The sequence below is a fragment of the Chelatococcus sp. GCM10030263 genome, assembly GCF_042666455.1.
Lineage (GTDB): Bacteria > Pseudomonadota > Alphaproteobacteria > Rhizobiales > Beijerinckiaceae > Chelatococcus.
In genome coordinates, this window is the sequence record NZ_JBHTDB010000002.1 from 168681 (window position 1) to 398408 (window position 229728).

The window sequence follows — 229728 nt, forward strand, 5'->3', positions numbered from 1 at the left end:
CCTGAAATCCATAACCGAGAGAGGATCAACCCCCGCATGAGCGCCTTCCCATCCCCCGACAACCAACTCACCCGGTCCGTCGCGACATTCATCTGCGGCACGGAAGCGGCCGCGTTGCCGAGCGACGTGGTGGCGCTCGGCAAGAAGTCGATCCTCGACGGGCTCGGGCTCGCCCTGTCCGGCTCCGTCGCCAGGAGCGGCGACTATGTGCGCCGGCATTTGGCGGATCTCAACCTCAGCGCCGGGCCTGCAACCGTCATCGGCAGCAATCTCAAGGTGGCGCCGCGTTTCGCCGCCTTCGCCAATGGCGTCGGCATCCATGCTGACGACTATGACGATACGCAGCTCGCCGTCGCCAAGGACCGCGTCTACGGCCTCCTCACCCATCCGACCGCGCCCGCCCTGCCGGCAGCACTCGCCATGGGCGAGACGACCGGCGCCAGTGGCCGGCAGGTGATGCTCGCCTATCACCTCGGTGTCGAGGTGGAGTGCAAGATCGCCGAGGCGATCGACCCGCGCCATTACCAGACTGGCTTCCACTCCACGGCCACCTGCGGCACCTTCGCGGCAGCCTCCGCGAGCGCCAAGCTCATGGGGCTCGATCTGGAGACGACGCTTCGGGCGCTCTCCATCGCCGGCAGCCAGTCGGCGGGCCTGCGCGAGAATTTCGGCACGATGACCAAGCCCTTCCACGCCGGCCGCTCGTCGGAAAGCGGCGTCGCCGCGGCGCAATTCGCGAGCTACGGCTGGACGGCGACGGACAAGATCCTGGAGGCGCCGCGCGGCTTCTTCCGCGCCGCCGGCGGCGGCTATGACGAGACGGCGATCCTCGGCAAGCTCGGCGCGCCATGGACCTTTGCCGAGCCGGGCATTTCCATCAAGCCGCATCCGTCCGGATCCCTCACCCACCCCGGCATGACCGAGATGCTGCGCCTCATCCGCGAGCACGACATCAAGGCCCAGGATGTCGAGCGGGTGCGGATCGGCACCAACCAGAACATGCCGAACGCCCTCATTCATCACCGCCCGACCAACGAACTGCAGGCCAAGTTCTCCATGGAATTCTGCATGGCGATCCTGCTTCTCGAAGGGAAAGCCGGGCTGCATGAATTCACCGACGAGGTCGTGATGCGACCCGACGTGCAGGCGATGATCGAGAAGGTCGATTTCGTCGTGGACGACGACGCCGAGCGCGCCGGCTACGACAAGATGACGACCATCATCGACATCACCCTGAAGGACGGCCGCAAGATCTCCGGCCGCGCCGATTTCGGCAAGGGCAGTCCCGCCAATCCCATGAGCTATGACGAAGTGGCGGACAAGTTCCGCGAATGCGCGACTTACGCCGGCCTGTCGCGCGACAAGGCCGACAGCGTCGTCGCCATGGTGCGCGATCTCGAAGAGCTCCCCACCGTCGAGCGCTTGCTCGCGCTGCTCTCCCGCTGATCGGTTTGACCATGGCTCATCTCACCATCGGCGTTCTCGACGGCGACGACATCGGCCACGAAATCGTCCCCGCGGCCGTCCGCGTGATCCAGGCAGCCGCCGACCGGCATGGCCTCATCGTCGACTGGCGCCCCATGCCGATCGGGCGGCGTGCGCTTGACACCCACGGCTCGACCATGCCGGCGGGCACGCTCGAGGCGCTCGCCCAACTCGACGGCTTCATCCTCGGGCCGATCGGCCATCAGGCCTATCCCAAGGTTCCGGAGGCGATCAATCCGCACCCGATCCTGCGCAAGCATTTCGACCTGTTCGCCAATGTGCGGCCGACGCGTTCCTTCCCCGACATCGGCTGCCTCTACGACGACGTCGACCTCGTCATCGTGCGCGAAAACAATGAGGGCTTTCAGCCGGATCGCAATGTGGTGATGGGTTCGGGCGAGTTCCGCCCGACCGACGAGCTCACCATTTCCGTGCGCGTCATCTCGCGCACCGGCAGCCGCAAGGTGGCGCGCGCTGCGCTCGAGATTGCCCGCCATCGCCGCAAGCGCCTGACGCTCGTGCACAAGAACACGGTGTTCAAGCTCGGCTGCGGCATGTTCGTGGAAGAATGCTACCAGGCCGCGAAGGATTATCCCGACGTCACCGTCGACGAAGTCATCGTCGATACCTTCGCGATGCGGCTTGTCCGCGATCCGCAGAGCTTCGACACGGTCGTCACGACCAATATGTTCGGCGATATCCTGACCGATGAGGCGGCCGGCCTCGTCGGCGGGCTCGGCATGGCGCCGGGGCTGTGCATCGGCGAAGGCAATTTCGCCATGGCCCAGGCGACGCACGGCTCGGCGCCGGACATCGCCGGCAAGGGCGTCGCCAATCCCTATGCGATGATCGAATCGTCGCGCATGCTGATCGAGCACCTCGGCCGCGCCCGCGGCGTGCCGCAGGCCGTCGAGGCGGCGAAGACCATGGAGCGCGCGATCCACCGGGCGCTCGCAAGCCCGGAAACCCGCACGCGCGACATCCGCGGCACGACGGGCACGGAAGGCATGACCGCGGCGATCGTCGGCACGATCGGCTGAGGGGCTTTCCGCGTCAAGTGGAGGGACACTTTTTTTTACCTCTCCCTGGTGGGGAGAGGTCGGCGCGAAGCACCGGGTGAGGGGAATATCGACTTCAGGAGCCTGGCCCCTCACCCTCTCCCCGGCGGGGAGAGGGGATAGCCAGAGCCTGCCCTCACCCGAAAGCAATGTTCTCCAGCCGGTACTCGGCGCGTTCGGCCGGATCGAGCTGGCGGGTGAGCCCCAATTCCCAGGCGAGATAGCGGCGCGCGGAGTCCAGGTTGCCGTCGTGCCGGTCGTGCACGAAGAAGAGGAAGTCGATCGCCGCCGTGTCATCCGGGTCATCGGGGCTTTCGACCACCGGCAGCCCCGCTGCACGCCAGGCGACGGGATCGCCGGTGACGCGGGCCATCCGGGCCACGCCCATCTCGCGCAAGTCGAGCGCCGCCGTCGCGGCGACATCGGGCTCGCCGACAAGGCAAACCGGCTCTCCCGCCTTCAACCCAGCCTCCGCAAAGCGCGGCCGGATCGCCCAGCGCGCCGGCGCAAGGTGCCCCGCGCGGAAGGCCATGGAGTCGCGCAGATCGAGAAGCACGGCGCCGGCCTCGGCGGCCGCAAGCGCGGCAGCGGCATCGATTTCCGGCAGGCGTGGAAACTCAGGCCTCTTGGGCTCGGCCGGGCGAGCAAGACGCCAGCCGCGCTGAGCCGCGACGTCCGGCAGCACATAGACTTCGTAGCCCATCTGCTTCAGCCAGAAGGCGGCGAGCGTGGCGCGCAGACCGGTATCGCAGGCGGTGACCACGCGCGCCCGGCGCAGGCCGATCCACTGGTCGGTCGCCTGCACGAGTTGCCCGCCGGGCGCATGGACCGCGTCTGGATGGGAGCCCGCGGCGAATTCTTGCGCGAGGCGCACATCGAAAAAATAGAGCGTGCGTGTCTCGTCTTCCGAAAGGCGCGCGACCTCCTCGCCCGAGAGCCACGAAATACCGAACCGATCGGCGAGCGCTCTGCCGCGCGCCCGGCTTTCGGCGGCCTCTTCGACCGGCAGGGGGTCGGGCGAGCTGCCACGGGCGAGCGAACGGCCGGACAGGGCCCAGCCTTGCGTGCCGTTCTCCAGCGCGAAGACGGGATTGGCGATGCCGGCGAGCATGAGACCTGCCGCGCCGATGATGCCGCGGGTGCGGCCGGCGCAATTGACGACGACCGGCGTTGCCGCGTCGGTGACCGCAGCTTGCAGGCGATGCGGCAGCTCGCCGTTTGGCATGGCGCGCGCGCCGGGGATGGTCATCTTGGCATATTCACTGAGCGGACGGCCGTCGAACAGCTGGAAGGGCCGGCCTTCCGCGCGCCAGGCATCGAGTGCCTCCGGCGGCAGCATGGGCACGTGCCATTCCTCTTCGACGAGTTCGCCGAGCGTCTTGCTCGGCACGTTCACGCCCTTGAACAGCGTGAAGCCTGCGGCCGCCCAGGCGGGCGCACCGCCCTCGATCCAGCTGATGTCGCCATAGCCGAGGCTTGCCAGGCGGCGCGCCGCTTTCTCCGCGACGCCGTCGCCGTCGTCGACGAGCAGGATCGGGACCGTCGTGCGCGGCACGAGCGCGCCGACCGCCGTCTCCAGCCGGCTATAGGGACAGGGCACGGCGAGGAAGGGGTGGCCCTCGCCATATTGGCCGTGTTCGCGGACATCGAGCAGCGCGATCTCGCCGCCCGCATGCAGCCGCGCCTTGGCCGTCTCGGCTGGGATCGCTCCGCTCATGCCGCGTCTTGCCGGCCCTCATAGGGCACCGGCTCGCGCCCGGAGAAGAAATCGAGGAAGGCGTCATAGACGAGGTCCGGCCGGTGCTCGGCGGGATAATGCCCGGTCGGGATGGCCCAGCCGCGCAGATCCGGCGCCCATTGGCCCCAGGCTTCCTGCGGCTTCAGATGCCGGCCGACATGGCTGTTCGAGCCCCAGATCGCCAGCACCGGGCAGGTGATCTTGCGGCCCGCCTCGAAGTCCGCCTTGTCGAAGGCGTAGTCGAGCGTCACCGTCGCGCGGTAATCCTCGCAAACGGCGTGGATCTGCTCGGGCGTGGTGCAGCGCGCATATTCGGCAAAGGCCTCGGGCGTGAAGATGGAAAGCCCGACGCCTTTCTTGTTGAGCTTGTAGCTGATGTAATAGTTCAGATCCGCGCAGATGAGCTTCTCCGGGAACGGCGCCTTCTGCGCCATGAAGAACCAGTGGTAGCTCTCCAGGCCCCAACCCAACGTGATGTTGCTGAGCAGGTTGTAGGTCGGAATGATGTCGAGGGCGCAGAGCCGGCTCACCCGCTCCGGCTTGTCGAGGGCCATGCGGAAGGCGACGCGGGCGCCGCGATCGTGGCCGGCGACGCCGAACCGCTCGAAGCCGAGAGACGACATGATCTCGAACATGTCCTCGCCCATGGCGCGAAACGAATAGGCGGCGTGATCCTCACCGCCATCGGGCTTCGAGCTGTCGCCATAGCCACGGATATCCGGCGCCACCACCGTGAAGCTCTGCGCCAGGGAAGGCGCGATCCTGTGCCAGCTGACGAGCGTTAGCGGATTGCCGTGGATCAGGAGCAGCGGCGGCCCTTTGCCGGCAACGGCCACCTCGATCTCAGCTCCGGATGTCTTGATGCGGCGGCGGGTGAAGCCTGCCATCAGCTCGGGGCCGTGCGGCAGGAGCGGCGGCCGGTCGGAATTCGAAGACGAGGATCCGTGCTCGTCGAGGCCCATTGCGTTTCCTCCACTGCCACGCGTGTTTGTTCGGGCGAGATCGTTGATGGCGCGGTCGAACCTCGGACACCGAAGCGCAAACGCGATGTAATGGTAGGCGTCGCAATCGACTATTGTCAACAATTCGCAATTTCGATTCTGATCCTATAGTGTCCCGTTCGAAGGCGCGCTCACCCTCCCCTTCGAGGGGGAGGGTCGGCGGCGAAGCCGCCGGGGTGGGGTGGTCGGGCGGAGCCGAGGTTACTCACCCCCTCCCGCGTCGCTGCGCGCCGCGACCTCCCCCCTCAAGGGGGAGGTGATTCGCACCTGCGGGAATCGTTCGGAGCTGAATGTGCTGCTCCGAGAACAGGAGGAACAGGATGGACGGAGTTCTAGGCGATGCGCGGCCGCGCATCGGCCTTCTCTTCGGGGATTGCACCGGCATCGGGCCGGAGATCACGGTGAAGGCGCTGCATGCCCACCTCGCCTCCGGCCGTCACGGCGAAGGCCCGCGGCTTCTCTTGATCGGCGATGCGCGCGTGCTGGAACTCGGCATGCGCGATGCCGGTATCACCATGCCCCATCAGCGGGTGAGCGGGCTCGACGCCATCGACTGGGATGCCGAGGCTGTGCCGCTCCTTGATCTCGGCAATATCGATCCGGCGGAGGTCGGGCGCGGCGCCGTCTCCGCACTCTCCGGCAAGCTCACCGGCGACACGCTCGCCCATGCCGTCGGCCTGGCTAAAGCCGGCGTGCTCGACGCCATCACCTTCGCGCCGCTGAACAAGGCCGCGTTGCATGCCGGCGGCTGGCGTTTTCCGGACGAGCACAAGATGTTCGCCCATCTTCTCGGCCACAAATCCTATTTCTCCGAGATGAATGTGCTCGACGGCCAATGGATGTCGCGGGTGACCTCACATGTCTCCCTGCGCGAGGCACTCGACCAGATCACCGAAACCTCGATCACCGATGCAATCCTGCTCGTCGACCGCATGATGCGCCGGGCGGGCACGGCAAAGCCGCGCATTGCCATCGCGGCGCTCAACCCCCATGCCGGCGAAAACGGCCTCTTCGGCCGCGAGGAGATCGATCTCATCCGCCCCACGGTCGAGAAGGTGGCGGCCACCGGCGTCGACTGCCGCGGCCCTTTCCCGGCCGATACGGTCTATATCAAGGCCTTCGCCGGCGAGTTCGACAGCGTCGTCGCCATGTATCACGACCAGGGCCAGATCGCGACCAAGCTCAAGGGCTTCAACCGCGGCGTCACGGTGACGGCCGGCCTCGACACGGTCTTCACGACGCCGGCCCACGGCACGGCCTTCGACATCGTCGGCCAAGGCGTCGCCTCGCCCTCGGCGCTCGAAAACGCGCTTGCGCTCGCCGCGAAACTCGCCGCGCCGCGGATGGCGGCAGTGTGAGATCCGGCGAGTTGCGTTGTCGCTTCGCCCCCCACCCCTTTCCCCTCCCCACAAGGGGGAGGGGCACGGCTCAGCCGTCGCGCCTGAGCCTGCGACGCCGATAAGGCCGAAACTCCGCAGCGTCAGATCACCACCTTTTGCAAGCGCTGCGTGAGATGGAATTGCGAGACTGACGGTGAGGCCCGGTGGTTTTTATGCCCCCCTTGTGGGGAGGGGAAAGGGGTGGGGGTGAGTGACAACTAGCATGCCGCGGGAAGAGATCCTCCAGGGCAGCACACCGAGCTTTAGGGAATCCCCGAATTCGGCCCCACCGCCAACCCTCCCCACGCGGGGAATGGCCATCAGCGCCTCGATTTGACGCGCGCTCACAGTCCCACATTATCCCCGCGCAGCGCCTCGCAAACGGCGTCCGTGACCTTCTGCGTGGTCGCGGTGCCGCCGAGGTCCGGGGTATGCAATGCGGGATCGGCGGTGACGCGTTCGACGGCGCGCATCAGCCGCGCCGAGGCGGTGGTCTCGCCGAGATGATCGAGCATCAGGCAGGCCGACCAGAAGGTCGCGACCGGATTGGCGATGCCCTTGCCCATGATGTCGAAGGCGGAGCCGTGGATCGGCTCGAACATTGAGGGAAAGCGCCGCTCGGGATTGAGATTGGCGGTCGGCGCGATGCCGATGGATCCGGCGAGCGCCGCTGCCAGGTCCGACAGGATATCGGCGTGGAGATTGGTCGCGACGACCGTGTCGAGGCTTTCGGGCTTCAAGGTCATGCGGATCGTCATGGCGTCGACCAGCATCTTGTCCCAGGTGACGTCGGGAAAGTCGCGCGCCACCTCGGCGGCGATCTCGTCCCACAGCACGAGGCCGTAGCGTTGGGCGTTGGACTTCGTCACGACGGTCAGGAGCTTGCGCGGCCGCGACTGGGCGAGCGCGAAGGCGTAGCGCATGATGCGCGTGACGCCGGCGCGCGTGAAGATGGCGACCTCGGTCGCGACCTCCTCCGGCAGGCCGCGGTGCGAGCGCCCGCCCTGGCCGGCATATTCGCCCTCTGAATTCTCGCGCACGATCACCCAGTCGAGATCGCCGGGCGCGACGTCCCGCAGCGGCGAGCGGATGCCGGGCAGAATGCGCGTCGGGCGCACATTGGCATATTGGTCGAAGGGCTGGCAGATAGCGAGGCGCAGCCCCCAGAGCGTCACATGGTCGGGCACGTCCGGTGCGCCGACCGCGCCGAAGAAGATGGCGTCATGGCCGGCGATCTGCTGGAGACCATTCTCCGGCATCATCACGCCGTGCGTCTTGTAATAGTCCGAACCCCAGTCGAAGCTGTCGAAGGCGAAACCGAAGCTGCCGCTGCGCTCGGCGCAGGCGGTAAGCGCCTGTACGCCGGCGTCGATCACCTCCTTGCCCACACCATCGCCGGGAATGACCGCAATCCGATAGCTCTTCATTGCCCGTTTCTCCGTGCTCACTCGACTTACATGCAATCTTGCATGCATGATCAACCATGCCTCGCCGGCCCGGTCAATTGCCAAGGCAGGTTGGCGATGCACCGCATGCGCGCGGCGCCGTTCTCGGCTATGACGAGGGCATGAGCGATGCAGCCAGCCCTAATCGCTCCTCGCTGGTCGAGGATGCCTACCGCGCGCTGAAGGCGGCCATCCGCGAGAACCGGCTGGCACCCGGCTATCATGGCTCCGAGCAGGAGCTCGCCGCGCAATTCGGCATGAGCCGCACGCCGGTGCACGAGGCCGTCATCCGCCTGCAGGAGGAGGGGCTGCTCAAGCTCGTGCCCAAGCGCGGCGTCTTCGTCATGGTGATCGGCGATGCCGATGTCGACGAAATCTACGACGTGCTCGTCGGCCTCGAGGCGATGGCGGCGCGCCGCCTTGCGCGCATGGAGGCGGCACGGCGCGATCCGGTGCTGCAGCAGCTCACGGCCGCGACCGAGATGATGCGGGCGGCGCTCGCGGAAAGTGATCTCGACCGGTGGGCGGAGGGGGACGAAGCCTTTCACCGTTCGCTGGTGGAGGGCTGCGGCAATGCCCGCATCGCCCGCATCGTCGCGACGGTGTCCGACCAGGCGCATCGCGCACGCATGCTGACGCTGCATCTGCGGCCGCGGCCGGAGGGGGCCGCCGCCGAGCATCAGGCGATCGTTGACGCCATCGCCCGTGGCGAGGCGGAAGAGGCGGCAACCGCCGCCGGGCGCCACCGCGAGCGAGCCCGCGCCATCATTCTGCCGCTGCTCACGGCCCATGGATTCGTGCGGCCCGGCTTCACGCCCGGGCGGCCATGAGGCTCTCGCGCGATGCCCCGAGCTCGGCGACCACGCGGCGGATCGCATGGGCCAGGAGCTCGACGGCCGGATTATCCGTTCCGCCGGCCCGCCCGGTCAGCCCGACCGCACCGAGTGTCTCGGCGGTGTCGACCGGCAGCGTCATGAGAATGCCCGCCTCGAGGTCATCGATGACGACCCCACGTGAGATGATCCAGACCGCGTCCGATAGGCGCACGAACTGCCGGCCGAAGGCCATCGAGACGGTCTCGATCTGGTCGCGCAGGAGCCCGACGCCATGCGCGATAAGAAGCTCTTCCACATGCGGGCGGATGACCGAGCCCTCCGTCGGCATGAGCACGGTGAAGGCGGTGAGCCGGCGAATATCAAAGGGCTGCTCGCGCGTCAGCGGATGCCCGGGACGCACCACGAAGACCACCTGCTCGGAATAAAGATGCTCGAAGGTGAGCCCGCTCATCAGCTCGGGCGCTGCGAGCCGGCCGACGACGAGGTCGAGCTCGCCCAATCTGAGCTCGCTGAGGAGCGTCCGGTTCTCGCCGGTGATGATGCGGATGATGCCGGTGAAGCCGTCCGCCTTGAGGCGCTTGACCGCGAGCGGCATCAGCCGCGTGGAAACGGTCGGCAGCGCGCCGACGCGCACGGCCGGCGCCATGGCGCCGCGCGCCTGCGCAACGGATTCGATGCCCTGGCGCAGCGCCGCCACGCTCGTGCCGGCATGGCGCAGGAAGACCTCGCCGAAGGCGGTGAGCGCAATGGCGCGCTGGCTGCGGTCGAACAGCGCGACACCGAGCGCCTCCTCGAGCTCGCGGATCGTCTTGGATACGGCCGGCTGCGTGACGGCGAGCACGTCCGCCGCCTTGCCGATGCTCATGAGCCGCGCCACCTCGAGAAAGGTGGTGAGATGCCGGAGCTTGATGCCGCTGTCGATCACTTCAGAATAACCACACGGTTATGGGCCGAGCGCGAATGCTCACTTTTTCCTGAGGTCGCCGCGTTGTAAACACGGGAAGAACGATTGGGGAGAGAAACGACCTATGAAATTTTGTCGTGTCGGCGACCTCACCCTTCATTATGCCGACGAGGGACCGCGAAAGCCCGACGCCGTCGTCTTCATCAATTCCCTCGGCTCCGACCTGCGCATCTGGGATGAGGTCGCACCGGCGATCGCCAAGCACCATCGCGTCATCCGCTACGACAAGCGGGGCCATGGCCTCTCCAGCGTCGGGCCGGGCGAGGCGCGGATGGACGACTTCGTCGCCGATCTCGCCGGGCTCCTCAATGCGCTCGGCGTGGAGAAAGTGACCCTCGTCGGTCTGTCGATCGGCGGCATCATCGCGCAGCTGTTTCATGCCCGCCATCCGGACCGCCTCCTGTCGCTCGTTCTCTGCGGCACGGCGCATCGCATCGGCAGCGCCGAGGGCTGGGCGGGGCGCATCGAGACGGTGCGTGCGGAGGGCATCGCGGCGGTTGCGGACGTGACGATGGAGCGCTGGTTCACCGCGAATTTCCGCGCCTCCCGGCCGGCGGAGCTCGAAGGCTGCCGCAATATGCTCACGCGAACGCCGCTCAAGGGCTATATTGCCGGCTGTGCGGCCTTGCGCGACGCCGACTTGAGCGAGGCGGCGAAGGCGATCACTGTCCCGACCACCTGCATCGTCGGGCGCGACGACAGCTCGACCCCGGTCGACCTCGTGCGCTCGCTCGCCGATCTCGTTCGCGGTTCGGCGTTCCACGTGGTCGATCAGGCGGCGCATATCCCCTGCGTCGAGCAGCCCGAGATTATGGTTCGGCTCATCGAACAGCATTTGCATGAGGCCGCCCGTGGCTGACCCCAGCGACCGCTTCGCCATCGGCACTGCGACCCGCCGCGCCGTGCTCGGCGATGCGCATGTGGATCGCGCGGCGGGCCGCACGACGGATTTCGACGCGCCTTTCCAGGCGTTCATTACCGAGGGAGCCTGGGGCAGCGTCTGGTCACGGCCGGGACTGACGAAACGCGAGCGGTCCATGATTACCATCGCGCTGCTCGCCGCCCTCGGCCATGACGAGGAACTCGCGATGCATCTGCGCGCGACCGTCAATACCGGCGCGAGCCCCGCCGATATCCAGGAAGCGCTGCTGCACGTCGCCGTCTATGCCGGCGTGCCGGCCGCCAACCGCGCCTTCAAGATCGCCAAGGACGTGCTCGGCGACGAGCCGAGCGCCAAAGAGGCCAAGCCATGAGGAATCTCGAGGAGGGCGATTTTCAGCGCCGCGACCGGGCCATGCACCCGCCGGCCTTCACGCCCGTCTACAAGTCCACTTACCTGCGTGCACCGCGTCACGCGCTGCTCTCGCTCGAACAATCGATAGGCGACAAGACGGGCCCGGTCTTCGGGCAAGGCCATCTCAATCCGCTCGATAACGACCTCATCCTGAATTATGCGCGGCCGGGCGAGGAGGCCATCGGCGAGCGCATTGTCGTCTACGGCCACGTCATGGACGAATTCGGCCGCCCGGTCCGCAATACCCTTCTCGAGGTCTGGCAGGCCAATGCCGGCGGACGCTATCGCCACAAGCGCGACGGCTATCTCGCGGCGCTCGACCCGAATTTCGGCGGCTGCGGACGCTGCCTCACCGATGACGAGGGCCGCTACTTCTTCCGCACGATCCGGCCCGGCCCCTATCCTTTCCCAAATAACGGCAGCGACTGGCGGCCGGCCCATATCCATTTCTCGCTCTTCGGCGAGGCTTTCGCGCAGCGGCTCGTCACGCAGATGTATTTCGAAGGCGACCCGTTGATTGCGCTCTGCCCGATGGTCAACGGCATTCCCGATCCGGCGGCGCGCGAACGGCTGGTGGCGAGGCTCGATATGGCCGAGATGGTGCCCTTCGATTCGCTGGCCTACCGCTTCGACATCGTGCTGCGCGGCCGTCGCTCCACATTCTTCGAGAACCGCCCGGAGGGCCTGTGACATGCCCGTCGAGCATCTGAAGGAATCACCCTCGCAGACCGCCGGCCCTTACGTCCATATCGGCACCTATCCCGCGGCTGCTGGCCTCGACATCCGCAAGAACGAGACGCTCAACGTTCTCGTCGACAAATCCGGCCGCGGTCAGCCGATCCGGATCACCGGGATCATCTATGACGGCGCCGGCGAGCCCGTGCGCGACGCCATGGTCGAGATCTGGCAAGCGGACGCGGACGGGCGCTTCAACAGCCCGGATTTCTTCGGCTGGGGGCGGGCGGTATCGGATTTCGACACCGGCCTCTTCACCTTCGAGACCATCAAGCCGGGCGCCACGCCGTGGCGCGACGGTCAGCCGCAAGCACCGCATCTGCAGCTGCTGATCTTTGCGCGCGGCATCAACATCCACCTGCATACGCGCCTCTATTTTGCCGACGAGGAGAAGGCCAATGCCGCCGACCCCGTGCTCGCCCTGGTGCCCGCCGCACGACGCCAGACGCTGATCGCCGAGCGCGCGGCGGACGGTGGCAGCTATCGCTTCGTCATCCGCCTGCAGGGCGAGTGCGAAACCGTGTTCTTCGACGTCTGAGGCGGCATCTCCACCAAAGGGCCGACCCTCCTCATCACCGACCTCGCCATCTGGAAGCCCGATCCGGAGACGATGGAATTCATGGTCGCCTCGCTCCATCCCGGCGTGACACGCGAGAAGGTGCAGGAAACCTGCGGCTGGACGGTGCGTTACGCCATAGGGGTGGAGGAGACCCCACCGCCGACCGCGGAAGAGCTTTCGGTGCTGCGCGACCTGAAGGCCCGAACCGATGCCGCGCACAAGCGCCGGGACGGGTGATCCGCTCAGGTTGCCCTTGTCCTAAGTACCGTGGAGTGGTACATTGGGACAAGAGGTTGGCGAATGATCGTGAGCTTTCGCGACGATTGGCTGCGGGCATTCTTCGTCCACGACGTTCGGTCGAAGAAGATCCCTGCCGATCTCGAAACGCGGTTGTTCCGCAAAATTCAGATGATCGACGACGCGACCACCGATCAGGACCTGCGAGCGCCGCCGAGCAACCATTTCGAGAAGCTCAAGGGAAATCTGGAAGGCTTTCACTCGATCCGAGTCAACAGGCAGTGGCGCCTCGTCTTTCGCTGGAACGGAGAACGCGGTGAAGTCACTGACCTATATTTAGACGATCACAGCTATCGGTGAGGTCGCCCCATGGTGATGACGAAACGCAAGCCGGCGGGCGTCGGAGAGATTCTCGTCGAAGAATTCATGAAGCCCATGGAGCTGACGCAGAGCGCTTTGGCCGAGGCCATGGGCGTGCCGCGGAAGCACGTCAACGAGCTTTGCAACGACCGACGCTCCGTGACCGCGGCGACGGCACTGATCCTGGCGCGGGTCTTCGGCAACAGCCCGGAATTCTGGCTCAACGTGCAGCGCCGGTCGGATCTCTGGGAGGCGCTGAATTCGCCGCGCGAGCGCGAACGTATCGCACGGGCTAAGCCGCTGACGAACGCCGCTTGAGACCTCGCAGAAGACTGGTGCAGCCGGGAGAGTACGCCATGACAGGAACGGCCGTTTTCGATCATCCGATCCTGTCGGGCCTCTTCGGCGACGAGGAGATCGCCGCCCTCCTTAATGCCGAGGCTGAACTTCGCGCCATGCTCGCCTTCGAATCGGCTTTGGCCGAAGCGGAAGCCGCCGCCGGCCTCATCCCGCATGAAGCGGGTGTGCGCATCGCCGCTGCCTGTGCCGGCTTCATTGCCGATATCCCAGCGCTGAAGGAAGCGACCGCCCGCGACGGTGTCGTCGTGCCAGCCTTCGTGAAGGCGCTGCGGGCCGCGGTCGAGGCACCGCATGGTGACCATGTGCATCACGGCGCCACCAGCCAGGACGTGATCGACACGGCGCTTGCCCTGCGCCTGAAACAGGTGCTGCCGATCCTCGACCGCCGGCTGGAGCACCTGGTCGAGCGCCTCGGCGCGATCGGCGACAAGGCGGGCGACCTGCCGCTGATGGCTCACACCCGCATGCAGCGCGCGCTGCCTTTCACCGCCGCCGACAAGCTCGCCAACTGGCGCCTGCCGCTCCTGCGATGCCGGACGCGGCTCGATGAGATCAAGCCGCGTCTGCTCGTCGTCTCGCTCGGCGGGCCGGTCGGCGATCGCGTCAGCTTCGAGGGGCTCGGCGACCGCCTCGCCGAGGATCTGGCAAAGCGCCTGGGCCTTGCGCCGGCCCCCGTCTGGCATGCCCAGCGCGATGGGATCGCCGAATTCGGCAGCTGGCTGTCGCTCGTCTCCGGCAGCCTCGGCAAAATGGGCCAGGACATCGCCCTGATGGCGCAGAACGAGCTCGGCGAAGTGCGGCTCGGCGAAGGCGGCAGCTCCTCCGCCATGCCACACAAGTCCAACCCCATCGCCGCCGAGATGCTGGTGACGCTTGCCCGCTTCAATGCCGGGCTCCTCGGCACCTTGCATCAGGCGCTTGTCCACGAGAACGAGCGCTCGGGCGCCGCCTGGTCGCTCGAATGGATGGTGCTGCCGCAGATGATCATGGCAACCGCAGCCAGCTTGCGTCACGCCGAAGCGCTGGCGGCCAATCTCACCTTCGTCCCCCTCAGCTGAAGCGCGAGCCGTGCCGCGCGCGGAAATCCGTGGGCGACTTGCCGGCGTGTTTTGTGAAGAAGCGCGAGAAATAGGCGGGATCGCTGAAGCCGAGCAGGGCGGCGATCTCGGCGACGGCCATGGCGGAATAGGCGAGGTGCCGCTCCGCCTCGATCATGATGCGGCGGTGGACGAGCTTGATCGCCGGTGAGCCGAGCGTCCGGCGACAGGCGGTCGTCAGCCGCGCCTCGCTGATGCCGAGCTTTGCCGCATAGGCGCCGATCGCCAGATTCGCGCGGAAGTTCTGTTCGACGAGCGTGCGGAAGCGCTCGACGATCAGCCGGTCGCGCTGGGCGGCCCGCCCCCAGTCCAGCGTCCGCACCGGCGAATGACGGACGATGGCGACGAGAATGCGCAAAAGCGCGCCCTCGATCGCCGCCTGCCGGGCCGGCGCCGACCACAGGACTTCATGGGCGACCGACGCGAAGGCGCTCTCGAGCCCGCCGAGATCCGCTTCCTGGTGGAGCCGGCCGATCACCGCATTGCGCTCGAAAACCGGCCCGAGATCGTAATCATGCGACGCGAGCCGCTCGTGAATGGCCCGCGACAGCGAGAGCACATAGCCGTCGGTCTCCGGGCGGAAGGTGAAGCCGTGCACGGCCCCCGCCGGCACGATGACAAGCGCCGGTGCCTCGAAGGAAAGCTCCGCGGCATCGATCCTGATGCGCCCGCCTTCGCGTGTGACGAAGAAGACCTGGTGGACGTCGTCATGGGCATGGAGGCGGATCGTCCAGTCGTTCGGCCGGCTGCGCAGGGGAATGCGCTCGACGTGCAGAAAAGTGAAATCCGCCCTGCGGCCCGGCTCGCCGTAGATGACGACGCGCGGGATATCGGATGGAAGCGCAAGATCGGTCTCGGCCACGGCTTCACGCGCCTTGTCGACGGCTCTCATCACTAAGCCGACGCTCGACCAAAGGCTCATCCATTTGCGCCGAAAAGTCCATGCGGCGCGCGCTTCAATCCATGGGAAGCCGGGCTGCTGACGCATAAAATTGCAGGTGAACTAGAAGCAAAAATGGCCGGGAGGGAACGTGGGAGCAGGCAGTCGCAAACTGCGGCGAACGCAGGTCGGCATCGTCGGTGCGGGGCCGGCCGGGCTTCTGTTGTCGCATCTCCTCCATCTCAGTGGGATCGATTCGGTCGTCATCGAGGCGCGCAGCCGCGCTCATGTCGAGAACCGCATCCGCGCCGGCGTGCTCGAACAGGGCACGGTCGACTTGCTGCGCGAGGCCGGTGTCGCCGATCGCCTCGGCCGCGAAGGCTTGATGCACGGCGGCATCATCCTGCGCTTCGGCGGGCACTCGCACCGTATCGACTTCGTCGATCTCGCCGGCAAGGGCGTCACGGTCTATGGCCAGCACGAGGTGGTTAAGGACCTGATCGCCCGCACCATCGCCGACGGCCACGGGCCGATCTTCGAAGCGTCGGGGGTCGGCATCCACGACATCACCGGCGAGCGGCCGGTCATCCGCTACCTCGAGGACGGCGCCGAGCACGAGATCGCCTGCGATTTCATCGCCGGCTGCGACGGCTTTCACGGCATTTGCCGCGAGGCCATTCCGGCCGACGCCCTGACCATCTACGAGCGCGAATATCCCTTCGGCTGGCTCGGCATTCTCGCGGAAGCGCCGCCGTCCTCGGAGGAGCTGATCTATGCCAATCACGCGCGCGGCTTTGCGCTCCTCTCCATGCGCTCACCGCAGATCAGCCGGCTCTATCTGCAATGCGATCCGCATGAGGATCTCGCGCAATGGCCGGACGCGCGCATCTGGGAGGAACTGCACCGGAGGCTCGACAGCGCCGCGGGCCACCCGCTTTATGAAGGATTGATCCTGCAGAAGAGCGTCACGGGCATGCGCAGCTTCGTGGCGGAACCGATGCGCTGGGGCCGCCTTTTCCTGGCGGGCGATGCCGCCCATATCGTGCCGCCGACCGGCGCCAAGGGCATGAATCTCGCCGCCGCCGACGTGCGCGCGCTCTGCGAGGTGCTGACCGCCTTCTACCGCACGGGCGACGCCGCGGTGCTCGACAGCTATTCGCCGCGCTGCATCGCCCGAGTCTGGAAGGCGCAGCGCTTCTCCTGGTGGATGACGTCGATGCTCCACCTCTCACCCGAGATGAGCGCCTTCGACCGCCGGCGTCAGCTCGCCGAGCTCGATTATGTGGCGACCTCGCGTGCCGCCGCCACGACGCTCGCCGAGAACTATGTCGGGCTGCCCTTTACGAATGACCCGCATGTCGCGCCGGCACCTTGGCGGGAGCCGGCGCTTTCGGCTGATTTGGACGGAGAATTTCGATAAACCAATAGCAATGATCAGGAGGACGCCATGAAATCGGCATTACGTATCGCGCTCGCGGCCGTCGCCACGGTGCTGGCCGGCGCCGCATCGGCCGCGACCATCAAAATCGGCGTGATCGGGCCGATGTCGGGGCCCTTCGCCTTGCAGGGCAAGAACTTCAAGGCGGGAATCGACGCCTATTTCGCCCTCAACGGCGAGAAGGTCGGCAACGACACGCTCGAGGTGATCTACCGCGATCTGCCCGAGGCCGATCCGGCCCGCGCCAAGACGCTCGCCCAGGAACTCATCGTCAAGGATAAGGTGCAGTATCTCGGCGGGATCTATTTCACGCCGGACGCCTTGGCGATCGCGCCACTTCTCGAACAGGGCAACGTGCCGCTCGTCATCTTCAATGCGGCGACCTCCGCCATCACGCAGAAGAGCCCGCTCATCGTGCGCACGTCCTTCACGCTCTGGCAGACGAGCGCGACCATGGCGACAGTCGCAGCCGAGCAGAAGGTCGGCAAGGTCATCACCACGGTCAGCGACTACGGCCCCGGCGTCGATGCCGAGAACGCCTTCAAGAAGACCTTTGAGGCCGCCGGCGGCAAGGTGGTGGACTCGATCCGCATGCCGCTCCGGACAAACGACTTCGCCCCCATCATGCAGCGCGTGCGCGATTCCGGCGCCGATGCGGTCTTCGCCTTCCTGCCCTCCGGCCCGCCGACCCTCGGCTATGTGAAGGCCTTCAACGACAACGGCCTCAAGGGCAAGATCAAGTTCCTCGCCACGGGCGATCTGACGCAGGAATCGGACTTGCCCGCCCTCGGCGACGCGGCGCTCGGCCTGCTCACCACCTTCCACTATTCGGTGGCGCATCCCTCCGAAGTGAACAAGGCCTTCGTCGCGGCTGCCGGCAAGGCGCTCGGCAATCCGGCGGAACTCACCTTTCCGGCCGTCGGCGCCTATGACGGCATGTATGTCATCGCCAAGATGATCGAGGCGACGAGCGGCAAACAGGATGCCGCCAAGGCGGTCGAAGCGGTGAAGGGCCTTGCCTGGGAAAGCCCGCGCGGACCGATGAAGATCGATCCCAAGACGCGCAGCCCCATCGAGACGATCTATCTGCGCGAGGTGAAGAAAGAGGGCGGCAAGCTCGTCAACGCCGAAATCGCGAGCCACCCCGACACGCCGGACCTTGGCTTCGATCAGTAGCCGCCGGGGAGGAAGGGCACCATGCAGACGGTCCTCGGCATCGGCTTCGACGCGCTGGCCTACGGCATGGTGCTGTTCATGATCTCCATCGGGCTCTCGGTCACGATGGGGCTGATGCGCGTCATCAATCTCGCGCATGGCGCCTTCGCGATGATCGGCGGCTATTTCGCCTCCTATGTCACGCGCGATCTCGGGCTCGGCTTCGGCTTTGCTATTATCGTCGCCGTTCTCGGCACGATGATCATCGCCCTGCCGGTCGAATACCTGCTCTACCGGCGTATCTACGGCACGCGCGATCCGCTGGTGCAGGTCTTGATGACCATCGGCATCACCTTCGCCGTCATCGGCATCATGAATTATCTCTTCGGCCCGACCTTGAAGACGATCGACCTGCCCGCCGCCATCAGCGGGCCGATCGACCTCGGCTTTCGCACGGTGCCAGCCAACCGCCTCTTCGTCATTGCCTGCGGCGCGGCGGTGGCGCTTGCGCTGTGGTTCGTCGTCGAGCGGACAGACTTCGGCATCAAGCTTCGCGCTGCCGTCGACAATCCCGGCATGGCGGCGGCGCTCGGCATCCGCACAGACTGGGTCTACCGGGCGAGCTTTGCGCTTGCCGTCGGGCTCGGCGCGCTCGGCGGGGTGGTCGGCGCGGAGCTTCTGCCGATCGAGCCCTTTTATGCGCTGCGCTACATGGTGACCTTTCTCGTCGTGGTCTCCGTCGGCGGCACCGGCTCCATTCCGGGCGTGCTCGCCGCCGCCCTGCTGCTCGGCCTGGTCGACACCACGGGCAAATATCTGATGCCGGATTTCGGCGATTTCTTCTTCTATCTCGCCGTCATCGTGATCGTGTGGTTCTTCCCGCGCGGGCTCGTCACGCGGGTGCGCGGCGCATGAGCACCGTCGCCGCACGCGCCACCCAGCGCGAGGAGATCTCCGGACGCTTCTCCGGCCTGCTCGGCGCAGCCATCATTCTCGCCGGCGGTGCTGTCGGCTATGGGCTCTTTCCGGACGACCTCCTCTTCCTCACGAGCATCACGGCCTTCGCGCTGCTCGTGCTGTCGCTGGATCTCGTCGTCGGTTATGCCGGCATCGCCACTCTGGGCCAGTCGGTCATGTTCGGCGCCGGCGCCTATGCGGCGGGCATCGCCTGCGTGCGCGGGCTGACCGAGCCGCTCGCGCTGCTCGCGATCGGCGCTGTGGCCGGCGCGCTCGCCGGGGCGCTCTCCGGCGTCGTCATCGCCCGGGCCCATGGCCTCTCGCAGCTCGTGCTCTCCATCGCGCTTGTGCAACTCGCGCGCGAAGGCGCCAACAAGGCATCCTTCCTCACCGGCGGCAGCGACGGCCTCTCCGGCGTCGCGCCGGGGCCGGTGCTCGGGCTCTTCCAATTCGACATCTTCGGCCGCACGGGCTTCGTGCTCGGCATCCTCCTGCTCGCCCTCGTCTTCGCGGTCCTCGCCCGCTTCGTGCGCTCCCCCTTCGGCCTCCTCTGCCGCGGCATCAAGGAGGATCCGGCGCGCATCGAGGCCATGGGACGCGCGCCCTATCCGGCCCTCATCAAGATGTACGCGGTCTCCGGCGCCATCGCCGGCCTCGGCGGTGCGCTGCTCGCCGTCTCGACCGGCGTCGTCGGGCTCGATAGCGTCAGCTTCGACCGCTCGGCCGAGGCGCTCGTCATGCTCGTGCTCGGCGGCATCGGCACGCTCTGGGGCGCGCTCGTCGGCACGGTCGTGTTCCAGATCGTCGAGCATATCGTCTCGGCTGAAAATCCGTTCCACTGGTTGACCCTGATGGGGCTCCTGCTGATTGCCGTCGTGCTCTTCCTGCCGGGCGGCCTCCAGGCCTCTGTCGGCGAAGTCGCGCGGCTCCTGCGCGGCCGCAGGCCGGTGGGAGGCAAGCGATGACCGAGGCGCTCGAGGTGGAGGGGCTCAACAAGGCCTATGGCGGCCTCACGGTCAGCCGCGACATTTCGCTGATCATGGCGCAACGCGACCGGGTCGCCCTCATCGGCCCGAACGGAGCCGGCAAAACAACCTTCGTCAATCTTGTCACCGGCGCGGTGAAGCCGGACGCCGGTCGGGTCGTGCTGAACGGCGAGGACGTGACGCGCCTCGGCGTGCCCGAGCGCGTGCGCCGCGGCCTGGTGCGCACCTTCCAGATCAGCCGGTTGTTCCACGCCATGACGGTGGAAGAGAACGTGCTCGTCGCGCTGCTGGAGCGCCACGGCCGCACCGGGCGCATGCTGGCGGACGCGCGGAACGAGCGCGACCTCCTGCGTGAGGCGGATGCGCTCCTCACCGAGCTCGGCCTCGACGCCGTCGCCCGGCGCTGCGTACGCGAAATCCCCTATGGCCAGCAGCGCCTCGTCGAGATCGCCATCGCCATGGCCTTGAGGCCGAAAGTGCTGCTGCTCGACGAGCCGGCAGCCGGCGTGCCGCACAGCGAATCCCCGCGCATTCTCGCCGCGCTCGATCGCCTGCCACGCGACATCGCCGTGCTCATGATCGAGCATGACATGGACTTCGTCTTCCGCTTCGCGAAGCGCGTCGTCGTGCTCGCCGCCGGCAGCATCATCTTCGAGGGCGCGCCGGAAGAGGTCGGCCGCGACCAACGCGTGCGCGAGGCCTATCTCGGGAATTATGGCCATGCCCGCCGCAGCGCTTGAGATCGCCAGTCTCACCGCCGGCTATGGCGACACGCGTGTCATCGAGGATCTTTCGCTGGCCGTTGCGGCTGGCCGGCGGCTCGCGGTCATCGGCCGCAACGGCGTCGGCAAGACGACGCTGCTCGCAACCCTCATGGGCCTGACACGCCGTCTCACCGGGTCGATCCGCCTCGACGGCCGCGACATCGCCGGCGAAGGCACTGCCGCGCGGGCCCGCCGCGGGCTCGGCTATGTGCCGCAGACGCGCGATATCTTCGCTTCGCTGACGGTCGAGGAAAATCTCCTCGCGAGCCGCAAGGCTCGGCCCCGGCATGTCATCGAGGACGCCTATGCGATGTTTCCGCGGCTCAGGGAGCGGCGCCACAATCTCGGCGCGCAGCTTTCCGGCGGCGAGCAGCAGATGCTGTCGGCAGCGCGCGCCATTCTCGGCGAGCCCTCCGTGCTCCTGCTCGACGAGCCTCTCGAGGGTTTGGCGCCGGTGATCTGCGACGAGCTGATGGGGTCCTTCACCAAGCTCGCGGAGACGGGGACGATGACCATCATCCTCGTCGAGCAGCAGCTCGAACGGGCGCTCGATTTCGCCGACGAAGCGATCATCATGGAGCGCGGCCGCATCGCCTGGCAGGGCACGCCGGCGGCACTCCGCGCCGATCCCGCGACCGTCGACCGGCTGATCGGCGTCACGATGCGATAGCGGCCTTCAGGCCGGCACGAGCAGCGCGACGGACAATTCGCCCATCACCTCGCTCAGCATCAACTGGCCGCCCCTTGCATGTGCCATATCGGTGAGGACGTTCCGATAGGCCCCGGTCAGTTCGGCCGGCAGGGTAATCGCCGTATCCCGCCACAGGATGGGCACGACGCTCGGCCTGTCATCGGCAAGGATCGGAAGCGCGTTGCGCAACGCAATCACGATCACCGGGCCGCCCTCGCCCATCCGCGCAAAGGCGAAGATATGGGAGGCAAGTGCCCCGCTCGCCGAAAGCGGTTGCACGCCGCCGGGCGCGAAGAGATGCGACAAGTTCCGCCGCACCGCCAGCGCTCGCGCGATGACGGCTTGTTTCAGCCGCCCGTCGCACCAGGAGGTTAGAAGTGCCGCCGGCGAAAGGTTCTCGCCCAAGGCCTCTTGCCGCTCCGTGAAATCGACCGGTCGGCGGTTATCGGGATCGACGAGGCTGAAATCCCAGAATTCGGTGCCCTGATAGATGTCGGGCACGCCCGGCAGGGTGAGGCGGAGGAGGGTCTGGGTGAGGCCATTGGCGGCGCCCGCCGCGGCGATCGTCGTGACAAAGGCAGCCGCCTCCTCCGAGAAGCGGCTCGCGGCCGGATCAAGGAGAGCGAAAAGAAAGGCGCGGCAGCCCGCCTCATAGGCCTCGTCCGGCTCACTCCAGCTCGATTTGAGCTTCGCCTCGCGCAGCGCCTTCTGTTGCCAGCCGGCGAGCCGCTCGGCGAAGCCACGAAGGCCCTGCGCATCGTCACCGGCGAGATCGAGCGGCCAGGCGCCGATGATCATCTGGTAGAGCATATATGCGTCGGCGCCGTCGGGTGCGCCGCCGTGGCGCAGATCAGCATTGTCGACCATCCAGCCGCGTACAGCCCCGGCCCAAGCCTCCGGGCATTGCGAGAGCACGGCGAGCCGGGCGCGCAGGTCTTCGCCGCGCTTGTGGTCATGGGTCGCCGTAGCGAGCAGCGCCAGCGGGAATTTTTCCGCGCGCCGCCGGCAGAGCGCGAAGAATTTCTCGGGCGCGAGCGCGAACAGGCCGGGGTCCGCGCCCACCTCGTTGCGCGAGAGAAGCCGTCCATAACGGTAGAAGGCCGTGTCTTCCACCGACTTGGCGGCGACGGGCGCCGTCAGGTGTTGGAAGCGCCTGATGGCGGCGCGCCGCTTCTGACGCTCGGGACCCGGTGGCAGGGAACAGGGCGCCTCTCCGCCCAGCCAGCGCTCGATGTCGTCGATGAGCGCGTGATCCGAGGGAGGAAGCGCCGTCCGCGCCGCGCCGAAGGCGCGCTCCACGACCCACCGGTCTCCAGCCGGCCGCCCGGCTGCACCCGCATAGGTGCGATAGACCGGGAAATGCACGACTACCTCGGCGAGCACGCGGCGAATGCCCTCGGGATCGCGCCCGGCGATCGCATCGAGCGCCACCGCTGCCCGTTCGAATTCGGCCTTCAGATTGCCGGCGATCATCTCGCGCCGGGCTTGCAGTTCCTCGGCGGCGAAGTCGCCGGTCCGGCCGCTGACCTCATGCCAAAGCGCCGTCAGCGCGTCCTCGCCGGTCTCGTCGTGGATCAGCGCGCCGACCTCGCTCATGAAATCATAGCCAGTCGTGCCGTCGGTCGCCCAGTCAGCCGCGAGCTCTTCACCCTCGGCGAGGATTTTTTCGACGACGATATAGGTCCCAGAAGGCACTGTCGGCGGGCGATGCCGACCGAGCGCCTCCAGTTGCCGGCGCAGCCGCCGGCAATAGCCGCGCGGATCGGCGAGGCCGTCGACATGGTCGATCCTGAGGCCGTCGATCAGCCCTTCCCGGTAGAGCCGGAAGATCGTGGCCTGCACCTCTTCGAAGACGGTCGGATCTTCGATGCGCAATCCGGCGAGCTCGTTGATGTCGAAAAAGCGGCGCCAGTTCAGCGCCTCATTGGCCGTGCGCCATGAGGAGAGGCGATAATGCTGCTTGTCGAGAAGGGCGGAGAGGCGCGCCCGCCCCTGCTGGCTCGCCGGGTCGAAGGCCGTGAGCGCCGCCGCATCGCCGGAGAGCTCCGCAAGGCTCTCGGTCGAGAGCGGATAATGCTTCTCGCCATAGGCGACGATGGTGAACTGGCCGCTGTCGTCGCGGCCTAGCTTGACCTCGCCCTTCGCGAGGCATTCCTCGAGCGAGGAGCCGAGCACCGGCAGGGCGATCTTGTCGTTCGCTTCCCAATCGATGTCGAAGGACCGGGCATAGTGGCTCGCCGGCCCGCGTGCGAGCACATCCATCCACCAGGGATTATCGGGCCCGACGCCCATGTGGTTCGGGACGATATCGACGATGAGGCCCATGCCGTGCGCACGCAGGACGGCAACGAGGGCGCTCAAGCCCTCCTCGCCACCGAGCTCGGCGCTGACACGGGTCGGATCGACCACGTCATAGCCGTGCATGGAGCCGGACCGCGCCGTCAGGATGGGTGAGGCATAGAGATGGCTCACCCCGAGCGAGGCCATATAAGGCACCGCCGCCTGGGCATCCGCGAAGGTGAAGCCGGCGTGGAGCTGCAGGCGCATGGTGGCGCGGGGCACCATCGAGCTATAGGCGATCATGGCTGCGGCCTCGCCTTGCGGAGCCGTTGGAGCCGCTCCTGCGGTGCCGGCTCGGCGAAAAGCGCGGCGGTCTCGCCCGGCAGCCGCTGCCGCCAATTGGGATGCTCGTCGGTCGTGCCCGGCAGGTTGGGCTGCTCGGCCAAGCCGAGGATATCCTCGACCGGCACCAGGGCGAGATCAGCTGGTGTCCTGGCGACGAAATCGACCGCCGCGGTGACGACCGCCTCCGTTGGCCCATCCTCGGCCGGTGGCGCCCCGCTCGCCACCCCCGCGCGGCGGAAGGCCGTCCACAAGTCCAAGCGGTCTTCGGCGCGGGTCTCGCGCTCGCCCTCGGGCGTCGTCCCGCTTCCGAAGAGGTGAAGGGAGCTGCGCCATTCGATGTCACGGCCGGTCCACCAACCGGCAACGGTCGGCAGGTCGTGCGTCGTCGTCATGGCCGCGACGGCACGTGGCCATTCTTCGGCATCGGCGAAACCGCCCTCGTCTTCACGTTCGAACCACAGCACGCGCATGCCGAGGATGCCGATCTCTTCCAGCGTCTCGCGCAAGCCGGGCGGCACCGTGCCGAGGTCCTCGCCGATGAGGATGGCGCGATGGCGCCAGGATTCGAGCGCTGCGAGCTGAAGCATCTCGTCGCGCGGGAAGGCGAGATAGGCGCCCTCCGCTGGCGAGGCACCGTCCGGCACGAGCCAGAGCCGCGCCAGCCCGAGCACGTGATCGATGCGCAGCCCGCCGGCATGGCGCATGCCCGCCCTCAATGTGTCGGTAAAGGGCTGGAAGCCACGGGCTCGCAAGGTGCGCGGCGAGAGCGCGGTCAGTCCCCAGTTCTGCCCGAGCTGATTGAAGAGATCGGGCGGAGCGCCGACGCTTACGCCGTTCATGATGTCGCCGCGCTGTGCCCAGGCGTAGCTGCCGCCGCTGTCCGTGCCGATGGCGAGATCGTTGATGAGCCCGACGCCCATCCCCGCCTCGCGCGCCGCCGCATGGGCCTTGGCGAGGCTGGCATCGGCGAGCCACTGCAGGAAGATGTGGAAGGCGATCTCGTCCGTCTGCTCGAGGGCGAAGGCCTTCACCGCATCGCTGCGCGGGTCCTGGTATTCGGCGGGCCACTGCCGCCAATGGAAAGCCGATGGATCGGCCGCAAGACGCGCGGCATGAAGGGCCTCGAAGGTGGCGTGGTCGAAGAGCGCCTGCCCACCCCGGGACTGGAAGGCGAGGAAATCGTCCGCCAATGCGCCGGAGCCGGGCACGAGCTGCGGACCGAACAGGGTCTTCAATTCGCGGAACAGGGCGAGCTTCGCCTGGGCGGCCGCCGGCCAATCGACGAGATCCTCGCGTTCCAGATGCGCGAAGACATCGGCGAGGCCGGAGCGCTCCACCGCCTCCTGCACGAGCGCCGGACCGGCCAGCGCCGCGGGGTCCGCATGGAGCGGGTTGAGAAACAGCCGGCTCGACGGCGAATAGGGGCTGATGCGGCTGGGATCGGCCGTGAAGAGGGCATGGACGGGCCCGATCGAGAGGGCATCGCCGCCGGCCGCCGCGGCGATCTCGGCAAGCCGGGCGAGCGCCGTGAAATCGCCGATACCGCCATCACCAAGCGTTCCGGTCCTTTCCCGCCGCAGGCCGTAGAGCTGGGCGGCCAGTCCCCAGGCGCGGCGCTCGCCGACCGCATCGGCCAAGGTAAAGCAGCGCCGGGGCGTGACCGCGAGCGTGACCACGCGATCGCCGATCTCGACGCTGTGATAGCCGGGCAAGGTAATAGGTGGCAGGAGGGTCTGCTCCGTCCCGCCTCGGCCTTCCATCACGCGCCCGTCTTCGAGCGTGATGCGAAAGGGCTTCGGCGCGGAGCCGATCTCGATGGGCGTGGCCTGCCCGACCCGGGTGACGATGAAGGAGGCTCCCCGCGTGGACGCCTCCTCCTCCAGCATGCGCAGGCTTTCGGCGATGTCGTGGTCGGAGCGGCAGGGAAAGCCGAGTGCATCGAGGAGGTAGCGGATGGTGCCCATATCGACGACTTGCGGTTCATCACGCGCATCGATCCACTCGACCGCGATGCCGGCCTTGCGGGCGAGCTGCTGCAGACGGGCGTCGTCCGTCATGGCGCTCCCCCGGCATCCCCTGCGATGCTCTCTGCCGATGCGCCCTCGGCGATGAAGGCAATGGTGGTGAGCGGCGGAAGCCGGCCTTCGGCCAGCGCGGCGCCGGCACCGTCCCGGCTCTCGAAGAGGAGGGGCGCCGACTCGGCCTTGGCAGCGACGGCCTCGCGGCCGAGATTGGCGGCGATCGTCAGCACCGTGCCGTTGCCGAGTTGCCAGCGCGCGACCACCGCCGCCTCACCGATAGCGGACGCGCCGAGCGAGCGTGCGCCGTCGAGATGAGGCGCGATCGTGTCGTGGCGGATAGCGAGGAGGCGGCGATAAAGCTTGAGGCGGCGGACATCGGCCTCATCATCCGGATCGAAGGGTTCCGGTATGGAGCGCTGGAAGGTTTCCTCGGCATTCGGATCGGGAATGCGCGCCTGCGCTGCCGGATCGCTGAAGGCGGCGAAGCTCGCGAATTCTTCGCGTCGGCCGCGCCGCACCGCCTCGGCCAGTTCCGGGTTGTGATCGGTGAAATAGAGAAAAGGGGTCTTGCTGCCCCATTCCTCGCCCATGAAGATCAGCGGGATCTGCGGCGCCAGTAGTTGCAGCGCCACGGCGGCCTCGACCGCTTCCGCGTCGGCGAGCAGGGTGATGCGCTCACCGAAGGCGCGGTTGCCGATCTGATCGTGGTTCTGCAGAAACAGCACGAAGGCGGTCGGCGGCAGGTCCTTGCTCGGCGTGCCCCGCGGCTCGCCGCCGCGATGCGCCGACGGCTCGCCCTGATAGATGAAGCCCTCGGCGAGGCACCGTGCCAGACGCTCGGCGGGGCGATCTGCATAGTCGGCGTAGTATCCGCCGTTTTCCCCGGCGAGAAGCACATGCAGCACGTGGTGCCCGTCGTCATTCCACTGTGCGTCGAAGTCGCCGGCCAGATGCGAGGCGACATTGCCGTCGTGTTCGAGCACGAGATGGACCTGCCGGCCCGGTTCGACGGTGCGGCGCACCTCGGCAGCCATTTCGTCCAGCCAATCGGGTTCGGAAATGGCGTGCACCGCATCGAAACGCAGGCCATCGAAACGGTATTCCATCAGCCAGTAAAGCGCATTTTCCGTAAAGAAGCGGCGGACCTCCGGCCTGCGGAAGTCTATCGCCGGCCCCCAGGGCGTCTTGATATCGCTGCGGAAGAAGTCCGGTGCATAGGCGCCGAGATAATTCCCGTCCGGGCCGAAGTGGTTGTAGACCACGTCCAGAAAGATCGTCAGGTTGAGGTCATGCGCGCGATCGACGAGGCTCTTCAGATCGTCGGGCGTGCCATAGGCAGCATCCGGCGCAAAGGGCAGGACGCCGTCATAGCCCCAATTGTGCTTGCCCGGGAAATCGGCGATCGGCATCAGCTCGACAGCGGTGACGCCGAGCGCGGCCAGGTCGCCGAGCCGGCCGGCGATGCCGCGAAAGCCGCCGAAGGCGCCGGGATGCAGCTCGTAGAGAACCGTCTCCCGCCAGGGTCTGCCTATCCAGCCAGGATTGCGCCAGCGATAGGCGCGCGGGTCGACGACGACGCTCGGCCCATGGATGTCATCGGCCTGGGCGCGTGACGCCGGATCGGGAACGAGAAGCCCGTCGGCGAGCCTGAATTGATAGCGCGCGCCAGCCGCGCAAGGCACGGTGGTTTCAAAAACGCCGTCTTTCAGCTCCATGGCAACGGGCGATCCGCCGTCGATGACGACGGCCACCTCCTGTTGCGCCGGCGCCCACAGGCGGAAGGTCGTGCGGTCGCCCGTGACGGTTGCTCCGAACGGCAGCTGTCTGGCGAATTCTGCCCCCATCGTCATCCCACATCGCTCCAACGCGCGGCCAGAATCACCGCGCTGTGGCCTGCCACATGCAAAGCCCCATCGACGACCGCATCCGTGTCATCGGGGTCGGCGCTATTCACGAGCAGGCGCCAATCGAGATTCGGCGGCGGCAGCATGAACTGCGCGGCCTCTCCGGAGCCGTTGACGATGAGTGTGACGACGTCGACCGAGCCATTGTCGCGCCGACCTGCCCGCCGCATGATCAATCGTCTCTCCTCCGGATCGTTCCATTCGCCCGGCGTCATCACGTGGCCCTGCGCATTGAACCAGGCGACATCCTGGATGCCGGGCACCGGTTCCTCGCGGCCATGCAGGAACCTCTTGGAACGCAGCACGGGATAGGCCCGGCGGATCGACGTGAGCCTCGCGACGAAACCGCGGAGCGACTCCGCCTCCGGCGTATTGGCGAGCTGCCAGTCCACCCAGGAGATCTCGTTGTCCTGGCAATAGGCATTGTTGTTGCCCTGCTGCGTGCGGCAGATTTCGTCACCGCTGAGCAGCATCGGCGTGCCATGCGCCGCGAGAAGGGTGGTCAGCATGGCGCGCTTCACCCGGTCGCGCGTCTCCCGGATTTCCGGATCGTCGGTCGGCCCCTCCTCGCCCCAGTTGTTGCTGTGGTTCTCGCCGTGGCCGTCGTGGTTCTCCTCGCCATTGGCCTCGTTGTGCCGCTGGTTGAAGCTCACCACGTCTTCCAGCGTGAAGCCGTCATGGGCGGTCACGAAATTGACCGAAGCCCAAGTCCCGCGGCGGTTGCGATCGAAGATATCGCCGGAGCCCGCAAGCCGCGCCGCAAGATCGCCGAGGTATCCGGCATCACCGCGCCAAAAGCGGCGGATGTCGTCGCGGAAGCGGTCGTTCCACTCGGCGAAGCCGACCGGGTGATTGCCGACCTGATAGCCGCCGGGCCCGAGATCCCAAGGTTCGGCGATCAGCTTCTTGCGCGCCAGGATCGGGTCCTGCCCCAGCGCATCGAAGAAGCCGGCGCCTGGGTCGAAGCCGCCCGGCTCGCGCCCCAGCGTGCTGCTCAGATCGAAGCGGAAGCCGTCGACGCCGTAGAAGGTCGCCCAGTGGCGCAGCGAGTCCATGACCATCTGCAGGACGCGCGGATGCGACAGGTTGAGCGTATTGCCCGTGCCGGTGTCGTTGATGCAATGCCGCTCGTTGCCGGGAACGAGGCGGTAATAGCTCGCGTTGTCGAGACCGCGGAAGGAAAGCGTCGGTCCGAGCTCGCTGCCTTCGCAGGTGTGGTTGTAGACCACGTCGAGGATGACCTCGATGCCGGCCGCGTGAAGCTGGGCGATCGCCATCCGCAGCTCCTGGCGCGAGCCGTCCGAGAGATAGCTCGGCTCCGGTGCGAAGAAGGCGAGCGTGTTGTATCCCCAGTAGTTCTTCAGCCCTTGTTCGAGCAACCGCCGGTCCTGCAGAAAGGCCTGCACCGGCAGGAGCTCGATGGCGGTAATGCCGAGCTTGACGAGATAGTCGACGACGGAGGGATCCGCGAGCGCGGCAAAGGTGCCGCGCTCGTGCGGCCGCACGTCGTCGCGCCCGATGGTGAGGCCGCGCACATGCGCCTCGTAAATGATGGTCTGGTCCCAGGGAATGTTCGGCGGAACAGACCTTGCGAGGTCCAGGTCGGCCGACAGCGCAGGCGGATCGTCGGTCACCACCGCCTTCGGCATCGCAACCGCACTGTCGCGTCGGTCGAAGGAGAGATCGGCGCGCGAGGAATTCAGCCGGTAGCCGAACAGCGCATCCGACCAGCGCACCTGGCCCGATAACGCGCGGGCATAGGGGTCGAGCAGGAGCTTGTTGCTGTTGAAGCGGTGGCCGTGGCGCGGCTCGTAGGGGCCATAGGCGCGGTAGCCGTAAAGAAGGCCGGCACGCGCCAGCGGCAGATACCCGTGAAAGACGCCATCGGTGCATTCGGGCATGGCGAGCCGCGCGAGCTCGCGCCGGCCGGATGGATCAAAGATGCAAAGCTCGATCTTCTCCGCATGGGCCGAGAAGACGGCGAAATTCACACCGAGCCTGTCGCAGGTTGCACCGAGGGGATAGGGCGAACCGGCCATCAGGCGATCGGGGGGTGCTGGCATACGTCCTCATTTCAATTGTCCGGTACTAGGAAAATGGCCGCGAGCGGCGGCACGGTGAGCGACAGGGAAAACGGCTCGCCATGGCTCGGCTCCTGATCGGCGGAAACCGTGCCGCCATTGCCAATGTCGCTACCACCATAAAAGCTCGAATCCGTATTGAGGATCTCGCGCCAGCCTCCGCCCGACGGTACCCCGAGCCTGTAACCTGTACGCGGCACCGGTGTCATGTTGATTACGGCAAGAACCGGAACATCGGTGCCGTCGCCGAAGCGCAGGAAGGCGAAGACGCTGTTGTGGCTGTCGTCGAGGACCACCCAGCGGAAGCCGGCGCTCTCCGTGTCACGCCGGTGGAGCGCCGGCCAATCGCGATAGATGCGATTGAGATCGCGGACGAGGCGCTGAACGCCGCTATGCGCGGAATCGGCCAGGAGATGCCAGTCGATGGAGCTCTCGTGGTTCCACTCCCGCTCCTGCGCGATCTCGCAGCCCATGAAGAGGAGCTTCTTGCCGGGATGGGCCCACATCAAGCCGAGATAGGCGCGCAGATTGGCGAAGCGCTGCCAGCGGTCGCCCGGCATCTTGCCGATCAGCGATCCCTTGCCGTGCACGACCTCGTCATGCGAGATCGGCAGCACGAAGCGCTCGGAAAAGGCATAGACGAGGCCGAAGGCGATATTGTCGTGGTGCCAGGTGCGGTGGATGGGATCACGCTCGATATAGTGGAGCGTGTCGTGCATCCAGCCCATGTTCCACTTATAGGCAAAGCCGAGGCCACCTTCCGCCACCGGCTTCGATACGCCGGGCCAAGCGGTCGATTCCTCCGCGACCATGATCGCGCCGGGGCAGCGCTCGGCGACCACCGTGTTGAGCTGCTTGATGAAGGCGACGGCCTCGAGGTTCTCACGACCGCCGTAGATATTCGGCACCCATTGGCCCGGCTCGCGGCTGTAGTCGCGGTAGAGCATGGAGGCGACCGCATCGACCCGCAGACCATCCACATGGAACCGCTCCAGCCATGAGAGCGCGCTCGCGACGAGGAAGCCTGCCACCTCGCGCCGGCCGAAATTGTAGATCAGCGTGTTCCAGTCGCGATGGAAACCCTCGCGCGGGTCCTGGTGCTCGTAGAGCGACGTTCCGTCGAAGCGGGCAAGCCCATAGACATCGGCCGGGAAATGCGCCGGCACCCAGTCGAGAATGACGCCGATGCCGGCGGCATGGCAGGCATCGACGAAACGCGCGAAGCCCTCCGGCGAGCCATGACGGGCCGTCGGCGCGAAGAGGCCGAGCGGCTGGTAGCCCCAGGAGCCGCCGAACGGATGCTCCATGATCGGCAGGAGCTCCACATGGGTGAAGCCGGCATCGACCACATAGGGAATGAGACGCCGGGCGAGATCGTCCCAATCGAGCGCGCGCTCGCCGCCGAAATCGCCGGCCACCGTGCTGCCGATCCAGGAGAAGGTGTGGACCTCATAGATGCTGATCGGTGCCTGCGGCGCCTGGCGGGCGGCGCGCGTCGCCATCCATTCGTCGTCGGTCCAGGAGAAGGTGACCCGGTGGGCGACGACCGACGCCGTGGCAGGCGGGACTTCTGTCTGCAGGGCGACCGGGTCCGCCTTCAAGGGCAGCACTTGGCCATCGCTCGACAGGAGCTCGTATTTGTAGACTTCGCCGGCCTTCAGGCGCGGCACGAAGAGTTCCCAGACGCCGGCGTCATGACGCAGCCGCATCGGATGGCGCCGCCCATCCCAGGCATTGAAATTGCCGACGACCGATACGCGCTGGGCGTTCGGTGCCCAGACGGCAAAGCGCACGCCGCTCACGCCGTCGATGGTCATCGGGCGCGCGCCGAGGCAGGTCCAGAGCTCGCGATGGCTGCCCTCACCCAGGAGGTGCAGATCGAGATCGCCGAGGAGCGGCCCGAAGGAATAGGGGTCCTCGGTGTCCTCGACCACTTCCTGGCCACCGCCAGGTCGCGTCGGCGCGGGCCATGTGATCTGCAGCCGGTAGGGAACGTCTTCCGCGAGCTTTCCGACGAACAGGCCGGGGGTCTGCACGGCCGCGAGCCTGCCGAGCGGGCGGCCGTCGTCGCGGGCGAAGACCTCGACCGCCAAGGCGCCGGGCAGGAAGGCGCGCACCACCATGGCGTCCCTTTGCCGATGCGGTCCGAGCACGCCAAAGGGGTCGCGAATGCGCGCATGGACCAGCGTGTCGACGACAGCCTGGTCAACGAGAAGCGCGGGATCGGCGAGATCGCGCTCCCGCCCATCGCGGTCCAGCATGAGCGGTGCCTCGTCCATCAAGCGTTTTCCCGCACAGATTGGCCGACGAGGTCCGAGACGAGCCGGGCAAATCCCTGCAGCGGAATGTCGATCCAGCTCGGCCTGTTGGCGGCCTCGTAGCAGACCTCGTAAGCCACCTTTTCGAGCGTGAACAGCGCAATCAGCGCCTGTTCCCCGTCCGGGCTGCCCCAATCGAGCGCCGTGCCCTGGGCGGCAAGGCGGTAAGCGTCGAGGAAGGTGCCGAGCGCCGTCTCGCGGAATTCGGCGATCAGGGTCTGCTTGCGTTCGCTGCCGCCCGGCCGCTCGCTGCCGAGTTCCGAGCGCAAGGCGACCGCCGCCACATAGTCGATGGAGCGAATGAGGCCGGCGACATCGCGCAGCGGGCTCGCCTTGGCGCGGCGCTCGGCCAGATTGCGGGTCGGCTCGCCTTCGAAGTCGATGATGAAGATGTCGCTCTGGGCGATCAGCACCTGGCCGAGATGGAAATCGCCATGGGTGCGCGTTTGCAGCGAGCCGATGCCGGCGGCTGCAAGGCGTTTGACCTCCGCGAGCAGCCGGTCGCGCTGCGCGAGTATGTCCCTGGCGAGGCCTCGGTCATCGTCATTCGCCCAATCGGTCTTGGCGCTGAGTACGTCGCAGGCCTCGGCGATCTGGCGGGACACGTCGCTCGCCCAGCGCTCGGCCTCGGCAGCACCGACACGGACCGGCGCGAAGGCCGGATCGTCGGTCGGGATCGCAAGCAGAGCGTGCATCTCCGCCAGCGCCCGGCCCATGGCGGTGGCAACGACCCTATAGGCCGCAAGCAGCTCTTCGCCGTTGCCAGTCGCCTCGAGCGCCATCACGTCGTCGCTGCAGCGCTGCAGATAATCGAGCGTCCAGCGCCAGCCGTCGCCCTGGTTGCGCACGAAGCCCTGGATGATGCCGATCGTCGCGCGCTCGTCGTCGCCGCTTCCCCAGACCTTGACGATTTCGCCGAGGAGCGGGGCGGAATGGGCGAAGCCGAGCTCGGTCAGATGCCGGTTCATCTCCGCTTCCGGATGGATGCCGGGCTGGATCCGGCGGATGAGCTTGACCGCGAGCACATCGGCGATGGTCACCGAGCTATTCGACTGCTCGGCGGAGAGCCATTTGATGTCGGCATCGGGCGCGATATCAGTTTCGGCGAGCCGGTTCGCCGGCAGGAAGCGGACCTCGCCCGTTCCCATGGGCAGCGTCGTGCCGTCGCGCAGCGCCGTGATGAGCGAGCGGATGAAGGATTCGAGCGCGAAGGCATCGGTGAGATGGCCCACCCTGCGGCCCCGCCTGAGCCGCGCGAGCGCAAGCTGCTGTGGCAGCGCCGCCGTGGTCTCGTCCTCCCAGGCGACGCCGAGCGGCAGGAGATAGTTGGCCGTGCCGCGCTTGGTGGTGACGGCGATTTCCGTCAGGAGATTTTCGGTCGGCCCAGGCAGGCGCGCGGCTGACGTAACCTCCACCTTGGTGATCGCTTCATCCTTGGCTGCGAACCAGCGGCGCTTCGGGAGATAGGCGAGCAGCGATTCCGTTTCCAGAATCTTGCGTCTGTCCTTGTCCAGGACTTCTTCGAGTTGATTGCGCATGACGACCGTCGCAAATTCCGGCAATGGCTCGGGCGCAGGGACGTGCCAGGAGGGCAAGGCCGTCTCTGTGGCCAGAATGAACCAGTAGAAGCCGTATGGGGGCAGCGTGAGCAGATAGGTGAGCTGCCCGATCGGCGGGAAGACCGAATCCGCCGTCATTTCCACGGGGATCCGGCCGGCGAAGGCGGCAAGGTCCAGTTCGACGGCCTGCGGCGAGCGGGACAGATTGGCGACGCATAGGATCGTCTCATCCTCATATTCGCGCAGGTAAGCCATGATCTTGCGGTTGCGCGGATAGAGAAAGCGGAAGGTTCCGCGACCGAAGGCGCTGTGGTCGCGCCGCACTGTCAGCATCCGCCGCATCCAATTCAGCAGCGAATGCGGATCGCGGCTCTGCGCCTCCACATTGATGGCTTCGTAGCCGTAGAGTGTATCCATGATCGGCGGCAGCACAAGCCGCTCCGGATCGGCACGCGAGAAGCCGCCGTTCCGATCCGGCGACCATTGCATGGGCGTGCGCACGCCGTCGCGGTCGCCGAGATGGATATTGTCGCCCATGCCGATTTCGTCGCCGTAGTAGATCACGGGCGTGCCCGGCATGGAGAGCAGCAGGGCGTTCATGAGCTCGATGCGGCGGCGGTCGCGTTCGAGCAGCGGCGCAAGCCGCCGGCGGATACCGAGATTGAGCCGTGCGCGGCGGTCGGCCGCATAGACCTGCCAGAGATAGTCGCGCTCGCTGTCGGTGACCATTTCGAGCGTCAGCTCGTCATGGTTCCTGAGGAAGATCGCCCATTGGCAATTGGCCGGAATCTCCGGGGTCTGGCGCAAGATGTCGGTGATCGGGAACCGGTCCTCCCGCGCGATCGCCATATACATCCGCGGCATCAGCGGAAAATGAAAGGCCATGTGGCATTCGTCGCCGTCGCCGAAATACTGCTGCGTATCTTCCGGCCACTGATTGGCCTCGGCGAGCAGCATCCTGTCGGGATAGTCGGTGTCGACGGCCGCGCGGATGCGCTTCAGGACGGCATGCGTCTCGGGCAGGTTCTCGTTGATCGTGCCCTCGCGCTCGACAAGATAGGGCACGGCGTCGAGCCGCAGCCCGTCGACGCCGAGGTCGAGCCAGAACCGCATGACGCTCAGCACCGCGCGGATGACCTGCGGATTGTCGAAATTGAGATCCGGCTGGTGGGAGTAGAAGCGGTGCCAGTAATAGGCGCCCGCCACCGGATCCCAGGTCCAGTTCGACTTCTCCGTGTCGATGAAGATGATGCGCGTGCCCGCATAGGCCTGGTCGTTGTCCGACCAGACGTAGAAATTGCGCGCTGCCGAGCCGGGCTTTGCCTGCCGCGCCCGCTGGAACCAGGGATGCTGGTCGGAGGTGTGATTGATCACCAGTTCGGTGATCACGCGGATGCCGCGGGCATGCGCCTCGTCGATGAAGCGGCGCACGTCCGACAAATGGCCGTAGTCGGGATGAACCTCGCGGTATTCGGCAATGTCATAGCCGTCGTCGCGCCGCGGCGAGGGATAGAACGGCAAGAGCCACACGGCGGTGACGCCGAGCGCCGCAATATAGTCGAGCTTGGCGAGGAGGCCCGCGAAATCGCCGACGCCGTCGTTGTCGGCGTCGAAGAACGACTTGACGTGCAGCTGGTAGATGACCGCGTCCTTGTACCACAAGGGATCGGCGGGAAGCATGGAGCTCTTCCGGGAGCGCGGCATGTCAGCGTCCTCCCACCGGCCGCGCCCGCCAGATGGCGAAGGGCTGACCTGGGTCGAGCGTCATCATCTGATTCTTGCCGGCGAGGACGAATTCGCGATCGTTCATCAGATCCTCGACGACGAGAGCACCGTCATCGGGCAGGCCCCATTCCCATAACGGCAGCTCGAAGGAAAAGGTTCGGGCCGCATGCGGATCGAGGTTGACGGCAACCAGAATAGTATTGTCGCGCAAGGGCGTGGTCTTTCCGTAGTAGAGGATGGCGTCGTCGAAGGCGCTGTAGAAGGCGAGCCCCAAATGGCTCTGCAGGGCGGGATTGGCCTTGCGGATGCGGTTCAAGCGGGTGATCTCGGCGATGATGTTGCCCGGCGCAGACCAGTCGCGCGGCTTGATCTCGTATTTCTCGGAATCGCGATATTCCTCACGCCCAGGCAGAGCGGCGGCCTCGCAGAGCTCGAAGCCGGAATAGACGCCCCAGAGGCCCGACAGCGTCGCCGCCAGCGCGGCGCGGATGAGAAAGCCGGGGCGCCCCGACTGCTGCAGGAAGACAGGATTGATATCCGGCGTATTGACGAAGAAATGCGGCCGGAAGAAATCCTTGACCTCGGTCTGGGTCAATTCCGTCAGATAGTCGGACAGCTCCCGCTTGTCGTTCCGCCAGGTAAAGTAAGTATAGGATTGTGAAAAGCCGGCCTTGGCGAGGCGGTACATCATCTTTGGCCGGGTAAAGGCTTCCGACAGGAAGACGGCATCGGGATACCGGCCCGAAACATCGGCGATGAGCCATTCCCAGAAGGGCAGCGGCTTGGTGTGGGGATTGTCGACGCGGAAAAGGCGCACGCCTTCGCCCGCCCAGAACAGCACGACGTCGCGCAGCGCGAGCCATAGGTCGGGCAGCGCCGCCTCGGCGTAGAAGTCGACGTTGACGATGTCCTCGTATTTCTTCGGCGGGTTCTCGGCGTAGCGCAGGCTCCCGTCGGGCCGCCAGGCAAACCATTCCGGATGCTGCTTCAGCCAGGGATGATCGGGCGAGCACTGTATGGCGAAGTCGAGCGCGAGCTCGATACCGTGATCGAAGGCCGCATCGCGCAGTCGCCGGAAGTCGTCGAGCGTGCCGAGCGCCGGGTGGATGGCATCGTGCCCGCCCTCGTCCCCACCGATGGCATAGGGACTGCCGGGATCGTCGGGGCCGGCCGTCAGCGCATTGTTGCGCCCCTTGCGGTTCGTGCGGCCGATCGGGTGGATGGGCGGGAAATAGAGCACATCGAAGCCCATGTCGCGGATCGCCGGCAGGCGGCCCACGACATCGGCGAAAGTGCCGTGGCGGTTCACGTCGTCGGTCTGCGAGCGGGGAAAAAGCTCGTACCAGCTGGCGAAACCAGCGCCACGCCGTTCGGCGAGAACCGGGACCTCGACCGGATGACGGGAAAGGAAGGCGCGCGGATCGCAGGCCCGCGCGAGCGTCGCAACCTCGTCGGACAGGAGCCGGTCGAGCTTCGCCTCGTCCGAGCCCGTAAGATCCGCGAGAATGCGCGCGAGCTTGGTCCCGTCGGGCGTGCGCTTCCCTTCGGCGGCCTCGCGCAGGTGACGCGTGCCCTCCTCGATCTCGACGGCAAGAGGCTGGCCGGCGGCACGCTTCTTCTCCACCTCGTCGCGCCAGGAGCCATAGGCATCCCGCCAGGCCTCGACGGTGAAGACATGCCGGCCGAGGCGCGTCACGGGAAAATGGCCCTGCCATCGATCGTTGATGACGAAGGCCATGGGCGCGCTCTGCCACTCGTCCTCGTCGACAGCGCGCCAAAGCAGACGGGCGGCGAGCTTGTCATGCCCGTCGATGAAAATATCGGCCTCGACCGTCACCTCGCTGCCAACCAGCCGTTTGGCGGCAAAGCGCCCGCCGTCGATCGACGGCGTGACATCCGCAATCACGATGCGCGGCGCGGCGATTGCAGCCGTGATGTCCTCCGCCTGGGGTTCGCGGAGAACGGGGCGGCTCGTCTCGGCCGAAAAGAGCCGGACCTCGCCGGGCTCGAGACGAATGCGACGGCCGCCCAGAAGCTCCACCTTCGAAAACTCCACGTCGCGAAAGGGCGAAAAGCCGGTCGGAAGCGCGGCAATGGCTCCGCCGTCGATCGATGTGGGCCGGCCGAGGTCGGGATTGATGACGACGAGCGTGGCCCGGCTCACCCGCTGCACATCCGGCTTATCCATGCGCAGGATGGCCGTAGCCGCGGCATCCGGTCCGGTCAGAATACCCAGCCGATCGTCACGGCCGAGGATGTCGCCACGGGCAATGAGAGCATTGACGCGCGCGATCTCGCGGGTGAGGTCGAAACTCGGCTCATCGGGTCCGCTGGCTGGACGTACGCGTATGGGATCGAGAGGCTCGGTTGCGCCGTGTTCGAAGCCCATGGGCACGAGAAGGCCCGCGCCCGTTGCCGCCGCCACGTTGAGCGCGCGGCGGGCGGCGCGCTCGCTGAAGGGGCCGGCCGCGGCCGCAAGGCGCTTGCCGAAAGGCCGTTCCGGAAAGCCGACGAGCGGCGCCACCGGGCACAGCGCTTCGTGCTCGTCCACCAGCCATCCAGCCCGGCAGTCCCACCATGCGACCGAGGAGAAGAGATAGTCGAAGCCGCAACCGGCGAGAGCGGCGATCGCCGCGAGTGGCGTCCCCGGCGTGTCGGCGAGAAAGAGGCTGTCGGGCTGCTCGGCACGCGCGGCCCCGGCCAATTGCCTCCAGACGCGGGGCGGCACCTGGCCCGGGTCGAGGCAGCGAAAACCTGCGACCCCCGCTCGCACCAGCCGCTCGATTCGCCCGGCCCACCATTGGGTGAGAATGTCCGTGCAGCGGGCATCATCGAAGCGGGCAACGAGCGCTCCGCGATTGCGCAGCCGGCGGGGATCGAGCGCCTCCGCGCCGTCCGGCCTGTTGAAACAGTCGCCGACAAGGTCCGGCGCAACCGCGTCCTCGGCGACCCGGTCGATGACGAGATCGAGGAGAAGGGAGAGATCGCGGTCCCGGCAGGCGGCGGCGAGCTCTGCGAGCCACTCATCCGCAGCCGACGGCCGGCCCTCGGCGAGGACGGCATGCACGCGCTCATGATCGGCGGTAAGAAAGATGTCACCGCTCCGCCCCGGCATGAAAACCGGAGCGGTGAGCACGTGGCTGAACCCCATCTGCCGCGCTCTGTCGAGAAGATCAGGCCATCTGGCGCCTGCCCCGATCGAGAGTGGATGAATGTAGTAGATCCGGGGCGGTGGCGGCCTCTGCGTCATAGGAGGTCGGTGTCCCTGCAGACAAAAACGTTCTTTGCGGTCGTGTGCAACTCGTCCGCCCTGAATATATCTCGTGGAAAAGCCGAATGAACTGCCAAGCTTGGCAGCCCCCCGAAGACTGCCGACGACCGTCAGTCATAACGGCTCCGCCGCGCTCAAGTTCCCGGCCGCTCGACGAGAAATACAGCGGCGGAAAGTTTCTTTTCGCGAGGGCATAGTCTCCCCCCCCCCGCAGGTGCTTGCGGCAGTATGGCCCGAAGACTAGTTTGAGCGGAACAAGCGAATTGGTTTTGCGTTGGTGCGTGGGTTTGCCGACGGCTTGGCTGTCACCCTCATCGGCGGGACAATCATGGACGACAAAGAACAGCGGATCCGTGACATAGCATACAGGCTCTGGCAGGAGGACGGTCGTCCGGAGGGCCGCGCCGACGAACATTGGCGACGAGCTCGCGAGCTCGCCGATAGCGAGGACAAGGGAAGCGCCTCGCAGACCCTTTCCAGGAAGCGCGCGCCGGGAGCAGCAAAGTCCACCGCATCCGCTCAGTCCTCGCCCAAGCCGGCCAAGCTGACCGCCGCCGCATCGAAGACGCGCAGCACCGCAGCCCCTCGGGCCGAGGTGGAAGCGAAGCCAAAGAAGCCCCAAACGGCACCCAAGGAGCAGCCGAGAAAGACGGCAGCAGCAGCGCCCGAAAGTGGAGAGCCCAAAACTGCTGCGCGCAAGACTGCTGCGCCCAAGACTGCCGCGCCGAGAAGCGCAGCGCAGAAGAGTGCTGGGACCAAGAACGCCGAGGCGAAGAGCACAGAGCCCAAGAGCACAGAGCCCAAGAGCGACGGGGCGAAGAGCACTGGCGCCCGCACCACGAAAAGTGGCAAGAAGTGACGGCGAGAGAACGCCGGGTTTTTATCGCGAAGGATTGACGGTGCCGGACGATGGGTCGTCCGGCGCAGCCGTCGTCGTTCCAGGGTGCCGGTAAGACAAGGAAGGATTGACGATGCCGCGACTGTTGAGGAGCTGCGCTTTCTTGGCGTCGGCCATTTTGATGATGGCCGCGGCGAGCGTTGGAGCACGCGCGGCCGAGCCCGTGACGGTCGCGTCGAAGATCGACACCGAAGGCGCCGTATTGGGCAACGCGATCGTTCTTCTCCTCGAGAATGCAGGCATCCCCGTCAACAATAAGGTTCAGCTCGGCCCCACCAAGATCGTGCGCACTGCAATTCTCTCCGGCGAGATCGATATCTATCCGGAATATACCGGCAATGCCGGCTTCTTCTTCACGATCGATTCCGATCCCGTCTGGAAGGATGCCAAAGCCGGCTATGAAAAGGCGCGGGAGCTCGACAAGGCGAATAATCTGGTGTGGCTCGATCCGGCGCCGGCAAACAACACCTGGGCCATTGCCGTGCGCAAGGCCTTCGCCGCCGAAAATCATCTGAAGACGCTCGATGACTTCGCCAAATGGGTGAATGCCGGCGGCAAGGTGAAACTCGCAGGCTCAGCGGAATTCGTCGAGAGCCCGGCGGCCCTGCCAGCCTTTCAGAAGGCCTATGGCTTCAAGCTCACGAACGACCAGTTGCTCGTGCTGTCGGGCGGCGACACGGCCGCCACCATCAAGGCGGCGGCCGAGGCGACATCGGGCGTCAATGCCGCCATGGCCTATGGCACGGACGGAGCGCTTGCGGCGCTCGAGCTGATCGTGCTCGAGGACACCAAGGCGGTGCAGCCGGTCTATGCGCCAGCCCCCGTGGTGCGCGGCGACGTGCTGAAGGCCTATCCCAAGATCGCCGATGTCCTCAACCCGGTGTTCCGCTCCCTGTCTCTCGAGACGCTTCAGGCGCTCAATGCCAAGGTGACCGTCGAGGGACAGGACGCGAGCACGGTCGCCAAGGCCTATCTCACGGAGAAGGGCTTCTTGAAGTGACCCGTTCGGACCCAAGTGTTTCGGGATGGGGAGCATGGTCCGTCGCGGGCCGGCGGCCGTGACCCGGGCGTGATGCCGAGAACAGTCGAAAACCCGTTGCTGCTGACGCTTGCAGTCGCAATGGCCCTCGCTCTCGCCGGGCTCGGCTTCGTGACCGTCGCGCCGAACCGCATCCTGAGCGGCCAATCGCTGCCGCTCTGGCAGGTCGTCTCTTCGCCGGCCGTGGTCGTCGTCGTCGTCGCGCTGATCGCGCTCCTGGCGGGCACGGCGCTCCTCCGCCCCGTCCCCGTCGCCAGCACCGCAAGCGCACTCACGGCCAGCCTTCTCCTCGTTGCGGCGCTCGTCCTCGCCGGCTCGATCGCGCGCGAGGTCGCAGCGAGCCGTGGCGCCGCGGTGCGCACGTCCCTCGGCGGGGCGTTCTGGGTGGTCACGGTTGCCTCGGCGCTCGCCGCCGCCGATGCCGTCAAGCGCCTCTCGCCCAAGCCGCTCGTGCATGCCGGCCTAGCCGCCGCAGCCGTCCTCGCGCTTGTCGCCCTGGCAATGGGCGGCGTCTTCGACGATCTCGCCCTCGCACATGAATTCGCGAACCGCAAACCCGTGTTCCGCGCGGAACTGCTGCACCATATCGGGCTCGTGATCGCTGCCCTGGTGCCCGCGCTCGTCATCGGCACCTGCCTCGGAGCCTTCGCGCTGATGCGACCGCGCTTCGCGGGCTCGCTCTTTGCGGTGCTCAATCTCATCCAGACGATCCCGTCGATCGCGCTCTTCGCCCTGCTCATCGGCCCGCTGACATCGCTCTCGGTCGCCATTCCCATCCTGCGCAGCCTGGGGCTGGCGGGCATCGGCACGGCGCCGGCGGTCATCGCGCTGTCCCTCTATGCGCTCCTGCCGGTTGCGCGAAGTGTCCATACGGGCTTCTCCAATGTGCCCGGCGATGTCGTGGACGCGGCGCGCGGCATGGGGATGACGCGGCTGCAGATCTCGCGCCAGGTTGCCTTTCCGCTCGCCCTGCCGGTGCTGCTCGCCGGCCTCCGTATCGTGGTCATCCAGCTCGTCGGCCTCGCCGTCGTCGCGGCGCTGATCGGCGCCGGCGGGCTCGGCACCTTCATTTTCCAAGGGCTCGGCCAGACCGCGGCCGACCTCATCCTGCTTGGAGCGCTCTCGACGATCGGGCTTGCGCTCCTCTGCGACCTCCTCATGAAGCTGCTCATCGCCGCTCTCACCGGACGGAGAGCAGCGTGATCACCTTCGAGGGCATTTCAAAGTGGTTTGGCGACACGGCTGCCGTCGACAATGTCTCGCTGGCCATTCCGGAAGGGCGAATTTGTGCGCTGGTCGGCCCGTCCGGCGCTGGCAAGTCGACGATCCTGCGGCTGACGAACCGCCTCATCGCTCTCGATCAGGGGACCATCTGCATCGAGGGCCATGACATCGCAGAGCTTGCCCCGGTCGCCCTGCGACGCCGCATAGGCTATGTCATCCAGTCGGTCGGCCTTTTTCCGCATTGGTCAGTGGCGCGCAACGTCGCGACCGTCCCGGTGCTGCTCGGCTGGCCTGCCAAGCGCGTCGCCGCCCGTGTGGACGAATTGATCGCGCTGGTCGGCCTCGATCCCGCCATTCACCGGGACCGCTATCCGGACGAATTGTCCGGCGGGCAGCAGCAGCGCGTCGGCGTCGCGCGCGCCCTTGCAGGCGACCCGGATCTCCTCCTGATGGACGAGCCCTTCGGCGCGCTCGATCCCGTGACGCGCGACGATCTGCAGGGCGCGCTCCTCGCGATCCAGGCGGCGACGGCGAAGACCATCCTGCTCGTCACGCATGATATCGACGAGGCGATCCGGCTCGCCGATCAGATCGCCGTGCTGCGGGACGGCCGCCTCATTCAGTTAGGCACGCCTCGGCAGATCCTGGAACATCCGCATAACGACTTCGTCCGCGAATTCGTCGGCGGCACCAAGCTCGGCCTGCGCCTCCTCAAGGTGGTGACGGTTCGCGACCGCATGCAGCCGACAGGCGAGCACTTACCATCGCCGGCGGATCGGTCCGCGATGATCGACGCCTCCGCCCATCTCGATGAGGCACTGGCGCGAATGGTCGCGACCGGCGCCCACAGCTTGCCCGTGGCTGATGGGGAGGCCCGCATCGTCGGCCGCCTCACCCTCGACGATATCGTCGGGCCTTCATGAGAGGACGGCTGTTGCGCCTGGCAGTGAGCCCGCCGTTCTGGGTCGGCCTCGCGCTCGTCGGCACGATCCTGTTCATGCCCCGTTTTGCGCCGCTATTTCACCACTGGTTTCCCACTTTGGAACGGCCGATTTATCAGCGGGCGAGTTTCGTCGCGCTCACTGCCTCGCATGTCGGGCTGGTGGCCGCATCGAGCGCCGTCGTCATCATCGTCGGTCTCTGCGCCGGCATTTTCGCGACCCGTACCGCAGGACGCCACTTCACCGGCCTGATCGATACCTTGACCGGCATCGGCCAGACTTTCCCGCCAACGGCAGTGCTCGCACTGAGCGTGCCGTTGATGGGCTATGGAGCGGAACCCACGCTCGTCGCGCTCATCGCCTATGGCACGCTGCCGGTGGTGGAAACGACGGTCGCCGGGTTGCGAGGTGTGGCACCGGCCATCCGGGAAGCGGCCGACGGGGCGGGCTTCACGCCGCTCGGCAGGCTCCTGCGCGTCGAGTTGCCACTCGCCGCTCCGGTCATCCTGTCCGGCGTGCGCACCACGGTCATCATCAATATCGGGACGGCGACGATCGGTTCGACCGTTGGCGCCTTGACGCTCGGCTCGCCCATTATCGAGGGGCTGTCGGGCTCGAACCCGGCCTATGTCATCCAGGGGGCGGTCGTGGTAGGGCTGCTCGCGATCTTCGCCGACTTGTTGCTGGAGGGCTTGAACCGCTGGTTTCGACGCAGAGCGCGCCGGGGCTGAGCCCTGCTCAGCGGAGCGGTCTCTCGTTCGGGGCGGGCCGGGATTCGCGCTCCGGGATGTTCATTTCGCCCTGATCAGTAGTCGTTGGAAATTCCCCGGCATTGGCGAGTGCCTCGATCGGTTCCACGGGCTCGCCGGCTTGCTGCTCCTCCACCGGGCTGGTGGCGTCGCCATGGCTTTCCTCGATCGCGACCAGTTCACTCGCCAGTTCCCAGTGATCCTGCGCGCGACCCTCGGGTTTCCCCTCTTCCAGCCAGAGCCGATAGGCCCTTTCGCGAATCCGCTGCTCCCGGTTGTCCAATGCGACCTCCATGGTTCTTTTTCGCCTGGATCAACGGGATTTCGGCTGTTCTGTTCCGCTCCTCTGGCTGCCGCACCTCGACCTCGCGGCCGTCAACTGACGGTCCGCTCCAGCTTTTTCAGGATATTGGAGAGAAGCGGACGCAGCCTCTGCCCACGCAGCACGCTCGCCAGGGGTGAGGTCGCGACCACCCAACTGCCGTCGATGCGTGCGACATGAATGAGCGCCTCGCCGTCGTCGCTGTCGCAGACCACCGCCCATGCGCTGCCGTCGTCGGCCCTGCCATAGGCGGTCTCGACGGAAAGCCCGGTCTCGATGAGACGCTGCTCCAGCCAAGCGAGGTCCTGCATGTCCTCCCGGCGGAGGCTGGTGAGATCAGAATCCCGCGGGGATGCCGGCGGGAATAGCCGTTGATAGTGAGGTGAAATCTCTTGCTTTTCCATCGGCCCGTCCTCCTCCGCGAGCGTATCCAAGCCCCGGATCGTCGGCATTACGCAACAATCGCGATGATCAAGCGTGGTGTCGGCCGAATGATTGCGCAGGTGAACCGGTTGATTCCCAAGAGCAATATGGCCGCCACCGACAGTAAGACCTATGCTACGGCACGTTCCCCTGTTTCGTTATTTTATTGACGTTCAGACGCCTCCGACTTGTGATAGTAGATCTTGACCTAGGCAGTATGATTCGTAAGTCCCCGATGGCACCAATTCCGACGGAACCGTGCCATAATCATACCGACCGACCGCTTCTGAATTCAGGAGCACAAATCGTGCCGACACGACGGAGGTTGCCCTTACCGGCCATCTCGGCTCAATTAACCATCTGACGGCCCTTACGTCCCCCTCTGTTCAAGGGGGGAAATGCTGATTTCGATCGATCAACATCCGGTGGTGAAGCTCAATGCGGAGGCCGGGCCACCGTCGTGAGCACAGGGAGAGGCGGGTGCGTTCTCTACTCGCAAGTGTAATCGCCGCTTTTGTGCTTGCCGGCGGCGCAGTGGCGCAGCAACGTCTTCCGGAGCCGACCGGTCCGGTTCTCTTGACGGTCAGCGGCAAGATATCCGTAATGAATGTGGGAAACACGGCGGCTTTCGACCGGGCCATGCTCGAGGCGCTGCCGCGGCACCAGCTGAAAACGTCGACGGTCTGGACCGACGGCGTCAAGACCTTCGACGGTGTTCTTCTTCGGGATGTCCTGGCGCGTGTCGGTGCTGCCAAAGGTGAAGGCACCATCGTCAAGGCAACGGCGCTCAACGACTATTCCATCGACATAGCCGTTGCCGATTTTGATCGCTTCGACGTGCTGCTCGCATGGAGCATGGACGGGGAGCGGCTCACGGTGCGGGACAAGGGCCCGTTGTGGATCGTCTATCCGCGCGATCAATTCAGTGAGCTGCATGATGAGCGATACGATCAGCGCTGGGCCTGGCAGTTGAACCGGCTCGAGGTGAAATGAAACAGCGCCGGTCCGCGCAACGCACTTATTTCGCCGCGGGTGCGGCGATCCTGACCTTTGCCGTCTTCCTCGCCTTTGCGTCCTTCCGCATCATGCAGGTCGAGCGAGACCTCACCAGCGCTTTCGGCGAGGATCTCATGCACGCCATCCTGCAGGCCCAGCACCACGGCTATCGCCTGGCACTCGACGCGCGCCGCTGGGACGAGGAGCACACGCCTGCCGCCGCCGAACAGGTGCGGATGCAATATGATCTGCTGTTGAGCCGACTGCAGCTTTTTCGCGAGGGGCAATGGCGTCGTGACATCGCGGCTGTCGGGGCCAGCGAAGCGCTCACGGCGCGCAGCATGACCGTCATTGCCTTCGAACCACGTTTGGTTGCCGCACTCACCAGCCGCAGCGCGCTCACGCCGCAGGTTCTTGAGGCCGTCGAGCCCTTGATCAGTGAGTTGCGCGAGCTCGCCCGCGAGCTCGTCTATGAGGAGCGCGTGCGCCACGGAGCCGCCCAGGACCGCTACCGCCGCACACTGCTTGATGTCATCGGGTCCGTGCTCGGAATTCTGGTGAGCGGCACCGTCCTGTCGCTGCGCCTCATCCAGGAGTTGCGCTACAGGAGCCGGACCGAGCAGAAGCTGCGTGAACAGCATGATTTTTCATCGCTTCTGCTCGCGTCGAGCGGCGACGGCATCGTTGCCTTCGACAGGGATTTGCAGTGCACCCATTGGAATGCGGCGATGACGCGGCTGCTTGGGATAGCGCCGCAAAACGCCGTCGGGACCCGCCTCGACGCGATCCTGCCCTTTGCCGACGATCATCCCTTCATGGCCGCCCTGAGGCGCACGATCGACGGCGTCGACGTCTTTTTGCCGGAACAGGATCTCTCGGAGACGGGACGCTTTCTCGAAACCAACAGCTTCCCGCTGCGCTTTGCAGGCGAGGTCATCGGCGGCATCGCGTTCGTCCGGGATGTCACCGAGCGAAACCAGGCGCAACGGGAGCTTGCGCGCCACCGCGACCAGCTGGAAGTCCTGGTCGAGCAGCGAACGGCGGATCTGCAATATACCGAGCGCCAGCTCGTCTCGGCCATCAATACGGCGCCTGACGGTTTCGCGGCCTTCGCGGCGGACGGCCGGCTTCTTCTTGCGAACGAGCGCATGCGATCGTTCTGGCGCGACAGCAGCCTCTCGGACGGCGATCTGACGCTCGATTCGATCGTTGCAGCGACCGGCCCCAGCGATGCGGGTTCCGACGTTCCCCTCGCGCCGGTCGCCGATGGCGAGAGCTGGGAACGGCGGCTGACCTCAGGCACCTGGATCCAGGTGAACGTCCATGCGATGCCCGATGGTGCCAAGCTGATGCGCGCGTCCGACATCACGCCCTACAAGCAGGCGACGATCGCGCTCGAAGGCGCCCTGCGGCAGGAGCGGCGGCTCAGCATCTTCTATCGCGACTTCGTTTCGGCGGTGTCCCACCAGTTTCGTACGCCGCTGGCGATCATCGATTCCAGCGTGCAACGGATCATGCGCCGCGGCGATCTGATGGATGCAGCCGAAATCCGCCTCCGGGCCGAGAAGGTGCGCAGCGCCGCCGGTCGTCTCCTGCAGCTCGTAGAAAGCACGCTCAATTCCGCCAAGCTCGACGCCGGACGTTTCGATTGGCGACCGCGCGCCTGCGATCTCGCCGAGCTCATTCGGGACGTCTGCGAGCGCCATCAGGAGCTGGCGCCCGAGCGCAAGTTCCAGATTCGCATCGGACCGCTGCCGCAGGTGCACTGCGATCCCATTCTCATCGATCAGGCGATCGGCAATCTCATTTCGAACGCGGTCAAATATTCCCCGAACGACACGAGTATCGAGGTGGAAGCGACGACCGGCGGCGACTCAGTCCGCATCGCCGTGCGGGACCATGGCGTCGGCATTGCCGCCGACGAGGTGCCGCGGCTTTTTGAGCGCTTTTTCCGCGCGCGAACCGCCGAGGGTGTGGCGGGAACGGGGATAGGGCTCCATCTCGCGCGGCAGATTACGGAGCTGCACGGCGGCGATATCCTGGTCGAAACGGCGGAGGGGCGCGGATCGACCTTCACCCTCACGCTGCCCATCAAGGAAACGGCCGAATTGAGGATGAGCGCATGATCTGCAGTCGTGAGGCCTCGCGGCGGGAGCGCCCGCTCATACTGCTCGTCGAGGACGAGGACGACTTGCGATCGGATCTGGTGGAGGAGTTGCAAGCCGCCCATTATCGGGTGATCGAGGCAGCCGATGGACAGGAAGCGCTCGCCATCCTCGACTGCGAGCGTCCCGATCTCATTCTGTGCGACATCACCATGCCCTGTCTCGGCGGCTATGAGGTGCTGGCGGACCTGCGTCAGAAGCGGCCGCACCTCGCCGAGGTGCCGTTCATCTTCTTGACGGCGCTCGCCGACCGCCGCGACGTCATCCAAGGCAAGCGGGCGGGCGCCGACGATTATCTCGTCAAGCCCATCGATTTCGACGTGCTTCTCGCAACGATCCAGGCGCGGCTCGACCAAGTGATGCGCATGCGCAGCCAGGCGGAAAGCGACAAGACTGCGCTTCTGGAACTCGCTGCCCGTCGGGCGAGCGAGGTTTTCGGCCAGATGGCCGAAACGCTCAATCGGCTCGCGGCCGGCGTCATCCTGCTCGACAGCACCGAGCGGATCGTCTTCGTCAATGCGGTCGCGCGCCAGATCCTGGACGAGGACGATGGTCTCGCCATGTCGCCGGGCGGCCTGCGCGGCAGCTTCCTGCAGGAAAGCCAGGCCATCAAGCAACTCCTCAAATGCATCGACGAGCCCGGGGCCGGCGAAGGCCGAGCCCGTGGCTTGGCCCTGCGCCGCCCGTCGGGGCGCCGCCCGCTGCTCTTGTTCGCTTGTGCCCTCACGAGCGAGCGCCCACGGGATCCGACGCAGCCGACCTTCGCCGTTTTCGTCACCGATCCCGAGCAGCGGCCGCGCTGGCGCGAGGATCTCGCCCGCGACCTCTATGGTCTGACGGCGGCCGAGGCACGTGTGGCGCTCTCCCTCGCCGAGGGCAAGCGGCTCGACGAGATTGCCGAGGATTTCGGCGTCGCCCAGACGACGATCACCTTCCATCTGCGCAATCTCTTCGCGAAAACGCAGACGAGCCGTCAGGCCGACTTGATCGCGCTCTTTCTCATCAGCCCGATCGCCTTCGATCAGCCGGAGCGGTGATTGGGGAGCCTCAGCTTTTCAGCCGATATCCGGTCTGGAAAATCCAGCCGAGGATAGCCAGGCATAGGGCGAGGAAAACGAGGGTCATGCCGACGCTGATCCCCACATGCACATCGGAGATGCCGTAGAAGCTCCAGCGAAAGCCGCTGATCAGATAAACGACCGGGTTGAACAGCGCGATTGTCTGCCAGAACGGCGGCAGCATGTTGATGGAATAGAAGCTGCCGCCGAGAAAGGTGAGCGGCGTGACGATCAGCAGCGGCACCAGCTGCAGCTTCTCGAAGCCGTCGGCCCAGATGCCGATAATGAAGCCGAACAGGCTGAAGGTGATCGCGGTCAGGACGAGGAAAAAGAGCATCCATACGGGATGCTCGATCCTGAGCGGCACGAAGAGCGCCGCCGTCGCCAGAATGATCAGGCCGAGAATGACGGATTTGGTCGCGGCCGCGCCGACATAGCTCACCACGATCTCGAAGGCTGACACGGGCGCCGACAGCACTTCGTAGATCGTGCCTACGAATTTCGGGAAATAGATCGCGAAGGACGCGTTGGAGATGCTCTGCGTCAGGAGCGACAGCATGATGAGCCCGGGCACGATGAAGGCGCCGTAGCTCACCCCCTCGATCTGCTGCATGCGATGACCGATCGCCGCGCCGAACACCACGAAATAGAGCGATGTGGAGATGACCGGTGCGATGATCGACTGCAACAGCGTCCGCCAGGCGCGCGCCATCTCGAAGGCATAGATCGCGCGGATCGCGTGGATATTCATGCCCCGTCCCTCACCAGGCTGACGAAGATTTCCTCCAGCGAGCTCTGGGTCGTCTGCAGGTCCTTGAACCGGATGCCGGCCGCGTTGAGATCGTGGAGCAGCGCGGTTATTCCCGTCCGCTCGCCCTGGGTGTCGTAGCTATAGACGAGCTCGTGGCCGTCATTGGCGAGTTCGAGCCCATAGGCGGACAGACCCTCGGGAAGACGCTCCAGCCTGGCCTGCAGGATGAGCGTGAGGCGTTTGCGGCCGAGCTTGCGCATGAGCTCCGCCTTCTCCTCGACCAGGATGATCTCGCCCTTGTTGATCACCCCGATCCTGTCGGCCATCTCCTCGGCTTCCTCGATGTAATGCGTCGTGAGAATGATGGTGACGCCGTTCGCACGCAGCGCCCGCACCACGTTCCACATGTCGCGCCTGAGCTCCACGTCGACACCGGCGGTCGGCTCGTCGAGGAAGAGGATCGCAGGCTCGTGCGCCAAGGCCTTGGCGATCATGACGCGCCGCTTCATGCCGCCGGAGAGCGTCCGGATCGGGCTGTCGCGTTTGTCCCAGAGCGCGAGGTCCTTGAGCACCTTTTCGATATAGGCGGGATTGGGCGGCCTGCCGAACAGCCCGCGGCTGAAGTTAGCCGTCTTCCAAACCGTCTCGAAGGCATCGGTCGTCAGCTCCTGCGGGACGAGCCCGATCTTGGAGCGTGCCGCGCGGTAATAGGTCGAGATGTCCTGACCGTCGGCGAGCACCGTTCCTTCCGAAGGCCGAACGATGCCGCAGATGATGCTGATGAGCGTCGTCTTACCCGCACCATTAGGGCCGAGCAGCGCAAAGATCTCGCCGCGGCGGATCTCCAGATCGATGCGCTTCAGCGCCTGGAATCCCGAGGCATAGGTCTTGGACAGATTTGAGACGGAGATGGCGGGCTGCATGGGACAAGGGCCGGAGCGGGAGGGCACGAGGCGGTCCGAGCCGCCCTGCACGGGGTGCCTCCCGTTACACGAAACATCGTTATGATCAAGCGTTTCGCCCGCAGAATCGGGCGCATCCCGCGCCGCGCCGTCAGGCAGAGGCGGCTTGCTTGGGCTTGGAAGCGACCGGCTCCAGGGCTTCGGCGACTGCCTGGTCGACACGTTCGAGCCAGACGAATTCGAGGCGTTCACGCGCATCCTCCGGAATTTCCTCGAAGTCCCGCCGGTTGCGGGCGGGCAGGAGAACGCGCGTCAGCCCCGCGCGGGCGGCGGCAACCACCTTCTCCTTGATGCCGCCGACCGGCAGCACCAAGCCGCGTAGACTGATTTCACCCGTCATCGCTGTGTCGTTGCGCACAGTCCGGCCCGTGAGGGCGGAGACGAGGGCGACGAACATGGCGACGCCGGCGCTTGGGCCATCCTTCGGTGTGGCGCCTGCCGGAACGTGAATATGAATGTCGTTCTTTTCGAAAAGCACGGGATCGATGTTCAGGTCGGCCGCCCGGCTCTTCACGAGGCTCAGTGCCGCTTGCGCGCTCTCGCGCATCACCTCGCCGAGCTGGCCCGTGAGAATGAGCCGGGCGCTGCCCGGCGTGCGCGTCGCCTCGATGAAAAGAATGTCGCCGCCGACAGGCGTCCAGGCGAGACCGGTCGCAACGCCCGGCACGCTGACGCGCATCGCCACCTCGTCCTCGAAGCGCGGCGGTCCGAGCAATTCGCCGACGTTGTCCACGCCGACATGGGCCTTCTCCGCGCTGCCCTCGGCGATGCCGACGGCGATGTGGCGCAACGCCCGACCGATCTCCCGTTCGAGACTGCGCACCCCCGCCTCACGTGTGTAGCTGCGGATGATCGCCATGAGCGCGGCATCGTCGATCTCGGCCTGGTCGGGCTTGAGCCCGTTAGCCTCCAGCTGGCGGCGCACGAGATAGCGGCGGGCGATCTGAAGCTTCTCCGAATCGGTATAGCCGGCGAGGCTGATGATCTCCATGCGGTCGCGCAGCGGACCGGGAATGGTGTCGAGCATATTGGCGGTTGCGATGAACACCACCCGCGACAGGTCGAAGGGCACGCCAAGATAATTGTCGCGGAAGGTCGAATTCTGCTCGGGATCGAGCACTTCGAGCATTGCCGATGACGGGTCGCCCTGGATGCCGGCGCCCATCTTGTCGATTTCGTCGAGCATCAGCACGCAACTGCGCGAGCCGGCCTTGCGGATCGCCTGGATAATATTGCCGGGGAGCGCCCCGACATAGGTGCGCCGGTGGCCGCGGATTTCCGCCTCGTCATGCACGCCGCCGAGGCTCACGCGACCGAAGGCTCGCCCCATAGCGCGGGCGATGGACTGGCCGAGCGAGGTCTTGCCGACACCCGGCGGACCGACGAAGCAGAGAATCGGCGCCTTGCTTTCGGGCGCGAGCTTGCGCACGGCCAGATATTCGATGATGCGCGTCTTGATCTTGTCGAGGCCAAAATGGTCCTCGTCGAGGATGCGGCGGGCCTCGGCAATGTCGATCGGCGCGTCCTCGCCAAGCCCCCAGGGCAGCTCGATGAGCCAATCGAGATAGGTGCGGATCATGCCGTATTCGGCCGAGGCGTCGGGCATCCGTTCGAGCCGGCGCAGCTCCTTGCGCGCCGCCTGCTCGACCTCCTGAGGCATATTCGCTTTCGCGATCGCCTCGTTGAGCTCGGTCATCTCCTGCGCCTTGCCGTCGCCTTCGCCGAGCTGGCGCTGGATCGCCGCCATCTGCTCGCGCAGCAGCACCTCGCGCTGGCGCTCGTCGAGGGAGGCCTTGGTCTGGCGGCCGATTTCCTGGGAGAGCCTGAGCACTTCGAGCCGCTGGGCGAGAATGCGGGCGACCTTGCCCATGCGCGCACGGAGATCGATCGTCTCCAGAATGTCCTGCTTCTCGTCGGGCGAGGCGTCGATATAGGCGGCGACCAGATCCGTCAGCGCCGCTGGCGACGTCGCGCTGGTCACGGCGGCAACGAGGTCCTGCGGGGCCTGCGGCAGGAGCTGCAGGGCCTCGGTGGCCTGCCCCTGCAGATGGACGAAACGAGCCTCGATGTCGCGCGATTGATCCTCCGGCTCGTCGATGCGCCGGATGCGGGCGGCGATGAACGGCTGTTCCCGAACGAATTCCTCGACGTAGAAGCGCCCTTCGCCCTGGCAGATGAGATGGTGGGAGCCGTCCGGCGCCGTGACGTAGCGCAGGACATTGGCGACGACACCCATCCGATGGAGATTGAGCGGTGACGCTTCGGCCTCCTCCGGACCGCGCTGCATGAGGACGCCGATCTGCCGCCCCAGACGCACCGCCTGCTGGGCGGCGGCGATCGATCCGGGCCGGCCGATCACCACCGGCATCACCACCCCGGGGAAGAGCACGAAATTGCGCACCGGCACGATGATGAGCGCGTCGGCGGCAAGCTCGACGGCCCTATCGCCGCCGTTGCCGGCTGGCGCGCCCCCGGACTCCGCCGCAAAAAGAGGCTCGCGATGATGTGACATGGCGCTCGGCATGGCAAAGGCCCCGATCAGACGATCTTACGTAAGACGATGAGGAGACAGCCGTTGACCATGGTCGGCGGCGCCACCTCGTAACGGCCGGCAGGCAGCGGCAGTTGCCGCTCGAAATGCCCCTGCGGCAGTTCGAGGCGGTGGATCACGGCGGTCCGGAGTTCAGGGGGCAGCACCCGCTCGCCGGCGATCATGAGCACGCCGTCGTTGATCGTGACCTTGATCCTCGCGGGATCGACGCCGGGAAGGGCAGCGAGCACCAGCAGCTCGTCCTCGGTTTCCAGCACGTCAAGCGGCGGTTCCCAGCGGGGCGTGCGGGCCTGGCCCGGCGCGGGCCGGAACATCTGGCGTTGCATCCGCTCGGCGCGAACGAGCATCTCGACAGCATCGGACCACATCCAGGCCCGTGGGTCCCGGTTCTTCATGCCTACCTCCGTGGCGAGCCGCAACGCACCACGCCAGTTAATGTGGGAAGAAAGGTGCTGGCAAACCAGAATATAGAGTGGACATCCCGATACGGGAGCCCTCCGCACGGAAGACTGCGTCGGCTCCACGGCACGCTCAGCCTCCGGGTCCAAATTTTGTGCAGTGCCGCATTCTGTTTGCACCGCGGCATCTTGCCACGATGACACCACAATAATTTCGGAATGAAACTCGGGAGTTCAATTATGGCGGCGATCCTGCGCGGCCAAAAATGATCGCCCTGACGGTACTGCTGGACCGGCAGTGTGATCGGAATGAAGGCGTCATGAAGGCGGATGTGACGACACCCGATGGACTTGGAAGCGCGGATGCGCGCCCTGCCGGGCTGCGCGGCATGCAGGCGCGACGGCGCAAGCGCATTCTGGATGCCGCGGACGAGCTTTTCGCCCGCCAAGCCTATGCCGACGTCCAAATGGACGACCTGGCCCAGCGCGCCAAGGTGGCGAAGCCGACGATCTACCGCTACTTCGCCTCCAAAGAGGAGCTGTTCCTCGAGACGATCGCCGGCGTGCTGACGGGGGTGCAGGAGAAGCTCGAGGGGCTGGCTGCCGCCAATGAGGACCCCTCCGCCGTTCTCGAGGATGCCATCGTCGTGCTGATGGAGGCCTTCGGCCGCTGCGCGGCAGCGCTGAATGCGCTCGAGGGGACGGACCCGAGCCTCGGCTCACGTGGTCGCCGGACCATGCGGCAGCGCATCTCGGCTTTGCGGGGGGTGGTCGCCGGCATCGTCGAGCGCGGCGCCGCAGCGGGGCGCTTTGCGCCCCTCGATGCGGAAATCGCCGCCATCGTGATCCTCGGTGCGGCGCGGCTCGGTGCCGTCAGGATCGACGCCAGTCGCCGGCGCGCCGGCGCAAGCGCCATTGCCGACATGTTGATTCATGGCCTCGGAGCGCGTCCGGACGCGGTGGTCGCGTCGGCTGACCCGAGCCTCAGGAAATGGGCGAAGCGATGAGGAAGGGCCTACTTCTGGCAGGCATGGTGATCGCCCTCGGCGGCGCCGGTGCGGGGCTCCTGCAATGGAGAGCGGCCGCCGACACGCCCGCGAAGACGCAAGCTCCGGCTCAGCCGCGGGCCGTCCCGGTGGTGACCCGCGAGGCCGTGGAGGGCGACTTCCCGATCCGCCGGCGCACCATCGGGCGGATCGAATCGCCCGCAACCGTCGTGATCAAGGCCCGGATCGACAGCAAGGTCGTTGCGCAGAAGGTCACGGACGGCCAGATGGTGAAAGCCGGCGACGTGCTCTTCACCCTCGACGATGCCGAAATCCGCGCGGCCATCGCGCGCGACCAGGCCTTGATCGACAAGGACCAGGCGGTGCTCGCCCAGGCCTCCGCCGACCTCGAGCGCATGCAGGCGCTGGTTGGCAAGAACGCCGTGTCGCGCGCCCAGGTCGATCAGGCGGTCGCGACGGCGAAGTCGGCCGAGGCAACCCTTGCAGGCGACAAGGCGAGCCTCTCGACCGACCAGCTGAAGCTCGGCTACACGGTATTGACCGCGCCGATCGACGGCCGTATCGGCGCCGTGCGGGTCTCGCCGGGCAATCTCGTCAAGGCGAACGACGACGCCTCCAGCCTCGTGACCATCACCCAGATGGATCCGGTCCGCGTGGTCTTCACCTTGCCGGAGCGGGATTTCCCCGCCCTGCAGGCAGCGGCCGGCCAGCCGGTGGCTGCACCGGTGCGCGTTTTCCGTCCGGGTAGCCAGGACGTTCTGGCGAGCGGCAAGCTCGACTTCATCGATTCCACCGTCGATGCGACCTCCGGAACCATCATGGCGAAGGCTACCCTCGCCAATGCCGACCTGAAGCTCTGGCCCGGCCAATATCTCGATGTGGAAATCGATCTCTCGACCATGCCGAACGTGGTGAGCGTGCCGACCGTGGCCGTGCAGCAGGGACAGGACGGGCCTTACGTCTTCGTCGTGAAGCCGGACGAGACGGTCGCGGTGGCGAACATAACGACGATCGGCACCATCGGCGAGACCACCGGTCTCTCGGCCGGTGTTTCCGCCGGCCAGCGGGTGGTGACCGAGGGGCAATTGCAGCTCACGAACGGCGTCAAAGTGCGCGAAGCGACCAAGAGCGACGCCGGGAGCCAAGCCAAGAGCTAAATCCGGACAGGACCACCGCTCGCGAGCACGCCATCAGGATCAAGCGCGATGAATATTTCTGAATATTGCATTCGCCACCCCGTCGCGACGATCCTCTTGTCGGTCGCGCTCGTCGTCGTCGGCGTCTTCGCCTATGGCTATCTGCCGGTCGCGGCGCTGCCGCGGACCGACTTCCCCGTCATCAATGTGTCGGCGCAGCTGCCCGGCGCCTCGCCCGACACCATGGCGACATCGGTCGCCACACCGCTCATCAAACAGTTCGCGACCATCGACGGCATCGACACGATTTCCTCGACGAGCGCTCTCGGCTCGACCTCGATCGCCATTCAGTTCAATCTCGACAAGGACATCGATGTCGCCGCGGCGGATGTTCAGGCGGCCATCACGCGCACGCAACGCCAGCTGCCCGACGACATGACGACCCCGCCGAGCTACCGCAAGGTCAATCCGGCGGATGCGCCCGTGCTGCTGCTTGCGCTGACGAGCGATCTCGCCCCGATGTCGGAGCTCGACGCCTTCGCCCAGCAGGTGATCTCGCCGTCGCTGTCGACCATCGAAGGCGTGGCGCAGGTGCTCGTCTTCGGCAGCCAGAAGTATGCCGTGCGGATCCAGATCGATCCCGGCGCGCTCGCGTCCCGCGGCATCGGCGTCGACGAGCTCCAGACGGCGGTCACCGCAGCCAATGCCAATACGCCGGTCGGCACGCTGCAGAACCGCAACCAGAGCCTCACCATTCAGGCCAATACGCAGCTCGACAACGCCGCCCAGTTCGCCGACATCATCATTGCCACCCGCAACGGCAAGCCCGTGCGGCTCGGCGATGTGGCGCGGGTGATCGATTCCGTCGAGAACGATCAGACGCAGAGCCACTACAACGGCCAGCGCTCGATCGTTCTCGCCGTCCAGCGTCAGCCAGCGGCCAATACGGTCGATGTGGTCGACAAGGTGAAGGCGATGCTGCCCGTCTTCCAGGCGCAGCTGCCGCCCTCGGCCTCCATTCACGTCCTCAACGACCGCTCGAGCTCGATCCGTGAAGCCGTGCGCGACGTGCAATACACGCTCGGCCTCACCATCGCGCTCGTCATTCTCGTCATCTTCGTCTTCCTGCGGCGGCTGACGGCGACCTTCATTCCGAGCATCGCGGTGCCGATCTCGATCATCGCGACCTTGGCCGCGATGTATGCCTTCTCCTTCTCGATCGACAATATCTCGCTGCTCGGGCTTACGCTCGCCGTCGGCCTCGTGGTGGACGATGCGATCGTCATGCTGGAGAACATCGTCCGGCATATGGAGGAGGAGGGACTATCCGCCTTCGATGCGGCGCTGCGCGGCAGCCGCGAGATCGGCTTCACGATCGTGTCCATCACCATGTCGCTAGTCGCGGTGTTCATTCCCGTGCTGCTCATGGGCGGTGTCGTCGGGCGGGTGTTCAACGAATTCGCGGTGGTCGTCACGTCGTCCCTCGTCGCCTCCGCCTTCGTCTCCTTGACGTTGACGCCGATGCTGTGCTCGCGCGTTCTGCGCATCCCGAAGCACGGCACACCGCCCAGCCTGTTCGACCGCATTCTGGAGGCGCCCTTCGCCGCCATGCTCAAGGGCTATGACGCGGTGCTGCGTCTGTGCCTCAAGGCGCAGCCCGTGGTCTTTCTCGTTTTCCTCGCGACGGTAGCGGCGACCGTCTATCTCTTCATGACCATTCCGAAGGGCTTCTTCCCGCAGGAGGACATCGGCCAGCTGCAGGTTTCGACGGAGGCGCGCCAGGACATTTCCTTCGACGGCATGAAGCTGCTGCAGGCCAAGGTCGAGGATGTCTTCCGCAAGTCGCCCTATGTGACCGACGTCGCCTCGATCGTCGGGGCCACCGGCGGGGGCGGCGCCCAAGGGTTGAATTCCGGCCGCATGTTCGTGGAGTTGAAGCCGAAGGATCAGCGCCCGGCCATGAACGTGGTGCTGCGCGACCTCAGGCGCCAGCTCGTCACCATCGCCGGCATCAACACCTATATGGTGCCGGTGCAAAATCTTCGGATCGGCGGGCGCTCGTCGAAGAGCCAGTATCAGTTCGTGATGCAGGGCCTCAACCAGCAGGAGCTCTATGCCTGGTCGCAGAAGATGGCGGATGCCATGAGCCGCGACCCGACCTTCACCGACGTGACGACGGATCTGCAGAACAGCGCCCTGCAAGCGACCCTCGTCATCGACCGTGACAAGGCGCGCAGCCTCGGGATTTCCGCGGACCAGTTGCGCTCCACGCTCTATTCGGGCTTCGGCACGCGGCAGATCTCGACGATCTACACGACGAGCGACAGCTATGAGGTGATCATCGAGTTCGATCCGCGCATTCCCTGGAACGCGCAGCGCCTCGACCAGATCTATGTGCATTCGGAGAACGGCGGGCTCATTCCGCTCTCGACGATCGCCCATGTCGAGCGCACGGCAGGCCCGCTGACCGTCAACCAGCTCGGACAGCTGCCAGCGGTGACCGTCTCCTTCAATCTCCCGGCCGGCGTTGCCCTCGGCCAGGCGACGGACCGCATCGACGCGCTGAAGGCGGAGATCGGCGTGCCGGTCACCATCTCCTCGAGCTATTCCGGCACAGCACGCACCTTCCAGCAGTCACTCGGCAACCAGAACCTGCTGCTGCTGGCGGCGGTGATCACGATCTATATCGTGCTCGGCATCCTCTACGAGAGCTTCGTCCATCCGCTCACCATTCTCACCGGATTGCCGGCAGCGGTGGTGGGAGCGCTCGGTTCGCTCAAGCTTCTCGGCATGGATCTGAGCCTGATTGCCATCATCGGCGTGCTGATGCTGATCGGCATCGTCAAGAAGAATGCGATCATGATGATCGATGTGGGGCTCGCCCTGCAGCGCGAGGGCATGCCGGCGCGGGAAGCGATCTACAAGGCCTGCCTGATGCGCTTCCGGCCGATCATGATGACGACCTTCGCAGCCCTCATGGGCACGCTGCCGATCGCGCTCGGCGCCGGTGCGAGCTCCGAGCTCAGGCAGCCGCTCGGTGTTGCGGTGGTCGGCGGCCTTATCGTCTCGCAGGTGCTGACGCTCTTCATCACGCCCGTGCTGTTCCTCTACATGGACCGGCTGTCGAACGCCCTGCTCGCGATCCCCAGCCTCTTCAGGCGCCGGCCTCGCGAGGAACGGGACAAAGCGGCTGAGGTCCCGGAAGGCCTGCCGCATCCCGCGGAATAGTAGTCAGGTTTCGCGGACTTCCCACGAAAGCCGGACAGCATCGCGCCTGTGCTGCCCCATCCCTGTGAAGGGCGGGCGCGCGTGCGCATCCATCGGCCGCGAAAAACCGCGCCGGCAGTCGCTGCCGGCCGCGCGCTTCCCGCCGTTCGCCCCGCTCGCCCTGACCAGCCGCCAAGTCCCTGACGGGCTTTGGCCGGGACCTCGTCCATGGTCGTGATCGCCTGCAGGACCATCTGGATCAGCGGTGCTTTGGTGAAGCAAAATCCTGTCTAGATCCGCCGTGTTCGCACGGCCTCACAGCCATCGCCAATAAATTAGCCAACTCACCAAGAAACCAGATCAAAAGCCGAAGGTCAGTTTGCGCGCACGCGCGTAGATCGGGGACATAATTTGGCCATGAGCCAACTTGTCGCAGGTGCGGATCGCACCGCCTGCACGGCCGCGTTCCCGCCGCGGCTTGCTAACGCCGCGACGGTCACTTGTGATTGGAAGATTAAACATTTTTGCTCGCGCCTGCAGGTCGGATAGGCACCAAAGCCGCTCAGTAGTTTGGGCGAACTCCTGATTCAAAAGAGCGTGTTTGAGAGATTTCTCGAAATTTAACTTGACGATATGTGGTATCCTGCAACTAATAGATACTGGCTGTTGACACAAGTTCCAGCTCATCAAGAGACAAACTCTGTGACCGTTTCGTCGGTGACGGTCGCGTGCGACCTAACGACAGGTCAATACCAACATCCCTCGTTAACGATCTGGAGTTTAACATGATTTCGACCTGGACAGGTGAAGTAGATGCCAAACTCGAAGCGGGTCAACGTACCAGCTTTATGGTTAACAAAGGCGATATTCTCCACGCCGTGGCGACGGGGTGGGTGAGCTACAATTCCGGTGCCACCACGGTCGGACCTCAAGGGGACAAGAACCATCCCAAGACGGGCCTCATCTGCCAGGAGGCTTTCGCCGCAGCGTTACTCGGCAAGATCGGCGACCACATCTTCCCAGTGAATACAGGGCTTTATCGCTGGCCCGCCCCTATGAGCGGCGAACTCATCTTTTTGGTCAATGACCAGCCCGGCATGTATGGTGACAATTCCGGCTCGTTCACCGTACAGGTTGGCAAAGAACCCTTTGGGTAAAGTGACAACGGCCAGAAACAACTAAGCTGCTGGCACCAATATATCGTCGATGATGCGTGCATTCGCGTGGCGACAGCCGCGTACGGCAGCTTATTGTCTGGTTAAAATTCAACATGTTGATCCAATGTAGCTCGTGCAACAGCTCGAGCTACGTCGGAATGCCTGCGAACGCTTCCAGCCTAAGAACAATACCTGAGCATTCCCCCCCTCAAGTTTTGGAGATATTCTCATGGCTAGTGAAACAGGCGCAGCCCCCGGAGTTACGCACGACCAGCTCTATCAGCTTCTGCAAAACGCGGCCAATGATGCAATGGCTGTGATCAACTCGGGGCCCGGTGCTGTGGCTCCGCGGATGACCCAGTATCTCGTTTCTCAGCTTGATCCCAAAATGCCGCCAAACTACGAGGTGTTCTTGACGGTTACCGGGCATAGCGGTCCATCCTCATGGTCTTGGGGCAAAGGCGAGAAAATGTTCGCCGGGACTGCGTTCTGGATGGGCGACGCCGGAGTGCTTCCGGGCATCGGCGCGACCTACGGTGTATGTTGCACCGTTATGTGGGGTGCGGCCTCCCAACCCCAGCCGGAACCGTCGCCGACCGGCGATCTCAAGCTTCCGCCCCACACCAAGGTCGGCGTGACGGCGCTCGTCAACTCCAGCGCCGAACAGTTCATCACGATTTCGGTCGACGGCTCGCCCGTGGCCAAATTCAAAGGTCCCGGCACCCAGGATAAAAACCTGCTCACGCAGATCTTCGATACGGGCTCTGGCAATGTGAGCGTCGACGTCGAAGCAAATGGGAAAAAATCGGCACTGGTAAACGGCAGCTACGCGCTCAAAGGCAACAATTTCGCTTATGTACTGTCGGAAGATGGCACCGATAACGATTACAACGACGTTATCCTCATGTTCAATTGGCCGCTGGGGTGAGTTAAGCGCCTGCTCGGAGAAAAAGCGAAGCCGACCGGTCGTCGTTCGACCGGTCGGTATTCTGGGTGAGAGAGCGCCGGTCGGACTTCAGAGTTTTCCTTCCGAAAGCGCTTTAGATGCGCTTGACCGGCATACAGGCGGCGATAAAGGATCTAATATGGCCGGCCAGTTCCGCTCTCGCCCAGGCGGGTGTCAGGCTGTGGTCGGCATCGGCGATGAAGCGTACACCGAAGCCCGGATAGCGGTTGAGCCCCTCGCCGGCCGGGCCGAAATGAGCCGTCAGCGCCTCGATGCCGGGGTCGTCGCGGCTGTAGACGAGGAGCCCTTTCGCCCCTCGCCGGCTCAGATCCGCAAACCAGCGCCTGATGCGGTCGGTCTCGGTTTCGCGGCCGGACAGGCGACCGGCGATGACGCTCAGCTTTTTCGTGCAGCGTTCGGCCTCGCGCGTCAGGAGCCCGACGAAGACATGCAGAGCGTCGATCTTGCCGGTGAAGAGCTGACGCCAAGTCTCGCGCTCGAAAAGGCGGCGCCGGTAAAAGGCGGTGGCGCGAACGATGCGGCGGTTGACCACATCGAGCGACGTGCCGGGCTTCCAGATGAAATTGTAGAGATTGACCGCGATGAAGCCGATGAGGCGCGTGTCGCGCACCGTGGCATGGAGGCTGAGATAGCCGCCGGCGCATAGCCCCATGGCAATAAAGGGCCCGAGCCCTTCGGCTTGCAGCCAATCGAGCGCCGCTGTCATGTCGCGGAACGGCCACTCGCTGTAGAGCATCTCGCCCTGGCGATTCGGATCGGCCGGGCTGTCGCCGAGCCCGGCGCAATCGAAGCGAAAGGATGTGATGCCCTCACCGGCCAGTTGCCGGGCGAGCTCGACCGTTCCGCGCGCCCAACCGAAGCGGGGATTGCGGCCGCCATTGGCGATGACGAGCACAGGGCTCGCCGGCAGCGGCTCCGCCGGCCGGCAGATCACGCCGACCAGATCCGTCGGCCCGAACCGCACGACCCTCTCGCGAAAATGCGCGGTTGCGAGCTCCGCGGGCCCTGCGGTGATCGCGCAGGCGGGGCTGTCCGGCGCGTCCTCCGTGACCCAGCGCGCGATCCGTGGCCAGACAGGCGGCACCTTGGCGGTCGTCGGATCCGACAGCATGGCGTCGTAGCCGATCAGCGCATCGGTCTCGACCCGTGCGCCGAGATGGCGCAGCCGGTCCTGCAGGCGCCGGTCGCCGACTTGCAGCGGCGCCTCCGCGACGAGCACCCGCGGCGCCGCCAGCTTGGCCGATTGCAGCGTATCGATGCTCTTCAAGTCATCCAGCATGGCGCCGGTAAGGACCAAACCGCCGACCTCGAGGCCGTCGGCCTCGTCGCTTCCCTTCTGAGTGGCGGTGGCGCGCGCCATGAGCCGGGACTGCATCTTAAGCTCGCGTAGATAGGCCTTGCCCGAGAGAACCGGCGCGAGGAGCACGAGGCGGACGATATGTTCCCGCTCTTCGGCGACGGCGAGCGCGAGTGCAGCGCCGAGGCGCAGGCCGACGAGCACGATTTCGCTCACCCCGGTTTGTGCCTTCAAGGTCGCGATGGCGGCGATGATGCTGTCCTTGTAAGCGTCGAGGCTCTGCGCCTCCGGATCGAGCGAGTCGCCCGCACCGGGATAATCGAAGCGCAAGGTCGGGCATCCCCAGAGGGCGATTTCCTCGGCGAGTTCGTACCAGCTGCGATAGGCGCAGAGCCCCTCATAACCGGTCGCGCCGCACAGCACGACGCCGCGCCGGCCCTTCGGCGTTCCGCGCGCCTCGTGCAGCCAGCCAAGGCAACCGCCGAAAGTGACCGGGATCATGGCGGCGCTCCATAGCGGACCGCGCCGATGGCGTTGACGGCAGCGATCATGCCCGCCGGCTGGGCGTCGCGGCCCGGCTGCCGCGGCCGGAGCCGAATGCGTCGCGCATCACCCGGCGCCAGGTGGAACCAGTTGTCCTCGGGCTGGAAATGCGGGTCCTGGAGATGAACCGACTGCGCCAGCCGGTCGGTTTCGAGAGCGAGGAACCAGCCCTCCCCGTCACGTGCGAGGTCGGCGCGGATCCCGATGACATGGCGATCGGCCTTGCGGCCGAGCGGGAAATGGAACGCCTCCGCGACGAGCGCACCGGTTGCCCTGTCGGTGAGGCGCGCCACCGTGACATCGTGCGACGGCGGGCCGAACCGATAGCAATAGGTGGTGTCGAAGAAGGCACCGAACAGCGTGGTCGCCTTGATCTCCTCGCCGCTGCGGGGGGCGAGCGTCAATTCGCGTCGGCCCGTGACAACCGGAACGGCACCGTCGCGCAGGCATGTCAGCGTCAGCGCGAGGTCCTTAGCCTGAGCCGTCTCGTTGAGGACATGCACGGCAAGGCCGTTGACGCCCTCGTCGGTCAGCGTGATCTGCACGGGCCGGAAGGCGCGCTTGAGCGCCCAGTAAGCCGGCTTTGGTTCGCCCGTTGCATCGACCACGCCCCAGCCGGCGCCCGCCCAAGGATCCTTGAAGAGGAAGACCAGCGCGCCCGCCGTCGGTGAGCGTGAGCGACGCCACTCGGCGAAGGTCTCGGCCATCACCTCGCCGGTGACGGCGCGTGACAGGTCGAGATAGCGCGTGGGATCCTCACGGCGCAGCCGGGCAGGATCGACACCGTAGAGCTCGCCCAAATAGTGGTCGCGGACATCCTCGAAATCCCAGGAGGCGCCGCGATCGCGCGGCACGCGTTCCTTCCAGCGGGGGTGATGCACGGCCGGCACCGCGAGCGCGGCATCGAGCGTCGCCTCTTCCGGCACATTGGCGAAGGCGAGACATTCGGCGGCAAAACGCACCTCGGCGCGGCGCGCGTCTGTCAGCGGCCGGCAATAGGCTCCGACACCGTAGTAATGGGTGACGCCAGAATCGGCGACGAAGGGCAGCTCCCCACCGGAGGGCGAATTCTCGATATAGGGCACGTCCGGCCTGAGCGCGGCGACCGCCGCGGGCAGGATCTCCGCCGTGAGCGGGCTCGTCCAGGCGGATGCCGGCAGGCCGAGCATCGCCGCCTGCTGCGCCATCTCGCTGCCACCACTGAGGACCGCGAGCGCCGGCGACATCTGGGTGCGTGTGAGAAACTGCTCGGCCTCCCGGCGGACCGACGCAGCAAAGGCCTCGTCAGCGACCGGATAGTCGAAATTGGCGAACATGAAGTCCTGCCAGACGAGGATGCCGAGCGCATCGCAGAGATCGAAAAAGGCGTCGGACTCGTAGATCGCAAACCCCGGCACGCGCAGCATGTTCATGCCGGCATCGCGCGCCAGCCGAAGATGCGGCTCGTAGTCGGCGCGCGCCCCGCCGAGACCGACGATGTCCGGCGGCGTCCAGCAGGCGCCACGGCAGAACACGGGCTCGCCGTTCACCCGGAGCGCAAAGCCGTGTCCGTCAGCACCATGGTCGATGGCGAGATGTCGGAACCCGACATGGCCGAGATCGATCTCCTCGCCCCCTACCTGCAGCGCAACGGGATAGAGATGCGGCTCGCCATGCGTATGGGGCCACCACGGGTGGACGTTGTCGATCGCGAGGCTCGCCGCGAAACGCTCCGGCCCGACGCGCTGCATGACCGCGGTCGCGCCGCCGCAGCTGAGCGTGACCCGTTCCCCCACGCCGACGCCGGAGAGCGTCACGGTCGCGCGTAACACGCCGGACGAGCCTTCCAGGAAGGCCCGGACCTCCTTCTGCACGACCTGCGCGCCGCCGTCCGGCGTGAAATAGACCGGGCGCCAAGGGCCGACCGCATGCACGGGCGGACACCAGCCGGGCATATGGCCGAGGAGTGTCGTGCGGACATTCCTGAGACCCGGCGGCTGGATCATCGCCGGGCGCCAGCGAGCACGCTTTGCCGGCTTGTTACTGATCTCGTCGAGAGCGGCAAAACGGATAAGGAGGTCATGTTCGCCGGTGAGCACGACCGGAACGGCATGGGCCAGGAACATATTGTCGGAAGCGAGGATCCGCTCGCCATCGATAAAGACCTCGGCGAGGGTCGCGAGCCCCTCGAACTGGAGCACCCCGCGCCCTTCAGCCCTGAAGCGCGCGCGCCACCAGACTTCCCGATCCATCAGGGACATCGGCTCATCGAGCGACCAGCGCCCCGCCTCGCGCAAAGCGGCAGCGCTCGTGCCGGGCGCAATCGCCGCCACCCATTCCGCAGCCGACGGAAGCGCCGCCGGCTCGTGCGCGGTCCCAGCCGGCAGGACCGTCATCTGCCAGACTGAAATCGGAATGGAATGGCGGGATCTATCCATGGCGGCAGCCGATCAAGCCGCCCGTCGCGCGACTTTGCGCGTGGCACCGCGGGCCAGACGAAGCTCGATCGCCTCCATCAGGCGCTCCCAGCTGTCGGCGATGCCCGACAGGGGCGCGTCGAGAGCGGCGAAGTTCCGCCGAGCGACGGCGCGCGCGAGCAGGAACTGCACCATCTTGGCATCGCGAGCAATTTCCGCGGCGACCAAGGCAGCTCCCTCGAAACCCGTCTCGCCCTGTTCGCGCAACCAAGTCAGATGCGCGCCGAGCAGCTCGAAATTGGCGCCGAGCTGCCTCAGCGTGTTGAAGGCATATTTGTGGAAGAACCCCGGCGGGCGAGCGCCGAGCCAGTCGGCATGCTCCGCGAGCCGCTCGCCATAGGCGCGCACCGGATTGGCGAGAGGTCTGCGCGCCATATGGCGGCGGAGATTGATGAGCGCCTTGGCCGCGAGGTCACGACACGGGGCCGCTTCCGCGAATTTCACGAATTCAACGTAAGGCGGCAAACAATCCGCCTGCGCCGGCCGATCGGCACATCCGAACAGCGCCTCGAAATCCACGCCTTCAAGCCGGAAAAAGCCAGCGTTGTGGAAGTAGTCGAGCCGCTTGGCCGCGGCATCGACGGCGTTCACACCGATCGTGGTCTTGGCATGCGTTTGCCGGTAGGAGACGCCTTGCGTATCGGGCAGATGAAAGCCATCGACCTCGATCAGCACGAGCCGCTCACGCCGCAGCTGCTCTTCGATATGGTCGAGCGGCCTGTCGAAGATCGAGAGCTCCTGCACGCGAATGCCGTAGAAGGTCTCCAGGTCTTCTGCAGGAACCTTGAAAAAGGTGAACTGGTCGCCCTCGAAATCCTGCGTCAGCGTGAAGCCGAGCGAGGCTTCCGGCACGAGCCCACGGGAATGCAGCACCTCGATCCAGAGATCGCTGTAGCAATTCGTCTCCGGCCAGTTGCGCTCGGAGGCATGCAGGCGGTGCCGCGCGTAGCGGTCGGGGTCGAGGCCCGGGATGGCGCTGATCATGGCGCCCCCCACAGGGTCTCGCGCACCGCCGCCGGCCAGGCGGCGACATCCGTGCCGTGATGGCGGAAGAGCGCGAGCGCAACCCGTTCGAGGCCGAAGCCCACGCAGGTCGTATGCGCGGTCTCCTCGGCATCGGTGGTGATGCCGCACAGACAGCCGAAATGGTCCTGGTGATAGTTGAAGCTGAGGCAGGCGGTCTTTTTGGCGCTGCTCGTGATGGGCACGAGCATCTCGAATTTCAGCCCCTGGTCGCGCTGGTTATTGGCGAGCATGCGCCCGGCCCGGCCGAAGAAGGGGTCATTCGCCACATCGAGCTCATAGGGCAGCGCGAGCGCCTGCATCAGCTCCTTGCCGCGCTCCATCCAGGTGGCGCGAAATTCGGTGACCTCGGCGGGCGTACCGATGCGCACATATTCGCGCATGCGGAACATCTGCATGCGGGCGGGATCGAGCGACGGCTCGTGGCGGAAGCAGTAGGATTGCAGGTCGAAGAGAAGGCCGCCGGCCGGCAGCGGGCCGCGCCGTGCAACGGTCGGATAGAGCGGATAGCAGGCCGCCGGCGTCAGCACGATATCGGTCGCCTGCTGCTGGCCCGTCCAGTCGCGGCCGTCCGCGATATCCGCGAGGAGATCACGATGGCCTGCCTCGTCGCCCGCGAAGCTGTGCACGGTGCCGGCGAGCTGCGGAAAGCTTTTCAGATAACCGCTCGCCTCGAACTGGCTGCGGCTCATGCCCGGCGGGAACCGGATAACCTCCGGCCGGCCATCCCGGCCAAAGCGCGTCACCAGTTCGTCGAAACGCGCAATCACGTCTTCGAACAGGCCATTCCGGCCATAGAGGCCATCCACGCCCGTTTCGATCAACAGGCCGGCGTCGAACAACGCATCGAGAAACGCGAGCTGGTCGGCCCCCTCCGGCCGGTAAGGCATGTTCATGACTGCACCGTGATTTCTGTTTCGTGCTTGTGGACGAGAAGCATCGTCGCCGTATTGCTGAGGATGCGGTCGTTGCTGATCATGATTTCGGCGGAGAACGCATCGCGCAGATGCCGGCCGAGACTGTAGGGCGTGCCGTTCTTGTATCCGGCGATGCCGCAGATCATCAGCGCTTGCTGCACGATCGCCACGACCATGCGCGAAGCACTGATCTTCAGCGTGTTCATATCGACGGCAAAGCCCATGGCGCTGAGCGCCTCGGGGTCGTCCTTGGCTGCGGCAAAGCGCGCGAGGCCCGCTTCCACATTGGCCTTCATCGTCTGCAGCAGGCTGATCGCCTCGGCGAGACGCGTGGCGCCGGGCGGCGTCGTGCCCGGTCGCTTGCGGGCCTCCTGGCGCACGAAGGCCTGGGCGCGGGCGACCGCATCACCCGCGATGCCGAGCCAGAGCGACGACCAGAGCAGGTGAGAGGACGCCAGCATCGATTGCGCCGCGATATCGGCGAAGGGCTTCGGGACGATCTGTTCGATCGGCGCCTCGGCATGCAGCATGAAGCCTTCGCTGCAGGTGCCGCGCATGCCGAGCGTGTCCCAGCCGGCCGTCTTCTCCAGCCGGTACTGGTCCTGCGTCACCGCGATCAGCACCTGGTCGGAGCCGGCCGCCTCGGCGTCCCGCCGCGCCGTGACGAGGATGGCATCGGCATGGGCGCCGTAGGAAATGACGCTCGCGTCCTTCACCAGCGTGAAGCGGTCGCCATTGCGCTCCACCGCACAGATGCTGTGGCGCAGGTCACCGCCGATGCCGGCTTCCGTCGTCGAGGAGGCGATGAGCAACTGCTCCTGCGCCACCCGGGCCATGAAGCGGCGGTGCCAGGCGCTGTCGCGGCCGTGGTTCACGAGGCTCGCGAGCTTGATGTGGTGCATGGCAAAGACCATCCCGGCCGCCGCGCAGGACTGGCCGAGGATCTGGCACGCCTGGGCGATCTCGGCGAGGCTCGCGCCTTCGCCGCCGAGTTCCACCGGCACCTGCGCGCCGAGCATGCGCGCCGCCCTCATCGCCGCAACCGCTTCATGCGGAAAGCGGGCGTCGCGATCGACCGCATCGGCGTGCAGGGCCGCAACCGTCCGCCCGACTTCGCGGGCCCGGACGGCGAGGGACGGCACTGCGTCCTCATCCGCGGCGAGCGCCTGCACGCTGCACATGGTCATGCCACGGCCTCGGCTGAAAGCGTGCCGACGGCGCGGGTGATGGCGCCGATGCTCGCGAAGGTCCGGCGATTCAGCATCGACTCCGGAAATTCGACGTCGAAGTGATCCTCCAGCGCCAGCATGAGCTGGACGGACGCGAAGGACGACAAGCCGGCCTGATAGAGGTCCGCCTCGTCCGGCAGCGTCGCAACGGGAACGGGCAACTGCCCATGCTGGTCGAGAAGGGTTCTAATCGTCTGCTGTAGGCTCATGGGGGCACCGTCACTTGCGATGGAAGGGGCGGAACTGAGCCGTTCGGAAACGGCTGCCCACCTGCAGCAAGAAGCGAGCCTGCCGGTGCAGACGCAGAAAAGCTCAATGATTTGAGGGGTGTGTCGTCAACTCGTCGCCTGCGAGGCCGCGCTGGCCCGCCGCGCTTGTTTCATTCCGGTACGATGAGGCCGCCCCAGGCTCAGTGACTGTCCCGCTCATCGAGGCTTTGGTAAACGGCCTCGGCGATCGGCAGCAGCTGCTGGCGATCGGACTGCGCGGTCACGGCGAAGCCGAAGCCCTGGTCGAGCCAGGTGAAGGTCGCCGTCTCGCCCTCCTGGCGGAAACGGAAGGCGGTCTGCGTGCCGTCGGCAGCCTGGACATAGACGGTGAGCCGCCGGCCGTCCTCATTCTCGTACATGAGCTGGGCGGCAGCGCCGTCGCGCGCCGAGAGCAGGCGCCCGCCCATCAGGCGAAAGCCGAAGCGGGCAAGATCGGGCGCGCTCAGCGTCCGGCCGAGGCGTTTCGATAACCAGCGCACGAGATGGGCCTCGTTGCTGGCGTCGACCTCGACAGGATGAGCGACCTCGACCGCGAAGGTGCGGTAGGCGGCGACCGCATCGCGCGTCACCACCGCAGGGGCCGCTTCTCGCGGCAGCCTGTCATGCGCTAGCCAGCCACCGCCGCCGCCGGCCGCAAGCAGGAGAACAGCTGCAGCTGCCCGACTGAGCCGGCCCCGCCATGCCGTCCGCCGCGCGGCCCGGATATGGGCGACGCGCAGGCGCGCAGGCACCGGCTCGGCGAATTTCACTGAGAGCGCCTCGCGCAAAAGGTCGCGCTGCCCCCGTTCGGCGGCGATACGCGCCTCGATATCGGGATGGGCGGATACATAGGCCTCGACCATGGTCCGGCGGTCGCCGGCGAGCCGGTCGTCGATGAGGGCCTGGAGGTCGTCTTCGCCGAGCGGAGAGCGGTCCGTCATTTCACTCTCCGCAGCAGGGTCGGCCGCCCGTTCTCGAGGAGGCTGCGCAGGCGCTGCCGCCCCCGCGCGAGACGCGACATGACGGTACCGAGCGGCACGCCCAGAATGCGCGCGGCGTCCTCGTAGGAAAAATCCTCGACGCCGACGAGGAGGAGAACCGACTTCTGCTCCTCCGAGAGCTGATCGAGCGCCACGAGCACGTCGCGCGTCTCGACCTGCGCCTCCTGAGCCGGATTGATGCCGAGGCCTGCCGCATCGTCCAGCCCCACATGGGGCCCGCGGCGGCGCCGGCGGCGGAAGTCGCTGATGTAGAGATTGCGCAGGATGGTGAAGAGCCAGGCCCTGAGATCGCCGTCGCGCCGGCGCAGATACCAGCGCGACAGCGCCCGCTCCAGGCAGTCCTGCACGAGATCGTCCGCCGCATCGTCGTTGCGCACAAGGGCACAGGCGTAGCGCCGCAAGGCCGGAATCTCCGGCTCGAGAAGAGCGTCGATGTCATCCAAGGACGTGGACCATTCGGCTCATGGCGCAAGGCGGACGAAGCTGCATGCTAGCATAAAGGGAGCCGGCCCCTAGCAGGACCGGCCGGCTCGTCAGGGCTGCGCCACATGCCAGGTGTTGTTGGCCACGCCGTCGCCCGTTGCATCGCCGGCCTTCGTGTCCTTCACCCAGGTGTAGAGGGGCTTGCCCTTGTAGGCCCACTGCTTCTTGCCGTCGTCACGCGTGATGACGGTCCAATCGCCGCTCGCCTGAGCATCGGCGCTCGCCATCAGCGGCGGCCAATTGGTGGCGCATTGGCCGTTGCAGACGGACTTGCCGGCCGCATCCTTGTCGAAGGTGTAGAGGGTCATGCCCTTGCTATCGACGAGGGCCATGCCTTTGCTGGTTTCGGCCGTCTTGGCGGGTGCGGTTTGCGCGAAGGCGCCGGTCGCCGCAGAGAGCGCGACGGCGACGAGCGCGGCGCGAAGGAACGGATGTGCCATTGTTCAGTCTCCCACGATCGAGATGATCGCAGCCGAGAGACGCTCTCCCTATGCGAATAGTCCAGCACCGGACGAAAAAAATTCGACAGCAAGAGCCGGAGTGCGGCCGCCCCTTGCGGGGGACTAGAACAAGGGCAACATCACCGAGCACAGGACAACCACCATGAACGCCAAGCTCGATCTGGCGCAGACAGCCAGAACCACGACCGAACGCGACCCGCGCTGGCGGGCGGTCGTCGCACGCGACGGCCGGGCGGACGACAGCTTCGTCTACGCGGTGACCACGACGGGCGTCTTCTGCCGCCCCTCCTGCGCGGCGCGGCTGGCGAAACCGGAGAACGTCCGCTTCTTCCCGACCTGCGAGGCGGCGGAGGCGGCGGGCTTTCGCCCCTGCCTGCGCTGCCGTCCGAAGGAATTGGCGCGCGACCACCGGCAAGCGGCGATCGTCGCCAAGATCTGCCGGATGATCGATGAGGCCGAGGAGCCCCTGCCGCTCGAGGCGCTGGCGCGCGCCGCCGGCATGAGCCCCTTCCACTTCCACCGGATCTTCAAGGCCGTTACGGGCGTGACGCCCAAGGCCTATGCGGACCAGCGGCGTGCCGAGCGCGTGCGGGCCAAGCTCGCCGAGCCGGAGACGAGCGTGACGGCCGCCATCTACGAGGCCGGCTTCAACTCCAACGGACGCTTCTATGCGACTGCGAACGACATGCTCGGCATGAAGCCCACGGACTACCGCGCCGGCGGCGTCAATGCCGAAATCCGCTTCGCCATCGCCGAATGCTCCCTGGGCGCGATCCTCGTCGCCGCGAGCGAGCGCGGCATCTGCGCCATCACCCTCGGCGACAACCCCGATACGCTGGCGCGCGACCTTCAGGATCGCTTCCCGCGCGCCACGCTCATTGGCGGCGATGCGGGTTTCGAGCAGATGGTCGCCGCCGTCATCGGCTTCGTGGAAAAGCCCGGCACGGGGCTCGACCTGCCGCTGGATGTGCGCGGCACCGCCTTCCAGCAGCGGGTCTGGCAGGCGCTGCGCGAAATTCCGGCCGGCAGGACCGCGACCTATGCGGAGATCGCCCGCCGCATCGGCGAGCCGAAGGCCGTCCGCGCCGTGGCCGGCGCCTGCGCAGCCAATGCCATCGCCGTGGCGATCCCCTGTCACCGCGTGGTGCGCACCGACGGCGGCCTTTCGGGCTATCGTTGGGGCGTGGAACGCAAGCGCGCGCTGCTCACCAGGGAGAGCGCGTCGTGAGTGTCGCGCAACCGAAAGCACGCGCCACCGCCCCGTCCGCGGCCGAACGCGTCGCGGGCTATGACTGGACGAGCCTCGCCGCCGAGCTCGACGGCGGCGGCGCGGCCGTCTTGAAAGGGCTGCTCAGCCCGCAGGAATGCCGGGAGATCGCTGCGCTCTATGCGGAGCCGGCGCATTTCCGCAGCCATATCATCATGAGCCGGCACGGCTTCGGCAAAGGCGAATACCGCTATTTCGCCTATCCGCTGCCGGACCTGATCGCGGGCCTGCGCACGGCGCTCTACCCGCGGCTCGCGCCGATCGCCAACGGCTGGAACGCCCGCATGGGGATTGCGACGCGCTACCCCGAGGCGCATGCGGATTTCCTCGACCTCTGTCACGAGGCGGGGCAGCTCAGGCCGACGCCGCTGCTGCTGCAATACGGCGCCGGCGACTATAACTGCCTGCACCAGGACCTCTATGGCGAGCTCGCCTTTCCGCTGCAGGTCGCGATTCTCCTGTCCGAACCGGGCGAGGATTTCACCGGCGGCGAATTCGTGCTCACCGAGCAGCGCCCGCGCATGCAAACGCGCGCCGAAGTCGTGCCGCTCGGCCAAGGTGACGCGGTTGCCTTCGCCGTCCACCACCGGCCGGTCGAAGGCACGCGCGGCAGCTATCGCGTCAATCTGCGCCATGCCGTCAGCCGCCTGCGCTCCGGCCGGCGGCACACGCTCGGCATCATCTTTCACGATGCGAAGTGATCGGGGACCACGACGGCGACACGCCGACCGCGCCCCTCCCCCTGGTGGGGAGGGGTATCGCCTATGAAAGCTTCGTCCCCTCTCCCCGGTGGGGAGAGGGACAGGGTGAGGGGATTTAATATTTAAGATTAGAGGAATTTTCCCCCTCACCCGGCCGCTTCGCGCCCGACCTCTCCCCACTAGGGAGAGGTGAAACGAGCGCCTCGCCGGTTATATGCAATTGCCCTCCCCCTGGTGGGGAGGGGTAAGGGGTGGGGGAAACACTCATTTGCATCGACGGCCCACCCCACCCCGGCTCGCTTTGCTCGCCGACCCTCCCCATCGAGGGGAGCGTCCAAAACGGGCGTCGTGGTGGCCCCTTTCGCGGAAGAAAAGCGAATTCAGAGCCGCGCTTGAACGGATAATCCGCTCTCACCAGCCCACCCGCACCGCGCAAGTAGCTCCATCATCTCCGCCGGCACCGGCGCGTCCGCCAGGATCGCCTGGCGCTTCGGATAGAGCGGCACCGTCACTGAGCGCGCATGCAGCATGAGCCGCAGGCCGGGCGCGGGCTCCGGCCCATAGAGCCTGTCGCCCAGGATCGGCCAGCCCATCGCCGCACAATGCACGCGCAGCTGATGGGTACGACCGGTCACCGGCTCCAGCGCCAGAAAGCTCATGCCTTCGCCGCGCCCCATGACGCGCCAGCGGGTGAGCGCCGGCTGCCCAGCGGGGTCGACCCGCATCTGCCACCCGCGCGGATCGCGGCGGGCGAGCGGCAGCGCGATCTCACCCTCGTCCCCCGCCGGGCCGCCCAAGACGACAGCCCAATAGCGCTTGCTCACCTTGCCTGCGGCGAAGAGCCGCCCCAGGCGCGCCAGCGCCTTGCGATGGCGGCCGAGCACCAGGCAGCCGGAGGTGTCGCGGTCGAGACGATGGGCGAGCTCGGGACGCCGCGGCAGGCCGAAACGGAGCGCGTCGAGTTGGTCGACGAGCGTCGCGCCGCTCTTCACATCCGGATGGACGGCGAGCCCGGCCGGTTTATCGATGACGAGCATCAGCGCGTCGCGGTAGAGAAGGCGGCGCACTATGTCTTGCGAGGAGGGCTCCGGTTCGTCCTGCATGCATCGGCTCACGGCTCAGGTCGTGCCGGGCTAGCGGGTGGCGCGGCCGAGGGCAAGCCCAACCCAAGCCCAACCGAAGTGGAACGGACGCGTTCAATGGCTGACGAGGACAAACCGACGATGCTCGAACGGCTCTTCGGCCGCAGGGCCGAGAAGAAGCCCGAGCAGCCGTCTGCCGAGCCGCCGCCTGTCGAGGAGCCGAAGGTCGAGGCCGAACCGCAGCCCGAAGTGCCTGAGGTGCCTGAGGTGCCGCCGGCCTTGGAGCAGGAGTCTTTGCCGGTCACGCCCGCCGACATCCCCTCAGCCGAGGTGCCCGAGGCGTCCGCGCCCGCCGCCCGGCTGAGCTGGTGGCAGCGCCTGACGGCGGGGTTGAAGCGCACCTCGTCCACGATCGGCACGGGCATCACCGACCTCTTCACCAAGCGCAAGCTCGATGCGACGACCCTCGAGGAGCTGGAAGACATTTTGATCCAGGCCGACCTCGGCCTCGCGATGGCCGAGCGCGTCACCGAGGCGGTCGGTCGTGGCCGTCACGACCGGTCGATCGATCCGGAAGAGGTGAAAGCGGTGCTCGCCCGCGAGGTCGAGGCGGTGCTCGCCCCGGTCGCGAAACCTCTCGTCATCGGCGGCAAGAAGCCCTTCGTCATCCTGATGGTCGGCGTCAACGGCTCGGGCAAGACCACGACCATCGGCAAGCTCGCCGCCAAATTCCGCGCCGAAGGGCGCTCGGTGATGCTGGCGGCGGGCGACACCTTCCGGGCTGCGGCCGTCGAGCAGCTCAAGGTCTGGGGCGCCCGCACGGGCGCGGCGGTCGTCGCGCGCGACCAGGGGGCGGACGCGGCGGGGCTCGCCTTCGACGCCCTGCAAGAGGCCCGCGCCGCCGGCATAGACGTCCTCATCGTCGACACCGCCGGCCGCCTGCAGAACAAGGCGGGGCTCATGGCCGAGCTCGAAAAGATGGTGCGCGTCATGCGCAAGCTCGACCCGGAAGCGCCCCATGCGGTGCTGCTGGTGCTCGACGCCACCACCGGCCAGAATGCGCTGAACCAGGTCGAGATCTTCGGCAAGACGGCGGGCGTGACCGGCCTCGTCATGACCAAGCTCGACGGCACGGCGCGCGGCGGCATTCTGGTGGCGCTCGCCGCAACCTCGGGCCTGCCCGTCCACTATATCGGCGTCGGCGAGGGCGTGGACGATCTCGAGCCCTTCACGGCACGCGACTTCGCCCGCGCCATCGCCGGGCTGGAGTGACGTAGATCGATATGACGAGGTGATGATCGTATGTCACCGGCGGCAGGTTTACCTCTCCCCAGTGGGGAGAGGTCGGCCGCGGAGCGGCCGGGTGAGGGGGAAGTCTCGCTGCTCAGAGCACCATGCATACCCTCACCCTGGCCCTCTCCCCGCAAGTGGCGGTGCAATCGCATTTGAAAAGCCCGGCGCCGATCCCTCCCCGGAGGGGGAGGGTGGATCCGCGCCACCGAAGTCGGATTAATCCGACTTCGGCACTTGAGTGTCGAACTCGGGCAAGCCCGAGTTCGATGGCGCGGAGACGGGTGGGGTCAAAATCGCGATGTGTCCCCCTCCGGCGCCACTTGCGTGGCGCCACCTCCCCCTCCAGGGGAGGATCGGGGCCGCATCAATCGGCATGTGCGATAGCCCTGCCGCAAGCGGGGAGAGGGGACGCAAAGCCCACCCGCGATACCCCTCCTTCGAGGAATCCGCTCGGTGTGAGCAAAGGCTCCACCGATCACGCCAGCCCTTCATAGCCGGCTGCTTCCGGCAAGTGCTTCAGCTTGTCCGGATTGCGGGTGATGTAGATGGCCGTGATCCGGCCGCCGTCGATGGCAAAAGCCATGGTCTGGAGCACCCCCTTCGCATCAACCGCGACGAAGCCGGGCAGGCCGTCGATGCGCCCCGCGCGCAGGATCGTCGGGGGGCCATAATGCGGCTTGCGCGCAAGGCCCGCGAAGAAGCGAGCGACCCTCTCCGGCCCGCGGATCGGGTTGAGCGCCGACGACCGCTTGCCGCCGCCGTCTGCATAGAAGACAACGTCCTTGGCGAGCAGTGCCTGCAAGGCGGCCAAGTCGCCTGTGGCGGAGGCCGAAAGAAAGGCCTCGGCGATCGTCCGGCCCTGTTCCTCCGGCACCGGAAAGCGTGGCCGGGCCGCGCGTACATGGGCGCGTGCCCGGTGCGCCAGCTGCCGGCAGGCGGTGGCATCGCGGCCGATCGCCGAGGCGATCTGGTCGAAATCCATGCCGAAGACGTCGTGCAGCAGGAAAGCGGCACGCTCGAGCGGCGAAAGCCGTTCGAGCGCCATCATCAGGGCGAGCGTCACATCCTCGCCCACCTCCGCATCGGGGCCGTCGACCACCGGCTCCGGCAGCCACGGCCCTATATAGGTCTCCCGCCGCATGCGCGCCGATTTCAGCACGTCGAGGCAGAGCCGCGTGACCATGCGCGTGAGGAAGGCGGCGGGTTCGCGCACCGCGGCACGGTCCGCGCGGTGCCAGCGGACATAAGCGTCCTGCACCACGTCCTCCGCCTCCGCGACCGAGCTCAGCATGCGATAGGCGAGCCGCACGAGGCGCGGGCGCGAGGATGTGAAGACGTCGATGTCGCCGTCAGGCGGCCGCACGGCTCTTGACCGGATGAACGGCCCGGAAGCCGATCTGGATGCGGTTCCAGGAATTAATTGTGCAGATGGCCAGCGTCAGCTTGACGATCTCCTCCTCCGTGAACTCAGCCTTTAGCGCCTCATAGACGTCGTCTGGCGCATGGGTCTCGGCGACCAGCGTAAGCGCCTCGGTCCAGGCGAGCGCGGCCCGTTCGCGGGCGCTGTAGAGCGGCGACTCCCGCCAGGCGTCGAGCAGAAAGAGCCGCTCCTCGGTCTCGCCATGGGCGCGCGCATCGCGCGTATGCATATGCAGGCAGAAGGCGCAGCCGTTGATCTGCGAGGCGCGTGTCTTCACAAGCTCCAGGAGGCTGCGCTCCAGACCGCAGGACTCGACGTGCTTCGAGAGCGCCAGCATGGCCTGCGCGCTCTGGGGAGAGGCGGCGAAAGCGTCCAATCTCGGCGTCATCATGATCTCCATTCTCGGGTGACGGCGCCTTTCCGGCACCGCCTGCAGCCAAGACGAGACAACATCCGCGAATGTGACATAGCCCGCGGCCAAAGATCGAAAATGTCATCGCCCGCGCCTCGTCGAGTGCGGAGCGACCCTCCCTTGCGAGGAGGGCCGGGCCCGTCGATGAGGACGCGAGGATCAGAACCCCGCCGCGTGGCCGTCCTTGCGGGAATCGGATCCCGCGACATAGCCGCCCGGGATCTTCTGGATGAGCTGTGCGCCGCCGAAGCCGAAGCTCGCTTCGGGCGCTTCCCGCACGACCTCGTGGCCGAGCTCGGCGAGGCCCGCGAGCACGTCCTCTGGAATGCCGGTTTCGAGCGCCACCTCGAGCCCGTCGATCACACGCCAACGCGGCGCGTCCGAAGCCACCTGCGGATCCTGGCCCCAGATCTGCGTGCGCAGCATCATCTGCACATGGCCCTGGGCCTGCATCGGCCCGCCCATCAGGCCGAAGGCCATGGCCGGCTCCCGGCCGCGCATCACGAAACCCGGAATGATCGTGTGGAAGGGGCGCTTGCCGCCGGCCACCTCGTTCGGATGGCCCTGTTCGAGGGTGAAGCCGTAGCCGCGGTTCTGCAGGCTGATCCCGGTGTCGGGCACCACGACGCCCGAGCCGAAGCCGGCATAGTTCGACTGGATATAGGACACCATCATGCCGTTCTCGTCGGCCGCGGAGAGGCAGACGGTGCCGCCGTCCTTCGGCGCGCCGGCGCCGAAGCTCTGCGCCCGGCCCGTATCGATGAGGCGGGCCCGCGACTTCAGATAGCCGGGGGCGAGGAGATGCTCGACGGTGGTCGTCAGCATATGCTCATGATCGGCCACGAAAGTCGCCACATCGGCAAAGGCGAGCTTCATCGCCTCGATCTGCAGGTGGAAGGCGGCGAGGCTGTCGGGTTGAAGCGTCGCGATCTCTGTATGAGCGAGCAGGCCGAGCGCCATCAGCGCCGCGATGCCCTGGCCGTTCGGCGGGATTTCGTGCAGCGCGACGGGACCGAAGTCCTGGCTGATGGTCCCCGACCAGTTGTTGCGATGGGCGGCGAGATCTTCGAGCGTCAGCGCCGCGCCATGCTCCTTCGCGAAGGCGGCGATGCGCTCGGCGAGCTCGCCCGTGTAGAACGCCTCGCCTTTCGTCTCGGCGATCAGCTTGAGCGAGCGCGCCTGGGCGGCGTTGACGTTGAGCTCGCCCGCCGCCGGCGCCCGGCCCCCCGGCATGAAGCAGGCGGCAAAGCCCGGCTGGCTCGCCAGCTCGCGGGCGCCGCGGCCCCATTGCTCGGCGATGATCGGGCTCACGAGGAAGCCGCGTTCCGCGCAGTCGATCGCCGGCGCTAAGAGCGTCTCGAAGGGCAGCTTGCCGAAGCGCTGCGACAGGTCCCGCCAGGCGGAGACCGCGCCGGGAACGGTGACGCTGTCCCAGCCGCGGCGCGGCATGCTGGTCGCACCGGCAAAGCGCTCGCGCGTCCAGGCCTTGGGCGAACGGCCGGAGGCGTTGAGGCCGTGCAGTTCCCGACCGTCCCACAGGATGCAGAAGGCATCCGAGCCGAGGCCGTTGCCGGTCGGCTCCACCACGGTCAGGGTGATCGCCGCGGCGAGCGCCGCATCGACCGCATTGCCGCCGGCGCGCAGCATGGCAAGGCCCGCCGCCGTCGCTAGCGGCTGGGAGGTGGCGACCACATTGCGGGCGAAGACCGGCGAGCGCCGGGATGAATAGGGATTGTCGATGGAAAAGCGCACGGAATCTGTCCGAAGTGAGAGGAAGGCGCCGGACGGCGCTTCTCATCTTAGACCCTTCCGACGCGTGTTCGAAAGTCCTTAGCCTTCGATGCGGATGGTGATCGCCACCGTCAGGCTTTCGCCCGGCTGGATATGGGCAAGACCGGGCTTGTCACGGAAGTCGCCGGCGAAATCGACCGGGTCCGGCATGCCGTGCCAAGGCTCGATACAGAGAAAATCAAAGCCCGGCCGCATCCACAGCATGACGTCGCGGCAATTCTCGTGCTCGATCACCAGCGCGAGCCGGCCGCCTTCGGCGTCGTAGCGGATGCGCCGGCTCTTCGGCGCGAGAAGAAAGAGGCCGCTCGGCACGAACAGGCCCTCGTGGAGAGGCAGCACGCCGCCGGGCAGCGCAATCTCTCCGCGCTCGGGGCCGATGCGTCCCTGGACGGGATGGGTGGTGGCGATGCTACGATCGTCTTCCAAGGTGATGCGATAAGCTGTCTTTGGCAGGTCCGGCTCCAACGGCCAGCGAAAGCCCGGATGAAAGCCGAAGCTCGCCGGCAAGCGTTCCCGCCCAGGATTGTGGATCGTGGCCGCGATCCTGAGGCCTGATGCGGCGAAGCCGTAGGTCACCTCGAGCCGGAAGGGGAAGGGGTAATGCACCTCCGTGTCCGGACCACTGGCGAGCGCCAGCGTGCAGGTGTCCTGCGAAACGGCCGTCGTGACGAAGGGGCGATGCCGGGCAAAGCCGTGCTGCGGCATGGGAAAGGCCCGTCCGTCAACGCGGATCTCGCCATTATGAGAAAGGCCGATGACGGGGAAGAGGAGCGGTGCGCGATCAGCCCAGCCGGCAGGATCGCCTGGCCAGAGGAGGGGTTGGCCCTGCCAGTCGAGACGCATCAGCTGGGCGCCGTGGGTGTTCACCTCGGCCGTCAGGCCGCCGCCTGTGATGGTGATACGGCTGGCTTCGGACGTGGTCGGCGGCGATGCGGTCATGGTTCACCCTCATGCGAATTCGAGAATCTCGGCGGCGCGCAGATGACGCAATGCTGGCGTCGCGAGCGATCTCTTTCTGATCGTCAGGTCGTCGGCGCGCGCGGGTCGAGAAGATCGCGCAGGCCATCACCGATGAGACTGAAGCCGAGCACCGCGGTAGCAATCGCCAGACCCGGCGCGAGCGCAAGCCACGGCGCCGGTCCGAGATAGGTCTGGGCGTCGGCGAGCATCCGTCCCCAGGTCGGAGCAGGCGGCGCAAGGCCGAGCCCGAGGAAGCTGAGGCCGGCCTCCGTCAGGATGGCGAGCCCGAGCTGGAGCGCAATCTGCACGACGATCTGGCCGGCGATATTGGGCAGGATATGCAAGGCGACGATCGCCTCCTCACGCCTGCCGATGGTGCGTGCCGCGGCGACGAAGTCGCGGCGCTCGATCTGCAGCGTGGTTGCGCGCGTCAGGCGGGCGAAGACCGGCACCATGAAGACGGCGATGGCGATCACGGCCGTCACGGCGCCGGTACCGAGCAGGGCGGCGAGCATCATGGCGGACAGGACGGGCGGGAAGGCGAAAACGACGTCGCAGCCGCGCATGACGATCGCGCCGATCAGGCCACGCCGCAGAGCGGCCAGAAGGCCGAGGAGAATACCGACGCCGGCACCGAGCACCACCGAAGCGACGGCAACGGAGAGCGAGTTCCAGGCACCGACCATGAGGAGCGAGGCGACGTCGCGGCCGAAATGGTCGGTGCCGAGGAGACCCGCCGCGAGCGGCGGCTGCAGCTTGTGAAGAATGTCGAGCCGGCCGGGCGGAGCCGGCGTCCAGACGCGTGACAACAGGGCCACGGCGACGATACATCCGGCGACCGCCAGACCGGCGATGAGCTTGCGCCGCGGCCGATGGGCGGGCGCCCGGCCTGCTTCGGCGCCGGGCCTCGCATGACGGCTCATGGCTCGGCGTCCCTGACGCGCGGGTCGAGCACGAGATAGGAGAGGTCGACCAGGAAGTTCACGACAATGACGAGCGCGGCGAGGATGAGCACCACCGCCTGCATGACGACGAGGTCGCGTTGGGCCAGTGCCTGATAGGCGAGACGGCCGAGCCCGGGCAGATTGAACACATTCTCGACGAGCACGGCCCCGGCAACGAGAAAGGTGAATTGCAGCCCGAGAATCGTGATGATCGGCACGAGCGCATTGGGGACCGCGTGACGCCAGAGGGTCCGACGGGCGCTCAGGCCTTTCGCTTGTGCGGTGCGGATGAAATCGTCGCCGAGCACCTCGGCGACGGCTGTGCGGGTGACGCGGGTGAGAACGCCCGCCTGCGGCAGCGCGAGCGCCACCGCCGGCAGCACGAGCGCCGTCAAGGCCGGCCAGACGCCCGCCTGCCAGCCCGGGAAGCCGCCGGCCGGCAACCAGCCGAGCAGGCTCGAGAAGACGAGGATGGCGACGAGGCCGATCCAAAAGTTCGGCACGGCGAGCGCGAGCTGGGCGAAGCCCATGGCGCCCGCATCGACGGGCCGGTTCGGCCGGGCCGCCGCCGCAACCCCGAGGGGAACGGCGATGGCGACGGCGATCGCGATGGCGATGGCCGCGAGCGGCAGGGTGACCGCGATGCGCTCGGCCACCAGGCCTGCGACAGGCACACCATAGGTGAGCGAGGTGCCGAACCGGCCGGTAAGCACACCGCCGATCCAGGCGAGATAGCGCCAGACGAGGGGCTGATCGAGGCCAAGTTCATGGCGGAGCGCCGCCAAGGTATCGGGCCGGGCCGAGGTGCCGAGCATCACGGCGGCAGAATCGCCCGGCAGGGCATTCATGACGATGAATATGACCAGCGAGACGAGGAGGAGCGTGAGAGCGAGCTCCGCCAGACGGCGCAGGACGAGACGGATCATCGGCCGGATACCTGCCCGGGCTTGGCGACGTTCACCGCCTCAATTCTCCCAGAACACCCTCATTTCAGGGCACCTTCAATTTTCCCAGAACACCTCGGTGAGATCGTTCGACGGGATCGGCTCGTTCGCCCAGAGCCCGCGCAGCTTGGTATCCCAGATGCCGAGCTTGGGCATGACGAAAAGGTAGAGCGCGGGCACATCCTCGGCCAATTGGCGCTGCGCCGCCTGATAGAGCTTCAGCCGCGCCTCCTCGTCAGTGGTCTGCTCGGCCTTGGCGATCGTCTCGTCGAAGGCTGGATTGCGGTAGCCGAAGTAATAGTCCGGCCGGGCGTAGATCGCGATGTCCATGGGCTCGGCATGGGCGACGATGGTCATGTCGAAATCGTGACCCGTGAAGACCTCGCTCACCCATTTCGCCGGAAATTCGGTCGGCACGATCGTCATGGTGACGCCGATCTCGGCGAACATCGCCTGCAGGATCTCCGCCGAGCGCGTGGCGTAGCTCATCTGCGGCACCTTGATGGTGAAGGACAAGCCGTTTGGATAGCCGGCCTCGTTGAGGAGCGAGCGGGCTTTCTCCTTGTCATAGGGGTGGATGTCGGTGAGATCGATATAGCCGGGGTCGTTCGGCGTGTAATGGCTGCCGATCGGCTTGCCGAGGCCAGACCAGGCCCCCTCGACGAGCAGGTTGCGGTCGACGGCCATCATCAGCGCTTGCCGGACGCGGGGATCGTCGAAGGGCTTGCGCCGGCCGTTCATCCCGGCCACCACCTTCATTTCCGTATTGCCGACGATGGTGGCGAAGCGGCCGTCCTTCTGGAAGGCGCCATAGAGCTCCGGCGCGCCGAATTCCGGAAAGGCGTCGACGTCCCCTGCCCTGAGCGCGGCCGCCTGGGCCTGCGGATCACCGACGAAGCGAAAGGTCGCCTCGTCGAGCCGGATCGGCCGTGCCTTGTCCCAATAGTCGCCGTTGCGATGAAGCTCGACCCGGTCGCCCTTTGCCCAGCGCACGAATTTGAACGGCCCGGTGCCGATCGGCTCGGTGCGGTTGGTCGGTGCCGACTTGGGCTCGACCATCACGGCCGCCGGCCAGCCGAGCCAGTAGAGCAGATTGCCGGCCGGCTGCTTCAAGGTCACGACAAGGGTTACCGGATCCGGAGCGGTCACCGCTTCGATGACGGCGAAAAACTGCTTCTGCGGATTGGTCGAGGTATCGCTGCGCGCCCGGTCCAGCGAAAACTTGGCTGTGCCTGCGTCGAAGGGCTCGCCATTGTGAAATTTCACGCCGGCTTGCAGGGTGAAACGGTAGGTGAGCCCGTCCGGCGAGATCGTCCAGCTCTTCGCGAGCTGCGGCTGCACCTTGCCGTCGCGGTCGATGCGCACGAGCCCCTGGAACAGGTTCTGCCAGGTCACCTGGCCAATCGCCACGGGCGCGGCGACCGTCGGGTCGAGGCCGGTCGGCTCGATCGCCATGCCCACCACGATATTGCTGCGGGCATTCGCCGTCACGGACCAGCAGGCTGCGAGCATGAGCATGGCTATGACCAGGATGGACCGGCCGCCGGTGCCACCTCGCCTGTGCTGGCCCATTTTACCCTTCATACCCTGCCTCCGGTCGGCCCGATCACAAATCGTAACTGCACTGCAACATGTGCCACATTGAACGGCATCATGTCTCATAGTGAACGGCGGGACCCATCACCACAACATTCGCGTTGATAGAGGTTTGGAGTGTCTCCTCGGTCGAGCGGAGTGATTCTCGACGTGTTGCGCCACGCCCCGACGAGTCTCGGCCTTCGCTCGGCGGAGGACGATCGCGGCTATGAAGAACTCGGTGAGGATTTATGTCGCGCCCTACGATATTTGACTCGCATTTCACGCGCACCGACTTCGGCGATATTGACGCTCCTCGCCGCGAGGGTGACACGCTGTCACGCCGGATCAAAGAATTCGCACATCACAGCTTGCAGTCGGCCATTGAGGGCCCCAGTTCTTTAACAGACGTATCTGGTGCGAGTTGTGCATATGCAGCATCGTGATCGATTATGGGCTGGCTCTTCGGCGCCGAGTGGGCGATCCTACCAGGCAAGCGCCTATCAGGTTCAGCCTTTATTGAGTCGGTCAGCATCACTCTGCATCGGCACGCTTTAGGGTTATGATGCTTCGCTAGGTCAAGGGTAGACAATGCTCCCGAGCGACGACCTCTTCACAAGCTACACGCGGGCTTTCGAGGCCAGGCGGCAGACCGAGATGTCACTTGCGGATTATCTGAAAGGATGCCGCAGCGACCCGATGCTCTACGCCAGCGCGCCGGAACGGCTCCTTGCCGCGATCGGCGAGCCGGAGATTATCGACACCTCCCGCGACCCGCGTCTCGGCCGGATTTTCATGAACCGGTCGATCCGCACCTACAAGAGCTTTGTCGAATTCTACGGCATGGAAGAGACGATCGAGCGGATCGTCTCCTTCTTCCGGCATGCGGCCCAGGGCTTGGAGGAACGCAAGCAGATCCTCTACCTGCTCGGGCCGGTGGGCGGTGGCAAATCCTCGCTCGCCGAGCGGCTGAAGGCGCTGATGGAGGTTCATCCCATCTATGTGCTGAAGGCGGGCGACGAGATCAGCCCTGTCTTCGAAAGCCCGCTCGGCCTGTTCGGACCCGAGATGGGTCCGACCCTCGAGGACGAATACGGCATTCCCCGCAGGCGCCTCACGGGTCTCGTGAGCCCGTGGTGCCGCAAGCGTCTCGACGAGTTCGGCGGCGACATCTCCCGTTTCCGCGTGGTGCGCATCATGCCCTCGCGGCTGCGCCAAGAGGGCATCGCCAAGACGGAACCGGGCGACGAAAACAACCAGGACATCTCATCGCTCGTCGGCAAGGTGGACATCCGCAAGCTGGAGACGCTCTCCCAGAACGATCCGGATGCCTATAGCTATTCGGGCGGCCTGAACCGCGCCAACCAGGGGCTTCTCGAATTCGTCGAGATGTTCAAGGCGCCGATCAAGATGCTGCATCCCCTGCTCACGGCGACGCAGGAGGGAAACTACGTCGGAACCGAGAATATCGGCTCAATTCCCTTCACCGGCATCATCATGGCCCATTCCAACGAGGCGGAATGGCAGAACTTCAAAAACAACAAGAACAATGAGGCCTTTATCGACCGCATCTATGTGATCAAGGTGCCTTACTGCCTGCGCGTCACCGAAGAGCGTATGATCTATGAAAAGCTCATCCGCACGTCGGAATTGACGGACTCGGCCTGCGCCCCTGGAAGCCTTGAGCTGTTGGCGCGCTTCTCGGTGCTGTCGCGCCTGCGGGAGCATGAGAATTCGAACCTCTTCTCCAAGATGCGCGTCTATGACGGCGAGAGCTTGCGTGAGGTCGACCCGCGGGCGCGCAGCCTTCAGGAATACAAGGATGCAGCCGGCGTCGACGAAGGCATGGACGGCGTCTCGACGCGCTTCGCCTTCAAGGCGCTCGCGGCAGCCTTCAATTACGACACGACCGAGGTGGCGGCCGATCCCGTCCACCTGATGTATGTGCTCGAGCAGATGGTCCGTCAGGAGCAGCTGCCCACCGAAACCGAGAAGCGCTATCTGGAGTTCATCAAGGCCGACCTTGCGCCCCGCTACGCCGAGTTCATCGGTCATGAGATCCAGAAGGCCTATCTCGAATCCTATCACGATTACGGGCAGAACCTTTTCGACCGCTATGTCGCCTATGCCGACGCCTGGATCGAGGATCAGGACTTCAAGGATCCCGACACCGGCCAGCTGCTCAATCGCGAGCTCATCAACCAGGAGCTCACCAAGATCGAGAAGCCGGCGGGCATCGCCAATCCGAAGGATTTCCGCAACGAGGTTGTGAAATTCGCCCTGCGGACCCGCGCCAGCCACGGCGGTCACAATCCATCCTGGACGAGCTACGAGAAAATCCGCGAGGTCATCGAGCGGCGCATGTTCAGCCAGGTCGAGGACCTCTTGCCGGTGATCAGCTTCGGCAGCAAGAAAGACAGCGAAACCGAAAAGAAGCACGACGAATTCGTGGAGCGCATGATGGCGCGAGGCTACACCGAGCGACAGGTCCGGCGATTGGTGGAGTGGTACATGCGGGTGAAACAGGCGGGCTGATCAAGTCGGATGACGCATCTGTGTTTATCATCGATCGACGCCTCAACCCTGGCGGCAAAAGCTTTGCCAACCGACAGCGCTTCCTGCGGCGGGCGAAAGCCCTGGTTCAGCGTGCCGTCCGGGAAAATTTCAAGAATCGCAGCATAAAGGACCTGGAACAGGGCGGCGAGGTCGGCATTATTCGCCAGGGCGTGCACGAGCCGGTGCTGCGTCGCGCCAATAGCGGCGGCCATCGCGACATCATCCTGCCCGGCAACAAGGAATATATCGAGGGCGACACCATTCCGCGCCCGCCGGGCGGTGCCGGGGGCTCCGGCAGCGAAGGCGGCCAAGGGGATGGCCAGGACGAGTTTCGCTTCGCTCTGACGAAAGAGGAATATCTCGACCTCTTCCTCGACGATCTCGAACTGCCGGATCTCGCCAAGCGCCGCCTGATGGATACCGAGGCGCAGGATATCCGGCGCGCCGGCTATACCACCACAGGCTCGCCGGCGAACCTTTCCGTCACGCGCACCATGCGCAATTCGCTTGCGCGGCGCATGGCCTTGAAGCGGCCGAGCCTGGATGAAATCCAACAGCTCGAAGACGAGATCGCGCGCCTCGAGGGTGACGGCGGCGACAAGATGCGGCTGGTCGCACTGCGCGAAGAACACGAGCGCCTCGTGCGGCGCAGCCGCCGTATCGCCTATATCGATCCCATCGATCTGCGCTACCGGCGTTATGAGAGCACGCCAAGGCCGGTGGCACAGGCGGTCATGTTCTGCCTCATGGACGTATCGGGGTCCATGAGCGAGCATATGAAGGATCTGGCGAAGCGCTTCTTCGCCCTGCTGCATCTCTTCCTGACACGCTGTTACACGCATGTGGACATCGTCTTCATCCGCCATACGGACCGGGCGGAGGAGGTCGACGAGGAGACCTTCTTCTACTCCACCGAGACCGGCGGCACGATCGTCTCCACGGCGCTGGAAGAGATGCTCACCATCATGCGTCAGCGCTACCGGCCCGAAGACTGGAACATCTACGTCGCGCAGGCCTCCGACGGCGACAATATGGGCAGCGACAGCGCCAAGGCGGCAGCCCTCGTCAACGACGACATTCTGCCGCTGTGCCAGTATTTCGCTTATCTCGAAGTTGGACGGGACGAAGACCCGATGCCAACCGGAACGGCGCCCAGGCCGAGCGATCTGTGGCGCACTTATGAGACGCTGGCCAAGCCCGAGGGCCATTTCGTGATGCGCAAGGTCTGGCACCGACGCGAAATCTATCCCGTCTTCCGCGAGCTTTTCCGCCGCCGCGGGCCGCAGGCGGGGGCAGCGAGGAGCAGCGCGTCATGACGGACGACGGCCGCCTGCTCTTTACCAGGACGGATTGGGATTTCACGACCATTCAGCGCATTTACGAGGCCGTGGAAGAGACGGCGGCCCGGGAACTTGGGCTCGATGTCTATCCCAACCAGATCGAGGTGATCACCGCCGAGCAGATGCTCGACGCCTATTCCTCGGCCGGCATGCCGCTGTTCTACAAGCACTGGTCCTTCGGCAAGCAGTTCGCCCACCATGAGCTCGTCTATCGCAAGGGCATGCGCGGGCTCGCCTATGAGCTCGTGATCAATTCGGACCCGTGCATCAGCTATATCATGGAAGAAAATACCGCGATGATGCAGACGCTCGTCATCGCGCATGCGGCCTTCGGGCACAACCACTTCTTCAAGAACAACTATCTGTTCAAGCAATGGACGGATGCGGAGGGTATCCGCGACTATCTCGAATTCGCCAAGGGCTATGTGACCTCCTGCGAAGAGCGTTATGGGCTGGCCGCGGTCGAGCAGTTGCTCGATGCCGCCCATTCGCTGATGAACCAGGGCGTCCATCGCTACCCGCGCCGCCAGCGGCTCGACCTCAAGGCCGAGGAGCAGCGCGAGGCCGAGCGTCACGCCTATCAGGAACGGCTCTACAACGATCTCTGGCGCACGGTGCCCAAGGGGCAGCAGCAGAACGTCAACCAGAGCGAGGAAAGCCGCCGGGCGCTGCTCGAACTGCCCGAGGAGAACATCCTCTATTTCCTCGAGAAAACGGCACCGCGACTAGCTCCCTGGCAGCGCGAGATCCTGCGCATCGTCCGCCATATCGCGCAATATTTCTATCCGCAGTCGCAGACTAAGGTCATGAACGAGGGCTGCGCCACCTATTGCCACTATCGCATCATGACGGCGCTGCACGACGAGGGTCGGATCAGCGACGGCGTCTTCCTCGAATTCCTGCAGTCGCACACCAATGTGGTGGCGCAGCCGATGTTCGATACGCCCTATTACAGCGGCCTCAACCCTTACGCGCTCGGCTTCGCGATGATGCAGGACATCGCCCGGATCTGCGACGATCCGAGCGACGAGGACCGCGAGTGGTTCCCGGATATCGCCGGCAAGGGCGATGCGGACAATGTCCTCAAACATGTCTGGGCCAATTATCGTGACGAGAGCTTCGTCGCGCAGTTCCTCAGCCCGAAGCTGATCCGCGAATGGCGGCTGTTCCATATCGTGGATGACGCCGACAAGAGCGCCCTCGAAGTCGCCGCGATCCACGACGAGCGGGGCTATCGGCGCGTCCGCCGGGCGCTGTCACGCCAATATGACATCGCCTGGCAGCAGGCCGATATCCAGGTGGTGGATGTCGACCTCGCCGGGGATCGCCATCTCATTCTGCAGCATGAGGTGGTCAATGGGGTGCTGCTCGCCGAGGCCGACGCCACGCAGGTGCTGCATAACCTTGCATATCTCTGGGGCTACAACGTCATCCTGCGCGAGGTCGAGCCGTCGACCGGCAAGGTGCTGAAGGAGCATGTCGCCCGGGCAGGGTCGGTGAGGGCAGCTTAGACGCCGGGCGATCTTCGGGGGACGTGGCCCCGCGCAGCTAGAACCCGAGAAAGCGGCGCACCACGCTTCCCCACGTCCCACTGGCTTCGGAGCGCGGCATGTAGGATCGCCAAAGCGCGGCCGCGCGCGGATCGATATAGCGCGGATCCCAGGGCGGACAGGTCGGCCCGCCTTCGAACCAGAATTGGATGCAGCGCTGCACATTCGGCTGGAACCGGTTGCGATAGATCCAGCGCAGTTCGACACCCGTATAGGATCTCGACTTCATCCCTGAGGCGACGACGTCGCGTCCATGGGACTTCTCGACAACCATTTCCATGTCCAGCAGATCCAGTATGAAATGGACGGCGGGATTTTGGCGGTCGTGAGAGGCCCAGTACAGCCCCCCTTTTATCTTGCGCCTCGTATCGTCCCATATCTGGCCCAGCGCTTCGCCGGGTTCACGCCGCCCCATCAAAACGCTCGAATATTTCGGATGTGACTTCAAGACCGCGTGAAATTCGGCCTGCCGGGAAGGAGTCCTTCGCCCCGAATGCGCTTGCTCGGCCAGCTCTTCGCGCAGAGTGGCATAGTCGTCTATCATCGATATGCAGGACTTATCCTGTATGCATCCAAATTCTTCATGATATAATTCCGAATATATCCAGCGTGCCTCGGCGATACCGTAGACAAGATCGCCATTTTCAAATCGGCTCTTGTAAGGCTGGTGAAATGGCACGCGTCGCTCCACTCGAATCGAGAGAGATAAGTCGAGAATCTAGTGATCTGCATTATAAATCGCCGCAAATCATCTTCAATGCAGGAGGACAGGCCGACGCCGCCTGTGCGTTAGAAGACGCTGCAGAGCACGCGGGCGAGCACGGGCGATAACCGCGACTGAGGTCGGCCGAACCGGCTCTTGCCGTTCGCCCTGCGGCGGCCGATGATGCATGCGGCTCGTCTATGTCGTGAACCGTGTTGAGGAGACTCGGCGATGGACGTCTATCTCTCGGGCATCCACCATCTCACAGCGGTCACCGCCCGGGCGCGCGACAACAAGCGCTTCTATACGCAGACGCTCGGCTTGCGCCTGGTGAAGAAGACGGTGAACCAGGACGACGTGTCATCCTATCACCTGTTCTATGCCGACAGGGCCGGCAACCCCGGCACCGACCTCACCTTCTTCGATTGGCCGGTGGCGCGCGAGCGGCGCGGAACGCGCAGCATTGTCCGCACGGGGTTGCGCATCGGGAGTGAAGCGAGCCTCGCCTGGTGGCACGACCGGCTTGCAGGCCAGCGGCTCGCGGTCTCCGCGCCGTCGGTCATTGGCGGCCGGGCGACGTTGCTCGCCGAGGACGAGGAAGGGCAGCGGCTGGCGCTCATTGTCGATCCCGAAGGACCGGCAGGCGAGGTCTGGGAGAGAAGCCCCGTGCCCGCCGAGCACCAGATTCGCGGTCTCGGGCCGATTACCCTCAGCGTCCCGGCGATCGACCGCCTGAGCGCGCTCCTCGTCGATGGTCTCAACATGCGGGAGGCGGGACACTACGAAGCGCCCGATATCGCCGCGGGCCCGATCCACGTCTTCGCCATGGGAGCAGGCGGGCCGGCGGCGGAGCTGCACGTCGCCGTGGAGCCTGCCAAGGCTCCGGCGATGCCTGGCGCAGGCGGTGTCCATCACGTCGCCTTCCGCGCCCGCGACGGTGCGGAACTGACCGCCTGGGCAGGCCGGCTGCGCGAGGCCCGCATCGCCTCGAGCGGCGAGGTCGAACGCTATTATTTCCGCTCGCTCTATTTCCGCGAGCCGAACGGTATTCTCTTCGAGATCGCAACCGACGGACCCGGTTTTGCGGCCGACGAGCCGGTCGAGACGCTCGGCGAAAAGCTCGCGCTGCCGCCCTTCCTCGAAGGCCGACGGGCGGAGATAGAGGCGGGGCTGAAGCCGCTGTGAGCGGCAAATAGCTCGGTATCGCTCAGGATCGTCGGTTGGCGGCCCGCGATCGGTCCGAGGTCGCCGGCGCGCTACAGGCCGGTGTGCGATTTTTGTCGGCCTCCGCAAGCAGGGCCGCGAGCGCCTCGTCGTCGCGCGCGACAAAGCGCGTCTGGTCGATGGCGCAGATGAGCGAGGCGGGGTCGAGCGGCAGTTCGGGCGTGCCGCAGGCCCAGCCCGACAGCTTGACGCCGCGATCGGCGGCGCGGTGACGGAAGAGATAGCAGCTCCTCTGGCCGGAACCGTCCGTCAGCACGCCCTGCGCGATCTCCATCATTCCATATTTGGTGCGCCGCCCCACCGACAAGTCGGTCCTGACCACGCTGATGCCGGCTTCCGCAGCCTGGCGAACCATATCGACGAAGAAGCTCGGTGCCGTTTCCGCCTCCTCCCCCGGCCAGTAGAAAGCCAGAAAGAGATAGGGACCGACGTCGAAGTGACCGAAGGCCGCGATATCGCGTCGTCCACCGAGGCCGTGCTGCCAGGCCTGATAGCTGACATCGAGATCCGCGAGTTCCGGCGCGGGGCTGGTCAGCAGGAGCGCCGACTGCTCGGCGCCTACCCAGATCGGCAGCGCCCGGCCGAGCGCATCGACCGCCGGAGTAGGCTTCAGCCGGTAGTCGAGCGTGGCCTCATCCTGCAGGACGGCATTGGTCCTCGATCGCTTGTCGAGAAACTCGACCGTGAGCCAGGCACCAAGGGCGGCTGCGACGAGACCGAGGGCGAAGATCCCGCCGTAAACGCGCCGCCGGCTTTCCCGCCGGATCGCTGCACGGCGCCCGGCGGGCGGCGGCCGGTTCGCGGTTGGCTGGCTCAGGGTGGGCGGTCTATCGGTTGCGATACGGCGTTCCGAAGCTCGCGCCTGCGCCAGCGCATCGGCAACCCGTGTGAACTCCGACGGCTCCTCGACGTCCTCCACCTCCACAGGCGGATAGCCACGGTCCCCCGTCATCCGGCTGAAATCTCCCGCGGTCGGCTCCCTGCTCATCGCAGTGGTTCTCGTCTCGTCGTGAAGCGAAGCCATGATCTTGAGCGGCGACCCGTTCAGTGCCCCTTACCGCCGCCGGTGTTTCCGCTGGCAGAGTGAACAGACCCTTGTGGGCGTGGCCTGCCGCATTAAGTATGACCTGCGGCTGCACGCCCCCCTCGGGTGAGGACCGCACTTGACAGATTTCATCGAGTGATGTTGCTCGTAGCTTGGTTGAGAGCCAGGTCGAGACGGAACGCGATGGTGAAGCTTACCACCACGACGAAATCGAAAGCCGTCGAGACGGTCGCGAAAGCGGCCGGCTAAAGTCCCCGCTCGTCCCCCGTTCTCTCTCCCCGCGGGGCGAGAGGGCAGCGCCGCAAGGGCGCGGAGACGGGGAGAGAACCGCAACAGGAGATGACGATGGGGTTCAAGGTCGCCGTGGTCGGCGCCACGGGCAATGTGGGTCGCGAGATGATGGAAATTCTCGCCGACCGGGCCTTTCCCGCCGATGAGGTCGTGGCGCTCGCCTCCCGGCGCTCGATGGGCCAGGAGGTCTCTTACGGTAGCAAGACGCTGAAGGTGAAGGACCTCGCGACCTTCGACTTCGCCGACGTGGACATCTGCCTCATGTCGGCGGGCGGCGCCGTCTCGAAGGAATGGTCGCCGAAGATTGGCGCTCAGGGCGTCGTCGTCATCGACAATTCTTCGGCTTGGCGCATGGATCCGGACGTGCCGCTCGTCGTGCCGGAGGTGAATGCCGAGGCGGTTGCTGGCTTCACCAAGAAGAACATCATCGCCAATCCGAACTGCTCGACCGCACAGCTCGTGGTGGCGCTGAAGCCGCTGCACGACCATGCCGTCATCAAGCGGGTGGTGGTCGCGACCTATCAGTCCGTCTCCGGCGCCGGCAAGGAGGCGATGGACGAGCTCTTCAACCAGACCCGCTCCATTTTCACGGCGGGTGAATTGAAGACCACCAAGTTCACCAAGCGCATCGCCTTCAATCTCATCCCTCACATCGACGTCTTCATGGAGGACGGCTACACGAAGGAAGAGTGGAAGATGATGGCCGAGACCAAGAAGATTCTTGATCCGAAGATCAAGCTGACCGCGACCTGCGTGCGCGTGCCGGTTTTCATCTCCCATTCCGAGGCGGTGAACATCGAGTTCGAAAAGTCGATCACGGCGGATGAGGCGCGCAACATCCTGCGCTCAGCTCCCGGCTGCCTGGTCATCGATAAGCACGAGGACGGCGGCTACATCACCCCGCACGAGGCGGCCGGCGAAGACGCCACCTATATCTCGCGGATCCGCGAGGACGGAACGGTCGAGAACGGCCTCTCCATGTGGGTCGTCTCCGACAATCTGCGCAAGGGCGCGGCGCTGAATGCCGTGCAGATCGCCGAAAGCCTCGTCAACCGTCGCCTCATCCAGGCGAAAAAGCAGGCGGCGTAAGAGAGATCACATTGGACCACGGTTCCTGGTCATCCCGGGGCGGGCCGCAGGCCCGAGCCCGGGAGCCAGAACCGAGGCGGATCAATGCATGGGCAACCTGGGAGAATACTCCTGGAGGCTCATCGTTTCTGGATCCCGGACACCTCGCTACGCTCGGCTCCGGGATGACCGGAATGCTCTTTACCGGCAATCCAACATCGACACCCTCTCCGGCCCATCCTCGACCGCCGGCGTGAAAGCACCGGTCTCGGGATCGCGGATCAGCAATTGACCGCTCGCCACGCCGAAATAGGCACCGTGCAGATGGAGCCGGCCCTGCTCGACGAGAATCTGGACGCAGGGAAAGGTCATGAGATTGGCGAGGCTCAAGCCGATCGCCGCCAATTCCAGGCGCTGCAGATAGTCCGCGCCCCCCCGAGGCCCGAGACCCTCGGCAGCGGGTTTGATCATGCTCATCCAGTTGCCGATGAAATTGCCGGGCGAAAGCGGCTCGGCATCGTCGGCGAAGGCGCGAACGCCGCCGCAGCTCGCATGTCCGAGCACGACGATATGCTTGACCCGAAGCGCCTGCACGGCGAATTCGAGTGCCGCACTGGTGCCGTGATAATCGCCCCCGGTTTCGTAAGGCGGCACCAGATTGGCGACGTTGCGCACCACGAAGAGCTCACCCGGGCTCGCATCGAAGATGACCTCAGGCGAAACGCGTGAATCGCAGCAACCGATGACCATGATCTCCGGCTTCTGCCCCTTCTCCGCCAATTGCCGGTAGCGCTCGCGCTCGCTTGGGAGACGGCTCTCCAGAAAAGCCCGGTAGCCGGCGGTCAGTTGCTCGGGGAACACGGCGACCTCCTTCTTGGCTATTGATGAAAGTCCGGCACCGATTCTCGCGATCAGTGCCGGAAATGGCGATGGCCGGTGAAGACCATGGCAAGCCCCGCCTCGTCGGCGGCCTTGATCACCTCTTCGTCGCGCATCGAGCCGCCCGGCTGGATGACGGCGGTCGCGCCAGCCTCCGCGGCGGCCAGCAGGCCGTCGGCAAAGGGAAAAAAGGCGTCGGAGGCAACGACCGCGCCCTTCGCGAGGCTCTCGGGAAGACCCGCGGCACGCGCCGCCTCGGCCGCTTTCCAGGCCGCGATGCGCGAGGAATCGACCCGGCTCATCTGGCCCGCGCCGATGCCGACCGTCGTGGCGCCCTTGGCATAGACGATGGCGTTCGACTTCACATGTTTGGCGACACGGAAGGCAAAGACGAGATCGGCGCGCTCGGCCTCGGTCGGTGCACGCTTGGTGACGACCTTGAGCTCCATATCGTCGACAACCGCATTGTCGCGCGCCTGGGCGAGAAAGCCGCCGGCGACCGTCCGCAGCCCGAGACCCGGCGCCCGCGGATCGGGCAGGCCACCGGTGACGAGGAGCCGCAAGTTCTTCTTCGCCGCGACGATCGCGACCGCTTCGTCGGTGGCATCGGGGGCGATGATCACTTCGGTGAATATCTCGACGATCTTGGCGGCCGCCTCGGCATCGAGCGTGCGGTTGAGCGCTACGATGCCGCCGAAGGCGGATACAGGATCGCAGGCGAGCGCCTTCTCATAGGCGTCGCGCAGGCTCGCTCCCTCGGCGACGCCGCAGGGATTGGCATGTTTCACGATGACGACGGCGGCGGTGCGCGCCGGGTCGAATTCCGCCACGCATTCGAAGGCGGCATCCGTATCGTTGATATTGTTGTAGGAGAGTTGCTTGCCCTGCAGCTGGCGGGCCGTTGCCACGCCGGGCCGGCTCTCCGGCAGCTTGTAGAAGGCAGCCGACTGGTGCGGGTTTTCGCCGTAACGCATCGGCTCGACGAGTGAGCCGCCCAATGCCCGGTAGGGAGGGGTATCCATGTCGATTTGCCCGGCGAGCCAGTTCGAGATCGCCGCGTCGTAGCTTGCGGTGCGCGCATAGGCCTTCTGCGCGAGCCGGCGGCGCAGCTCCAGCGTGGTGGCACCCTCATGGGCGGCGAGTTCCGCAAGCACCGCCTCATAATCCGTCGGATCGACGACGACGGTAACATCCGCGTGGTTCTTGGCGGCAGCACGGATCATCGCCGGGCCGCCGATGTCGATATTCTCGATGCAGTCGTCGAAATTCCCGCCCGCGGCGAGCGTCGCCTCGAAGGGATAGAGATTGACGACGAGGAGATCGATCAAGGCAATGCCATGGGCGAGCAGCGCCGCCTGATGCGAGGGGTTCTCGCGCACCGCGAGCAAGCCGCCGTGCACCGCCGGATGGAGCGTCTTGACGCGCCCGTCCATCATTTCCGGAAAACCGGTGACGTCCGACACCTCCATCACCGGCAGGCCGGCCTCGGCGATGGCCTTGCGCGTGCCGCCGGTCGAGACGAGCGCCACTCCGAGCTCGACAAGACGACGGGCGAAATCCACCAGCCCGGTCTTGTCGGAGACGGAAAGCAGGGCGCGCGTGATATGTTTGGGATGGTCGGGCATCGGTCTCATCAGCTTGGCTTTGCCGTCCACCGTGACGTGGACGAGCCCGCGATTAGCATGAAAGCACCTTCCGACAAACTCGGCACCGTGACGCGGGGCCGATCAGCCGAGGCCACGCGTCCATAGGAGCGGGGGTTCAGGGCGCGTTCGTGTGCGTAGCGAGGTAGATCCCGGCCTCGACGTTGTTGCCGTCCAGATCGATCAGAAAGGCGCAATAGAACGGGGCCCGACGGATGCCGGGCGCGCCGTTGGATCTCGCGCCATGCGCAAGGCCGATGCGATGGAAATCATCGACGGCCTCCTGCGAGGGAGCCTTGAAGCACAGGTGCACAGGGCTTTTCCCGACCACGGAGTCCTCCGTCCAAAAGCTCGGTCTGCCCGCGGCGAGGACGAAAAACGGCGAGGCGGGTTCCCCGTTCGAGATCACAACCCAACCCTCGCCCGGTCCGGTTCTGTGCTTTTCGAGGATCTTGTAGCCGAGCGGTGCCAACATTCGGCCGTAGAGCCGCGCGCTCTTTCTGAGATCCTTCACGACGATGCCGACATGATCGAACACAGCTGCTACTCGGTCTCCGCTTGCCGCCGGCCGATGTTCAGGAAACGCCAGCGCACGGCGCGGGTGGTGCCCGCATCGACGCTGACGACGATCTGCTCCGTCCGCCGGATACCGTCTGCCGCGGCGAAGAAGACGCTCTCATCGAGCCCCACCTCGCCGGTGTCGACCTCGAAGCTCCAGGTGTCGTGATTGGGAAGCGTGAGCAGCACGCCGACGCCGCCGGGCAGGCGACTTGCACGTACCGAGGGATGCAGGTGAAAACGCAGGCTCGCTTCGGTACCCGCTGGGATCGGGTGCTCCTGCGCGATGAACCTGTCTTCGCCGTCCAGCCGGTCGCCATGGGCGCCGAGATGCAGCTCCCGCTCGTGGATCAGATTGAACCGCTGGCTATAACCGTCGTGAGCCGCCCGCAGAACGGGACCGTCGACGCTCTCCCCGCGCGTCGCGGTGACCGTGCGCGGCCCGGACAAGAGCGGCGATCCCACGAAGCGGCCGAGGCTCTGCGTCAGGGATCCCTCGCTGCTGGTGCCGGCGAAGTGGCAGGAGGACACGTCGCCAACGGTCACCGTGGAATGGGCGGCGGTGGAGCGCGCGGCAAGGATCGATTCACCGTTGCCGGTACGCGGCGCGCCGCAATTTACGATGAGCCGATAGAGGCCGACACTCATCTCGAAGGAGAGGCAGCCGGCATGGGCCTGGCGCGCGAACTCCGCCGGAGGCGGCGCGCCGACATCGACGGTCACCAGGGTGTCACCAGCGATGATGCGCTCGTAGCCCGAATGCGGCGCGTGTTCCATCGCCTTCGCGCGGACGTCGTCATAGGCGAGAAGCGTGGCGATGAGATCCGGCGCGGTAAGCCCCATGCCGTTGAACAGCGCGATGGAGCCTTCGCCGTGCCGGAACATGCGCAGCACCGGCATCATCCGGTCGATCGCGCCGATCAGCGCCGGCGGCGCCTCCGCACCGCGGGCGGCATAGGTCTGAGCGAGCGGCAGAAGATCGGTCAGGAGCTCCACGACGAGCCGCGGATTGCGGCTGATATGGCCTCCGTCGGGCAGCACCTGCCGGTTGAGCTCATCGGAGAGAAGGCGGTTCGCCTGCCGCAGGACGCGCGAGGAACCGTTCAGGCAAAGTCCGGCATAGGCGAGGGCGATCGCCGCGATCAGCCGGTCCTCTCCGGCAAGTCCACCCGTAATTGCGAGCTGCAGCTGGCTCGCCATACGCCCCAAGGCGCGGGTGAAACGGCGGTAGAAGGCGTGATCGGCGCCGTCGAGGACGAGCGGTGAATGGTTGAGAAAGGAGATCAGCCGGCGCGCCATGACGGCCGGCTCCGCGGCAATGCCGCGCTTGGCCGGCCCGTAGTTGAGGAAGTCGTCGACGAGGGCGCGGGCATTGGCGCGGGCAAGCGCCGAATCGGCGGCCTTCAGATGCCGCAACCAGCCGAAGCCGTAGAGAGCCTCCGCCCAGGCCCTGCTCGGCGGCCTGTCGGTGAAGGGCGAGGTACCCCTGGCGTTCAAGACCCGTCCGGCGAGCGCGAAATAGCCGGAATAGATGTCGCCGGCGACAGTCGGATCGGCGGTGCGCAGGTCCTGCGGCACCATCAGAATGCGGTCGGGGGTGAAGCGGTGCAGCGAGAACAGGCGGCGCCACAGCCGGACCGCGCCATTGCGCAGCCGCCGCCACACCTCGCGGAGAACGAGGGCGTAGAGCCGCCAACGGTCTCTCGAACCAGCCACGACCGCCTCGGTCCTCCGCTCTCTGACACGCCGCACGGCTAATGCGTCCACCGCTCCTGTCCCGTATCGTTCGGCCGCTCGGCCGGCACGCCGGGATCACAACGGCGCCGGTCCAGGGGAAACCAAAGCCGTAAACGCGATCCCGTCCCTCGAACCGAAGCATGATGTCGGCCGGTTCCGGTCCCACTTTTCGTCAAGGGAAACGGCCGGTTCGGCATCCTGCCCGAGCGGCGCTTCGCCCGGAGCGTCACGTCCGAAAAGGAACGGTACCGATCAGAGGTTAACGTTTCAGTTATCCTTGGGGAGCGGCGGCCGGAAAGCGGCCTCGAGGCAGGAAATGCACGTCTGTCCGCTCAAATGGCGCGCGCGGCATCCGAGTTCAAGCCGCTCACCCCGGTGCCGGCGCTCGCCGGAGGCGGGCGGCATAAAAGCCGTCGAGACCCCTCATGTCGCCGTCAGCCGAAACTGCCTGATGCGGAAGGCTGCGCAGATCCCCGGCGGCGGTGACGAGCGGCGAGAGTCCGCCGAGGTCATCGGCCGTGATGGGCATGCGGCGAAAATCGTCGTGGCGGGCGAGGAAAGCCTCGATCTGACGCTCGCCTTCCTCCGGTTCGAGCGAACAGGTGCAATAGACGAGCCGTCCGCCCGGCTTCACCAGGTCGGCAGCTTTTTCGAGCAGGCGGGCCTGCAGGACGGCGAGCGCCGTCACGTCCGCTTCGCGCTTCGTCCACGCGACATCCGGATGGCGGCGAATTGTGCCGGTCGCGCTGCAGGGCGCGTCGAGGAGCACCGCATCGACAGGCGCGCGCGTGAGGCTCTCGGCCTCCGCTTCCTGCACGGTTACTGTCAGCCGAAGGCGCTCCATATTGGCGGCAAGCCGCTTCAGCCGTGTGCCGGACCGATCGACCGCGACGACATGCGCGCCTGCTGCCGCGAGCTGGGCCGTCTTGCCGCCCGGAGCCGCGCAGAGATCGATGACCTCTTCGCCCGGACGAGCCCCGAGCAGCCGCGCCGGCAGGGCGGCGGCCGCATCCTGCACCCACCAGGCGCCCTCGCCATAGCCGGCGAGATCGGCAACGGCCACACGATCCGAACCGGCTTGGCGCTCCGACCCGGCTTGGCGGTCCGACCCGGACTGGCGATCCGCGCCCGATTGGCGACCCGCAGCGGCGAGCCGCACCGAGCCGGTGGCGAGAACCGTGCCGCCGAGCTGCTCCGCCCAGATCTCGGCATCCCCCTTCACCGTGAGGTCGAGCGCCGGTTCGTTACGGTGAGCTGCGGCTATGGCGCGCGCGGTTTCCTCGCCATAGGCCGAGATCCAGCGCGCTCTGAGCCAGGCGGGCGTATCCACGTCGAGTGGGTCGGCGGCCGCCAGGATGGCGTCGCGCTCACCGGCGATCCGCCGCAGGACGGCATTGACCAGCTTGGCATAAGGAAAGGCGCGTCCGTCGCCACGGGCGAGGTCGACCGCGGTTGCGACCGCCGCATGGTCGGGAACGTCCAGCAGCAGCAGCTGGGCACTGCCGGCGACGAGGATGGCCTCCAGGGCGCCAGCCTTGCGCGGCAGCCCGCGGGGCAACCGCTGGGCGAGCGCCCCGCGGATGGTGCCGAGCCGCCGGCAGGCCGAGGTGGCGATGGCGCGGGCAAGCCCCACGTCGCGCGCGGCGAGAGCCTTGAACTCGGGCGTGTTGCCCAGGTCTTCGAAGGCTTCGTCCAGCCCTTGGCGATCCTGCAACACGCGCGTGAGAGCCGCGACGGCCAACCGCCTCGCGGCAAGGCCCGGCGCCTCGTCACGGCGCGGCTTCTTCGGCCTTGCCGCAGCCCGCGCCGGAACGGACGCCTTCAACCCGGATACTCCCACATGCGACAAAACTCTTTGCTCGGCGACGGATCGGATGAGCCGCCTACCTCGCACCACCGCACGCGGCCGTCAAATCCGCCGCCCTGCGGGTGGTTACCCCCACGGGCCCCGCCCCCAGGGGCCGCGCGGTCTGCCGGCGCCGCCCCAGGGGCCCGCCGTGCGCCGCGCGCCGCCGATGAAGGACGCCTCGCGGGCCGGCGTGGCGCCCATGCTGCGCGCCAGCTGATCGAGGGCAGCGATGCGGTTTTCCGTCGCCGGATGAGTGGAGAAGAGATTGTCCATCGAGCGGCCGGACAGCGGGTTCACGATGAACATATGAGCTGTGGCCGGATGCGTCTCCGCCTCCTCATTGGGAATATGATCGACCCCCTGGGCGATCTTGGCGAGCGCCGCCGAGAGCCACAGCGGATTGCCGCAGATCTCGGCCCCCTGCCTGTCGGCGACATATTCGCGCGAGCGGCTCACGGCCATCTGGATGATCATCGCCGCGATCGGCGCGAGAATGACCATCAGGATCGTGCCGATGACGCCAAAGCCGCCGCTGTTCTCGCGATGGCTGCCGCCGAAGAAGAAGCCGAACTGCGCAATGGTCGAGATCGCGCCGGCGATGGTCGCGGTCACGGTCATCGTCAGCGTGTCGTGGTTCTTGATATGGGCGAGCTCGTGCGCCATGACGCCGGCGAGCTCCTCGCGGCTCAGCATGCGGATCAGCCCGGTTGTTGCCGCGACCGCTGCATTCTCCGGGTTGCGCCCGGTAGCGAAGGCGTTCGGCTGGGGATTGTCGATGATATAGACGCGCGGCATCGGCAGCCCGGCGCGGACCGCCAGCTCGCGTACCATGCCGACGAGTTCCGGCGCGGTCCGCTCGTCGACCTGCTGGGCGTTGTAGGCGGCGAGCGCGAGCTTGTCAGCGTTCCAGTAGCTGAACAGGTTCATGCCGCCGGCCACGAGGAGCGCGATGACGAGGCCCGTCGCGCCGCCAATGAAGTAGCCGACCACGCCGAAGAGCGCCGTCAGCGCCGCAAGCAGCATGCCCGTCTTCATGTAATTCATCGCTCTACTCCAAGCCCGCACCCACCCTCGCGCCGCGCTCGCGCCGGCAGCCAAGGGGTGACCTCAACCGAACAGGCCCTATATATGTGGGGGACTCGCGCGATCGCGTTCAAGAGCAGGGCGCGCGCTCGAATGGAGCATTTTCTGTGACTTCCACCAAAAAGCACTCACCGGACACGGCACCGCCTGCTGCGGCGGGTGGGGCCGCGGGCAAGGTTCTCTCCGATGCCGCCAAGCGGGCCCTCGCCGAGGCGGAAGCCCGCCGCGCCGCCATCGACGCACGCGCCGCCGAGCTTCAGGCGAACCGCGAGATCAATGGCCGCGGCGGGCCCGAGCCCGTGCGCTATACGGACTGGGAAATCAAAGGCATAGCCAGCGATTTCTGAAAAGGGGCGCTCGAAACGCCCGCCTCTCAGACCCGCGTGCGGTTGCGGATCATCAGGCTGTCGAAGGCATATTCGTTCACCTGCCACCAGAGATAGTTCTCGGTACGAAAGGCGATCATTGATTCGAGCGCGCGTTTGAACAGTGGGTTCTTGGCGGCCATCTCGTGATAGAGCTCATGCGCGACGGTCCAGGCGGAATCGAGCACGGCATTGGGGAAAATGCGCAGTTCGGTGCCTGTTCCGACGAGGCGCTTCAGAGCCGGGCCGTTGAAGGCGTCATATTTGGCGAGCATCGCATTCATGGAGGCATCGGCCGCCTGGCGCATGATCGCCTGATAGGGCTTGGGCAGGCTCTCCCACTTCTCCCTGTTGACGACCATGTGCAGCATCGCCCCGCCTTCCCAGAAGCCGGGCGCGTAATAATATTTGGCGACCCTGGCGAAGCCGAGCTTCTCGTCGTCATAGGGGCTGACGAATTCGGCGGCATCGATGGTGCCGCGCTCGAGCGCCGGATAGATGTCGCCGCCGGCGATCTGCTGCGGAACGACGCCGAGCCGGGCGAGGACATCTCCGCCGAGGCCGCCGATGCGGAATTTCAGCCCCTTCCAGTCTTCGGGCTTGTTGATCTCGCGGCGGAACCAGCCGCCCATCTGCGTGCCGGACTGGCCGCAGGGAAGGCCGACCACATTGAACTTGGCGAGCGCCTCGTCCATGAGCGCATTACCGCCGCCGTTCACCAGCCAGGCATATTGCAGGCGGGAATTGAAGCTGAAGGGCACGCCCGTGCCGAAGGCGAGGGCCGTCTCCTTGCCGGTATAGAAGTAGATCGGTGTATGGGCGCATTCGACAGTGCCGTTCTGGGCGGCGTCGAGCGCCTGCAGCGCCGGCACGATCTCGCCCGGGCCGAAGCACTGGATCTGAAATTTGTTGTCGGTAGCCTCGGCGACCAGTTTGGCGAACATCTCGGCATTGCCGAAGAGCGCATCGAGGGGCTTGGGGAAGCTCGAGGTCATACGCCAGCGGATCTCCGGCGCCGACTGGGCGATGGCGGGCATGGCGACGGTGCTTGCCGCCGTGAACGCGCCGGCGGCGGCAGCCGCGGGGCCGGCTTTCAGAAAGTCACGACGCTTCATCGGGCATCCTCCGGGATGGCTTGTTGCTCGCTAGACGAGGGCGCGGGTTCCATAGAGCCTCACGCCCCGCTTTGGCAACGGACGTGGCATGGCCGCCACCTTCGACCCGCGCGTTTTTCCTGAGTTCTTTCGGCAGATCATCCAGATGTGGGCGAAATACCGCCAACCTGTTGCGGTTTTGAGCCTGGGGCGATGTGATGGAGGCAAGCGAAAGTTCTCGTGACAGTAGAACCGAGCAGAAAGAGCTTCACTCTTTGCACGCCGCTCACAGACGAGAAACGCCTTTTCGGAAATGAGGACGTGAGCTGGCTTTCAGCGCTCGAGGAGCAATGGCGCATGACGTTGATCCAAAACCCTGTGGGGCGATCCGTCTATGCCTGGACGCTCACCAAAGGAAAGCCGTCGCCCGGCGTCGACACATGCCTCATCAGCACCCATGGCATGCGGATTAGACATCAGCGATGGTCCCATCACCGAAAGATCGAGCTCGTTTTCTATACAGCCGACGGAACGGCCCTGTCGGAGCCCATGAGCACCGATCTCATCGGCGCGCTGACCGACGCCTATCCGGCCCATGAGACGATCAGCGGCCCGCCTTATCCCGACTATATGCTCACGAAGTTCCAGGATTCGGTCTACGAAAGCTATGACTTCATCAGTAATGCGCCGCTCAATGCCGCTTGGCGCTATTCGGTGCGCGATTGGGGCGACAGCCCTCCCCCGGCGGCCCATCCTCTGCTGCGGCAGATGTTTCGCAGCCAATCCGACGACAAGCTCTCGGCCCTCATGGATAAATGGGGCATTTGGCCGATGGATGTGATCACAGTCCGCAAGCGGCTACCGCTTCCCGTGGTCTCCTTGTCCGAGCTCATTAAAATTCTGGACAAGCTGGGCTATCGCTACAGCCGCTTTCACTGCGATTTCTGCCGGAGCCCCATATGGCGTTGGTCGCCGCCGGCGATGTCGCCGCCACGCCGTCACACGGTTTGACATCAGTCGGATGACGAGCAAATCCGCGGCGGGCCGCCAGGGCCGTCAAAGCCGGTTTCACGTCATTGTCCGATGCTTTACAGCAGGGGCGAATAGGCTGAGGACGGAGCGGTGGCGTGACGGGCAAGGTGGATCGAAGGCTCACGGCGGTGAAGCGCCTGTTGCAGCAGGCAGCCGCCCATGTCGGCGCCGATTTCGGCATCCGCCTCTGGGACGGCGACATCATCCCGCTCGGCCCCAAGGCGCGGACCGATCTGCGCATCGCGATCAACAGCCCGGACGTTCTCCATCGCCTCATCCGCCGACCGCGTCTCACCACCTTGATCGACCTCGCCGCAACGGGCGACATCGACATCGAGGGCGGCACGCTGCTCGATATCGCCGCCCGCCGCGGCGAGGGCAAGAAGGGCCTCATCAGGCGGCTCGATAAGCTGCTGATCATGAAGGCGCTCTGGCCCTTCGTCTTCTCGGGCGGGGCGAAGCAGCCCGAAAGCACTCAAACCCAAGCCTATCAAGGCGCGCAAGTCGACAAGGACGCGGCCGGGCGCGACAACAAGGCGCTCGTGCAGTTCCACTACGATCTGTCGAACGCCTTCTACCAGCTCTTCCTCGACCCGGAGCTGCAGTATTCCTGCGCCTATTTCCCGACCTGGGACGCCTCGCTCGAGACGGCGCAGACGGCGAAGCTCGACATGATCTGCCGGAAGCTGCGCCTCAAGCCCGGCGAGCGTTTCCTCGACATCGGCTGCGGCTGGGGCGGGCTCGTCTGCCACGCCGCCCGGCATTACGGGGTCGAGGCCCATGGCGTCACGCTATCGGAGGCGCAGCTTGCCTTCGCGCGTGAGAAGATCGCTCGGCTCGGCCTGGAAGACCGCGTCAAAGTGGAGCTCAAGGACTATCGCGAGGTCACCGGCACCTTCGACAAGATCGCGTCGATCGGCATGTTCGAGCATGTAGGGCTCGACAATCACGGCGCTTATTTCACCAAGATGCGCGAGCTTTTGCGGCCACGCGGTCTGCTGCTCAACCATGCTATCACCCGCCCGGCGAAGAAGACCGCGCGCGCCTTCCGCCGCAAGCGGCCGGAATATGCGGCGATCGTCAACTACATCTTCCCGGGCTCGGAGCTCGACCATGTCGGCGGTTCGGTGACGAGCCTCGAGCGCCATGGCTTCGAGGTCCATGACGTGGAGGGCTGGCGCGAGCATTATGCGCGCACCACGCGGCTGTGGTGCGAGCGGCTCTATGCTGAGCGGGAGGCCGCTGTGCGCGAGGTGGGTGAAGCCAAGACCCGGCTCTGGCTGCTTTATCTTGCCGGCGTGTCGCTCGGCTTCGAACGCGGCACCATCGGCATTTTCCAGACGCTCGCCTCGCGGCGCGCCAAAGGCGCCTCCGGTCTGCCGCCGACGCGCGCCGATCTCTACACCCCCTGACATCCAAGCCGGGCTGGTAGCGTTGTCGAGCGGAGTGGACGCCGGTTCGCAATGAGAAATGCGATAAAGCCCTACGGCACCACGACGACGGGCGTGCCGACGCCGACGCGCTGAAAGAGATCGATGATATCTTCGTTCAGCATCCGGATGCAGCCATAGCTCGCGAAGCTGCCGATGCTGCGCCGCATGCCACGCGTCGTGCCGTGAATGGCGTAGAGGTCGCCGCTCAAGGTGAGCGCCCGCGCGCCCATCGGATTGGCCGGGCTGCCACCGGGGATGTAGTCGGGCATGCGGGGGTTGTCGCGCTTCACGTCCGCCGGCGGCGCCCAGGCGGGTTCGACATATTTGCCGTCGATCGTCACCGTGCCGAACCACTGCTTGTCACGGCGGCCGACGGCTACGGGATAGCGGATCGCCATGCCGTTGCCGAGCACGAGATAAAGCTTTCGCTCGCGCGTGCGGATCACCACCGTCCCGGGTGCCGCACCGGAAAACTGTGCCATGCTCGGCGTCGCCTGGGCGGCCTCAGGCGTCATCGGCGCGCCGAGCGCCACCAAGCCGAGAAGGATCAGTCCGGCCTTTGCCGGACGCGAAGGACATATTTCGATCATCAGCCAATCCCTGCCCGTCACATGTGGACGGTTGCAGGAATTCAACGGCCGTGGCGCTGAACCAATCCTTGCCGGTCGTCGAAAATGCTTCGCAAGACACGCGCTTTTCGGCGTTAGCTTTAACGAAGCGAAAAAGATCGCGGGCCGCGCACCAAGACGAAGCCGTCAGGACGGCACGGCCCCGCTCATGCGCCTGCGGTCAGCGCAAGCTCGACGGCAGGCGTCGCTTCCACCGTTGCCCCGGCGGAAAGCCGGCCTGTCCCTTGCGGCGGCCGATCCTGACCTCCCGGCGCGGCGCCGGCTCGGCGAGAGCCTTTGTTTCGGGGGCGGCGGGAGATTCTTCCTCCACCTCGAAAGTTTCGTCCAGATTTTCGAGCTGCAGTGACGGCTTGGCCGTACGCGCTTGCGGCTGCCTGCGGCGACGTCGGATGGGTTTTTGCTCCACCTCGGACGCGGGCGCCGCAACGGTCGCCTCGACGGTCCGGAGACCGGCGAAAAGATCTTCGGCGATGGCCTTATGGGCGGCCCGCTCGTCGTGATCGGCCGATTTCGCTTCAGCCATCGCAGGAACGGGTGCGTCCAGCTGCGTCATGTCCGGCACGACCGAGCGCTCCGACCGATGCTCGCTCCAGAGATCAGCGATAGGGGCGGATTGCCGCTCGATCTCGGGCTTGCGCGGCGCGCGTCTTGCGACAGACCGACGGGGTGCCGCTTCGTCTTCGTCGGTCTCGGCCGATGCTACTTCGGTCAACAAGCTCGGCAAAACGCGTGGCGTGGGCGCGGAGTCGTCCGACTGTTCGGTCGATGCGGCCATCGGCCTCTTGAAGATATTGCCAAGATCGGCCGATATGCGTTCCGGCCGCTGCACCGGTGCTGCGGCATCCTCAAGAATAGACGAAGATCCCCAGATGTTCGTGAGAGATTTCCGCGTGCGCTTGACCTCGACCACGAAAGGTCGCGACTGTCGTTTCATAAGTCCTCTTGAATGCCCGCAGAAGTTATAGCTGGCTTCATCGGTCCGGCACACTCCCGCGGGCAGGAGCAGGGACCGCTAAAGCCTGAGCGTAAGGATTGACGTTGGTTCCGATGCGCCAAGTCCACGGCGTCAGGCACCAATCGTTACCAGCCTTAGCGCTGATAAAGGCATGCGACTGTACCTTTGCGAATCATAGCCTTTCTTCCACCTGCAGCCAAGCAGTTCCAGGCGTAAATGCGGGGAATGCGACAATTGTGACATCGCGATTCATCTCAACCGGGGGCAACTGAACTCGCGGCAAGCATCCGATATAAGGGCTGCAATCGACATGATTCATGTCTCAGAAATCCAGTCCAAGGATAATCGCATTCTCTTCAGGCTTTCTCCGAAAGCGGTATCGGTCTAGTCGGAGAGTTCGAGGGCAGCAGCTGAGGCACGATGTCATATCGCAGTAATGGGAGCACTTTTGTGACGACGTTAGCCAGCTGGATTCGAGATCACTTGATCTCTGCATAATCAATTCTTGTTCTGTTTCTAAACAATCTTGTCAGATGGAAATGACTCGCTCCACCGCCAATCGACCAGCCGCTCGCCATGCCAACGGCTTGCCTCCCGAGCGTAACGCCTACACTTTCGAGATAGTGAATTCGCGGGATATCTTCAATAGCCCGGCAACCAAATGATAGGCCCTCGCGCCGGATCCCGCGCGGAGGGAGCCGAGCCCGCAACCGGCGCGGCCGCAATGGCCAAGGCCGCTTGCGCGCCAACCTTCGATTCGCAGCGGCCGCGCATTTAAGATGTGGATATCGGTCGCGTATCTCGCTTGCGAGACCCGCTAAGCCGGCTTCTCCTCGGCCCGCAGCTTCTCATGCGGCAGCTTTTTACCGGAACGGCGGATGCGCCATTCCTCGAATCGCTGCAGCACCGTGAAGAAGGACGGCACGAAGAGCACCGCAAGGCAGGTCGAGGCCAGCATGCCGGAAAAGACGGCGATGCCGATCGACTTGCGCGCAGAGGCGCCGGCGCCGGTGGCGAGCACGAGCGGCACCACGCCGAGGATGAAAGCGAAGGAGGTCATGAGGATGGGACGGAACCTGAGGCGCGCCGCCTCTACCGCCGCGTCCATGATCTCCATGCCCTCGGCACGTTTCTCGCGCGCATATTCGACGATCAGGATGGCGTTCTTGCTGGCGAGCGCAATGAGGAGGATCAAGCCGATCTGCGTATAAAGATTATTGGCGATGCCGAGCCCGGCGAGCGCGCCGACCGTCCCGAGCAGCGCGAGCGGCACGGCGAGCAGCACCGACAGGGGCTGGATCCAGCTCTCGTATTGGCCGGCGAGGACGAAATAGACGAGCAGGATGGCCAGACCGAAAACGAAATAGATCTGACTGCCGACCGCCTTCTCCTGATAGGACATGGCGGTCCATTCATAGCCGGTGCCCGGCGGCAGCGTGCTCTGGGCGACCTGACCCATGATGTCGAGCGCCTGGCCGGACGAGAAACCGGGGGCCGAGGTGCCGACGATGGTGGCACTGGGATAGAGATTATAGAGGCTGATCAGCGAGGGTCCGACCATCGGCTTGATGGTGACGATCGTCCCGAGCGGCACCATCGTGCCGTTGCCTGCCTTGACCTTGAGATTGGCGAGGTCCTCGGGACGCAGGCGGTAACGCGAATCAGCCTGCGCATAGACCTGGAAGGTCATGCCGAATTTGTTGAACTGGGTGACGTAGCTGGAGCCGATATAGCCGGAGAGCGACGAGAACACCTGCCCGACGGTAACGCCGAGCGTCTCCGCCTTGACGCGATCGACGATCACTTCGAACTGCGGCACACCGGAGCGGAACGACGTGGTGAGATGCTGCAGCGCCGACTGCGTCGACCCTTCATCCACGATCTTGCGCGTGATGGCTTCGAGCATCTGGTAATTGAAGCTGCCGTCCTTCAGCTGGGTCTGCATCGTGAAGCCGCTCGCATTGCCGATGCCCTGGATCGGCGGCGGCACGAGCACGAAGGTCGACGCGCCTTCGACTGCGGTCAGCGCCGCATTCAGATGCTGGTAGATGCTGAGCAGGTCCTCGCCCTTGACGCTGCGGCTGTAGCGGACATCCCAATCCTTGAGCACGACATAGGCAACGGCGGCATTGGGCAGGGTGGCGTTGTTGTCGAGCACGGAGATGCCGCTGATGCCGATGACGTTCTCGACCCCCGGCGTGTCCTGGGCGATCTGCGACACCTGCGCCAAGACCTGATTCGTGCGTTCCTGCGAAGCGCCGTCCGGCAATTGTGCGCCGATCAGCACATAGCCCTGGTCCTCGGTCGGCAGAAAGGCGGTCGGAATGCGGGTGAGCGCCCATCCGGCGACGCCGATGAGGACGAGGGCCACCGCGACCATCGCATAGCTCATATGGACCATGCGGCTGATGAGACGCGCATAGCCGCGCTCGCAAGCGTCGTAGACCTTGTTGAACCCGCGGTAGAAGAAGTTGCGCTGTTCCGGCGGCACCGGCCGGCGCAGCCAGAGCGCGCATTGCGTCGGCTTCAGCGTCATGGCGTTGACGGCGCTGATGAGAGCGGTCGCGGCGATGACGAGAGCGAATTGCTGGAAGAGCTGCCCGGTGAGGCCGGGCAGGAAGGCCGCCGGAATGAACACCGACATCAGGACGAGGGTGATGCCGATGATCGGCCCGAACAACTCGTCCATGGCCTTTTCGGCAGCCTGCTGGCCGGGCATGCCCCCTTCGATGTGGCGTGAGACGCCCTCGACGATGACGATGGCGTCGTCGACGACGATGCCGATGGCGAGCACGAGCGCAAAAAGCGTCGAGAGATTGACCGTGAAGCCGAGCGCCTGCATGGCCGCGAAAGCGCCGATGATGGTCACGGGCACGGTCGTCGCCGGCACAAGCATGGCGCGCCAGTCCTGCAGGAAGAGCAGGATGACGATGAGCACGAGGACACCGGCCTCGATTAGCGTGACATAGACCTCGTTGATCGAGGCGTTCACGAACGTCGTCGTGTCGAAGGGAATGGTATAGATGAGGCCGGGCGGGAAGCTCTTCGAGAGCGTCTCCATCCGGTCGCGCACTTCTTCCGCCACCGTGATGGCATTCGCTTCCGGCAGCTGGAAGATGCCGATACCGGCAGCGGGCTTGCCGTTCAGCGTGAAGGTCTGGCTATAGGTCTGGGCGCCGAGCTCGACGCGGCCGATGTCGCGGACGCGGGTGATCTGCCCGCCATTGGCATTGTCGACCTTGACGATGATGTTCTCATAATCGGGGACGTCGTTCAGCCGGCCATTGATATTGATTGTATATTGGAAGTTCTGGCTCGCCGGAGCCGGTGGCATGCCGACCACGCCGGCGGTAACTTCCTGGCTCTGCTGCTGGATGGCGCTGATGACGTCCTGCGGCGTCAGCCCACGCGCCTGCATCTGGTTCGGGTCCATCCAGACGCGCATGGCATATTCGCCGGCGCCGAACACATTGACGTTGCCGACGCCGTTCAGCCGCGCGAGTTCGTTCTGCAGATTGATGACGCCGTAATTGGCGAGGAACAGGCTGTCATACCGCCCGTCCGGCGAGGACAGCGTCACGAATTGCAGGATGGAGGTGGATTTCTTCTGGGTCGTGACGCCCTGCACCTGCACCGCCTGCGGCAGGGACGACATGGCGATGGCCACCCGGTTCTGTACGAGCACCTGGGCGAAATCGGGGTCGGTGCCGATGGCGAAGGTGACGGTGAGGGTATAGGAGCCGTCGCTGGCGCTCGTCGACTGCATATAGATCATGTTGTCGACGCCGTTGACCTGCTGCTCGATGGGCAGGGCAATCGTGTCGACGACGGTCTTGGCGCTCGCGCCGGGATAACGTGTCGTCACCTGTACGGTGGGCGGGGTGACGTTGGGATATTGCGCGACAGGCAGGTTGTAGAGGGCCACCACGCCGACCAGCACCAGCACCAGCGCGAGCACGTTGGCGAGGACAGGGCGCTCGATGAAGAAGCGCGAAATCATGGGAGCGCCTTTCTGGCCTCAGGGTTTGGCGGGCGAGGTCCCGGCCGCCGCGGTCGTCGCACCCATGACGACTGTCTCGGGGGCCACCTTGTTGCCCGGAACGGCGCGTTGCAGGCCGTCAATGATGACCTTGTCTCCCGGCTGCAGGCCCGATTCGATGACGCGCAAGCCGCCCTGCAGCTGGCCCGTTTTGACCACGCGCTGTTCGACGACGTCTTCCGCGTTGACGACGAGCAGATAGCTGCCGAGCTGATTTGCGCCGATGGCGATGTCGTCGACGAGAAGTGCGGGCTGAGGCGGGCCGAGCGGCACCCTGACGCGCACGAAAAGGCCGGGGATCAGGGCGAGGTTCTTGTTGTCGAAGATGCCGCGCACCTCCAACGTCCCGGTGTTCGGATCGACCTGCGGGGCGATGTAGTCGATGGTGCCCTTGTAGGAATAACCCTGTTCGGTCTGCAGGCCGATCTCAACCGGCACGTTGTGAACCTCGGCAATGGTGCGGCCTTGCCGGGCGAGCTCGGCCTTGATGTTCAAGACCTGCTGCTCGCTGACGGTAAAATAGGTGTAGATCGGGTCGACCTGCACGATGGTCGCGAGCTTTGTCGGGCCGGCATAGCCGACGAGCGCGCCGATATCGACGAGATGGCGCGTGACGATGCCGTCGAAGGGCGCCGTGACCTGGGTATAGCCCAGCGTGATGGTCGCGAGCTGGATATTGGCCTGATCGGCCGCGATCTGGGCGGTCGCCTTGTCGAGATTGGTCTTGGCGTCGTCGACGGCCCGCTGCGAGGCGAAATCGCGCGAGCCGAGCTGGGTCTGGCGTTGATATTCGACCTGGGCATTGGCCTGGGTGGCCTGGGCGGCCGCGAGTTCCGCCTTCTGCAGATCGAGCTGAGCCTGGTATTGGTCGCGCTGAATGCCGAAGAGCAGCGCGCCCTTCTTCACGAGTGCGCCGTCCTTGTAGTTGATCGTCTCCAGAAAGCCCTGCACGCGGGCCTCGAGCTGGACGGAATTGATCGCGGCGGTATTGCCGGTGACTTCGAGATACCGCTGCACCGGCTGCTGAAGCGGTGTCGCGACCATCACCTTCGACGGTGGCGGCGGGACGTAGGTATTGCTCTCGTTACAGGCGGCGAGCGTCAGCAACAGAGCGCAGCCGGTGAGCGCAACCGGAACAGAGGCGGCCCGGCGAGGCCGGATGCCGATACGCTTCACCGCGGCAAGCCGCATCGAGTCCATAGAGCCCCCCAAAGGCCACGCAGATGTGGGACATAGTCTGCAAGGAAGCCGTCTCACCTTTTATGACGGACGGCAAGTCCATGCGATGAACCGATGAGCGCCGGCTGCCGGCACCACCGGCGCTTGATGCCGGATCAGAACGGATTGGCGACGACCTGATAGACGGCCCGGCCGCCGGAGTAATAGGGACGATAAAAGGCCGCGCCGCAGCGGTAATAGCGCACCCCGGCGACGGTTGCCTCGGTGCAGCCTGCCGGCAGGCGCACGAAAGTCGCCCCGACCGGCGGCAGGACCGTGATCGGTGCGGGTTCGTAATAGACGGGCGGCGGCGCTGCAGCCGCCGCGCCGATCGCGGCCCCCGCGGCGAGCCCGGCGGCGGCGCCGACAGCGGCCGCCGCGCCCGGGGCCGGCCCGCCCCAACCCCAGCCCCAGCCCGGCCGGACCACCGGCCGGCCCCAGGCCGCACCACCGTGCCAGGCATGCCAGCCGCCGGCAGGACCATGCCATACGCCGCCGCCGTGCCAGCCGACCCAGGCCGAGGCCGGTGCCGCACCAAGCACGGAAACGGCCGCGCCGAGAAGGACGGCGGCCAAGCTCGCCGACATGGACGAGGCTTTCGAGGTCAAACGCATAGCCGTCGCAGGACGGCTTTCCCTCACGCGCCGATCAGTCGTGTTGCACCGCATCGGACATCGCTCCCAGTCAGGATCTCGGATAGGAATGCTCGGAACCCGCTCATTGCGATGCGGGCAGGAATTCGATCTTGGCCGCGTTCTTCGGCGGCGTGAATCGGAAGGCAGAATCCGCCACATTGCGGAACGACCAGTCCTTGAAGACGATCGTGAAATGCGGCGCGCGGGTCGCGTCGAGATAGGTAACGGCCATCAGCCGCGGAAGGCTCGTCTTGGCGTCCAGCCAAAGCTGGTATTCCAGGCCCTGCGCCGCGAAAGCGAGATGCCGGGTGGCCGTGCCGTCGATCAGAGCCGGACCGACCTCATAGGCATTCGTCAGCCCCTTGGTCAGCACCGCATAGGGGTCGCTGCTGAGGAAGTCCGCCATCGGCAGCTGGAGTCCATGCTTGGCGGCCGCCTCGCTCAGGAAGGCGTCCAACGTGTCCGGCGCCGCCGCCGAGGCGTAGAGCTTCTTCTCGTCGTCGGCGATGGTGACGGTCTTGCCGTCGTAGAATACCGCCAGATCATTGTCGCCGGAGCGAATATCGGCGTGCAGCTTGTTGGGCCGCTTGATCTCGACATCAACGGTATCGAAGACGGTGAGCATCTGGCCCTGTGTCGAGGGCACCTCGCGCGATCCGAAGGCTTTGATCGAGAAGGATTTCGCCTCGGCGATCCTGGCGGTGGCCTTCTTCAGGGCATCGAGAGCTGCCTGATCCATGATGGGCTTTTGCCCATCCTGTTCGGCAGAGGCCTGCGGCGCTGGCGACGCAGGCGCTGCCTGGGCTGCCGGCGCCTGCGGGGAAGTCCCCTGCGCGCTGACGGCTGTGGAGTAGATCGGAACGAGCACAAATGGCGCTGCGGCCAAGAGCATCGCCCGAAGTCGCACGCGACCGGCTTTAATCAGCATTAACGGCATGGGGTCTTTCCCTCGAAGAAACATGGACCCGCGAGTCGCGATCACCTTTCTTCAGCCGCCGTTGCCCTGTCAACGGCACAGCTTATGTCCTTGAAAGTTTCAGGCGTGAACCTTGGGCCTTTCGTTAAACATCGTTAATTTCGAGGGTACCCGCCCCGCCCTCGGCAGCTCCCGCAGGAGGACAGGTTGTTGCGCGATTGCCTTTCGAGGCTGAGCGGCTGCCCACAGGGGCTTTTTGCTGCCATCCTCGATTCGCTTGGCCTTCGGTGTTTTTGACGGAACAGGCGGGCGTCTCGCACGTTTTTCTCATAGCCGCACGCGAACACGTGCCTTTTCCCGCGAAAAGACCCGCCAATCATCCCGAACCGAAGATCTCAGGAAAGGATCGACCAATGGGTTTGTTTTCCAAAGACATCAAGAGCATGGACGATCTCTTCGTTCACACGCTGCAAGACATCTATTATGCTGAAAACAAGATCGTCAAAGCCCTGCCGACCATGATGCAGAAGGCGAGCAACCCGGCGCTGAAGAAAGCGTTCGAGACGCATCTGCACGAAACGGAAAACCATGTCGCCCGGCTCGATGAGGTTTTCCGCATGCATGGCACGGAAGCGAGGGGGGTCGACTGCCCAGCCATCGACGGCATCATCGAGGAGGCCGAGGAGGTCGCCGGCGAGGTCGAGGATCCGCGGGTGCTCGATGCGGCCCTGATCGCGGCCGCGCAGGCCGTCGAACATTATGAACAGACGCGCTACGGCACGCTCGTGGCCTGGGCCAAGGAGCTCGGCCGCAACGACTGCGCCGATCTCTTGCAGAAGACGCTGGACGAGGAAAAGGCGACGGACAAGAAGCTGACCGAGCTCGCTCTGACCAAGGTCAATCTGCAGGCAGCCGAATAAGCGCCTTCCGCAATCGCGATCTATCGAGCGGCCGCCTCCGGGCGGCCGTAGCTTGTCTGGACCCCGTCGGCGGACGCGGGTATTTTTTGCTGGACGCGAACCCCGGCGAGAGGCGATTGATCGGTCCGTTCCGACCGTGAACATTTGCTCCTGCCCCGAACGCGATCCATGAGCTTCTCTGTCGTTTCATACGCCACTGCTGCGAGCGGCGGTCCTTGGACCGTTGTCGGCCCGGCACATCCCGCGCAGGAAACCCGGCATGGGTGAGGCCTCGGGTGTGTTGGCCGCGCTCCTCTCGAGCGCCCTGGGCGGCACCGCGATCGTCGCCACGCGCTATGCCGCGGCCGAGGTCAGCCCCCTCATGCTGGGTTTTCTGCGTTTCGGCATAGGCTTCGCCATTCTCCTGCCGGCCGTGATCATCAGGCGCGAACGCTGGCCTGCCCCGAAAGACTGGCCGGGCGCCATCGCCCTCGGCCTGCTGTTCTTCGGCCTCTTTCCGGTGCTCTTCAATCTGTCGCTGGTCTATACCACCGCCGGCCGGGCGGGGCTCGCGCTGGCGACCCTCCCGCTCCTGACGATGGTGGCGGGGGCGGCCTTCGGCGTCGAGCGGCTGACCGTGCGCAAGACGATCGGCGTGCTGATCGCCACCGGCGGGGTCGGGCTCGCACTCCTCAGCAGTCTCTCGGCAGCGCCGCAGGGCGCCTGGCGCGGCGACCTGCTCATGGTGGCCGGTGCATTATGCATGGCGCTCTACAGCGTATGGTCCCGACCCTATATCGATCGCTCGGGCACGCTGTCCTTCGCTGCAGCCGGGATGGCGATCGGCGTCGTGAGCCTCGGACTGGTACTCGTGCCGCGCCACGGCTTCGACGGCCTGTCCACGCTGATCACAGGCCCCGAAGCGCTCGCGGTGCTCTATCTCGGGGTGATCGGCGGGGCGCTGGTGTTTTTCCTGTGGTCTTTTGCGCTGGCGCATACGACGCCGACGCGGGTCGCCGTTTCCATCACCGTCAATCCCGTCATCGCCGGATTGTTCGGGGCCCTGATTCTCGGCGAGCCCATCGGCTGGACATTGCTCGCCGGTCTTGCAGCGGTGACCCTCGGCATCGCGATCGCGACGAGCCGGGGGGGACAACCGGCGTGATTGTGACGGCGCAGCCTCTGCCGTCAACCATAACGTGATCGAATCGCCCTTTTGCATGCACTGGACGTGTTTGGATTGCATTCACACGTTTAGATTAGGATCTCACCGATTCGACCAACAGGACCGAACCATGCGCTCCGAGGCCGTTTTTCTGACAGCAGTGACACTCGCGACGGGTCTTCTGTTCTCCGCCGCGGCCGAGGCGCAAAGCCGTCGTCCGGGCGTAATCGTCGTCCAGCCGCGCAGCTATCTCGACCCGGGCAACGTGGTGCCGGTCGGCTCCATGTCGCAATATGTGACGGCAGGCAGCGTCTACAGCTCGCCCGCTCCGACTCTTCAGGCGCAGCCTTTCAACGAGGTGCTGCCGCCTCGTATCGGCGCCGGCCGCAACCCGTTCCCGAAGGTCTATCTCACGCCGCCGCTCGATCCGGCAGCGCGCTGAGCGCGCGCCCTACCGCGCCTGAACCGTCAGGATCTTGAGCGCGAAGGTGCCGAAGAGGCCGGCAAAGCCATAGTCGATCGCGCGCATGACGCGCGGTCGCCGCTTCAGCGTGGCGACGATGGCCTCGGCCGCGAGCACCAGCGCGATCGACAACGGCGTCGAGATGGCGAGGAAATAGAGCCCCAGAAACAGAAGCTTCGACGCGGCGTGCGGGTCGTGGCCGTCGACGAAGAGCGGCAGGAAGGTCACGAAGAAGATCACGACCTTGGGATTGGTCAGGTTGATACCCAGTCCGACCAGGGCCGTCCGCCAGAACGGCGCGGCCACCGTCGGCTTGCCGTCGACCCTCAGTGCCGAGCCGTGCCGCACGGCCGAGATGGCGAGCCAAATGAGATAGATGGCGCCGACGATCTTGAGGATGGTGAAGGCCGTCACCGAAGCAGCCAGCAAGGCCGAAATCCCGAGCGCCGCCAGCGTGGTCTGGACCAGGCAGCCGGCCGTGGTGCCGACGAGCGCCGCAAAGCCGGCGCGCCGCCCTCCAGCGAGCGTCTTGGCCAGCATCAGGCTCATGTCCGGTCCAGGCGTCACGAACAATACGACGCAGGCGATCGTATAAGTGACGAGGACGGTCGCGGACGGCAGAAAGGTCATGGCCAAAAAGCTATAGGGAAAGGACGCCCGAGGGCAAGCAGGCCCGTTGCCTCAGAGCCCGCCGCCCTTTGCGGCGCCGAGGATCACGTCGGGCCGTCCGTCGCGCATCGTCTGGAGCAGGACGACGAAGCCGTTCGTGCCGGGTGGCGTGGCGACATCATGGGGCACGTCGATGCTCATGGGCTCGCCCGACCATTCGCCGACCTTGACGATGCTGCGCACCACATTCGTATAGGTGATGTTGCGGCCGGTATTTTCGCCGCGGCCTATGGCGACGCTGCGGCTCTTGGTGATCGGCATGAGCCAGAGCACGCCGACAAGGCCCTGCATACCGCCTGGCAGCTCGATCGTGACCCCGGCCTGCGTCGTCTTGAGATTGAGGGGGACCTTCAGCGCCTTCGAGGGTTCGTCGATCGCCGCTTCGATGCCGCGGCGGTCGGACCCGACCGCGTGCCGGAGGCCGTTCACCACAACCTGGGGTGTGTAGATCTGGCCGTCACCGCGGGTTTCGGCATAGCCGCGCTGGCGCTTGCTGAAAGCTTTTTCGGCGAGCGTGTCCTTCCAGCCGAGATAGTCCCAATAGGTCACCGGCAAGCTGACGGCGATGATGCTCGTATCCTTGGCGAGTTCGCGCAGCAATGCGTCGGCGGGGGGGCAGGAGGAGCAGCCTTGGCTCGTGAACAGCTCGACCACCGCACGGGGAGCGCTTCCCGCGATCGCAGGAAACGAGAGCGCCGCGAGGCTGGCGGCGAGATAAAGCCGTGCGAGTCGATGTTTCATGAAGGACGCTTCCGCCGTCAATGAAGCCCAAATCGCCTGGGCGGGGAACTCACGTTGCCTTGAGCGTTCGTTGAGCCGCGATCGGTGGACGCCAACGCCGGTGCATCCACAGCCATTGCTCAGGATATTCACGGACCCAGCTTTCGACGACAGCGGTCATCGCTGCCATGGCGCCCTCCACTTCGACAAGTCCTTCGGTATCACGCGGCAGATCAAGCGGCGGCGTTAGCTCGATCCGGAAACGGCCGCCGTCGAGGCGGATCACCCGCACGCCATGCACCGGGCAATCGAACCGGCGCACGAATTTGCCGAGAACCGGATTGGTGAGGGCCGGACGGCCGAAGAAGGGAACCGTGACGCCGCGCGTGAAATGCTGGTCGATGAGCATGCCGAGATGGCCACCCTCTTCCAACACGCTCGCCATGGCGAAGGCCGCCCCCGGGCGGGCTGCCTCGAGCCCGCCCATGGTCTGGCTTCTCACCTCGTGCACCACATGGGCGATGGCCGGATCATTCGGCGCGCGGAAGACCGCGGTTGCCGCCAGCCCATAGCGGGCCGCGCAGATGGCCGGCAGTTCCCAATTGCCGAGATGGGCCGAGAAGATGATGCCCGGCTTGTCGTCGTCGCGCAGGGCCATGAAATGCTCGATACCCTCGACCTCGACGCGTGCATCCGGCTTCGGATCGAAATGGTCGTAGTCGAAGAGGGTGCCAAGATGAGCATATTCGGCGCCGGTGCGGCCGAGATTGTCCCAGGCGGCGCGGGCGATGGCGCGTCGTTCGGCGTCAGTTTTCTCGGGAAAGGCGGCCTTGAGATTAGCCAGCGCGGTGCGGTGGGCCGGCATCAGCGGTCCGATAGCCCGGGCGATGGCACCGCCGAGCGCACTCGACCGGTCGGGCCCCAGCGCTCGCAGGATGGCGAAGGCCCCCCGAACGAGGGCGATCATCGTCACTTCCGCGACGGACGAGACCAATCGTCGAGCGATCCCGCCGAGCGAGCTCTGACGCCTTACTGCCAATCCGTTCCGCCCCCAATGCCTCACCCGGATGGATTCATCCGGCACCGGCCGCCCCGCGCGGCTCCGTCTCGTTCACTTCGGTCGGGTTTACATCCGCGAAGGTGGCCGCGGGGTCAAGTGCGGCGGCCCGAACCGTCCCTAAAGGCGGACGATGACCTTGCCGAAGACCTGCCGGCTTTCGAGCCGCTCCAGCCCCTGGCGGAAATCGCCGACGTCGAGCACCGCGTCGAGTACGGGCGTGATGCCCGCCGCCATCTTGTCGAGCGATTCCGCGATATTGCGCAGCGTGCAGCCGAAAGAGCCGAAGATCCGGTATTGTTGCTGGAAGAGCTGCATCAGATTCATGGTCGCCGAGACGCCCGAGGTCGAGCCGCAGGTCACGAGACGTCCGCCACGCTTCAGCGAGAGAAGCGAGCCGTTCCAAGTCTCGGCGCCGACATGCTCGAAGACGACGTCGACACCCTTGCGCCCGGTCAGCTTGCGGACGACGCCCTCGAAACGCTCGGTGCGGTAGTTGATGACGTGATCGGCCCCGAGAGCCTTGGCCTTCTCGCCCTTCAGGTCATCGCCGACCGTCGTGATGACCGTGGCGCCGATGGCTTTCGCCATCTTGATCGCCGCCGTGCCGATGCCGGAGCCGCCGGCATGGACGAGCACCGTCTCGCCCGGCTCCAGCTTGGCATTGTCGAAGAGCATGTGCTGCACGGTGCCGAAGGCGATCGGCGCGCAGGCTGCCTGCTCGAAGCTCACGTTGTCCGGAATTTTCACGAGAAGGCGCTGCGGCATCGTGACGAAGTCGCGTGCGAAGCCGTCGATATGGAAGCCCATGATGCCGCCGACACTCTCGCAGAGATTGTCGCGGCCCTCGCGGCAGGCCTTGCAATGGCCGCAGGTGAGCGCGCCATACATGGCAACGCGGTCGCCGATGTCGACATGGGTGACGCCTTCGCCGATGGCCGCGACGGCGCCGGCCGCCTCCGCACCCACCGCGAGCGGCAGCTTGCGCTTGGCAAAGGCCATGCCGCGAAAGCCCCAGACGTCAATATGGTTGAGACCGACGGCCTGCACGCGCACGCGCACCTCGCCGGGGCCGGGCGGCGGCGGCGGCTCCACATCCACCAGTCTCAGGTCGCGATCACCGAAAAGCTGCAGGGCACGCATACAGATGTCTCGTTCAGAAGCTTGAGGGCCAGCGCTGAGCGCCGTGAACTATGGCAAGGATCTCCACGGCGCCGTCGCCGATCCGATATGCCGCGAGATAGGGGGTTTTGGATAGAACCAATTCACGCGTCCCCTCGACGCGTCCTCTGCATCCGAGCCCGGGATTATGTGCCAGACCAGAGATCTGGTTCTCGATCCTTCGCACCAGCCGGTCGGCGGCAGCAGGATCATCCTCGGCGATGAAATCGGCGATCGTCTCGATGTCCTGGAGAGACCGGGCTGTCCAGACGATCCTCATCCCCCGCGGTATTTCGAGAAGACTCGCTCCACCTCGGCGTCCGTGGCGAATTCGCCGCGGTCGGCCTGGGCGATGCCTTCCTTGATCCGCGCGATCCGCGCCTCCTCCATGTCCAGAAAGGCCTCGAGCGCCTCCTGGACGACGCGGTCACGCGGCAGCGCCCGGCTCTTGGCGATCGCCTCCAGCCGCGCGAGCGTCGCCTCGTCGAGATTGACGGTGAAGGCAGCCGTCATGGATGTTCTCCAATTCCGCCGTCGAGGCTACCAGAAGCGGCAGGCCCTGACGAGCATCAGCGGTGCACACCGAGCTGGGCCGTGAGGCCGCCGTCGATCGGGATCACTGCTCCGGTAATATAGGCGGCGGGCTCGCTCATAAGAAAGGCGACGAGGCTCGCGATCTCCTCGGGGGCTGCGAAACGCCCGGCCGGGATCTGCTTTTCCATGGTGGCGCGATAGGCCACATAGGGCGTCATCATGTCCGTGTCGATGAAGCCGGGCGCGATGTAATTGGCGGTGACGCCGCGCTTGGCGCTCTCGACGGCGAGCGTCCGAAGGTAGCTGAGCAGCGCGCCCTTGGAGGCGGCATAGGCTGCATTGCCTGCATTGGCCTGGAGCGCCGTCACCGAGCCGATGACGGCGATGCGGCCGGCGCGAGCACGGATCATTGGCCGGATGACGCTTTTCACCAGCCGCGTCAGCGACCAGAAATTCACCTGCATGGCCGCCTCCGCCTTGTCCTGCATCATGACCGCGGTCAAGGCGTCATAGGGCTGGCCGGCATTATGCACGAGGCCGAAATAGGTGGTGTCCTCGTGCGTCGCACAGAAGGCTTCGATCGCCGCCTTGTCGGCGAGATCGAGGGGAAGCGCCCGCACCGCGCGGCCGTGCTCGGTGGCCAGCGTCTCTGCGAGCATCGCAGCCGCATCGCCGGAGCTGCGATAGGTGAAGTCGATGTCATAGCCCCGGGCGACGAGGTTGCGCACGATGGCCGCGCCGACACCCCTCGCCCCGCCGGTGACGAGGATGCGTTTTTCTTGCGGCTGAGCGGTCATGAACGAACGTCCTGGGCTGGCGTGGTGTCACGCCACCGGCTCGGCCGTGAACACGAGACAGGTGTTCTGGCCGCCGAAACCGAAGGAATTCGACAGCACGCATGTCACCGTAGCGTCGCGGGCCGTATTCGGCACGACGTCGAGCGGAATGGCGGGGTCCGGCACGCGGTAGTTGATCGTCGGCGGCAAGCGGCCATGCGCGATGGTCAGAAGCGAGACCACGGCTTCGATGGCGCCGGCGGCCGTCAGCGTATGGCCGATCATCGATTTATTGGACGAGATCGGCACATGGGCCATGCGCTCGCCGAGAACGGTCGTGACGCCGAGCGCCTCCATCTTGTCGTTTTCCGGCGTGCTGGTGCCGTGAGCATTGATATAGCCGATGTCGTCCGGGGTGAGCCCCGCATCGGCAATGGCCTCGGCGATGGCGGCGACGATCGGCGCGCCGCTCGGGCTTGAGCGCGTGCGGTGGAAGCCGTCACCTTTCTCGCCACAGCCGGCAACGATCCCGAGGATGCGCGCGCCGCGCGCCAGCGCATGGTCGTAGTTTTCCAGCACGAGTGCTGCCGCCCCCTCGCCCATGACGAAGCCGTCGCGGTTCTTGGAGAAGGGCTTGGCAGCCTCCTCCGGCGGGGTGTTCTGGGTCGAGAGCGCCGAGAGCAACGAAAATCGGATCAGCGCCTCCGCATGCACGGAGCCGTCCGTGCCGATGGCGAGCACCGCCTCGCTCTCGCCGCGCCGGATGGCTTCGACGCCGAGCTGGATGGCGGTCGCGCCGGAGGAACAGGCGGTCGAGAGCGAAATCGGCGAGCCCTTGGTGCCGAACCGCTCGCTGATGCGGTCGGCGACCGTGCCGAACAGGAAGAGGTCGTGCCAGGGTGCGAAATCACCCGCACCGGCCGCCTTCAGGAGATCGTCATAGGTGATGTCGCCGGTCTGGCCGGAGGCTTTCGCCAGCGCCTCGCGCTGCGGCCATTCCATCTCGACCGGCGGCACGGCAATGAAGAGCTGTCCGGGGAAATCACCGGCACTGCCTATGCCCGCCTGGCCGACAGCCTCCTCGGCGGCGAGCGTCGCCAACTTTTCCGACAACAGCGGCGCACAGAAGGGCTCCACCGGCACGAAATCGACCGTGCCGGCGATCGTCGTCCGCAGCCCCTCCGTCGGGAAGCGCGTGATCGTATGGATGCCGGAGCGGCCGGCGGTCAGCGCCGCCCAATTGTCGGCCTTGCCGGCACCGAGCGAGGTCACCATCCCCATGCCGGTGACGGCGACGATCGGCCGCCCCGATGTGTCGCGATGTTCCGATGCCATCGTCGGGCTCCGTATCAGACCGTCGTGAGGAAGGCGAGCCCCTCGCCCCGCATATGGCCGACACTCGTGACGACCGCCTGGCGAAAATAATTGTCCTTGATGGCTGCCGCAGCAAGCGCCACGCCTGCAGGAAACTGGGCCTCGAGCATATGGCCGAAGAAATCGCCGGTGGCATGCACGGGCGCGCCGGGCATGAGCTTGGCAAGCGCGCCGCGCTCCTCCTCGGTGGCACCGGCAATGCCGGTCGCGCCCGAGAGGATGGCGCCGCCGACCGGCTTGAAGTCACCGGCCGCCCGTTCCCAGAGCTGCTCCACGCTGGCGCTGACCGCACCGATGGAGCGCCTGGTCTGATCGGCCGCGACGGACTGGAGAGCGGCGACGGGCGTCGCGCCGCGAGCCTCGGCGTGGTCGCGCGCCTCGACCACCAGAAAGGCGGCACCGCTGCCGGGAATGAAGCCTCCGCCCTCGCCGGGCCTGTCCCAGACCGACGCATAGGAATGCTTCCAGAGCAGTCGTCCCATCTCGTAGATGAGCAGCACGTCCGGCCGTTCCGCGTTATAGGCGCCGCCGACGAGAAACATGTCGCCCTGGCGAGCCGCAATACGCGCATGGGCGATGCGCAGGGCATCGACCCCGCATTGCTCCTCACCCATGAAGGTGCGCGAGGCGCCGGTGACGCCATGGACGATGGCGATATTGCCGGCGAGAAGATTCGAGAGCTGGGCGAGGAAGAGCGTCGGGCGGATGTCGCCCATCAATCGCTCGTTGAGGAAGACGCCCGGATTTTCGGCACTGCGAATGCCGGAGAGGATCTGGCCGTCAACGGCATAGTCGCGCTCGCCGCCGCCTGCCGCGACGATCATCTGCATGCGGCCGAGAAGCTCCGCGTCGCCTTTGGCGCCGGCATCTTCGAGCGCCAGCCCTGCGGCATAGACGCCGAGGCGCTGCCACGGCTCCATCTGCCGCTGGTCGGCCTTCTTCGGGATCTGCCGGTCCCAATCGAGCGGCACAGCGGGGTGGACCACAAAGGGGGCGAACCGTTCAGTGTCGACCCGAGGCGACAAATGGCCGTCGAAAGCGCCCATATGGACGCTCGCGCCCTCGCCCTGGCTCGACACGAGCCCGACGCCGGTGATCCAAACCTCACGCGTCATGCTGCACCTCCTCCAGAACGAGCCCGAGGGAGGCCGCCTGTTCGCGCATGCGGGGGGACAACCCTTCGGGGAAGGGCATGGTGCGGAACATCAGTTCGGCATCGCAGATCGCCTTGCCGGCGCTCGCGATGCGCGCCTTGGTGACGGCATAGCCCGAGCCTTCGTGGATGCGCGTCGCCGTGATTTCCAGCGGCGCGCCCGGGCCGACGAAGGTGCGGAACTTCGCCTTCTCGACACCGCAGAGGAAGGGCATATGCGAAAAACGGCAGAGGCCGAGCACGAGATAGCCCGAGGCCTGGGCCATCGTTTCCGTCAGAAGCACGCCCGGCATGAGCGGGTGGCCAGGGAAATGCCCCTCGAAGACCGGGCTATCCATTGGCACCGTGGAGCGGGCTTCGAGCCGGAGCGCCGCCTCGTCGAATTCGACGATGCGGTCGATCATCTGGAAATATTCGAGGCGCATGCGGCGACTACCGGGACCCGTCGGCCGCACCGGCTGATCCGGCGCTATGGCCAATGACGCCGCTACTGGGGCGCCTGTCGATCAAACGTCTCACGCCGTCTTCGCCGCCACAAGATCGTCGATGCGCGCGCAGAGATTCTTCAGGACGAAATACTGTTCCGCCTGCACCTGGCCGTCATTGACCTCCTGCGTCCACTTCTCCAGCGGCAGCTTGATCCCGAAGGCCTTGTCGATGGCAAAGGCGATGTCGAGAAAGGCCAGCGAATCGATCCCGAGATCGTCGATGGCGTGACTTTCCGGCGTGATCTGCTCACGCGGAATGTCGGCCGTCTCGGCGATGATGTCGGCGACGGTCTCGAAAGTGGATGCCATCGCGTCGCTCTCCTGTCATGAGCCGCAACCATTGCTGGTTGCACAAAAATATGCCCCGCCCATGAAGGCGAGGGTCAATCGAAGCGTCCCCTATACATGAGCGTTTCCGCTTGTCCAAGCGCGGCGGAATTTCGGCTGCCGGATGACCCGTCGGAAAATGCGCCGTGTGCGCAAACGCACGCATGGGGCGCAAAACTGGGTCGGCAGTGGCCCCTGGTCGCCGCGCCAGCCGGGAGACACCCGGCCGGCGCGCGCGGGTCGCTTACGCGGCGAGCTGCCGCAGGACGTAGTGCAGGATGCCGCCATTCCTGAAATATTCGAGCTCGTCGAGCGTATCGATGCGGCAGATGAGCGGCACTTTCTCGACCCGGCCGTCCGCGAAGGTGATTTCCGCCGTCAGCTGCTGACGGGGCTTCAGATCGCCGGCAAGCCCGTGGATCGTCACCATCTCGTCGCCCGTCAGGCCGAGCGTCTGCCAGGAGGTCTCGCCCTCGAAGACGAGCGGCATGACGCCCATGCCGACAAGGTTCGAGCGGTGAATGCGCTCGAAGCTCTGGGCGATCACGGCACGCACGCCGAGCAGCTTCGTACCCTTGGCCGCCCAGTCGCGCGACGAACCGGTGCCATATTCGCGGCCGGCGAAGACGACGAGCGGCACGCCCTCGTCGCGGTAGCGCATGGCCGCGTCATAGATCGGCATGCGCTCGCCCGAGGGGTGATGGATGGTGAAGCCGCCTTCGACCACATTGCCGGCGCCATCGCGAACCATCTGGTTCTTGATGCGGATATTGGCGAAAGTGCCGCGCATCATGACTTCATGATTGCCGCGCCGCGTGCCGTACTGGTTGAAGTCCTGCGGCCGCACCTGGTGATCGCGCAGGTAATGGCCGGCGGGGCTCGCCTCCTTGATCGAACCGGCGGGCGAGATGTGGTCCGTCGTGATCGAATCGAGGAAGAGGCCGAGCACCCGCGCCCCGACGATGTCGGTGACCGGCTCCGGCGTCTTGGTGATGCCCTCGAAATAGGGCGGGTTCTGCACATAGGTCGAGCGCTCGTCCCAGGCATAGGTGAGGCCGCCCGAGACGCCGATCGTCTGCCAGTTCTCATCGCCGGTGAAGACGTCCGCATATTTGCGGCGGAAGAGATCCTGCGTGATGTGCTTGTCGATGAATTCCTGCACCTCGAGCGACGACGGCCAGATGTCGCGCAGATAGACCGGCTTGCCGTCGGAACCCGTGCCGAGCGGCTCGGTGGTGAGATCGATCTGCAGCGAACCGGCCAGCGCATAGGCGACGACCAGCGGCGGCGAGGCGAGGTAATTGGCGCGCACGTCCGGATTGACGCGGCCCTCGAAGTTGCGGTTGCCGGAGAGCACGGCCGCCGCGACGATGTCGTTGTCGTTGATGGTCTGGGAGATCTCCTCCGGCAACGGGCCGGAGTTGCCGATGCAGGTGGTGCAGCCGTAGCCGACCAGATTGAAGCCGAGCTTGTCGAGCTCATCCTGCAGGCCGGATTTGGCGAAATATTCGCCGACCACCTGGCTTCCCGGCGCGAGCGAGGTCTTGACCCAGGGCTTGGACTTCAGCCCCTTGGCGACGGCATTGCGGGCGAGCAGCCCGGCGGCCACCATCACGCTCGGGTTCGAGGTATTGGTGCAGGAGGTGATGGCGGCGATCACCACATCGCCATGGCCGAGGTCGAAATTCCGCCCCTCGACCTTGTAGCGCTTGGCGAGTTCGCCCGCCTTTTTGAATTCGATCTCCATCGAGGAGGCGAAGCCCGCCTTGGCGCCCCTCAGGAGCACGCGATCCTGCGGGCGCTTGGGGCCGGCGACGGACGGCTCGACATCGTCGAGATCGAGCGCCAGCGTATCGGTGAAGATCGGGTCCGGCGTCTCGGCGGTGCGGAACAGGCCCTGCGCCTTCGCATAGGCTTCCACCAGCGCCACGCGCTCGTCCGTGCGGCTGGTCTTCTTGAGATAGGCGATGGTCGCGGCATCGATGGGGAAGAAGCCGCAGGTCGCGCCATATTCGGGCGCCATATTGCCGATAGTGGCACGGTCCTCGATGGTCATGCCATCGAGGCCCGGGCCGTAGAATTCGACGAATTTGCCGACCACGCCCTTCTTGCGCAGCATCTGGGTGACGGTGAGCACGAGGTCGGTCGCGGTCACGCCTTCCTTCAGGCGGCCCGTGAGCTTGAAGCCGATGACCTCCGGAATGAGCATGGAGAGCGGCTGGCCGAGCATGGCCGCCTCCGCCTCGATGCCGCCGACGCCCCAGCCGAGCACGGCCAGGCCGTTGACCATCGTGGTGTGCGAATCGGTGCCGACGAGCGAATCGGGATAGGCGACCTCGCCGTCCCCATCCTTGCGCGACCAGACTGTCTGCGACAGGTATTCGAGATTGACCTGATGGCAGATGCCGGTGCCGGGCGGCACGACGCGGAAATTGTCGAAGGCGTCCTTGCCCCAGCGCAGGAAGCGGTAGCGCTCACCATTGCGCTCGTATTCCAGCTTGACGTTGTCGGCGAAGGCCCGCGGCGTGCCGAATTCGTCGACGATCACGGAATGGTCGATGACGAGATCGACCGGAACGAGCGGATTGATCTTCTTCGTGTCGCCATTGAGCACCGTCATGGCATCGCGCATGGCGGCGAGATCGACGACCGCCGGTACGCCCGTGAAGTCCTGCATCAGGACGCGCGAGGGCCGGAACGCGATCTCGCGCTCGACTGAGCCCCTGTTCTCCACGAAGGCGGCGACCGCCTCGATATCGCTCTTGCGGACGGAGCGGTCATCCTCGAAGCGCAACAGGTTCTCGAGCAGCACCTTCTGGGAGAAGGGCAGGCGGGAGATGCCGGCTAAGCCGTTCTTTTCTGCCTCTGTGAGGGAATAGTAGGTATAAGTCTTGCCGGCGACCTGGAGGGTGCGGCGGGATGAAAAACTGTCAAGGGATGTGGTCATCGCGTGATCCTTCGGGGATAGGTCGGCAATCGACGTCCGCAAGAATGTCCGCAAGACAGGAATGCCGGCCTAGGTTGCGCAACAGCGCGCGCCGCCCCGGGTGTGCCCAGGTTCCCCGCGCGTCACGCGCGCGGCGCAGCCACCGGTTCTTATAGATAGTTTCCTGTCGTCCCGCTAGACGAATGATACTCGTTCTAAACTGTCCCTCACCCGTCCCGTTCCGCAGCGTCCCTCAGGCCCATCCAGCCCCGCCAAAGCCTTGCGCATCCTCATCGAGAACCTTTCCTGCCGCCGCGGTGGCAGGCTTTTGATCGCAGACCTCACGGTCGCGGTGGCAGCCGGCGAGGCGCTCGTCGTCACGGGGCCTAACGGCGCGGGAAAATCCACCTTGCTCGCGACGCTCGCCGGCCGCCTCAAGCCGACGGCCGGACGCATCCTGGTCGAGGGCGATGCGGCTTCCGACGGGCGGCTCCTCCCCGAAGAGGCGATCCTCGTCGGTCACCGCGACGGGCTGAAAAGCGCGCTGACAGCGCGGGAAAATCTCACCTTCGCGGCGGCGATCTTCGGCCGTCCGCGGCTCGGGCCGGAGGAAGCGCTCGCCGCCTTCGCGCTGGCCCATGCGGCCGAGGTCCCGGTGGGCTATCTTTCCGCCGGGCAGCGCCGGCGCGTGGCGTTGGCGCGACTTCTCGTCTCATCCCGGCCGGTCTGGCTGCTCGACGAGCCGACCACGGCGCTCGATGTCGCCTCCCAGGCGATTTTCGCCGGCGTGATGCGCGACCATCTCGCCGCAGGCGGGCTCGTCATCGCCGCGACGCATTCCGCCCTCGGCCTCGAAGGGGTGAAGGAGCTGGAATTGGACGGTGCGCCGGCTGTTGCGGATGAGGATTATGAAGGGGAGTGGGGGGAATGAGGATCGTCCTCGCCATCCGCATTGCGCCGCCTGTGGCAGGCAAAGCGCTTCGATCCCTCCCCTTAAGGGGAGGGTGGAGCCGAGCTATGCTCGGATCCGGGTGGGGTCGTTGCTGTCGCTGGTGTAGACCCCCTCCGGCGCCACTTGCGTGGCGCCACCTCCCCCTCCAGGGGAGGATCACGCCTGCGCGAATCTGCATGAGCGGTAGCCCTGCCCTTGAGGGGCGAAAGCAATGGGAGGCCGGATCCGACCGCCAATCGCACGGCAGGGCCCCACCATGACGCGCGCGCTCACAGCCCTCATCGTCAGGGACTTGAAGCTCGCGGCGCGTGTCGGCGGTTCGGGCCTGCTCGGGCTCGTCTTCTTCCTGATGCTGATCACGCTCATACCCTTTGCGCTCGGGCCCGATCTCAACCTCCTGCGGCGCATCGGCCCGGCGATCCTCTGGCTCGCGGCGGTGCTCGCCACGCTGATCGGCCTCGATCGGCTCTTCCAGGCCGACGAGGAGGATGGCTCGCTCGATCTCATGCGCATGAGCGACGCGCCGCTCGAAGCCATCGTCGTCACGAAATGCATCGCCCATTGGCTCACTACCGGCCTGCCGCTCGCCCTCGTCTCGCCGCTGTTCGGCCTGTTGCTCGCGCTCGAACCCGAGACGATGCCGGCGCTGGTGGCGACGCTGCTCGTCGGCACGCCGGCGCTCACCTTCATCGGCGCGATAGGCGCCGCGCTCACCGCGAGCCTCTCCCGCGGCGGCCTCATTCTGGCCGTCCTCGTGCTGCCTCTGATGGTCCCGACGCTGATCTTCGGCGTGTCGGCCGCACAGACGGTGCAGGGCGGGACCGTTCCCTTCCTCACGCCGTTCCTGGTGCTCGGGGCGCTGAGCCTGATCGCCATGGTCACCGGGGCGATCGCCGCCGCGGCGGCACTGCGCATCGGCCAATAGAGGCTTTCGCCAAAAGGGGCTTTTGCATGAGCGACATTGCAGGCCGCTCCGCCTCCCGCTACATCAATGGCATGTGGAGTCTCGCCAATCCTACGCGCTTCCTGGCGCTTTCGGGCCGCATCCTGCCGTGGCTCGCCGGAGCGAGCGCGCTCGTCATTCTCGCCGGGCTCTATCTGGCGCTGCTCGCCTCGCCCGCCGACTATCAGCAGGGCGAGACCGTCAGGATCATGTATATCCATGTGCCGTCGGCCTGGCTCGCGCTGGCGCTCTACACCATCATGACCGTCTCGGCGATCGGCACCCTCGTCTGGCGCCATCCGCTCGCCGATGTCTCGCAGAAGGCCGCCGCCCCCATCGGTGCAGCCTTCACGTTCCTGTGTCTCGTCACGGGCTCGCTGTGGGGCAAGCCGATGTGGGGCACCTGGTGGGTGTGGGATGCACGCCTCACCTCGGTGCTCGTCCTCTTCCTGATCTATCTCGGCATCATGGCCCTCTGGCGCGCCATCGAAGAGCCCAGCCAGGCGGCGCGTGCGGTTGCCGTTCTCACGCTCGTCGGCTTCGTCAATATCCCGATCGTCAAGTTTTCGGTCGACTGGTGGAACACCCTGCACCAGCCGGCCTCGGTGCTGCGCCTCGACGGGCCGGCCATCGACCCCTCCATGCTCTGGCCGCTGCTCGTCATGGCGGTCGGCTTCACGCTTTTCGCGCTCGCCCTCCACATGGCGGGGATGCGCACCGAGATTCTGCGCCGGCGGGTGCGCAGCCTGACCCTCAGGGCGGCGGACGTAGCGATTGAGCGGCCGCGGCCGGCGGCGGTCGACCGGCGCCCGGTCGAGCAGGCCTGATGCTCTGGTCGGTTCTCGATTATCCGCATGCGGGCTTCGTGCTGGCGGCCTATATTGCGGCTGCGATCGTCATCGGCGGCCTGATCGTTCGCGCCGTCGTCGACGACCGGCTGCAGCGCAGGGCGCTGGATGATCTCGCCGCACGCGGCCTCGATCGCCGGCCCGTGCCATCGTCCGGCCACTCTCGCCAGGCAGGTGCTGGGTCCGATAAGCTTGGCACAACAGACGAGGTCAGAAGCGGTGTCGTTGCAGGACCCACCCGTTCAAAGCCCGGCGACGGCCGCGGAGGCCGATAACCCGCCGGGCGCAGGCCGGCGTCGCCTTATTCTCCTGCTGCCGCTTGCTGTGTTCCTGGGGCTCGCCGCCCTGTTTCTGGTACGGCTTTTTTCAGGCGATCCCTCGCGTGTGCCCTCTGCGCTGATCAATCGCCCCGTTCCCACCTTCTCGCTGCCGCCGCTCGAAGGCCTCGTGAAGGACGGCGCACCCGTTCCCGGCCTGTCCAGCGCCGATCTCACGGGTCCCGCGGCGGACGGCCGTGTGACGGTCGTCAATGTCTTCGCGTCCTGGTGCGTGCCCTGCCGCCAGGAGCATCCGCTCTTGCTACAGCTGGCGCAGGACACCCGTGTCAGGCTCGTCGGCATCAATTACAAGGATGACCCGGACAACGCCCGCCGCTTTCTCGGCGAACTCGGCAATCCCTTCGCCGCCGTCGGCACGGACACGGCCGGACGCACGGCGATCGACTGGGGTGTCTATGGTGTGCCGGAGACCTTCATCGTCGGCCCGGACGGCATCATCCGCTACAAAAACATCGGACCATTGACGCCGCAGGCCTTGCAAGCCGACATTGAAGCCGCGATCAAGCGAGCTTCGGGGCAATGAGCGAAGCCACGGCCCGTCGGGCATCACGGCCATGGGGCGTACCGGTTCTGCCCCTCATGTCACGGCTTTCCATGCGCAGCAAACCGTCTAAAGAAAGCGATATTCTGCTGCTCAGCGCCGAGTTCGGCGCTGAGCGCACGGCGAGCATCGTGCGCATGGTCACCGGCATCGTGCTGCTCGCGATGATCGCTATCCTCAACCGCAAGAGCGATTTCTCGCCGATCGGCCAGCAGCAGATCTTCTATGCCGAGCTTACCGTCGTCACCCTGTTCCTGTCCGGCCTCGCCAGCTATGTCCTGGTCCGTCTCGGCTGGTGGCGCTGGTGGATGAGCTTCGCGACGGCATCGGTCGACGTTCTGATCGTTGCGGCAAATCTCTGGAACAACATGTGGGTCACCGGCCTTTCCGGCCAATATGTGCTCGCCTTTCCGGTAATCGCCGCCGTTCCGCTCGTCTTCGTGACCAATGTGCTGCGTCTGAGACCAAGCGTGCAGATCTACAGCACGGTCCTGATGTTCGTCGCGGTGGTCGTGGTCAGCTTGGTCGCGCATCCGGCGGAAGGGCTGGTCGACCGGCCGCTCCCGCTCCTGGTGCAGGACCAGTTCGGCTGGCAGCCAAATTTCGCCCGTGGCATCATCCTCGCGCTGACCGGCGGCATCCTCGTGCTCGCCAGCCTGCGCGGCCGCAGGCTCCTCGTCCGCGCGGTGGAGGAGACGACGCTCCGGCTCAATCTCGGACGCTATCTGCCGGCCGAGCTCGCGCCTGTGCTGGCGGAAGGCCGCATCGCCGAGCTGAAGGCCGGCCGGCGCGCTCACGTAACCCTCATGTTCGTGGATATTCGCGGTTCGACCGCCATGGAGGAGAGCCTGTCGCCCTCGGCCGTGGTCGATCTCATCGGCACCTTCCGCGAGCTCGTCATGGCGGCAGCCGCGGCCCATCGCGGCGTCATCGACAAGTTCATCGGTGACGGCGCGCTCCTCGTCTTCGGCGTGCCGGAGACGGCCGACGACGATGCGGCACGGGCGCTCGCCTGCGGCCAGGACATTCTCGCCCGCATCGACGGGTGGAATATCGAGCGCGCGCGACACGCCCTCGATCCGATCTATGTCGGCATCGGCATCCATAGCGGCGAGGCCTTCGTCGGCGCCATCGGCAACGACATGCGGCTCGACTTCACCGTGCTGGGCGACGCGGTCAATGTCGCCTGCCGGCTGGAACAGGCGACGAAGCTGCATCGCGTCGCCATGCTCGTCTCAGGGGATACGCTCGACGCCGCACAGGCCGATCGCGCGGCCTGGCGGGCTATCGGCGTGCAGGCGCTGCGTGGGCGCGCCGAACCCGTCGAGCTCTTCACACCCGCCGATGTCCGACGCTGGGACGACGTCGTCTTCGGGCCGGCTCAGTCCTTGGCGCCGGGAGAACCCTTGTCCGGCACCGAATAGCGCATGATCAGCGGCGTCTGCGCCAGCGCGAAGATGATAGTGATCGGCATGGTCGCGAAGACCTTGAAATTCACCCACACATCCGTGGACTGAGTCCGCCAGACCACCTCGTTCATGAGAGCGAGCACGAAGAAGAAGATGCCCCAGCGCAGGGTGAGCTTGCGCCATCCCTCGTCGGTCAGGTCGAAGACGCTCTCGAAGACGATGGGCAGGAAGGGCTTGTTGAAGGCAAGCCCGCCGAGCAGCACCGCGCCGAAGAGCGAATTGACGATGGTCGGCTTCAGTTTGATGAAGAGCTCGTCGTGCAGGAGAAGCGTGAGCCCTCCGAAGACGAGCACCACCACGCCGGTCACCAGCGGCATGATCGGCAGACGTCTCACGAGCAGATAGTGGACTGTGAGCGCCAGCGCGGTCGCGACCATGAAGGCGGCGGTCGCGGTGAAAAGCCCGGCCCGCTGATTGCCGAGAAAGAAGATAACGAGCGGCCCGAGCTCCAGCGCGAGCTTGAGCAGCGGATTGAGGGGCCGGTGTGATGGATCGGTCATGGCCGATCTCTGCCCCGTCGTCCAAACGACGTCAACTATGCCCCGGGCCGCTTCGCACTCCGCCGATGCCCCGCCTCCGCCTGCGGCAGGAAGGGCACTACTTGTGATGGCGTGGGCGCTGCGCTTTTTGCACGAGCGTTTCCCGTCGAGGCCCCCTGCTTCGCAGCTCCCGGTGCGGAGCCGCTTCGCGAGCGCCGCCTCCATACCCGACCAAAATCATCAGGATCAAAAACTTAACTTGAGACTCGCCCTCCAGACGATCATAGGTTTCTGATCGCTTCCGAGGTTGCTACGAGCTCTCCATGAACAAAGCTATTCTACTGAAATTGCACCGCTGGCTCGCACTCACCTTCGCGATACCGCTGCTCGTCATCATTGTAACTGGTCTAATTCTATCCTTTGAGCCGATCGTCAGCCAAAGCGCGATCGAACCGGGCTCCGTGACGGTTCAGGCGGTGGAAGGGCTTCTGCAACGCTACGACCCGGAAGGCACCGCTCGTGCCCTCTTTCACCGCCCGCGCGAGCACATCATCGCGATCAGCCGAGGCCGGCCCGGCGTCAGCACGGAAATCGACCTCGCCACGGGCGAATCGGCGGTTCATGACGCGACCACGCTGACGGATGTCTTCGGCATCGCACGCCGAACCCACGAGCATATGGTCTTCCGCGCCCGCTGGCTGGTGACCGCTTCGACCATCGCCATGCTGGCGCTCACCGGCCTCGGGGTCTTCATCGGCTGGCCGAAGCTGCGCAACACGCTGCAGGGGTGGCATAGAGGTCTCGGCTGGTTCCTCTTGCCGTTGGTGGTGCTCAGTCCTCTGACGGGCCTGCTAATCGCGCTCGGTGTGACCTTCACACCGGCCCCCAGCGCGGCGCGGTCGGCCAACCCTCCACTGCCGCTGATCGAGGCCGTGCGCATCCTCGGCGCCGAGCACGACCTGTCGTCGCTTGCCTGGATCCGCTCGCTGGGCAAAACCGTGATAGCGCGCGTCATGGAGGACGGCGAGATGAAGACCTATGCGCTCACCCGCGACGGCGCGGTGCCGACGGCGCGCAACTGGCCACGGCTCATTCATGAAGGCACCTGGGGCGGCGTCGCGCTCTCGATCTTGAACCTCGTGACTTCGGTCGCGCTGCTCGGCCTTCTCGTTACGGGCGCGTGGATCTGGGCTCGCCGCAAGCTCCGCCAGACGATCAAGAGGCGCCGGCTGCCGAGCCGGGCCGTGTGAGCATCGCGATCAGTTGGGAGCGGTAGAAACACCAGCGTCATCCCCGGGCTTGTGCCGGGAATCCCGATCCCATGGGCGCAGCGCCCTACCGACCGGGATGGCCGGGACGAGCCCGCCCATGACGAAAGAGGATTCGGCGAGTCACATTAATCCGTTTCTCCGGAGGGCGTTGCCGTCTGCACACTAACGAGCTCCGCGACATGGTCGGCGATGGCGAGCGAGGCGGTAAGCCCGGGCGATTCGATGCCGAAGAGATTAACGAGCCCGGCTATGCCGTGGTCGCCCGGCCCCTGGATGACAAAATCCTGCGTGCCGGCGCTCGGCGGTGTGATCTTCGGGCGGATGCCGGCATAGTCCGGCTGCAGGCTGCCCTCCGGCAGATCCGGCCAATAGCGGCGGATCGCCTCATAGAACCGCGTGGCGCGGGCGGGATCGACGTCATAATTGATGCCGTCGATCCATTCGACATCCGGCCCGAAGCGGGCGCGGCCGGAAAGATCGAGCGTCAGATGCGTGCCGAGCCCGCCGGGCACCGGCACCGGATAGATGAGATGCGTGAAGGGCGCGCGCGTCGACAGGCTGAAGTAGTTGCCCTTGGCGAAGAAGGCGGGCGGCACACGCTCTGCCGGCATGCCGGCGATGGCGCGGGCGAGCCTGGGCGCATGGAGGCCGGCGGAATTGACGATGAGGCGCGCCAGAAGCGTCGTGCCGCTGCCGTCGTCGATATCGAGCGCAATGCCCTCCGGCGTCACCCGTCCCGCGCGCACGGGGCAGTGGAAGGCGAAGACGGCCCCCGCATTTTCCGCATCGCCCTGCAGCGAGAGCATATAGGCGTGGCTGTCGATGATGCCGGTGACCGGCGACAGGATGGCGGCCGTGCAATGAAGCGCCGGCTCCATCGCCTCGGCCTCGCTCGCATCGAGGAAGCGCAGGCCCTCGACGCCGTTCGCCTCGGCATGGGATGCGATGGCCCCGAGCCGGTCGCGCTCCTCGTCGTTCGTCGCCACGATGAGCTTGCCGCAGGCACGGTGCGGAATGCCCCGCTCCTCACAGTGGCGATAGAGCGCTCGGCGGCCGACAACGCAGAGCCGCGCCATCAGGCTTTCGTGCGGATAGTAGATGCCGGCGTGGATCACCTCGCTGTTGCGCGCCGACGTTTCCGTGCCGATGCCGCCCGCGGCCTCCAGCACGAGCACCTCCCGCCCGGAGAGCGCCAGCCTGCGCGCGATGGCGAGCCCGACGACACCCGCGCCGATGACGACCGCATCAACCTGGTCCACGCTCACTCACCACGCGTGCTGTCAAGAATCACGGGCATTCAGGACGCAGTGGCCGGCTGGAAGGCATCCGCGAAGCGCTGCCGCAGGATGTTCTTCTGCACCTTGCCCATGGTGTTGCGCGGCAGCTCCTGGACGATATAGATCCGCTTCGGCTGCTTGAACTTGGCGAGCCGCTCGGACAGCGCCGCGGCGATCGTCGCGGGCTCGACGAGCCCGCCTGCCTTGCCGACGACGACCGCCACTACACCCTCGCCGAAATCTCGATGCGGCACGCCGATGACGGCGCTTTCGACCACACCCGGCAGGTCGTCGATCGCCTCCTCCACCTCCTTCGGATAGACATTGAAGCCGCCGGAGATGATGAGGTCCTTGCCGCGCCCGACAATATGCACATAGCCGCGCTCGTCGATCTTGCCGAGATCGCCGGTGATGAAGAAGCCGTCGGCGCGGAATTCCTCCATCGTCTTCTCCGGGTTGCGCCAGTACCCCTTGAAGACATTGGGGCCGCGCACCTCGATGATGCCGATCTCGCCTTGGCCGACGGGCGCCGCGGTTTGCTGGTCGGCGACACGCAGCTCGACGCCGGGCAGCGGAAAGCCGACCGTGCCCGCCACCCGGTCCCCGTCGTAGGGGTTCGAGGTGTTCATATTGGTTTCGGTCATGCCGTAGCGTTCGAGGATGGCGTGGCCCGTGCGTGCGTGCCATTCCCGGTGGGTCTCGGCGAGAAGCGGCGCCGAGCCCGAGACGAAGAGGCGCATATGGGCGGTCGCCTCGCGCGTCAGCCCTTCGTGCTGCAAGAGGCGCACATAGAAGGTCGGCACGCCCATCATGCTGGTGGCCCGCGGCAGGTGTCGCATGACCTGGTCGGCATCGAATTTCGGCAGGAAGATCATGGCGCCGCCGGCCGCGAGCAGCGTATTGGTGGCGACGAAAAGCCCATGCGTGTGGAAGATCGGCAGGGCGTGCAGCAGCACGTCCTTGTCGGTGAAGCGCCAATAATCGACCAGCGTCAGCGCATTCGACAGGAGATTGTCGTGGCTGAGCATGGCGCCCTTGGAGCGCCCGGTCGTGCCCGACGTGTAAAGGATGGCGCCGAGATCGTCGGGGCCGCGCGGCACGTCGGTGAAGCGCGCCGCCTCGTCGGAAACCGCCGCCGCCTTGTCCGTCAGGCTGCCGCGCCCATCGGCGCCGAGCGTCTCGACGACGCCGCCGTGCCGGGCCGCGAGTTCGGCGATGCCGTCGCGCTTGGCGGGGTCGCAGACAACGAGCGAAGGCTCGGCATCGCTGAGGAAATAATCGAGCTCGGCGAGCGTATAGGCCGTATTGAGCGGCAGGAAGATCGCCCCGGCACGGATCGTCGCGAGATAGAGGAGGATCGCCTCGGCGCTTTTCTCCACCTGCACGGCCACCCGGTCGCCCGGCTGCACGCCGAGCGCCACGAGCGCCACGGCAAGGCGTGCGGTCTCGCGGACGAGATCGCCGTAGCGGATGACCTCACCGTCCGCCGTCTCGATGAAGGTCCGGCCGGCATCGGGCATGCGCGCACGCAAGGCCGAGAACAGATGCGATGTCATGAGGGCACTCACTCCCGGAGGCTTGTTATTCTGGCAGCGCGGCGAGCACCCGCTGCGTCCGGTCGCCTCTGAGAGCTCGGCGAACAGAAGCCGCGGCGATGACTTCGCCAGCGCGTGCATAGGCTTCGTGGTTCGCCTCGATATCGTCAAGGGCATAGAGATAGTTGACCATCAGCCCATGCGCCTGGGCGAGGCCCTTGGGCGAGGGATCGCCGAGGAAATTGAGGCGCTCCAGCCGCGCGCCATTGCCGAGGTGGAAACGCGCCACCGGGTCGACCGGCGTGCCGCGCCGGGTTTTGGCCTTGACGAAGTAATAGGCCGCGGCGCCGAGCAGCGGCCGGCGGATGTGGGCCGTCTTCTCCGGATTGAGATGCCAATCGGGATCGTCCAGCAGCGTGAGCGCCGCCTTGTCCTCGTCGTCGAGGGCGTCCGACAACTCGACCTGGCGTTCGGCCGCGAGCCAGGCCGCAAAGCCCGGCACGGGCGAGAGCGTCACGAAGCTTCTCAGATTCGGCAGTTCGCGTTTCAGGTCCTGCGCCACCTGCTTGATGAGGAAATGGCCGAAAGAAACGGCCGTCAGCCCCTTCTGCGTGTTGGAGATGGAATAGAACACCGCCGTCGTCGCTTCTTGCGCGCGGATGGGCTGGCGCTTGGAGGCGAGGAGCGGCGCCACCGCGCCCGGGATCTCGCGGGTCAGCGCCACTTCGACGAAGATGAGCGGCTCGTCGCCGAGCTGCGGGTGGAAGAAGGCGAAGCAGCGGCGATCCTCCGGCTCCAGCCGTCCGCGCAGCTCCTCCCAGTCGCTGATCGCATGCACCGCCTCGTAGCGGATGATCTTCTCCAGGATATGGGCGGGCGTATTCCAGTCGATCGAGCGCAACACGAGAAAGCCCCGGTTGAACCAGGACGAGAAGAGGTGGCGGAAATCGGCATCGACCGATTTCAGCGCAGACTCCTCACGGAGATGGGCGAGGAGGTCTTCCCGCATCTTGACGAGCGATGCCGTCCCGCCCGGCGCGAGATTGAGCCGGCGGATGAGTTCTTGCCGGCGCGCCTCGGCCGCGTCGTGCAGGGCGCGGATGGCGTCCTCGTCGTCGGGATCGGCACGGTAAGCCTCCAACGCCCTGTCGAGCTTCGCGCGGTCGGCGCCGAAGCGGTCGGCGAGCAGCTTGAGGAAGGCGAGCCGTTTTGTCTCGGTCGCCGCCGCATAGCTCGCGAGCAATGTCTCGGCCAAGGCGACCCCGGACGCCTCGCCCTTTTCCGAGAGCAGCTGTTCGGCGAGAAGGGTGAGATCGCCGTTTGCAGGCTCGCGCGGCAGGCGGAGCAGCGAGCGCCCCCTTTCGGTCAGCGTCTGCAGGAGGTCGTTGAAGAACGATGTCGCCATGACTGTCCTCGCAGGTGGTCGTGATCCGGCAGCGCTATCCCGAACGCTGATCTTGGCGGAAGGATGGGCTGATGTCAGCGAAAACTGGATGACCGGTGCCGGCGGCGCTGGTTGCGTGCCCGCTCCCCGTCTGCACTATGGTCCACCTCGCACCGCGGGATGCGTCGGGGGAGCCGCCCATGGACATGCTGAACAAGCTCGAATTCCTGCTGGCGCTCGCGCGTGAGCGGCATTTCGGGCATGCAGCCGATTCCTGCGGCGTGACGCAGCCGACCCTCTCCGCGGGCTTGAAGCAGCTGGAGGACGACCTCGGCGTGCTGCTCGTGCATCGCGGCTCGCGCTTCCAGGGCTTCACGCCGGAGGGCGAGCGCGTGCTGGAATGGGCGCGCCGGCTCGTCGCCGATTCACGCGCCATGCGCCAGGAGATCGAGACGCTCAAGCAGGGCCTGGTCGGCCATCTCAGGCTCGCCGCCATTCCCACCGCGCTCGCGATGGTGTCCATGCTGACGACGCCCTACCGGGCGCTGCACCCGCGGGTGAATTTCACAGTCCTGTCGCGCACCTCCACCGGCATCCTGGGGCTTCTCGAAAATCTCGAGATCGACGCCGGCCTCACCTATCTCGACAACGAGCCGCTCGGGAAGGTGACGAGCGTGCCGCTCTATCGCGAGCGCTACCGGCTCTTGACCGCGCCCGACGCGCCGCTGGGCGATCGCGACAAGGTGACCTGGGCCGAGGTCGGCGAATTGCCGCTTTGCCTGCTGACGCCCGACATGCAGAACCGGCGCATCCTCGACCGGCTTTTGCAGGCGGCCGGGACCATGCCCTCGCCCACGCTCGAATCCGATTCGATCATCGTGCTCTTCGCCCATGTACGTACCGGCAAATGGGCGAGCATCATGCCGGCGAGACTCGCTGCGACGCTCGGATTGCCGGAGACGATCCGCTCCATTCCCATTACCGGGCCGGCCTTGGCGCATACCGTCGGCCTCGTCGTTCCCCATCGCGAGCCGATGACGCCCCTGACCGCCGCCCTTGTCCGGCAGGCTGAAATCATGGCCCGCAACCTCGACGACGAGCCCGACGAAGCCATGGCGTGATGGCGCGGGGCCGCCCCGCTGCCTCAGAAATGCGTTGCATTCATTGCCGATCGCGTTGCATTGGCTGCCGTATAATAGAATTGTTCTATTGCAGCATAGGTTACACCCGCTTGATCACCCCTTGGCTGTGCCGCAGGGTCGAACCATAATAAATCGCATGAGGATTGCGGATGCCGGAGGCAAGCGCTCCATACGGCGCTGACAATGCCGAGGTACTCGGCCGGGATGTGGACCGCGAGGTTCGTACCATTGCCGAGCGCTTCAAGGATTTGGACGGCGCGACGCTGCCCCTTCTGCACGCGGTGCAGGAGGCGTTCGGCCATGTGCCGCGTGGGGCCGTGCCGATCATCGCCGAGGTGCTCAACCGCTCGCGCGCCGAGATCCACGGGGTGGTGACCTTCTATCACGACTTCCGCGCCGAGCCGGCCGGCCGCCATGTCGTCAAGGTCTGCCAGGCGGAGGCATGCCAGTCCATGGGGTCCGACCGGGTGGCCCGCGCCTTCGAGGAGGCTTGCGGCACCCTGATCGGCGAGACCGCGGCCGACGGCTCGGTGACGCTCGAACCGGTTTATTGCCTCGGGCTTTGCGCCTGCGCACCTTCGGCCATGGTCGATGGCCGGGTGGTCGGCCGCCTCGACGAGGACGGCGTCCGCGCCATCGTCCGGGAGTTGGCGTGATGGTACGGATTTTCGTTCCCGGTGATTCCGGCGCGCTCGCCGTCGGCGCGGATGAAGTCGCTCGCGCGCTCGCCCAGCAAGCCGCGACCCACGGCCTGGACGTCACGATCATCCGCAACGGCTCGCGCGGGCTCTATTGGCTGGAGCCGCTGGTCGAGGTGGAGATGCCGGAAGGGCGCATCGCCTTCGGCCCGTTGACGCCGGGCGATGTGCCGGGCTTGCTTGAGGCGCTAGCCGAGTCTGGGCTTGGCGAGGAAGCGCTCGCATCGAAGACTTTCGTTCCCTCTCCCCGGCGGGGAGAGGGACAGGGTGAGGGGGCTCATTCCGTTCAGCGAGTCCAGTCCCCCTCACCCGGTCGCTTCGCGACCGACCTCTCCCCGACGGGGAGAGGTGAGAAGCGGCCACCGCTGGATATAACCTCGATCCCTCTCTATCTCGGCCCGACCGAGGAGATCCCCTTCCTCAAGCGCCAGACGCGGTTTGCCTTTGCCCGCTGCGGCATCACCGATCCGCTCTCCTTAGACGATTACCGCGCCAATGGCGGCTTAGAGGGGCTCCAGGCGGCAATCGCGCTGACCCCGGCAGAGGTCGTCGACCGGGTGACGCAATCGGGCCTGCGCGGCCGCGGCGGCGCGGGCTTTCCCACCGGCATCAAATGGAAGACGGTGCTCGGCGCGCCCGGTGAACGCAAATTCATCGTCGCCAATGCGGATGAGGGCGACAGCGGCACCTTCGCCGACCGCATGCTGATGGAAGGTGACCCCTTCGCCATCATCGAGGGCATGGCGATCGCCGGCGTGGCCGTGGGCGCCACCAAAGGCTACATCTATTCGCGCTCGGAATATCCGCATGCCAATGCGGTGATGGCGAAGGCGATCGCGAACGCCCGCCGGGCAGGGCTCCTCGGGCCGGACGTCCTGGGTTCCGGCCGCGCCTTCGAGCTCGAGCTCAGGGTCGGCGCCGGCTCCTATGTCTGCGGCGAGGAGACGGCGCTCCTCGAGTCGCTGGAGGGCAAGCGCGGCCAAGTCAGGGCGAAGCCACCGGTACCGGCGCTCAAGGGCCTCTTCGGCGCCCCCACGGTCGTCAACAACATCCTCACACTCGCCTCCCTTCCCTTCATCCTGGCGAAGGGTGCGGAAGCCTATGCGGCCATCGGCTTCGGCCGCTCGCGCGGCACCATGGCGGTCCAGCTCGCCGGCAATATCAAGCATGCCGGGCTGTTCGAGGCGGGCTTCGGCTTGACCTTGGGCGAACTCGTCGAGGACATCGGCGGCGGCACCTTCACCGGCCGGCCGGTGAAGGCCGTGCAGGTCGGCGGGCCGCTCGGCGCCTATTTCCCGCCGGCGCTCTTCGACACGCCCTTCGACTATGAGGCCTTCGCCGCTCGCGACGGCCTCATCGGCCACGGCGGCATCGTCGTCTTCGACGACAGCGTGCAGATGGCGCGGCAGGCACGTTTCGCCATGGAGTTCTGCGCCATCGAGAGCTGCGGGAAATGCACGCCCTGCCGCATCGGCTCGACCCGCGGCGTCGAGGTGGTCGACAAGATCATCGCCGGTGTGGAGCGTGAGGCCAATGCGGCGCTGCTCACCGACCTCTGCCAGACCCTGAAGTTCGGCTCGCTCTGCGCCCTAGGCGGCTTCACGCCCTATCCCGTGATGAGCGCGCTCACCCATTTCCCGGAAGACTTCGGCCTTGCGCGTCCGCACGCCGAAGCCGCCGAATGAGGAGACCCACGATGTCTCTCGTCCATGAAATCGACTACGGCACGCCCGCCTCGAAAGCCGAGACGACCGTGCGCCTCACCATCGACGGCCAGACCGTCGACGTTCCGGCCGGCACCTCCATCATGCGCGCCGCCATGGAAGGGGGCACGCAGATCCCGAAGCTCTGCGCGACCGACATGGTGGATGCCTTCGGCTCCTGCCGCATGTGTCTCGTCGAGATCGACGGCGTGCGCGGCACACCCGCCTCCTGCACCACCCCGGTGACGGAGGGCATGGTGGTGCGCACCCAGACCGAGCGGCTGAAGCAGATCCGCAAGGGGGTAATGGAGCTCTATATCTCCGACCACCCGCTCGACTGTCTGACCTGCGCCGCCAACGGCGACTGCGAATTGCAGGACGTCGCCGGCGCTGTCGGCCTGCGCGAGGTGCGCTACGGCTACGAGGGCGAGAACCACGTCTTCCAGAGCCGGGCGGGCGAGGCGAACGACCGCTTCCTGCCGAAGGACGAGTCGAACCCCTATTTCACCTATGATCCCGCCAAATGCATCGTCTGCTCGCGTTGCGTGCGCGCTTGCGAGGAGGTGCAGGGCACCTTCGCCCTGACGATCGAGGGCCGCGGTTTCGACAGCCGCGTCTCGCCCGGCATGCACGAGAGCTTCCTCGGCTCGGAATGCGTGTCCTGCGGCGCCTGCGTGCAGGCCTGCCCGACGGCGACTCTCACCGAGAAATCGGTGATCGAGATCGGCCAGCCCGAGCATTCGGTGGTCACCACCTGCGCCTATTGCGGCGTCGGCTGCACCTTCAAGGCCGAGATGCGCGGCGAGGAAGTCGTGCGCATGGTGCCCTACAAGGATGGCAAGGCCAACCGCGGCCATTCCTGCGTCAAGGGCCGCTTCGCCTGGGGCTATGCGACCCACAAGGACCGCATCCTCAACCCGATGATCCGCGAGAAGATCACCGATCCCTGGCGGGAGGTGACCTGGGATGAGGCGCTCGGCCATGTGGCGCGCGAATTCGCGCGCATCCAGTCGACCTATGGCAAAGGCGCCGTCGGCGGTATTACTTCCTCGCGCTGCACGAACGAGGAGACCTATCTCGTGCAGAAGCTGGTGCGGCAGGGCTTCGGCAACAACAATGTCGATACCTGCGCCCGCGTCTGCCATTCACCGACCGGCTACGGCCTGAAGACCACCTTCGGTACCTCGGCCGGCACGCAGGATTTCGATTCGGTCGAGCATAGCGACGTGGTGATGGTCATCGGCGCCAACCCGACCGATGGCCACCCCGTCTTTGCCTCGCGCCTCAAGAAGCGCCTGCGCGAGGGCGCCGAGCTCATCGTCGTCGACCCGCGCCGCATCGACCTCGTGCGCACGCCGCATGTGGAGGCGGCCCATCATCTGGCGCTGAAGCCCGGCACCAATGTTGCCGTGCTGACGGCGCTCGCCCACGTCGTCGTGACGGAAGGGCTCGTGAACGAGGCCTTCGTGCGCGAGCGCTGCGACTGGAGCGCCTTCGAGCACTGGGCGGCTTTCGTCGCCGAGGAGCGCAACAGCCCGGAGGAGGTCGAGAAGGTCTCCGGCGTCCCGGCGGACACGATCCGGCAGGCGGCGCGGCTTTATGCGACCGGCGGCAATGCGGCGATCTATTACGGCCTCGGCGTGACCGAGCACAGCCAGGGCACGACCACCGTGATGGCGATTGCCAATCTCGCCATGGCGACCGGCAACCTCGGCCGGGAAGGTGTCGGCGTCAATCCGCTCCGCGGGCAGAACAATGTCCAGGGCTCCTGCGACATGGGCTCCTTCCCGCATGAGCTGCCGGGCTACCGCCACATCTCCGAGGACGCGACCCGCGACATCTTCGAGAAGCTCTGGGGCGTCACGCTCGACAAGGAGCCGGGGCTGCGCATCCCCAATATGTTCGACGCGGCGGTCGACGGCTCCTTCAAGGGCCTCTACGTCCAGGGCGAGGACATCCTGCAGTCGGATCCCAACACGGCCCATGTGGCAGCCGGCCTCTCGGCCATGGAATGCCTCGTCGTTCACGACCTCTTCCTGAACGAGACGGCCAATTACGCCCATGTCTTCCTGCCGGGCTCGACCTTCCTCGAGAAGGACGGCACCTTCACCAATGCCGAGCGGCGCATCCAGCGCGTCCGCAAGGTGATGACGCCGAAGAACGGCTATGCCGACTGGGAGGTGACCCAGCGTCTCGCCCAGGCGATGGGGCTCAGCTGGAGCTACACCCACCCGAGCGAGATCATGGACGAGATCGCGGCGACGACGCCGAGCTTCGCCGGGGTAAACTATGAAAAGCTCGATGCGCTCGGCTCTGTGCAGTGGCCCTGCAACGAGAAGGCGCCGGAAGGCACGCCCGTGATGCATTCCGCGGGCTTCGTGCGCGGCCAGGGCCTCTTCATGGTCACCGAATATGTGCCGACCGACGAGAAGACCGGCCCGCGCTTCCCGCTGCTGCTCACCACCGGTCGCATCCTCAGCCAGTATAATGTCGGCGCGCAGACGCGGCGCACCGCCAATGTGGTCTGGCATGACGAGGACGTGCTCGAAATCCATCCGCATGACGCGGAGAACCGCGGCCTGCGGGATGGTGATTGGGTGCGGCTCGCAAGCCGCGCCGGCGAGACGACCTTGAGGGCCCGCATCACAGATCGGGTGGCGCCCGGCGTTGTCTACACCACCTTCCATCACCCGATGACCCAGGCGAATGTGGTGACCAGCGAGTATTCCGACTGGGCCACCAACTGCCCGGAATACAAGGTGACCGCCGTGCAGGTCGCGCCCTCGAACGGTCCGAGCGAGTGGCAGGAACGCTATCGCGAACAGGCGGCCCAGAGCCGGCGCATCGCCGCCCATCTCGACGCCGCGGAGTGAGCGATGGCGGCTCGTCCCACTGAGGATCTGCCGGTCACCATCTGGCGCGACGGTGTGGTCACGGCCGGGCGGCGGGCGCTCGCCGAGGAAACCGCCGTCGCCCTCACCTATGACGGCACGACCCAGGCCGTCATGATGGCGACGCCGCAGGACCTCGAAGACTTCGCCATCGGCTTCAGCTTGACAGAGGGCATCGTTGCGGCAGCCTCCGACATCGAGACGATCGAGGTAATCACCACCGATCTCGGCACGGACGTGCAGATGCGGCTCGCGGGCCAACGCGGCGAGGCGCTCAAGGCGCGCCGCCGCGCCATGGCCGGGCCCGTCGGCTGCGGTCTTTGCGGCATCGAAAGCCTCGCCGAGGCGATGCGCGATCTGCCGAAGGTTCCGGCGGGCCGCCCCATCCCGGCCGCCGAGATCGCGGCCGCCCTGCGCCGCCTGCCGCCCTTACAGGTGCTGAACCGCGAGACGCGCGCGGTGCATGCGGCCGCCTTCGTCGGACCGGACGGCCCGGAGCCGTTGGTGCGCGAAGACGTTGGGCGGCACAACGCCCTCGACAAGCTCGTCGGCGCCGTGGCCCGCGCACGGATGGATGCCGCGGCCGGCTTCATCATCGTCACAAGTCGACTCTCGATCGAAATGGTCCAGAAAACAGCGATCATGGGCGTACCCGTGCTCGTTGCGGTCTCCGCGCCGACGGCGCTCGCCGTGCGCACGGCCGAGGCCTGCGGGCTGACGCTCGCCGTCGTCGCCCGCGATGACGGCTTCGAGGTCGCAACCCGCCCCGAGCGCATCGCCTTTCCCCATGCCGACCGGAGAGCAAGTGCATGACGCGCGCGTCTGCCGGTCTGGTCGTGATCCTTCCCGCGACCCTCCCCTCGAGGGGGAGGGTCGTCGGGCCACAGGCCCGGCGGGGCGGGGTGACCGTAGCGCAGCCCGATAAGGGGCAATCACCCCCTCCCGACACGGCTAGCGCCATGTCGACCTCCCCCCTCAAGGGGGAGGTAAAAACCCGACGGCCCACTGCCCATTGCCGACTGCGTTCTTTTCAAGCGAGGAATCGCCATGTCGCCTGAAACCCTCGTGCGCATGGCGAACCAGATCGCCATCTTCTTCAAGACCCAGGACGTCGGGCACGCCCCTGCGGCGACGGCCGACCATCTGGTCAAGTTTTGGGAACCGCGCATGCGGGCGGAGATCATCGCCCTGCGTGCGGCAGGTGTTACGGGGCTCGATCCGGTCGCCGCTGAAGCCGTCGATCTCCTGCCCCGTCCAGTCGAGAAGAGCGTGGCCAGCACGCCCCAGTCTTGAGCGCCGAGTAGTCCGCGTATCTCACGTAAGTCTCAGTATCTGAAGCGGCCTGGCCGCTGCGTTCACGCGACCTGTTGAACACGCGCGCCGAAGAGCACGCGTAGGGGGAGATTGTCTATGGCATCCATGGATCAGACTGCTGGGGAAGCCCAATTCGGCGGCGGCCTTCTGGACAGGGAACGCATCGTCGCGAAGCCCGGCTTCAACCGCTGGCTCGCACCACCCGCCGCGCTTGCCATTCACCTGTGCATCGGCATGGCCTATGGCTTCAGCGTCTTCTGGCTGCCGCTGACGCGCGCCGTCGGCATCACGCAATCCGCGACCTGTGCCGACCTCAACCTGTTGACGGCGCTCTTCACGACCTCCTGCGATTGGCGGGTCGCCGATCTCGGCTGGATCTACACGCTGTTCTTCGTGCTGCTCGGCTGTTCGGCGGCAATCTGGGGCGGCTGGCTCGAGCGGGTCGGCCCGCGCAAGGCCGGCGTTGTCGCGGCCCTCTGCTGGTGCGGCGGCATCGCGGTCGCCGCCGTCGGCGTCATGATCCATCAGCTCTGGCTGATGTGGCTGGGGGCCGGCGTCATCGGCGGCATCGGGCTCGGCCTGGGCTATATCTCGCCAGTCTCGACCCTCATCAAATGGTTTCCGGATAGGCGCGGCATGGCGACCGGCATGGCCATCATGGGCTTCGGCGGCGGCGCGATGATCGGCGCGCCGCTCGCCAACATGCTCATGAACGCCTATCGCACGCCGACCTCGATCGGCGTTTGGGAGACCTTCCTCACCATGGCGGCGATCTATTTCGTCTTCATGATGGGCGGCGCCTTCGGCTATCGCATTCCGCCGGCCGGCTGGCGGCCCGAGGGCTGGACGCAGCCGACCGCCGCCAAGGCGATGATCACCACGCGCCACGTGCATCTGCGCGATGCGCATAAGACGAAACAGTTCTGGCTCATCTGGGCGGTGCTCTGCCTCAATGTCTCCGCCGGCATCGGCGTCATCGGCATGGCCTCTCCCATGCTTCAGGAGATCTTCGGCGGCTCGCTCATCGGCCAGCCGGGCGTCTCCTTCACATCCCTGACGCCCGAACAGCGCACGATGATCGCGGCGATCGCCGCGGGCTTCACCGGACTTCTGTCGCTCTTCAACATCGGCGGCCGGTTCTTCTGGGCGTCGCTGTCGGACCGCATCGGCCGCAAGACGACCTACTACACCTTCTTCCTGCTCGGCATCGTGCTCTATGCGCTCGTGCCCACGGCAGCCCATCTCGGCAGCCAGGCGCTCTTCGTCCTTATGGTCGGCATCATCGTATCGATGTACGGCGGCGGCTTCGCGACGGTGCCGGCCTATCTCGCCGATATCTTCGGCACGCAGTTCGTGGGTGCCATTCACGGCCGGCTGCTCACCGCCTGGGGGACGGCGGGCATCATCGGCCCCGTGGTGGTCAACTATATCCGCGAGGCCCAGATCGCCGCCGGCGTGCCGCGCGATCTGGTCTATGACTTCACCATGTATATCCTCGCCGGAATGCTGGCCCTGGGCTTCATCGCAAACCTGCTCGTCAAGCCGCTGGCGGACAAATGGTACATGTCCGAGGAGGAGGTTGCGGCGCTTCAGGCCAAGACGGCGGCCGCGGCGGGGGGGCCGAGCGGCTCCTTCGGCATCGGGCGGGGCGGTCTCGACGCGCCGGCGGTGCTCGCCTGGCTCGTGGTGGGCCTGCCGATCCTCTGGGGCGTATGGATCACGCTGCGCAGCGCGATCGTGCTGTTCCAGTAAGGGGACCGCGGCAAGCCATCGGTTGCGCACAGGCCGGGCGCTGGCGCAGAATTGCAGAGGGGCGGCGAGACCGCCCCTCTCATTTCATGCGAGAGCGTAGCGACCATGCCCCTGCCCGACACCATGACGGTGATCGCCATCGACGGCGCCGGCCCGCCCGAAGTGCTGAAGCCCATTGAGCGTCCCCTGCCGCAGCCCGGCCCCGGCGAGGTTCTCATCAAGGTAGCGGCGGCCGGCATCAACCGGCCCGATGTCATGCAGCGCAAGGGCCTCTATCCGCCGCCGCCCGGCGCGCCCGACATTCCCGGCCTCGAATGCGCCGGCAGGGTCGCTGCGGTCGGGCCGGGCGCCGAGCGCTACAAGCCGGGCGATGCGGTCTGCGCGCTGGTCGCGGGCGGTGGCTATGCCGACTACTGCCTGGCGCCGGAGCCGCAGGTGCTACCGGTGCCGGAAGGTCTCTCCTTTGTCGAGGCGGCTGCCCTCCCCGAGACCTTCTTCACCGTCTGGACCAATGTCTTCGATCGCGGACGCCTCGAGGCCGGCGAGAGCTTTCTCGTCCACGGCGGCACGAGCGGCATCGGCACCACGGCGATCCAGCTCGCGGCGGCCTTCGGCGCGCGCGTCTTCGCGACGGCCGGCTCGGCCGAGAAATGCGCGGCCTGCCGCGACCTCGGCGCGGACATCGCCATCAACTACCGCGAGGAGGATTTCGTCGCGCGCGTGAAGGAGGCGACCGAAGGGCGCGGCGTGGATCTCATCCTCGACATGGTCGGCGGCAGCTATACGCCGCGCAATCTCGATGCGCTCGCCATCGAGGGCCGGCTCGTCCAGATCGCCTGGATGGGCGGCCCGAAAATCGAGGCCGATTTCACCAAGCTGATGACCAAACGGCTCACCTGGACCGGCTCGACCCTGAGGCCGCGCTCCGTCGCGGAGAAGGGCGAGATCGCGCGGTCCCTGGAAGCCAAGGTCTGGCCGCTCCTCACGGCAGGCCGCGTGAAGCCGGTGATCCACGCGACCTTTCCGCTCGCCGAAGCCGCCAAGGCGCATGCGCTCATGGAAACGAGCGCCCATGTCGGCAAGATCGTGCTGACGAACGAAGGATAGGAGTTGCGGCGCCGCCGGGATCGCCGGAGGCGCCGCCCGTCCTCAGGTTTTGCGGCGTCGGCGCCGCGCCAGCATGTTCAGCCCCTCGATGCCCGCCGAGAAGGCCATGGCGGCGTAGATATAGCCCTTCGGCACATGCGCGCCGAAGCCTTCGGCGATCAGCGTCATGCCGATCATGAGCAGGAAGCCGAGCGCCAGCATCACGATCGTCGGGTTCTTGTGAATGAAGCGGGCGAGCGGGTCAGCCGCGAGCAGCATGACCGCGACCGCCACGAGCACCGCGATCACCATGATGGGGATATGCTCAGTCATGCCGACGGCGGTGATGATGCTGTCGATGGAGAAGACGAGGTCGAGCAGGAGAATCTGTCCGATTGCCGCGCCATAGCCGATCGTCGCCTTCTTCGTCTCGAACATGTCCGAGCCGGGATCGGGATCGATGGTGTGGTGGATCTCCTTCGTCGCCTTCCATACGAGGAAGAGGCCGCCGGCGATGAGGATGAGATCGCGCCAGGAAAAGCCATGGCCGAACGCGGAGAAGATCGGCGTGGTGAGCTGGACGATGAAGGCGACCGTGCCGAGAAGCGCGAGCCGCAGGAAGAGGGCAAGGCCGATGCCGATGCGCCGTGCGCTCGACTGCTGGTGCTCAGGCAACTTGTTTGTGAGAATGGAGATGAAGAGGAGGTTGTCGATGCCGAGCACCACCTCCATGGCGATGAGCGTGGCGAGCGCCGCCCAGATCGCGGGATCGGCGGCGAGCGTGACGAGATAGTCCAAGCGGTCTCTCCTCGAGGTGTCCAACGGGAAGCGGCCGGGGCCGGAGCATCATATGGCCCTTGCCCGCGCAATTTCACCTGAAAGATGAGGAGAACGCCGAAAATGGTGTCTTATGGTTGTGAGCCAAGACCCTCGTAGATGAAATCGACCGTCTGTAGATGCTCGGCATCGGGGCCGGTCATGACGCGGAACTTGCCGGGATCGGCCTTGGAGCCGCCCTCGCCGTGCCAATAGGCGAGGTCCTCCGCGCTGATCGTCAAGGTCGCCGTCTTGGTCTCGCCCGGCTCGAGCACGACGTGCTGGAAGCCGCGCAGCTCCGCCACCGGACGTGATACCTCGGCAACGGGCTGGTTGACGTAGAGCTCGACCAGTGCCGTGCCGCGACGCTTGCCCGTATTCGTCACGTCGACGGAGACGGGGAGCTTGCCGCCACTCGGCAGCGTCGTCGTCGCGAGGCGGGGGGCGGCGAAGGAGAAACGCGTGTAGCTCAGCCCATAGCCGAAGGGAAAGAGCGGGCTCGTCGGTTCGTCGAGATAGCTCGCCGTATAGGGCCGCGGCGGGTTGGTGGGCGGCCGGCCGGTCGGCAGGTGGTCGTGATGGATGGGGATCTGCCCGACGGCGCGCGGAAAGGTGACGGGTAGGCGCCCGCGCGGCTCGTTGTCCCCGACGAGCGTGCGGGCGATGGCGAGCCCGCCCATGGTGCCGGGAAACCACGCTGCCAGAATGGCCGGCGCGCTCCCCGCCAGGTCCGTCAGCACCAAGGGCCGGCCATGGAAGAGCACGACCGCCGTCGGCTTGCCGACCGCCAGCACGGCGCGTGCCAGCGCGAGCTGATCGCCCGGCAGGCGGAGGTCGGTGCGGCTCGCGGCCTCGCCGCTCATCGTCCCCTTCTCGCCGAGCGCCAGCACCACCATGTCGGCCGCGCGCGCAGCCTCCACGGCAGCCTCCCGCTCCGAGGCCGATGTCGCTGTCACCGTGCCGGCCGGCACCACGTCGACGCTCGCCTCAGGGAGCAGCTGGCGCAGGCCCTGCGCAACCGTGACCGCCTCCTCGGGCTTGCCGGTGCCGGGCCAGGGGCCAAGCATATCGGCCTCGTCGTCGCCGAGCGGACCGATGACGGCGATGCGCCGTACGTCGCGCGAGAAGGGCAGCACGTCGCCGTCGTTCTTGAGAAGGACGAGGGATTTTTCGGCGAGATCGAGCGCAGCTTGGCGATGCGCGGGATCGGTGAGGGCCGCGCGCTCGCGCTCCTCGTTCATGCGGGCGAAGGGATCGTCGAAAAGCCCGAGCGCTTCCTTCAGGCTCAGCACCCGGCGCACCGCCGCATCGAGCGCGGCCATCGGCACTTTGCCTTGGGCGATGAGCTGGGGCAGCTCGCGGAAGGCGGAGCCCTGCATCTCGATATCCGCACCAGCCGTAAGCGCGCGGCTTGCGGCAGCGGCACGATCGGCCGCGATGCCATGGATGGTCAGCTCCTCGATAGCGCCGAAGTCACTGACGACGACGCCGGGAAAGTCCCATTCCCTGCGCAGAATACCCGTGAGCAGATGCCGGTTGGCGATGCCGGGCACGCCGTCATAGGTGTTGAAGGAGGCCATGACGCAGCGGATACCGGCGGCGACCGCCGCCCTGAAGGGCGGCAGATAGATGTCGCGCAGCGCCCGTTCCGAGATCTCGGTCGCCGTATAGTCGCGGCCAGCTTCCACCGCGCCATTGGCGCCGAAATGCTTGGCGCAGGCGGCGACCGAATCGGGCGCGGCGAGATCGTCGCCCTGAAATCCCGCGACCCGTGCCGCGGCGATTTTCGCGCCGAGCCAGGGCGATTCACCGGCCCCTTCCGCGATCCGTCCCCAGCGCGGGTCGCGCGTGACATCGAGCATCGGCGCATAGACCCAGTTCACCCCGGCCGCCGCCGCTTCGGTTGCGGCGATGCGCTCCGCCCCGCGGATCGCGTCGAGATCGAAGCTCGCCGCCTGACCGAGCGGGATCGGGAAGAGGGTGCGGTGGCCGTGCAGGACATCGAAGCCGAAGAGGAGGGGGATGCCGAGCCGCGTGCGCCGGACGGCGATCTCCTGCAGCTGCCGCGTGAAGGCGACGTCATAGATGTTGAAGAGGCCGCCGAGCTCGCCCTTCGAGAGCAGATCCGTGACCCCCGGACTCGTATAGGGGCCGGTGACGGCGCGGTCGCTCGAGAGGAGCGTGAGCTGCCCGACCTTCTCCTCCACCGTCATGCGCGCGAGGAGATCCTCGACCCGGCGGGAGGCCGGCGGTTCGGCGGCGAGTGATCGAGCCGTGAGGGCAGCGGTGAGAAGAAGCGCCAGAGCCGCGGCGCGCCGGAAGCGGGAGGAGAACATGGATCCGCCCACTAGCTGTCAAAAGCGGCGGCTGCTTGACGAGATGCCGGCATTGGGACGGCTACCGCGCGATCTGCGGCCGCCCATCTGCCGCGTGCACGGGCTGGGCGGGCTCGGGTGTCGCGCGGAACGGGCCGAAGGTGACGTCCGGCGCGCTCGTGTTGTGGCGCGAAGGCAGGGACCGGCCGAGCCAGAACTCGCGCGCCGCACCGCCGGAAAAGCTCATGACCGGCGCCTCGCCCCAACCCTTGCCGTCGGCCTCCACCCAGGCGACGCGTGCCGCATCGGCATTCGTCTCCGTCACATACATGGAGCGCAGCGCCGCAAAAGGCTGATTGGCCGGTGGCGCGGCATCGAAACTGACATTGAGCAGCAGCCTCTCCTGGTCGATGCTTTTGAGCGCCAAGGTCGCGCTGCCGCCACGCGTGAAGTCGAGCTTGAACGCGCCGGTCTTGGCATCGAAGGAAAGGTCCTTCAGGGCGACGATCGGCCGCCCGTCCATCTCGACCGGCCCGACGAGGAAGGAGCTGCCATAGGCGGTGTTCTTCAGGTTGGGGGGCGTCAGCGGACGCCCACGCCAATAACCATCCTGCGGATAGACCACGAGCACTTCTTCCGCATGGCCGTCCTGCTTCAGCCAGAGCTGCACGAGATGAAGGCCCGCCTCCGCCTTGCCGCCGACGTGGAGCTTCACGCTGTCGGGCCGCCAGAGCGAGGGATAGCTGTAGCCGACAAGGCGGAAGCGATCGGTTTCGGCGAGCACTGCCTGCCGCGGCTTGCCGAGGAAAGTGGGATCACCGGACATGTCGCACTGCGCCCAGTCCGGCGCCTGACGGTCCGCGGCGAGCGTGCCGATATAGGCGGGATGCAGGATCTCGATGCGAAAGCTGCGCACCACCGGCCCACCCTGCGGCTGCTGGAAGGGCAGGTAGATATTGTCTCTCTCCGCGCAGCGCTCCGGCTCGCTCAGATTCTTGACCTCGACGGCGACTTCCCGGCCGTTCTCGGCCCAGCCTGCCGTCGGTGCGCCAAGCAGCGCAATCAGGCAGAGGAGGGCAGGCGCGAGGGGGAGGCGGAAGAGATCACGCATCGACAAACTTTCGCAAACTGAGCTTAAGCGAGACGCAAATCACGCACGCCTGTCAATCGCCGTCCCGCCTAGGCAACGTTTGCGGCGATAGAACGACAGCCTTTGCGAAAACGCGTCGCCTTTGTGCGGCGGCTGTGGATAGGCCCGGTTATCGCCAAAGCAAAGCCCGTGCCGGGCAAGATCCAAAGCGCGACGCAAGCCCTCTTGACGGACCGCCAGGGCTGTGTCTTTGTAACTATATAGTTACTTACCGCCTGCCCGAAGCGGCAGCAGCAAGAGGAAGCGCCATGGCGGTCCGTCAACTCGGCCTCATCATGCACGGCATCACCGGTCGCATGGGCTACAACCAGCATCTCGTGCGCTCGATCGTGGCGATCCGCGAGCAGGGCGGCGTCGCCCTCCCTAATGGCGACCGGGTCATGCCCGACCCCATCCTCGTCGGCCGCAATGCCGAGAAGATCGCCGAGATTGCCAAGAAACACGGCATCACGCGCACGACGACGGATCTCGACGCGGCCCTCGCCAATCCGAATGACACGCTGTTCTTCGACGCCGGCTCGACCGTCATGCGCGCGGGCCTTCTGACGCGCGCCATCGAGGCGGGCAAGCACGTCTACAGCGAGAAGCCAATCGCCGACACGCTGGACGGCGCGCTCGCCGTGGCCAAGCTTGCCCGCGCCCGTGGCGTCAAGAACGGCGTGGTGCAGGACAAGCTCTTTCTGCCCGGCCTGCGCAAGATCAAGCTGCTCAAGGACGCAGGCTTCTTCGGCCGCATCCTCTCTGTGCGCGGCGAGTTCGGCTATTGGGTCTTCGAGGGCGACTGGGGCCAGCCGGCCCAGCGCCCGAGCTGGAACTACCGCAAGGAGGACGGCGGCGGCATCATCCTCGACATGCTCTGCCACTGGCGCTACGTGCTCGACAACCTCTTCGGCGCGGTGAAGGCGGTGAGCTGCCTCGGCGCGACGCATATCCCGACGCGCATCGACGAAGAGGGCAAGCCCTATACGGCCGATGCCGACGACGCCGCCTATGCCACCTTCGAGCTGGAAGGCGGCATCATCGCCCATATCAATTCCTCCTGGGCCGTGCGCGTGAAGCGCGACGATCTCGTCACCTTCCAGGTGGACGGCACCCATGGCTCGGCGGTCGCCGGCCTCACCCGCTGCTTCACCCAGCATCGGGTCAACACGCCGCGCCCGGTCTGGAATCCCGACCAGCCGCAGACCATGCAGTTCGACGCGCAATGGGACGAGGTTCCCGACAACCAGGTCTATGACAACGGCTTCAAGGCGCAGTGGGAGGATTTCATCCGCCATGTCGTCGCCGACACGCCCTGGAAATACGACCTGATGGAAGGCGTCAAAGGCGTGCAGCTCGCCGAACTCGGCCTGAAGAGCTGGGCCGAGCGGCGCTGGCTCGACGTGCCCGATCTCACGCGGGAGGTGTGACCCTCATGACCAGCATTGTCCTTCCCACCACCGGCGGCCGCCGCGAGACCTACGTGCTCAAGAACGCGCCGCTCCCCGCGCCTGCCGCCAACGGCAAGGCGCCCGCCTTCAACCGCGTCGCCTATGCGGCCGCCCATGTAGTCGCCGACCCTCTCGCCGACAACGACCCCTGGCTCGACACCGCCGTCGACTGGGACAAGACCATCGCCTTCCGCCACTATCTCTGGGACCTCGGCTTCGGGGTGGCGGAAGCCATGGACACGGCCCAGCGCGGCATGGGGCTCGACTGGGCGGGCGCGCAGACGCTCATCCGCCATGCGCTCGCCGCCGCCAAGGAACGGCCGGGCGCCTTGATCGCCTGCGGCGCAGGCACCGACCATCTCGCGCCGTCGCCGGACGTGACGATCGACGATGTGATCCGCGCCTATGAGGAGCAGATCGAGACCATCGAGGCGATGGGCGGGCGCATCATCCTCATGGCGAGCCGGGCGCTCGCCAAGGCGGCAAAGAGCCCCGACGACTATGTCCGGGTCTATGACCGGGTTCTCTCGCAGGTGAAGGAGCCGGTCATCATCCACTGGCTCGGCGAGATGTTCGACCCGGCGCTCGAAGGCTATTGGGGCGCGAACGACCACGACGCCGCCATGACAACCTGTTTCGACATCATGGCCGCCCATGCGGACAAGGTCGACGGCATCAAGATGTCGCTTCTATCGGCCGAGAAGGAAATCCGCATGCGTCGGCTGCTGGCGGCCGGCAACAGCACTACGGCTGTGCGCATGTATACGGGCGACGACTTCAACTATGCCGAGCTCATCGCCGGCGATAGTGAGGGCTATTCGGACGCGCTCCTCGGCATCTTCGATGCCATCGCGCCGGCGGCTTCCGCCGGGCTCGCGCGGCTCGCGGCGGGCGACGAGGCGGGCTTCCACGCGATCCTCGCGCCGACCGTGCCGCTGTCGCGCCACATCTTCAAGGCGCCGACCCGCTTCTATAAGACGGGCGTCGTCTTCCTCGCCTATCTCAACGGCCTGCAGGATCATTTCACCATGATCGGCGGGCAGCAGAGCGCCCGCTCGGTGCTGCATCTGGCCGAACTCTTCCGCCTGGCCGATGCCGCGCGCTGCCTGAAGGATCCGGACCTGGCGGCCCAGCGCATGAAGAAGGTGCTTGCGGTCGCCGGTGTGGAGTAGGACCTCGTCATCCCGGGACCGAGCGCCGCGAGGTGCCCGGGATCTAGAACCGATGCCGTTCGTCGGTCGAGCATGACCGTTCACCTCCGTCGTTTCTGGATCCCGGACAAGCGCCCGCGGCGCTTTCCAGGATGACCGGGGAGGTGCAGGCGAAGGCAGTTCTATCGCTTAGGGAGAAACACGCGTGACCGTTGAGGGCCTCTCCATCAATCTCGCCACCGTCCGCCAGCAATGGGACATGCGCCAGGCCGTCGAGGCCTGTCTCACCCAGGGGATCCGGGCGATCGCCCCCTGGCGCGATCAGGTCGCGAAGATCGGGCTCGACGAGGCGGCGCGGATCGTCGCCGCCAACGATCTCAAGGTCACCGGGCTCTGCCGCGGCGGCATGTTTCCGGCGGCCGATGCCGAGGGCCGGGCAGCCGCCATCGACGACAACAAGCGGGCGATCGACGAGGCCTGCGCGCTCCGCGCCGACTGCCTCGTCCTCGTGGTCGGCGGACTGCCGCAGGGCTCGCGCGACATCGTCCACGCCCGCGAGATGGTCGCCGACGGCATCGCCGCGATCCTGCCACATGCCCGCGCCGCCGGCATGCCGCTCGCCATCGAGCCCCTCCATCCGATGTATGCCGCGGACCGGGCCTGCGTGAACACGCTCGCCCAGGCGCTCGACATCTGCGATCTCCTCGGCGAGGGGGTCGGCGTCGCGGTCGATGTCTATCACGTCTGGTGGGATCCGGATCTCGCCCGGCAGATCGCCCGCGCCGGCGCCTCGGGACGCATCCTGGCGCATCACATCTGCGATTGGCTCGTGCCGACCAAGGATCTCCTGCTCGACCGCGGCATGATGGGCGACGGCGTGATCGATCTCAAAGGCATTCGCCGCATGATCGAGGCGGCCGGCTTCCTCGGACACCAGGAAGTCGAGATTTTTTCCAGTGAAAACTGGTGGAAGCGACCGGGCGAGGAGGTGCTCACCACCTGCATCGAGCGCTTCCACACGGTGTGTTGATCGGCTGCCGCCAAGTTGTCCACATCCGCCATTGGCGCCCCCGGCTGTCTTCGGCGCGGGCGCGCATGCATTTGCTGCCGCGATTGCGACAAATAGCGCAGGCCCTTTGACAGCTCCGCCGCAGCCGCTACGATCCAGCTAGAAAACGGCTCGTCCTCGTTGCATGCGCAATGATGCTCTCGCGTCGTCGACACCTACGTCTTTAGTCTAAGTCATGAAAACGGCTGTTCGACTTACAATCGAGAGCTGTCGCGGGTTGGGTTTTGCTGTCGATTGCTGCTTGTTCGCGCACTTCGGATCGTGTACGTGGCCGCCGCGCCGGCCAGCCGGACAACTGCAATCCCACAACACAAGGGGAACACCGATGCTATCCGTCCGACTGCAGTTGAAACGTCTCGTCACAGCCGTCGCGGCTGCAGCCATCCTTGCGACGGCGGCACCCGCCATGGCTGCAACGCCCAAGGATACGCTCGTCCTCGCTTGGGCCATCGACGACATCATCACGCTCGATCCGGCGGAAGCCTTCGAGATCTCGGCCGGCGAAATCATGGGCAATACCTATGACCGGCTGGTGCGCTTCGACATCGAGGATCCGTCCCGCCTCTATGGCGACATCGCCGAGTCCTGGACGGTGTCGGAGGATGGCAAGCTCTATACTTTCAAGCTGAAGCCCGATCTCAAATTCGCGTCCGGCAATCCGCTCACGGCCGATGACGTCGTCTATTCGCTGCAACGCTCGATCAAGCTCGACAAGACGCCCGCCTTCATCCTCACCCAGCTCGGTTGGACGAAGGACAATGTCGAGACCATGGTCAAGAAGGTCGACGACCTCACGCTGACCATCGCCACCGACAAGGCCTATGCGCCGAGCTTCGTGCTGAACTGCCTGAGCGCCAATGTCGCCGCCATCGTCGATAAAAAGCTCCTCGCCGAACACGAGAAGGACGGCGACATGGGCTATGGCTGGCTCAAGACCAATTACGCCGGCTCGGGCCCCCTCAAGATCCGCGATTGGCGTGCCAACGAGATCCTCGCGCTCGAGCGCAACCCCAATTACTATGGCGACAAGGCCAAGCTCGCCCGCGTGATCTACCGTCACGTCAGCGAGAGCGCGACCCAGCGGCTGCTGCTCGAAAAGGGCGATATCGACGTCGCGCGCAATCTCTCGCCAAACGATCTCGACGCCGTCGCCAAGAACAACGACATCGCCATCACCAGCACGCCCAAGGGCACGGTCTATTACTTCAGCCTGAACCAGAAGAACCCGATCCTGGCGAAGCCGGAAGTGCGCGAGGCGATCAAATACCTCGTGGACTACGACGCCATCGGCGCTACCTTCATCAAGGGCATCGGCCAGATCCACCAGACCTTCCTGCCGGTCGGCCTGCTCGGCGCCTCCGATGAGAAGCCCTATAAGCTGGATATCGCCAAGGCCAAGGAGCTTCTCGCCAAGGCCGGCTATCCGAACGGCTTCTCGGTGACCATGGACGTGCGCAATAACCAGCCCGTCACCGGCATCGCCGAGGCGGTGCAGCGCACCCTGGCCCAGGCCGGGATCAAGATGGAGATCATCCCCGGCGACGGCAAACAGACGCTCACCAAATACCGCGCCCGCAACCACGACATGTATATCGGCCAGTGGGGCGCCGATTACTGGGACCCGAACACCAACGCCTCCACCTTCGCGAGCAATCCCGACAATTCCGACGGCGCCTCGAATAAGACGCTCGCCTGGCGCAATGCCTGGGATATCCCGGAGCTCACCAAGAAGACGGATGCCGCGGTGCTTGAGCGCGACACGGAGAAGCGTGCCGCCCTCTATAAGGACTTGCAGAAAGATGTCTTGGAGACGAGCCCCTTCGTGATGCTCTACCAGATGATCGAGACGGCAGGCGTCCGCAAGAACGTGCAGGGGCTGAAGATCGGCCCGAGCTCGGATACCACCTATGTCTACAAGGTGGTGAAGAACTGACGGCGTCGGCATGACGCTCACCGAACCGGTACGGCCGGGAGTACGCAAGCGCTCCCGGTCCTTGTCCAGGGCGTCCGCGGTCGGCCGCTTCCTGGTCATCGTCCTCATCACCTATCTCGGCCTGCTGGCGGTCACCTTCTTCATCGGCCGCGTCATACCGGTCGATCCGGTGCTCGCCATCGTGGGCGACCGGGCGCCGGCCCATGTTGTCGAACGCACGCGCGAGGAGCTCGGCCTCAACAAGCCGTTGCCCGAGCAGTTCGTGATCTATGTCAGCAAGGTGCTGCAGGGCGATTTCGGCACCTCGGTGCTGACCTCCAACCGGGTGATCGACGACATCGCCCGGGTCTTTCCGGCGACGCTCGAACTGGCGACCCTTGGTACGCTGATCGGGGCCCTCGTCGGCATTCCGTTCGGGGTGCTCGCCGCCGTGAAGCGCGACAGCCTCGTCGACCAGATCGTGCGCATCATCGGCCTCGTCGGCTATTCCGTGCCGATCTTCTGGCTGGGCCTGATGGCGCTTCTCGTTTTCTACGCCCGGCTCGGCTGGACGGAGGGGCCGGGGCGCTTCGATATCGTCTATGAATATACGGTCACGCCTGTCACCGGCATTCTGCTGCTCGATACCGCCATGGCCGGCCAGTGGGACGCATTCCGCAATATCGCGGGGCATCTCGTGCTGCCGTCGCTGCTGCTCGGCTATTTTTCGCTCGCCTATATCAGCCGCATGACGCGCTCCTTCATGCTCAATGAACTTGCCCAGGAATATGTCGTCGCCGCCCGCGCCAAGGGCCTCTCGGAAACGAGCATCATTTGGGGACATGCCCTGCGCAATGCCGCCGTGCCGCTCGTCACCGTCATCGTCTTGTCCTATGCGGGCCTGCTCGAAGGCTCGGTGCTGACCGAATCCGTCTTCGCCTGGCCGGGGCTCGGCCTCTACATCACCAACTCCCTGCAGAATGCCGATATGAACGCCGTTCTCGGCGGGACGATCGTGGTGGGCTCGGTTTTCGTCGGCCTCAATCTCGTCTCGGACCTGCTCTATCGCTTCCTCGATCCACGGACACGTATGCGATGAGCGAGCTGGCGCAACCCTCGCAACAGCACTGGCGCGCCTGGCTCCTCAGCGAGCGGCCGCAGTCCCGCGCCCAGGCCCGGCTTGGCCGGGCCTATGCCGCCTGGCGGCGCTTCACCGCCAACCGCCTGGCCCTCATCGGGCTCGCCATCGTGCTGGCGCTCCTCATCGTCGCCGCCTTCGCCGGGGTGCTCGCCCCCTATTCGCCGGTCGCCGGCGGCGATCTGCGCACCGAGCGCCTGCTGGCGCCGAGTTGGGCGCATCCCTTCGGCACCGACGATCAGGCGCGCGACATTCTCTCGCGCATCATCTACGGCTCGCGGCTGACGCTCTATGTCGTGGTCCTCGTGGCGGTCATCGCCGCTCCCATCGGGCTGCTCGTCGGCACCGTCGCGGGCTATGCCGGCGGGTTTCTCGACGCCGTGCTGATGCGGATCACCGACATCTTTCTCGCCTTCCCGAAGCTCATCCTGGCGCTCGCCTTCGTCGCGGCGCTCGGGCCCGGCATCGAGAATGCGGTCATCGCCATCGCAATTACGTCCTGGCCGCCTTACGCGCGCATCGCCCGCGCCGAGACGCTGACCATTCGCTCCAGCGAATTCATCGCCGCCGTCAGGCTGATGGGCGCCTCGCCATGGCGCATCGTGCTGCGGCACATCATGCCGCTCTGCATCTCCTCGCTCATCGTCCGCGTCACGCTCGACATGGCCGGCATCATCCTGACGGCGGCAGGCCTCGGCTTCCTCGGCCTGGGTGCCCAGCCGCCGCAGCCCGAATGGGGCGCGATGATCGCCTCCGGCCGCCGCTTCGTGCTCGACCAATGGTGGGTGGCGGCCGCACCAGGCGCCGCCATCTTCATCGTCAGCCTCGGTTTCAACCTGCTCGGCGACGGGTTGCGCGACGCGCTCGATCCGAAGGCGACCGACCGGTGAGGCCGCTTCTCGAAGTCGAGGACTTGAGGATCCGCTATCCCGGCCGCGAAGAGCCTGTCGAGGTGGTGCGCGGCGTCTCCTTCACGCTCGGCCGCGAGCGTCTCGGCATCGTCGGCGAGTCGGGCTCGGGCAAGTCGCAGACCGGCCGCGCGATCATGGGGCTGACACCGCCGCAGGCTCAGGTGACGGCAAAGCGGCTGGCCTTTTCCGGCACGGACCTCTTGGCGCTCTCGCCGCGGCAGCGGCGGCAGTTCCGCGGCGAGCGCATCGCCATGGTGCTGCAGGATCCGAAATATTCGCTCAATCCGGTGATGAGCATCGGCCGGCAGATCACCGAGACGCTGCGGGCGCACAGCGGCGTGTCGAAGACGGTGGCCCGCGCCCGCGCGCTCGAGATGCTGGCGGCGGTGCAGGTCCGCGATCCCGAGCGCATCTTCGATCTCTATCCGCACGAGGTCTCCGGCGGCATGGGTCAGCGGGCCATGATCGCCATGATGCTGATCGCCGATCCGGAACTGCTCATCGCCGACGAGCCTACCTCGGCGCTCGACGTGACCGTGCAGTTGCAGGTCTTGTCCATCCTCGATCGCCTCGTCCGCGACCGCGGCATGGGCCTCATCTTCATCTCCCACGATCTGAGGCTCGTCTCCTCCTTCTGCGACCGCGTGCTCGTGATGTATCGCGGCCGCATCGTCGAGGAGGTCGCCGCCGACCGGCTGAGCGAGGCAAAGCACCCCTATACCCGCGGGCTGCTCGATTGCCTGCCGAAGATCGGCGAGGACCGTCATCCGCTGCCGGTGCTCGACCGCCGTCCGGAGTGGGCGGAATGACCGCCCTTTCGCTGCACAATCTCATCGTCCATTTCGACGATTTCGTCGCCGTCGACGACGTGAGCTTTTCGGTCCAGCCTGGCGAATCCTTCGGCCTCGTCGGCGAATCGGGCTCGGGCAAGTCGACCGTGCTGCGCGCTGTCGTCGGACTTGCGCCGACGAGCGGCGGCGAGATCCGCCTCGGCGGCAAGGCACTGGCAACGCCGCGCGAAAAGGCCTTCTACCGCCACGTGCAGATGGTCTTCCAAGATCCCTACGGCTCGCTGCACCCCCGCCAGACCATCGACCGCATCCTCGCCGAGCCGCTCGCCATCCACGGCATCGGCGATGCCGAGCGGCGCATCACCCGCGCGCTCGACGAGGTCGGCCTCGGCTCGGGTTTCCGCTTCCGCTATCCGCATCAGCTGTCTGGCGGCCAGCGCCAGCGCGTAGCCATCGCTCGCGCGCTCCTGCTCGAACCCGCGCTGCTCCTCCTCGACGAGCCGACCTCGGCGCTCGACGCCTCGGTGCAGGCGGAGGTTCTCAACCTCTTGGAGCAGCTCAGACGCGAGCGACAGCTGACCTATGTGCTCGTCAGCCACGATCTGGCGGTCGTCACCCATATGTGCGACCGGCTCATGGTCATGCAGAAGGGACGTTGCGTCGAGGAACTCGGCGCCGCCGACCTCGCCGCGCGCCGCCTGTCGGCCGACTACACGCGCGAGCTGATGATCGCCAGTGAGGGTTTTCGGCGTCCGGACGGGCGTTGAGCGGTATCCACCGCTCGCGCCGGCGGTGGCCGCGAACGCCGGGCTGCGCTCTCGTGCCTGACAGGTAATCGCCGCTTATCACCTCTCCCCGGCGGGGAGAGGTCGGCCGCGCAGCGACCGGGTGAGGGGGGATCACTTTTGAATTCGCGGGTCGCTGCCCTCACCCTGTTACTCTCCCCACCGGGGAGAGGGGACCAAACGCCCACATCCGAAAGCCCGGCCTGCGAGAGGGAGGGTACCGAGTCCGTCAGGAGCCCATGGCCGTCTCACGCCGCGCTGGCGGCGGCACTCGCCTGGGCGCCGGGCTGGCCGGTCGCGACCGCCGCGGCCACGCTGGCCGCCGCGCCGGAGAGCCCCGTCCCGCTCTGCGCCAGCACATTGCGATCGACCGATTTCACGTCGGTGACGCCCGTCAGCGCCATGCTGACATCGAGCTCGCCGCGGATGATGTCGATGGCCTTGGTGACACCGGCCTCACCCATGGCGCCGAGGGCATAAAGGAAGGACTTGCCCATCAGGCAGGCCCGCGCGCCGAGCGCCAGCGCCTTCAAGACGTCCTGGCCGGACTGGACACCACCGTCGAACAGGATCTCGGTGCGGTCGCCGACCGCCTCAACGATCCCCGGCAGGGCGGAAATCGAGGACACGGCGCCGTCGAGTTGGCGCCCGCCGTGGTTGGACACGACGATCGCATCGGCACCGGTGCCGGCGGCGATCTTGGCATCCTCGACGTCGAGCACGCCCTTCAGGATGAGCTTGCCCGGCCAGATATTGCGAATCCACTCGACATCGCGCCAGCTGAGCGAGGGATCGAATTGCCCGGCGATCCATTGCGAGAGCGTGGTCAGGCTATCGGAGCCCGGCGCCCTGCCGGCGAGATTGCCGAAGGTGCGGCGCTTGCCGAAGAGCACGCCCATCGCCCAGGCGGGCTTGGTGGCGATGTCGAGCGCATTCGCCAGCGTCAGCCGCGGCGGGATGCTGAGCCCGTTCTTGATATCGCGGTGGCGCTGCCCCTGGATTTGCAGGTCGAGCGTCAGCACCAGCGCCGAGCATTTCGCGGCGATCGCCCGCTCGACGAGCGACTGTGCAAAGCCGCGGTCGCGCATCACATAGAGCTGGAACCAGAAGGGCTTCGCGACAGCAGCCGCCACGTCCTCGATCGAGCAGATCGACATGGTCGAGAGGCAGAAGGGAATGCCGGCCGCCTGGGCGGCGCGCGCGCCGCAGATCTCGCCGTCGCGATGATAGAGCCCGGTGAGGCCCGTCGGCGCGATGGCGAGCGGCATGGTCACCGGTTCGCCGGCGATGGTCGTCGCCAGCGATCGCTGCGAGACGTCGATCATCACCCGCTGGCGAAGCTTGAGTGCGGCGAGGTCGGCGCGATTGGCGGCGATCGTACGCTCGTCATAGGAGCCGCGGTCGGCATATTCGAAAATGGCCCGCGGAATCCGCCGCTTCGCGAGAAGGCGCAGGTCCTGAATAGTGGTAATCGGTTCCATGCTTCTTGTCCTTGGCGCGCGCCCGTCCGCAGGCGCGCACATAGGGCTTTCTAGCGGCCTTGCGACCCCGCTCGCAAGTCTGCAGCGGGGATTTGCAACCCAGGGTGACGATCCCCACAAGGGTCGTTTGCATGGCGTGAGAACACGGCAGTTGACAAGTGCCGGCTCGCCGCGACCTATGATATCCGCCCCGTCACCTCCGCGCCGGTACCGCGTCCCCGCCTCTCGCTCCTTCACGACTGGTCGGTCCTTGGCCGCTCGCCGCGCCCCATCTCGCGTGAAGCTCATGACCACACCTGCGACAACGACACCCTCCGCTCCGCCCACCTATGCCGATGTCGCCGCCGCCGCCGATCGGCTCGCCGGCATCGCCCATCGCACACCGGTGATGACCTCGCGCACGGCCGACAGGGAGACGGGCGGCTCGCTGTTCTTCAAATGCGAGAACCTGCAGCGGGTCGGCGCCTTCAAATTTCGCGGCGCCTATAATGCGGTCGCCATACTCGACCCGGAGCAAAAGAGGCGCGGCGTCGTCGCCTTCTCCTCCGGCAACCACGCCCAGGCGGTCGCGCTCGCCGGCAATCTCCTCGAGGTGCCGACGGTCATCGTCATGCCCAAGGACGCACCGGCCATCAAGGTCGCGGCCACGCGCGGCTATGGCGGCGAGGTGGTCTTCTATGACCGCTATACGGAGGATCGCGCCGCCATCGGCCGGCGTCTCGCTGCCGAGCGCGGCCTTGCCCTCATCCCGCCTTTCGACCACCCCGGCGTCATTGCCGGCCAGGGCACGGCGGTGAAGGAGCTCATCGAGGAGACGGGGCCGCTCGATCTGCTGTTCGTGCCGCTCGGCGGCGGCGGACTTCTCTCCGGGTCGGCGCTCGCCGCCAAGGCTCTCTCGCCGAACTGCCGCATCATCGGCGTAGAGCCTGAAGCCGGCAACGACGGCGCCCGCTCCTTCCGCGAAGGCAAGATCGTGACGATCGACGTGCCGAAGACCATCGCCGACGGCGCCCAGACCACCGCCCTCGGCCATCTGACCTTCCCGCTGATTCGCGAACTCGTCGAGGATGTCGTCACCGTGTCGGACGCGCAGCTCGTCGAGGCGATGCGCTTCTTCGCCGGCCGCATGAAGCTCGTCGTCGAGCCCACCGGCTGTCTCGCCGCGGCGGCCGCCCTCTCCGGCATCGCCCCGGTTGCCGGCAAGCGGGTCGGCACCGTTCTCAGCGGCGGCAACATCGACTTGACCACCTTTGCCCGGCTGGTCGCGCCGGCCTGATCCGGCCACCCGATACGCGGACAGTGCTTAGCTCAGGAGTTCATTTCCAATGGCCCATTGGCTCTATAAATCGGAACCGTCCAGCTGGTCGTGGCAGCAGCAGCTCGACGCCGGCGAGAAGGGCACGTTCTGGAGCGGCGTTCGCAACCATTCGGCCAAGCTCAATCTGATGGCCATGAAGCCCGGAGACCACGGCTTCTTCTATCATTCCAACGAGGGCAAGGCGGTCGTCGGCATCGTCGAGGTCATCAAGGCCTATTACCCCGACCACACCGACCCGACCGGCAAATTCGGTATGGTAGACATCAAGGCCGTCGAGAGCTTGCCGACGCCTGTGACGCTGGACGCCATCAAGGCCGAACCCACCCTGAAGGACATGGTGCTCGTCAACAATTCGCGGCTCTCGGTGCAGCCGGTCACCGACGAGGAATGGCGCATCATCTGCCGCATGGGCGGGGTGAAGGGGTAGGCGCCAAGTACCCGGTCATCCCGGTGCGGCTCGCCGCGCCCAACCGAAGGTGCTCAGCCTCGCCCGCGGCTCGCCCGGCGGGCGGCGAGCGCCAGGCCCCAAAGGCTCTTCAGCGTGATTTCCGAGGCGAGCGCCGCCTGCCGGCGGGTCGCCGCAACGGCTGTGCCGAGATCGCCGATGGCGGTGCGCAGCATGGGCGTCGTCCAGAGCCTGAGCTGGCGCTCGACCAGCGGCTTGCGCTTGAAATGCAGGCTCCTCATGCCCTCGGCAGCGGCAGCGGGGCTCGCGCCACGATCGACCCCGATACGCGCCTGCGCCAGCATAAGCCCGTGCCGGAGCGCATAGCCGAGGAAGGAGCCGGCATCGGTGCCCTCGGCCATGAGCCGGCTATGGGCCTTGTCAAGATCGGCGAGTTCGCCGAGATAGGCCGCATCGACACCGGCATCGAAGGCGAGCGCCGAGACGTCGCCGATGACCGCCTCCACATCCTCGACGCTGATCTCGCCACGCCCATACGCATAGAGCACGAGCTTCTCGATCTCGCCGCGGGTCGCACCCCGGTCGGCGCCGATGAGGCTGAGCAAGAGCCGTTTGGCTTCCGGCGCGATGCCGAGCCCCGCATCCTTCAGCGTGGTGTCGATCAGGGCAGCGAGGCTGCGCGCATCATCGGCATAGCAGGGCACCGCCAGCGCCGCCGGCGAGCGTTCGCAAAGAACGCGTAACGGCGCCGATTTCTGCAGTTCCCCCGCCTCGATCACGATGATGGCGTCCTGCGGCGGGGCAGCCAGAATGGGAGTGACCGCCGGCGCCAGATTGCGGCTGCCGGCCCGCACCCAGATGGCCCGCTTTCCGCCGAACAGGCCGATGGTATTGGCTTCGTCCGCCAGCCGCAGGGGGTCGCCGGCGACCTCGTCGCCGTCGAGCCTCACCAGCTGGAAGGGATCGCTCGCATCGCTGACGCTGCGTTCGGCAAAGGTGCGGGCGCGCTCCGAAACGAGGCCGCCGTCCGGGCCATAAAGCAGGACGACAGCGGCGCGCGTGTCCGGCCGGCGCAGAAGGCTCTCGATGTCGCCGGCCTTGACCGCCACCATGGCTGTATCAGCGGCTCGCCACGCTGCCGCCCTTCAGGGCGCCGCTCGCGAAGAGGGCCGCAAGCCGCGTCTTGATCTGTTCGGCGAGCTGTTTGGCGACGAGAATTTCCGCTTCGCGCGCCGCCCTGATGGAAGCGAAGCGTTGCGGGTTGCGGTCATAGGATGCGGAGGCGGTCGCGGTGGCGTTGACGATCGGATCGCCGCCGGCGATCGGCCTCACGGTGAAATGCGCCGTGCCGTTGAGCGTGGCGGATTCCGCATTGCCGGTCTGCGAATTGACGATCGCGGTCTGCACGCTCTCCGAGCTGGTCATCTCCAGACGATAGCGCTTGGTCATCGCCGGAGCGCCGCCGTTCAGCTGGAACACCAGCTCGTTGCGCAGGTAGTGGCTGAGGCGCTCTTGGCCGGCGACATTCGGCATCGATGCGACATCGACGGTGGCGAGCTCGTCGTGGACGGAGGTGCCGGTCGCCGACGTCGCGTAGAGCGGGCGAAAGCACCCGCCGAGCAGGACAGTGGCAGCCAGGGTGAGCAGGACGGGAAGAAGCGGTGCTCGGCGCTTTGTCTCAGGCGACGACATTCACGATCCTTTGCGGAACGACGATGATTTTCTTGACCGGCCGCCCGTCGGTGGCGCGCTGCACCGCCTCGAGCGCGAGCACGGCGGCCTCGACCGTCTCACGGTCGGCATCGCGCGGCACGGTGACGTCGGCGCGGCGCTTGCCGTTGATCTGCACGGGCAGCGTGATGACGTCCTCGACCAGGAGCGCGGGATCCGCCGCAGGCCAGGACGTATCCGCGACCAGCGTGGAATAGCCGAGCACCTGCCAGCATTCCTCCGCCAGATGCGGCATCATGGGGGCGGCGAGCTGCACTAGGATCGAAGCCGCCTCCTGCAGGGCAAAGCGCATATCCGCGGACAGGCCTTCCCCGCCCTCATGGGCTTGGCGGGCGCCACCCACCGCCGCCTGCAGGGCATTGGCGAGCTCATAGATCTGCGCCACCGCGCGGTTGAAGCGCAGGCGCTCGATATCGTCGCCGGCGGTCGCGAGCGCGCGGTGGGCAGCCTTGCGCAGGGCGAGCGACGCCTCGCCGAGATCGGCTGGCAAGTTGTCGCTCTCGGTGCCGGCAATCTCCACCACCTCGTTGACCAGACGCCAGATGCGCTGAACGAAGCGGTGGGCGCTCTGCACACCATCCTCCGTCCAGATGACGTCGCGCTCAGGCGGCGAATCCGACAGCATGAACCAGCGCGCGGTGTCCGCGCCGTAGCTGCCGATGATATCGTCCGGGTCGACGGTGTTCTTCTTCGACTTGGACATCTTCTCGATCGAGCCGATCTCGACGGGCTGGCCGGTGGCGATCTCCACCGCCCGGCGCTCGCCGCCCTCGCTCGTCATCTGGACGTCCGCCGGCTGCAGCCAATGGCCATCGGTCGCGCGATAGGTCTCGTGCACCACCATGCCCTGGGTGAAGAGCCCCTCGAAGGGCTCGTCGAGACCGGCATGGCCGGTCTTGCGCATGGCGCGCACGAAGAAACGCGAATAGAGCAGATGCAGGATCGCGTGCTCGACACCCCCGATATACTGGTCGACCGGCAGCCAGCGGTCGACGGCGGCGCGGTCGGTGGGGGCATTCTCGACGAACGGATCGGTGAATCGCGCGAAATACCAGGACGAATCGACGAAGGTGTCCATCGTGTCCGTTTCGCGCACCGCGGCCGCCCCGCATTGCGGACAGGCCACATGCTTCCAGGTGGGGTGCCGGTCGAGCGGATTGCCGGGGACGTCGAAGGAAACGTCGTCCGGCAGCGTCACCGGCAGATCGGCCTCTGGAACGGGCACGGCGCCGCAGCTCTGACAGTGGATGATCGGGATCGGGCAGCCCCAATAGCGCTGGCGCGAGATGCCCCAGTCGCGCAGGCGGAAATTCACCTGGCGGGCGGCGACCGGCTTGCCGTCGCGCGTCTTGCTCTCGAGCCGCCGGGCGACCTCGTCCTTCGCCGCCTCGATGGTCATGCCGTCGAGGAAGGCGGAATTGAACAGGCGTCCCTCGCCGTCGAAGGCCGTGTCGTCGACGCCGAAATCGTCGCCCGCGCCCTCCGGCCGTACCACCGCTTTCACCGGCAGGCGATAAGCGCGGGCGAAGTCGAGGTCGCGCTGGTCATGCGCCGGGCAGCCGAAGATGGCGCCGGTGCCGTAGTCCATCAGCACGAAATTCGCCACATAGACCGGCAGCGTCCAATGGGGATCGAAGGGGTGCACCGCCCGGAGCCCGGTGTCGAAGCCGCGCTTCTCGGCTTTGTCGATGAGCTCCTGGGCCGTGCCGGTGCGCTTGCACTCCTCGATGAATTGGGCGAGCGCCTCGTTCTCCTCGGCCATGCGGCGGGCGAGCGGGTGATCGGGGGCGATGGCGACGAAGCTCGCGCCGAACAGCGTGTCGGGCCGGGTGGTATAGACCTCGACCTCATTCGTCTCGGCTGCGTTGGACGGCGCCAGCGCGAAGCGGACGAGCAGGCCTTCGGAGCGGCCGATCCAGTTCTTCTGCATGACCCGGACCTTCTCCGGCCAGCGCGTCAGGCCGTCGAGCGCCGAGAGCAGATCCTGGGCGTAATCGGTGATCTTGAAGAACCACTGCGTCAGCTCGCGCTGCTCCACCAGCGCACCCGAGCGCCAGCCGCGGCCGTCGATCACCTGCTCGTTGGCGAGCACGGTCTGGTCGACCGGGTCCCAGTTGACGCGCGCCGTCTTACGGTCGACGAGGCCCGCCTTGAGGAAATCGATGAACATATGCTGCTGGTGGCGATAGTAGCTGGGGTCGCAGGTCGCGACCTCCCGGCTCCAGTCGAGCGACAGGCCCATGGACTTGAGCTGGTCGCGCATCGTGGCGATATTGGCATAGGTCCATTCGCGCGGATGCACCTTGTTGGCCATGGCGGCGTTTTCGGCCGGCATGCCGAAGGCATCCCATCCCATCGGATGGAGCACGTTGAAGCCCTTGGCGCGCTTGTAACGGGCGACCACGTCGCCCATCGTGTAATTGCGCACGTGCCCCATGTGGATACGCCCGGAAGGATAGGGGAACATCTCGAGCACGTAATATTTGGGGCGTCGGTCCGCGTTGTCGGTGCGGAAGAGCGCGCGCTCTTCCCAGACCTTGCGCCACTTCGGCTCGGCTTCCTTCGGGTTGTAACGCTCCACGGTCATTGATGCATGTCGATCAGCTGGCGCGCTCGCAGGCGCGGATTGACGGGATGGACCGGCCACCAATAGCGCCGGAAGAACCAGCGACATTGCCTGGCTGAGGTCGATCGGACTAGGACATGAATGCGTGATGCGGTCAACAATACGGGGGCGTTTGGCCGCGCTGTGTTGCAGGATGGACAAAGGGAGTTTCACCGTGAGCATGACTGCGCCGGATACGAGCCCCACCCGCCTCGCCGCGGTGAGGGAGGCCATCGCCCGGGCGGCGCGGGAGGAAGGTCGCGATCCCGCCGAGGTGACGCTCGTCGCGGTCTCCAAGACCTTCGGCGTCGACGACATCCTGCCGGTGCTGGAGGCGGGGCACCGCGTTTTTGGAGAAAACCGCGTTCAGGAAGCCAAGGCCAAATGGCCCACCCTCAAGACGCGTTCTCCCGATATCGAACTGCATCTCATCGGCCCCCTGCAGAGTAACAAGGCGCGCGAGGCGGTGGCGCTCTTCGACGTCATCCACACGCTCGACCGACCCTCGCTTGCCGAGGCCCTCGCCAAGGAAGTCGCCGCTTCCGGCCGCGGTCCCCGCCTCTTCGTCCAGGTCAACACCGGCGAGGAGCCGCAGAAGGCCGGTGTAGCGCCCGGCGAGGCGGACGCGTTCCTCGCGCTCATACGGGAGCGCTATCGCCTCGCAGTCGAAGGGCTGATGTGCATTCCGCCCGCCGACGAGCCACCCTCGCCCCATTTCGCGCTGCTCGCGACCATCGCCAGGCGCAACGGCCTTACGAAGCTCTCCATGGGCATGAGCGGCGATTTCGAGCAGGCGGTGATGCTGGGGGCGACCCATGTGCGCGTCGGCAGCGCGATCTTCGGCCATCGCCCACCGCTTTGATCGGCACGGCGGAATGGCGCTGCTTAGAGCAAGTCGCGCAGATAGCCGCGGGCCGGCGGCACCAGAGGCTCGGGCCCGAAGCGGAACGTGATCCGCGGATCCGACAGGCTGAGGTGGTGACGAAAGAGCAGCCGGCCAGCGTCGCTGAATTCAGGCGGCAGCAGCAGGGTAAATGGCCGCGGGAGATCGAGATCGAGCAGGAAATCCACGAATTCGCCGATGGGGATGCGCCTGTCCGGCCCGAAGTCGCGGCGCCTGCCCGGCTCGGGCGGAAAGAGGTGCCGGCCGGCGACATCGCGGCAGTCCGGCGTCTGCGCGCAAACCACTGTGACCACCGAGCGTCGCGGCCGTTGGGCTAGACAGCGGCGGCTGACGCATCGCAGGCCAAGCTCCGGCTCCTCGAAGGTTGCAAACCGGTTCTGCGACGGTGTGTTGCGATAGGTCGACGTGAGCGCCAGCCGCCCCAGCATCGACGCATCGTGGTAATTCCCGATATAGAGCAGAATGGCGTCCGCCATAAGACAGTTGGCTGAAACATCCTGTATCATCGCGCTCAAATTGCCTTTTCAATGAGCCCTGGCCTGACTGGGGGCGCGGAGCACAGAGCTGAAGGAGATCGCTGATCAGCGGCCCTCGAGCGACGGAAACCGCATCGTGCAACGCCATTCTCTCAGCGCAGCGAAATCGGGATTGGGAAAGTCGCCCTCATAAGGCGGCAGCCAAGGCCTGCGACTCACCGCGACGAGCGTGTTGCAGTCGATACTGATGGCCTGGTTGAAGCGCACCAGCGCGTTGTCGGATAAACCCGGCGGAATAGCCAGCCGAAACCAGTGTGGAATACCGAGGTGGCTGATGAACCAAGCGAGGTCCTCGACTGTAATCAAAGTGTCAGGGCCATGATCGTGCGGCGGCAACCAGACCATTGGTGCGAAACAGGCGCGCATCCGCATGACGAGCGTCCGCGCCGATCCGTAGCGTGATTCCGCGCCGGGAAACGGATTGGCTCGCGCGAGAATGCGCTCGCCATCCGGGGCAATTACGAAAGCCGCGTAGAGGGTGCTGCCCTCCGGGAGATCGGCCAGGCAGTCGAGGGTGGCCGGCTTGAAGCTGCTGCCCCGATTGCAGAAGGTCGCAAATCGATAGCGTCGCGATGCTTGCAAGTCATTGCAGCACTTCTCGACATCTCTGACCTTGAGATGTTCGTTAACATTTCCAACAAAAACGAAGGCATTCGTCATCTATTTGCTCCGCGCCAAGCACAGGTGCAGAGCCTAGTTCAGTATTTCTTTGATATGATCGCAGCATCTGAGCGTCGACGCGCAAAGCCTGCGCGAACCGTCAGCGCACGGCAAGAATGGTTCTCGGCCCGAGCCGCGCGAGAAGCCGCCGCGCATCTTTCGGCCGAATGGCGACACATCCCGCTGTCGGCGCGAAATCATCGCGGGCGAGGTGCAGGAATATGGCGCTGCCGCGCCCGCGCACGCGGGGGCAGACGTTCCACGAGATCTCGACGACGATGTCATAGAGGTGATCGTCGCGCCACATCGTCTCGGCGCTCGCACCACACGGCAAGAGCACGTGCCTGTTGTAACGCCAGTCCCGCGGATCGTCACACCAGCCGTCCCGCGGCCTTGTCGCCCTGACCGGAAGCAGCGTCGCCGGCCTCGGCCCGCGGTCGGCCCGGTAGTGGAGGCGCCCGAGCCGAAACTGCCCGCGTGGCGTGCGGCCGTCGCTCTCGCGCTTGTCCCAGCCGATGCCGGCGCGCCCGAGGGCGCAGGGCAGCCTGAGCGGGCCGGCGACAAGGATGCCGCGCGAGCGATTTGACGGAAGGGCAAAGACGCGAAGGACGGTCAGACTGGCGCGCTTCATGCATTATCCGAATGAGGGGCGATCGAATGCCCTTGTTGCCGGATAGGGTAGGCCTAGTCTAGGAATCGAGACGACACTAGCTATTCAGCACCGGCCGTCGTCAACAGCCCGTTCCGAGGCCTTCGTTTCGATCCTGGAGAATCCCGCCGCATGGCCAATGTTCGCCACATCCTGATCGTGGACGACGAACAAGAGCTTCGCGACACGCTCGCGGAACAGCTTGCGCTCGTCGAGGAATTCACCGTGAGCTCCGCAGCCACCGCCGCCGAAGCCGTCCACGCCGTGAATGCAAGTCGAATCGATCTCATCGTGATGGATGTCGGGCTGCCGGACAAGGACGGCCGCGATGTCGTCAAGACGCTTCGTGATACCGGCTTTCGCGCACCCATCATCATGCTGACGGCGCTCGGTGGGGACGCCGACACGGTCCTCGGGCTCGAGGCCGGCGCCAATGATTATGTGGTCAAGCCGTTCAAATTCGCCGTGCTTCTCGCGCGCATCCGTGCCCAGCTGCGTCAGCACGAGGCGAGCGAAGACGCGGTCTTCTCCATCGGCCCCTATACGTTCCGGCCGAGCGCCAAGCTCCTCGTCAACGAGCGGGGCTCCAAGCTGAAGCTCACGGAGAAGGAAACCGCGATCCTGCGCTTCCTTTATCGGGCGGATGAAAAGGTGGTCAGCCGCGACGTTCTGCTCGCCGAGGTATGGGGCTACAATGCCAGCGTCACGACCCATACGCTGGAAACGCATATTTATAGGTTGCGTCAGAAGATCGAGAACGATCCCTCGGACGCACGCATTCTGGTGACCGAGGCGGGAGGTTACAAGCTTATCCCCTGACGGGGACGGCGGGGCGTTAGAGGATTGATCTGCAGCGGGGTATGATCCGGCGGATCTGCTCGAACGAAGGGGGAAAGCCACCGCCGGCTTGGGCACCGTGGCTTCTGACGGCCGATATGGGATTGAACGAAGATATTGCGGCCATGGGCCGCGTGCCGACCCTGGCGATTTTGGAGCAGGACGCGCTGCGTCTGCTGGCCTTTGCGGCGGAAACGCGCATCCTGCGGGCTGGCGATGTGCTGTTTCGGCGGGGCGAAGAATCCGACAGCGGCTATATCGTGGTCTCCGGCGCCATCGCGCTCGATGCGCGCGACGACGGCTCGCCCGCGGCCTATGTGGCGGGTCCCGGCACCCTGATCGGGGAACTCGCCCTGCTCGTGCCGGTGGTCCGGCCGGCGACAGCCATCGCGCGCGAATCGTCGAGCGTCATGCGGATGTCGCGCACGCTCGTGCACCGGGTGCTCGCCGAATTCCCCCGCTCGGCGCTCGCTTTGCGCCAGGCCATGACGACGAGGCTCACAGGCTTTTCGCAGGAACTGGCGCAGCTGCGCGACGTCATCGCAGCCCCTGAGGAGCGCGCCTGAGCCGTCCGCGCTGCCGCGGCGTCAAAGATCGAGCGTCACCGAGACCGGGACGTGATCCGAAGGGCGCTCCCAGCCGCGCGTTTCCCTGGTGATGGCGGTATCCGTCAAGGTCGTCGCCAGGTCCGGCGCCAGCCAGACGTGATCGAGCCGGCGGCCCTTGTCGGCGGTCACCCAGTCCGGCGAGCGATAGCTCCACCAGGTAAAGACCTTCTCGGGCTCCGGCACACGGTGGCGGATCGCATCGACATAGCCCGAGGCCAAGCGAAAATTCTCGAGCCGCGTTGTCTCCACCGGGGTGTGGCTGATGACATTGAGCATCGCCTTGTGGCTCCAGACATCGGTCTCGTAGGGCGCGACATTGAGATCGCCCACGAGGATGCTCGGCGTCGCCGTCGGCCGGGTACGCTCCTGCCATTGCATCAGCTCGTCGAGGAAGGCGAGCTTATGGGCAAAGCGTGGATTGACGTCGGGATCGGGGATGTCGCCGCCGGCCGGCACGTAGAAGTTATGGATGGTAATGCCGGCCCCGGCCTTCGCTTCCGCCCCGAGCGTCACGGCGATATGCCGGCAATCGTTCTTGTCGCAGAAGCTCATGGCATTGATGGCCGAGAAGGGCAGGCGTGAGATGACGGCAACGCCGTGATAGCCCTTCTGGCCGCTCAGCGCGATATAGGGATAGCCAAGCGCCCGAAGGGCGGAGAGGGGAAAGTGCTCGTCCGGACACTTCGTCTCTTGCAGGCAGAGCACGTCCGGCTGCGTTTCGGTGAGGAAACGCACGACATGGTCGAGGCGCATGCGGACGGAATTGACGTTCCAGGAAGTGACGACGAGCTTCACGGGGGATCGATCCGGGGATGAATGGAACCGCAACCGAATCGATCGGCCGCGGGGCAGTGCAGAATTGGGGCGTTTCGCACGGGAAGGCAACGGCGGCGCGGCCCGCAGCAGGAAGGAGCCGGTGCGGGATTCAGTCGGCGCGCGCTGTCTGGCGCAGATCCGAAAGAGCTATCGACGTCTCATATCCCTGAGGATCGACGACCGTCCATTGCTTCAGCGTGTTGCTGCGAGCATCGAAGCGCAGCGTCACCCGCGACGTGCCGCCAATGGTCGCACTGTCCTCGAAGGTGACGGAGATGACCCCGTCGTCGCCGATATCAACGGCCTTGAGCCGGGTGTCGCGGTTCAGATCGAAGCCGTCCTTCAGCAGGAATTTCAGCGGCGTCTGGCCGATCGGGTAGACATCATTGGTCTTGAGCTTTGAATCGCGGATGGCGACGGAGCGTCCGTCGGCTACGATTTCGAGTGTCGAGGGCGCGTTATAGGCGAAGCGCAGGCGGCCCGGCCGCTGGATATAGATCGTGCCCTCGGCGCGTCGTCCGTCCCCGCCATATTGCACGAAGCGCCCGGTCAGGGTGTCGATGCTGTTCACATAGGCATTGACGCGCGCAATCGCGCCTTCCCGGCTAGTCGGCACCGACGCCTGCGGCGCCGCGGCCGGCTGTGCCGGCGCGGCGGCGACCACCTGTGGCGGCGGATTGCCGGAAGACGGCGCAGGATGGTCGGCGACCGTCTCGATAGGCTGACTCGAACCGCCGAGATTGGCCGGGCGGCGTGGCGGCAGAGGCGGCGTGGCGGCGATCGCTTCGCCGGCGGGAGCTGCCGGCGCCAAGCTCTGCGGAAGGGCCGTGCTACCGCTATTCGGGTTGGGCGCAACAGAAGCGGGCGACCGCGGCGCTGCGGGCGCGGGCCTTGTCGTCGGCGCCTGCTTGTTGAACAGGCCGTCCAGAAGCCGCGTCAGGGGATCGTTTGCCTGTGCCTGAGCTTGGCCGATGCTGATTACTGCAGCCGTCGCCAAGGCGGTCGCAAAGGCCACTGTCACCAAACCGTATCGCCTCATATCGTCACCCACGCTGGAGGCGGCAGCTGGAGCGCCCCCACACGCTGCTCCGGCCGTTCGGGGCAGCCAAAGGCGCGCCGGTCTCACGCATCGCACATCCACATCAAAAGCCACGCAAGGCGTGACACCAATTATATAGGGCGCCGATATGGCCGAAAGAAGGACCGGCGGCCGGCGGCCTATTCGTCCTCGTCGTTGGCCCCGTTGCTCTCCATCAGGATCTCGCGCTTGCCCGCATGGTTGGCGGCGCCGACGATGCCCTCCTTCTCCATGCGCTCCATGAGCGAGGCGGCACGGTTGTAGCCGATCTGCAGGCGGCGCTGGATGTAGGAGGTGGAAGCCTTCTTGTCGCGGAGCACGACGGCGACGGCCTGGTCGTAGAGATCGCCGCCGGGCGCGCCGAAGGAGGAATTGTCGAAGACCGCGCCGTCGGCACCTTCTCCTTCCGTCGCCTCATCGTCGCCGGCAGTGACCGCGTCGAGATATTGCGGCCGGCCCTGACGCTTGAGATGGGTGACGATCTTCTCGACCTCGTTGTCGGAAACGAAGGGGCCGTGCACGCGCATGATGCGGCCGCCGCCGGCCATGTAGAGCATATCGCCTTGGCCGAGGAGCTGCTCGGCGCCCTGCTCCCCGAGAATGGTGCGGCTGTCGATCTTCGATGTCACCTGGAAGGAGATGCGGGTCGGGAAATTCGCCTTGATCGTGCCGGTGATGACATCGACCGACGGCCGCTGGGTGGCGAGGATGACGTGGATGCCGGCGGCGCGCGCCATCTGCGCCAGGCGCTGAATGGCGCCCTCGATCTCCTTGCCGGCGACCATCATGAGGTCGGCCATTTCGTCGACGATGACGACGATATAGGGCAGGGTCTCGAGATCCATGATCTCGTCTTCGTAGACCGCCTCTCCTGTTTCCTTGTCGAAGCCGGTCTGGACGGTGCGGGTGATCACCTCGCCCTTGGCTTTGGCCTCGGCGACGCGCGCATTGAAGCCGTCGATATTGCGCACACCGACCTTCGACATCTTCTTGTAGCGATCCTCCATCTCGCGCACGGCCCATTTCAGCGCGACGACCGCTTTTTTGGGATCGGTGACGACCGGCGTGAGGAGATGCGGGATGCCCTCGTAGATGGAGAGTTCCAGCATCTTCGGATCGACCATGATCAGCCGGCATTCTTCCGGCTTCAGCCGATAGAGCAGCGACAGGATCATGGTGTTGATGGCGACCGACTTGCCGGAGCCGGTGGTGCCGGCAACAAGGAGATGCGGCATGCGGGCGAGCTCGGCGATCACCGGCTCGCCGCCGATGGTCTTGCCGAGGCAGAGTGCGAGCTTGAGCTTCGTTTTCTCGAAATCTTCCGAGGCGAGCAGCTCGCGCAGATAGACGGTTTCGCGCTTGGTATTCGGCAGTTCGATGCCGATGGCGTTGCGCCCGGGTACCACGGCGACGCGCGCCGAGACGGCGCTCATGGAACGGGCGATGTCGTCGGCGAGCGAAATGACGCGCGAGGACTTCGTGCCCGGCGCCGGCTCGAGCTCGTAGAGCGTCACGACCGGCCCCGGCCGCACATTGATGATCTCGCCGCGCACGCCGAAATCGACCAGCACGCCTTCGAGCAGAGCGGCATTCTGATCGAGCGCTTCCGGCGAGACGGGCAGGCTCGTCTTCTTCGGTTCGGCAAGCAGGGTGAGCGGCGGGAGCTGGTAGCTTTCCGGATCGAGAAAGGAGGGCTGCGCCTCGCGCGCCAGCCGCCTGCCGGGCTTAGGTCCGGGGCCCGGCGGCACGACGCGGGTCGCCGCGATGTCCGGCATCGGCGGAACGGCCGACCCGGCGAGGCCACGCGGATCGGCGAAGTCCTCGTCCTCGTCATAATCGGTAAAGACCGGCTGAGGCTCGCGCCGCGTGCCGAAATTGCCGGCGAAGAACGGGTCGCCCTGCGCCTGTCGTGCCGGCCTCCGCACGGCCAGGCGGCGCTTAAGCGCTGCCTTGGCGGACATGAGGCCATGGGCGAGCGCGCCGAGCGAAATGATGCCCCATCCGGGTTCGCTGGCGCCATCCGCATCGTCGTCGCTCTCGCGCGCCGGGTCGAGATCGTCATCGCGCGTGTCCGGATCCTCGGGCAGTCCGACGCCACAGGCGGCCGACAGGGCGAGAATCGTGACCCCGGCATAGGCGAGGGCCACCACCACGAGCTCCGCACCGCCTCCGAAGGGAATGACGCCGCGCGCCGCGAAGACAAGCGCATCGCCGACAACCCCTCCGAGACCGGTCGGCAACGGCCAACGGGCCGTCGAAGGCAGGGTGCTGGCGACCGCCGCAGCCGCCGCGCCGCCGAGCAGCCAAAGCCCCAATCGGAGCGGCAGGCGGGGAACCGTCTTGCGCGTCACAAGGGAAAGCCCCCAGGCGCCGACGGGCAAAAGCAGTGCGATCGAGCCGAGGCCGAAGACCTGCATGGCAAGATCGGCGGTGATGGCCCCAGGCCAGCCGAGCAGATTGGACACCGGTCGGCTGGTCGCGTGGGTGAGGCTCGGATCCTCGACGGACCAGGTGGCGAGGGCAAGCGCCACCGCGCCGGCAAGGACGGTCAGGGCAAGGCCCGTGATCTCGACGGCTCGGCGCGTGAAGAACCGGCGAAGCGCCTCCGAGATGTCGTCGGCGGGGGACGAGGTCCGGCGGATTGTTCGCATGCGCAATGGCCTGGAAGGTGGAACGCGACGACGATTCTGCGGAAAGCCTAGGGCGTGGCGGTTAAGGCCCGATTAACCTTCCCCGCATGCAGCGTCTGCGATGCTTATCGCGTCCATTCGCGTGACAAAAAAACCCCGGCCACCGGGCCGGGGTTCGAGTCTAGGGAGGAAGTGAACCGTAGACTTGGCTAGAACCGTAAACTTGGCTTCGGTTCAGTAATTATAGGCGCGTTCGCCGTGATCCGCCACGTCGAGGCCTTCACGCTCGCCTTCCTGCGAGATGCGCAGGCCGACGGTCGCATCGACGATCTTGTAGAGGATCAACGAACCGATGCCGCTCCACACGAGCGCGACGAGAACCGCGACGAACTGCGTCCAGAGCTGGCCGCCCATGGTGTAATCGGCGACGCCGACACCGCCGAGAGAGGGCGCGACGAGGATGCCGGTGCCGAGCGAGCCGATGATGCCGCCGATGCAGTGGATGCCGAACACGTCGAGCGAGTCATCGTAGCCGAGCGCGTTCTTCACCGCCGTCGAGGCATAGAAGCAGATCACCCCCGCCACGATGCCGAGGATGATCGAGCCCATCGGGCCGATGAGACCGGCGGCAGGCGTGACCGCGACAAGGCCGGCAACAGCGCCCGACACGGTGCCGAGCAGCGAGGGATGACCCTTGCTCGCCCATTCCGTCAGCTGCCAGGCGAGCGCTGCGGCAGCGGTTGCCACGAAGGTGTTGATCATCGCGAGCGCGGTGACGCCGTTGGCCTCGAGGTTCGAGCCGGCATTGAAGCCGAACCAGCCGACCCAGAGGAGCGACGCGCCGATCATCGTCATGGTCAGGGAGTGGGGCGGCATCGGCTCCTTGCCGTAGCCGATGCGCTTGCCGAGAACGAGGGCGCCGACGAGACCCGCGATACCCGCATTGATATGCACGACAGTGCCGCCGGCGAAATCGAGCGCGCCCATGGAGAACAGGAAGCCCTCGCTGAACCACACCATATGGGCCATCGGGAAATAGACGAAGGTGACCCAGAGGAAGGTGAAGAGCAGGAGCGCGGAGAACTTCATGCGCTCGGCAAAGGACCCGACGATGAGCGCTGGCGTGATGCAGGCGAAGGTCATCTGGAAGCAGATGAACACATATTCGGGGATGACCACACCCTTGGTGAAGGTATCCGAGGTGGAGTCGGTGCCGACGCCGGCTAGGAAAGCCTTTGACAGGCCGCCGATGAAGCTCGTGAGCCCCCCGCCGCTGGTAAAGGCGAGGCTATAGCCATAGACCACCCAGATGATCGACACGAGGCAGACGATCGAGAACACCTGCGTCAGGAGCGAGAGCATGTTCTTGGTGCGGACAAGGCCGCCGTAAAACAGCGCAAGCCCGGGAATGGTCATGGCCAGAACGAGGATGGTCGACACGAGCATCCAGGCGGTATCGCCTTTGTTCGGCACCGCTGGCGCTGCGGCCGGCGCGGCCTCGGCGGCGGCCTGTGCGAGCGCTGGTCCGGCAGCGGCGACAAGGGCCAACCCCGCAAGTGCGGCGAGCCCCGCAAAGCCCGCCTTATGCTTGCGCATGAACGTCATGGAACGAACTCCTCGATTGAGCGATTTGGGCGGGTTTTGTCAGAGCGCGTCGGCGTCGGTTTCGCCGGTGCGGATGCGGATGGCCGTCTCAATGGTCGAGACGAAGATCTTGCCGTCACCGATCTGGCCCGTGCGCGCCGCACCGACGATCGCGTCGATGACCTTGTCGACGACGTCGGATGCGACCGCCACCTCGATCTTGAGCTTGGGCAGGAAGCTCACCGCATATTCAGCCCCGCGATAGATCTCGGTATGGCCCTTCTGGCGACCATAGCCCTTGACCTCGGTGACGGTGAGCCCGTGCACCCCGATGGCCGTCAAGGCGTCGCGGACCTCCTCGAGCTTGAACGGCTTGATGATGGCCATCACGAATTTCATGTCTCGGCTCCCCTTCGATGGTCACGGCCCGCCCGGTGAGGCACCGCTGGACCAAGTGATCTGGAAGGGGGAAATCAAGCTTCGTGCCAAATGGCGCGCGGGCGTCCATTTTGGGCTTTTGCGCGGCAGAAGGCGGCCGGATGGGACCGGCGGAACCGGCCGGGCGCAAAAATCTGCCACCAATCTGTGCAGTTTGCCGCAATAAACGGCAGTTGCTCGGGTGCTAGTCGGCCAGATCGGGCCGCGGGCGTATGAGCCCTTCCTGCGCGACCGAGGCGACGAGATCGCCCTCGCGGGTGAAGATCAGGCCGCGGGAGAAGCCGCGAGCGCCGCTCGCTGAGGGCGTATCCTGCGCATAGAGCAGCCATTCGTCCGCGCGGAACGGGTGGTGGAACCATAGCGCATGATCGAGGCTCGCAGCCTGGATGCCGCGCTCGAACACCGTATGCCCGTGTGGGATGAGGCTGGTGTCGAGCAGGGTCATGTCCGACGCATAGGCCAAGACGCAGCGGTGAACGGAAGGATCGTCCGGCAGGCGCTTCGTGGCACGGATCCAGACATGGAACGACGGCGCGCGGGGGAGCCCCGTCTGATAGCGCTCGAATTCCACGGGCCTCAGCTCGATCGGCCGTTCACGCTCGTAATAGGCGCGCATCGGGTCGGGCATCATGGGCATGAAGCGGGCCTTGATCTCTTCTTCGCTCGGCAGCTCCTCCGGCATCGGCACCTTCGGCATGGGCATATGGTGATCGAAACCATCCTCCGCCTTCTGGAACGAGGAGGACATGGCGAAGATCGCCTCGCCGTGCTGGATGGCGACCACCCGCCGGGTGGTGAAGCTGTTGCCGTCGCGGATACGGTCGACCTCGTAGATGATCGGCACCTTGGGATCGCCAGGGCGCATGAAATAGCCGTGCAGGGAATGGACGCGCCGATCGCTTTCCACGGTGCGCGTCACGGCGACGAGCGCCTGGCCGATCACCTGCCCGCCGAACACCCGCTGCCAGCCCACCTTGGGGCTGCGGCCACGGAACAGATTGTGTTCGAGCGGCTCGAGGTCGAGAATATTGAGAAGTTCATCCACGGCGTTCGGCATGGGTCATCGGTCCGGCAAAGGCGGCGAGGCTCCCGCGCAGAACCGCCGGGCGCATCATCCATCTGCAACCGCCGGCGAGAGTCCGTCAAGCAGATGCGGCTTGCAAGCAGCGGCCATGAACGACAGATAGGAGGCCATGCTGAGCGAACCAGGCAAGCCCATGTCCGAGCCGGCCGCGGCCGATGTCGTCGTCGCCGGCGGCGGCATCACCGGCCTCAGCCTGGCGCTCGCGCTCCGGCAGGGGGCGGGCGGCCTTGAGGTCATGCTCTGCGACCCTAACCCCGCCAGCCGCGAGGAGGGGCGCGCTTCCGCCATCGTCTCGGGCGGCCGGCGCATGCTCGCCGAGCTCGGTGTCTGGCAGACGATCGCGGCGCACGCCCAGCCCGTCCATGGCATGGAGGTCACCGACAGCCGCCTCGAAGACTGGGTGAGGCCGGCCTTTCTCACCTTCGACGGCGAGCTCGCGCCGGACGAGCCCTTCGCCCATATCATCGAGAACGGGGTTCTGGCGAAGGCGCTGCGCGACGCCTGCGCGGCCTCCGGCGTGAGGATGATCGAGACCACCGTCAAGCGATTCGTGGAGGCGCCGGTCGGCCTCGATGTGACGCTCGGCAATGGCGAACGGTACCGCACGAGCCTGCTCGTGGCCGCCGACGGAGCCCGCTCCGCGCTTCGCCAATTCGCCGGCATCGGCTGGGTCGGCCACGGCTACGGCCAATCCGGCATCGTCGCGACGATCCGGCACGAGCGCCCGCACGAGGGCCGCGCCGTCCAGCATTTCCTGCCGTCGGGGCCCTTCGCCCGCCTGCCGCTGACGGGAAACCGCTCCTCGATCGTCTGGACGGAGATGACCCGTGACGCCGAGATCCTGCTGGCGCTTCACGAGGAGGATCTCGCCGAGGAGATCGAGCGCCGCTTCGGCCTGCAGCTCGGGCCGATCGCGCTGGAGACGCCACCGCGCGCCTTTCCGCTCGCCATCGGCATGGCCCGGCGCTTCGTCGGCAAGCGCTTGGCGCTCGTCGGCGATGCCGCCCATGTCATCCATCCGCTGGCCGGGCTCGGGCTCAATCTCGGGCTGCGCGACGTGGCGGCGCTCGCCGAGGCCCTCATCGACCATGTGCGGCTCGGCCTGCCGCCGGGCGATCCGCCGGTGCTCAGCCGCTATGAGCGCGCACGGCGTTTCGACACTCTGACGCTCGGCATCGCGACCGATGGCCTGAATGCCCTCTTCTCGAACGATCGTCTGCCGGTGCGGCTCGCGCGCGATCTCGGGCTCGGCCTGGTCGATCGCATACCGGGGCTGAAACGCTTCTTCGTGCGGGAGGCGGCCGGGCTCGTCGGCGCCGTGCCACGCCTCATGCGCGGCGAGCCCTTGTGAGCTGCCTTACTCGATCGGCCGCGCTTCTTCCGGCAGCATGATCGGTATGCCGTCGCGAATGGGATAGGCGAGCTTCGCCGGGCGGCTGATCAGCTCCTGACGAGCCGCATCATATTCGAGCGGTGCCTTGGTCAGGGGGCAGACGAGGATTTCGAGCAGCTTCGGGTCGACGCGCGTACCCTCCGCAGGCTGCGCTTCCACCGGAGTCGTGGCGGGCAAGGAAGGATCGTCCGTCATAGGCCTCTCACTGCAGGGTGCTGTCCGGATTGCTGGCATCGCGCGCCAGCTCGATTTCGGTGATGGCGATGAGCATCTCGGCGCGCGCCTTCAGGTCCTGCGCTTCGAGCAGCGCCTGTTTCTCGCGGGTGCCGAACGGGCTCATCATGGCGAGCGCATTGACCAGCGCCTCGTTGGGCGCCTCGTTGATGCCCTTCCAGTCGACCTTCAGGTCATTGGCCTTGGCGAAGGCCCTGAGCGTGCGGATCACGCCGTCGCGGTCCACCTCGGTTTCGCCGGCGCGGGCTTCGAAATCGAGCTTGAACGGCGTGTAGTCGACCTGCGCCTGCCGATACGGGGTGGTGACGGTCAGCTCCTGCTTGATGCGGAAACGGCTGACGCCGGTGAGCGAGATGACATAGCGGCCATCGCCGGTCTCGGCGAACTGGGTGATGCGGCCGGCGCAGCCGACGGAATAAAGCCGCGGCACGACGACGCTCTCCTCGTCCTCCGGCTGGATCATGCCGATGGTGCGGCGGCCGGCGAGCGCATCATCGATCATCGCGAGATAGCGCGGCTCGAAGATATTGAGCGGCAGCTGCCCGCGCGGCAGCAGCAAGGCGCCGGCCAGGGGAAAGAGCGGCACGACCTGCGGACAGTCCTGTGGGCTGCGATAGGTCTGTGTGGTGGCCATCACCGTCATCCGGCGGGGCCGACCCCGATGGGTGCCCCGCTGCTCTCGGAGGAATCTAAGGCGCGCGGGAGCCTCGGCAAGATCAGGCGAAGAGGCAAGATCAGGCGAAGAGGATGGACGACAGCCGCCGCCGACCGGCCAGGGTCGCCTCGTCGGTCGGTCCCCAAGCCTCGAAGAACTGCAAAAGCTGCTTGCGCGCGCCGTCGTCGTTCCAGGCCCGGTCGCGCTTGATGATCTCCAGCAGGTGATCGCCCGCTTCCTCCCGCTTGCCGTGGGCGTTGAGCGCCAGCGCCAGATCGAACCGCGTCTGGTGGTCGAGCGGATTGGCCGCGAGCCGCTGCTCGAGGTCGCCGAGGTCGCCGAGCGAGGCGGCCTGTTCGGCGAGTTCGATGGCGGCGCGAGCCGCCGCGATCGCCGCGTCATTGGCCTTGTCGGCCGGCACCATGGCGAGGAACTGCTTCGCCGCGTCGAGATCGCCCATCTCGAGATGGAGCTTGGCGAGCGCGGCGATGGCACGGATGTTGTCGGGCTCCTGTCCCAAGGCCTCGGCATAGAGCTGGGCGGCGCCGGCCGGATCACCCGAGGCGACAAGCTGGTCCGCCTCCTCCAGGATCTCGCCCACGGCACCCGGGCCGAGCGGGCCGACCAGCCGCTCGATGAAGGCGGTGACCTGGCTTTCCGGCAGAGCCCCGACGAAGCCGTCGGCCGGCTGACCGCGGTTGAAGGCGACCACTGCCGGGATCGACTGGATGCCGAGCTGGCCGGGGATCTGCGGATGATCGTCGATGTTGAGCTTGACGAGCTTGACCTTGCCCCCGGCGGCTTTCACCGCCTTTTCGATGATGGGTCCGAGCTGTTTGCAAGGACCACACCAAGGCGCCCAAAAGTCGACCAGCACCGGCTGCTGCATCGATTCGGCAAGGACGTCCTGCCGAAAAGCCGCCGTCGTGGTGTCCTTCACCAGTGAATCAGCCTGGGCTTGCGTGTCTGCGAGCATGAAGTCCTCTCAACTCTTGGCGGCAGGCTTCTCTCATCCCTGGCGCACCATGGCCGTGCCATGACCATGCCATGACCAGTCAGTCGTCCGATGGAACCGACCCATAAGAAATAGGAACTCGCGGCAGATCCGCAAAGAGCCGCCCTCGTTCCAGCCCTTTCCATCGTCGGCCTTCTCACCTTCGTCTAAACCCGCGACCAGCGCTCACGCAAGGCGCGCGTTTCGGACAACGGGAGCATCGGCTCGGCCCCTGGCGTCGCCTAACGGCAGTCGCGCCCGGGCTTCGCAACGCAAAAAGCCCGTTACCGGAACGTCGGAAACGGGCGTTCTTATTGCCGGAGCTGTTCTCAGCGCGGTGGGTCGAACCGGATCGGCACCGTCACGGTAACGGTCGAACGCGCCATGTCGGCGGGCGGCGCGGGGACGGGATTGGCGCGCCGGATCATCGCCAGGCTCTCCCGGTCGAGCACATCGGTCCCCGAGCTCGCCGCAAGACGCTGGGACAGGACCCGGCCATTCCGATCGATGGTGAAGGTGACGCGGACCGTCCGCGGGTCACGCCGGCCGCCCTGCTCCGGCGGCGTACGCTTATAGCGGTTGAGATGGGCGCTCAGCCGGCTCATCCACGTCGCCTTGGCGCGCGACGACGAGGCGGACCACACGCCATTCTGCGGCGCGACCGCTCTTTCAGCCCGCGGCGCCTCGCTGCTCGGGGGCGCTGCGCTGCGCTCGACCCGCTTGTCCTTGCGTTCCACCTTCTTGCGGCGCTCCACCTTGCGCGGCTTCTCCGGCTTCTTCTCCACCTTCTTCTGAACGGGCTTGGGCGGGGCCGGCGGCGCGAGAACCGCCGCTGCATCCGGCACGGCCGGTAGCTCGGGCACCTCGAAATCGGGGATCTCAGCCACCTGCGGGGTCGGTTCCGGCGCGGCCTCCGGTTCGGGCTCGGGTTCCGGCGGCGGGTCCGGCTCGGCCTCCGTCGTCGGCGGACCCGGGGTGATTTCCGGCGGAGCCTCGGGCGAAGCCGGCAGCGGCGCCAGCTCGATCATCACGGCGGCGGGGGGCTCGCCGGCGCTCGCTTCGTTCCGCCAGTTCATCACCGCCCAGGCGCCGCCCGCATGCGCCACAACGACCACGAGCGCGGCCGCACTCCAACGCGCGACCTGCCGGGAGATCCCGTCGTCCCAGTGGTGGTGCGGCGCTCGGCTCACGGTGCCGGTCCCGCCGGGGCCTGGCCGGGCTGCGCCGGCGCCGGGCCCTCCAGACCGACGAGCCCGACCTTCAGATAGCCGGCGGCGCGCAACAGGTTCATCACCTCCATGACGTCGCCGTAGGCCACCGCCTTGTCGGCCCGGACGAAGATGCGCTCGTCGTGGTTGCCCTGCGTCTCGCCATCGAGCGCGACTTGAAGCGCGGCGCGGTCGACCGGCGCATCGCCGAGGGCGAGCGACAGGTCTTCCTTCACCGTCAGGAAGATCGGCTTGTCCGGCCGTTGCTGCGGCTCGGCATTGGAGGTCGGCAGGTCGACCGCCACATCGACCGTCGAGAGCGGTGCTGCCACCATGAAAATGATGAGCAACACCAGCATCACATCGATGAAGGGCGTGACATTGATCTCGTGGTTTTCGGCGAGGTCATCGTCGCCGTGATCGAGCCGTACACTCATGGCGGCTTACTCGGCTGCGGCGAGGCCGGTGCCGCGTCGCCCCCGGCCGGCAGCCAACTGGTCGAGATCGCGCGACAGATGCCGCAGGACTTCCGTGCCGGCGTCGGCCAGGAGCGCGCGATAGCCGGCAATGGCCCGCGCGAAGACATTGTAGATGACGACCGCCGGAATGGCCGCCACGAGGCCGATGGCCGTGGCCAGCAGCGCCTCGGCGATGCCGGGCGCCACCACCGCCAGATTGGTGGTGTTCGACTGGCTGATGCCGATGAAGGAATTCATGATGCCCCAGACGGTGCCGAACAGACCGACGAAGGGCGCGGTCGCGCCGATCGTCGCAAGCAACCCGGTGCCGCGGGTCATGGCGCGGCCCGCGCCTGCCTCGATGCGCGCCAAGGCCGCCGAGGCACGTTCCTTGACGCCGTCGGCCGGCAGGTCGGCCGACACCGTTTCCTCCGTCCGCGCCGCCCGCACCAATGCGGCAACCGGACCGGAGCGTGCGCGGCGCTGATGCAAGGAGGCCTCCGCGTCGACGAGGCTCCGCGCGGCGACGATCGCCGCGAGCGCACGCCGGGCGCGCCGCTTGGCCGCGAGGAGTTCCAGGCTTTTCGCAAGCCACACGGTCCAGGTGACGAGCGAGGCAAAAGCAAGCCCGATCATCACCGCCTTCACGACGATGTCGGCCTGCATGAACATGCCCCAGGGCGACAGGTCATGCGGCAATGTGCCGGCTGCGGGCGAGCCCTGGGCAGCGGCTGGACCTGCCAACGGCGGCGCGGACTCATCGACGAGCGGCTGCGCCGGAGCCTCGGGCGAGCCGGCAGGCGGGGCGACAGGCCCGGTCTGTGGCGCGGCGGGGCTCGGTCCCGGCACGGCCGCTGGGGCCGTGCTTGGCGGTGCCTGCTGTGCAACGGGCTCGCCCGCGCCGGCCGGCGCGTCGTTCTGTTGCGCAAGGACCGGCTGCTGCGCGGCGAGCATCAGGACGACGGCTGCTCCGAGCATCGCGAACCTCCGTCCGAGAGCATTCGCGCGACGATGTCGCATCGATTTATCAGTCGCAGGCATAGCCGCTTCCCATTTTCACTGCGATCCGACCCGACTGAGGCGGGATACCGGCTCGCTACATGTGTCGGTCGAAAGGCCGTCGATGCTGATCTTGAGTCCGCCGCAGCGAGCGCGCATGAGGATCAGTCTTCCGCCGGCGTTTTCTTGAATTCACCTTCGCAATACCCGCGCCGCCAATAGGCGACGGCCAGATGACAACTGCGGTCGAGGCCCCGCTCTCGGCGCCAATGGGTTCGGATCGCCCGGAAGGTCTCGAATTCGGCGCCGGCCCAGGCGAAGACATTGGGGGTGTCGGGCCATGCGACGCCGCGCACCGCCTCGACGAGAGCCGTCGTGGTGCCCGGCTCGGCCCCATCGCGATGGAGCCAGACGAGCGATAGGCCGGGCGGATGGGCGATCACCTGCTCTTCCCCGGCATCCGCCACCTCGACGAAGGCGAGGCCGCGCGCGTCGGCCGGCAGCGCCTCCAGAATGCGCCCGATCGCCGGAAGGCCCGTCTCGTCGCCGACGAGCAGATACCACTCGGTGAGGCTGATGCCGCGGCCGCCGGGTCCCATGACGCCGACGACATCGCCGGCTTGCGCCCGCTCGGCCCAGGCCGCGCCGGGGCCGGCATCCTCATGGCGGACGAAATCGATATCCATCTCGTCCGCGCCAACATCGATGCGGCGGATCGTATAGGTGCGCACCGTCAGCCGCTCGTCGCCGTCCGGCCAGATCGGAATGCCGTTGCGGCCCATCACAGGCCAGGTCGGAGCCGCCAGGCCGGCGGGCGGTATGAGGAGCTTCACATGCAGGTTGCTGGCGTCGAAGCGGCCGAGATCCGCGCCGGTCAGGGTGATCCGGCGCATATGCGGCGTCACGTCGACAACCCGGCTGACGCCCATCACGCGCAGATTCGGTAATTCGCTGCTGTCGCAGCCGTCGCCCGTCCAGACGATCTCCGGCTTCTCGGCCGCTGCGATGTCCTCGAGCCGCGCCGCGAGCAGAAATTTGACCTTGGCGAGCGAAGCCGCGTCGGCGGCCTCGGCCCGCAGATAAAGCATCTCGGCACCGGCTTCGATGCGCCCGGTGCCGAAGCGAAACGCTGCCTCGCCGCGCGTCTCGGTCCAGCTGGAATGCGCCTCGTCCTCGGCGAACTGCGCACATAGGGCGGCGATCCAGCGGGACGGCAGCTCGGTGCGGACCCGAGCCTCGCATGTCAATAAGCCCATGGGGCAAAGCCCTGTCTGTCGGATGCCGGCCAGGCGCCCCGACGGGGTGCCGATGGTCCGCATCGGGTCAGTACAGGGTGTTATTGGGCGCAATGGAAGCTTCGCGCAACCTTTAAATAACTGTAAAACCTCACATTTTAATTGTTCTATATTCAGATTACGCGTGGAATCGAAGCCGCTTCATCTCCTTACGGGCGATCGACATGGCCCAGATTACGCGCGGGGTCGAGCAGGTCGCGCACGCGCTGCTTCAACGTCTTGACGTCGGGGAAGCCGCCATCGCGCTGCCGCTCCCAGATGAGTTCACCGTCATATTCGATCTGGAAAACGCCGCCCGTGCCGGGCACAAGCGCGAGCTCGCCGAGGTCGGTCGAGAAGGTGGAAAGGAGCTCCTGCGCCATCCAAGCGGAACGCAGCAGCCAGTGACACTGCGTGCAATAGGTGATGACGATGCGGGGCTTTGCGGGATCATGATTGGCTGCGTCGCTCATGGCCGTATCTCCCTCCGCGGCATCTGTCTGCCGACTTCGGGCAGGAGTCTGCCAGGATCCGGAGCTTGACGCGAGAGGGAAGCGAAGCGCGCCGCGCGCCGGCGGGTTAAAGATAATCCGCCGGATCTTTCTGCGCGTAGCCGAACCGAGCATTGAGGGCCTGGACCAGGGCCTCCGCGGCCTCCGGAATGACCGTGCCGGGTGGGAAGATGGCAGCGGCTCCAGCCTCGCGCAGCGCGTCGAAATCCTGCGGCGGGATGACGCCGCCGACCACTACCAGGATGTCGTCGCGCCCGAGCCTGGCGAGCGCCTCCTTGAGCGCCGGCACAAGAGTCAGGTGGCCGGCGGCGAGCGACGACACGCCGACGATATGCACATCCGCCGCGGCCGCCTGCTCGGCTGCCTCTTCGGGCGTTGCGAAGAGCGGCCCGATCTCCACCTCGAAGCCGAGATCGGCGAAGGCCGAGGCGATCACCTTCTGCCCGCGGTCGTGGCCGTCCTGGCCCATCTTGGCGACGAGGATGCGCGGCCGCCGGCCCTCGTTGCGCGTGAAGGCGGCAACCACCTCGCGCGCATGCGCCATACGCAGGTCCTTCTTGTCGAAGGCGCTCTCATAGACCCCCGATACCGCCTTGGCGACCGCCACATGCCGGCCGAAGGCCCGCTCCAGCGCCGCCGACATTTCGCCGACCGTCGCCTTGGCGCGCGCCGCAGCGACGGCGAGCGCAAGCAAGTTCTCGCCTCGCCCGACGCCTTCCGACAGACCAGCGAGCGCCGCTTCGACAGCTTTGCCGTCGCGCTCTGCCTTCAGCCGGCTAAGCTTCTCGATTTGCAAGGCACGCACCACGGAATTGTCGACCTTGAGCACGTCGAGCGGCGGCTCGTCGTCCAGGCGGTAGCGATTGACGCCGACGACCATCTGCTCGCCGGAATCGATGCGTCCCTGGGTGCGCGCCGCGGCCTCCTCGATGCGGCGCTTGGGCAGCCCCGTCTCGAGCGCCTTGGCCATGCCGCCGAGCGCCTCGATTTCGGCGATATGGTGCGAAGCGCGCTTCGCGAGGTCGGCCGTGAGCCGCTCGACGTAACAAGATCCGCCCCAAGGATCGATGACGCGAGTCGTGCCGCTCTCCTGCTGCAGGAAGAGCTGGGTGTTGCGGGCGATGCGCGCGGAGAAGTCGGTCGGCAAGGCCAAGGCCTCGTCGAGGGCATTGGTGTGCAGCGACTGGGTGCCGCCCTGCGTCGCCGCCATGGCCTCGATCGCCGTGCGCGTCACATTGTTGAAGACATCCTGGGCGGTCAGAGACCAGCCGGAGGTCTGGCAGTGGGTGCGCAGCGCGAGCGATTTCGGGTTCTTCGGATCGAAGGCGGCAACGCGCTCGGCCCAGAGGAGGCGTGCCGCCCGGAGCTTGGCTACCTCCATGAAGAAATTCATGCCGATGCCGAAGAAGAAGCTTAGCCGCGGCGCAAAATCGTCGATCTTCAGGCCGACATCGAGCCCGGCCCGAATATATTCGAGCCCATCGGCGAGCGTATAAGCGAGTTCGAGATCGGCGCTCGCCCCCGCTTCCTGCATGTGATAGCCGGAAATCGAAATGGAGTTGAACTTTGGCATCTTCTGCGATGTATAGGCGAAGATGTCGGAAACGATGCGCATCGACGGCCGCGGCGGGTAGATATAGGTGTTGCGCACCATGAATTCTTTGAGGATGTCGTTCTGGATTGTGCCGGTGAGTTTTTCGGGCGGCACCCCCTGCTCCTCGGCGGCGACGATATAGAGCGCCATGATCGCCAGGACGGCGCCGTTCATGGTCATCGACACGCTCATCGCATCGAGCGGAATGCCGGCAAAGAGCGTGCGCATGTCGTAGATGGAATCGATCGCCACGCCCGCCATGCCGACGTCGCCGGCGACCCGCGGATGATCGGAATCATAGCCGCGGTGGGTGGCGAGATCGAAGGCGATCGACAGCCCTTTCTGCCCCGCCGCCAGATTGCGCCGGTAGAAGGCGTTCGATTCCTCGGCCGTGGAGAAGCCGGCATATTGCCGGATCGTCCAGGGCTGGGTGACGTACATCGTCGGGTAGGGTCCGCGCAGAAAAGGCGCGATGCCGGGATAGCTATCGACGACATCGAGCCCTGCCCGATCGGCCTCGCCATAGCGCGGCTTGACCGGAATGCCCTCGGGTGTGAGCCAGACATCTGCCTCCGCCTGCGTAGCCCGCGCGGACGGCGGCGACCAGGCCACCGTCGCGAAATCGGGAATGGCGGATGTGGCTGCCATATCAGGCCCCTCTGCGTATCGCCTGCCAGCGGCCGGAGCAGCCGCGTGCCGGCAGCGTCCAGCTGCCCGTGCCGTCGTTGCCGCTCAGCTGGCCGCGTGCATTCACCCGGTCAGCACCGCGGACGATCGTCACCGCCACCCGGCCGCGCCGATCGACATTGCCGGACGCGCTGAATTCGAGCGCGCTGTCCCGCCGGTCGTACTCTATCCTGCCGTTCACCACTCGCAAGTTATAGCCGTGAACGCGGTCGCAGGTACCCGCCTGCGTCACCACCTCGACGCGCCAGGCGCCGTCATAAGGGGTGGCGGCAATCGCGGGCGCCGTGGCGAGCGTCAGCGGAACAGCGGCCAGACCCACAGCGACAAGTCCGGTGCGCACGAAGCTCTGCATCCCTGCCGTGCTCATGACCTCAACCTCATTCCATTCGCGGCAGACGCCGCATGATGCCGTCCCGGATAACGGCATCGCGCGGCTATAGATCCGCCCCGGTCCTCAGGCGAATTCGAGGATGACGGCATCGACGGCGAGGCTCTCTCCCTCGCGCGCGAAAATCTGGCCGATGGTGCCGTCGCGGTCGGCTTTCAGCACATTTTCCATTTTCATGGCCTCGACGATGGCGAGCGTCTCGCCGACGCGCACCTCCTGGCCGCTCGAGACGATGATCGCCTTCACGAGCCCGGGCATGGGGCAGATGAGCTTCTTGCCGGCATCCGCCTCGATCTTCACCGGCATGAGCGCCGCCAGTTCCGCCTCGCGCCGCGTGCGCACGCAGATGTCGGCGATCGCGCCGGCATGGGCGAGCCGCACCCCATTCAGGATCGGTGTGACTTTCACCGCGATCGGTTCGCCGTCGATCGTCCCCTGCCACACCGGTTCGCCCGGCTGCCAGGACGAGACAACCGTGATGCTCCGCCCGTCTGCCATGCGCAGCACGGTCGTGCCGTCCTCGTCGGCGATGGTGAGATCGAAGCGCGTGCCGCCGACCTCCGCGACTCGCTCGGGCGAGAAGGCGACCGGCCGCGCGGTGCGCATCTGCCCCGAGATCTGCCGTTTACGGCTGTTGAGCTTGTGATCGATGGCGGTCGCCACCGCCGCGATCGTCAGCGCGAGCGCGCCGCTCGGTTCCGGATTGCTGAAGCCCTCCGGGAATTCCTCGGCGATGAAGCCGGTCGACAGCCGCCCCTCCCGCCAGCGCGGATGGTGCATGAGCGTCGAGAGAAAGGGGATGTTGTGGCGGATGCCCTCGATGGCGAAGGCGTCGAGCGCCTCGGCCTGCGCCGCAATCGCCGCCGCCCGCGTCGGCGCATGCGTCACGAGCTTGGCGATCATCGGATCGTAATAGATCGAGATCTCGCCGCCCTCGTAGACGCCGGTGTCGTTGCGCACGGTCACGCTGTCGCGCGTGCCCTCCGCCGGCGGCCGATAGGTGACGAGCCGGCCCGTCGAGGGCAGGAAATTGCGCGTTGGGTCCTCCGCGTAGATGCGCGTCTCGATGGCCCAGCCGTCGAGCTTCACCTCCGCCTGGGAAAAGCGCAGCGGCTCGCCGGCCGCGACCCGGATCATCTCCTCGACCAGGTCGATGCCGGTGACGAGCTCGGTCACCGGATGCTCCACCTGCAGCCGCGTGTTCATTTCGAGGAAATAGAAGGAGCGGTCCTGGCCCGCGACGAATTCGACGGTGCCGGCCGAATCGTAGCCGACGGCCTTCGCCAGCGCGACCGCCTGCTCGCCCATGGCGCGCCGCGTCGCCTCGTCGAGCAGCGGCGAGGGCGCCTCCTCGACGACCTTCTGGTTGCGCCGCTGGATCGAGCATTCGCGCTCGCCGAGATAAATCACATGCTCGTGCTTATCGCCGAGCACCTGGATCTCGATGTGGCGCGGATCGGTGATGAATTTCTCGACGAAGACACGATCGTCACCGAAGGACGAGGCCGCCTCGGATTTGGCGCGTGCAAAGCCCTCCGCCACCTCGTCGGCGGAATGGGCGATGCGCATGCCCTTGCCGCCGCCGCCGGCCGAGGCCTTGATCATCACCGGAAAGCCGATCTCCTCGGCGATGGCGACCGCGTGGTCCGGGCTCTCGATGACGCCGAGAAAGCCCGGAACGGTCGAGACCTTCGCCGCCGCGGCCGCCTTCTTCGATTCGATCTTGTCGCCCATCGCGGCGATGGCCGAAGGCTTCGGCCCGATGAAGATGATGCCCGCCGCCGCCAGCGCCTCGGGGAAAGCGGCGCGCTCGGAGAGGAAGCCGTAGCCCGGATGCACCGCCTCGGCGCCCGTTTGCTTGCAGGCCGCAACGATCTTTTCGATGACGAGATAGCTTTCGGAGGCCGGCGCCGGGCCGATCGCCACCGCCTCGTCCGCCATGGCGACATGCAGCGCGTCGCGGTCGGCGTCGGAATAGACGGCGACCGTCTTGATCCCCATGCGGCGCGCCGTCTTGACGATGCGGCAGGCGATCTCGCCGCGGTTGGCGATCAGGATTTTCGAGAACAACGGCGTTTCCTCAAAGCGGAATATTGTCGTGCTTCTTCCAGGGCGTCTCGGCACGCTTCGTCGCGAGGAGGGCGAGCGCGCGCGCCACGCGCCGGCGCGTCGAGCGGGGCATGATCACCTCGTCGATATAGCCGCGCTCGGCGGCGACGAAGGGTGACATGAAGCGCTCCTCGTAGCGCCGGGTGTGCTCGGCAATCGCCTCCGGATTGGCCGCATCCTGCCGGAAGATGATCTCGACGGCGCCCTTGGCGCCCATCACGGCGATCTGTGCCGTCGGCCAGGCGTAATTGATGTCGCCGCCGACATGTTTCGAGGCCATGACGTCATAGGCACCGCCGAAGGCCTTTCGCGTGATGATCGTGACGAGCGGCACCGTGGCCTCGGAATAGGCGAAGAGGAGCTTGGCGCCATGCTTGATGAGCCCGCCATATTCCTGGGCCGTACCCGGCAGGAAGCCGGGAACGTCGACGAAGGTGACGATCGGGATCTCGAAGGCGTCGCAGAAGCGCACGAAACGCGCGGCCTTTCGTGACGCATCCGAATCGAGCACGCCGGCGAGCACCATCGGCTGATTGGCGACGATGCCGACCGTGCGCCCTTCGATGCGCCCGAAACCCACGACCATGTTGCGCGCAAACGTCTCCTGAACTTCGAAAAAATCGCGCTCGTCGACGATCTTGAGGATCAGTTCCTTGATGTCGTAGGGCACATTGGCATTGTCCGGCACAAGCGTATCGAGCGAGGGATCGAGACGTTCGGCATTGTCGAAGCTCGGCCAGGAGGGCACGCCGTCGGTATTATTCGCCGGCAAAAAGTCCATCAGCCGGCGGATCTGCAGGAGCGCCTCGACGTCATTGTCGAAGGCCCCGTCCGCCACCGCCGAGCGGGTGGTATGCACCTTGGCCCCGCCAAGCTCTTCCGCCGTCACCGTCTCGTTGGTGACCGTCTTCACCACCTCCGGGCCGGTGACGAACATGTAGGACGTGTCGCGCACCATGAAGATGAAATCGGTCATGGCCGGCGAATAGACGTCACCGCCCGCGCATGGCCCGAGGATCACCGAGATCTGCGGAATGACGCCGGAGGCGACCACATTGCGCTTGAAGACATCGCCATAGCCGGCGAGCGCCGCCACGCCCTCCTGGATGCGTGCGCCGCCAGCATCGAACAGGCCGATGATGGGGCAGCGCATCTTGAGCGCCATGTCCTGGATCTTCACAATTTTCTCGGCATGGGTCTGCGACAGCGAGCCGCCGAAGACGGTGAAATCTTTGGAGAAGACAAAGACCTTGCGGCCGTTGATTGTACCCCAGCCGGTGACGACGCCGTCGCCGGGGATCTTCTGCTCCGCCATGCCGAAATCGACCGAGCGGTGCTCGACGAACATGTCGAACTCCTCGAAGGAGCCCTCGTCGAGCAGGAGCTCGAGCCGCTCGCGCGCGGTGAGCTTGCCCCGCTTGTGCTGGGCGGCGATGCGCTTCTCGCCGCCGCCGTGGCGGGCATCGGCGCGGCGGCGTTCGAGCTGGTCGAGAACATCGCGCATGGCTACCCTTTACCGGCTGAGTTGCACTGAGCCAGTCATAAGGCAGGGTGTCATAAAAATGAAGGCATCGACGATCGAGCACTTCCAGCCCCGCGCTGGCCACGCCCGGAGCCGGACGGTTCGGGCACGGCGTTTCGGCACCGGCTGCACCGTCGCGCGCGTCCGCTGCGTGTCCGTCTCGATGTGCTGCGTGCCGACTGGATCATAAGCTTTCCGGCGCCGAGCGTCTTCGGATCTGGATGTAAAATGCCCTTCTGCAAGCCCTTCAAGACGCAGTTCGAGGATGGTGATCTGATATACGGACTGACGTCCTCGCGATGGGGGTACCGAAGCAGCAATCCTCGTTTTATCTCAGCTAAAGAGGCCGGCGCGATCTATTCGATCGACCAATACCGCGTTGTTCTTTGGGAAATATCGAATGCGGACGACCCCGCACCCGCGCCATCACGACGAGGCGAATTCCTGAAAGCAATTCAGGATCATCCAAAATATTCTTCGATTTTGAACACGACGGACGACGAGTGGAGCCCCGCACGCTTCTGCCTGGACGTCAGAAGGAAGGTAAAGGCCGGCCTTCACTGGGCAGCTCACCATCCGCAAAACGTTTGTGTGCACTTCATTCTGGATGACATCGATCTCGCGGAAATCGTTCATAAATCGGGCTCGTCGGACGGAGACTTCGGCTTAGGCAAAGAGCGGGCCTTTACAGGCGTCGAACTGCGCTGGATCTATCGAAACAGGCACAATCCGAGGGTGCAGAGCTGCATCCAGTTCTGGATGGAAGGACAGCCGACCTGTCCTCCATGGGACCCTCGCTATCCCTATGATCGGAATGCTTGCAGTCTCTGGAGATCCTATATCCCGCGGTCCGAGCGGTGTGGACCGACCTGGTCCGGACTCGTCGCGCGTGTCTTTCGCGGATTTTTCTGAACAGTGCCCCGTGTCGAGCCGAAGGCCTCGCCACTAGGGCCTCGCGGGGTAGCGCCCTGACGCAAACTGCGCGTCCTCAGGCGTTCCCCGCCGGCTTCGCGCTATGTCCTTCATCCAAAAGCAATCCTATTCTGCTCCAAGATCGTACTACTTTCGGGATACTGTAATGCCGTTCTACAAGCCCTTTAAGGGTCGGTTCGAGCATGATGATCTGATTTACGGCCTGGAGCCGACACGGGCGCGTTACCGCAGGTCCTATCCGTCCTTTGCTCAGGCCGGCGAAGCCGGCGGCATTCACTGTATCGACCAATACAAGGTCGTTATCGGTGAAGAGCCGGGACCTGCGCCGCCCAGGCTGGAAGACTTTCTCGGGGCGGTAAGAGGCCATCCTAAATATTCCACACTCTTGACCACCTCTGAGGAAAACTGGACAGAAGAACGCTACAACCGAGATATCCGTCGCAAGATAAAAGCTGGCCTCGATTGGATGTGCAACGACCCGTGCGACACATGCGTACATTTTCTTCTGGACGACATTGATATGAGGCAAGTCGCCCGCAAAGAACACGACGCCGATTGCGTCACGAAATTCGGCAAGCAGCGGAGCTTTACGGGCGTAGAATTACGCTGGATTTACAGAAACAGGTATAAGCCGGAGGTCCAACGGCGCATCCAGTTCTGGATGAGGGGAGAGCCAACCTGCCCCCCATGGGTTCCACAGTACCCCCACCACCGGCACGCAGCACGCCTTTGGAGATCCTATGTCCCGCGGTCCGAAGGATCGGAGGGGAGCAGAGCGAGCCAAATTGCGCGCTTCCTCCAGAACCTGTTCTAGATAATGCCGGCAGGTGGTAGTACCGTCGACAGTACAGATGGCCAGTCGGATCGTGCCGACCCTCTGACCAGGAGAGAAAAGTCATGCCGCAGGACCATTTACGCGCTGCAGGCACGACAGATCGGCCCATCGATTCCGGCGTGCGCATTGGCCATGTCCATCTCAAGGTCGCGGATCTCGACCGGGCGCTCGCCTTCTATTGCGGCGTGCTCGGCTTCGAGCTGAGGCAGACCTTCGGCCGGCGCGCCGCCTTCATCTCAGCGGGCGGTTACCATCACCATATCGGGCTCAATACCTGGGAAAGCCTCGGCGGCTCGCCGCCCCCGCGCGGCTCCACCGGGCTCTACCACACAGCGATCCTCTATCCGACGCGAGGCGCACTCGCCGACGCCCTGCGCCGGCTGATGGCCGCCGGCATCCCGCTCGACGGCGCGAGCGACCATGGCGTCAGCCAAGCCCTTTATCTTCGGGATCCGGACGAGAACGGCGTCGAGCTCTATTGGGATCGCCCGCAGGCGGAATGGCCGCGCCAGGCGAATGGTGAGCTCGCCATGGTGACGGAGCGGCTCGATCTCGCCGACCTGCTCGCCGAGGAGCCGCTTTAGACCGGCGAGCCTCAGTCCGCTAAATGCGCCTCGACGATCGCCGGCGTGACCTCGGCGATCGTGGCCGGCTGCCAGCGTGGCTGCCGATCCTTGTCGATGACCGCGGCGCGAACCCCCTCATAGAAGTCGTGGCCGCGGAGCGTCTGACAGGCGGCCACATATTCCCGGTCGAGGCACGCCCTGAGCGAGGGAGCCGTGCGAGCGAGACGCAGCAACGCAAGCGTCACCACCACACTGGTTGGTGACCGCTGGCCGATGATCTCAGCCGCCTCCAGCGCGAAATCTGATCCATCGGCACGCAAGGCGGCGAGGATCGCCGGGACTTCGTCGAAGGAAAACGTGCGGTCGATGACGGCCTGATTGGCCTGAAGCGGCGCGGGACCCGCAGGCTTTGCGAATCGTCCGATGACGGCGTTCACATCCGCTGCGGTCGCGCCTGCCGGCAGCGCCTCCAGGGCCTCGGCGAGCACGCCGAGTGCCTCCGAAGGCACCAAGACATCAGCGAAGCCGGCAAAGATTGCGTCGGCCGCGCCGATGCTCTGGCCGCTTAATCCGAGATAGCTGCCGGTCTCCCCCGGTGCCCGCGCCAAAAGCCAGGTGCCGCCTACATCGGGAATGAAGCCGATGCCGGTCTCGGGCATCGCGAGCCGCGTCCGCTCGGTGACGACGCGATTCGAACTATGGGCCGAAAGGCCGACGCCGCCGCCCATGGTGATGCCGTCCATCAAGGCGACATAGGGCTTGCCGAAGGCCGCGATGCGGTCGTTGACCTCATATTCGACGCGCCAGAACGCCTCCGCGATGCCATCGCCGGCACGGCCGCTGTCGTGAACGGCGCGGATATCGCCACCGGCGCAGAAGCCGCGCTCGCCGGCACCGTCGACGAGAACCGCCGCGAGGCTCGGGTCGGCTTCGATGGCGTCGAGCGCCGCTGCGATGATGCGGACCATCGGCAGCGTCAGGCTGTTCAGCGCCTTCGGCCGGTTGAGCCGGATGCGCGCGAGCGCCCCAACGCGCCAGACGAGAACCGGTTCATCGACCGCCTGCGGGCCGGGCAGGCCCGGCAAGGCCTCAGGCCGTGGCACGCTTGTTCTGCCGGTTCGCCACGAGATCGTCGACGACGGCGGGGTCCGCCAGCGTCGAGGTGTCGCCTAGGTTCTCATGTTCGTCTTCGGCGATCTTGCGCAGAATGCGCCGCATGATCTTGCCGGAACGCGTCTTCGGTAGCCCCGGCGCGAATTGCAGAAGATCGGGACAGGCGATCGGCCCGATCTCCTGGCGCACCCAGGTGATGAGCTCCTTGCGCAACTCCTCGCTCGGCTGAACGCCCGCCATCAACGTGACATAGGCATAGATGCCCTGGCCCTTGATGGGATGGGGATAGCCGACCACTGCGGCCTCCGACACGTCGCGATGGGCGACGAGCGCCGATTCGACCTCCGCCGTTCCCAGGCGATGGCCGGAGACGTTCAACACGTCGTCGACCCGGCCGGTTATCCAGTAATAGCCGTCCTCGTCGCGCCGGCAGCCGTCGCCGGTGAAGTACTTATTGGGATAGGTGGAGAAATAGGTCTCCATGAAGCGAGCGTGATCGCCATAGACGGTGCGCATCTGCCCCGGCCAGGAATCGGCGATGACCAGATTGCCCGAGACGGCACCGGAGAGCGGGGCGCCGTCACCGTTCATGATCTCAGGCCGGATGCCGAAGAAGGGCTGTGTGGCGGAGCCGGGCTTCAAGTCCGTCGCGCCCGGCAGCGGCGTGATCAGAATGCCGCCAGTTTCCGTTTGCCACCAGGTATCGACGATCGGGCAGCGGCTATCGCCGACCACGCGGTAATACCATTCCCAGGCTTCCGGATTGATCGGCTCGCCGACCGAACCGAGCAGTCGAAGCGACGCGCGCGAGGTTTTCGTGACGGGCGCATCGCCCGCCTGCATCAGGGCGCGGATTGCCGTCGGCGCTGTATAGAAGATATTGACCTTGTGCTTGTCGACAATCTCCCAGCAGCGGGAGTTCGTCGGATAGGTCGGCACGCCCTCGAACATCAGGGTCGTCGCGCCATTGGCGAGCGGCCCATAGAGGATGTAGCTGTGCCCCGTCACCCAGCCGACATCGGCCGTGCACCAATAGATATCTCCGTCGTGATAGTCGAAGACATATTGATGCGTCATCGCAGCATAGACCAAGTAACCGGCGGTCGTATGCAGCACGCCCTTCGGTTTTCCAGTCGATCCCGATGTATAGAGGATGAACAGCGGATCTTCCGCATTCATCTCCTCACAGGGGCATTCGCGCGTCACGAGCGCGGCCGCCTCATGCAGCCAGACGTCGCGGCCGGGCACCATATCCACCGCCCCGCCGGTTCGCCGGACGACGATCACATGGTCCACACCGCCGGCGCGCTCGATCGCCGCGTCCACATTCGCCTTGAGCGGGATTTTGCGGCCGCCGCGGACGCCTTCATCGGCGGTAATAACGACCTTTGACTGGCAATCTTCGATGCGACCGGCGAGCGAATCCGGCGAAAAGCCGCCGAACACCACGGAATGGATGGCCCCGAGCCGCGCGCAGGCGAGCATCGCATAGGCCGCCTCGGGGATCATCGGCATATAGATGGTGACGCGGTCGCCCTTCTCGACGCCGCGCAGACGCAGCACATTGGCGAAGCGCGCCACCTCGTCGTGCAGCTCCTGATAGGTGATATGCCGCGATTCGGACGGATCGTCGCCTTCGAAGATGATCGCGGTTTGGTTGGCGCGCTCAGGCAGATGCCGATCTATGCAGTTATAGGCGGCATTGGTCGTGCCGTCCTCGTACCAGCGGATCGAGACCGCGCCGGGTGCAAACGACGTGTTTTTCACCCGCGTATAGGGCCTGTACCAATGGAGCCGCTGTCCATGCTCGCCCCAGAAGGCTTCGGGGTCACGAATGGACGCCTCATACATGGCGCGATAGCCGGCAGCGTCAATATGGGCGCGTTCGGCCCAACCGGCAGGTACGGGATAGATTTTGTCGGACATGGCTTCCTCCCGGTCGGCAAAAGACGATTCGCGGCATGTCTATGCCGGACCACTTAACAGCTATTATGCAAAGTCGCCTGCGGCGGACAAGCGCGCGTGGCCGGGCTTCAGCCAGCCGCACCCTGCAAGCGAGCTTAAAGGCGAGGGGTCATGCAGAGAACCATGAGGACGGCGTCAGGTCGCCTGCCCCTGCAAGCGCCGGCAGAGCCCCTCGAGCTGTTCGAGCGTGCGGTAGCGAATGCGCACCTCGCCCCCCTGCGCCTGGTGATTGATGGCGATCGACAGGCCGAGGACTTCCTCCAGCGCCCGCTCCAGGGCGCGAGTGTCCGCATCCTTCTCCGGCTTCACGCGCGTACGCGCGTTGTCCTTGCCGGTATCGCGCGCCTCATCCTGGGCGATGCGCTCCACATCGCGCACATTGAGACCCTTCTCGACGACCGCACGCGCCACGGCTTCCGGGTCGGCGAGCCCGATCAGCGCCCGCGCATGGCCGGCTGAAAGCTGTCCGTCATTGACCAGCGTCTTGACGCTGGGAGGGAGCTTCAGAAGCCTCAGCGTATTCGCGACATGGCTGCGGCTCTTGCCGATCACCTGGGCGAGATCGTTCTGTGAATAGCCGAATTCTGCGATGAGCTGCTCGTAACCGGCAGCCTCCTCAATCGGGTTGAGATCAGCACGCTGAACGTTCTCGATAATGGCGATCTCGAGTGCAGCGCGATCGTCGGCATCGATCACGACCACCGGCACTTCGTGCAGGCCCGCCCGCTGCGCCGCTCGCCAACGCCGTTCGCCGGCGACGATCTCATAAACGTCCACCAGCTTCGGGATCGCCCGCACGACGATAGGCTGGATGAGACCACGCTGACGAATGGAATCGGCGAGCTCGGCAAGCGCCTCGTCGGTGAACGCCTTGCGCGGATTGCGCGGGTTGGGCCGCAGGAACTCGACCGGCACAAATTTTTGTCCGGGCGGCCGCGACCGCTCGAGCGCGCCGAATTCTTCTCCGACATCACCGATCAGTGCGGCCAAGCCCCGACCGAGACGCGACCGTGCGGGATCATCGACCATCACTTCATCTCCGGCTGGCGACCACTCATGCCGCGCACAGGCTTCGTTCACGCTGGATGACTTCGGACGCGAGCTTGAGATAAGCCTGCGCGCCCGAGCATTTCAGATCATAAAGAAGCACCGGCTTGCCGTGGGACGGCGCCTCCGAGACGCGCACATTGCGCGGAATGATCGTGTCATAGACCTTGGCGCCCATGAACTGACGCACGTCGGCGACGACCTGACCGGCCAGGTTATTGCGCGGGTCATACATGGTGAGAACGACGCCGTGGATGGTGAGCCGCGGGTTGAGCGCGCTGCGCACCTGATCGACCGTTTTTAGGAGCTGACTCAGACCCTCGAGAGCGAAAAACTCGCATTGCAACGGAACGACCACGGCGTCAGCCGCCGTCAGGGCATTGATGGTCAGCAGATTGAGCGACGGAGGGCAGTCGATCAGCACATAGGTGAAGGAGGGCGCGGGTCCGGCCGTGTCCTGGGTTGCGGAGCCGGCCGCCACCGTGCTGATCGCATGCTTCAGCCGATGGGCGCGATCGCGCGAGGAGGCGATTTCGAGCTCCACGCCCAGAAGATCGAGCGTCGACGGCGCGACAGCCAGATTGGGAACGACGGTGTCGATGACCGCTTCCGCCAGCGAGGCCGCACCGGTCATGACGTCATAGGTCGAGACACGCCGACTGCGCCGGTCGATTCCAAGCCCCGTGGTGGCATTGCCTTGCGGGTCGAGGTCGATGATCAGCACCCTCTCGCCGATCGCCGCCAAGGCCGTGCCGAGATTGATGGCCGTCGTTGTCTTGCCGACGCCGCCCTTCTGATTGGCCAAGGCCAATATCCGAACCTTCCTGGATCCGTGGCCCCCGAGAATGGGGCCCGCTGCCTGGGGTTCGAGAGTATCCTGGCTATCGCTCATTCGTGGGTTATCCCCGCTCGATTTCGCAGGCGTCACGCACAATCAGGATGCCTGCGCCGCGGTCCGTGACACTCGGCACGACCTCGACGCTGATTCTCCAAGATTTGGTGGCTTCGGTCAATTCCGCATCCAGATCTTGTCCCTTCGGAAAGATTCCCATTGCCCCTGTTCTCAACAGATCTTTAACCATGGGCAGAAGACGGACAAGCGGAGCAAGGGCACGCGCGGTCACTATGTCGATACGGCCGGTGAAGTTCGAAATAACCGCTTCGATTCGCGCCTCGTGCACGACCGCCCTGGCGCCGGTCGCCCGAATCGCCGCGCGCAGGAAGGCGCATTTCCGACCGTTGCTCTCAACGAGATGTACGTCAGCACCTTCGCCCAGCAGAATGGCGATCACCAGTCCGGGAAAGCCGGCGCCGGAACCCAGATCGAGCCAGCGTCGCGCCGTTGGCGCCAGGCGAAGAAGCTGGGCCGAATCGGCGATATGCCGAGTCCAGATCTGATCAAGCGTCGTCGGTCCGACGAGATTCTTCACGGTCTGCCAACGTTCGAGCTCGGCGACATAGGCCCTCAGGCGATCCGCGGTTTCACGTGAAACAGCGAGGCTCCGGAGAACCTCCTGCTCATCCGAGTTTCTGCGCAGAGTGTCCGCCATTCCCAACCCGAAGGACCAATCATTCCTGATCCGACTCGATCGCGACCGTTTCGGCCGCGTTTCACGTGAAACAGGATAGCAGGTTCCGATTCAGCTCGATACGGGTACGAATCGATTTTTGTGGCGCATTGCCAGGCCGACCAAAACCGTCATGGCAGCCGGCGTCATTCCTTCGATCCGTGCGGCTTGGCCGAGCGTCGCCGGCTGAACCTGTGTCAGCTTCTGTCGCAACTCGCTCGACAGACCCGGCATATTGCTGAAGTCGAGCGAAGGGAGGGGGACCGCTTCGTCGGCCCGATAGGCCGCGACATCGCTTGCCTGCCGCTCGACATAAACCGCATAGGTCGCATCGGCTTCCAGCCGGTCGCGCAGCCGCTGCGGGATGGTGTTCAGCTCTGGCCAGATCCGGCCGAGGCGTGCGAGGTTGATGCCTGGATGGGCAAGCAACTGGAACGCGCTGCGGCGCACCCCGTCGCGGTTGATGGCTAGGCCATGACGTTGGGCCTCATCCGGCGTGAGCCGCAGACCGTCCAGTAGTGCCCGGCTCTCAGCCAAGGCGGCCTGTTTTGCCGAAAAGGCAAACGCCCTCTCCCGACCGATACAACCCACGTCCAGCCCCTTCGGCGTGAGGCGCTCATCGGCATTGTCCGAGCGCAACGACAGCCGATATTCCGACCGCGAGGTGAACATCCGGTAGGGCTCACTCACACCTTGAGTGATCAGGTCGTCGATCATGACACCCGTGTAGCTTTCGGCCCGGTCGAAAATCACACCCATACCGCCACCGGCCCGACGGGCTGCATTCAATCCAGCAACCAGCCCCTGAGCCGCCGCCTCTTCGTAACCGGTCGTGCCATTGATCTGACCGGCGAGAAAAAGACCACGCACAGCCTTCGTCTCAAGCTGTGCGGTCAGGCTGCGTGGGTCCACATAGTCATATTCGATCGCATAGCCCATCCGCAGGATAAGCGCCTTTTCAAGCCCTGGGATGGTGGCAATGAAAGCGCGCTGGACGTCTTCCGGTAGGGATGTCGAGATGCCGTTGGGATAGACCGTCGGATCATCCAGCCCTTCCGGTTCCAAGAAGATCTGGTGGCCGTCGCGGTCGCCGAAGCGCGTAACCTTGTCTTCGATGGAAGGACAATAGCGCGGGCCGCGACTCTTGATCTCGCCTGAATACATCGGCGAGCGCAGGAGATTGGCGCGGATGACCGCATGCGTTGCGTCTGTCGTCCGGGTGATGCCGCATTCCACCTGTGGCGTCGTGATACGCTCGGTCAACGCCGAAAAAGGTTCCGGCGGATCGTCGCCGGCCTGCATCTCCAGCGCCTTCCAATCGATGGTGCGGCCGTCGATCCGCGCCGGCGTGCCGGTCTTCAGCCGGCCGAGGGGGAATCCGAGCCGGGCAAAAGTCGCCGAGAGGCCAGACGCCGGCTGCTCGCCGACACGCCCGCCGGGTGTCTGCGCTTCACCGATATGGATCAGACCGCGTAGAAAGGTGCCTGTCGTAATCACGACGGCTCCGCAGCCGATCCGGCGACCGTCGCCGAGGACGACCGCCGTGACACGCCCACTCTCAAGGACGATGTCGTCGACTTCTCCCTCCAGGATCGTCAGTCCGTCGGTTGCGGCAAGCGCCTCTTGCACCGCCCGGGCATAGAGCTTCCGGTCAGCCTGGGCGCGGGGGCCGCGAACCGCCGGACCTTTGCGGCGGTTGAGCACGCGAAACTGAATTCCGGCGTGATCGGCGGCGCGCGCCATGATCCCGTCGAGAGCGTCAATCTCCCGCACCAGATGACCCTTGCCCAAACCGCCGATCGCCGGGTTGCAGGACATGGCTCCGATCGTGTCACGGCGATGGGTGATGAGCGCCGTGCGCGCGCCGAGACGTGCGGCGGCTGCCGCCGCCTCCGTTCCTGCATGGCCGCCGCCGACTACGACGACGTCAAAAGACGCTGACATGCTGGTCTCCAATGATGCCGTCACGCCGCCGAATCGAACCCGATCGGCCTGAACACCAGACCCTTGGGCTCTAGCCCACGGGCACCGGCCCGTCAACGAAGGGACGGCCCTGTTTCACGTGAAACGCCGTGTGCTTAGCGTTTCATTTACCAATACAGAAGGTCGAGAACACGCGGTCGAGAATGTCCTCCACCCCGACGCGCCCCGTCACACGGCCGAGCGCCCGCAAGGCGAGCCGCAGGTCCTCGGCAAGAAGCTCAGGCCCTGCCGTTCCACGGTAATGCTGGAGCGCTTCGACCGCATCGGTCAGGGCGCGACGATGTCGCTCCCGTGTGACCAGCGCCGAGCCGTCGCCGACCGCACGCGCTGCCTCGCTCGCCAAAAGGTCGAGGAGGTGCTCAACGCCCTCACCCGTTTTGGCCGAGATTGCAATTCCCTCGAACCCATGCGGTGGCGGAGCAAGGTCGCGCTTGGTCCAGACCCGGAAAAGGCGTGCAGTCGGAGCCTCGCTAGTTAATTGCGGAGGCGAATCGACCGCTTCCAGTGCAAGCACCAGATCGGCTGTCTCCGCCCGCGCCCGCGCCCGGCGAACGCCCTCCTCTTCCAAGGGGTCCTGCGTATCGCGCAGGCCGGCCGTATCCACGAGAACGACCGGAAGCCCATCGAAATCGAGACGTGCCTCGATGATGTCGCGCGTCGTGCCGGCGATCGGCGAAACGATGGCCGCTTCGCGCTGCAGCATCCGGTTGAGAAGCGTCGACTTCCCGGCATTCGGTGGGCCGGCGATAACGACCGTGAAGCCCTCGCGCAGGCGTTCCCCGCGACGGCCGTCGGCCAGCACTGCCGTCATCTCGTCGCGGATATGCGCGATCTCCTCCGCGGTGGCGGTGCTGTCGGTGACGACGTCGCCCTCGTCCGAGAAATCGAGCTCGGCCTCGACCTCGGCTAGACAGGCGATGAGGCGGTCCCGCCAGCCCTCGACGGTGGCAGTAAGCGCGCCGTCCATCTGCCGCAATGCCTGTCGACGTTGTGCCTCGGTTTCAGCATCAACCAGGTCGGCAATACCCTCGGCGGCACTCAAGTCCAGCTTGCCCGCCAGGAAAGCCCGGCGCGAAAATTCGCCTGGCTCGGCCAACCGGCAGTGCGGCAATCCGAGGATGGCCTCCAGCACGGCCGCGACGACGGCGTGGCCGCCGTGCAAGTGAAACTCGGCCATGTCCTCGCCGCTGAAGCTGCCCGGACCGGGCAACCAGAGCACGAGGCCGTGATCCAGGATCTCGCCGGTCGCAGGTCTGCGCAGCCGCCGCAGCCGGGCCTGCCGAGGCGGAGGGCAGGATCCGGCGATCGTTTCGAGCACGAATCGAGATGCTGGGCCCGACAGCCGCAGCACTGCGATGGCCGCGCGAGCGCGCCCTGTGGCGAGCGCCACAATGGTATCGCCGCCATGATCCGTCATGGGCGAGCGCCGCGATCGTTGGACATATGCTGCACCGTCGGGAACCTTTTCCCGTCATTCGCCTTCAGCCGAGAGGCATGCCACATTAAGTGAGCGACTTCCACTTGCCCTCAACCCTGACGGATCGCGCCATGAATCGGCTCGGCGGAGCAACCAGTCCCTATCTTCTTCAGCACCGCGACAATCCCGTCGCCTGGTGGCCCTGGGGCGAAGAGGCTTTGGCCGAAGCCCGCCGGACGGGCAAGCCCATCCTCCTCTCCATCGGCTATGCGGCCTGCCATTGGTGCCATGTCATGGCCCATGAGAGCTTCGAAGACGAGGCGACCGCCGCGGTGATGAACGATCTCTTCGTCAATATCAAGGTCGATCGCGAGGAACGCCCCGACGTCGATCACATCTATATGTCGGCGCTGCAGGCGCTCGGAGAACAGGGCGGCTGGCCGCTGACCATGTTCCTGACGCCGGAGGGCGAGCCTTTCTGGGGTGGCACTTATTTCCCGAAAGAGGCGCGCTTCGGCCGGCCTCCCTTCGTGACTCTGCTGCGCGAGATCGCGCGGCTGGTCCAGGAAGAGCCCGGCCGTGTCGCCCATAACCGCCAGGCGCTTCTCACGCATCTGCGCGCCGAAGTTCGCGCCGCGCCTGACGCCTCGCTGGGCCGGGAATGGCTCGATCAGGTGGGCCAGGCGCTTGCCCGTGCCTTCGATCCTGTCAATGGAGGGCTCAAGGGCGCTCCGAAATTCCCGAACGCTCCGTTGATGGAACTGCTTTGGCGCCACGGCGTCGCGCAGGCCGACTCGCGCGCCGAAGCGCTCGTCTATCTCACCTTGGAGCAGATGGCGCGCGGCGGCATTCACGACCATCTGGGTGGTGGCTTTTCTCGCTATTCGGTCGACGAGATCTGGCTCGTGCCGCATTTCGAAAAGATGCTCTATGACAACGCCCAGCTTCTGCCCCTTTACGCACTGGCCGCTGTTCGGACGGGCCAAGACGTGTTCAGCGAGGCCGCCGAGGGCATCGTCACCTGGCTGCTGCGCGACATGGCGATGCCGGAGGGCGCTTTCGCGGCGAGCCTCGACGCCGACACGGAGGGTGAGGAGGGACTGACCTACGTCTGGTCCAAGGCGGAGATCGACCACATCCTCGGGCCGGACAGCGCCTTGTTCTCGGCCCATTACGACGTCACACCCGAAGGCAATTGGGAAGGCCATATCATCCTCAATCGCCGACAGGCCCCCGAGACTGACGATGCGACCCGAAGGAAGCTCGCGGCTGCGCGGCAAAAGCTACTCGCCGTCCGGCAAGGCCGGCCGCAGCCTGGGCGCGATGACAAGATTCTGGCCGACTGGAACGGATTGATGATCGGCGGCCTGGCCCGGGCGAGCCTCATGATGAACCGTCCCGACTGGCTCGAGCCTGCAAAGAGCGCCTATCGTTTCGTGCGTGAATCGATGAGCCGGGATGGCCTGCTCGGTCACAGCTGGCGCGACGGACGGCTTCTCGTCCCGGGCTTTGCCAGCGATCACGCGGCCATGGCGATCGCCGCCTTGGCGCTGCTCGAGGCAACCGGTGAAGCCGGCTATCTGGAGGACGCCCTCCACTGGACGAAGGTGCTGCAGGACCATTTCGCGGACGAATCGGCTGTTCTGTTCATGGTCGCCGACAGCGCCGCCGGCCTCGTTCTGCGTCCGCAGCCGACACACGACGACGCCGTGCCCAATGCCAATGGATTGCATGCCGAAGCCCTGGTTCGGCTCGCAGAACTTCCAGGGACTCACCGCGAAGACGTGGACAAGGTCCTCGCGACCCTTGCCGGCCGGGCGCGCGAAGCGCCCTTCGCCCATGGCACGATCTTGAATGCGCTCGATCTGCGTCTCAACGGGGCAAGCATCGTCGTTGCCGGAAAGGAGCGGGCAGCACTTATGGCGGCCGCACGGACCATTCCTTATCCGAATCGAACGCTGGCCGAGTTGCCGCCCGGCACAAGCTTGCCCGAAGATCATCCGGCTGCCGCGCAGATCGCTTCAGCGGGCGAAGGGGCCGCCTTTGTTTGTGTCGGCGACCACTGTTCTCTGCCCCTGACCGATCCGGCCGAACTGCAGGCCCGGGTCGCCGCCCTGACCGCCAAAACAAAGCCCGCAGGAAACGGCGGCTAGCGCCGGCTTTTCGCCGTTGCCCAAATTCGCGAGAAAAGCCCCGGATCCGCGGTTACGCGAACCGGGATCCACTTCGCGCCAAACGCTCCCGCCGGCGCGTTGCCGCTCAGGTATTCATCGAGTCGAAGAAGTCGGAATTGCCCTTGGTCTGACGCAGCTTATCGAGCAGGAACTCGATGGCGTCGACGGTCCCCATCGGATTGAGGATGCGGCGCAGCACATACATCTTCTTGAGGATGTCGGCCGGCACCAGCAGCTCTTCCTTACGTGTGCCCGAGCGCGTGATGTCGAGGGCAGGGAAGACGCGCTTGTCCGAGACCTTGCGGTCGAGGATGATTTCCGAGTTGCCCGTGCCCTTGAACTCTTCGAAGATCACTTCGTCCATGCGGCTGCCGGTATCGATCAGGGCGGTCGCGATGATCGTCAGCGATCCACCTTCCTCGATATTGCGCGCCGCGCCGAAGAAGCGCTTCGGCCGCTGCAGGGCATTGGCATCGACGCCGCCGGTCAGCACCTTGCCGGATGACGGCACGACCGTGTTGTAGGCACGTCCCAGGCGCGTGATCGAATCGAGCAGGATCACGACGTCGCGGCCGTGCTCGACGAGGCGCTTGGCCTTCTCGATCACCATCTCCGCCACCTGCACGTGACGCGCCGCCGGCTCGTCGAAGGTCGACGAGATGACCTCGCCCTTCACGGAGCGCTGCATGTCCGTGACTTCCTCCGGCCGCTCGTCGATGAGCAGCACGAGAAGATAGCATTCCGGATGATTCGTCGTGATCGACTGGGCGATGTTCTGCAGGAGAACCGTCTTGCCGGTCCGCGGCGGCGCAACGATGAGACCGCGCTGCCCCTTGCCGATCGGTGCGACGATGTCGATGATCCGCGCCGAATAATCCTTCTTTGTCGGATCTTCGATCTCGAGCCTGAGGCGCTCGTCGGGATAGAGCGGCGTCAGATTGTCGAAATGAACCTTGTGCCGGATTTTCTCCGGGTCTTCGAAATTGATCGTATTGACCTTGAGCAACGCGAAATAGCGCTCGCCTTCCTTCGGTCCGCGAATCGGTCCCTCGACCGTGTCGCCGGTCCTCAGACCGAAGCGGCGGATCTGCGAGGGCGAGATATAGATATCATCCGGCCCGGGCAGATAGTTGGAATCGGACGAGCGCAAGAAGCCGAAGCCGTCCTGCAGCACCTCGACGACGCCTTCGCCGATGATCTCGATTTCACGGGCTGCGAGTTGCTTCAGTATCGCGAACATCAGCTCCTGCTTGCGCATGATGCTGGCGTTCTCGACCTCCAGTTCCTCGGCTGAGGTCAAGAGTTCGGTTGGCGTCTTGGACTTGAGGTCCTGAAGCTTGATCTCCCGCATGGAGACTCTCTCAATATTCAAGGGGCTTGCCTCGGAACGGCGGCCTGGAATTGATGGGGACTGGGACAGGAAGGGGCAGCTAGGAAGAACGAGCTACCAAGCAAAGGCGACGGAAGTCAGAACGTCGCGGGCCAACCTGTTTTAGGGAAGGTGCCCCTCATTAACGCTTTTTCGTCCCGGCCTCAAGCCCCCCGGGGCGCCTCACAGAGGTTTGACAATCACAAGAATGACGATTCCAACCATGAGCAGAGCCGGAATCTCATTCAGAATACGATAAAAACGCGCCGACCGTGGGCGTTTGTCCGCGCTCAGCTTGCGCCATTCTCCGGCGAGAAAGCCGTGAATGCCCGACATGATCACGACCAGGGCGAGCTTGCCGTGCAGCCAGCCGGACGTGAACCAACCGCCGGAATAGGCGATGTAGAGACCCGACAGCCAGGTCAGGATCATCGCCGGCGTCATGATGCCCCTGAGAAGGCGCCGCTCCATGACCTTGAACGTCTCGGACCGGTCCGATCCGGCCAGCGCATCCACGTGATAGACGTAGAGACGGGGCAGATAGAGCATGCCGGCCATCCACGAGATGACGAAGATGACGTGAAAGGCCTTGATCCACTCATACATGCTCAGCCCGCTCCATGCGTGCCCCGGACCCGGCCGACGAGCTGCTCGACATGAGCGATCGGCGTCTGCGGCAGGATACCGTGACCGAGATTGAAGATATGCGGCCCGGTGCTCAAGGCCGCCAGAATCATATCCACAGCGTGGTCCAGTGCCTCGCCGCCGGCCAGGAGAACCTTCGGATCGAGATTGCCTTGTACGGGACGGGAGGCCTGCAGCGCACGCGCCTCGTCAAGCGCAAGATGCTGATCGAGCCCCACCGCATCGACCCCGGCTTCCGCTGCAAAGAGGGAATAGAACCGGCCGCTTCCCTTTGGAAAGCCGATGATTCGCGCCCGGGGTACGGCGCGCCGCACGCCCTCGGTCATACGCCGGATCGGGTCGAGGCACCAGCGACGATAGAGCGCCTCGTCGCTCGTCAAAGCGCCGGCCCAGCTGTCGAAGATCTGCACCGCATCGGCGCCGGCCTCGAGCTGCGCCACGAGATAATCGGTCGAGACCTTCACCAGCCTGTCGATGATCAACTGGAAAAGGGCCAGGTCGCTTGCGGCGAGCGCCAGCGCCGGCGCCTGGTCCGGCGTGCCCCGGCCGGCGATCATATAGGTCGCAACCGTCCAGGGCGCGCCACAGAAGCCGATGAGCGCAGTCTCGGGTGGCAGGGCCGTGCGAACCCTCTCCACGGTCTCCAGCACCGCCCCGAGTTTCGCCGGATCGAAGGATTCGCTGAGCCGCGCAAAATCTGCCGGCGTGGTGACGGGCGTCAGTCGCGGGCCCTCGCCCTCCGCAAACCAAAGCGTCTGGCCCAGCCCATGCGGCACCACGAGGATGTCGCTGAACAGGATCGCCGCATCGAAGCCGAAGCGGCGGATCGGCTGCAAGGTCACCTCGGCGGCGAGCCGCGGCGCGTAGCAGAGGTCGAGAAAGGATCCGGCCTTGGCCCGCAGGTCGCGGTATTCCGGCAGATAGCGCCCTGCCTGGCGCATCAGCCACAGCGGGGGCGGGTTCGAGCGTTCGCCTGCCAGCGTCTTCAGGAAAGTGCCATCTTTGGGCGAAGCGCGAGGAACCAAGATCACCCCTTCTCTCTTATCAATAAGATTCTGATTCTAGACTCTGTTGTTTCTATTAGGGGGGCCTATTGGAGCGGTCCAAGGCCGTCCACAGCTCGTCCCCAAATTGCCAGAGGGATGGCCTGCCGCGAAGGGCTCGCAAGGCCGCACCCTTGCACCGTCACAGGTGTTAAGAAACCGTTAATCTTTATGGTTCCTTAACCATGCGCGCAGAATTCCTCCGCCCTTTGTCCCCATGACCCTCCGCAAAGGTGTGTGGTCCTCACCCACAATGTCACGCCTGTTGATCACTTGCGGGTCTCACGGCACAGTGTCTGACGCCGGTCCACGGAGGTCGAGGCTTTCTCCACAGTCGTCAACCGTCCATACATGGCCGTCATCCGGCATATGGCCTCGCCCGGCCGACGGCTGCGCCAACCTTCGGGACAGATCTTGAGCCGCAATTATTTCCATCTCCATCTCGTATCGGATTCGACGGGTGAGACGCTCATTGCGGTCAGCCGGGCGGCAGCGGCTCAATATGAGGGGATTTCCGCCATCGAGCATGTCTACCCGCTCGTGCGCTCCAAGGCGCAGCTCGAGCGGGTGATCGCCGAGATCGACGTCACCCCTGGGATCGTGCTCTACACCCTCGTCGAGCCGGATCTGGCGGAGATGCTGGAAGTGGCTTGCGCTGCCTCGAGCTCGCCCTGCCTCTTCGTTCTCGATCCGGTGATGCGGCTCTTCCAGTCCTATCTGGGCATGGCCTCTATGGCCCGGCCGGGTGCACAACACACGCTCAATGCGGATTATTTCAAGCGCATCGACGCGATGAATTTCACCCTGCTGCATGACGACGGGCAGATGGTCGAGGAGATCGACACCGCCGATGTCATCCTGACCGGCGTCAGCCGCACGTCCAAGACGCCGACCAGCATCTATCTCGCCAACCGCGGCATCAAGACGGCCAATGTTCCGCTCGTGCCCGGCGTGCCTCCCCCGCCGCAATTGCTCCAAGCGCGCAAGCCGCTCATCGTCGGTCTCATCGCGACGCCGGAGCGCATCGTGGAGATCCGTCGCAATCGGCTCCTGAGCCTGCGAGCCGAGGAGGACTCCGCCTATGTCGACCGCGATGCGGTCGCCGAGGAGGTCGCCCAGTCGCGCAGGCTCTGCGCACGGCAGGGCTGGCCGATTATCGACGTCACCCGCCGGTCGATCGAGGAAACGGCCGCGGCGATCATCGAACTATTCCGCGATCATCGTCTGAAGTTCATCGCCCTATGACCGTATCGCCCTTGTGGCTGTCGGCCGAACCGCTCCTGCTCGCCTCGACGAGCGCCACCCGCCGTGCGCTCGTGGAAGCGGCGGGCATACCGATCGAAGCGGAGGATCCGGGTGTCGACGAGCGGGCCGTGGAAGGGCCGCTGCGCGCCTCCGGCACGTCGACGGCGGAGATCGCCCTTCATCTCGCCCGGGCCAAGGCGCTTGCCGTCAGCATGCGCCATCCCGGACGTCTCGTCCTCGGCGGCGACCAGACGCTGGCCTGCGGCGATTCGGCCTTCACGAAGACCAAGGATCGGGCTGCCGCCCACGACCAGCTCGCCCGGCTTGCGGGCCGCACCCATCACCTGCATTCCGCCGCCGCGCTCGCCCGCGACGGCGCGATCGTTTTCGACGTGTGTCAGTCGGCGGCGCTCACCATGCGGGCGATGGACGATGCCTTTATCGCGCGCTATCTCGCAGCTGCCGGTGACGCGGTCTTGCACAGCGTCGGTGGATATCAGCTGGAGGGCATCGGCATCCAGCTCTTCGCGCGAATCGAGGGAGACCATTTCACGATTCTCGGCCTGCCGCTCCTTCCCGTGCTCGAAGCCCTGCGTCGGGAAGGCTATCTAGCTGCCTGACGCGAGGGCTATTGGCTTCGGTCGCGTTTCATGCATTTGGTCGCTTCGATCGCAACGCGTCGTGCCCGAGGAGTGGATCGATGTCAGCCGCCCTGCCGAAAGCCTGCGTCATCGGCCATCCCATCGGTCATTCCCGCTCCCCCCTGATCCACGGTCATTGGCTGAGAGAAAACGGCCTCGCCGGCGCCTATGAGAAGGTCGACGTGCCGCCCGCCGATCTCGCGGCCTTCGTGACGGGCCTCACTGAGAGGGGCTATGTCGGCGCCAATGTCACCGTGCCCCACAAGGAGGCCGTCGCCGGCCAGGTGGCGGCCCTGACCGATACGGCCAGCGTGCTCGGAGCGGTCAACACGCTCTGGTTCGACGAGACCAACCGGCTGTGCGGCGACAATACCGACGTTGCAGGTTTTCTGGGCAATCTCGACGAGGTAGCCCCGGGCTGGGAGGCGCGCACGCAAGTCGCGATGGTGCTCGGCGCGGGCGGCGCGGCAAAGGCCGTGGTGCATGCGCTGCTCACGCGCCGGGTCGAGCGCATCATCATCGCCAACCGCAATTTCGCCCGCGCCCAAGCACTCGCGGCACGCGAGGTCTCGCCGGAGCAGCGGCTCGAAGCGGTGCCGTGGTCGGAGCTCGACATTCACCTCGGCGAGGTAAAGCTTCTGGTCAATGCGACCTCGCTCGGCATGCACGGCCAGGACCCGCTCGTGGTCGATATATCCAAGCTGCCGATGACCGCGGTGGTCAATGACATCGTCTATGTGCCGCTCGAAACCGACCTGATCGCCGCGGCACGGGCGCGCGGACTTCTTGTGGTCGATGGGCTCGGCATGCTGCTTCATCAAGCCGTGCCGGCCTTCGAGCGGTGGTTCGGCATCAGGCCGCGGGTTACACCGGCGCTGCGGACGCTGATCGAAGGCGACGTCCTGCGCCATCATCCGCGCGCGTGACTTGCCATGACCTTCGTTCTCGGCCTCACGGGTTCGATCGGCATGGGCAAGTCGACGACCGCCGGCATGTTCCGGGCGCAAGGCATTCCCGTGCATGATGCCGACGAGGCCGTGCACCGGCTCTATCGCGGAGCGGCCGTACCGCTCATCGAGAAAGCCTTTCCCGGCACGACCGCGGGCGGTGCCGTCGATCGCGCCAAGCTCGGCGCGGTGGTGCTGGGTGATCCCGAACGCCTCGCGCGCCTCGAGGCCATCGTCCACCCGCTCGTCAGGGCGGACCGCGAAGCCTTCGTCGCCGAGGCGCACCGGACGGGAGAGCCGCTGGTCCTGCTCGATATCCCGCTGCTTTACGAGACGGGCGCGGAGCGCGACTGCGATGCGGTCGTCGTCGTGAGCGCGCCGCCGGAAGTCCAGCATGCCCGCGTCCTGGCGCGGCCCGGCATGACCCCCGAACGCTTCGAGATGATTCACGTGAAACAGCTGCCGGACGCCGAGAAGCGCCGCCGCGCCGATTTCGTTGTGGACACCGGCAGCGGTCTGGAGCATGCCCAGGCTCAGGTTGCCGCGATCATCGCTAAGGTGAGGCAGGAAGCGAGTCGTCTGAAGGGTTGTTGATGCTCCGGGAAATTGTCCTCGACACGGAAACGACGGGCCTCGATCACGCGACCGGTGACCGGATCGTCGAGATCGGCGGCGTCGAACTGATCAACCACCTGCCGACCGGCCGCAATTTCCACGTCTATATCAACCCGCAATATCCGGTTGCGCCGGCAGCTTTTGCCGTCCACGGCCTGTCCGACGAATTTCTTGCCGACAAGCCGCTGTTCGCGGCGATTGCGGCGGAGTTCCTGGAATTCATCGCCGGCGCCAGGCTGGTCATCCACAACGCATCATTCGACATCGGCTTCCTCGATGCGGAACTGCGCCGGCTCGCTTACCCGCCGATCCCGCCGGCCAGTGTCATCGACACGCTCACCATGGCGCGGCGCAAACACCCGGGTGCCCAGAACAATCTCGATGCGCTTTGCGCCCGGTACGGCATCGACAATTCGCGTCGCACCAAACACGGCGCGTTGCTCGATGCGGAAATCCTGGCCGACGTTTATCTCGAGCTCATCGGCGGCCGGCAGGCGGATCTCGGCCTCGCCGTGGTGGGCCTTGGCCGCGCGGCCAATCTCAGGAATGGCGAGATCGAGCGCGCGACGCCCCGCCCCGCCCCGCTACCGTCGCGCTTGACCGAAGCCGAGCGCGACGCCCATCGTGCCTTCGTGGCGGGCCTTGGTGCCGCCGCCTTGTGGAATCGCTATGGCGAGCCCGAAACAGAGGCTGTTGCTCAGGCTTCTGCCTGAGGCTGTTCCTGCTGCTGCAGGTCCGCCAGCTTCTGGCGATAGAGCGCGGCGAAGTCGATCGGATCGATGAAGAGCGGGGGAAAACCGCCGCTGCGCACGCAATCGGCCACGATCTGCCGGGCGAAGGGGAAAAGCAGCCGCGGGCACTCGATCATCACCGTCGGATGCAGATGCTCGGCCGGGATGTTGCGCAGGCGGAAAACGCCGCCATAGATGAGCTCGAAGACGAACAGCACGTTCTCGCCGATGCTCGCCTTGCCTTCCAAGGTGAGATCGACCTCGAAATCCGTCTCGGCGAGCTGGTTGGCGCCGACATTGACCTGGATGGAGATCTCCGGGCCCTGCTGCTGCGGCGTAAGCGACCGCGGCGCGTTGGGATTCTCGAAGGAGAGATCCTTGATATATTGCGCCAGAGCATTGAGCGACGGAGCGGTCTGCTCGGCGCCACCGCCGTTGGTGAAAGTGTCGGCCATGATCTTGGTCCTCGGGATCTCGGTATGAAAAAAAGGGGCCCCGAAAAGCGTCCGCTCGCCGGGCTGGCCTCTGCAAAAACAGCCCGCCGGGGCTTTTCGCAAAAGAACCGTCGGAGCCCCTGCAGCGCATTATCGGCTCCGAATGCGGGGGGCTATCATGGAAGCCAGGCCCCGACAAGGCGCTGCGCGGGGACATGTGGGACAAAGCGATCGATCGACCGTGGCTTGTTTGCAAAGACAGTGGATGTTACGAGCGCAAGCCCCCATATCTACATGACGGCGTCCGAAAGGGCCTACCTCGTGACCGCTCTACGGCCGGCGGGGCTTGACGCAAGGGGTGGAGCGCGAGACGACTGAGAGCCATGCAAGACAGTTTCGACGTAACCACCATCGTCTTTCTCGCGCTTGCGGTCTTCGTCATCTGGCGCTTGCGGTCTGTTCTCGGCCAGCGCACAGGGAGCGAACGGCCGCCGCAGGATCCGTTTGCCCGGCGCGAGCCGCCGATGAAGCCGGCGCCCAATGCGAGCAGCAACGGCGATAACATCGTGCGCCTGCCGGGTGCGGCCAACGATGCCGGCGGGGCGGCGGTACCCGAGCCGAGCGGTGAACGCTGGCAGGGCATCGCCGAACCGGGAACGCCGCTGGCGGCGAGCCTCGACGCGCTGGTGCGCGCCGAACCGGCGTTTGATCCGGCCGAATTCCTGAACGGCTCCAAGATGGCCTATGAGATGATCGTCGTGTCCTTCGCGCAGGGGGACCGAAAGACGCTCAAGACCCTTCTTGCCAAGGAGGTCTTCGACGGCTTCGACCGGGCGATTACCGAGCGTGAGAAGCGCGGCGAGAAGGTCGAGACGACTTTCGTGTCCATCGACGGTGCCGATCTCCTCAATGTCGACCTGAAAGGCCGCGTTGCGCAGGCGACCGTGCGTTTCCAGTCGAAGCTGATCACCGCCACGCGCGACGCCACCGGCAAGGTGGTGGACGGCAGCGCCGATACGGTGGTCGATGTCACCGACGTCTGGACCTTCGCCCGCACGCTCGGCAGCCGCGATCCCAACTGGCAGCTCGTCGCGACCGAAGCCGCGCAATGATGGGCGAGGACGGTGCGGGAGATGCTTCGTCCACGCGTTCTCGGTCGGCTCATCTCCTGTCTCGCGATTGTGATGACGGCCTCGCCCGTTCAGGCTGAGGTTCCTTCCGCAGTCGGCGGCGCACGTCTCGAGCCTGTGTCCTACTCCACGCTTCCTGGCTGGAGGCAAGACGATCATGCGGCCGCCTTCGCCACTTTCCTGCGCTCCTGCACGGCCATGGACCGGGCAGAGCCTCCGCCCCGGCCGGCCCTGGCCGCGGCGCGGGGATTGGCCGCGATCTGCCGGGCTGCCCTTGCAGATCCGCCGAAGGGCCGCACCGCCACCCGCCGCTTCTTCGAGGACAATTTCACGGCCTTTCGCGTGCTGCCCGCCGACGGCGAAGGCTTCCTCACCGGCTATTTCGAGCCGGAGTATCGCGGGCGCCTGACGCCTGATGCGACATACACCACCCCCCTTCTCGCCCGGCCCGACGACCTCGTCACCCTTCAACCGGGTGAGCAGGTGGCGGGCCTCGACCCGGCGCTCTCGGGCGCCCGGCGCGGCCCGCGCGGTCTCGAACCCTATCCCGACCGCGCGGCGATCGAGGACGGCGCGCTGGGCTCGGCCGCCAAGCCGCTCGCCTGGCTCGATCCGGTCGATGCCTATTTCGCCCATGTGCAGGGCTCGGTGCGGGTACGGCTCGGCAACGGACAGGTGCTGCGGTTCGCCTACGCGGGCAAGAACGGCCGCCCCTATCGCTCGCTCGGCCGCCTGGTGGCGCAGCAAACGGGGCTCCCTCCCGCGCAGCTGACCGCGCCGCAGCTCATCGCCTGGCTGCGGGCCAACCCGGCTGACGCCCGCCGGCTGATGCGCGAAAACGGGTCCTATATTTTCTTTCGACCGGCAACCGAGCTCGACCCCGCGAAAGGCCCGCTCGGCGGATCCTCCGTGCAGCTCGTGCCGGGGCGAAGCCTGGCGATCGATCGCACGCTCTGGCCCTATGGCCTGCCGTTCTGGATCAACGCCAGCTTGCCGGGTGCGGGCGCTGACGAGCCCTTCCGTCGCCTGATGATCGCCCAGGATACGGGCTCCGCCATCCGCGGACCCGCCCGCGCCGATATCTTCGTCGGCATGGGGCCGGCGGCCGGCGAACGGGCCGGACTTTTCCGCCATGCCGGCAGCTTCGTCGTCCTCTTGCCCAAGGAATTGCCCAAGGAGCCTGACGCCAAGGAGCCTGCCGCGGCGGGCAGCGAGCGATGAGGCGCCGGCGTGGCCGCCTGCTCGATCCCGAAGAGGTCGCGCTCTGGCGCCATGTGACGCGAAACGTCAAGCCGCTCTCCGGACGGGACGAGCCCGCCGATCCGCCGGCTGCACCGGCCCCCGTGCCGGAGCCGGAGCCTGTTGGCACGCCGCCCGCAAAAGCCGTCGCGACCCGATCAACGAAAGCCCCGGCCAAGCCGGTCGCGCCGAAGCTCGCGCCATTGGCGCCGCTCGACCGGCGGCAGCGCCTGAAGCTGCGGCGTGGTACCGAGCCGGTCGAAGCCTCACTCGATCTGCACGGCATGCGCCAGTCGGAGGCCCATGCCTCCCTTGTCGGCTTCCTGCAGCGGGCTCAGCGCGCCGATCTGCGGCTGGTCGTGATCATCACCGGCAAGGGCGGCGCCCGGTTCGAAGCCGGTGCCGGCGATCTCTTTGCCGAGCGCGGCATTCTGCGCCGCGTCGTGCCGCAGTGGCTCGCAGCCGCGGATCTCCGCTCGGTCGTCCTCGGTTATGGCGAGGCGGGCCGCGAACATGGTGGCGCCGGCGCCCTCTATGTTCGGCTGCGGCGCCGGCGCGAGGCGCGATCGTGACGCCCTTCGGCGCCCGCATGCGCGCCCTTCGCCGGGAGCGCGGCATGACGCTGAAGGACATGGCCGAGGCGCTCGGCGTCTCCAGCGCCTATCTGTCCGCCCTGGAGCACGGCCGGCGCGGACGTCCCACCTGGGCGATGATGCAGGCCATTCTGCAGCACTTCAACATCATCTGGGACGATGCGGACGAGCTGCTGCGGCTCGCGGATCTTTCGCACCCGCGCGTCGTCATCGACACGTCCGGCCTGCCACCCGAGGCGACATTTCTCGCGAATCGGCTCGCCCGCGCGATCGACAGCCTGCGCGAGGACGATCTCGCGCGGCTCCTCGCCATTCTCGACGAAGTCGAGGCCCGTCAGTCCCGACCTTGATCCAACGGCCTCCGTGGCTTGACCCCATCCTTCGCCGATGTTTAGTCGCGACCGGGAAGCTCGAAAGGACTAGTCAATGACGCGCCGCTATGACGTGCTGGGGATCGGCAATGCCATCGTCGATCTCCTTGCCCGCACGGATGACGATTTTCTCGTTACCCACGCCCTGCGCAAGGGGTCGATGACCCTCATCGACGAGGCACGGGCGGAAGCGCTCTACGCGGCCATGGGGCCGGTGACGGTGGTCTCCGGCGGCTCCGCCTGCAACACGATTGCCGGGCTCGCCTCTCTGGGCGGGTCGGCCGCGCTGATCGGCAAGGTGAAAGCGGACGAGCTCGGCGAGCTCTTCGCCCATGACATCCGGGCGCTCGGCGTCGATTTTACGACCATGCCCGCCGCTGACGGCCCGGCGACGGCCCGCTGCTTCATCCTGGTGACGCCGGATGGCGAGCGCACCATGAATACCTATCTCGGCGCGAGCCAGGACCTGTCGCCCGCGGATATCGATGCCGAGATGGTGGCCGCCTCCTCCATCGTCTATCTCGAAGGCTATCTGTGGGATCCGCCGGCCGCCAAAGAGGCCTTCGTCAAGGCGGCGCGGCTCGCCCACAGCGCCGGCAGCCGCGTCGCGATCACTTTGTCCGATCCCTTCTGCGTCGATCGCTATCGCGAGGAATTCCTGGGCCTCATGCGCACGGGCGCCGTCGATATCGTCTTTGCCAACGAGCACGAGTTGCTGAGCCTCTATCAGACGCCGAATTTCGAAGAAGCGGTCGGCTATCTGCGCGAGGAGAGCCTGCTCGGCGTCGTCACCCGCTCGGAGAAGGGCGTCGTGGCGGTCACGCGCGAGGAGACGGTGGCGGTGCCTGCAGCCCCGATCGAGAAGCTCGTGGACACAACCGGCGCCGGCGATCTCTTCGCCGCCGGCTTCCTCTTCGGGCTTGCACGGGATTTCGATCTGCGAACCTGCGCCCACCACGGCAGCCTCGCGGCCGCGGAGGTCATCCAGCATCTCGGCGCGCGGCCGGAGCAGAACTTGCGCCGGCTCGCCGAGGACAACGGGCTGCCGGTGTGAGGTGTTAGGCGCTTCGCTTAAGGGGGCGCCTACCTGCTCTCATCGCTCGAATACGGGGCTGTGGGCATCATCTGTGCGGGTCATCCCCTCTCCCAGGCGGGGAGAGGGACAGGGTGAGGGGGATAACCCCTTGAAGCGGCAGACAGATCCCCTCACCCGGCTGCTTCGCAGCCGACCTCTCCCCATCGGGGAGAGGTGCAAGCGGCCATCGATCATACCTACAGCCGCCGGAGCGCCACTTCCTCGATGCGATGGCTGTCGCCCTTGCGCAGGATGAGGCTGGCGCGCTGGCGCGTCGGCAGGATGTTTTCGCGCAAATTGACGAGATTGATGCCGCGCCAGAGATTTTCGGCGGTCGCCATCGCCTCTTCCAGCGAGACCACGGCATATTTCGCGAAATAGGACTTCGGATCGCGGAAGGCCGTTTCGCGCAGCCGCCGGAAGCGGCTCACATACCACTCGTGCAGGTGGCGCTCGTCGGCATCCACATAGATCGAAAAATCGAAGAAATCGGACACGAAGGGGATGGCTGTGCCGTCGCGCGGCAAGCGTGCCGGCTGCAGCACATTGAGCCCCTCGACGATGAGGATGTCCGGCCGATCGATCACCACCGTCTCGCCGGGCATGACGTCGTAGACGAGATGCGAGTAGACTGGCGCTTCGACATTGCGCTTGCCGGCCTTGATCTCCGTCAGGAAGCGCAGGAGCGCCTGGATGTCGTAGCTTTCGGGAAAGCCCTTGCGGTTCATCAGCCCGAGCCGCTCGAGTTCGACATTCGGCAGGAGAAAGCCGTCGGTGGTGATGAGGTCGACCTTCGGCGTGTTCGGCCAGCGGGCGAGCAGCGCCTCCAGCACGCGCGCCGTGGTTGACTTGCCGGCAGCGACCGAGCCGGCGATGCCGATGATATAGGGCACCTTGCCGTTCTCGTCGGCCAGCAGGAAGCGCTGCGTAGCGCGGAAGAGCCCCTGCGTCGCCGCCACATAGAGCGAGAGCAGGCGCGACAGCGGCAGATAGATCTCGGACACTTCCGTGAGCGAGATGATGTCGTTGAGCGACTGCAGCCGCAGCACCTCCTCGGCGCTCAGCGTGAGCGGCGTGTCGGCGCGCAGCGCTGCCCATTCCGCCCGCGAGAAGATGCGGTAGGGCGAAAGCTCGTCTTCGAGCTGCGGAAGATTGACCCGTTCATCCATTCTCGTATCCCGTCCCGCGCGGCTCAGCGGCGGCGTTGGGCCTTTTCGGCGAGCCCCGATTGGGCGGTACGGCGTTGAAGCTCGGCCAGCACGTCGCCGATCGCGACGTCGCCGGCTTCGAGCACGACGAGGAGATGGTAGAGCAGATCGGCGGCCTCGCTCGTCAGCGCCCGGCGATCGCCCGCCATGGCCGCGATGACCGTCTCCACCGCTTCCTCGCCGAGCTTCTTGGCGGGGCCTTCGGGCCGGCTCGCCATGAGCTTGGCGGTATAGGATTCCTCGGGGCTCGCCTTGGCGCGTTGCGCCACGATGGCCGCGAGATCGTCGAGCGTGAACGTGTCGGTCATGGCCAGCGGGTCCGAAACCTTGCCCTGAGCGGCAGCTTGGCCGTCGGGTTGATCAGCCATCCTGATGCGCGACGTCCTGCCGGGCAGGGTCGAGCCGCATCGCCAAGCCGGCACCGGCCATGTAAGCCTTGGCCTCGCTTATACTATAATCGCCGAAATGGAAAATCGACGCGGCCAGCACGGCGCTCGCATGTCCGTCCTGCACGCCGGCGACGAGGTGATCGAGATTGCCGACCCCGCCTGAGGCGACCACCGGTACGCGCACCTTGTCAGCGATGGCCCGGACGAGCGCGAGGTCATAGCCCTCGTGGGTCCCGTCGCGGTCCATGGAGGTGACGAGCAGTTCGCCGGCGCCGAGCTCCGCGACCTCCTGCGCATAGGCCAGGGCATCGAGGCCCGTCGCCTGGCGCCCGCCATGGGTGAAGACCTCCCAGCGGTCGGGTTCTTCGGGCGCGGAAACCTTTTTGGCGTCGATGGCGACGACGATGCACTGGTCGCCGAATTTTTCTGCAGCCTGGCGCACGAACTCGCGGTTCTTCACCGCCGCCGTCATGATCGAGACCTTGTCGGCGCCGGCAAGGAGAAGGGTGCGGATATCCTCGATGGTGCGCACGCCGCCACCGACGGTGAGCGGCATGAAACAGGCCTCGGCGGTGCGTTTCACGACGTCGAGCAGGATCCCGCGATCCTCATGGCTCGCGGTGATGTCGAGGAAGCACAATTCATCGGCACCGGCCGCGTCATAGGCGATGGCGGCGGCGACGGGATCGCCGGCATCGCGCAGATCGACGAAGCGCACGCCCTTGACGACGCGGCCGTCCTTGACGTCGAGGCAGGGGATGACACGGGTTTTGAGCACCTCTTGCTCCTATTGCCCGGCCGGCAGGGCGGCGGCAGCCTTGATCAGCGCAATGGCCTCCGCCGGATCGAGGCGCCCGTCATAGAGCGCGCGGCCGGAGATCGCGCCCTCCAGGATCGCGCAGTCCGGTTCGAGCAGCCGTTTCACGTCCTCGATGGAGGCGAGCCCTCCCGAGGCGATCACCGGGATCGCCACGGCTTTCGCCAGCCGGAGCGTCGCCTCGATATTGAGGCCCTTGAGGATGCCGTCGCGGGTGATGTCGGTATAGATGAGGGCAGCGACGCCGGCATCCTCGTAGCGCCGGCCGAGCTCCTCCGCCGTGATCTCCGACAGCCGTGCCCAGCCTTCCACGGCGACACGCCCGTCGCGTGCATCGATCCCGACGGCGATACGCCCCGGATGCACCCGCGCTGCCTCGCGCACGAAGTCGGGGTCGCGCACGGCCGCCGTGCCGATGACGACGCGGGCGACGCCGCGGGCGATCCAGCCGTCGACGGTCTTCATGTCGCGAATGCCGCCGCCGAGCTGCAGCGGCATGGCGGTACGCGCCAGGATATCCTCGACCGCATCGGCATTCATCGGCCGGCCGGCAAAGGCGCCGTCGAGATCGACGACATGCAGCCAGGAAAAGCCCTGATCGGCGAAGATCGCCGCCTGCGCGGCGGGATCGTCGTTGAAGACCGTCGCCTGGTCCATGTCGCCCTGGACGAGCCGCACGCAGCGGCCGTCCTTCAAATCGATGGCGGGAAAGAGAATCACGGCCGCCACCTCAAGAAATTGGCGATGAGAGCGAGCCCGAGCGCCTGGCTCTTCTCGGGATGGAACTGGGTGCCCGCGACATTGCCGCGGGCGACGATGGCGGTGAGCACGCCGCCGTAATCCGTCTCGGCGACGAGATCCGCCCGATCACGGACATCGAGCGCATAGGAATGCACGAAATAGGCGTGCAGACCCTCCGGACCCGTGGGAATGCCGTCGAGGAGGGGGTGGGCGCGCGCGGTCAGCAAGGTGTTCCAGCCCATATGCGGGATCTTGAGGCCGGGCTCCTTCGGCTCGATCAGGCGGACATCGCCGCCGATCCAGTCGAGGCCGGGTGTCGTCTCATATTCCAGGCCGCGCGTGGCCATGAGTTGCATGCCGACGCAGATGCCGAGGAAGGGCACGCCGCGGCGATGCACCGCTGCCTCCAGCGCCTCGACCATCCCGGGCACGGCATCGAGGCCGCGGCGGCAATCTGCGAAGGCGCCGACGCCGGGAAGGATGATGCGCTCCGCCCCGGCCACCAGTTCCGGATCGGCCGTGACGGTGATGGTCGTGGCAAGGCCCGCCTCGCGCGCGGCGCGCTCGACGGCCTTATGGGCGGAATGCAGATTGCCGGAACCGTAATCGACGATGGCGGTCGTCATCGCGCGCCCTCGGGTTCGGGGAAGAGCCCAAGAACCGGCGAACCGCCTCCCGGCGAACTATTCGCCTGCGAACCGCGCATTGGTTCGGAGCCACGCGGGGCTTCCGGCCGTTTCGGTGGGGGCTGGGCCGGGCCGGCGTAATTGGGGCCGGGCATCCCGGCACCCGATGTCCGGCTGGCGAGCCAGAGCGCAAAGGCGCGGGCCTCGGCTTCGATCTTGTTGCTCGCAACGACGACCCCGGCGAGCATCATGCCCTGCCGTTCGAGCTTTCGGCGTCTGAGGTCATTGGCTTCCAGCGCGAAGAGGATGACGATGACGAGCGAGACCGAGACCACTGCCCATGCGGGCAGCCCTGCCCAATTCATGAGCAGATCGGTCCCGACGGTCAGGACGAGGAGCACGAGGGCCGCGAGCCACAGCCGGCGGTAGAGGCACCACAGGACCTGAAAGATGAAAGCGCCCCAGGAAAAGCCGTCGCGCACGAGCACGGCCTCGTCGAGCGCCGCGGGATCGCCCGGCACGCTCCCCGCCGGGACATGCAGCGTATAGACAGCCATGACCTCGCTCCTACAACGCGCCCTTCGTCGAGGGGATGCGCTCGCCTTCGCGGGCATCGATACTGACCGCGGCACGCAAGGCACGGGCCAACCCTTTGAAGCAGCTCTCCGCTATATGGTGCCCGTTGTCGCCGTAGAAAGTCTCGACATGCAGCGTCAGCCGCGCATTCATGGCGAAAGCCTGGAACCATTCGCGCACGAGCTCGCTGTCGAACGCGCCGATCTTGGCATGCGGCAGGGTGGTGCGGAACACGAGGAAGGGCCGGCCGGAGATGTCGACGACGACGCGCGTCAGCGTCTCGTCCATGGGCAGGTCGGTGCTGGCGTAGCGGCAGATGCCGCGCTTTTCGCCGAGCGCCTCGACGAAGGCTTGGCCAAGCGCGATCCCCGTGTCCTCCACCGTGTGGTGCTGGTCGACGTGAAGATCGCCGGTCACCGCGACCCTGAGGTCGAACAGGCTGTGGCGCGCGAAAAGTTCGAGCATATGATCGAAGAAGCCGACGCCGGTCGCGATATCGGCCTTGCCCGAGCCGTCGAGGTCGATCTCGACGAGCACGTCGGTCTCGCTGGTGCGGCGTTTGACGGTCGCGGCCCGCATGACATCTCTCCTTCGCCGAGGCTTTGGCGCCAAAGCAAGCCTCTTGCGCCAAAGGCTCTGGCACGATGCAGCTTCTAGCAAGAGCCGCGGCGCTGCGCCACCGCTGAGCGCCGATGCCGCCGACCCGCTCGCATATAGCCTTAAGGGCGATCGGTTCTGGACCTCGGCGAAAATGGGCTTACATGAGAAAGCCGAAGATGAGGTTGATCGCGTCCATGCACATTCAAGGTTCGAGCTACAGCCAAGACGCCGGTCGGAGCGAACTGTTCCATGCGACGACCATCCTGATGGTGCGCAAGAACGGGCGGGTCGTCATCGGCGGCGATGGCCAGGTGAGCCTCGGCCAGACGGTGGTCAAGGGCAATGCGCGCAAGGTGCGGCGGCTCGCCAAGGGCGCCGTGATCGGCGGCTTTGCCGGCGCGACGGCGGATGCCTTCACCCTGTTCGAACGCCTGGAAGCCAAGCTCGAGCAGTTCCCGGGCCAGCTCATGCGGGCCTGCGTCGAACTCGCCAAGGACTGGCGGACCGACCGCTATTTGAGGCGGCTCGAGGCGATGATGCTGGTGGCCGACAAGGACGTCGGGCTCCTCCTTTCCGGCACCGGCGATGTGCTCGAGCCGGAGGCGCGCGACGGCGCCTCCATCATGGCGATCGGCTCCGGCGGCAATTTCGCGCTCGCGGCGGCGCGCGCGCTCGCCGACAGCGATCACGATGCCGAGGCGATCGTGCGCCGCGCTTTGGCCATCGCCGCCGACATATGCGTCTATACCAACGGCAATCTCGTGATCGAGAGCATAGACGCATGACGCATGAAGGCCTGATCTCCGCCGCTCAGACGCGTGGCATTCTGACCGCCCCCCAGGCCGAGGACCTGCGCCGGCTGGCGGCGGAATTGGGCGGCGCAGAGTTACCGGCGCAAGACGCGCCCGGTGAGATCCCGACCAGCCCGGATGACGAAAAGCTGCGGCTCATCACCGGCTTCGCAGACATCTTCGTGACCCTCGGGCTCGGCCTGTTTCTCGCTGCCCTGACCTATTTCGGAGCCAACCTGGGCCAATCCGAGCTGACGGCCTGGCCGGTCGTTGCGGTTGCCTCCTGGCTCCTCGCCGAATTCTTCACACGCCGCCGCCGGATGGCGTTGCCGAGCATCGTTCTCTTGGCCGTCTTTGCCGGCGCTGTCTTTGCCAGCCTGCTCACCTTTGCGGGCCACGTTCGCGGCGAGGATGCGGCGCTCGAGAACACGCTGGCTTATGCGGCCGAGCATCCTTGGGCCGCAGCCGCTGCCGCGCTTGGCACCAGCCTGCTCACGGCCCTGCACTATTGGCGGTTCCACGTGCCGATCACCGTGGCCGCGGGTGTTGTCGCGCTGGCCGGGGCGATCTTCGCCGGCCTCCTTGCCGCCGCGCCCGAGGTGATCGGCTCGTATATAGAGAGCCTGATCTTCCTGCTGGGGCTCGCCGTCTTCGCGCTCGCCATGTATTTCGATATGTCCGACCGGGCGCGTGCCACCCGCCGAACCGATATCGCCTTCTGGCTCCATCTCGCCGCCGCGCCTATGATCGTGCATCCGCTCTTCGCCGGCATCGGTGGCGGGTTGGATGCTGTCGACCCCAGCCGCGCGGGCCTCATCCTCGCCGCCTTCCTGCTACTCGGGCTCATCGCCGTCATCATCGACCGGCGCGCTATGCTTGTCTCCGGGCTCATCTATGCGGCGGTTGCCTGCGTGGCCTTGCTGAGAACCGCGGGCGCGACCGATTTCGTCATGCCGGCGACGCTTCTTGCGCTCGGCGCCTTCATCCTCCTGCTCAGCGCCGGTTGGCACCCCCTGCGTCGGCTGTTGCTGCGCGTCCTGCCGGCGCCCATCACCCTTCGCTTACCGGATCCCGTGACCGCATCATGACCGATTTTTTTTCCCCCCGCGAGATCGTCTCCGAACTCGATCGCTATATCGTCGGCCAGAACGACGCCAAGCGCGCCGTGGCGATCGCCCTGCGCAACCGCTGGCGCCGTCAGCAGCTCACCGGGCCGTTGCGCGAGGAGGTTCTGCCGAAGAACATCCTGATGATCGGGCCGACCGGTTGCGGCAAAACCGAAGTGTCACGCCGGCTCGCCAAGCTCGCGGGAGCGCCCTTCCTCAAAGTGGAGGCGACGAAATTCACCGAGGTCGGCTATGTCGGCCGTGACGTCGAGCAGATCATCCGCGACCTCGTCGAGGTCGGCATCGGCCTGGTGCGCGCCGCCAAGCGCAAGGATGTCGAGGCCAAGGCCCATCTCGCGGCCGAGGAGCGCGTGCTCGTCGCCCTCGTCGGCCCCAATGCGAGCCCGGCCACGCGCGATGCCTTTCGCCGCAAACTGAGAGCCGGCGAACTCGACGACAAGGAAATCGAGATCGAGGTCCAGGCCCCCGCCCAGGGCCTGCCGATGTTCGACCTGCCCGGCATGCCCGGCGCCTCCGTCGGGGCCATCTCGATCGGCGATATCTTCGGCAAGGCGCTCGGCGGGCGCACCAAGACGCGCCGCGTCAACGTCAAGGAAGCCTATGAGCCACTCCTTGCCGAGGAAAGCGACAAGCTCATCGATCAGGACCAGATCACCCAGGAGGCGATCCGCGAGGTCGAGCAGAACGGCATCGTCTTTCTCGACGAGATCGACAAGATCTGCGCGCGCAGCGAAGTCGGCCGCGGCGGCGCCGACGTATCGCGCGAGGGCGTGCAGCGCGATCTCCTGCCCCTCATCGAGGGCACGACGGTCTCGACGAAGCACGGCTCGGTGAAGACCGACCATATCCTTTTCATCGCCTCCGGCGCCTTCCACGTCTCCAAGCCCTCGGATCTCCTGCCTGAGCTCCAGGGCCGTCTGCCAATCCGCGTCGAGCTGTCGCCGCTGAACGAGGCGGACTTCCGCCGCATCCTCACCGAGACCGAGGCGAGCCTCATCAAGCAGGCCGTTGCCATGATGGCGACCGAGGGCGTCAGCCTCGTCTTCACCGACGATTCCATCGATGCGATCGCCCGCGTCGCGGTCGACGTGAATTCCTCGGTCGAGAATATCGGCGCGCGCCGGCTGCAGACGGTCATCGAGCGCGTGCTCGACGATATCTCCTTCACCGCGCCCGACCGCTCCGGCGAGACGGTGACGATCACCGGGGACTATGTGCGCAACGGTGTCGGCGACCTCGCCAAGAACGCGGATCTGAGCCGGTTTATTTTGTGAGAGTGGCGGCGGACTCCTCCTGCCACTTGTCCCGGACGCGACGGTCGTTTTTTATCCGGGTCGGGTGATCGCGGTTTCGCTCTCCCCCCTTGTGGGGGAGAGGTGGAGAGGGGGGTACGAGTGGCAAGCCCGAATTCTTGTCCGAGCCGTATCTCGATCTCCGGCCTGTGCCGCTTCCCTTCCTTGACCCTCCCCCTGCGGGCAGGGCTATCGCATAAACCGGCGAGACGCTCGTTTCACCTCTCCCCGGCGGGGAGAGGTCGGCCGAGCGAAGTCGGATAGATCCGACTTCGGCTTTCAAATGTCGAACTCGGGCAAACCCGAGTTCGATAGGCGGCCGGGTGAGGGGGAAATCCCTCTCATCTCAAATAGTCATCCCCTCACCCTGTCCCTCTCCCCGCCGGGGAGAGGGGACGAGGCTTTCACAGGCGATTGCCCTACCCCTGCGGGGAGGGATCAAGGCTGCTGCTTATTTCGATCGGATAAGCTAAGTCCCTGGCGAAATGTCCCTCGCCCGCTCCAGCCTCATCGTCGGCCTTGCCGCCGTCGCCTCGCGCCTTCTCGGCTTTGCGCGCGACGTGATGATCGCGCGCGTGCTGGGCGCCGGCCCGGCGGCGGATGCGTTTCTCATCGCCTTCCGCCTGCCCAACACCGCGCGGCGCATCCTGAACGAGGGCGGGCTCAATGCCGGCGTGGTGCCGCTCTACGGCCGCATCCGCGCCGATGCCGGCCCTGCCGCAGCCCGCGACTTCGCCGGCCAGGCGCTTGGCGCGGGCACGCTCGTCCTTCTGGCCGTCACCGGCGTCGTCGAAGTCGCCGCGCCGCTCGTCGTGTTTCTTCTCGCCGGCGGCTATGCGACTGAGCCGGAGAAATTCGCGCTCGCGGTTTTCTACACGCGCCTCGCCTTTCCCTTCGTCGCGCTCGCCGGGCTCGCCTCGCTCA

Annotated in this window: 204 protein-coding genes and 1 pseudogene (1 of these 205 cut by a window edge); 93 read left to right on the top strand and 112 right to left on the bottom strand. The window is 66.0% G+C overall.

Translation table 11 applies throughout. The features are described 5' to 3' along the window. Window positions 1–36: 36 nt before the first annotated feature. Together ACFQU1_RS00795 and ACFQU1_RS00800 are read left to right on the top strand one after the other, a co-directional pair. Window positions 37–1446 (top strand): MmgE/PrpD family protein, encoded by a 1410-nt coding sequence (locus ACFQU1_RS00795; RefSeq protein WP_378128305.1) that lies wholly within the window; start codon window positions 37–39, stop codon window positions 1444–1446. A gap of 11 nt (window positions 1447–1457) precedes the next feature. After that, window positions 1458–2525: an isocitrate/isopropylmalate dehydrogenase family protein gene (locus ACFQU1_RS00800; RefSeq protein WP_378128306.1), complete on the top strand. Its 1068-nt coding sequence runs from the start codon at window positions 1458–1460 to the stop codon at window positions 2523–2525. A gap of 154 nt (window positions 2526–2679) precedes the next feature. Here ACFQU1_RS00800 and ACFQU1_RS00805 read toward each other — a convergent pair whose 3' ends face one another. Both ACFQU1_RS00805 and ACFQU1_RS00810 read right to left on the bottom strand, forming a co-directional pair. Further along, entirely contained in the window at window positions 2680–4260 is a 1581-nt protein-coding gene (locus tag ACFQU1_RS00805; RefSeq protein WP_378128307.1) for a rhodanese-like domain-containing protein, read from the bottom strand. Beyond that, window positions 4257–5243: an alpha/beta fold hydrolase gene (locus ACFQU1_RS00810; RefSeq protein WP_378128308.1), complete on the bottom strand. Its 987-nt coding sequence runs from the start codon at window positions 5241–5243 to the stop codon at window positions 4257–4259. The genes ACFQU1_RS00805 and ACFQU1_RS00810 overlap by 4 nt, the downstream gene beginning before the upstream one ends. A 359-nt stretch (window positions 5244–5602) precedes the next feature. Here ACFQU1_RS00810 and ACFQU1_RS00815 point away from each other — a divergent pair, with 359 nt between their 5' ends. Then, window positions 5603–6640 (top strand): PdxA family protein, encoded by a 1038-nt coding sequence (locus tag ACFQU1_RS00815; protein WP_378128309.1) that lies wholly within the window; start codon window positions 5603–5605, stop codon window positions 6638–6640. Between the two features lie 365 nt (window positions 6641–7005). On the opposite strand, the gene ACFQU1_RS00820 is transcribed toward ACFQU1_RS00815, so the two are convergent. Next, complete coding sequence (locus ACFQU1_RS00820; protein ID WP_378128310.1) at window positions 7006–8088, bottom strand: tartrate dehydrogenase; 1083 nt, start codon at window positions 8086–8088, stop codon at window positions 7006–7008. Between the two features lie 140 nt (window positions 8089–8228). Here ACFQU1_RS00820 and ACFQU1_RS00825 point away from each other — a divergent pair, with 140 nt between their 5' ends. Beyond that, entirely contained in the window at window positions 8229–8936 is a 708-nt protein-coding gene (locus tag ACFQU1_RS00825; protein ID WP_378128311.1) for a GntR family transcriptional regulator, read from the top strand. Here ACFQU1_RS00825 and pcaQ read toward each other — a convergent pair. Continuing rightward, window positions 8917–9867, bottom strand: a complete 951-nt coding sequence (pcaQ, locus tag ACFQU1_RS00830; protein ID WP_378128312.1) for a pca operon transcription factor PcaQ — start codon at window positions 9865–9867, stop codon at window positions 8917–8919. The genes ACFQU1_RS00825 and pcaQ overlap by 20 nt on opposite strands. A gap of 103 nt (window positions 9868–9970) precedes the next feature. Between pcaQ and pcaD the strand changes: the two genes are divergently transcribed. From pcaD to ACFQU1_RS00870, 8 genes and pseudogenes are all read left to right on the top strand, one after another. After that, window positions 9971–10765, top strand: a complete 795-nt coding sequence (gene pcaD / locus ACFQU1_RS00835; protein WP_378128313.1) for a 3-oxoadipate enol-lactonase — start codon at window positions 9971–9973, stop codon at window positions 10763–10765. Beyond that, entirely contained in the window at window positions 10758–11159 is a 402-nt protein-coding gene (gene pcaC, locus ACFQU1_RS00840; RefSeq protein WP_378128314.1) for a 4-carboxymuconolactone decarboxylase, read from the top strand. The genes pcaD and pcaC overlap by 8 nt, the downstream gene beginning before the upstream one ends. After that, on the top strand, window positions 11156–11890 hold the full coding sequence (gene pcaH / locus ACFQU1_RS00845) for a protocatechuate 3,4-dioxygenase subunit beta (RefSeq protein WP_378128315.1): 735 nt from the start codon (window positions 11156–11158) through the stop codon (window positions 11888–11890). The genes pcaC and pcaH overlap by 4 nt, the downstream gene beginning before the upstream one ends. 1 nt (window position 11891) lies before the next feature. After that, entirely contained in the window at window positions 11892–12473 is a 582-nt protein-coding gene (gene pcaG, locus ACFQU1_RS00850; RefSeq protein ID WP_378128316.1) for a protocatechuate 3,4-dioxygenase subunit alpha, read from the top strand. 3 nt (window positions 12474–12476) lie between these two features. Then, window positions 12477–12731: pseudogene (locus ACFQU1_RS00855) on the top strand (CoA-transferase subunit beta); the annotation flags it as partial. Between the two features lie 63 nt (window positions 12732–12794). Then, window positions 12795–13091: a type II toxin-antitoxin system RelE/ParE family toxin gene (locus ACFQU1_RS00860; protein WP_378128317.1), complete on the top strand. Its 297-nt coding sequence runs from the start codon at window positions 12795–12797 to the stop codon at window positions 13089–13091. A gap of 9 nt (window positions 13092–13100) precedes the next feature. Further along, complete coding sequence (locus tag ACFQU1_RS00865) at window positions 13101–13409, top strand: HigA family addiction module antitoxin (RefSeq protein ID WP_378128318.1); 309 nt, start codon at window positions 13101–13103, stop codon at window positions 13407–13409. A 38-nt stretch (window positions 13410–13447) separates the two neighbouring features. Beyond that, a complete protein-coding gene (locus ACFQU1_RS00870; protein WP_378128319.1) occupies window positions 13448–14509 on the top strand; it encodes a 3-carboxy-cis,cis-muconate cycloisomerase in 1062 nt (353 codons plus the stop codon). Here ACFQU1_RS00870 and ACFQU1_RS00875 read toward each other — a convergent pair. Continuing rightward, on the bottom strand, window positions 14502–15440 hold the full coding sequence (locus ACFQU1_RS00875; protein WP_378128320.1) for a helix-turn-helix domain-containing protein: 939 nt from the start codon (window positions 15438–15440) through the stop codon (window positions 14502–14504). The two genes, ACFQU1_RS00870 and ACFQU1_RS00875, sit on opposite strands and share 8 nt — an antisense overlap. 139 nt (window positions 15441–15579) lie before the next feature. Between ACFQU1_RS00875 and pobA the strand changes: the two genes are divergently transcribed. Genes pobA through ACFQU1_RS00905 form a run of 6 tightly spaced genes read left to right on the top strand, consistent with a single transcriptional unit; the run spans window position 15580 to window position 21398 of the window. Beyond that, window positions 15580–16848 (top strand): 4-hydroxybenzoate 3-monooxygenase, encoded by a 1269-nt coding sequence (gene pobA, locus ACFQU1_RS00880; RefSeq protein WP_378128321.1) that lies wholly within the window; start codon window positions 15580–15582, stop codon window positions 16846–16848. Window positions 16849–16875: 27 nt separating this feature from the next. Then, window positions 16876–18042: an ABC transporter substrate-binding protein gene (locus ACFQU1_RS00885; RefSeq protein ID WP_378128322.1), complete on the top strand. Its 1167-nt coding sequence runs from the start codon at window positions 16876–16878 to the stop codon at window positions 18040–18042. Between the two features lie 21 nt (window positions 18043–18063). Next, window positions 18064–18936, top strand: coding sequence for a branched-chain amino acid ABC transporter permease (locus ACFQU1_RS00890; protein ID WP_378128323.1), 873 nt, complete (start codon window positions 18064–18066; stop codon window positions 18934–18936). After that, entirely contained in the window at window positions 18933–19943 is a 1011-nt protein-coding gene (locus tag ACFQU1_RS00895) for a branched-chain amino acid ABC transporter permease (protein WP_378128324.1), read from the top strand. The genes ACFQU1_RS00890 and ACFQU1_RS00895 overlap by 4 nt, the downstream gene beginning before the upstream one ends. Beyond that, window positions 19940–20704 carry an ABC transporter ATP-binding protein gene (locus ACFQU1_RS00900; RefSeq protein WP_378128325.1) on the top strand — a complete coding sequence of 255 codons (765 nt, stop codon included), beginning with the start codon at window positions 19940–19942 and terminating at the stop codon, window positions 20702–20704. Before ACFQU1_RS00895 ends, ACFQU1_RS00900 begins: the two co-directional genes overlap by 4 nt. Beyond that, entirely contained in the window at window positions 20685–21398 is a 714-nt protein-coding gene (locus ACFQU1_RS00905) for an ABC transporter ATP-binding protein (RefSeq protein WP_378128326.1), read from the top strand. The genes ACFQU1_RS00900 and ACFQU1_RS00905 overlap by 20 nt, the downstream gene beginning before the upstream one ends. A 6-nt stretch (window positions 21399–21404) precedes the next feature. Here ACFQU1_RS00905 and treY read toward each other — a convergent pair whose 3' ends face one another. Genes treY through ACFQU1_RS00940 form a run of 7 tightly spaced genes read right to left on the bottom strand, consistent with a single transcriptional unit; the run spans window position 21405 to window position 38803 of the window. Further along, entirely contained in the window at window positions 21405–24002 is a 2598-nt protein-coding gene (gene treY / locus ACFQU1_RS00910) for a malto-oligosyltrehalose synthase (RefSeq protein ID WP_378128327.1), read from the bottom strand. Further along, the gene (malQ, locus tag ACFQU1_RS00915; RefSeq protein ID WP_378128328.1) at window positions 23999–26101 is read right to left on the bottom strand and encodes a 4-alpha-glucanotransferase; all 2103 of its coding nucleotides are present in this window, start codon (window positions 26099–26101) and stop codon (window positions 23999–24001) included. Before malQ ends, treY begins: the two co-directional genes overlap by 4 nt. Beyond that, the gene (treZ, locus tag ACFQU1_RS00920) at window positions 26098–27915 is read right to left on the bottom strand and encodes a malto-oligosyltrehalose trehalohydrolase (RefSeq protein ID WP_378128329.1); all 1818 of its coding nucleotides are present in this window, start codon (window positions 27913–27915) and stop codon (window positions 26098–26100) included. The genes malQ and treZ overlap by 4 nt, the downstream gene beginning before the upstream one ends. After that, the gene (gene glgX / locus ACFQU1_RS00925) at window positions 27912–30032 is read right to left on the bottom strand and encodes a glycogen debranching protein GlgX (RefSeq protein WP_378128330.1); all 2121 of its coding nucleotides are present in this window, start codon (window positions 30030–30032) and stop codon (window positions 27912–27914) included. Before glgX ends, treZ begins: the two co-directional genes overlap by 4 nt. Window positions 30033–30043: 11 nt before the next feature. Next, entirely contained in the window at window positions 30044–32311 is a 2268-nt protein-coding gene (glgB, locus tag ACFQU1_RS00930) for a 1,4-alpha-glucan branching protein GlgB (RefSeq protein ID WP_378129692.1), read from the bottom strand. A gap of 17 nt (window positions 32312–32328) precedes the next feature. Then, window positions 32329–35631 carry a maltose alpha-D-glucosyltransferase gene (gene treS / locus ACFQU1_RS00935; RefSeq protein WP_378128331.1) on the bottom strand — a complete coding sequence of 1101 codons (3303 nt, stop codon included), beginning with the start codon at window positions 35629–35631 and terminating at the stop codon, window positions 32329–32331. A gap of 1 nt (window position 35632) precedes the next feature. Further along, the gene (locus ACFQU1_RS00940) at window positions 35633–38803 is read right to left on the bottom strand and encodes a maltotransferase domain-containing protein (protein ID WP_378128332.1); all 3171 of its coding nucleotides are present in this window, start codon (window positions 38801–38803) and stop codon (window positions 35633–35635) included. 448 nt (window positions 38804–39251) lie between these two features. Here ACFQU1_RS00940 and ACFQU1_RS00945 point away from each other — a divergent pair, with 448 nt between their 5' ends. The 5 genes from ACFQU1_RS00945 to ACFQU1_RS00965 all read left to right on the top strand — a co-directional run bounded on the left by ACFQU1_RS00945 (window position 39252) and on the right by ACFQU1_RS00965 (window position 43756). Beyond that, window positions 39252–39782, top strand: a complete 531-nt coding sequence (locus ACFQU1_RS00945) for a DUF2934 domain-containing protein (RefSeq protein WP_378128333.1) — start codon at window positions 39252–39254, stop codon at window positions 39780–39782. A gap of 112 nt (window positions 39783–39894) precedes the next feature. Next, the gene (locus ACFQU1_RS00950; protein WP_378128334.1) at window positions 39895–40821 is read left to right on the top strand and encodes an ABC transporter substrate-binding protein; all 927 of its coding nucleotides are present in this window, start codon (window positions 39895–39897) and stop codon (window positions 40819–40821) included. Window positions 40822–40893: 72 nt separating this feature from the next. Further along, the gene (locus tag ACFQU1_RS00955; RefSeq protein ID WP_378128335.1) at window positions 40894–42063 is read left to right on the top strand and encodes an ABC transporter permease; all 1170 of its coding nucleotides are present in this window, start codon (window positions 40894–40896) and stop codon (window positions 42061–42063) included. Then, complete coding sequence (locus tag ACFQU1_RS00960) at window positions 42060–43007, top strand: ABC transporter ATP-binding protein (RefSeq protein WP_378128336.1); 948 nt, start codon at window positions 42060–42062, stop codon at window positions 43005–43007. The genes ACFQU1_RS00955 and ACFQU1_RS00960 overlap by 4 nt, the downstream gene beginning before the upstream one ends. 11 nt (window positions 43008–43018) lie before the next feature. Beyond that, a complete protein-coding gene (locus ACFQU1_RS00965) occupies window positions 43019–43756 on the top strand; it encodes an ABC transporter permease (protein ID WP_378128337.1) in 738 nt (245 codons plus the stop codon). A gap of 7 nt (window positions 43757–43763) precedes the next feature. Here ACFQU1_RS00965 and ACFQU1_RS00970 read toward each other — a convergent pair whose 3' ends face one another. Next, window positions 43764–44069: a DUF2934 domain-containing protein gene (locus ACFQU1_RS00970; RefSeq protein WP_378128338.1), complete on the bottom strand. Its 306-nt coding sequence runs from the start codon at window positions 44067–44069 to the stop codon at window positions 43764–43766. 80 nt (window positions 44070–44149) lie between these two features. After that, entirely contained in the window at window positions 44150–44407 is a 258-nt protein-coding gene (locus ACFQU1_RS00975; protein ID WP_378128339.1) for a hypothetical protein, read from the bottom strand. 592 nt (window positions 44408–44999) lie between these two features. On the opposite strand from ACFQU1_RS00975, the gene ACFQU1_RS00980 reads away from it, so the two are divergent. The 3 genes from ACFQU1_RS00980 to ACFQU1_RS00990 are packed head-to-tail and all read left to right on the top strand — an operon-like array spanning window position 45000 to window position 48717. After that, window positions 45000–45512: a molybdopterin-dependent oxidoreductase gene (locus tag ACFQU1_RS00980; RefSeq protein ID WP_378128340.1), complete on the top strand. Its 513-nt coding sequence runs from the start codon at window positions 45000–45002 to the stop codon at window positions 45510–45512. Then, entirely contained in the window at window positions 45509–47641 is a 2133-nt protein-coding gene (locus ACFQU1_RS00985; protein ID WP_378128341.1) for an ATP-binding protein, read from the top strand. Before ACFQU1_RS00980 ends, ACFQU1_RS00985 begins: the two co-directional genes overlap by 4 nt. Further along, window positions 47638–48717 carry a response regulator gene (locus ACFQU1_RS00990; RefSeq protein ID WP_378128342.1) on the top strand — a complete coding sequence of 360 codons (1080 nt, stop codon included), beginning with the start codon at window positions 47638–47640 and terminating at the stop codon, window positions 48715–48717. Before ACFQU1_RS00985 ends, ACFQU1_RS00990 begins: the two co-directional genes overlap by 4 nt. A gap of 10 nt (window positions 48718–48727) precedes the next feature. Here the strand turns inward: ACFQU1_RS00990 and ACFQU1_RS00995 are convergent, their stop codons facing one another. The 4 genes from ACFQU1_RS00995 to ACFQU1_RS01010 all read right to left on the bottom strand — a co-directional run bounded on the left by ACFQU1_RS00995 (window position 48728) and on the right by ACFQU1_RS01010 (window position 53397). Then, the gene (locus tag ACFQU1_RS00995) at window positions 48728–49489 is read right to left on the bottom strand and encodes an ABC transporter permease (RefSeq protein WP_378128343.1); all 762 of its coding nucleotides are present in this window, start codon (window positions 49487–49489) and stop codon (window positions 48728–48730) included. Continuing rightward, window positions 49486–50412 (bottom strand): ABC transporter ATP-binding protein, encoded by a 927-nt coding sequence (locus tag ACFQU1_RS01000; RefSeq protein ID WP_378129694.1) that lies wholly within the window; start codon window positions 50410–50412, stop codon window positions 49486–49488. The genes ACFQU1_RS00995 and ACFQU1_RS01000 overlap by 4 nt, the downstream gene beginning before the upstream one ends. Before the next feature lie 130 nt (window positions 50413–50542). Then, complete coding sequence (lon, locus tag ACFQU1_RS01005; protein WP_378128344.1) at window positions 50543–52963, bottom strand: endopeptidase La; 2421 nt, start codon at window positions 52961–52963, stop codon at window positions 50543–50545. Window positions 52964–52989: 26 nt separating this feature from the next. Continuing rightward, complete coding sequence (locus tag ACFQU1_RS01010) at window positions 52990–53397, bottom strand: Hsp20/alpha crystallin family protein (RefSeq protein ID WP_378128345.1); 408 nt, start codon at window positions 53395–53397, stop codon at window positions 52990–52992. A 323-nt stretch (window positions 53398–53720) separates the two neighbouring features. Between ACFQU1_RS01010 and ACFQU1_RS01015 the strand changes: the two genes are divergently transcribed. From ACFQU1_RS01015 to ACFQU1_RS01035, 5 genes are all read left to right on the top strand, one after another. Next, on the top strand, window positions 53721–54407 hold the full coding sequence (locus tag ACFQU1_RS01015; protein WP_378128346.1) for a TetR/AcrR family transcriptional regulator: 687 nt from the start codon (window positions 53721–53723) through the stop codon (window positions 54405–54407). Beyond that, the gene (locus tag ACFQU1_RS01020) at window positions 54404–55564 is read left to right on the top strand and encodes an efflux RND transporter periplasmic adaptor subunit (RefSeq protein WP_378128347.1); all 1161 of its coding nucleotides are present in this window, start codon (window positions 54404–54406) and stop codon (window positions 55562–55564) included. The genes ACFQU1_RS01015 and ACFQU1_RS01020 overlap by 4 nt, the downstream gene beginning before the upstream one ends. Window positions 55565–55612: 48 nt before the next feature. Continuing rightward, window positions 55613–58771, top strand: a complete 3159-nt coding sequence (locus tag ACFQU1_RS01025) for an efflux RND transporter permease subunit (RefSeq protein ID WP_378128348.1) — start codon at window positions 55613–55615, stop codon at window positions 58769–58771. Window positions 58772–59535: 764 nt separating this feature from the next. Further along, entirely contained in the window at window positions 59536–59907 is a 372-nt protein-coding gene (locus ACFQU1_RS01030; RefSeq protein WP_378128349.1) for a LecA/PA-IL family lectin, read from the top strand. A 229-nt stretch (window positions 59908–60136) separates the two neighbouring features. Continuing rightward, a complete protein-coding gene (locus ACFQU1_RS01035) occupies window positions 60137–60835 on the top strand; it encodes a fucose-binding lectin II (RefSeq protein ID WP_378128350.1) in 699 nt (232 codons plus the stop codon). A gap of 112 nt (window positions 60836–60947) precedes the next feature. On the opposite strand, the gene ACFQU1_RS01040 is transcribed toward ACFQU1_RS01035, so the two are convergent. From ACFQU1_RS01040 to ACFQU1_RS01080, 9 genes are all read right to left on the bottom strand, one after another. Further along, a complete protein-coding gene (locus ACFQU1_RS01040) occupies window positions 60948–62672 on the bottom strand; it encodes an alpha/beta fold hydrolase (protein WP_378128351.1) in 1725 nt (574 codons plus the stop codon). Then, complete coding sequence (locus ACFQU1_RS01045) at window positions 62669–65131, bottom strand: glycoside hydrolase family 2 protein (protein WP_378128352.1); 2463 nt, start codon at window positions 65129–65131, stop codon at window positions 62669–62671. The genes ACFQU1_RS01040 and ACFQU1_RS01045 overlap by 4 nt, the downstream gene beginning before the upstream one ends. Before the next feature lie 12 nt (window positions 65132–65143). Continuing rightward, window positions 65144–66154, bottom strand: a complete 1011-nt coding sequence (locus ACFQU1_RS01050) for a DUF1839 family protein (protein ID WP_378128353.1) — start codon at window positions 66152–66154, stop codon at window positions 65144–65146. Continuing rightward, a complete protein-coding gene (locus ACFQU1_RS01055) occupies window positions 66151–67083 on the bottom strand; it encodes an amino acid--[acyl-carrier-protein] ligase (protein ID WP_378129696.1) in 933 nt (310 codons plus the stop codon). Before ACFQU1_RS01055 ends, ACFQU1_RS01050 begins: the two co-directional genes overlap by 4 nt. Before the next feature lie 2 nt (window positions 67084–67085). Beyond that, window positions 67086–68291, bottom strand: a complete 1206-nt coding sequence (locus ACFQU1_RS01060; protein WP_378129699.1) for an acyl-CoA dehydrogenase family protein — start codon at window positions 68289–68291, stop codon at window positions 67086–67088. Between the two features lie 2 nt (window positions 68292–68293). Next, window positions 68294–68548 carry an acyl carrier protein gene (locus tag ACFQU1_RS01065; RefSeq protein WP_378128354.1) on the bottom strand — a complete coding sequence of 85 codons (255 nt, stop codon included), beginning with the start codon at window positions 68546–68548 and terminating at the stop codon, window positions 68294–68296. Window positions 68549–68748: 200 nt separating this feature from the next. Then, window positions 68749–69528: an anti-sigma factor family protein gene (locus ACFQU1_RS01070; protein ID WP_378128355.1), complete on the bottom strand. Its 780-nt coding sequence runs from the start codon at window positions 69526–69528 to the stop codon at window positions 68749–68751. Further along, window positions 69525–70031 (bottom strand): sigma-70 family RNA polymerase sigma factor, encoded by a 507-nt coding sequence (locus ACFQU1_RS01075; RefSeq protein WP_378128356.1) that lies wholly within the window; start codon window positions 70029–70031, stop codon window positions 69525–69527. Before ACFQU1_RS01075 ends, ACFQU1_RS01070 begins: the two co-directional genes overlap by 4 nt. A gap of 90 nt (window positions 70032–70121) precedes the next feature. Continuing rightward, on the bottom strand, window positions 70122–70511 hold the full coding sequence (locus ACFQU1_RS01080; protein WP_378128357.1) for a hypothetical protein: 390 nt from the start codon (window positions 70509–70511) through the stop codon (window positions 70122–70124). 163 nt (window positions 70512–70674) lie between these two features. Between ACFQU1_RS01080 and ada the strand changes: the two genes are divergently transcribed. Both ada and ACFQU1_RS01090 read left to right on the top strand, forming a co-directional pair. Then, on the top strand, window positions 70675–71760 hold the full coding sequence (gene ada, locus ACFQU1_RS01085) for a bifunctional DNA-binding transcriptional regulator/O6-methylguanine-DNA methyltransferase Ada (RefSeq protein WP_378128358.1): 1086 nt from the start codon (window positions 70675–70677) through the stop codon (window positions 71758–71760). Further along, window positions 71757–72500 carry a 2OG-Fe(II) oxygenase gene (locus ACFQU1_RS01090; RefSeq protein ID WP_378128359.1) on the top strand — a complete coding sequence of 248 codons (744 nt, stop codon included), beginning with the start codon at window positions 71757–71759 and terminating at the stop codon, window positions 72498–72500. Before ada ends, ACFQU1_RS01090 begins: the two co-directional genes overlap by 4 nt. 380 nt (window positions 72501–72880) lie before the next feature. On the opposite strand, the gene ACFQU1_RS01095 is transcribed toward ACFQU1_RS01090, so the two are convergent. Beyond that, window positions 72881–73603, bottom strand: coding sequence for an RluA family pseudouridine synthase (locus tag ACFQU1_RS01095; RefSeq protein ID WP_378128360.1), 723 nt, complete (start codon window positions 73601–73603; stop codon window positions 72881–72883). A 96-nt stretch (window positions 73604–73699) separates the two neighbouring features. Here ACFQU1_RS01095 and ftsY point away from each other — a divergent pair, with 96 nt between their 5' ends. Beyond that, window positions 73700–74854 (top strand): signal recognition particle-docking protein FtsY, encoded by a 1155-nt coding sequence (gene ftsY / locus ACFQU1_RS01100; protein ID WP_378128361.1) that lies wholly within the window; start codon window positions 73700–73702, stop codon window positions 74852–74854. 496 nt (window positions 74855–75350) lie between these two features. Here the strand turns inward: ftsY and ACFQU1_RS01105 are convergent, their stop codons facing one another. From ACFQU1_RS01105 to ACFQU1_RS01135, 7 genes are all read right to left on the bottom strand, one after another. Next, window positions 75351–76238 carry a sigma-70 family RNA polymerase sigma factor gene (locus tag ACFQU1_RS01105; RefSeq protein WP_378128362.1) on the bottom strand — a complete coding sequence of 296 codons (888 nt, stop codon included), beginning with the start codon at window positions 76236–76238 and terminating at the stop codon, window positions 75351–75353. Then, window positions 76225–76683, bottom strand: coding sequence for a carboxymuconolactone decarboxylase family protein (locus ACFQU1_RS01110; RefSeq protein WP_378128363.1), 459 nt, complete (start codon window positions 76681–76683; stop codon window positions 76225–76227). The genes ACFQU1_RS01105 and ACFQU1_RS01110 overlap by 14 nt, the downstream gene beginning before the upstream one ends. Window positions 76684–76866: 183 nt before the next feature. Then, window positions 76867–78459 carry a gamma-glutamyltransferase family protein gene (locus ACFQU1_RS01115; protein WP_378128365.1) on the bottom strand — a complete coding sequence of 531 codons (1593 nt, stop codon included), beginning with the start codon at window positions 78457–78459 and terminating at the stop codon, window positions 76867–76869. 78 nt (window positions 78460–78537) lie between these two features. Next, complete coding sequence (locus tag ACFQU1_RS01120) at window positions 78538–79437, bottom strand: aldose 1-epimerase family protein (RefSeq protein ID WP_378128367.1); 900 nt, start codon at window positions 79435–79437, stop codon at window positions 78538–78540. Between the two features lie 83 nt (window positions 79438–79520). Then, on the bottom strand, window positions 79521–80381 hold the full coding sequence (locus ACFQU1_RS01125; protein ID WP_378128369.1) for an ABC transporter permease: 861 nt from the start codon (window positions 80379–80381) through the stop codon (window positions 79521–79523). Beyond that, window positions 80378–81328, bottom strand: coding sequence for an ABC transporter permease (locus ACFQU1_RS01130; protein ID WP_378128371.1), 951 nt, complete (start codon window positions 81326–81328; stop codon window positions 80378–80380). The genes ACFQU1_RS01125 and ACFQU1_RS01130 overlap by 4 nt, the downstream gene beginning before the upstream one ends. A gap of 75 nt (window positions 81329–81403) precedes the next feature. Then, on the bottom strand, window positions 81404–82864 hold the full coding sequence (locus ACFQU1_RS01135) for an ABC transporter substrate-binding protein (protein WP_378129701.1): 1461 nt from the start codon (window positions 82862–82864) through the stop codon (window positions 81404–81406). A 648-nt stretch (window positions 82865–83512) separates the two neighbouring features. On the opposite strand from ACFQU1_RS01135, the gene ACFQU1_RS01140 reads away from it, so the two are divergent. From ACFQU1_RS01140 to ACFQU1_RS01150, 3 genes are read left to right on the top strand one after another with little or no spacing between them, the layout of a single operon-like run. Beyond that, window positions 83513–85456, top strand: a complete 1944-nt coding sequence (locus ACFQU1_RS01140) for a PrkA family serine protein kinase (RefSeq protein WP_378128373.1) — start codon at window positions 83513–83515, stop codon at window positions 85454–85456. A gap of 20 nt (window positions 85457–85476) precedes the next feature. Then, a complete protein-coding gene (locus ACFQU1_RS01145; protein WP_378128375.1) occupies window positions 85477–86793 on the top strand; it encodes a YeaH/YhbH family protein in 1317 nt (438 codons plus the stop codon). After that, entirely contained in the window at window positions 86790–88328 is a 1539-nt protein-coding gene (locus ACFQU1_RS01150; protein ID WP_378128377.1) for a SpoVR family protein, read from the top strand. The genes ACFQU1_RS01145 and ACFQU1_RS01150 overlap by 4 nt, the downstream gene beginning before the upstream one ends. A gap of 37 nt (window positions 88329–88365) precedes the next feature. Here the strand turns inward: ACFQU1_RS01150 and ACFQU1_RS01155 are convergent, their stop codons facing one another. Then, window positions 88366–89046 (bottom strand): hypothetical protein, encoded by a 681-nt coding sequence (locus ACFQU1_RS01155; protein WP_378128379.1) that lies wholly within the window; start codon window positions 89044–89046, stop codon window positions 88366–88368. A 255-nt stretch (window positions 89047–89301) separates the two neighbouring features. On the opposite strand from ACFQU1_RS01155, the gene ACFQU1_RS01160 reads away from it, so the two are divergent. Further along, window positions 89302–90255 carry a ring-cleaving dioxygenase gene (locus tag ACFQU1_RS01160; protein WP_378128381.1) on the top strand — a complete coding sequence of 318 codons (954 nt, stop codon included), beginning with the start codon at window positions 89302–89304 and terminating at the stop codon, window positions 90253–90255. A 22-nt stretch (window positions 90256–90277) separates the two neighbouring features. Here ACFQU1_RS01160 and ACFQU1_RS01165 read toward each other — a convergent pair whose 3' ends face one another. Further along, entirely contained in the window at window positions 90278–91246 is a 969-nt protein-coding gene (locus ACFQU1_RS01165; RefSeq protein ID WP_378128383.1) for a hypothetical protein, read from the bottom strand. A gap of 438 nt (window positions 91247–91684) precedes the next feature. On the opposite strand from ACFQU1_RS01165, the gene ACFQU1_RS01170 reads away from it, so the two are divergent. Next, complete coding sequence (locus tag ACFQU1_RS01170; protein ID WP_378128385.1) at window positions 91685–92719, top strand: aspartate-semialdehyde dehydrogenase; 1035 nt, start codon at window positions 91685–91687, stop codon at window positions 92717–92719. A gap of 180 nt (window positions 92720–92899) precedes the next feature. On the opposite strand, the gene ACFQU1_RS01175 is transcribed toward ACFQU1_RS01170, so the two are convergent. The 6 genes from ACFQU1_RS01175 to htpX all read right to left on the bottom strand — a co-directional run bounded on the left by ACFQU1_RS01175 (window position 92900) and on the right by htpX (window position 100408). Further along, complete coding sequence (locus ACFQU1_RS01175) at window positions 92900–93559, bottom strand: carbonic anhydrase (protein WP_378128387.1); 660 nt, start codon at window positions 93557–93559, stop codon at window positions 92900–92902. Window positions 93560–93609: 50 nt separating this feature from the next. Continuing rightward, window positions 93610–95202, bottom strand: a complete 1593-nt coding sequence (gene purH / locus ACFQU1_RS01180; RefSeq protein ID WP_378129703.1) for a bifunctional phosphoribosylaminoimidazolecarboxamide formyltransferase/IMP cyclohydrolase — start codon at window positions 95200–95202, stop codon at window positions 93610–93612. A gap of 136 nt (window positions 95203–95338) precedes the next feature. Next, a complete protein-coding gene (locus ACFQU1_RS01185) occupies window positions 95339–95758 on the bottom strand; it encodes a VOC family protein (RefSeq protein ID WP_378128389.1) in 420 nt (139 codons plus the stop codon). A 5-nt stretch (window positions 95759–95763) separates the two neighbouring features. Beyond that, entirely contained in the window at window positions 95764–97494 is a 1731-nt protein-coding gene (locus ACFQU1_RS01190; RefSeq protein WP_378128391.1) for a heparinase II/III family protein, read from the bottom strand. Between the two features lie 388 nt (window positions 97495–97882). Continuing rightward, complete coding sequence (locus tag ACFQU1_RS01195) at window positions 97883–99340, bottom strand: RsmB/NOP family class I SAM-dependent RNA methyltransferase (protein ID WP_378128393.1); 1458 nt, start codon at window positions 99338–99340, stop codon at window positions 97883–97885. A gap of 108 nt (window positions 99341–99448) precedes the next feature. Continuing rightward, window positions 99449–100408 carry a zinc metalloprotease HtpX gene (gene htpX / locus ACFQU1_RS01200; RefSeq protein ID WP_378128396.1) on the bottom strand — a complete coding sequence of 320 codons (960 nt, stop codon included), beginning with the start codon at window positions 100406–100408 and terminating at the stop codon, window positions 99449–99451. Between the two features lie 146 nt (window positions 100409–100554). On the opposite strand from htpX, the gene ACFQU1_RS01205 reads away from it, so the two are divergent. Continuing rightward, window positions 100555–100794, top strand: coding sequence for a DUF1674 domain-containing protein (locus tag ACFQU1_RS01205; protein WP_378128398.1), 240 nt, complete (start codon window positions 100555–100557; stop codon window positions 100792–100794). A gap of 26 nt (window positions 100795–100820) precedes the next feature. On the opposite strand, the gene ACFQU1_RS01210 is transcribed toward ACFQU1_RS01205, so the two are convergent. Continuing rightward, window positions 100821–101927, bottom strand: a complete 1107-nt coding sequence (locus tag ACFQU1_RS01210; protein ID WP_378128400.1) for a TRAP transporter substrate-binding protein — start codon at window positions 101925–101927, stop codon at window positions 100821–100823. A gap of 88 nt (window positions 101928–102015) precedes the next feature. Between ACFQU1_RS01210 and ACFQU1_RS01215 the strand changes: the two genes are divergently transcribed. From ACFQU1_RS01215 to ACFQU1_RS01225, 3 genes are all read left to right on the top strand, one after another. Then, window positions 102016–102150: a hypothetical protein gene (locus ACFQU1_RS01215; protein ID WP_378128402.1), complete on the top strand. Its 135-nt coding sequence runs from the start codon at window positions 102016–102018 to the stop codon at window positions 102148–102150. Window positions 102151–102263: 113 nt separating this feature from the next. Further along, window positions 102264–102917 (top strand): putative adhesin, encoded by a 654-nt coding sequence (locus tag ACFQU1_RS01220; protein ID WP_378128404.1) that lies wholly within the window; start codon window positions 102264–102266, stop codon window positions 102915–102917. A gap of 116 nt (window positions 102918–103033) precedes the next feature. After that, window positions 103034–104350, top strand: coding sequence for a class I SAM-dependent methyltransferase (locus tag ACFQU1_RS01225; protein WP_378128406.1), 1317 nt, complete (start codon window positions 103034–103036; stop codon window positions 104348–104350). Window positions 104351–104421: 71 nt separating this feature from the next. On the opposite strand, the gene ACFQU1_RS01230 is transcribed toward ACFQU1_RS01225, so the two are convergent. The 6 genes from ACFQU1_RS01230 to ACFQU1_RS01255 form a co-directional block, all read right to left on the bottom strand. Further along, window positions 104422–104961, bottom strand: coding sequence for a L,D-transpeptidase (locus ACFQU1_RS01230; protein ID WP_378128408.1), 540 nt, complete (start codon window positions 104959–104961; stop codon window positions 104422–104424). 199 nt (window positions 104962–105160) lie between these two features. Further along, the gene (locus ACFQU1_RS01235; RefSeq protein WP_378128410.1) at window positions 105161–105712 is read right to left on the bottom strand and encodes a hypothetical protein; all 552 of its coding nucleotides are present in this window, start codon (window positions 105710–105712) and stop codon (window positions 105161–105163) included. A 1060-nt stretch (window positions 105713–106772) separates the two neighbouring features. Continuing rightward, window positions 106773–109955: an efflux RND transporter permease subunit gene (locus tag ACFQU1_RS01240; RefSeq protein WP_378128412.1), complete on the bottom strand. Its 3183-nt coding sequence runs from the start codon at window positions 109953–109955 to the stop codon at window positions 106773–106775. Between the two features lie 18 nt (window positions 109956–109973). Continuing rightward, window positions 109974–111161, bottom strand: a complete 1188-nt coding sequence (locus ACFQU1_RS01245) for an efflux RND transporter periplasmic adaptor subunit (RefSeq protein ID WP_378129705.1) — start codon at window positions 111159–111161, stop codon at window positions 109974–109976. Between the two features lie 167 nt (window positions 111162–111328). Further along, window positions 111329–111799: a hypothetical protein gene (locus tag ACFQU1_RS01250; RefSeq protein ID WP_378128414.1), complete on the bottom strand. Its 471-nt coding sequence runs from the start codon at window positions 111797–111799 to the stop codon at window positions 111329–111331. A 130-nt stretch (window positions 111800–111929) separates the two neighbouring features. Next, window positions 111930–112586 (bottom strand): DUF2092 domain-containing protein, encoded by a 657-nt coding sequence (locus tag ACFQU1_RS01255; protein WP_378128416.1) that lies wholly within the window; start codon window positions 112584–112586, stop codon window positions 111930–111932. A gap of 590 nt (window positions 112587–113176) precedes the next feature. Between ACFQU1_RS01255 and ACFQU1_RS01260 the strand changes: the two genes are divergently transcribed. The 3 genes from ACFQU1_RS01260 (at window position 113177) to ACFQU1_RS01270 (ending at window position 115269) form a co-directional block, all read left to right on the top strand. Continuing rightward, a complete protein-coding gene (locus ACFQU1_RS01260; protein WP_378128418.1) occupies window positions 113177–113683 on the top strand; it encodes a ferritin-like domain-containing protein in 507 nt (168 codons plus the stop codon). A 259-nt stretch (window positions 113684–113942) separates the two neighbouring features. Beyond that, window positions 113943–114827 (top strand): DMT family transporter, encoded by an 885-nt coding sequence (locus ACFQU1_RS01265; RefSeq protein ID WP_378128420.1) that lies wholly within the window; start codon window positions 113943–113945, stop codon window positions 114825–114827. Window positions 114828–114957: 130 nt separating this feature from the next. Continuing rightward, window positions 114958–115269 (top strand): hypothetical protein, encoded by a 312-nt coding sequence (locus tag ACFQU1_RS01270; RefSeq protein WP_378128422.1) that lies wholly within the window; start codon window positions 114958–114960, stop codon window positions 115267–115269. A gap of 9 nt (window positions 115270–115278) precedes the next feature. On the opposite strand, the gene ACFQU1_RS01275 is transcribed toward ACFQU1_RS01270, so the two are convergent. From ACFQU1_RS01275 to acnA, 12 genes are all read right to left on the bottom strand, one after another. After that, window positions 115279–115920 (bottom strand): LysE family translocator, encoded by a 642-nt coding sequence (locus tag ACFQU1_RS01275; protein ID WP_378128424.1) that lies wholly within the window; start codon window positions 115918–115920, stop codon window positions 115279–115281. Between the two features lie 51 nt (window positions 115921–115971). Continuing rightward, complete coding sequence (locus ACFQU1_RS01280; protein WP_378128426.1) at window positions 115972–116700, bottom strand: DUF1223 domain-containing protein; 729 nt, start codon at window positions 116698–116700, stop codon at window positions 115972–115974. Window positions 116701–116749: 49 nt separating this feature from the next. Continuing rightward, window positions 116750–117718 carry a lipid A biosynthesis lauroyl acyltransferase gene (locus ACFQU1_RS01285; protein WP_378128428.1) on the bottom strand — a complete coding sequence of 323 codons (969 nt, stop codon included), beginning with the start codon at window positions 117716–117718 and terminating at the stop codon, window positions 116750–116752. A 138-nt stretch (window positions 117719–117856) separates the two neighbouring features. After that, complete coding sequence (locus tag ACFQU1_RS01290) at window positions 117857–118879, bottom strand: zinc-binding dehydrogenase (protein WP_378128430.1); 1023 nt, start codon at window positions 118877–118879, stop codon at window positions 117857–117859. Between the two features lie 13 nt (window positions 118880–118892). Continuing rightward, complete coding sequence (locus ACFQU1_RS01295) at window positions 118893–119177, bottom strand: type II toxin-antitoxin system RelE/ParE family toxin (protein WP_378128432.1); 285 nt, start codon at window positions 119175–119177, stop codon at window positions 118893–118895. Further along, a complete protein-coding gene (locus ACFQU1_RS01300) occupies window positions 119174–119410 on the bottom strand; it encodes a CopG family ribbon-helix-helix protein (protein WP_378128434.1) in 237 nt (78 codons plus the stop codon). The genes ACFQU1_RS01295 and ACFQU1_RS01300 overlap by 4 nt, the downstream gene beginning before the upstream one ends. Window positions 119411–119466: 56 nt before the next feature. Then, window positions 119467–120228 (bottom strand): SDR family oxidoreductase, encoded by a 762-nt coding sequence (locus ACFQU1_RS01305; protein ID WP_378128436.1) that lies wholly within the window; start codon window positions 120226–120228, stop codon window positions 119467–119469. A gap of 27 nt (window positions 120229–120255) precedes the next feature. Continuing rightward, the gene (locus ACFQU1_RS01310) at window positions 120256–121542 is read right to left on the bottom strand and encodes a beta-ketoacyl-ACP synthase (RefSeq protein ID WP_378128438.1); all 1287 of its coding nucleotides are present in this window, start codon (window positions 121540–121542) and stop codon (window positions 120256–120258) included. Between the two features lie 14 nt (window positions 121543–121556). Continuing rightward, entirely contained in the window at window positions 121557–122696 is a 1140-nt protein-coding gene (locus ACFQU1_RS01315; RefSeq protein WP_378128440.1) for a beta-ketoacyl-ACP synthase, read from the bottom strand. Beyond that, window positions 122686–123159, bottom strand: coding sequence for a 3-hydroxyacyl-ACP dehydratase FabZ family protein (locus ACFQU1_RS01320; RefSeq protein WP_378129707.1), 474 nt, complete (start codon window positions 123157–123159; stop codon window positions 122686–122688). The genes ACFQU1_RS01315 and ACFQU1_RS01320 overlap by 11 nt, the downstream gene beginning before the upstream one ends. Window positions 123160–123249: 90 nt before the next feature. Beyond that, entirely contained in the window at window positions 123250–123531 is a 282-nt protein-coding gene (locus tag ACFQU1_RS01325) for an acyl carrier protein (protein ID WP_378128442.1), read from the bottom strand. Window positions 123532–123793: 262 nt separating this feature from the next. Further along, on the bottom strand, window positions 123794–126496 hold the full coding sequence (acnA, locus tag ACFQU1_RS01330; RefSeq protein ID WP_378128444.1) for an aconitate hydratase AcnA: 2703 nt from the start codon (window positions 126494–126496) through the stop codon (window positions 123794–123796). 259 nt (window positions 126497–126755) lie between these two features. Here acnA and ccmA point away from each other — a divergent pair, with 259 nt between their 5' ends. From ccmA to ACFQU1_RS01360, 6 genes are all read left to right on the top strand, one after another. Then, a complete protein-coding gene (ccmA, locus tag ACFQU1_RS01335; RefSeq protein ID WP_378128446.1) occupies window positions 126756–127406 on the top strand; it encodes a heme ABC exporter ATP-binding protein CcmA in 651 nt (216 codons plus the stop codon). Between the two features lie 277 nt (window positions 127407–127683). Next, the gene (gene ccmB / locus ACFQU1_RS01340) at window positions 127684–128352 is read left to right on the top strand and encodes a heme exporter protein CcmB (protein WP_378128448.1); all 669 of its coding nucleotides are present in this window, start codon (window positions 127684–127686) and stop codon (window positions 128350–128352) included. A 26-nt stretch (window positions 128353–128378) separates the two neighbouring features. After that, a complete protein-coding gene (locus tag ACFQU1_RS01345) occupies window positions 128379–129197 on the top strand; it encodes a heme ABC transporter permease (protein ID WP_378128450.1) in 819 nt (272 codons plus the stop codon). Then, window positions 129197–129493: a heme exporter protein CcmD gene (gene ccmD / locus ACFQU1_RS01350; RefSeq protein ID WP_378128452.1), complete on the top strand. Its 297-nt coding sequence runs from the start codon at window positions 129197–129199 to the stop codon at window positions 129491–129493. Before ACFQU1_RS01345 ends, ccmD begins: the two co-directional genes overlap by 1 nt. Continuing rightward, the gene (locus ACFQU1_RS01355; RefSeq protein ID WP_378129709.1) at window positions 129444–130079 is read left to right on the top strand and encodes a DsbE family thiol:disulfide interchange protein; all 636 of its coding nucleotides are present in this window, start codon (window positions 129444–129446) and stop codon (window positions 130077–130079) included. The genes ccmD and ACFQU1_RS01355 overlap by 50 nt, the downstream gene beginning before the upstream one ends. A 71-nt stretch (window positions 130080–130150) precedes the next feature. After that, on the top strand, window positions 130151–131521 hold the full coding sequence (locus ACFQU1_RS01360; RefSeq protein ID WP_378128454.1) for an adenylate/guanylate cyclase domain-containing protein: 1371 nt from the start codon (window positions 130151–130153) through the stop codon (window positions 131519–131521). Here ACFQU1_RS01360 and ACFQU1_RS01365 read toward each other — a convergent pair. Further along, window positions 131479–132066: a septation protein A gene (locus tag ACFQU1_RS01365; RefSeq protein WP_378128456.1), complete on the bottom strand. Its 588-nt coding sequence runs from the start codon at window positions 132064–132066 to the stop codon at window positions 131479–131481. The two genes, ACFQU1_RS01360 and ACFQU1_RS01365, sit on opposite strands and share 43 nt — an antisense overlap. A gap of 302 nt (window positions 132067–132368) precedes the next feature. Between ACFQU1_RS01365 and ACFQU1_RS01370 the strand changes: the two genes are divergently transcribed. Beyond that, window positions 132369–133295, top strand: a complete 927-nt coding sequence (locus ACFQU1_RS01370) for a PepSY domain-containing protein (protein ID WP_378128458.1) — start codon at window positions 132369–132371, stop codon at window positions 133293–133295. Window positions 133296–133441: 146 nt separating this feature from the next. Here the strand turns inward: ACFQU1_RS01370 and ACFQU1_RS01375 are convergent, their stop codons facing one another. From ACFQU1_RS01375 to ACFQU1_RS01385, 3 genes are read right to left on the bottom strand one after another with little or no spacing between them, the layout of a single operon-like run. After that, entirely contained in the window at window positions 133442–134575 is a 1134-nt protein-coding gene (locus ACFQU1_RS01375; protein WP_378128460.1) for an NAD(P)/FAD-dependent oxidoreductase, read from the bottom strand. 38 nt (window positions 134576–134613) lie between these two features. Then, on the bottom strand, window positions 134614–136149 hold the full coding sequence (locus ACFQU1_RS01380) for a malonyl-CoA synthase (RefSeq protein WP_378128462.1): 1536 nt from the start codon (window positions 136147–136149) through the stop codon (window positions 134614–134616). A gap of 25 nt (window positions 136150–136174) precedes the next feature. Next, window positions 136175–137533 (bottom strand): malonyl-CoA decarboxylase, encoded by a 1359-nt coding sequence (locus ACFQU1_RS01385; RefSeq protein ID WP_378128464.1) that lies wholly within the window; start codon window positions 137531–137533, stop codon window positions 136175–136177. Window positions 137534–137718: 185 nt separating this feature from the next. On the opposite strand from ACFQU1_RS01385, the gene ACFQU1_RS01390 reads away from it, so the two are divergent. The 8 genes from ACFQU1_RS01390 (at window position 137719) to ACFQU1_RS01425 (ending at window position 148119) form a co-directional block, all read left to right on the top strand. Then, window positions 137719–138633 (top strand): LysR family transcriptional regulator, encoded by a 915-nt coding sequence (locus ACFQU1_RS01390; protein ID WP_378129711.1) that lies wholly within the window; start codon window positions 137719–137721, stop codon window positions 138631–138633. 170 nt (window positions 138634–138803) lie between these two features. After that, window positions 138804–139310 carry a formate dehydrogenase subunit gamma gene (locus tag ACFQU1_RS01395; protein ID WP_378128466.1) on the top strand — a complete coding sequence of 169 codons (507 nt, stop codon included), beginning with the start codon at window positions 138804–138806 and terminating at the stop codon, window positions 139308–139310. Next, window positions 139307–141037: a formate dehydrogenase beta subunit gene (locus tag ACFQU1_RS01400; protein WP_378128468.1), complete on the top strand. Its 1731-nt coding sequence runs from the start codon at window positions 139307–139309 to the stop codon at window positions 141035–141037. The genes ACFQU1_RS01395 and ACFQU1_RS01400 overlap by 4 nt, the downstream gene beginning before the upstream one ends. Window positions 141038–141048: 11 nt before the next feature. Further along, window positions 141049–143928, top strand: coding sequence for a formate dehydrogenase subunit alpha (fdhF, locus tag ACFQU1_RS01405; protein WP_378128470.1), 2880 nt, complete (start codon window positions 141049–141051; stop codon window positions 143926–143928). A 3-nt stretch (window positions 143929–143931) separates the two neighbouring features. Then, window positions 143932–144759, top strand: a complete 828-nt coding sequence (fdhD, locus tag ACFQU1_RS01410; RefSeq protein ID WP_378128472.1) for a formate dehydrogenase accessory sulfurtransferase FdhD — start codon at window positions 143932–143934, stop codon at window positions 144757–144759. A gap of 234 nt (window positions 144760–144993) precedes the next feature. Continuing rightward, complete coding sequence (locus tag ACFQU1_RS01415) at window positions 144994–145239, top strand: formate dehydrogenase subunit delta (protein ID WP_378128474.1); 246 nt, start codon at window positions 144994–144996, stop codon at window positions 145237–145239. Window positions 145240–145356: 117 nt separating this feature from the next. Beyond that, on the top strand, window positions 145357–147012 hold the full coding sequence (locus ACFQU1_RS01420; protein WP_378128476.1) for an OFA family MFS transporter: 1656 nt from the start codon (window positions 145357–145359) through the stop codon (window positions 147010–147012). A 105-nt stretch (window positions 147013–147117) separates the two neighbouring features. Beyond that, the gene (locus ACFQU1_RS01425) at window positions 147118–148119 is read left to right on the top strand and encodes an NAD(P)H-quinone oxidoreductase (RefSeq protein WP_378128478.1); all 1002 of its coding nucleotides are present in this window, start codon (window positions 147118–147120) and stop codon (window positions 148117–148119) included. Window positions 148120–148161: 42 nt separating this feature from the next. On the opposite strand, the gene ACFQU1_RS01430 is transcribed toward ACFQU1_RS01425, so the two are convergent. The 3 genes from ACFQU1_RS01430 to ACFQU1_RS01440 all read right to left on the bottom strand — a co-directional run bounded on the left by ACFQU1_RS01430 (window position 148162) and on the right by ACFQU1_RS01440 (window position 152340). Next, entirely contained in the window at window positions 148162–148896 is a 735-nt protein-coding gene (locus ACFQU1_RS01430; RefSeq protein ID WP_378128480.1) for a TerC family protein, read from the bottom strand. Between the two features lie 110 nt (window positions 148897–149006). Then, window positions 149007–151250, bottom strand: a complete 2244-nt coding sequence (locus tag ACFQU1_RS01435; protein WP_378128483.1) for a glycoside hydrolase family 3 N-terminal domain-containing protein — start codon at window positions 151248–151250, stop codon at window positions 149007–149009. Window positions 151251–151311: 61 nt separating this feature from the next. Next, entirely contained in the window at window positions 151312–152340 is a 1029-nt protein-coding gene (locus ACFQU1_RS01440; RefSeq protein WP_378128485.1) for a hypothetical protein, read from the bottom strand. Between the two features lie 287 nt (window positions 152341–152627). Between ACFQU1_RS01440 and ACFQU1_RS01445 the strand changes: the two genes are divergently transcribed. The 8 genes from ACFQU1_RS01445 to ACFQU1_RS01480 all read left to right on the top strand — a co-directional run bounded on the left by ACFQU1_RS01445 (window position 152628) and on the right by ACFQU1_RS01480 (window position 161548). Beyond that, window positions 152628–153788: a Gfo/Idh/MocA family protein gene (locus tag ACFQU1_RS01445; RefSeq protein ID WP_378128487.1), complete on the top strand. Its 1161-nt coding sequence runs from the start codon at window positions 152628–152630 to the stop codon at window positions 153786–153788. Between the two features lie 5 nt (window positions 153789–153793). Then, window positions 153794–154981: a dihydrodipicolinate synthase family protein gene (locus ACFQU1_RS01450; protein ID WP_378128489.1), complete on the top strand. Its 1188-nt coding sequence runs from the start codon at window positions 153794–153796 to the stop codon at window positions 154979–154981. A 184-nt stretch (window positions 154982–155165) separates the two neighbouring features. After that, window positions 155166–155990, top strand: coding sequence for a sugar phosphate isomerase/epimerase family protein (locus ACFQU1_RS01455; protein ID WP_378128491.1), 825 nt, complete (start codon window positions 155166–155168; stop codon window positions 155988–155990). A gap of 364 nt (window positions 155991–156354) precedes the next feature. Beyond that, window positions 156355–157962 carry an ABC transporter substrate-binding protein gene (locus ACFQU1_RS01460; protein ID WP_378128493.1) on the top strand — a complete coding sequence of 536 codons (1608 nt, stop codon included), beginning with the start codon at window positions 156355–156357 and terminating at the stop codon, window positions 157960–157962. A 10-nt stretch (window positions 157963–157972) separates the two neighbouring features. Then, on the top strand, window positions 157973–159040 hold the full coding sequence (locus ACFQU1_RS01465; RefSeq protein ID WP_378128495.1) for an ABC transporter permease: 1068 nt from the start codon (window positions 157973–157975) through the stop codon (window positions 159038–159040). Next, window positions 159037–159969 carry an ABC transporter permease gene (locus ACFQU1_RS01470; RefSeq protein WP_378128497.1) on the top strand — a complete coding sequence of 311 codons (933 nt, stop codon included), beginning with the start codon at window positions 159037–159039 and terminating at the stop codon, window positions 159967–159969. Before ACFQU1_RS01465 ends, ACFQU1_RS01470 begins: the two co-directional genes overlap by 4 nt. Next, on the top strand, window positions 159966–160799 hold the full coding sequence (locus ACFQU1_RS01475; RefSeq protein ID WP_378128499.1) for an ABC transporter ATP-binding protein: 834 nt from the start codon (window positions 159966–159968) through the stop codon (window positions 160797–160799). Before ACFQU1_RS01470 ends, ACFQU1_RS01475 begins: the two co-directional genes overlap by 4 nt. Beyond that, window positions 160796–161548: an ABC transporter ATP-binding protein gene (locus ACFQU1_RS01480; protein ID WP_378128501.1), complete on the top strand. Its 753-nt coding sequence runs from the start codon at window positions 160796–160798 to the stop codon at window positions 161546–161548. Before ACFQU1_RS01475 ends, ACFQU1_RS01480 begins: the two co-directional genes overlap by 4 nt. Window positions 161549–161814: 266 nt before the next feature. Here the strand turns inward: ACFQU1_RS01480 and ACFQU1_RS01485 are convergent, their stop codons facing one another. Then, window positions 161815–163047, bottom strand: a complete 1233-nt coding sequence (locus ACFQU1_RS01485; RefSeq protein ID WP_378128503.1) for an L-lactate dehydrogenase — start codon at window positions 163045–163047, stop codon at window positions 161815–161817. A gap of 286 nt (window positions 163048–163333) precedes the next feature. On the opposite strand from ACFQU1_RS01485, the gene ACFQU1_RS01490 reads away from it, so the two are divergent. Next, complete coding sequence (locus tag ACFQU1_RS01490; RefSeq protein WP_378128505.1) at window positions 163334–164323, top strand: threo-3-hydroxy-L-aspartate ammonia-lyase; 990 nt, start codon at window positions 163334–163336, stop codon at window positions 164321–164323. A 49-nt stretch (window positions 164324–164372) separates the two neighbouring features. Next, window positions 164373–164792: an EVE domain-containing protein gene (locus ACFQU1_RS01495; protein WP_378128507.1), complete on the top strand. Its 420-nt coding sequence runs from the start codon at window positions 164373–164375 to the stop codon at window positions 164790–164792. A 53-nt stretch (window positions 164793–164845) separates the two neighbouring features. On the opposite strand, the gene holA is transcribed toward ACFQU1_RS01495, so the two are convergent. Genes holA through leuS form a run of 3 tightly spaced genes read right to left on the bottom strand, consistent with a single transcriptional unit; the run spans window position 164846 to window position 169089 of the window. Beyond that, the gene (holA, locus tag ACFQU1_RS01500; RefSeq protein ID WP_378128509.1) at window positions 164846–165883 is read right to left on the bottom strand and encodes a DNA polymerase III subunit delta; all 1038 of its coding nucleotides are present in this window, start codon (window positions 165881–165883) and stop codon (window positions 164846–164848) included. A 7-nt stretch (window positions 165884–165890) separates the two neighbouring features. After that, the gene (gene lptE, locus ACFQU1_RS01505; protein WP_378128511.1) at window positions 165891–166463 is read right to left on the bottom strand and encodes an LPS assembly lipoprotein LptE; all 573 of its coding nucleotides are present in this window, start codon (window positions 166461–166463) and stop codon (window positions 165891–165893) included. Continuing rightward, window positions 166450–169089: a leucine--tRNA ligase gene (leuS, locus tag ACFQU1_RS01510; RefSeq protein WP_378128513.1), complete on the bottom strand. Its 2640-nt coding sequence runs from the start codon at window positions 169087–169089 to the stop codon at window positions 166450–166452. The genes lptE and leuS overlap by 14 nt, the downstream gene beginning before the upstream one ends. Window positions 169090–169288: 199 nt before the next feature. On the opposite strand from leuS, the gene ACFQU1_RS01515 reads away from it, so the two are divergent. After that, window positions 169289–169969, top strand: a complete 681-nt coding sequence (locus ACFQU1_RS01515) for a YggS family pyridoxal phosphate-dependent enzyme (RefSeq protein WP_378129713.1) — start codon at window positions 169289–169291, stop codon at window positions 169967–169969. Between the two features lie 23 nt (window positions 169970–169992). On the opposite strand, the gene ACFQU1_RS01520 is transcribed toward ACFQU1_RS01515, so the two are convergent. The 3 genes from ACFQU1_RS01520 to ACFQU1_RS01530 all read right to left on the bottom strand — a co-directional run bounded on the left by ACFQU1_RS01520 (window position 169993) and on the right by ACFQU1_RS01530 (window position 171838). Continuing rightward, window positions 169993–170487, bottom strand: coding sequence for a hypothetical protein (locus ACFQU1_RS01520; RefSeq protein ID WP_378128515.1), 495 nt, complete (start codon window positions 170485–170487; stop codon window positions 169993–169995). A 105-nt stretch (window positions 170488–170592) separates the two neighbouring features. Then, the gene (locus ACFQU1_RS01525; RefSeq protein ID WP_378128517.1) at window positions 170593–171207 is read right to left on the bottom strand and encodes a hypothetical protein; all 615 of its coding nucleotides are present in this window, start codon (window positions 171205–171207) and stop codon (window positions 170593–170595) included. 100 nt (window positions 171208–171307) lie between these two features. After that, complete coding sequence (locus tag ACFQU1_RS01530; RefSeq protein ID WP_378128519.1) at window positions 171308–171838, bottom strand: L,D-transpeptidase; 531 nt, start codon at window positions 171836–171838, stop codon at window positions 171308–171310. Between the two features lie 150 nt (window positions 171839–171988). On the opposite strand from ACFQU1_RS01530, the gene ACFQU1_RS01535 reads away from it, so the two are divergent. Continuing rightward, complete coding sequence (locus ACFQU1_RS01535; RefSeq protein WP_378128521.1) at window positions 171989–172675, top strand: response regulator transcription factor; 687 nt, start codon at window positions 171989–171991, stop codon at window positions 172673–172675. 116 nt (window positions 172676–172791) lie between these two features. Beyond that, window positions 172792–173259, top strand: a complete 468-nt coding sequence (locus tag ACFQU1_RS01540) for a cyclic nucleotide-binding domain-containing protein (RefSeq protein ID WP_378128523.1) — start codon at window positions 172792–172794, stop codon at window positions 173257–173259. A gap of 21 nt (window positions 173260–173280) precedes the next feature. Here the strand turns inward: ACFQU1_RS01540 and xth are convergent, their stop codons facing one another. The 6 genes from xth to tesB form a co-directional block, all read right to left on the bottom strand. Beyond that, entirely contained in the window at window positions 173281–174096 is an 816-nt protein-coding gene (gene xth / locus ACFQU1_RS01545; RefSeq protein ID WP_378128525.1) for an exodeoxyribonuclease III, read from the bottom strand. A 130-nt stretch (window positions 174097–174226) separates the two neighbouring features. Continuing rightward, entirely contained in the window at window positions 174227–175138 is a 912-nt protein-coding gene (locus tag ACFQU1_RS01550) for an outer-membrane lipoprotein carrier protein LolA (protein WP_378128527.1), read from the bottom strand. Between the two features lie 197 nt (window positions 175139–175335). Then, window positions 175336–177846: a DNA translocase FtsK 4TM domain-containing protein gene (locus ACFQU1_RS01555; RefSeq protein WP_378128529.1), complete on the bottom strand. Its 2511-nt coding sequence runs from the start codon at window positions 177844–177846 to the stop codon at window positions 175336–175338. A 213-nt stretch (window positions 177847–178059) separates the two neighbouring features. Beyond that, complete coding sequence (locus ACFQU1_RS01560) at window positions 178060–179421, bottom strand: ammonium transporter (protein WP_378129715.1); 1362 nt, start codon at window positions 179419–179421, stop codon at window positions 178060–178062. A 48-nt stretch (window positions 179422–179469) separates the two neighbouring features. Next, complete coding sequence (locus ACFQU1_RS01565; protein ID WP_378128531.1) at window positions 179470–179808, bottom strand: P-II family nitrogen regulator; 339 nt, start codon at window positions 179806–179808, stop codon at window positions 179470–179472. 223 nt (window positions 179809–180031) lie between these two features. Next, the gene (tesB, locus tag ACFQU1_RS01570) at window positions 180032–180904 is read right to left on the bottom strand and encodes an acyl-CoA thioesterase II (RefSeq protein WP_378128533.1); all 873 of its coding nucleotides are present in this window, start codon (window positions 180902–180904) and stop codon (window positions 180032–180034) included. 136 nt (window positions 180905–181040) lie between these two features. Here tesB and ACFQU1_RS01575 point away from each other — a divergent pair, with 136 nt between their 5' ends. Next, window positions 181041–182282 carry a ubiquinone biosynthesis hydroxylase gene (locus tag ACFQU1_RS01575; RefSeq protein WP_378128535.1) on the top strand — a complete coding sequence of 414 codons (1242 nt, stop codon included), beginning with the start codon at window positions 181041–181043 and terminating at the stop codon, window positions 182280–182282. A 6-nt stretch (window positions 182283–182288) separates the two neighbouring features. Here the strand turns inward: ACFQU1_RS01575 and ACFQU1_RS01580 are convergent, their stop codons facing one another. The 12 genes from ACFQU1_RS01580 to ACFQU1_RS01635 form a co-directional block, all read right to left on the bottom strand. Further along, complete coding sequence (locus ACFQU1_RS01580) at window positions 182289–182519, bottom strand: Trm112 family protein (protein ID WP_378128537.1); 231 nt, start codon at window positions 182517–182519, stop codon at window positions 182289–182291. Between the two features lie 7 nt (window positions 182520–182526). Then, window positions 182527–183192, bottom strand: coding sequence for an LON peptidase substrate-binding domain-containing protein (locus ACFQU1_RS01585; RefSeq protein WP_378128539.1), 666 nt, complete (start codon window positions 183190–183192; stop codon window positions 182527–182529). 100 nt (window positions 183193–183292) lie between these two features. Next, the gene (trxA, locus tag ACFQU1_RS01590; RefSeq protein ID WP_378128541.1) at window positions 183293–184189 is read right to left on the bottom strand and encodes a thioredoxin; all 897 of its coding nucleotides are present in this window, start codon (window positions 184187–184189) and stop codon (window positions 183293–183295) included. Between the two features lie 347 nt (window positions 184190–184536). Then, window positions 184537–185397 (bottom strand): cell envelope integrity protein TolA, encoded by an 861-nt coding sequence (locus ACFQU1_RS01595; RefSeq protein ID WP_378128543.1) that lies wholly within the window; start codon window positions 185395–185397, stop codon window positions 184537–184539. Beyond that, entirely contained in the window at window positions 185394–185852 is a 459-nt protein-coding gene (gene exbD / locus ACFQU1_RS01600; RefSeq protein ID WP_378128545.1) for a TonB system transport protein ExbD, read from the bottom strand. Before exbD ends, ACFQU1_RS01595 begins: the two co-directional genes overlap by 4 nt. Before the next feature lie 6 nt (window positions 185853–185858). Further along, on the bottom strand, window positions 185859–186914 hold the full coding sequence (gene exbB, locus ACFQU1_RS01605) for a tonB-system energizer ExbB (protein ID WP_378128547.1): 1056 nt from the start codon (window positions 186912–186914) through the stop codon (window positions 185859–185861). A 122-nt stretch (window positions 186915–187036) separates the two neighbouring features. After that, window positions 187037–188128, bottom strand: a complete 1092-nt coding sequence (locus ACFQU1_RS01610) for a DUF2218 domain-containing protein (protein WP_378128549.1) — start codon at window positions 188126–188128, stop codon at window positions 187037–187039. Window positions 188129–188316: 188 nt separating this feature from the next. Continuing rightward, window positions 188317–188619: a SelT/SelW/SelH family protein gene (locus ACFQU1_RS01615; RefSeq protein ID WP_378128551.1), complete on the bottom strand. Its 303-nt coding sequence runs from the start codon at window positions 188617–188619 to the stop codon at window positions 188317–188319. A gap of 106 nt (window positions 188620–188725) precedes the next feature. Then, complete coding sequence (gene scpA / locus ACFQU1_RS01620; RefSeq protein ID WP_378128553.1) at window positions 188726–190900, bottom strand: methylmalonyl-CoA mutase; 2175 nt, start codon at window positions 190898–190900, stop codon at window positions 188726–188728. Between the two features lies 1 nt (window position 190901). Further along, a complete protein-coding gene (locus ACFQU1_RS01625; protein ID WP_378128555.1) occupies window positions 190902–191306 on the bottom strand; it encodes a hypothetical protein in 405 nt (134 codons plus the stop codon). 87 nt (window positions 191307–191393) lie between these two features. Continuing rightward, the gene (locus tag ACFQU1_RS01630; RefSeq protein WP_378128557.1) at window positions 191394–193397 is read right to left on the bottom strand and encodes an acetyl-CoA carboxylase biotin carboxylase subunit; all 2004 of its coding nucleotides are present in this window, start codon (window positions 193395–193397) and stop codon (window positions 191394–191396) included. A gap of 10 nt (window positions 193398–193407) precedes the next feature. Further along, window positions 193408–194940 (bottom strand): acyl-CoA carboxylase subunit beta, encoded by a 1533-nt coding sequence (locus tag ACFQU1_RS01635; protein WP_378128559.1) that lies wholly within the window; start codon window positions 194938–194940, stop codon window positions 193408–193410. 246 nt (window positions 194941–195186) lie between these two features. Between ACFQU1_RS01635 and ACFQU1_RS01640 the strand changes: the two genes are divergently transcribed. The 3 genes from ACFQU1_RS01640 to ACFQU1_RS01650 all read left to right on the top strand — a co-directional run bounded on the left by ACFQU1_RS01640 (window position 195187) and on the right by ACFQU1_RS01650 (window position 197310). Further along, the gene (locus ACFQU1_RS01640) at window positions 195187–195870 is read left to right on the top strand and encodes a hypothetical protein (protein ID WP_378128561.1); all 684 of its coding nucleotides are present in this window, start codon (window positions 195187–195189) and stop codon (window positions 195868–195870) included. 166 nt (window positions 195871–196036) lie between these two features. Then, window positions 196037–196705: a hypothetical protein gene (locus ACFQU1_RS01645; protein ID WP_378128563.1), complete on the top strand. Its 669-nt coding sequence runs from the start codon at window positions 196037–196039 to the stop codon at window positions 196703–196705. 83 nt (window positions 196706–196788) lie between these two features. After that, window positions 196789–197310 carry a VOC family protein gene (locus ACFQU1_RS01650; RefSeq protein ID WP_378128565.1) on the top strand — a complete coding sequence of 174 codons (522 nt, stop codon included), beginning with the start codon at window positions 196789–196791 and terminating at the stop codon, window positions 197308–197310. Between the two features lie 11 nt (window positions 197311–197321). Here the strand turns inward: ACFQU1_RS01650 and ACFQU1_RS01655 are convergent, their stop codons facing one another. The 7 genes from ACFQU1_RS01655 to mnmE form a co-directional block, all read right to left on the bottom strand. Then, window positions 197322–198395, bottom strand: a complete 1074-nt coding sequence (locus tag ACFQU1_RS01655; RefSeq protein ID WP_378128567.1) for an enoyl-CoA hydratase/isomerase family protein — start codon at window positions 198393–198395, stop codon at window positions 197322–197324. Further along, a complete protein-coding gene (gene acs, locus ACFQU1_RS01660; protein ID WP_378128569.1) occupies window positions 198382–200331 on the bottom strand; it encodes an acetate--CoA ligase in 1950 nt (649 codons plus the stop codon). Before acs ends, ACFQU1_RS01655 begins: the two co-directional genes overlap by 14 nt. Window positions 200332–200505: 174 nt before the next feature. Beyond that, window positions 200506–201399, bottom strand: coding sequence for a ParB/RepB/Spo0J family partition protein (locus ACFQU1_RS01665; protein ID WP_378128571.1), 894 nt, complete (start codon window positions 201397–201399; stop codon window positions 200506–200508). Window positions 201400–201424: 25 nt separating this feature from the next. Further along, entirely contained in the window at window positions 201425–202309 is an 885-nt protein-coding gene (locus tag ACFQU1_RS01670; RefSeq protein WP_378128573.1) for a ParA family protein, read from the bottom strand. Between the two features lie 7 nt (window positions 202310–202316). After that, window positions 202317–202967, bottom strand: a complete 651-nt coding sequence (rsmG, locus tag ACFQU1_RS01675; RefSeq protein WP_378128575.1) for a 16S rRNA (guanine(527)-N(7))-methyltransferase RsmG — start codon at window positions 202965–202967, stop codon at window positions 202317–202319. Between the two features lie 90 nt (window positions 202968–203057). Next, complete coding sequence (gene mnmG, locus ACFQU1_RS01680) at window positions 203058–204929, bottom strand: tRNA uridine-5-carboxymethylaminomethyl(34) synthesis enzyme MnmG (protein WP_378128577.1); 1872 nt, start codon at window positions 204927–204929, stop codon at window positions 203058–203060. A gap of 142 nt (window positions 204930–205071) precedes the next feature. After that, window positions 205072–206385, bottom strand: a complete 1314-nt coding sequence (mnmE, locus tag ACFQU1_RS01685; protein WP_378128579.1) for a tRNA uridine-5-carboxymethylaminomethyl(34) synthesis GTPase MnmE — start codon at window positions 206383–206385, stop codon at window positions 205072–205074. 131 nt (window positions 206386–206516) lie between these two features. On the opposite strand from mnmE, the gene ACFQU1_RS01690 reads away from it, so the two are divergent. Next, window positions 206517–208538, top strand: a complete 2022-nt coding sequence (locus ACFQU1_RS01690; protein ID WP_378128581.1) for a thioredoxin domain-containing protein — start codon at window positions 206517–206519, stop codon at window positions 208536–208538. Between the two features lie 106 nt (window positions 208539–208644). On the opposite strand, the gene rho is transcribed toward ACFQU1_RS01690, so the two are convergent. From rho to hemE, 3 genes are all read right to left on the bottom strand, one after another. Further along, the gene (gene rho, locus ACFQU1_RS01695; RefSeq protein WP_378128584.1) at window positions 208645–209910 is read right to left on the bottom strand and encodes a transcription termination factor Rho; all 1266 of its coding nucleotides are present in this window, start codon (window positions 209908–209910) and stop codon (window positions 208645–208647) included. A 201-nt stretch (window positions 209911–210111) separates the two neighbouring features. Next, on the bottom strand, window positions 210112–210534 hold the full coding sequence (gene hemJ, locus ACFQU1_RS01700; RefSeq protein WP_378128586.1) for a protoporphyrinogen oxidase HemJ: 423 nt from the start codon (window positions 210532–210534) through the stop codon (window positions 210112–210114). A 2-nt stretch (window positions 210535–210536) separates the two neighbouring features. After that, window positions 210537–211604 (bottom strand): uroporphyrinogen decarboxylase, encoded by a 1068-nt coding sequence (hemE, locus tag ACFQU1_RS01705; RefSeq protein ID WP_378128588.1) that lies wholly within the window; start codon window positions 211602–211604, stop codon window positions 210537–210539. 426 nt (window positions 211605–212030) lie between these two features. Between hemE and ACFQU1_RS01710 the strand changes: the two genes are divergently transcribed. From ACFQU1_RS01710 to dnaQ, 5 genes are all read left to right on the top strand, one after another. Next, window positions 212031–212861, top strand: coding sequence for a pyruvate, water dikinase regulatory protein (locus ACFQU1_RS01710; RefSeq protein ID WP_378128590.1), 831 nt, complete (start codon window positions 212031–212033; stop codon window positions 212859–212861). Further along, window positions 212858–213481, top strand: coding sequence for a Maf family protein (locus tag ACFQU1_RS01715; RefSeq protein ID WP_378128592.1), 624 nt, complete (start codon window positions 212858–212860; stop codon window positions 213479–213481). Before ACFQU1_RS01710 ends, ACFQU1_RS01715 begins: the two co-directional genes overlap by 4 nt. A gap of 80 nt (window positions 213482–213561) precedes the next feature. Further along, window positions 213562–214428 carry a shikimate dehydrogenase gene (locus ACFQU1_RS01720; RefSeq protein ID WP_378128594.1) on the top strand — a complete coding sequence of 289 codons (867 nt, stop codon included), beginning with the start codon at window positions 213562–213564 and terminating at the stop codon, window positions 214426–214428. Between the two features lie 6 nt (window positions 214429–214434). Beyond that, a complete protein-coding gene (coaE, locus tag ACFQU1_RS01725; protein WP_378128596.1) occupies window positions 214435–215043 on the top strand; it encodes a dephospho-CoA kinase in 609 nt (202 codons plus the stop codon). Then, window positions 215043–215777, top strand: coding sequence for a DNA polymerase III subunit epsilon (dnaQ, locus tag ACFQU1_RS01730; RefSeq protein WP_378128598.1), 735 nt, complete (start codon window positions 215043–215045; stop codon window positions 215775–215777). Before coaE ends, dnaQ begins: the two co-directional genes overlap by 1 nt. On the opposite strand, the gene secB is transcribed toward dnaQ, so the two are convergent. Then, window positions 215762–216250, bottom strand: a complete 489-nt coding sequence (gene secB / locus ACFQU1_RS01735) for a protein-export chaperone SecB (RefSeq protein WP_378128600.1) — start codon at window positions 216248–216250, stop codon at window positions 215762–215764. The genes dnaQ and secB overlap by 16 nt on opposite strands. A gap of 362 nt (window positions 216251–216612) precedes the next feature. On the opposite strand from secB, the gene ACFQU1_RS01740 reads away from it, so the two are divergent. The 5 genes from ACFQU1_RS01740 (at window position 216613) to ACFQU1_RS01760 (ending at window position 220616) form a co-directional block, all read left to right on the top strand. Further along, window positions 216613–217341, top strand: coding sequence for a Tim44/TimA family putative adaptor protein (locus ACFQU1_RS01740; protein ID WP_378128602.1), 729 nt, complete (start codon window positions 216613–216615; stop codon window positions 217339–217341). A 21-nt stretch (window positions 217342–217362) separates the two neighbouring features. Continuing rightward, window positions 217363–218580 carry a murein transglycosylase A gene (locus tag ACFQU1_RS01745; RefSeq protein ID WP_378128604.1) on the top strand — a complete coding sequence of 406 codons (1218 nt, stop codon included), beginning with the start codon at window positions 217363–217365 and terminating at the stop codon, window positions 218578–218580. After that, window positions 218577–219170: a Smr/MutS family protein gene (locus tag ACFQU1_RS01750; RefSeq protein ID WP_378128606.1), complete on the top strand. Its 594-nt coding sequence runs from the start codon at window positions 218577–218579 to the stop codon at window positions 219168–219170. The genes ACFQU1_RS01745 and ACFQU1_RS01750 overlap by 4 nt, the downstream gene beginning before the upstream one ends. Then, entirely contained in the window at window positions 219167–219541 is a 375-nt protein-coding gene (locus ACFQU1_RS01755; protein WP_378128608.1) for a helix-turn-helix domain-containing protein, read from the top strand. Before ACFQU1_RS01750 ends, ACFQU1_RS01755 begins: the two co-directional genes overlap by 4 nt. A gap of 76 nt (window positions 219542–219617) precedes the next feature. Beyond that, entirely contained in the window at window positions 219618–220616 is a 999-nt protein-coding gene (locus tag ACFQU1_RS01760) for an adenosine kinase (RefSeq protein ID WP_378128610.1), read from the top strand. Between the two features lie 218 nt (window positions 220617–220834). Here the strand turns inward: ACFQU1_RS01760 and coaA are convergent, their stop codons facing one another. Genes coaA through hisB form a run of 7 tightly spaced genes read right to left on the bottom strand, consistent with a single transcriptional unit; the run spans window position 220835 to window position 225573 of the window. Then, complete coding sequence (gene coaA, locus ACFQU1_RS01765) at window positions 220835–221806, bottom strand: type I pantothenate kinase (RefSeq protein ID WP_378128612.1); 972 nt, start codon at window positions 221804–221806, stop codon at window positions 220835–220837. Window positions 221807–221829: 23 nt separating this feature from the next. After that, window positions 221830–222153 carry a phosphoribosyl-ATP diphosphatase gene (locus ACFQU1_RS01770; RefSeq protein ID WP_378129717.1) on the bottom strand — a complete coding sequence of 108 codons (324 nt, stop codon included), beginning with the start codon at window positions 222151–222153 and terminating at the stop codon, window positions 221830–221832. Window positions 222154–222205: 52 nt separating this feature from the next. Further along, on the bottom strand, window positions 222206–223012 hold the full coding sequence (gene hisF, locus ACFQU1_RS01775) for an imidazole glycerol phosphate synthase subunit HisF (protein ID WP_378128614.1): 807 nt from the start codon (window positions 223010–223012) through the stop codon (window positions 222206–222208). A 9-nt stretch (window positions 223013–223021) separates the two neighbouring features. Next, entirely contained in the window at window positions 223022–223771 is a 750-nt protein-coding gene (hisA, locus tag ACFQU1_RS01780; RefSeq protein WP_378128616.1) for a 1-(5-phosphoribosyl)-5-[(5-phosphoribosylamino)methylideneamino]imidazole-4-carboxamide isomerase, read from the bottom strand. Then, complete coding sequence (gene hisH, locus ACFQU1_RS01785; RefSeq protein WP_378128618.1) at window positions 223768–224418, bottom strand: imidazole glycerol phosphate synthase subunit HisH; 651 nt, start codon at window positions 224416–224418, stop codon at window positions 223768–223770. The genes hisA and hisH overlap by 4 nt, the downstream gene beginning before the upstream one ends. Further along, window positions 224415–224975 carry a DUF2628 domain-containing protein gene (locus ACFQU1_RS01790; RefSeq protein WP_378128620.1) on the bottom strand — a complete coding sequence of 187 codons (561 nt, stop codon included), beginning with the start codon at window positions 224973–224975 and terminating at the stop codon, window positions 224415–224417. Before ACFQU1_RS01790 ends, hisH begins: the two co-directional genes overlap by 4 nt. Before the next feature lie 10 nt (window positions 224976–224985). Continuing rightward, entirely contained in the window at window positions 224986–225573 is a 588-nt protein-coding gene (gene hisB, locus ACFQU1_RS01795) for an imidazoleglycerol-phosphate dehydratase HisB (RefSeq protein ID WP_378128622.1), read from the bottom strand. A gap of 215 nt (window positions 225574–225788) precedes the next feature. Here hisB and hslV point away from each other — a divergent pair, with 215 nt between their 5' ends. The 4 genes from hslV to murJ all read left to right on the top strand — a co-directional run. After that, window positions 225789–226379, top strand: a complete 591-nt coding sequence (gene hslV, locus ACFQU1_RS01800; RefSeq protein ID WP_378128624.1) for an ATP-dependent protease subunit HslV — start codon at window positions 225789–225791, stop codon at window positions 226377–226379. After that, complete coding sequence (locus tag ACFQU1_RS01805) at window positions 226376–227473, top strand: hypothetical protein (RefSeq protein ID WP_378128626.1); 1098 nt, start codon at window positions 226376–226378, stop codon at window positions 227471–227473. The genes hslV and ACFQU1_RS01805 overlap by 4 nt, the downstream gene beginning before the upstream one ends. Continuing rightward, window positions 227470–228786 carry an ATP-dependent protease ATPase subunit HslU gene (gene hslU / locus ACFQU1_RS01810; RefSeq protein WP_378128628.1) on the top strand — a complete coding sequence of 439 codons (1317 nt, stop codon included), beginning with the start codon at window positions 227470–227472 and terminating at the stop codon, window positions 228784–228786. The genes ACFQU1_RS01805 and hslU overlap by 4 nt, the downstream gene beginning before the upstream one ends. 503 nt (window positions 228787–229289) lie before the next feature. Further along, window positions 229290–229728: the 5' end (the start) of a murein biosynthesis integral membrane protein MurJ gene (murJ, locus tag ACFQU1_RS01815; protein ID WP_378128630.1), read on the top strand. It continues 1109 nt past the right edge of the window; only the first 439 of its 1548 coding nucleotides appear in the window; the start codon lies at window positions 229290–229292; its stop codon lies beyond the right edge, outside the window.

Bases quoted from the DNA above. Each gene is read 5' to 3' on its own strand.
- ACFQU1_RS00940 (WP_378128332.1), bottom strand. From the start codon at position 38,803: ATGGGGTTCAGCCACGTGCTCACCGCTCCGGTTTTCATGCCGGGGCGG.
- ACFQU1_RS01615 (WP_378128551.1), bottom strand. From the start codon at position 188,619: ATGAGCGACGCAGCCAATCATGATCCCGCAAAGCCCCGCATCGTCATC.
- ACFQU1_RS01360 (WP_378128454.1), top strand. From the start codon at position 130,151: ATGCGCAGCAAACCGTCTAAAGAAAGCGATATTCTGCTGCTCAGCGCC.
- ACFQU1_RS01530 (WP_378128519.1), bottom strand. From the start codon at position 171,838: ATGAAGCGCGCCAGTCTGACCGTCCTTCGCGTCTTTGCCCTTCCGTCA.
- tesB (WP_378128533.1), bottom strand. From the start codon at position 180,904: ATGCCGAACGCCGTGGATGAACTTCTCAATATTCTCGACCTCGAGCCG.
- ACFQU1_RS01035 (WP_378128350.1), top strand. From the start codon at position 60,137: ATGGCTAGTGAAACAGGCGCAGCCCCCGGAGTTACGCACGACCAGCTC.
- ACFQU1_RS00825 (WP_378128311.1), top strand. From the start codon at position 8,229: ATGAGCGATGCAGCCAGCCCTAATCGCTCCTCGCTGGTCGAGGATGCC.
- ACFQU1_RS01470 (WP_378128497.1), top strand. From the start codon at position 159,037: ATGAGCGAGCTGGCGCAACCCTCGCAACAGCACTGGCGCGCCTGGCTC.
- secB (WP_378128600.1), bottom strand. From the start codon at position 216,250: ATGGCCGACACTTTCACCAACGGCGGTGGCGCCGAGCAGACCGCTCCG.
- ACFQU1_RS01465 (WP_378128495.1), top strand. From the start codon at position 157,973: ATGACGCTCACCGAACCGGTACGGCCGGGAGTACGCAAGCGCTCCCGG.
- ACFQU1_RS01635 (WP_378128559.1), bottom strand. From the start codon at position 194,940: ATGCGCGATGTTCTCGACCAGCTCGAACGCCGCCGCGCCGATGCCCGC.
- ACFQU1_RS01120 (WP_378128367.1), bottom strand. From the start codon at position 79,437: ATGACCGCATCGCCGCCGACCACGTCCGAAGCCAGCCGTATCACCATC.
- ccmB (WP_378128448.1), top strand. From the start codon at position 127,684: ATGACGCGCGCGCTCACAGCCCTCATCGTCAGGGACTTGAAGCTCGCG.
- ACFQU1_RS01030 (WP_378128349.1), top strand. From the start codon at position 59,536: ATGATTTCGACCTGGACAGGTGAAGTAGATGCCAAACTCGAAGCGGGT.
- ACFQU1_RS01575 (WP_378128535.1), top strand. From the start codon at position 181,041: ATGCTGAGCGAACCAGGCAAGCCCATGTCCGAGCCGGCCGCGGCCGAT.
- treZ (WP_378128329.1), bottom strand. From the start codon at position 27,915: ATGACGATGGGGGCAGAATTCGCCAGACAGCTGCCGTTCGGAGCAACC.
- ACFQU1_RS01165 (WP_378128383.1), bottom strand. From the start codon at position 91,246: ATGACGGGGGACCGTGGCTATCCGCCTGTGGAGGTGGAGGACGTCGAG.
- ACFQU1_RS00955 (WP_378128335.1), top strand. From the start codon at position 40,894: ATGCCGAGAACAGTCGAAAACCCGTTGCTGCTGACGCTTGCAGTCGCA.
- ACFQU1_RS01395 (WP_378128466.1), top strand. From the start codon at position 138,804: ATGCCGGAGGCAAGCGCTCCATACGGCGCTGACAATGCCGAGGTACTC.
- ACFQU1_RS01790 (WP_378128620.1), bottom strand. From the start codon at position 224,975: ATGGCTGTCTATACGCTGCATGTCCCGGCGGGGAGCGTGCCGGGCGAT.
- leuS (WP_378128513.1), bottom strand. From the start codon at position 169,089: ATGACCGTGGAGCGTTACAACCCGAAGGAAGCCGAGCCGAAGTGGCGC.
- ACFQU1_RS01690 (WP_378128581.1), top strand. From the start codon at position 206,517: ATGAATCGGCTCGGCGGAGCAACCAGTCCCTATCTTCTTCAGCACCGC.
- ACFQU1_RS01130 (WP_378128371.1), bottom strand. From the start codon at position 81,328: ATGATCCGTCTCGTCCTGCGCCGTCTGGCGGAGCTCGCTCTCACGCTC.
- ACFQU1_RS00895 (WP_378128324.1), top strand. From the start codon at position 18,933: ATGAGCACCGTCGCCGCACGCGCCACCCAGCGCGAGGAGATCTCCGGA.
- ACFQU1_RS01805 (WP_378128626.1), top strand. From the start codon at position 226,376: ATGACGCATGAAGGCCTGATCTCCGCCGCTCAGACGCGTGGCATTCTG.
- ACFQU1_RS01745 (WP_378128604.1), top strand. From the start codon at position 217,363: ATGCTTCGTCCACGCGTTCTCGGTCGGCTCATCTCCTGTCTCGCGATT.
- ACFQU1_RS00795 (WP_378128305.1), top strand. From the start codon at position 37: ATGAGCGCCTTCCCATCCCCCGACAACCAACTCACCCGGTCCGTCGCG.
- hslU (WP_378128628.1), top strand. From the start codon at position 227,470: ATGACCGATTTTTTTTCCCCCCGCGAGATCGTCTCCGAACTCGATCGC.
- ACFQU1_RS01495 (WP_378128507.1), top strand. From the start codon at position 164,373: ATGGCCCATTGGCTCTATAAATCGGAACCGTCCAGCTGGTCGTGGCAG.
- exbB (WP_378128547.1), bottom strand. From the start codon at position 186,914: ATGCCTGCGACTGATAAATCGATGCGACATCGTCGCGCGAATGCTCTC.
- ACFQU1_RS00800 (WP_378128306.1), top strand. From the start codon at position 1,458: ATGGCTCATCTCACCATCGGCGTTCTCGACGGCGACGACATCGGCCAC.
- ACFQU1_RS01555 (WP_378128529.1), bottom strand. From the start codon at position 177,846: ATGCGAACAATCCGCCGGACCTCGTCCCCCGCCGACGACATCTCGGAG.
- ACFQU1_RS01240 (WP_378128412.1), bottom strand. From the start codon at position 109,955: ATGATTTCGCGCTTCTTCATCGAGCGCCCTGTCCTCGCCAACGTGCTC.
- ACFQU1_RS01010 (WP_378128345.1), bottom strand. From the start codon at position 53,397: ATGAAGAACCGGGACCCACGGGCCTGGATGTGGTCCGATGCTGTCGAG.
- ACFQU1_RS01385 (WP_378128464.1), bottom strand. From the start codon at position 137,533: ATGGCGACATCGTTCTTCAACGACCTCCTGCAGACGCTGACCGAAAGG.
- ACFQU1_RS00950 (WP_378128334.1), top strand. From the start codon at position 39,895: ATGCCGCGACTGTTGAGGAGCTGCGCTTTCTTGGCGTCGGCCATTTTG.
- glgX (WP_378128330.1), bottom strand. From the start codon at position 30,032: ATGCCAGCACCCCCCGATCGCCTGATGGCCGGTTCGCCCTATCCCCTC.
- pcaG (WP_378128316.1), top strand. From the start codon at position 11,892: ATGCCCGTCGAGCATCTGAAGGAATCACCCTCGCAGACCGCCGGCCCT.
- ACFQU1_RS01450 (WP_378128489.1), top strand. From the start codon at position 153,794: ATGACCAGCATTGTCCTTCCCACCACCGGCGGCCGCCGCGAGACCTAC.
- ACFQU1_RS01480 (WP_378128501.1), top strand. From the start codon at position 160,796: ATGACCGCCCTTTCGCTGCACAATCTCATCGTCCATTTCGACGATTTC.
- ACFQU1_RS01215 (WP_378128402.1), top strand. From the start codon at position 102,016: ATGGCCGCCACCTTCGACCCGCGCGTTTTTCCTGAGTTCTTTCGGCAG.
- ACFQU1_RS01525 (WP_378128517.1), bottom strand. From the start codon at position 171,207: ATGACGAATGCCTTCGTTTTTGTTGGAAATGTTAACGAACATCTCAAG.
- acs (WP_378128569.1), bottom strand. From the start codon at position 200,331: ATGTCCGACAAAATCTATCCCGTACCTGCCGGTTGGGCCGAACGCGCC.
- htpX (WP_378128396.1), bottom strand. From the start codon at position 100,408: ATGAATTACATGAAGACGGGCATGCTGCTTGCGGCGCTGACGGCGCTC.
- ACFQU1_RS01275 (WP_378128424.1), bottom strand. From the start codon at position 115,920: ATGACCTTTCTGCCGTCCGCGACCGTCCTCGTCACTTATACGATCGCC.
- ACFQU1_RS01295 (WP_378128432.1), bottom strand. From the start codon at position 119,177: ATGAGGATCGTCTGGACAGCCCGGTCTCTCCAGGACATCGAGACGATC.
- ACFQU1_RS01420 (WP_378128476.1), top strand. From the start codon at position 145,357: ATGGCATCCATGGATCAGACTGCTGGGGAAGCCCAATTCGGCGGCGGC.
- ACFQU1_RS01715 (WP_378128592.1), top strand. From the start codon at position 212,858: ATGACCGTATCGCCCTTGTGGCTGTCGGCCGAACCGCTCCTGCTCGCC.
- ACFQU1_RS01270 (WP_378128422.1), top strand. From the start codon at position 114,958: ATGCGCTCCGAGGCCGTTTTTCTGACAGCAGTGACACTCGCGACGGGT.
- ACFQU1_RS01045 (WP_378128352.1), bottom strand. From the start codon at position 65,131: ATGGATAGATCCCGCCATTCCATTCCGATTTCAGTCTGGCAGATGACG.
- ACFQU1_RS01380 (WP_378128462.1), bottom strand. From the start codon at position 136,149: ATGACATCGCATCTGTTCTCGGCCTTGCGTGCGCGCATGCCCGATGCC.
- scpA (WP_378128553.1), bottom strand. From the start codon at position 190,900: ATGGCAGCCACATCCGCCATTCCCGATTTCGCGACGGTGGCCTGGTCG.
- ACFQU1_RS00875 (WP_378128320.1), bottom strand. From the start codon at position 15,440: ATGAGAGCCGTCGACAAGGCGCGTGAAGCCGTGGCCGAGACCGATCTT.
- ACFQU1_RS01415 (WP_378128474.1), top strand. From the start codon at position 144,994: ATGTCGCCTGAAACCCTCGTGCGCATGGCGAACCAGATCGCCATCTTC.
- ACFQU1_RS01140 (WP_378128373.1), top strand. From the start codon at position 83,513: ATGCTCCCGAGCGACGACCTCTTCACAAGCTACACGCGGGCTTTCGAG.
- pcaH (WP_378128315.1), top strand. From the start codon at position 11,156: ATGAGGAATCTCGAGGAGGGCGATTTTCAGCGCCGCGACCGGGCCATG.
- ACFQU1_RS01110 (WP_378128363.1), bottom strand. From the start codon at position 76,683: ATGACGCCGAGATTGGACGCTTTCGCCGCCTCTCCCCAGAGCGCGCAG.
- holA (WP_378128509.1), bottom strand. From the start codon at position 165,883: ATGGTGGCGGTCAAGGCCGGCGACATCGAGAGCCTTCTGCGCCGGCCG.
- ACFQU1_RS01670 (WP_378128573.1), bottom strand. From the start codon at position 202,309: ATGAGCGATAGCCAGGATACTCTCGAACCCCAGGCAGCGGGCCCCATT.
- dnaQ (WP_378128598.1), top strand. From the start codon at position 215,043: ATGCTCCGGGAAATTGTCCTCGACACGGAAACGACGGGCCTCGATCAC.
- ada (WP_378128358.1), top strand. From the start codon at position 70,675: ATGAACGCCAAGCTCGATCTGGCGCAGACAGCCAGAACCACGACCGAA.
- ACFQU1_RS00905 (WP_378128326.1), top strand. From the start codon at position 20,685: ATGCCCGCCGCAGCGCTTGAGATCGCCAGTCTCACCGCCGGCTATGGC.
- ACFQU1_RS01720 (WP_378128594.1), top strand. From the start codon at position 213,562: ATGTCAGCCGCCCTGCCGAAAGCCTGCGTCATCGGCCATCCCATCGGT.
- ACFQU1_RS01040 (WP_378128351.1), bottom strand. From the start codon at position 62,672: ATGATCCCGGTCACTTTCGGCGGTTGCCTTGGCTGGCTGCACGAGGCG.
- ACFQU1_RS00995 (WP_378128343.1), bottom strand. From the start codon at position 49,489: ATGAATATCCACGCGATCCGCGCGATCTATGCCTTCGAGATGGCGCGC.
- lptE (WP_378128511.1), bottom strand. From the start codon at position 166,463: ATGTCGTCGCCTGAGACAAAGCGCCGAGCACCGCTTCTTCCCGTCCTG.
- ACFQU1_RS00975 (WP_378128339.1), bottom strand. From the start codon at position 44,407: ATGCAGGACCTCGCTTGGCTGGAGCAGCGTCTCATCGAGACCGGGCTT.
- mnmE (WP_378128579.1), bottom strand. From the start codon at position 206,385: ATGACGGATCATGGCGGCGATACCATTGTGGCGCTCGCCACAGGGCGC.
- pcaD (WP_378128313.1), top strand. From the start codon at position 9,971: ATGAAATTTTGTCGTGTCGGCGACCTCACCCTTCATTATGCCGACGAG.
- ACFQU1_RS00810 (WP_378128308.1), bottom strand. From the start codon at position 5,243: ATGGGCCTCGACGAGCACGGATCCTCGTCTTCGAATTCCGACCGGCCG.
- ACFQU1_RS01070 (WP_378128355.1), bottom strand. From the start codon at position 69,528: ATGACGGACCGCTCTCCGCTCGGCGAAGACGACCTCCAGGCCCTCATC.
- ACFQU1_RS01650 (WP_378128565.1), top strand. From the start codon at position 196,789: ATGCCGCAGGACCATTTACGCGCTGCAGGCACGACAGATCGGCCCATC.
- ACFQU1_RS01640 (WP_378128561.1), top strand. From the start codon at position 195,187: ATGCCCTTCTGCAAGCCCTTCAAGACGCAGTTCGAGGATGGTGATCTG.
- ACFQU1_RS01760 (WP_378128610.1), top strand. From the start codon at position 219,618: ATGACGCGCCGCTATGACGTGCTGGGGATCGGCAATGCCATCGTCGAT.
- ACFQU1_RS01490 (WP_378128505.1), top strand. From the start codon at position 163,334: ATGACCACACCTGCGACAACGACACCCTCCGCTCCGCCCACCTATGCC.
- ACFQU1_RS00860 (WP_378128317.1), top strand. From the start codon at position 12,795: ATGATCGTGAGCTTTCGCGACGATTGGCTGCGGGCATTCTTCGTCCAC.
- treS (WP_378128331.1), bottom strand. From the start codon at position 35,631: ATGCCGCGCTCCCGGAAGAGCTCCATGCTTCCCGCCGATCCCTTGTGG.
- hslV (WP_378128624.1), top strand. From the start codon at position 225,789: ATGCACATTCAAGGTTCGAGCTACAGCCAAGACGCCGGTCGGAGCGAA.
- ACFQU1_RS01265 (WP_378128420.1), top strand. From the start codon at position 113,943: ATGGGTGAGGCCTCGGGTGTGTTGGCCGCGCTCCTCTCGAGCGCCCTG.
- ACFQU1_RS01370 (WP_378128458.1), top strand. From the start codon at position 132,369: ATGAACAAAGCTATTCTACTGAAATTGCACCGCTGGCTCGCACTCACC.
- ACFQU1_RS01065 (WP_378128354.1), bottom strand. From the start codon at position 68,548: ATGAGCCTACAGCAGACGATTAGAACCCTTCTCGACCAGCATGGGCAG.
- ACFQU1_RS01125 (WP_378128369.1), bottom strand. From the start codon at position 80,381: ATGAGCCGTCATGCGAGGCCCGGCGCCGAAGCAGGCCGGGCGCCCGCC.
- trxA (WP_378128541.1), bottom strand. From the start codon at position 184,189: ATGCTCGCAGACACGCAAGCCCAGGCTGATTCACTGGTGAAGGACACC.
- ACFQU1_RS01560 (WP_378129715.1), bottom strand. From the start codon at position 179,421: ATGCGCAAGCATAAGGCGGGCTTTGCGGGGCTCGCCGCACTTGCGGGG.
- ACFQU1_RS00990 (WP_378128342.1), top strand. From the start codon at position 47,638: ATGATCTGCAGTCGTGAGGCCTCGCGGCGGGAGCGCCCGCTCATACTG.
- ACFQU1_RS01445 (WP_378128487.1), top strand. From the start codon at position 152,628: ATGGCGGTCCGTCAACTCGGCCTCATCATGCACGGCATCACCGGTCGC.
- ACFQU1_RS01750 (WP_378128606.1), top strand. From the start codon at position 218,577: ATGAGGCGCCGGCGTGGCCGCCTGCTCGATCCCGAAGAGGTCGCGCTC.
- malQ (WP_378128328.1), bottom strand. From the start codon at position 26,101: ATGACGGACGACGCCCGTCTGCAGCAGCTCGCCCGCAAGGCCGGCATC.
- treY (WP_378128327.1), bottom strand. From the start codon at position 24,002: ATGATCGCCTATAGCTCGATGGTGCCCCGCGCCACCATGCGCCTGCAG.
- ACFQU1_RS01290 (WP_378128430.1), bottom strand. From the start codon at position 118,879: ATGCGTGCCCTGCAGCTTTTCGGTGATCGCGACCTGAGACTGGTGGAT.
- ACFQU1_RS01770 (WP_378129717.1), bottom strand. From the start codon at position 222,153: ATGACCGACACGTTCACGCTCGACGATCTCGCGGCCATCGTGGCGCAA.
- hemJ (WP_378128586.1), bottom strand. From the start codon at position 210,534: ATGTATGAGTGGATCAAGGCCTTTCACGTCATCTTCGTCATCTCGTGG.
- ACFQU1_RS01080 (WP_378128357.1), bottom strand. From the start codon at position 70,511: ATGGCACATCCGTTCCTTCGCGCCGCGCTCGTCGCCGTCGCGCTCTCT.
- ACFQU1_RS01515 (WP_378129713.1), top strand. From the start codon at position 169,289: ATGACTGCGCCGGATACGAGCCCCACCCGCCTCGCCGCGGTGAGGGAG.
- ACFQU1_RS00970 (WP_378128338.1), bottom strand. From the start codon at position 44,069: ATGGAGGTCGCATTGGACAACCGGGAGCAGCGGATTCGCGAAAGGGCC.
- lon (WP_378128344.1), bottom strand. From the start codon at position 52,963: ATGTCACATCATCGCGAGCCTCTTTTTGCGGCGGAGTCCGGGGGCGCG.
- ACFQU1_RS01150 (WP_378128377.1), top strand. From the start codon at position 86,790: ATGACGGACGACGGCCGCCTGCTCTTTACCAGGACGGATTGGGATTTC.
- ACFQU1_RS01220 (WP_378128404.1), top strand. From the start codon at position 102,264: ATGACGTTGATCCAAAACCCTGTGGGGCGATCCGTCTATGCCTGGACG.
- ACFQU1_RS01310 (WP_378128438.1), bottom strand. From the start codon at position 121,542: ATGGCATCGGAACATCGCGACACATCGGGGCGGCCGATCGTCGCCGTC.
- ACFQU1_RS00870 (WP_378128319.1), top strand. From the start codon at position 13,448: ATGACAGGAACGGCCGTTTTCGATCATCCGATCCTGTCGGGCCTCTTC.
- ACFQU1_RS01435 (WP_378128483.1), bottom strand. From the start codon at position 151,250: ATGTTCTCCTCCCGCTTCCGGCGCGCCGCGGCTCTGGCGCTTCTTCTC.
- exbD (WP_378128545.1), bottom strand. From the start codon at position 185,852: ATGAGTGTACGGCTCGATCACGGCGACGATGACCTCGCCGAAAACCAC.
- ACFQU1_RS01580 (WP_378128537.1), bottom strand. From the start codon at position 182,519: ATGACGGACGATCCTTCCTTGCCCGCCACGACTCCGGTGGAAGCGCAG.
- ACFQU1_RS01740 (WP_378128602.1), top strand. From the start codon at position 216,613: ATGCAAGACAGTTTCGACGTAACCACCATCGTCTTTCTCGCGCTTGCG.
- ACFQU1_RS01170 (WP_378128385.1), top strand. From the start codon at position 91,685: ATGGGGTTCAAGGTCGCCGTGGTCGGCGCCACGGGCAATGTGGGTCGC.
- ACFQU1_RS01250 (WP_378128414.1), bottom strand. From the start codon at position 111,799: ATGTCGGCGAGCTTGGCCGCCGTCCTTCTCGGCGCGGCCGTTTCCGTG.
- ACFQU1_RS00865 (WP_378128318.1), top strand. From the start codon at position 13,101: ATGGTGATGACGAAACGCAAGCCGGCGGGCGTCGGAGAGATTCTCGTC.
- ACFQU1_RS01135 (WP_378129701.1), bottom strand. From the start codon at position 82,864: ATGCTCATGCTCGCAGCCTGCTGGTCCGTGACGGCGAATGCCCGCAGC.
- ACFQU1_RS01025 (WP_378128348.1), top strand. From the start codon at position 55,613: ATGAATATTTCTGAATATTGCATTCGCCACCCCGTCGCGACGATCCTC.
- ACFQU1_RS01485 (WP_378128503.1), bottom strand. From the start codon at position 163,047: ATGGAACCGATTACCACTATTCAGGACCTGCGCCTTCTCGCGAAGCGG.
- ACFQU1_RS00890 (WP_378128323.1), top strand. From the start codon at position 18,064: ATGCAGACGGTCCTCGGCATCGGCTTCGACGCGCTGGCCTACGGCATG.
- ccmD (WP_378128452.1), top strand. From the start codon at position 129,197: ATGCTCTGGTCGGTTCTCGATTATCCGCATGCGGGCTTCGTGCTGGCG.
- ACFQU1_RS01060 (WP_378129699.1), bottom strand. From the start codon at position 68,291: ATGTGCAGCGTGCAGGCGCTCGCCGCGGATGAGGACGCAGTGCCGTCC.
- ACFQU1_RS01055 (WP_378129696.1), bottom strand. From the start codon at position 67,083: ATGCCTTACCGGCCGGAGGGGGCCGACCAGCTCGCGTTTCTCGATGCG.
- ACFQU1_RS01365 (WP_378128456.1), bottom strand. From the start codon at position 132,066: ATGACCGATCCATCACACCGGCCCCTCAATCCGCTGCTCAAGCTCGCG.
- fdhD (WP_378128472.1), top strand. From the start codon at position 143,932: ATGGCGGCTCGTCCCACTGAGGATCTGCCGGTCACCATCTGGCGCGAC.
- ACFQU1_RS01000 (WP_378129694.1), bottom strand. From the start codon at position 50,412: ATGCAGCCCGCCATCTCCGTCTCAAATCTGTCCAAGACCTATGCCTCG.
- ACFQU1_RS01095 (WP_378128360.1), bottom strand. From the start codon at position 73,603: ATGCAGGACGAACCGGAGCCCTCCTCGCAAGACATAGTGCGCCGCCTT.
- ACFQU1_RS01160 (WP_378128381.1), top strand. From the start codon at position 89,302: ATGGACGTCTATCTCTCGGGCATCCACCATCTCACAGCGGTCACCGCC.
- ACFQU1_RS01535 (WP_378128521.1), top strand. From the start codon at position 171,989: ATGGCCAATGTTCGCCACATCCTGATCGTGGACGACGAACAAGAGCTT.
- ACFQU1_RS01020 (WP_378128347.1), top strand. From the start codon at position 54,404: ATGAGGAAGGGCCTACTTCTGGCAGGCATGGTGATCGCCCTCGGCGGC.
- ACFQU1_RS01345 (WP_378128450.1), top strand. From the start codon at position 128,379: ATGAGCGACATTGCAGGCCGCTCCGCCTCCCGCTACATCAATGGCATG.
- ACFQU1_RS00985 (WP_378128341.1), top strand. From the start codon at position 45,509: ATGAAACAGCGCCGGTCCGCGCAACGCACTTATTTCGCCGCGGGTGCG.
- hisB (WP_378128622.1), bottom strand. From the start codon at position 225,573: ATGCGGGCCGCGACCGTCAAACGCCGCACCAGCGAGACCGACGTGCTC.
- ACFQU1_RS01260 (WP_378128418.1), top strand. From the start codon at position 113,177: ATGGGTTTGTTTTCCAAAGACATCAAGAGCATGGACGATCTCTTCGTT.
- rsmG (WP_378128575.1), bottom strand. From the start codon at position 202,967: ATGGCGGACACTCTGCGCAGAAACTCGGATGAGCAGGAGGTTCTCCGG.
- ACFQU1_RS01255 (WP_378128416.1), bottom strand. From the start codon at position 112,586: ATGGATCAGGCAGCTCTCGATGCCCTGAAGAAGGCCACCGCCAGGATC.
- ACFQU1_RS01390 (WP_378129711.1), top strand. From the start codon at position 137,719: ATGCTGAACAAGCTCGAATTCCTGCTGGCGCTCGCGCGTGAGCGGCAT.
- ACFQU1_RS01520 (WP_378128515.1), bottom strand. From the start codon at position 170,487: ATGGCGGACGCCATTCTGCTCTATATCGGGAATTACCACGATGCGTCG.
- ACFQU1_RS01440 (WP_378128485.1), bottom strand. From the start codon at position 152,340: ATGCGTGATCTCTTCCGCCTCCCCCTCGCGCCTGCCCTCCTCTGCCTG.
- ACFQU1_RS01645 (WP_378128563.1), top strand. From the start codon at position 196,037: ATGCCGTTCTACAAGCCCTTTAAGGGTCGGTTCGAGCATGATGATCTG.
- ACFQU1_RS01460 (WP_378128493.1), top strand. From the start codon at position 156,355: ATGCTATCCGTCCGACTGCAGTTGAAACGTCTCGTCACAGCCGTCGCG.
- acnA (WP_378128444.1), bottom strand. From the start codon at position 126,496: ATGACCACATCCCTTGACAGTTTTTCATCCCGCCGCACCCTCCAGGTC.
- ACFQU1_RS01565 (WP_378128531.1), bottom strand. From the start codon at position 179,808: ATGAAATTCGTGATGGCCATCATCAAGCCGTTCAAGCTCGAGGAGGTC.
- ACFQU1_RS01425 (WP_378128478.1), top strand. From the start codon at position 147,118: ATGCCCCTGCCCGACACCATGACGGTGATCGCCATCGACGGCGCCGGC.
- ACFQU1_RS01015 (WP_378128346.1), top strand. From the start codon at position 53,721: ATGAAGGCGGATGTGACGACACCCGATGGACTTGGAAGCGCGGATGCG.
- ACFQU1_RS01210 (WP_378128400.1), bottom strand. From the start codon at position 101,927: ATGAAGCGTCGTGACTTTCTGAAAGCCGGCCCCGCGGCTGCCGCCGCC.
- ACFQU1_RS00945 (WP_378128333.1), top strand. From the start codon at position 39,252: ATGGACGACAAAGAACAGCGGATCCGTGACATAGCATACAGGCTCTGG.
- ACFQU1_RS01585 (WP_378128539.1), bottom strand. From the start codon at position 183,192: ATGGCCACCACACAGACCTATCGCAGCCCACAGGACTGTCCGCAGGTC.
- ACFQU1_RS01300 (WP_378128434.1), bottom strand. From the start codon at position 119,410: ATGACGGCTGCCTTCACCGTCAATCTCGACGAGGCGACGCTCGCGCGG.
- glgB (WP_378129692.1), bottom strand. From the start codon at position 32,311: ATGCTGGACCGCGATGGGCGGGAGCGCGATCTCGCCGATCCCGCGCTT.
- ACFQU1_RS01315 (WP_378128440.1), bottom strand. From the start codon at position 122,696: ATGACGCGTGAGGTTTGGATCACCGGCGTCGGGCTCGTGTCGAGCCAG.
- coaE (WP_378128596.1), top strand. From the start codon at position 214,435: ATGACCTTCGTTCTCGGCCTCACGGGTTCGATCGGCATGGGCAAGTCG.
- ACFQU1_RS01665 (WP_378128571.1), bottom strand. From the start codon at position 201,399: ATGGTCGATGATCCCGCACGGTCGCGTCTCGGTCGGGGCTTGGCCGCA.
- ACFQU1_RS01280 (WP_378128426.1), bottom strand. From the start codon at position 116,700: ATGAAACATCGACTCGCACGGCTTTATCTCGCCGCCAGCCTCGCGGCG.
- hisH (WP_378128618.1), bottom strand. From the start codon at position 224,418: ATGACGACCGCCATCGTCGATTACGGTTCCGGCAATCTGCATTCCGCC.
- ACFQU1_RS01230 (WP_378128408.1), bottom strand. From the start codon at position 104,961: ATGATCGAAATATGTCCTTCGCGTCCGGCAAAGGCCGGACTGATCCTT.
- ACFQU1_RS01050 (WP_378128353.1), bottom strand. From the start codon at position 66,154: ATGATCAGCGCCATCCCGGGCCTCGACCCCGACCGCTACGCGCGGCAC.
- ACFQU1_RS00885 (WP_378128322.1), top strand. From the start codon at position 16,876: ATGAAATCGGCATTACGTATCGCGCTCGCGGCCGTCGCCACGGTGCTG.
- ACFQU1_RS00820 (WP_378128310.1), bottom strand. From the start codon at position 8,088: ATGAAGAGCTATCGGATTGCGGTCATTCCCGGCGATGGTGTGGGCAAG.
- purH (WP_378129703.1), bottom strand. From the start codon at position 95,202: ATGCCCGACCATCCCAAACATATCACGCGCGCCCTGCTTTCCGTCTCC.
- ftsY (WP_378128361.1), top strand. From the start codon at position 73,700: ATGGCTGACGAGGACAAACCGACGATGCTCGAACGGCTCTTCGGCCGC.
- ACFQU1_RS00815 (WP_378128309.1), top strand. From the start codon at position 5,603: ATGGACGGAGTTCTAGGCGATGCGCGGCCGCGCATCGGCCTTCTCTTC.
- ACFQU1_RS01540 (WP_378128523.1), top strand. From the start codon at position 172,792: ATGGGATTGAACGAAGATATTGCGGCCATGGGCCGCGTGCCGACCCTG.
- ACFQU1_RS00900 (WP_378128325.1), top strand. From the start codon at position 19,940: ATGACCGAGGCGCTCGAGGTGGAGGGGCTCAACAAGGCCTATGGCGGC.
- fdhF (WP_378128470.1), top strand. From the start codon at position 141,049: ATGTCTCTCGTCCATGAAATCGACTACGGCACGCCCGCCTCGAAAGCC.
- ACFQU1_RS00805 (WP_378128307.1), bottom strand. From the start codon at position 4,260: ATGAGCGGAGCGATCCCAGCCGAGACGGCCAAGGCGCGGCTGCATGCG.
- ACFQU1_RS01325 (WP_378128442.1), bottom strand. From the start codon at position 123,531: ATGGCATCCACTTTCGAGACCGTCGCCGACATCATCGCCGAGACGGCC.
- ACFQU1_RS01610 (WP_378128549.1), bottom strand. From the start codon at position 188,128: ATGGGCTTATTGACATGCGAGGCTCGGGTCCGCACCGAGCTGCCGTCC.
- ACFQU1_RS01305 (WP_378128436.1), bottom strand. From the start codon at position 120,228: ATGACCGCTCAGCCGCAAGAAAAACGCATCCTCGTCACCGGCGGGGCG.
- mnmG (WP_378128577.1), bottom strand. From the start codon at position 204,929: ATGTCAGCGTCTTTTGACGTCGTCGTAGTCGGCGGCGGCCATGCAGGA.
- ACFQU1_RS01625 (WP_378128555.1), bottom strand. From the start codon at position 191,306: ATGAGCACGGCAGGGATGCAGAGCTTCGTGCGCACCGGACTTGTCGCT.
- coaA (WP_378128612.1), bottom strand. From the start codon at position 221,806: ATGGATGAACGGGTCAATCTTCCGCAGCTCGAAGACGAGCTTTCGCCC.
- rho (WP_378128584.1), bottom strand. From the start codon at position 209,910: ATGCGGGAGATCAAGCTTCAGGACCTCAAGTCCAAGACGCCAACCGAA.
- ACFQU1_RS01320 (WP_378129707.1), bottom strand. From the start codon at position 123,159: ATGCGCCTCGAATATTTCCAGATGATCGACCGCATCGTCGAATTCGAC.